Origin of the sequence: Enterovibrio calviensis DSM 14347 (genome assembly GCF_000621165.1) — a bacterium.
GTDB lineage: Bacteria > Pseudomonadota > Gammaproteobacteria > Enterobacterales > Vibrionaceae > Enterovibrio > Enterovibrio calviensis.
On record NZ_JHZA01000008.1, the window covers coordinates 1 to 230686 of the forward strand.

Annotated in this window: 185 protein-coding genes, 13 tRNA genes and 1 riboswitch; of the genes, 93 read left to right on the forward strand and 105 right to left on the reverse strand. The window is 47.6% G+C overall.

Annotation, left to right across the window (positions count from 1 at the left end):
- Positions 1 to 18: 18 nt before the first annotated feature.
- From Q365_RS0106975 to Q365_RS0106990, 4 genes are all read right to left on the reverse strand, one after another.
- Positions 19 to 94: transfer RNA gene (locus Q365_RS0106975), tRNA-Gly, on the reverse strand.
- 4 nt (positions 95 to 98) lie between these two features.
- Positions 99 to 172 (reverse strand) — tRNA-Cys (locus Q365_RS0106980).
- A 169-nt stretch (positions 173 to 341) separates the two neighbouring features.
- A complete protein-coding gene (locus Q365_RS0106985; protein WP_028022671.1) occupies positions 342 to 941 on the reverse strand; it encodes an alpha-ketoglutarate-dependent dioxygenase AlkB family protein in 600 nt (199 codons plus the stop codon).
- A gap of 78 nt (positions 942 to 1019) precedes the next feature.
- The gene (locus Q365_RS0106990) at positions 1020 to 2303 is read right to left on the reverse strand and encodes an NAD(P)/FAD-dependent oxidoreductase (RefSeq protein ID WP_028022672.1); all 1284 of its coding nucleotides are present in this window, start codon (positions 2301 to 2303) and stop codon (positions 1020 to 1022) included.
- Positions 2304 to 2502: 199 nt separating this feature from the next.
- Here Q365_RS0106990 and Q365_RS0106995 point away from each other — a divergent pair, with 199 nt between their 5' ends.
- Complete coding sequence (locus Q365_RS0106995) at positions 2503 to 3546, forward strand: ABC transporter substrate-binding protein (protein WP_028022673.1); 1044 nt, start codon at positions 2503 to 2505, stop codon at positions 3544 to 3546.
- A gap of 162 nt (positions 3547 to 3708) precedes the next feature.
- On the opposite strand, the gene Q365_RS0107000 is transcribed toward Q365_RS0106995, so the two are convergent.
- A complete protein-coding gene (locus tag Q365_RS0107000; RefSeq protein WP_028022674.1) occupies positions 3709 to 4440 on the reverse strand; it encodes a sulfite exporter TauE/SafE family protein in 732 nt (243 codons plus the stop codon).
- A gap of 159 nt (positions 4441 to 4599) precedes the next feature.
- Between Q365_RS0107000 and ltaE the strand changes: the two genes are divergently transcribed.
- From ltaE to Q365_RS0107020, 4 genes are all read left to right on the forward strand, one after another.
- Positions 4600 to 5610 (forward strand): low-specificity L-threonine aldolase, encoded by a 1011-nt coding sequence (ltaE, locus tag Q365_RS0107005; protein WP_028022675.1) that lies wholly within the window; start codon positions 4600 to 4602, stop codon positions 5608 to 5610.
- 77 nt (positions 5611 to 5687) lie between these two features.
- A complete protein-coding gene (locus Q365_RS0107010; RefSeq protein ID WP_028022676.1) occupies positions 5688 to 6626 on the forward strand; it encodes a DUF808 domain-containing protein in 939 nt (312 codons plus the stop codon).
- Between the two features lie 93 nt (positions 6627 to 6719).
- Positions 6720 to 7487, forward strand: coding sequence for a 3-hydroxybutyrate dehydrogenase (locus tag Q365_RS0107015; RefSeq protein WP_028022677.1), 768 nt, complete (start codon positions 6720 to 6722; stop codon positions 7485 to 7487).
- Between the two features lie 167 nt (positions 7488 to 7654).
- A complete protein-coding gene (locus Q365_RS0107020; RefSeq protein WP_028022678.1) occupies positions 7655 to 10027 on the forward strand; it encodes a Lon protease family protein in 2373 nt (790 codons plus the stop codon).
- Positions 10028 to 10160: 133 nt separating this feature from the next.
- Here the strand turns inward: Q365_RS0107020 and Q365_RS0107025 are convergent, their stop codons facing one another.
- The 3 genes from Q365_RS0107025 to Q365_RS0107035 form a co-directional block, all read right to left on the reverse strand.
- The gene (locus Q365_RS0107025; protein WP_028022679.1) at positions 10161 to 11546 is read right to left on the reverse strand and encodes a TRAP transporter large permease; all 1386 of its coding nucleotides are present in this window, start codon (positions 11544 to 11546) and stop codon (positions 10161 to 10163) included.
- Positions 11533 to 12075: a TRAP transporter small permease subunit gene (locus tag Q365_RS0107030; protein WP_028022680.1), complete on the reverse strand. Its 543-nt coding sequence runs from the start codon at positions 12073 to 12075 to the stop codon at positions 11533 to 11535. The genes Q365_RS0107025 and Q365_RS0107030 overlap by 14 nt, the downstream gene beginning before the upstream one ends.
- A gap of 64 nt (positions 12076 to 12139) precedes the next feature.
- Complete coding sequence (locus Q365_RS0107035) at positions 12140 to 13192, reverse strand: TRAP transporter substrate-binding protein (RefSeq protein ID WP_028022681.1); 1053 nt, start codon at positions 13190 to 13192, stop codon at positions 12140 to 12142.
- Positions 13193 to 13420: 228 nt separating this feature from the next.
- Here Q365_RS0107035 and Q365_RS0107040 point away from each other — a divergent pair, with 228 nt between their 5' ends.
- From Q365_RS0107040 to Q365_RS0107055, 4 genes are all read left to right on the forward strand, one after another.
- Positions 13421 to 14794 (forward strand): cache domain-containing protein, encoded by a 1374-nt coding sequence (locus Q365_RS0107040; RefSeq protein ID WP_028022682.1) that lies wholly within the window; start codon positions 13421 to 13423, stop codon positions 14792 to 14794.
- Positions 14795 to 14852: 58 nt separating this feature from the next.
- Positions 14853 to 15503, forward strand: coding sequence for a response regulator (locus Q365_RS0107045; protein WP_028022683.1), 651 nt, complete (start codon positions 14853 to 14855; stop codon positions 15501 to 15503).
- Between the two features lie 127 nt (positions 15504 to 15630).
- A complete protein-coding gene (locus tag Q365_RS0107050; protein WP_028022684.1) occupies positions 15631 to 16320 on the forward strand; it encodes a hypothetical protein in 690 nt (229 codons plus the stop codon).
- A gap of 195 nt (positions 16321 to 16515) precedes the next feature.
- Positions 16516 to 17256, forward strand: coding sequence for an SDR family NAD(P)-dependent oxidoreductase (locus tag Q365_RS0107055; protein ID WP_028022685.1), 741 nt, complete (start codon positions 16516 to 16518; stop codon positions 17254 to 17256).
- Between the two features lie 293 nt (positions 17257 to 17549).
- Here Q365_RS0107055 and cspE read toward each other — a convergent pair whose 3' ends face one another.
- A complete protein-coding gene (cspE, locus tag Q365_RS0107060; protein WP_016958898.1) occupies positions 17550 to 17762 on the reverse strand; it encodes a transcription antiterminator/RNA stability regulator CspE in 213 nt (70 codons plus the stop codon).
- 334 nt (positions 17763 to 18096) lie between these two features.
- Positions 18097 to 20187, reverse strand: a complete 2091-nt coding sequence (locus Q365_RS0107065) for a VIT and vWA domain-containing protein (protein ID WP_028022686.1) — start codon at positions 20185 to 20187, stop codon at positions 18097 to 18099.
- A gap of 369 nt (positions 20188 to 20556) precedes the next feature.
- Here Q365_RS0107065 and Q365_RS0107070 point away from each other — a divergent pair, with 369 nt between their 5' ends.
- Positions 20557 to 21741, forward strand: coding sequence for a TauD/TfdA family dioxygenase (locus Q365_RS0107070; protein WP_028022687.1), 1185 nt, complete (start codon positions 20557 to 20559; stop codon positions 21739 to 21741).
- Positions 21742 to 21757: 16 nt separating this feature from the next.
- Here the strand turns inward: Q365_RS0107070 and Q365_RS0107075 are convergent, their stop codons facing one another.
- From Q365_RS0107075 to Q365_RS0107095, 5 genes are all read right to left on the reverse strand, one after another.
- Positions 21758 to 22768, reverse strand: a complete 1011-nt coding sequence (locus Q365_RS0107075) for a GlxA family transcriptional regulator (RefSeq protein ID WP_051563773.1) — start codon at positions 22766 to 22768, stop codon at positions 21758 to 21760.
- Between the two features lie 63 nt (positions 22769 to 22831).
- Positions 22832 to 24517, reverse strand: coding sequence for a BCCT family transporter (locus Q365_RS0107080; protein WP_081796189.1), 1686 nt, complete (start codon positions 24515 to 24517; stop codon positions 22832 to 22834).
- 124 nt (positions 24518 to 24641) lie between these two features.
- Positions 24642 to 25610, reverse strand: coding sequence for a 3-hydroxyacyl-CoA dehydrogenase NAD-binding domain-containing protein (locus tag Q365_RS0107085; protein ID WP_211254244.1), 969 nt, complete (start codon positions 25608 to 25610; stop codon positions 24642 to 24644).
- 10 nt (positions 25611 to 25620) lie between these two features.
- A complete protein-coding gene (locus Q365_RS0107090) occupies positions 25621 to 26511 on the reverse strand; it encodes a BKACE family enzyme (protein WP_028022691.1) in 891 nt (296 codons plus the stop codon).
- 214 nt (positions 26512 to 26725) lie between these two features.
- Positions 26726 to 27682 (reverse strand): GlxA family transcriptional regulator, encoded by a 957-nt coding sequence (locus tag Q365_RS0107095; protein ID WP_028022692.1) that lies wholly within the window; start codon positions 27680 to 27682, stop codon positions 26726 to 26728.
- A gap of 127 nt (positions 27683 to 27809) precedes the next feature.
- On the opposite strand from Q365_RS0107095, the gene Q365_RS0107100 reads away from it, so the two are divergent.
- Entirely contained in the window at positions 27810 to 28301 is a 492-nt protein-coding gene (locus Q365_RS0107100) for a thioesterase family protein (RefSeq protein ID WP_028022693.1), read from the forward strand.
- 82 nt (positions 28302 to 28383) lie between these two features.
- Here the strand turns inward: Q365_RS0107100 and Q365_RS0107105 are convergent, their stop codons facing one another.
- The 3 genes from Q365_RS0107105 to Q365_RS27430 form a co-directional block, all read right to left on the reverse strand.
- On the reverse strand, positions 28384 to 29115 hold the full coding sequence (locus Q365_RS0107105) for a helix-turn-helix domain-containing protein (protein ID WP_028022694.1): 732 nt from the start codon (positions 29113 to 29115) through the stop codon (positions 28384 to 28386).
- Between the two features lie 257 nt (positions 29116 to 29372).
- Positions 29373 to 30416, reverse strand: coding sequence for a GMP reductase (locus tag Q365_RS0107110; protein ID WP_028022695.1), 1044 nt, complete (start codon positions 30414 to 30416; stop codon positions 29373 to 29375).
- A gap of 391 nt (positions 30417 to 30807) precedes the next feature.
- Positions 30808 to 32955, reverse strand: coding sequence for an immunoglobulin-like domain-containing protein (locus Q365_RS27430; RefSeq protein WP_028022696.1), 2148 nt, complete (start codon positions 32953 to 32955; stop codon positions 30808 to 30810).
- 458 nt (positions 32956 to 33413) lie between these two features.
- Between Q365_RS27430 and Q365_RS0107120 the strand changes: the two genes are divergently transcribed.
- Entirely contained in the window at positions 33414 to 34169 is a 756-nt protein-coding gene (locus Q365_RS0107120; RefSeq protein WP_245621516.1) for a DNA alkylation repair protein, read from the forward strand.
- 61 nt (positions 34170 to 34230) lie between these two features.
- Here the strand turns inward: Q365_RS0107120 and Q365_RS0107125 are convergent, their stop codons facing one another.
- From Q365_RS0107125 to Q365_RS0107140, 4 genes are all read right to left on the reverse strand, one after another.
- Entirely contained in the window at positions 34231 to 34497 is a 267-nt protein-coding gene (locus Q365_RS0107125; RefSeq protein WP_245621517.1) for a hypothetical protein, read from the reverse strand.
- 136 nt (positions 34498 to 34633) lie between these two features.
- On the reverse strand, positions 34634 to 35767 hold the full coding sequence (nspC, locus tag Q365_RS0107130) for a carboxynorspermidine decarboxylase (RefSeq protein WP_028022699.1): 1134 nt from the start codon (positions 35765 to 35767) through the stop codon (positions 34634 to 34636).
- Positions 35768 to 35828: 61 nt separating this feature from the next.
- Positions 35829 to 37073 carry a carboxynorspermidine synthase gene (locus Q365_RS0107135; protein WP_028022700.1) on the reverse strand — a complete coding sequence of 415 codons (1245 nt, stop codon included), beginning with the start codon at positions 37071 to 37073 and terminating at the stop codon, positions 35829 to 35831.
- An 89-nt stretch (positions 37074 to 37162) separates the two neighbouring features.
- The gene (locus Q365_RS0107140; protein ID WP_028022701.1) at positions 37163 to 40066 is read right to left on the reverse strand and encodes a pyridoxal phosphate-dependent class III aminotransferase; all 2904 of its coding nucleotides are present in this window, start codon (positions 40064 to 40066) and stop codon (positions 37163 to 37165) included.
- 1098 nt (positions 40067 to 41164) lie between these two features.
- Here Q365_RS0107140 and Q365_RS0107155 point away from each other — a divergent pair.
- Entirely contained in the window at positions 41165 to 42532 is a 1368-nt protein-coding gene (locus Q365_RS0107155; RefSeq protein ID WP_028022703.1) for an MATE family efflux transporter, read from the forward strand.
- Positions 42533 to 42551: 19 nt separating this feature from the next.
- Here Q365_RS0107155 and Q365_RS0107160 read toward each other — a convergent pair whose 3' ends face one another.
- From Q365_RS0107160 to Q365_RS0107215, 12 genes are all read right to left on the reverse strand, one after another.
- Positions 42552 to 43493: a helix-turn-helix domain-containing protein gene (locus tag Q365_RS0107160; protein WP_028022704.1), complete on the reverse strand. Its 942-nt coding sequence runs from the start codon at positions 43491 to 43493 to the stop codon at positions 42552 to 42554.
- 185 nt (positions 43494 to 43678) lie between these two features.
- Positions 43679 to 43765, reverse strand: a tRNA-Leu gene (locus Q365_RS0107165).
- Positions 43766 to 43848: 83 nt separating this feature from the next.
- Positions 43849 to 43924: transfer RNA gene (locus Q365_RS0107170), tRNA-Gly, on the reverse strand.
- A gap of 33 nt (positions 43925 to 43957) precedes the next feature.
- Positions 43958 to 44034 (reverse strand) — tRNA-Met (locus tag Q365_RS0107175).
- Positions 44035 to 44099: 65 nt separating this feature from the next.
- Positions 44100 to 44175, reverse strand: a tRNA-Gly gene (locus Q365_RS0107180).
- Between the two features lie 33 nt (positions 44176 to 44208).
- A tRNA-Met gene (locus Q365_RS0107185) sits at positions 44209 to 44285 on the reverse strand.
- A 66-nt stretch (positions 44286 to 44351) separates the two neighbouring features.
- Positions 44352 to 44427, reverse strand: a tRNA-Gly gene (locus Q365_RS0107190).
- Between the two features lie 3 nt (positions 44428 to 44430).
- Positions 44431 to 44504: transfer RNA gene (locus Q365_RS0107195), tRNA-Cys, on the reverse strand.
- 300 nt (positions 44505 to 44804) lie between these two features.
- Positions 44805 to 46007, reverse strand: coding sequence for an enoyl-ACP reductase FabV (gene fabV, locus Q365_RS0107200; protein WP_028022705.1), 1203 nt, complete (start codon positions 46005 to 46007; stop codon positions 44805 to 44807).
- A 159-nt stretch (positions 46008 to 46166) separates the two neighbouring features.
- Entirely contained in the window at positions 46167 to 48461 is a 2295-nt protein-coding gene (locus tag Q365_RS0107205; RefSeq protein WP_028022706.1) for an acyl-CoA dehydrogenase, read from the reverse strand.
- Between the two features lie 55 nt (positions 48462 to 48516).
- The gene (locus Q365_RS0107210; RefSeq protein WP_028022707.1) at positions 48517 to 49194 is read right to left on the reverse strand and encodes a TetR/AcrR family transcriptional regulator; all 678 of its coding nucleotides are present in this window, start codon (positions 49192 to 49194) and stop codon (positions 48517 to 48519) included.
- Between the two features lie 608 nt (positions 49195 to 49802).
- Positions 49803 to 50639 carry an NAD-dependent epimerase/dehydratase family protein gene (locus tag Q365_RS0107215; protein ID WP_028022708.1) on the reverse strand — a complete coding sequence of 279 codons (837 nt, stop codon included), beginning with the start codon at positions 50637 to 50639 and terminating at the stop codon, positions 49803 to 49805.
- A 315-nt stretch (positions 50640 to 50954) separates the two neighbouring features.
- Here Q365_RS0107215 and Q365_RS0107220 point away from each other — a divergent pair, with 315 nt between their 5' ends.
- On the forward strand, positions 50955 to 51809 hold the full coding sequence (locus tag Q365_RS0107220) for a MurR/RpiR family transcriptional regulator (protein WP_028022709.1): 855 nt from the start codon (positions 50955 to 50957) through the stop codon (positions 51807 to 51809).
- Between the two features lie 145 nt (positions 51810 to 51954).
- Positions 51955 to 53400, forward strand: a complete 1446-nt coding sequence (gene pyk / locus Q365_RS0107225; RefSeq protein WP_028022710.1) for a pyruvate kinase — start codon at positions 51955 to 51957, stop codon at positions 53398 to 53400.
- A gap of 93 nt (positions 53401 to 53493) precedes the next feature.
- Here pyk and rimJ read toward each other — a convergent pair whose 3' ends face one another.
- Positions 53494 to 54081 carry a ribosomal protein S5-alanine N-acetyltransferase gene (gene rimJ / locus Q365_RS0107230; RefSeq protein ID WP_035024656.1) on the reverse strand — a complete coding sequence of 196 codons (588 nt, stop codon included), beginning with the start codon at positions 54079 to 54081 and terminating at the stop codon, positions 53494 to 53496.
- 31 nt (positions 54082 to 54112) lie between these two features.
- Between rimJ and Q365_RS0107235 the strand changes: the two genes are divergently transcribed.
- Complete coding sequence (locus Q365_RS0107235; protein WP_028022712.1) at positions 54113 to 54583, forward strand: methylated-DNA--[protein]-cysteine S-methyltransferase; 471 nt, start codon at positions 54113 to 54115, stop codon at positions 54581 to 54583.
- A 19-nt stretch (positions 54584 to 54602) separates the two neighbouring features.
- On the opposite strand, the gene tyrR is transcribed toward Q365_RS0107235, so the two are convergent.
- The 6 genes from tyrR to pspA all read right to left on the reverse strand — a co-directional run bounded on the left by tyrR (position 54603) and on the right by pspA (position 60251).
- A complete protein-coding gene (gene tyrR, locus Q365_RS0107240) occupies positions 54603 to 56141 on the reverse strand; it encodes a transcriptional regulator TyrR (RefSeq protein ID WP_028022713.1) in 1539 nt (512 codons plus the stop codon).
- Between the two features lie 314 nt (positions 56142 to 56455).
- Positions 56456 to 57469: a YcjF family protein gene (locus tag Q365_RS0107245; protein ID WP_028022714.1), complete on the reverse strand. Its 1014-nt coding sequence runs from the start codon at positions 57467 to 57469 to the stop codon at positions 56456 to 56458.
- A gap of 9 nt (positions 57470 to 57478) precedes the next feature.
- Complete coding sequence (locus Q365_RS0107250) at positions 57479 to 58873, reverse strand: YcjX family GTP-binding protein (RefSeq protein WP_028022715.1); 1395 nt, start codon at positions 58871 to 58873, stop codon at positions 57479 to 57481.
- A 74-nt stretch (positions 58874 to 58947) separates the two neighbouring features.
- On the reverse strand, positions 58948 to 59334 hold the full coding sequence (gene pspC / locus Q365_RS0107255; protein ID WP_028022716.1) for an envelope stress response membrane protein PspC: 387 nt from the start codon (positions 59332 to 59334) through the stop codon (positions 58948 to 58950).
- Positions 59331 to 59561, reverse strand: a complete 231-nt coding sequence (pspB, locus tag Q365_RS0107260) for an envelope stress response membrane protein PspB (RefSeq protein WP_028022717.1) — start codon at positions 59559 to 59561, stop codon at positions 59331 to 59333. Before pspB ends, pspC begins: the two co-directional genes overlap by 4 nt.
- Positions 59562 to 59585: 24 nt before the next feature.
- Positions 59586 to 60251, reverse strand: a complete 666-nt coding sequence (gene pspA, locus Q365_RS0107265) for a phage shock protein PspA (RefSeq protein ID WP_028022718.1) — start codon at positions 60249 to 60251, stop codon at positions 59586 to 59588.
- Between the two features lie 186 nt (positions 60252 to 60437).
- On the opposite strand from pspA, the gene pspF reads away from it, so the two are divergent.
- The 6 genes from pspF (at position 60438) to Q365_RS0107295 (ending at position 66808) form a co-directional block, all read left to right on the forward strand.
- Positions 60438 to 61439, forward strand: a complete 1002-nt coding sequence (gene pspF, locus Q365_RS0107270; protein WP_028022719.1) for a phage shock protein operon transcriptional activator — start codon at positions 60438 to 60440, stop codon at positions 61437 to 61439.
- 109 nt (positions 61440 to 61548) lie between these two features.
- The gene (sapA, locus tag Q365_RS0107275) at positions 61549 to 63168 is read left to right on the forward strand and encodes an ABC transporter substrate-binding protein SapA (RefSeq protein ID WP_028022720.1); all 1620 of its coding nucleotides are present in this window, start codon (positions 61549 to 61551) and stop codon (positions 63166 to 63168) included.
- 3 nt (positions 63169 to 63171) lie between these two features.
- Positions 63172 to 64134: an ABC transporter permease gene (locus Q365_RS0107280; protein ID WP_028022721.1), complete on the forward strand. Its 963-nt coding sequence runs from the start codon at positions 63172 to 63174 to the stop codon at positions 64132 to 64134.
- Positions 64121 to 65008: a putrescine export ABC transporter permease SapC gene (sapC, locus tag Q365_RS0107285; RefSeq protein WP_028022722.1), complete on the forward strand. Its 888-nt coding sequence runs from the start codon at positions 64121 to 64123 to the stop codon at positions 65006 to 65008. Before Q365_RS0107280 ends, sapC begins: the two co-directional genes overlap by 14 nt.
- Positions 65008 to 66018 (forward strand): peptide ABC transporter ATP-binding protein, encoded by a 1011-nt coding sequence (locus Q365_RS0107290; protein WP_028022723.1) that lies wholly within the window; start codon positions 65008 to 65010, stop codon positions 66016 to 66018. Before sapC ends, Q365_RS0107290 begins: the two co-directional genes overlap by 1 nt.
- On the forward strand, positions 66002 to 66808 hold the full coding sequence (locus Q365_RS0107295; RefSeq protein WP_028022724.1) for a peptide ABC transporter ATP-binding protein: 807 nt from the start codon (positions 66002 to 66004) through the stop codon (positions 66806 to 66808). The genes Q365_RS0107290 and Q365_RS0107295 overlap by 17 nt, the downstream gene beginning before the upstream one ends.
- 126 nt (positions 66809 to 66934) lie before the next feature.
- Here Q365_RS0107295 and pyrF read toward each other — a convergent pair whose 3' ends face one another.
- The 11 genes from pyrF to gyrA form a co-directional block, all read right to left on the reverse strand.
- Positions 66935 to 67630 carry an orotidine-5'-phosphate decarboxylase gene (gene pyrF / locus Q365_RS0107300; RefSeq protein WP_028022725.1) on the reverse strand — a complete coding sequence of 232 codons (696 nt, stop codon included), beginning with the start codon at positions 67628 to 67630 and terminating at the stop codon, positions 66935 to 66937.
- A 6-nt stretch (positions 67631 to 67636) separates the two neighbouring features.
- Positions 67637 to 68806 carry a lipopolysaccharide assembly protein LapB gene (lapB, locus tag Q365_RS0107305; RefSeq protein ID WP_028022726.1) on the reverse strand — a complete coding sequence of 390 codons (1170 nt, stop codon included), beginning with the start codon at positions 68804 to 68806 and terminating at the stop codon, positions 67637 to 67639.
- A 6-nt stretch (positions 68807 to 68812) separates the two neighbouring features.
- On the reverse strand, positions 68813 to 69097 hold the full coding sequence (locus Q365_RS0107310) for a LapA family protein (protein ID WP_028022727.1): 285 nt from the start codon (positions 69095 to 69097) through the stop codon (positions 68813 to 68815).
- 227 nt (positions 69098 to 69324) lie between these two features.
- Complete coding sequence (ihfB, locus tag Q365_RS0107315; protein ID WP_028022728.1) at positions 69325 to 69603, reverse strand: integration host factor subunit beta; 279 nt, start codon at positions 69601 to 69603, stop codon at positions 69325 to 69327.
- A gap of 75 nt (positions 69604 to 69678) precedes the next feature.
- Positions 69679 to 71349, reverse strand: coding sequence for a 30S ribosomal protein S1 (gene rpsA / locus Q365_RS0107320; RefSeq protein ID WP_028022729.1), 1671 nt, complete (start codon positions 71347 to 71349; stop codon positions 69679 to 69681).
- Positions 71350 to 71451: 102 nt separating this feature from the next.
- Positions 71452 to 72138: a (d)CMP kinase gene (gene cmk / locus Q365_RS0107325; protein WP_028022730.1), complete on the reverse strand. Its 687-nt coding sequence runs from the start codon at positions 72136 to 72138 to the stop codon at positions 71452 to 71454.
- Positions 72139 to 72309: 171 nt separating this feature from the next.
- A complete protein-coding gene (gene aroA / locus Q365_RS0107330) occupies positions 72310 to 73593 on the reverse strand; it encodes a 3-phosphoshikimate 1-carboxyvinyltransferase (RefSeq protein ID WP_028022731.1) in 1284 nt (427 codons plus the stop codon).
- 111 nt (positions 73594 to 73704) lie between these two features.
- On the reverse strand, positions 73705 to 74802 hold the full coding sequence (locus Q365_RS0107335; protein ID WP_028022732.1) for an ion channel: 1098 nt from the start codon (positions 74800 to 74802) through the stop codon (positions 73705 to 73707).
- 143 nt (positions 74803 to 74945) lie between these two features.
- Positions 74946 to 76325: a uracil-xanthine permease family protein gene (locus tag Q365_RS0107340; protein ID WP_028022733.1), complete on the reverse strand. Its 1380-nt coding sequence runs from the start codon at positions 76323 to 76325 to the stop codon at positions 74946 to 74948.
- A 290-nt stretch (positions 76326 to 76615) separates the two neighbouring features.
- Positions 76616 to 77698, reverse strand: coding sequence for a 3-phosphoserine/phosphohydroxythreonine transaminase (gene serC, locus Q365_RS0107345; RefSeq protein ID WP_028022734.1), 1083 nt, complete (start codon positions 77696 to 77698; stop codon positions 76616 to 76618).
- A 333-nt stretch (positions 77699 to 78031) separates the two neighbouring features.
- Complete coding sequence (gyrA, locus tag Q365_RS0107350; protein WP_028022735.1) at positions 78032 to 80734, reverse strand: DNA topoisomerase (ATP-hydrolyzing) subunit A; 2703 nt, start codon at positions 80732 to 80734, stop codon at positions 78032 to 78034.
- Between the two features lie 638 nt (positions 80735 to 81372).
- On the opposite strand from gyrA, the gene ubiG reads away from it, so the two are divergent.
- From ubiG to glsA, 8 genes are all read left to right on the forward strand, one after another.
- Positions 81373 to 82086 carry a bifunctional 2-polyprenyl-6-hydroxyphenol methylase/3-demethylubiquinol 3-O-methyltransferase UbiG gene (gene ubiG, locus Q365_RS0107365; protein ID WP_028022737.1) on the forward strand — a complete coding sequence of 238 codons (714 nt, stop codon included), beginning with the start codon at positions 81373 to 81375 and terminating at the stop codon, positions 82084 to 82086.
- Between the two features lie 63 nt (positions 82087 to 82149).
- Entirely contained in the window at positions 82150 to 82806 is a 657-nt protein-coding gene (locus Q365_RS0107370) for an HAD family hydrolase (RefSeq protein WP_028022738.1), read from the forward strand.
- Positions 82807 to 83206: 400 nt separating this feature from the next.
- A complete protein-coding gene (gene nrdA, locus Q365_RS0107375; protein ID WP_028022739.1) occupies positions 83207 to 85486 on the forward strand; it encodes a class 1a ribonucleoside-diphosphate reductase subunit alpha in 2280 nt (759 codons plus the stop codon).
- Positions 85487 to 85552: 66 nt separating this feature from the next.
- Positions 85553 to 86686: a class Ia ribonucleoside-diphosphate reductase subunit beta gene (gene nrdB / locus Q365_RS0107380; RefSeq protein ID WP_028022740.1), complete on the forward strand. Its 1134-nt coding sequence runs from the start codon at positions 85553 to 85555 to the stop codon at positions 86684 to 86686.
- Positions 86683 to 86973 carry a 2Fe-2S iron-sulfur cluster-binding protein gene (locus Q365_RS0107385; RefSeq protein WP_028022741.1) on the forward strand — a complete coding sequence of 97 codons (291 nt, stop codon included), beginning with the start codon at positions 86683 to 86685 and terminating at the stop codon, positions 86971 to 86973. The genes nrdB and Q365_RS0107385 overlap by 4 nt, the downstream gene beginning before the upstream one ends.
- 501 nt (positions 86974 to 87474) lie before the next feature.
- Complete coding sequence (locus Q365_RS0107390) at positions 87475 to 88854, forward strand: glutamate decarboxylase (protein ID WP_028022742.1); 1380 nt, start codon at positions 87475 to 87477, stop codon at positions 88852 to 88854.
- Positions 88855 to 88940: 86 nt separating this feature from the next.
- Positions 88941 to 90488 carry a putative glutamine/gamma-aminobutyrate antiporter GadC gene (gene gadC / locus Q365_RS0107395; protein ID WP_028022743.1) on the forward strand — a complete coding sequence of 516 codons (1548 nt, stop codon included), beginning with the start codon at positions 88941 to 88943 and terminating at the stop codon, positions 90486 to 90488.
- Positions 90485 to 91426 (forward strand): glutaminase A, encoded by a 942-nt coding sequence (gene glsA, locus Q365_RS0107400; protein WP_028022744.1) that lies wholly within the window; start codon positions 90485 to 90487, stop codon positions 91424 to 91426. The genes gadC and glsA overlap by 4 nt, the downstream gene beginning before the upstream one ends.
- A 93-nt stretch (positions 91427 to 91519) precedes the next feature.
- Here glsA and Q365_RS0107405 read toward each other — a convergent pair whose 3' ends face one another.
- On the reverse strand, positions 91520 to 92785 hold the full coding sequence (locus Q365_RS0107405; protein WP_245621518.1) for a CinA family nicotinamide mononucleotide deamidase-related protein: 1266 nt from the start codon (positions 92783 to 92785) through the stop codon (positions 91520 to 91522).
- Positions 92786 to 93251: 466 nt separating this feature from the next.
- Between Q365_RS0107405 and Q365_RS0107410 the strand changes: the two genes are divergently transcribed.
- Complete coding sequence (locus Q365_RS0107410; RefSeq protein ID WP_028022746.1) at positions 93252 to 94139, forward strand: DUF3943 domain-containing protein; 888 nt, start codon at positions 93252 to 93254, stop codon at positions 94137 to 94139.
- A gap of 84 nt (positions 94140 to 94223) precedes the next feature.
- Here Q365_RS0107410 and Q365_RS0107415 read toward each other — a convergent pair whose 3' ends face one another.
- The 3 genes from Q365_RS0107415 to cysB form a co-directional block, all read right to left on the reverse strand.
- The gene (locus tag Q365_RS0107415; RefSeq protein WP_028022747.1) at positions 94224 to 94946 is read right to left on the reverse strand and encodes a sulfite exporter TauE/SafE family protein; all 723 of its coding nucleotides are present in this window, start codon (positions 94944 to 94946) and stop codon (positions 94224 to 94226) included.
- Complete coding sequence (locus Q365_RS0107420) at positions 94947 to 96155, reverse strand: methyltransferase (protein WP_028022748.1); 1209 nt, start codon at positions 96153 to 96155, stop codon at positions 94947 to 94949. It lies immediately after the preceding gene.
- A 99-nt stretch (positions 96156 to 96254) separates the two neighbouring features.
- Positions 96255 to 97229, reverse strand: a complete 975-nt coding sequence (cysB, locus tag Q365_RS0107425; protein WP_028022749.1) for an HTH-type transcriptional regulator CysB — start codon at positions 97227 to 97229, stop codon at positions 96255 to 96257.
- Positions 97230 to 97548: 319 nt separating this feature from the next.
- Here cysB and Q365_RS0107430 point away from each other — a divergent pair, with 319 nt between their 5' ends.
- The 7 genes from Q365_RS0107430 (at position 97549) to Q365_RS0107460 (ending at position 106449) form a co-directional block, all read left to right on the forward strand.
- Positions 97549 to 98304, forward strand: coding sequence for a hypothetical protein (locus tag Q365_RS0107430; protein WP_028022750.1), 756 nt, complete (start codon positions 97549 to 97551; stop codon positions 98302 to 98304).
- A 345-nt stretch (positions 98305 to 98649) separates the two neighbouring features.
- Positions 98650 to 100623: a methyl-accepting chemotaxis protein gene (locus Q365_RS0107435; RefSeq protein WP_028022751.1), complete on the forward strand. Its 1974-nt coding sequence runs from the start codon at positions 98650 to 98652 to the stop codon at positions 100621 to 100623.
- Between the two features lie 10 nt (positions 100624 to 100633).
- Positions 100634 to 101932, forward strand: coding sequence for an ABC transporter substrate-binding protein (locus Q365_RS0107440; protein ID WP_028022752.1), 1299 nt, complete (start codon positions 100634 to 100636; stop codon positions 101930 to 101932).
- A 369-nt stretch (positions 101933 to 102301) separates the two neighbouring features.
- The gene (locus Q365_RS0107445) at positions 102302 to 103126 is read left to right on the forward strand and encodes a DUF3100 domain-containing protein (RefSeq protein WP_028022753.1); all 825 of its coding nucleotides are present in this window, start codon (positions 102302 to 102304) and stop codon (positions 103124 to 103126) included.
- Positions 103127 to 103129: 3 nt separating this feature from the next.
- On the forward strand, positions 103130 to 103579 hold the full coding sequence (locus tag Q365_RS0107450; RefSeq protein ID WP_028022754.1) for a hypothetical protein: 450 nt from the start codon (positions 103130 to 103132) through the stop codon (positions 103577 to 103579).
- Entirely contained in the window at positions 103579 to 104766 is a 1188-nt protein-coding gene (locus Q365_RS0107455; RefSeq protein ID WP_028022755.1) for a M20 metallopeptidase family protein, read from the forward strand. Before Q365_RS0107450 ends, Q365_RS0107455 begins: the two co-directional genes overlap by 1 nt.
- Before the next feature lie 342 nt (positions 104767 to 105108).
- Positions 105109 to 106449 carry a multicopper oxidase domain-containing protein gene (locus tag Q365_RS0107460; RefSeq protein ID WP_245621519.1) on the forward strand — a complete coding sequence of 447 codons (1341 nt, stop codon included), beginning with the start codon at positions 105109 to 105111 and terminating at the stop codon, positions 106447 to 106449.
- A gap of 57 nt (positions 106450 to 106506) precedes the next feature.
- On the opposite strand, the gene adiA is transcribed toward Q365_RS0107460, so the two are convergent.
- On the reverse strand, positions 106507 to 108801 hold the full coding sequence (gene adiA / locus Q365_RS0107465) for an arginine decarboxylase (RefSeq protein ID WP_028022757.1): 2295 nt from the start codon (positions 108799 to 108801) through the stop codon (positions 106507 to 106509).
- A gap of 471 nt (positions 108802 to 109272) precedes the next feature.
- Between adiA and potE the strand changes: the two genes are divergently transcribed.
- Positions 109273 to 110592 (forward strand): putrescine-ornithine antiporter, encoded by a 1320-nt coding sequence (potE, locus tag Q365_RS0107475; protein ID WP_028022758.1) that lies wholly within the window; start codon positions 109273 to 109275, stop codon positions 110590 to 110592.
- A 10-nt stretch (positions 110593 to 110602) separates the two neighbouring features.
- Complete coding sequence (locus Q365_RS0107480) at positions 110603 to 110989, forward strand: hypothetical protein (protein WP_028022759.1); 387 nt, start codon at positions 110603 to 110605, stop codon at positions 110987 to 110989.
- Positions 110990 to 111078: 89 nt separating this feature from the next.
- Here Q365_RS0107480 and Q365_RS0107485 read toward each other — a convergent pair whose 3' ends face one another.
- From Q365_RS0107485 to Q365_RS0107495, 3 genes are all read right to left on the reverse strand, one after another.
- Complete coding sequence (locus Q365_RS0107485) at positions 111079 to 112053, reverse strand: LysR substrate-binding domain-containing protein (protein ID WP_028022760.1); 975 nt, start codon at positions 112051 to 112053, stop codon at positions 111079 to 111081.
- A gap of 182 nt (positions 112054 to 112235) precedes the next feature.
- The gene (locus Q365_RS0107490) at positions 112236 to 112709 is read right to left on the reverse strand and encodes a low molecular weight protein-tyrosine-phosphatase (protein ID WP_028022761.1); all 474 of its coding nucleotides are present in this window, start codon (positions 112707 to 112709) and stop codon (positions 112236 to 112238) included.
- Positions 112710 to 112788: 79 nt separating this feature from the next.
- A complete protein-coding gene (locus Q365_RS0107495) occupies positions 112789 to 113517 on the reverse strand; it encodes a dienelactone hydrolase family protein (RefSeq protein WP_028022762.1) in 729 nt (242 codons plus the stop codon).
- Between the two features lie 327 nt (positions 113518 to 113844).
- Between Q365_RS0107495 and cobO the strand changes: the two genes are divergently transcribed.
- Positions 113845 to 114435, forward strand: a complete 591-nt coding sequence (cobO, locus tag Q365_RS0107505) for a cob(I)yrinic acid a,c-diamide adenosyltransferase (RefSeq protein WP_028022763.1) — start codon at positions 113845 to 113847, stop codon at positions 114433 to 114435.
- A gap of 199 nt (positions 114436 to 114634) precedes the next feature.
- Here cobO and Q365_RS0107510 read toward each other — a convergent pair whose 3' ends face one another.
- On the reverse strand, positions 114635 to 115687 hold the full coding sequence (locus Q365_RS0107510; protein ID WP_028022764.1) for a metal-dependent hydrolase: 1053 nt from the start codon (positions 115685 to 115687) through the stop codon (positions 114635 to 114637).
- Positions 115688 to 115914: 227 nt separating this feature from the next.
- Between Q365_RS0107510 and Q365_RS0107515 the strand changes: the two genes are divergently transcribed.
- A complete protein-coding gene (locus Q365_RS0107515; protein ID WP_028022765.1) occupies positions 115915 to 116358 on the forward strand; it encodes a CBS domain-containing protein in 444 nt (147 codons plus the stop codon).
- 140 nt (positions 116359 to 116498) lie between these two features.
- On the opposite strand, the gene Q365_RS0107520 is transcribed toward Q365_RS0107515, so the two are convergent.
- The 4 genes from Q365_RS0107520 to apbC all read right to left on the reverse strand — a co-directional run bounded on the left by Q365_RS0107520 (position 116499) and on the right by apbC (position 121337).
- Positions 116499 to 118658 (reverse strand): AsmA family protein, encoded by a 2160-nt coding sequence (locus Q365_RS0107520; RefSeq protein ID WP_028022766.1) that lies wholly within the window; start codon positions 118656 to 118658, stop codon positions 116499 to 116501.
- A 121-nt stretch (positions 118659 to 118779) separates the two neighbouring features.
- Positions 118780 to 119361 carry a dCTP deaminase gene (dcd, locus tag Q365_RS0107525; RefSeq protein ID WP_028022767.1) on the reverse strand — a complete coding sequence of 194 codons (582 nt, stop codon included), beginning with the start codon at positions 119359 to 119361 and terminating at the stop codon, positions 118780 to 118782.
- A gap of 104 nt (positions 119362 to 119465) precedes the next feature.
- A complete protein-coding gene (gene udk, locus Q365_RS0107530) occupies positions 119466 to 120107 on the reverse strand; it encodes a uridine kinase (protein ID WP_028022768.1) in 642 nt (213 codons plus the stop codon).
- A 168-nt stretch (positions 120108 to 120275) separates the two neighbouring features.
- The gene (gene apbC / locus Q365_RS0107535) at positions 120276 to 121337 is read right to left on the reverse strand and encodes an iron-sulfur cluster carrier protein ApbC (protein WP_035024658.1); all 1062 of its coding nucleotides are present in this window, start codon (positions 121335 to 121337) and stop codon (positions 120276 to 120278) included.
- A gap of 318 nt (positions 121338 to 121655) precedes the next feature.
- On the opposite strand from apbC, the gene metG reads away from it, so the two are divergent.
- Together metG and Q365_RS0107545 are read left to right on the forward strand one after the other, a co-directional pair.
- Positions 121656 to 123707: a methionine--tRNA ligase gene (gene metG, locus Q365_RS0107540; RefSeq protein ID WP_028022770.1), complete on the forward strand. Its 2052-nt coding sequence runs from the start codon at positions 121656 to 121658 to the stop codon at positions 123705 to 123707.
- Between the two features lie 255 nt (positions 123708 to 123962).
- Positions 123963 to 124790 carry a hypothetical protein gene (locus Q365_RS0107545; RefSeq protein ID WP_028022771.1) on the forward strand — a complete coding sequence of 276 codons (828 nt, stop codon included), beginning with the start codon at positions 123963 to 123965 and terminating at the stop codon, positions 124788 to 124790.
- A gap of 85 nt (positions 124791 to 124875) precedes the next feature.
- Here Q365_RS0107545 and Q365_RS0107550 read toward each other — a convergent pair whose 3' ends face one another.
- From Q365_RS0107550 to lrp, 6 genes are all read right to left on the reverse strand, one after another.
- Positions 124876 to 126438, reverse strand: a complete 1563-nt coding sequence (locus Q365_RS0107550) for a methyl-accepting chemotaxis protein (protein WP_028022772.1) — start codon at positions 126436 to 126438, stop codon at positions 124876 to 124878.
- Between the two features lie 319 nt (positions 126439 to 126757).
- The gene (serS, locus tag Q365_RS0107555) at positions 126758 to 128044 is read right to left on the reverse strand and encodes a serine--tRNA ligase (RefSeq protein WP_028022773.1); all 1287 of its coding nucleotides are present in this window, start codon (positions 128042 to 128044) and stop codon (positions 126758 to 126760) included.
- Between the two features lie 170 nt (positions 128045 to 128214).
- Positions 128215 to 129549 carry a replication-associated recombination protein A gene (locus Q365_RS25550; RefSeq protein WP_035024659.1) on the reverse strand — a complete coding sequence of 445 codons (1335 nt, stop codon included), beginning with the start codon at positions 129547 to 129549 and terminating at the stop codon, positions 128215 to 128217.
- 119 nt (positions 129550 to 129668) lie between these two features.
- Positions 129669 to 130268, reverse strand: coding sequence for an outer membrane lipoprotein chaperone LolA (lolA, locus tag Q365_RS0107575; RefSeq protein WP_028022776.1), 600 nt, complete (start codon positions 130266 to 130268; stop codon positions 129669 to 129671).
- Between the two features lie 13 nt (positions 130269 to 130281).
- The gene (locus Q365_RS0107580) at positions 130282 to 133134 is read right to left on the reverse strand and encodes a DNA translocase FtsK (RefSeq protein WP_028022777.1); all 2853 of its coding nucleotides are present in this window, start codon (positions 133132 to 133134) and stop codon (positions 130282 to 130284) included.
- A gap of 508 nt (positions 133135 to 133642) precedes the next feature.
- Positions 133643 to 134137 (reverse strand): leucine-responsive transcriptional regulator Lrp, encoded by a 495-nt coding sequence (lrp, locus tag Q365_RS0107585; protein WP_016961524.1) that lies wholly within the window; start codon positions 134135 to 134137, stop codon positions 133643 to 133645.
- 165 nt (positions 134138 to 134302) lie between these two features.
- On the opposite strand from lrp, the gene ald reads away from it, so the two are divergent.
- From ald to infA, 7 genes are all read left to right on the forward strand, one after another.
- Positions 134303 to 135418 (forward strand): alanine dehydrogenase, encoded by a 1116-nt coding sequence (ald, locus tag Q365_RS0107590; protein WP_028022778.1) that lies wholly within the window; start codon positions 134303 to 134305, stop codon positions 135416 to 135418.
- A 132-nt stretch (positions 135419 to 135550) separates the two neighbouring features.
- Complete coding sequence (gene trxB, locus Q365_RS0107595; protein WP_028022779.1) at positions 135551 to 136507, forward strand: thioredoxin-disulfide reductase; 957 nt, start codon at positions 135551 to 135553, stop codon at positions 136505 to 136507.
- Positions 136508 to 136638: 131 nt separating this feature from the next.
- Positions 136639 to 138408, forward strand: coding sequence for a heme ABC transporter permease/ATP-binding protein CydD (cydD, locus tag Q365_RS0107600; RefSeq protein WP_028022780.1), 1770 nt, complete (start codon positions 136639 to 136641; stop codon positions 138406 to 138408).
- The gene (cydC, locus tag Q365_RS0107605; protein WP_028022781.1) at positions 138401 to 140122 is read left to right on the forward strand and encodes a heme ABC transporter ATP-binding protein/permease CydC; all 1722 of its coding nucleotides are present in this window, start codon (positions 138401 to 138403) and stop codon (positions 140120 to 140122) included. The genes cydD and cydC overlap by 8 nt, the downstream gene beginning before the upstream one ends.
- A gap of 126 nt (positions 140123 to 140248) precedes the next feature.
- A complete protein-coding gene (gene aat / locus Q365_RS0107610; protein WP_028022782.1) occupies positions 140249 to 140968 on the forward strand; it encodes a leucyl/phenylalanyl-tRNA--protein transferase in 720 nt (239 codons plus the stop codon).
- Positions 140961 to 141668 carry an arginyltransferase gene (locus Q365_RS0107615; RefSeq protein WP_028022783.1) on the forward strand — a complete coding sequence of 236 codons (708 nt, stop codon included), beginning with the start codon at positions 140961 to 140963 and terminating at the stop codon, positions 141666 to 141668. The genes aat and Q365_RS0107615 overlap by 8 nt, the downstream gene beginning before the upstream one ends.
- 212 nt (positions 141669 to 141880) lie before the next feature.
- Positions 141881 to 142099, forward strand: coding sequence for a translation initiation factor IF-1 (gene infA / locus Q365_RS0107620; protein WP_016961517.1), 219 nt, complete (start codon positions 141881 to 141883; stop codon positions 142097 to 142099).
- Between the two features lie 91 nt (positions 142100 to 142190).
- Here infA and clpA read toward each other — a convergent pair whose 3' ends face one another.
- On the reverse strand, positions 142191 to 144452 hold the full coding sequence (clpA, locus tag Q365_RS0107625; RefSeq protein ID WP_028022784.1) for an ATP-dependent Clp protease ATP-binding subunit ClpA: 2262 nt from the start codon (positions 144450 to 144452) through the stop codon (positions 142191 to 142193).
- A 58-nt stretch (positions 144453 to 144510) separates the two neighbouring features.
- Positions 144511 to 144831 (reverse strand): ATP-dependent Clp protease adapter ClpS, encoded by a 321-nt coding sequence (gene clpS, locus Q365_RS0107630; protein WP_028022785.1) that lies wholly within the window; start codon positions 144829 to 144831, stop codon positions 144511 to 144513.
- A gap of 816 nt (positions 144832 to 145647) precedes the next feature.
- On the opposite strand from clpS, the gene cspD reads away from it, so the two are divergent.
- Entirely contained in the window at positions 145648 to 145869 is a 222-nt protein-coding gene (gene cspD / locus Q365_RS0107635; protein WP_016961514.1) for a cold shock domain-containing protein CspD, read from the forward strand.
- Positions 145870 to 146284: 415 nt separating this feature from the next.
- Here the strand turns inward: cspD and icd are convergent, their stop codons facing one another.
- Positions 146285 to 147532, reverse strand: a complete 1248-nt coding sequence (gene icd / locus Q365_RS0107640; protein WP_028022786.1) for an NADP-dependent isocitrate dehydrogenase — start codon at positions 147530 to 147532, stop codon at positions 146285 to 146287.
- A gap of 243 nt (positions 147533 to 147775) precedes the next feature.
- Between icd and Q365_RS0107645 the strand changes: the two genes are divergently transcribed.
- From Q365_RS0107645 to Q365_RS0107665, 5 genes are all read left to right on the forward strand, one after another.
- A complete protein-coding gene (locus tag Q365_RS0107645; RefSeq protein WP_028022787.1) occupies positions 147776 to 148435 on the forward strand; it encodes a pseudouridine synthase in 660 nt (219 codons plus the stop codon).
- An 85-nt stretch (positions 148436 to 148520) separates the two neighbouring features.
- Positions 148521 to 149633: a tRNA 2-thiouridine(34) synthase MnmA gene (mnmA, locus tag Q365_RS0107650; protein ID WP_028022788.1), complete on the forward strand. Its 1113-nt coding sequence runs from the start codon at positions 148521 to 148523 to the stop codon at positions 149631 to 149633.
- A 13-nt stretch (positions 149634 to 149646) separates the two neighbouring features.
- Positions 149647 to 150267 (forward strand): high frequency lysogenization protein HflD, encoded by a 621-nt coding sequence (gene hflD / locus Q365_RS0107655; RefSeq protein ID WP_028022789.1) that lies wholly within the window; start codon positions 149647 to 149649, stop codon positions 150265 to 150267.
- A gap of 21 nt (positions 150268 to 150288) precedes the next feature.
- On the forward strand, positions 150289 to 151659 hold the full coding sequence (gene purB / locus Q365_RS0107660; RefSeq protein ID WP_028022790.1) for an adenylosuccinate lyase: 1371 nt from the start codon (positions 150289 to 150291) through the stop codon (positions 151657 to 151659).
- A gap of 182 nt (positions 151660 to 151841) precedes the next feature.
- On the forward strand, positions 151842 to 152975 hold the full coding sequence (locus Q365_RS0107665; protein ID WP_028022791.1) for a ribosomal protein uL16 3-hydroxylase: 1134 nt from the start codon (positions 151842 to 151844) through the stop codon (positions 152973 to 152975).
- A gap of 113 nt (positions 152976 to 153088) precedes the next feature.
- Here the strand turns inward: Q365_RS0107665 and oppF are convergent, their stop codons facing one another.
- From oppF to Q365_RS26965, 6 genes are all read right to left on the reverse strand, one after another.
- Positions 153089 to 154084 carry a murein tripeptide/oligopeptide ABC transporter ATP binding protein OppF gene (gene oppF, locus Q365_RS0107670; RefSeq protein ID WP_028022792.1) on the reverse strand — a complete coding sequence of 332 codons (996 nt, stop codon included), beginning with the start codon at positions 154082 to 154084 and terminating at the stop codon, positions 153089 to 153091.
- On the reverse strand, positions 154084 to 155049 hold the full coding sequence (gene oppD / locus Q365_RS0107675) for an ABC transporter ATP-binding protein (RefSeq protein ID WP_028022793.1): 966 nt from the start codon (positions 155047 to 155049) through the stop codon (positions 154084 to 154086). Before oppD ends, oppF begins: the two co-directional genes overlap by 1 nt.
- A gap of 9 nt (positions 155050 to 155058) precedes the next feature.
- Positions 155059 to 155973, reverse strand: coding sequence for an oligopeptide ABC transporter permease OppC (gene oppC / locus Q365_RS0107680; RefSeq protein WP_028022794.1), 915 nt, complete (start codon positions 155971 to 155973; stop codon positions 155059 to 155061).
- Between the two features lie 10 nt (positions 155974 to 155983).
- Complete coding sequence (gene oppB, locus Q365_RS0107685; RefSeq protein ID WP_028022795.1) at positions 155984 to 156904, reverse strand: oligopeptide ABC transporter permease OppB; 921 nt, start codon at positions 156902 to 156904, stop codon at positions 155984 to 155986.
- 71 nt (positions 156905 to 156975) lie between these two features.
- Complete coding sequence (locus tag Q365_RS0107690; RefSeq protein ID WP_028022796.1) at positions 156976 to 158616, reverse strand: ABC transporter substrate-binding protein; 1641 nt, start codon at positions 158614 to 158616, stop codon at positions 156976 to 156978.
- A gap of 638 nt (positions 158617 to 159254) precedes the next feature.
- Positions 159255 to 159413, reverse strand: coding sequence for a hypothetical protein (locus Q365_RS26965; RefSeq protein WP_169737847.1), 159 nt, complete (start codon positions 159411 to 159413; stop codon positions 159255 to 159257).
- Positions 159414 to 160235: 822 nt separating this feature from the next.
- Between Q365_RS26965 and Q365_RS0107700 the strand changes: the two genes are divergently transcribed.
- Entirely contained in the window at positions 160236 to 162758 is a 2523-nt protein-coding gene (locus Q365_RS0107700) for a glycosyl hydrolase family 18 protein (protein ID WP_028022797.1), read from the forward strand.
- A 141-nt stretch (positions 162759 to 162899) separates the two neighbouring features.
- Here Q365_RS0107700 and moaE read toward each other — a convergent pair whose 3' ends face one another.
- The 5 genes from moaE to moaA all read right to left on the reverse strand — a co-directional run bounded on the left by moaE (position 162900) and on the right by moaA (position 165606).
- Entirely contained in the window at positions 162900 to 163340 is a 441-nt protein-coding gene (gene moaE, locus Q365_RS0107705) for a molybdopterin synthase catalytic subunit MoaE (RefSeq protein ID WP_028022798.1), read from the reverse strand.
- A gap of 3 nt (positions 163341 to 163343) precedes the next feature.
- On the reverse strand, positions 163344 to 163589 hold the full coding sequence (gene moaD, locus Q365_RS0107710; protein WP_028022799.1) for a molybdopterin synthase sulfur carrier subunit: 246 nt from the start codon (positions 163587 to 163589) through the stop codon (positions 163344 to 163346).
- A complete protein-coding gene (gene moaC / locus Q365_RS0107715; RefSeq protein WP_028022800.1) occupies positions 163586 to 164065 on the reverse strand; it encodes a cyclic pyranopterin monophosphate synthase MoaC in 480 nt (159 codons plus the stop codon). The genes moaD and moaC overlap by 4 nt, the downstream gene beginning before the upstream one ends.
- Positions 164066 to 164068: 3 nt before the next feature.
- Complete coding sequence (gene moaB, locus Q365_RS0107720) at positions 164069 to 164581, reverse strand: molybdenum cofactor biosynthesis protein B (RefSeq protein ID WP_028022801.1); 513 nt, start codon at positions 164579 to 164581, stop codon at positions 164069 to 164071.
- Between the two features lie 38 nt (positions 164582 to 164619).
- Positions 164620 to 165606: a GTP 3',8-cyclase MoaA gene (gene moaA / locus Q365_RS0107725; RefSeq protein WP_028022802.1), complete on the reverse strand. Its 987-nt coding sequence runs from the start codon at positions 165604 to 165606 to the stop codon at positions 164620 to 164622.
- A riboswitch (molybdenum cofactor riboswitch) is annotated at positions 165595 to 165730 on the reverse strand. It overlaps the preceding gene by 12 nt.
- A 539-nt stretch (positions 165731 to 166269) precedes the next feature.
- Here moaA and Q365_RS0107730 point away from each other — a divergent pair.
- Together Q365_RS0107730 and yvcK are read left to right on the forward strand one after the other, a co-directional pair.
- Entirely contained in the window at positions 166270 to 166836 is a 567-nt protein-coding gene (locus tag Q365_RS0107730; protein WP_028022803.1) for an LON peptidase substrate-binding domain-containing protein, read from the forward strand.
- A 158-nt stretch (positions 166837 to 166994) separates the two neighbouring features.
- On the forward strand, positions 166995 to 167888 hold the full coding sequence (gene yvcK, locus Q365_RS0107735; RefSeq protein ID WP_028022804.1) for a uridine diphosphate-N-acetylglucosamine-binding protein YvcK: 894 nt from the start codon (positions 166995 to 166997) through the stop codon (positions 167886 to 167888).
- On the opposite strand, the gene Q365_RS0107740 is transcribed toward yvcK, so the two are convergent.
- The 3 genes from Q365_RS0107740 to uvrB form a co-directional block, all read right to left on the reverse strand.
- A complete protein-coding gene (locus Q365_RS0107740) occupies positions 167856 to 168209 on the reverse strand; it encodes an Hpt domain-containing protein (RefSeq protein WP_028022805.1) in 354 nt (117 codons plus the stop codon). The two genes, yvcK and Q365_RS0107740, sit on opposite strands and share 33 nt — an antisense overlap.
- Positions 168210 to 168222: 13 nt before the next feature.
- Positions 168223 to 169665, reverse strand: a complete 1443-nt coding sequence (gene luxO / locus Q365_RS0107745) for a quorum-sensing sigma-54 dependent transcriptional regulator LuxO (protein ID WP_028022806.1) — start codon at positions 169663 to 169665, stop codon at positions 168223 to 168225.
- Positions 169666 to 169968: 303 nt separating this feature from the next.
- Positions 169969 to 171993: an excinuclease ABC subunit UvrB gene (uvrB, locus tag Q365_RS0107750; protein WP_028022807.1), complete on the reverse strand. Its 2025-nt coding sequence runs from the start codon at positions 171991 to 171993 to the stop codon at positions 169969 to 169971.
- A 244-nt stretch (positions 171994 to 172237) separates the two neighbouring features.
- Between uvrB and Q365_RS0107755 the strand changes: the two genes are divergently transcribed.
- Together Q365_RS0107755 and Q365_RS0107760 are read left to right on the forward strand one after the other, a co-directional pair.
- Positions 172238 to 172966, forward strand: a complete 729-nt coding sequence (locus Q365_RS0107755; protein ID WP_028022808.1) for an SDR family NAD(P)-dependent oxidoreductase — start codon at positions 172238 to 172240, stop codon at positions 172964 to 172966.
- A 3-nt stretch (positions 172967 to 172969) separates the two neighbouring features.
- On the forward strand, positions 172970 to 173812 hold the full coding sequence (locus tag Q365_RS0107760) for an amidohydrolase family protein (protein WP_028022809.1): 843 nt from the start codon (positions 172970 to 172972) through the stop codon (positions 173810 to 173812).
- Between the two features lie 145 nt (positions 173813 to 173957).
- Here Q365_RS0107760 and Q365_RS0107765 read toward each other — a convergent pair whose 3' ends face one another.
- Positions 173958 to 175133: a mandelate racemase/muconate lactonizing enzyme family protein gene (locus Q365_RS0107765; RefSeq protein ID WP_028022810.1), complete on the reverse strand. Its 1176-nt coding sequence runs from the start codon at positions 175131 to 175133 to the stop codon at positions 173958 to 173960.
- Between the two features lie 86 nt (positions 175134 to 175219).
- The gene (locus tag Q365_RS0107770) at positions 175220 to 175987 is read right to left on the reverse strand and encodes a class II aldolase/adducin family protein (RefSeq protein WP_028022811.1); all 768 of its coding nucleotides are present in this window, start codon (positions 175985 to 175987) and stop codon (positions 175220 to 175222) included.
- Between the two features lie 750 nt (positions 175988 to 176737).
- Here Q365_RS0107770 and Q365_RS0107775 point away from each other — a divergent pair.
- The 12 genes from Q365_RS0107775 to Q365_RS0107830 all read left to right on the forward strand — a co-directional run bounded on the left by Q365_RS0107775 (position 176738) and on the right by Q365_RS0107830 (position 188083).
- Positions 176738 to 176813 (forward strand) — tRNA-Asn (locus Q365_RS0107775).
- A gap of 185 nt (positions 176814 to 176998) precedes the next feature.
- Positions 176999 to 177074: transfer RNA gene (locus Q365_RS0107780), tRNA-Asn, on the forward strand.
- A gap of 80 nt (positions 177075 to 177154) precedes the next feature.
- Positions 177155 to 177230: transfer RNA gene (locus Q365_RS0107785), tRNA-Asn, on the forward strand.
- A 343-nt stretch (positions 177231 to 177573) separates the two neighbouring features.
- Positions 177574 to 178155, forward strand: coding sequence for an electron transport complex subunit RsxA (gene rsxA, locus Q365_RS0107790; RefSeq protein ID WP_028022812.1), 582 nt, complete (start codon positions 177574 to 177576; stop codon positions 178153 to 178155).
- The gene (gene rsxB, locus Q365_RS0107795) at positions 178155 to 178736 is read left to right on the forward strand and encodes an electron transport complex subunit RsxB (RefSeq protein ID WP_028022813.1); all 582 of its coding nucleotides are present in this window, start codon (positions 178155 to 178157) and stop codon (positions 178734 to 178736) included. Before rsxA ends, rsxB begins: the two co-directional genes overlap by 1 nt.
- On the forward strand, positions 178733 to 181345 hold the full coding sequence (rsxC, locus tag Q365_RS0107800; RefSeq protein WP_028022814.1) for an electron transport complex subunit RsxC: 2613 nt from the start codon (positions 178733 to 178735) through the stop codon (positions 181343 to 181345). Before rsxB ends, rsxC begins: the two co-directional genes overlap by 4 nt.
- Positions 181346 to 181347: 2 nt before the next feature.
- Complete coding sequence (gene rsxD, locus Q365_RS0107805) at positions 181348 to 182409, forward strand: electron transport complex subunit RsxD (protein ID WP_028022815.1); 1062 nt, start codon at positions 181348 to 181350, stop codon at positions 182407 to 182409.
- Positions 182406 to 183038, forward strand: a complete 633-nt coding sequence (rsxG, locus tag Q365_RS0107810; RefSeq protein ID WP_028022816.1) for an electron transport complex subunit RsxG — start codon at positions 182406 to 182408, stop codon at positions 183036 to 183038. Before rsxD ends, rsxG begins: the two co-directional genes overlap by 4 nt.
- A complete protein-coding gene (locus tag Q365_RS0107815) occupies positions 183035 to 183727 on the forward strand; it encodes an electron transport complex subunit E (RefSeq protein ID WP_028022817.1) in 693 nt (230 codons plus the stop codon). The genes rsxG and Q365_RS0107815 overlap by 4 nt, the downstream gene beginning before the upstream one ends.
- A gap of 24 nt (positions 183728 to 183751) precedes the next feature.
- Positions 183752 to 184393, forward strand: coding sequence for an endonuclease III (gene nth / locus Q365_RS0107820; RefSeq protein WP_028022818.1), 642 nt, complete (start codon positions 183752 to 183754; stop codon positions 184391 to 184393).
- Between the two features lie 85 nt (positions 184394 to 184478).
- On the forward strand, positions 184479 to 184895 hold the full coding sequence (gene gloA, locus Q365_RS0107825) for a lactoylglutathione lyase (protein WP_028022819.1): 417 nt from the start codon (positions 184479 to 184481) through the stop codon (positions 184893 to 184895).
- A 287-nt stretch (positions 184896 to 185182) separates the two neighbouring features.
- Entirely contained in the window at positions 185183 to 188083 is a 2901-nt protein-coding gene (locus Q365_RS0107830; RefSeq protein ID WP_028022820.1) for an HD domain-containing phosphohydrolase, read from the forward strand.
- A gap of 131 nt (positions 188084 to 188214) precedes the next feature.
- Here the strand turns inward: Q365_RS0107830 and motY are convergent, their stop codons facing one another.
- Positions 188215 to 189042 carry a flagellar protein MotY gene (motY, locus tag Q365_RS0107835; protein ID WP_245621524.1) on the reverse strand — a complete coding sequence of 276 codons (828 nt, stop codon included), beginning with the start codon at positions 189040 to 189042 and terminating at the stop codon, positions 188215 to 188217.
- Between the two features lie 227 nt (positions 189043 to 189269).
- Between motY and rnt the strand changes: the two genes are divergently transcribed.
- The 5 genes from rnt to Q365_RS0107860 all read left to right on the forward strand — a co-directional run bounded on the left by rnt (position 189270) and on the right by Q365_RS0107860 (position 197220).
- Positions 189270 to 189953, forward strand: coding sequence for a ribonuclease T (rnt, locus tag Q365_RS0107840; RefSeq protein ID WP_028022822.1), 684 nt, complete (start codon positions 189270 to 189272; stop codon positions 189951 to 189953).
- Between the two features lie 277 nt (positions 189954 to 190230).
- On the forward strand, positions 190231 to 191544 hold the full coding sequence (locus Q365_RS0107845) for an outer membrane protein transport protein (protein WP_028022823.1): 1314 nt from the start codon (positions 190231 to 190233) through the stop codon (positions 191542 to 191544).
- A gap of 444 nt (positions 191545 to 191988) precedes the next feature.
- Positions 191989 to 193236: an outer membrane protein transport protein gene (locus tag Q365_RS0107850; RefSeq protein WP_028022824.1), complete on the forward strand. Its 1248-nt coding sequence runs from the start codon at positions 191989 to 191991 to the stop codon at positions 193234 to 193236.
- Positions 193237 to 193258: 22 nt separating this feature from the next.
- Positions 193259 to 195670 (forward strand): VolA/Pla-1 family phospholipase, encoded by a 2412-nt coding sequence (locus Q365_RS0107855; protein ID WP_035024662.1) that lies wholly within the window; start codon positions 193259 to 193261, stop codon positions 195668 to 195670.
- Between the two features lie 227 nt (positions 195671 to 195897).
- The gene (locus Q365_RS0107860) at positions 195898 to 197220 is read left to right on the forward strand and encodes a Na+/H+ antiporter family protein (protein ID WP_028022826.1); all 1323 of its coding nucleotides are present in this window, start codon (positions 195898 to 195900) and stop codon (positions 197218 to 197220) included.
- Positions 197221 to 197313: 93 nt separating this feature from the next.
- Here the strand turns inward: Q365_RS0107860 and Q365_RS0107865 are convergent, their stop codons facing one another.
- On the reverse strand, positions 197314 to 197652 hold the full coding sequence (locus tag Q365_RS0107865; protein WP_028022827.1) for a Grx4 family monothiol glutaredoxin: 339 nt from the start codon (positions 197650 to 197652) through the stop codon (positions 197314 to 197316).
- Positions 197653 to 197916: 264 nt separating this feature from the next.
- On the opposite strand from Q365_RS0107865, the gene sodB reads away from it, so the two are divergent.
- On the forward strand, positions 197917 to 198501 hold the full coding sequence (sodB, locus tag Q365_RS0107870) for a superoxide dismutase [Fe] (RefSeq protein WP_028022828.1): 585 nt from the start codon (positions 197917 to 197919) through the stop codon (positions 198499 to 198501).
- A 165-nt stretch (positions 198502 to 198666) separates the two neighbouring features.
- On the opposite strand, the gene asd is transcribed toward sodB, so the two are convergent.
- Positions 198667 to 199785: an aspartate-semialdehyde dehydrogenase gene (gene asd, locus Q365_RS0107875; RefSeq protein ID WP_028022829.1), complete on the reverse strand. Its 1119-nt coding sequence runs from the start codon at positions 199783 to 199785 to the stop codon at positions 198667 to 198669.
- Between the two features lie 574 nt (positions 199786 to 200359).
- On the opposite strand from asd, the gene nhaC reads away from it, so the two are divergent.
- The 4 genes from nhaC to Q365_RS0107900 all read left to right on the forward strand — a co-directional run bounded on the left by nhaC (position 200360) and on the right by Q365_RS0107900 (position 204467).
- Complete coding sequence (gene nhaC, locus Q365_RS0107885; RefSeq protein WP_028022830.1) at positions 200360 to 201808, forward strand: Na+/H+ antiporter NhaC; 1449 nt, start codon at positions 200360 to 200362, stop codon at positions 201806 to 201808.
- A gap of 269 nt (positions 201809 to 202077) precedes the next feature.
- Complete coding sequence (locus tag Q365_RS0107890; RefSeq protein WP_028022831.1) at positions 202078 to 202803, forward strand: nucleoside recognition domain-containing protein; 726 nt, start codon at positions 202078 to 202080, stop codon at positions 202801 to 202803.
- Positions 202803 to 203264 (forward strand): YjiG family protein, encoded by a 462-nt coding sequence (locus Q365_RS0107895; RefSeq protein ID WP_017007679.1) that lies wholly within the window; start codon positions 202803 to 202805, stop codon positions 203262 to 203264. The genes Q365_RS0107890 and Q365_RS0107895 overlap by 1 nt, the downstream gene beginning before the upstream one ends.
- A gap of 78 nt (positions 203265 to 203342) precedes the next feature.
- On the forward strand, positions 203343 to 204467 hold the full coding sequence (locus Q365_RS0107900; RefSeq protein WP_028022832.1) for a M20 family metallopeptidase: 1125 nt from the start codon (positions 203343 to 203345) through the stop codon (positions 204465 to 204467).
- A gap of 112 nt (positions 204468 to 204579) precedes the next feature.
- Here Q365_RS0107900 and Q365_RS0107905 read toward each other — a convergent pair whose 3' ends face one another.
- The 7 genes from Q365_RS0107905 to yejK all read right to left on the reverse strand — a co-directional run bounded on the left by Q365_RS0107905 (position 204580) and on the right by yejK (position 213387).
- Positions 204580 to 205983 carry a TRAP transporter large permease gene (locus Q365_RS0107905; RefSeq protein WP_028022833.1) on the reverse strand — a complete coding sequence of 468 codons (1404 nt, stop codon included), beginning with the start codon at positions 205981 to 205983 and terminating at the stop codon, positions 204580 to 204582.
- Positions 205980 to 206537, reverse strand: coding sequence for a TRAP transporter small permease (locus Q365_RS0107910; protein WP_028022834.1), 558 nt, complete (start codon positions 206535 to 206537; stop codon positions 205980 to 205982). The genes Q365_RS0107905 and Q365_RS0107910 overlap by 4 nt, the downstream gene beginning before the upstream one ends.
- 55 nt (positions 206538 to 206592) lie before the next feature.
- On the reverse strand, positions 206593 to 207579 hold the full coding sequence (locus Q365_RS0107915; RefSeq protein WP_028022835.1) for a TRAP transporter substrate-binding protein: 987 nt from the start codon (positions 207577 to 207579) through the stop codon (positions 206593 to 206595).
- Between the two features lie 365 nt (positions 207580 to 207944).
- Positions 207945 to 208478 carry a nitrous oxide-stimulated promoter family protein gene (locus Q365_RS27370; RefSeq protein ID WP_322786733.1) on the reverse strand — a complete coding sequence of 178 codons (534 nt, stop codon included), beginning with the start codon at positions 208476 to 208478 and terminating at the stop codon, positions 207945 to 207947.
- A complete protein-coding gene (locus tag Q365_RS0107920; protein ID WP_028022836.1) occupies positions 208363 to 210819 on the reverse strand; it encodes a hybrid sensor histidine kinase/response regulator in 2457 nt (818 codons plus the stop codon). The genes Q365_RS27370 and Q365_RS0107920 overlap by 116 nt, the downstream gene beginning before the upstream one ends.
- A 42-nt stretch (positions 210820 to 210861) precedes the next feature.
- Positions 210862 to 212142: an Hpt domain-containing protein gene (locus tag Q365_RS0107925; protein ID WP_028022837.1), complete on the reverse strand. Its 1281-nt coding sequence runs from the start codon at positions 212140 to 212142 to the stop codon at positions 210862 to 210864.
- Between the two features lie 231 nt (positions 212143 to 212373).
- Positions 212374 to 213387 carry a nucleoid-associated protein YejK gene (yejK, locus tag Q365_RS0107930; protein WP_028022838.1) on the reverse strand — a complete coding sequence of 338 codons (1014 nt, stop codon included), beginning with the start codon at positions 213385 to 213387 and terminating at the stop codon, positions 212374 to 212376.
- Between the two features lie 76 nt (positions 213388 to 213463).
- On the opposite strand from yejK, the gene Q365_RS0107935 reads away from it, so the two are divergent.
- From Q365_RS0107935 to Q365_RS0107955, 5 genes are all read left to right on the forward strand, one after another.
- Complete coding sequence (locus Q365_RS0107935) at positions 213464 to 213682, forward strand: YejL family protein (RefSeq protein ID WP_028022839.1); 219 nt, start codon at positions 213464 to 213466, stop codon at positions 213680 to 213682.
- A gap of 55 nt (positions 213683 to 213737) precedes the next feature.
- Positions 213738 to 215612, forward strand: a complete 1875-nt coding sequence (locus Q365_RS0107940) for a DUF3413 domain-containing protein (protein WP_028022840.1) — start codon at positions 213738 to 213740, stop codon at positions 215610 to 215612.
- Between the two features lie 117 nt (positions 215613 to 215729).
- Positions 215730 to 215806 (forward strand) — tRNA-Pro (locus Q365_RS0107945).
- 93 nt (positions 215807 to 215899) lie between these two features.
- A complete protein-coding gene (locus tag Q365_RS0107950; protein ID WP_028022841.1) occupies positions 215900 to 216658 on the forward strand; it encodes a sulfite exporter TauE/SafE family protein in 759 nt (252 codons plus the stop codon).
- 211 nt (positions 216659 to 216869) lie between these two features.
- Positions 216870 to 218465: a diguanylate cyclase gene (locus tag Q365_RS0107955; protein ID WP_028022842.1), complete on the forward strand. Its 1596-nt coding sequence runs from the start codon at positions 216870 to 216872 to the stop codon at positions 218463 to 218465.
- Here the strand turns inward: Q365_RS0107955 and Q365_RS0107960 are convergent.
- The 3 genes from Q365_RS0107960 to Q365_RS0107970 all read right to left on the reverse strand — a co-directional run bounded on the left by Q365_RS0107960 (position 218447) and on the right by Q365_RS0107970 (position 223176).
- Positions 218447 to 220381 (reverse strand): DNA topoisomerase III, encoded by a 1935-nt coding sequence (locus Q365_RS0107960; protein ID WP_028022843.1) that lies wholly within the window; start codon positions 220379 to 220381, stop codon positions 218447 to 218449. The genes Q365_RS0107955 and Q365_RS0107960 overlap by 19 nt on opposite strands.
- A 112-nt stretch (positions 220382 to 220493) precedes the next feature.
- Positions 220494 to 221042, reverse strand: a complete 549-nt coding sequence (locus Q365_RS0107965) for an NAD(P)H nitroreductase (protein ID WP_028022844.1) — start codon at positions 221040 to 221042, stop codon at positions 220494 to 220496.
- Between the two features lie 124 nt (positions 221043 to 221166).
- Positions 221167 to 223176 (reverse strand): NADPH-dependent 2,4-dienoyl-CoA reductase, encoded by a 2010-nt coding sequence (locus tag Q365_RS0107970; protein ID WP_028022845.1) that lies wholly within the window; start codon positions 223174 to 223176, stop codon positions 221167 to 221169.
- A gap of 162 nt (positions 223177 to 223338) precedes the next feature.
- On the opposite strand from Q365_RS0107970, the gene sppA reads away from it, so the two are divergent.
- Together sppA and ansA are read left to right on the forward strand one after the other, a co-directional pair.
- On the forward strand, positions 223339 to 225195 hold the full coding sequence (gene sppA, locus Q365_RS0107975) for a signal peptide peptidase SppA (protein WP_028022846.1): 1857 nt from the start codon (positions 223339 to 223341) through the stop codon (positions 225193 to 225195).
- 86 nt (positions 225196 to 225281) lie between these two features.
- The gene (gene ansA, locus Q365_RS0107980) at positions 225282 to 226292 is read left to right on the forward strand and encodes an asparaginase (RefSeq protein ID WP_028022847.1); all 1011 of its coding nucleotides are present in this window, start codon (positions 225282 to 225284) and stop codon (positions 226290 to 226292) included.
- A gap of 115 nt (positions 226293 to 226407) precedes the next feature.
- Here the strand turns inward: ansA and Q365_RS0107985 are convergent, their stop codons facing one another.
- Positions 226408 to 226692, reverse strand: a complete 285-nt coding sequence (locus tag Q365_RS0107985; RefSeq protein WP_028022848.1) for a YeaC family protein — start codon at positions 226690 to 226692, stop codon at positions 226408 to 226410.
- A gap of 404 nt (positions 226693 to 227096) precedes the next feature.
- On the opposite strand from Q365_RS0107985, the gene Q365_RS0107990 reads away from it, so the two are divergent.
- Both Q365_RS0107990 and Q365_RS0107995 read left to right on the forward strand, forming a co-directional pair.
- The gene (locus tag Q365_RS0107990) at positions 227097 to 228863 is read left to right on the forward strand and encodes a calcium-binding protein (protein ID WP_028022849.1); all 1767 of its coding nucleotides are present in this window, start codon (positions 227097 to 227099) and stop codon (positions 228861 to 228863) included.
- Positions 228864 to 229022: 159 nt separating this feature from the next.
- Positions 229023 to 229895 (forward strand): DUF2989 domain-containing protein, encoded by an 873-nt coding sequence (locus Q365_RS0107995; protein ID WP_028022850.1) that lies wholly within the window; start codon positions 229023 to 229025, stop codon positions 229893 to 229895.
- Between the two features lie 114 nt (positions 229896 to 230009).
- Here Q365_RS0107995 and msrB read toward each other — a convergent pair whose 3' ends face one another.
- Positions 230010 to 230399, reverse strand: a complete 390-nt coding sequence (msrB, locus tag Q365_RS0108000; RefSeq protein WP_028022851.1) for a peptide-methionine (R)-S-oxide reductase MsrB — start codon at positions 230397 to 230399, stop codon at positions 230010 to 230012.
- Positions 230400 to 230686 lie beyond the last annotated feature (287 nt).

Genomic DNA, 230686 nt, shown 5'->3' on the forward strand with positions numbered 1-230686 from the left:
AAGTCGTTAACAAGAACTTGGAGCGACACATCGGGTTCGAACCGATGACCTCAACCTTGGCAAGGTTGCGCTCTACCAGCTGAGCTAGTGTCGCAATATGGAGGCGCGTCCCGGAGTCGAACCGAGGTACACGGATTTGCAATCCGCTGCATAGCCACTCTGCCAACGCGCCTTTGTCCACCCGCCTCTGGAAGTTGTTTCCCGCTGCGGTATGGGTGGGCATTCTACGGATTCACGTGATCTAGTCAACACTATTTCATAAAAAAAAGTTCGTTCGCTCAAAATCACGGCAAAGACGACATAATTCGACCATTACGAGCCTTTTTTAGCCTGTAATCACGCTAATAAATGATCTTACGGAAGGTAAGGTTGATTCTCGCTTCCCTCGTTTTGGCGGTTTTCGGGAGTGCGTGTTGCCAAAAAGTCTGAGTTTTGCCTGCCATTATGAGTAAAGAACCCGATCCCAATTCAAATTCACGCTTTTCTCCAGTGTGAATATGCTTCAACACAAACCGACGGCTCTCTCCCAGCGTCAGTGATGCGATGTTAGGGGAAGGCCCTAGCTCTCTTTCATTATCCTGATGCCACCCCATGTAGTCTTGCCCATCGCGATAGAGATTCGCCAATACCGTATTGAACTCATCACCAGCCACGCGAGAGCATCTGTTCTTTAGATTATCGAGAAGTGGAGGAAATTTTGCGGGAGGTAGCATTAAGCCGGAGTAAGTATAGCCATGTTCGCCAAACCAAGCTTGTAGGCGAGGTTGAAGGACTTCACGGCCAAACATCTTTATAGGCAATTGCTGCCATGGAAGTGTACTAAGGAGAGATTCAAACATCAGCGCCGCTTCATTGGCGCTGATGAAATCGGGTTGCCAATACAATTTACCGTCTGGCAAATCTATCCAACCCGTTTGTTCAAACAAATCACCTTGATTCATGCCTTCACTCTCATGTCCTCTTATCTACTCACTTTAAACACATTGAGCATGAAGGAACAACCGTGGAGGCACGTCAGATTATTTTGCGAGAGCGTCTTCTAGTTTAGCTTTCCAAATCGCCATCGCGAGAGCCGGTTTACGCAGCACTTCAGGAGTCGGAATCCAGCTTTGTTTAACGCGAGAGAACACGTCGAATCGACCCGCCTGCCCTGCCATTGCCTCAGCAACCACACGACCCGCGATGTTAGTTAAACCAACGCCGTGCCCCGTATAACCATGGGCGGTATAGATATCGTTACCAAGGTGTGCGATTTCTGGCATGTAGCTTCGCGTTACAGCGAACAGCCCACCCCAGTGGTATTCCATTTTCACATCGCCCAATTGTGGGAACACTTTGAGCATGCGCTGGCGCAAACGCTCTTGGCTGTCAGAGTATTCGCCATTGAATGGATGGTTCACGCCACCAAACAAAATACGGCCATCTGCTGTTGGACGCAGGTAGTCTAAACAGTTGTTCAAATCAGACATCGCCATCATATTACTGATCGGCTGTCGATCGCCCAACTGCTCAGTCACCGCTATATAAGAAGCAACAGGCAATACCTTGGACTGCGCTCTGCGGTTCAAGCCATCAAGATAAGCATTACACGCTAGCAACACCTGCTTTGCTTTAACACTGCCAGTCGCCGTTTTTACCGTGTTAACACCCGAGCCTTTTTCAATTTTGATGACCGGACTATTTTCATAGATTTCCGCACCCACCGAAATTGCCGCCTGAGCCAGGCCCAGTGTGTAGTTTAACGTGTGAACGTGGCCGCTATTTGGGTCGAACAAGCCGCCTAGGTAACGACGTGTGTTCGCCACTTCTTCGATTTTATCCGTGTCCCACCATTGCGCGACAGGATAGTTATAGCGACCTTGCTTAAGTTCGTGCCATGACTTCAGTTCTTCTTCTTGGCCTTTGTTCAAAGCCAGTTCGATATAGCCTTCTTGGAAGTCACAACCAATGTCGAATTCCTTAATACGCTCGCGAATGATATCGATAGATTCAACAGACAAGTCCCACAACTGCTTGCCCCATTCAGGGCCATAGGTTTCGTCGACTTCACGTAACCCCAAGCAATACCCCACCAGCGCCTGTCCGCCATTACGACCAGAACCGCCGAAAGCAATGCGTTGGCTCTCAAGAACCACAACACTCATGCCCTGCTTACGAAGCTCGATAGCAGCGTTTGTCCCCGTCAAACCCGCACCAATAATACAAACATCCGCTTGAATATCATTGGTTAACGTTGGTTGCTCTGGAAGCACGTTTGCTGTTGCTTGGTAGTAACTATCGATATACCCGTTTTCTTTCGCCATTTTGCGACTAAATCCTGCCTATGCGTAAAAAGATGGCGAATATTCGCACCAACACCCCCATCTGGCAAGTGGAATTCACTGACGTCTTATCATGCAAATTGTTACTCATTGACGCTAAATTTGGTTGACTATTCAAACAATTGTTTTGATGATGCGCGTTCAATTTCTGGCTTGGTATAGCCATCAAAGGACTAACGTAATGAACCAACATCTTAAAGGGGTGACCGCGGCGAGCATCGCACTTTCCGCAACTTTGTCTTTCGGCGTTTCAGCAAACAACGAAGTACTTAACATCTACAACTGGGCCGAATATATGCCCATGAACGTCATTAGCGCATTCGAAAAAGAATATGGCGTGACGGTTAACTACTCGACGTTTGAAAACAATGAATCTATGTATACCAAGCTAAAGTTGCTTGACGGTAAAGGTTACGACCTCGCATTCGCGTCTACGTATTTTATCCAACGTATGAGCAACGAAGGCATGCTGGCGAAAATCGATAAATCGAAGATCCCGCATGTTAAAGACATTATTCCGGGCTTGATGGCACAGCCCTTCGACAAGAAAAATGATTACTCTCTTCCCTATATCTGGGGTGTAACGGGTATTAGCTATAACGGCGATATCGTCGACGGTAGCAAAGTCACCAAGTGGGCAGATTTGTGGAAGCCCGAGTTTGCTGGCCAACTCATGCTGCTAGACGATGTGCGTGATGTGTTTGGCATGGCGCTAAAAACCAAGGGTTACAGCATCAACACCACGAACGAAGCTGAAATCAAAGAAGCCTATGAACTGCTGAAAACTCTGCGTCCTAGTGTTGTTGTCTATAACTCAGATGCTCCTCACGTACCGTTTGTAACGGGCGAAGTGGGTATTGGTCAGCAATGGAATGGCAATGCCTATTTGGCACAAGCTGAAATGGATAACATCGAATTCATCTATCCTGAGGAAGGTTCAATCCTTTGGATGGACAACTTTATTATCCCGAAAGGTGCAGCAAAAGTAGAGCTTGCCCATCAGTTCATCGACTTCCTTTACCGACCTGAAAATCAGGCCGCAATGGTTGAAGAACTTGGCTACCCAGCACCAAGCAAACGTGCCAAAGAAAAGCTGTCGGCTGAATATACTGAGAACAACGTCATTTTCCCTTCAGACATTGATGTTGAAAAAGGTGAGTTCACCAACGATGTTGGCGGCGCAGTTAGCATCTACAACCGCTACTGGCAGCTACTGAAAAGCTAGCCGCCCTTTTCAATTACGCCATTACACTAAAAAACCGCAGTTCAGGCTGCGGTTTTTGTTTGTGGAACATGACCCAAGTGCAGTTCGGTACACTCTCTACGTTCGATTCAATATCCACCGCCAATTGCCAACTGCCAACTGCCAACTGCCAACTTTCAACGCCTAGCTCGATTTGAAGAAAAGCAAATGGGCAGCGCTAAGAGAAATGGCGCCACGAACAATGATTTTCAGTTGATCCGCAGAAATTTTTGCAAACACCTTATAGCCGATAAACATACCCAAGAACAATGCGGGCAACCCAACCGCGCTGGCTTGCAGCGTTTCTATGTTCACAAGGCTCAAACTCACCAAGCCCACCAGTTTTAGGATATTTAAGGTAAGAAACGCCCAGACACGAGTCGCTACATAGGCGTGCTTTTCCATTTTTTGTTCAAGAAGGAACAACCCCATCAAAGGCCCCGCTGCATTGGCGAGCACACCAACAAACCCACACAATGCACCAGCAAAGCCCGCTGAATAGCGATGTGAGAAGACGGGTAATGGATGGTAATCAAGCCAAAGAGATAATCCGAGTAACCCAAAGATCAGCACGCCTAACATGGTCATAAACGTGCTCGGATCAATGCTACCGAGCACCAAAGTGCCGACTAATACACCTATCGCGCCGAACGGAACAAGTTTCGCCAGCACACCCCAGTTAACGTTTTTACGGTATGTCATAACCGCCACTAAATCCGTCAGTAGATAGAGCGGGACGATAACTCCTAAAGCCTCCGGGCCAGGAAACGCGAGCATCATTAAAGGGAGGATAATCAGTCCAAGGCCGCCGATGGAAAACTTAGAAAAGCCCGTCACCAAGCAGGCGAGTGAAATAAAAACCCATGACATTTCCATCGTCGTTCCTCTGTTGATCTTGTATGCGTCTTTAGGCATAAAATATTGAATGACTCAACATATGGACGTTGGCGAAATTCATGATGTTTTATAATTACTTTTCACGGAATCGAGAGTAATCTTACCCCTCGATCACCGTTGTAGTCAGGATAGCTTAGAATGATTGATTTTCGCTCAGATACAGTAACTCAACCCGATACAAAAATGCGTGAAGCCATGGCGAATGCGCCGGTAGGCGACGACGTTTATGGGGATGACCCAACCGTCAACGAACTTGAGCGATGGTCAGCAGAGCGACATGGTTTTGAAGCAGCCGTTTTCACCTCATCAGGCACTCAAGCTAACCTGCTGGGTATTCTCGCACACTGCGATCGTGGGGACGAGTATCTGTGCGGACAACAAGCGCACAATTACAAATATGAGGCAGGCGGTGCTGCGGTGCTAGGTTCGGTCCAGCCGCAACCTATCGAGAACAATAAAGATGGCACACTTTGCTTTGAAAAGTTGGCTGCCGCTGTCAAACCTGACGATGTTCACTTTGCTCGTACCAAACTACTCAGCCTTGAAAACACCATCGGCGGTAAAGTCCTTCCGATGAGCTATTTGGCTCAAGCGCGTGAGTTTGCTAATAAGCACCAACTTAAACTTCATTTGGATGGCGCACGCGTTTATAACGCTTCAGTTGCTTTAAATGTCGACATCAAAGAGATCAGTCAGCATTTCGATTCAATGACCATTTGTTTATCTAAGGGGTTAGGCGCGCCGATTGGCTCGTTGTTACTGGGTGATGCAGAGTACATTCAACGCGCTCGTCGTCTTCGTAAAATGGTCGGTGGCGGTATGCGCCAAGCAGGTATTCTTGCCGCAGCAGGCATGATAGCGCTGACCGAAAACGTAGAACGTCTCAAAGATGATCATGACAACGCTCGCTACTTGTCCGAAAGTTTGGGGGCGATTCAGGGTTTCAATACCTTTATTTATCCTGTGCAAACCAATGTTGTCTACGCTGACGTTGCTGCCCACATTGATATTCATGCCATTGCCAGTGCACTGAAAGAACAAGGCATTCTAGTATCACCGGGATACAAGGCCATGCGTTTTGTTACCCACAAAGACGTTACCAAAGCCGATATTGACGCGTTACTCGCTGCGATTGAAAAACAATTGTAGTCGCCTATAACGATGGCTTTACGGTAACTGAACAGAGGCGGATTTCCGCCTCTTTCTATATCTGATAAGGAGACACCATGGCTGGAGCTAGCTTGCTTACCCTACTCGATGACATCGCGACGATACTCGACGATGTCTCCCTGATGAGTAAAGTCGCGGCGAAAAAAACAGCCGGCGTACTAGGGGATGATTTGGCGTTAAACGCCGAGCAAGTTTCCGGTGTCAAAGCCGATCGCGAACTCCCCGTGGTATGGGCCGTTGCGAAAGGCTCCTTTCTCAATAAGCTGATATTAGTCCCTGCTGCACTCGCGATTAGCGCAGTCGCCCCTTGGCTTATCACTCCACTACTTATGTTAGGAGGCCTGTTTCTCTGCTTTGAAGGCGCAGAGAAGATCCTCCATACCTTCTTCCACAAAAAAGACTCACACAATGCAACAACCTCCCCTCAAAGCGATGAGGTAGATTTTAATACCGCTACACTCAACGCCGCAGAGTTTGAATCGCAAAAAATCAAAGGCGCGATTCGCACCGACTTCATTTTGTCCGCAGAAATCATCGTCATCACCTTGGGCGTCGTGTCAGAAAGCAGCTTTCTTACGCAAGTGATCACCCTGTTTGGTATCGCTTTCGCCATGACAGTGGGCGTTTACGGACTGGTGGCAATCATTGTTAAAATCGACGATGCGGGGTTGTATCTCAGCCAAAAACGCATGGCGATCACTCAAGCCATTGGCCGTGGTTTACTGGCCTTCGCCCCCATATTGATGAAAGGCCTTTCCATCGTTGGTACGCTCGCCATGTTTTTGGTCGGAGGCGGCATTCTGACACATGGTGTGCATGTCTTATCTGAATGGATTGGTGATGCCGCACAAGAAACGGCCTTGATTCCTTCTGTTGGAACCATTATTTCTGCCGTGCTCCCTACCCTGCTCAATGGCATTCTTGGTTTGATCGCAGGCATTATTGTTGTTGGTCTCGTGACTTTGGTTAGCAAGCTTAAACCCAGCAAATCCTAAAAATAGTTCCGTCACTGCGTAATACTGCGGATTGACGCTCTCTGCAAAGCTGCTTAGCTTATATCCAAACATGACATGTAATGGAGAGCAGGGATGACGGCAAAACATGTATTGATCACGGGTGGTGCAAGTGGCATTGGTTTGGGTATGGCGCAAGGTTTTGCAAAAGCGGGCTATCGCGTCACATTGTCCGACATCAACTCAGACGCGCTAAACGCAGCCGTTGAACAACTGGCCTCAGCGTATGATGTGACGGTAAAAGGTATCACGCTCGACGTGACAGATTCTGCGCAAATCGCCAGTACTCCGGATCGCGTAGACGCGCCAGTCGACATACTGATTAACAATGCCGGCATTCAATTTGTCTCCGCACTAGAAGCCTTCCCAGAAGATAAATGGCGACTCATCATCGACATATTGCTGACAGGCCCAGCCATGCTGACCAAGGCATTCCTGCCTCAGATGTACCAACAAAACTTCGGTCGCATCATCAATGTTGGGTCGATACATAGCCTAGTCGCCTCCCCTTATAAATCGGCCTATGTTGCGGCAAAGCATGGCTTATTGGGTTTTTCTAAAACCATCGCACTCGAAAGCGCAGAGCATGACGTCACTATCAATACGCTCTGCCCTTCTTACGTCAAAACACCGCTGGTAGAGAACCAAATCATTTCGCAGGCACAAAGCCATCAAATCAGCGAAGAAGAAGTCATCAATACCATCATGCTAAAACCTATGCCGAAGAAGGCTTTCATTGCACTGAGTGAATTGGCCGATACTGCGCTTTTTCTTAGCTCCTCAAGTGCAAAAAACATCACCGCACAAGCGATTGCGATTGATGGTGGTTGGACTGCTCACTGATATTTAACTGCTCAACGAACACTTTTTGCGCACTTGTTCACCATTGCTAGGTGAATATAGTGCGCCAGCCCACATTGCCAACAACTCCTCACGGCTTTATCTCAAAATCAGTAAGTTAAGAGCGCTACACTGAGTCTATACAAGGAAATCAGTGTAAGGAGAGCGCTATGACACACTCGCCATTAACAAGTGACAAGCTCTATCGCACTTCAGAACTCAATCGACTCAACGTTTCTTCTACTAAGCACCTTGAGCCTTTAGACGAAATCGTCGGTCAAGATCGTGCTCGTCAAGCCGTTGAGTTCGCGATGTCGATTCAAGAGAAAGGCTACAACATCTACGCCGTTGGCCAGAATGGGCTTGGAAAGCGCACCATGGTCATGCGCTATCTCAGTCGCCACTGGGACTACAGCCACCCAATTTACGATTGGTGCTATGTCGTGAATTTTGACGATTCGCGCATGCCAACCGTGCTTCAATTGCCTGCGGGCCGCGGTCTAAAACTCAAAAAAGACATCGAAAAACTGATGGGAAGACTCAGTAATTCCCTGCCGATGGCTTTTGACAATGAAATGTACTATTCACGCGCCGATGTCCTGAAAAACGGTTTAACCGAGCAGCAAGAAGGCGCGCTGCAAGAACTCAGTGACGCCGCAAAGGCACAGCACGTCAGCCTTTCTATCACTGGCTCAGGTGACTACCAATTTATTGCCTTAAATGGCGAAGAAGCGCATACCGAAGAAACCTTCGACGAATTGCCTGAAGAAGAGCAAGCGCTATTCGACCAAGTGATTAAAGATTTGGAAGTGCAGCTTCGTGGGCTAGTGCGCAAACTGACAGACTGGGAAGAACAGTACGCCGAAAAACAATTGAAGCTCGATGAAGAAGTGGCAACAGAAGTCGTTTCCCATCTGTTCAAGAAAATTGTCGATACCTATCAAGATTTGCCGCAAGTTAAGAAATACCTAAAAGCGATGCAAAGCGACATCATCGAGAACTTGGACATCTTCCTACAAGAAAGTGAAGAACAAGCCGCTCTTGCTTATGCTGCGCTCGACAAAAAGCTACCACGTCGTTACCAAGTTAACGTGCTGGTTGCGCAAGACGAAGATGTGCCGCCCGTTATCGTGGAAGACAGCCCGACCTACCACAACATTTTTGGTTACGTGGAAAACGCAACTTACAAAGGGACGGTATTTACTGACTTCTCCTTGATTCGCCCAGGTAGTATTCATCGTGCTAACGGCGGCGTATTGCTGATTGATGCGGTCAAAGTCCTTGAACGCCCTTATGTTTGGGATGGCCTAAAACGTGCCCTTAGCTCCCGTAAAGTTAGCTTAAGCTCACTGGAGCGCGAAGTAACACTCAGTGGCACGATTTCGTTAGAGCCTCAGCCAATCCCACTGAATGTGAAAATCATTCTGTTTGGTGATTACAAAACGTATACCTTGCTTCAACACTACGATCCGGAGTTCAGCGAGCTGTTTCGTGTTACTGCGGACTTTGAAGACGACATGCCACGGAATGACGACAGCGAACTCAAATACGCCAAGTTCATTTCGAGCATCTGTCACGACAACAGCCTATTGCATTGTGATCAAGGGGCGATCGGTCGAATCATCGAGCACAGTTCACGCCAATCTGGGGATCAGGACAAGCTGTCTCTGCATTCATCAGACATTGCCAATTTACTGCGTGAGTCGAACTACCAAGCTCGCAGTGGCAAGTCGAACTTGGTCCGCGCATCACACGTCGAAAAAGCCCTCGCTAGCCGCGATCTGCGTGTGAGCCGTCTGCGTGATTATGTGATGGAAGGCTTTACCACAGGCACAACGCTTATCGACACCCAAGGCACCAAGGTGGGTCAGATAAATGCGCTTTCCGTGCTAACAACCAATGACTTTAGTTTTGGTGCGCCTAACCGCATTACGGCTACCACCTCGTTTGGTGATGGCGAAGTGTTGGATATTGAGCGCAGCGTGAAGCTTGGCGGTAACATTCACTCGAAAGGCGTCATGATCCTCACGGCTTACCTTGCATCTTTACTTGGGAAAACAGCCAAGATCCCTCTCACTACCCACATCACGTTCGAACAATCGTATGGTGGTGTTGATGGTGACAGTGCGTCGATGGCTGAATTCTGCGCCGTGATTTCCGCCATTTCTGGCGTGCCATTGCGACAAGATATGGCTATCACGGGGTCGATGAACCAATTTGGCCAATCGCAACCTATCGGTGGTGTTAATGAGAAAATCGAAGGCTTCTTCGATGTATGTACCATTAAGGGGCCTAAATCCAAGCAAGGTGTGATCATCCCTCGCTCAAACGTGCATAACCTGATGCTGCGCAAAGACGTCATTCATGCCGTTGAGAAAGGCAAATTCCACATCTACGCTATTGACCATGTCAGCGAAGCCATTGCACTGTTTACGGGTCTTCCCGCAGGAGAACTGAGCGCCAAGGGCACATTCAAGAAAGGAACGGTACTCCACGAAGCCTTCATGCAACTTGAAGCGCTTAGAAAGAAGAACAAAGACTAACTCAGCGTCAATGTTCAACACTCAGAACGAGCAACTGGCGCAGTCCAACCCATAAAAAAGAGGCCGACATCATGTCGGCCTCTTTATATCTATCCCTTTCAGAAACGCACACGTTTAGCGGTATTTAGCGACATCAACCATACGCAATCGACGGCAGCCAAAGGATCAAGTTCGGCCAAAACACTAACGTAACCAGAGCAATCAATTGAAGGATGATAAATGGCACAACGCCTTTATAGATATCCATCAGTTTCACGCCCGGTGGACATACCCCTTTGAGATAAAACAAAGCAAACCCGACGGGTGGCGTCAAAAAGCTCGTTTGCAGCGCCATCGCCACTAACATCACGAACCACACCAACTCTGCGTTATCCAATCCCGGATACGTTCCGATATCCAGATCAAGACCAAGAACCACAGGCGCCAACAGTGGCAATACAATCAGCGTTATTTCAATCCAGTCTAAGAAGAAACCGAGAAGGAAAATTACCAGCAGTATGAATGCCACAATGCCATAAGGACCAAATGGCAGCGCTTCAAATGCTTGTTCGATAAACTCGTCACCGCCCAACTCACGCAGCACCAGCGCAAAACACGTTGCACCTATGAAGATGGCAAAAATGTAGGCCGTGGTTTTGTAACTATCGAGCAGCACATCTTTCAATACAGCCAGCGAAAAACGCTTGTAGTAGATAGCAAGCAACATGGCGCCAAACGCCCCGACACCGGATGCTTCCGTTGGTGTCGCAATGCCCATGAAGATAGAACCCAATACCGCAAAGATCAGTGCGAACGTTGGCACAATGGCCTTCGCTACGTCTTTGACAACATTCCAATCTGCACGCTTCGCATTCTCTGGTAACGGAGCCGCCTCTGGTTTCAACACACCAATGATGAGCAAGTAAACAATGTAGATAGTACCCAGCATCAAACCGGGGAACATTGCGCCCATGAACAGATCACCCACAGACAAACCGAGTTGATCGGCCATGATCACCAGCATAATCGAAGGTGGTAGCAAGATACCTAACGTACCCGCCGACGCCACCGTGCCCAATGCCAGCGGCAAGTTGTAGCCCTGCTTCATCATGGCGGGCAACGACATAGTCGCCAACAACACGACTGAAGCGCCGATGATGCCCGTGGATGCGGCGAGGATAATGCCAATCGCCATCACAGTGATCGCCAAACCGCCACGAACACGCCCGAATAAAGCCTGCATCGCTTGCATCAGTCGATCAGCAACGCCTGATCTGTCCAGCATATTCCCCATGAAAATAAACATGGGCAACGCCACCAAGATCCAGTTATCCATGATCTTATAGAGACGGTTGACCACCAGCCCTAGCGTGGTGAAATCGAGTCCTGTCCATGTATCGAGGTAGATATCGCTGTAATAGCCAATAATGGCGAATCCAACGCCTACACCACCTAGCACCCATGCCACGGGAATTCCGACAAACAGCAGCAAAATAAAGCTGCCAAACATTGCCATGATAAGAATCTCATTCGCTTCCATGCGAGCCTCCCTGACGCAACAAAGCGACGGCGCGAAGTAATCGAGACAAGCTAGCAAATGCCAACAACGCCACGCTGAATGGAATGGCCGATTTAATTAGCCATCGCCACGGTAAGCCTGACGGTGCATTCGAGCGCTCACTAACACGCCACGCTTCATACACAAAATCGAGTGAGTGAATAAACAAGACATAGGTAAACGGCCAAACGAAAAACATGACCGTGACAATCTCAACCCATGCTTTGGTTCTGGCAGAGAAACGATGATAGAAGATGTCAACACGGACGTGCGTACCTGTGATTTCGGCGTAAGACAAACCGAATAACACGCCAATGGCGTAAAGATGCCACTGCAGTTCCTCTAACGCGATTTGGCCATTGCTGAAGACCTTACGAAGCACTACCTGCGCGATAATCACCGCAACCAATAACAAATAACTCCAAGCGAATGTTCGTCCTACAATACGAACAACTTGGTCAATGCTATCAGCGAGCGGAGAAACAGGAAGTGAGTGAGAAGGCTGGGTCATAACTTGCTCCTTCACCCAAGTTAACGAAAGCGGGTAGCGTCCTGCTACCCGTCATAACAGGGGTTTAATTACGAGGTAGGAAGCCTTTCGATTCCCAGATCTGGTAGTTTTGGCGGAATTCAGACATGTCTTTCCACACTTTGTCGAAGTACGGGTCTTTCTTCTGCTCTTCCACAACATCCAACCACGTGGTTTGGAACAAGTTCAGCATGTCGTCATTCCAGTAACGAAGCTCTACGCCCTGCTCTTGGGCTTTTTGCATCGCTTCAAACTGCATTGACTCACCTTCAGCAATCGAATTCGTCATTGATGCCAAACATAAGGTTTCAACCGCAGACTGCTGGTCTTCGTTCATATCGTTCCAAGTGTCTTTGTTGATCAGAAGTTCAAAGACCGTGGCTTGCTGGTGCCAGCCAGGGAAGTAGTTGTACTTGACGATCTTTTGGAAGCCCAAACGCTGGTCGATGGCAGGTTGAGAGAACTCACTTGCATCTATCGCACCTTTCTCAAGCGCACCAAATATTTCACCGCCAGGCAGTTGCACTGTGCCTACGCCGAGTTTTTCCATGACTTGGCCGCCTAAGCCAAAGAAGCGCATGGTCAACCCTTTGAGATCTTCTGGCTTATCGATAGGCTTTTTAAACCAGCCTGATGTCTCTGGCGAGATAATGGCACACGGCAGGACTTTCACGTTGTAACCAGCTTCATCGTACATGCCTTGATACAGTTTCAAACCGTTGCCGTAAAACAGCCAAGCCATATATTCCGGCGCTTCTGGGCCAAATGGTACCGCTGAGAATAGCGCCGCGGCTGGCATTTTCCCTTGCCAGTAACCCGCTGTTGCGTATCCAGAATTCACTTTACCACTGGAAACTGCATCAAGAATTTCTAGTGGTGCAACCAGCTTACCCGGCTCATACACTTTCATTCTGATGGTGTTTCCAGTGACGGGTTCAATTCGTTCAGATACCCATTTAATCGGTGTGCCGAGTGCAGGAAGGTGAGTACCAAATGCTATCGGTGTTTTCAGTAACACTTTGTCCGCCAACGCTGAGCCAGAGACGCACAGGGTAGCGACGGCAAGCGCTTTTAATGTCGTTGAAATTGGTCTGTTCATTGTCCACTCCTTGGTGCGCAGCATCACTGTTTTGTATGTATTGTTATGCTGCTTGTCGGGTTGAGGTTTAGAGCACATTGAGACTGTTAATAATTTGTTACCGTCTAGATTATCGGTGCAACACGTAAAAAAATATCAGTTAGAAAACGGACTTACCGTACATAGCAATGCGTAATCGGCGTACGTGTTTTTACGTAGTTAATAGAGAATTGAAGAAAAATCGAAATCATGTTGACGAAATTATCAGGCATAAGCACGCGGTTAAGAGTCAAAATCCTTATCCTCGCAATGCTTCCCTTACTGTTGATGTTTGGGCTAATTATTGGGCTCGTCGTTATTCAATCTGATGCGTTGTCTAAGAATCAGGCCAATCTCATCCGCTCAGAAACCTTGTTGTCCAAAAAACAAGAACTGCTTAAGTACGTTGAATTGGCTCGAGCCTCTATTGCTCCAATTTATGACACCGCTAACGAAAATGATGACGAAGCCAAGCAAGCCGTCATCAATATTTTGAATAATCTCACCTACGGCGAAGATGGTTACTTCTTTGCGTATACCTACGACGGCACCAACCTCGTGCTGCCCTACCAGCCCGAAATGGTCGGGCAAAATATATGGGATGTTGAAGACAATCGCGGCTTCAAGTTGCTACAAGCCCTTATACGTGTCGCGCAACAAGGTGGCGGATTTGTTGACTATTACTGGCACAAGCCATCTAGAAAAGAGCAAGTCAAAAAACTCAGTTACGCCATTGGGCTAGATAAGTGGGGATGGATGGTCGGTACCGGCGTGTATATTGATGACATCGACACGCAGGTTGCATCCGTGCATGGGAAAATTGATGAAACCATTAGCAAAACCTTTATTGGCCTTGGCATCACGTTAGTGATCACCATTGGCATTATGGCTAGCCTAGCCACCAGTATTCACATCAGTGCTCGTGAATTAGCGGACAAAAAACTGCAATCGCTCAACAGACAAATCATCGAGTCACAAGAAGAAGAAAGGACGCGAGTCGCACGAGAGTTACATGACGGCATCAACCAGATGCTGGTTTCCGTGAAATACCGATTCGACAGCATCAAAGACGCAAAATCAGACCAAGAACGTGATAACAACGTTTCACTCGGCCAATCCACTCTGGACGACGCGGTTCGCGAACTCAGACGAATTTCAAAAGACTTACGCCCCGCTCTATTAGACGATTTAGGTCTGCTTTCAGCGTTAGAAGATCTGGCGAAGGAGGTTTCTGAACGCTCTGGCATGCAGGTCATTTTCGAGCACCACCTCAATATGGCTGATGTATCAAAGCTTACTGAAACCACCCTCTATCGAGTGGCTCAAGAAGCGCTCCATAACGCCGAGAAACACGCCAATGCCAAAGGGGTCGACATCATACTTCAGCAAGAAGAACAGGAAATCATGCTGACTATCGCAGATGATGGTGTTGGATTTGAGGAACATAGTGTCAACACTGTAAGCCAGTCAATGGGGTTAAAAAACATGCGCGAGCGTATTGAAAACTTAGAGGGATCTTTTTCAATCAACAGCTTACCCAATCAAGGCACAGAGATTCGTGCGATTGTCCCTATTAACCATTAGTCGAACACGCAAGGATTGCTGAGAGAATTAAAGTAGTGAACCAACAAGGAGAAACACGATGACGACGCTCTTGCTCGCAGATGATCATGTCTTGCTTCAAGATGGGCTAATGGAACGATTGTCTAAGCAGCCACAATTCACCATTTTAGGCGCCGCCAACGATGGCGAAGCGGCTATAGAGAAAGCCCTCGAATTAAAACCCGATATTCTACTCACTGATATTTCTATGCCGAAAAAGACGGGTTTAGAGGTGCTGTCCGTCTTACACACCAAAGCTCCTGAGATAAAAGTGGTAATCCTCAGTATGCACAACAACAAGGAATACATCATGGCCGCAATGCGCGGCGGTGCAAAAGGCTATGTGCTAAAAGATGTGTCATCACTAGAACTCGTCCAAGCGTTAGATATCATTGCCAACGGCGGCTCTTATTTTAGTGCTGGCGTGTCTGAAACCTTGCTCGAAAGCATGAGCGCCCTAGAGCAAAAAGAAAACGACGACACTCTTCCTACTCCTCGAGAAAAAGACGTGCTAATCCTTATCGCCAACGGCGCATGCAATAAGACTATCGCCAGAGAACTCGATATCAGCGTGAGAACGGTGGAAACACATCGGCTACGTGTCAAAAAGAAACTCGGCGTAACATCCACGGCAGGTCTAGTGAAATACGCGATCGAGCATGGGTGGATTGAAAAAGGTAATGAAGACTGATCGATTGGGAGATCAATCAGTTATTCATGCCGGCTTCTATTTTCCGATTACTTGATGTGAAATAAGATTTTTCATGGTCAAAGCAGTATCGTGTTGATAAGGCATTCTTTTTCAATGGAGACTTGTGATGCATCAGGAGCAATTCCCAGTCCCAAAGTATCCTGACATGGCTTTTAAAGGCGTGTCACTTCAGGCGCTGAATCAAAACATGCCTGATTTTGTTGTGACATCCAAGTGGTACGCTCGCCTCGCTATTTCTCTGGCATTTTTGATTTTTGCTGCCATCACCATCGCGAGTTGTGTGTATTTTGGCTTAACACAAGATGCCTTCTTTATTGCCACGCTCAGCGTGACACTTTTGCTCTATCTCGTTTCCATGCCTTTACTGACCAACACTTTTATTGAGTCCGACCGCGTAAAACAAAAGGTGAATCAGTCCAAACATGCCTATTTAGTGAAAGCTCTGACGAACACGCCCGTCGAAGAACGCTTACAAATTGCGAATGGCATTTGGCGCTCGCTCAGAAGCGAAGAATGGACGACGTGTATTAGCTATGCGCACACCGCAGACAAGCCACGAACCACCTATTGCTGCCAGCAAATCGGAAAGATCGCGTCGAATTTAACCCATAACAGCCCCGAAATTTTCAGCGATGCTATGCTTAAAATAATGAATAATCAAAGAGGTAGCGTTAGCTACTTCTTCGACATTATTATTATGCTTGGCGAGCAGCAATTTCACGAAGAACATGAAGAACAGAGAAAGGTCCGCGGAACAAAAAAATTACTGTTGGACGATTTGTTCACGCACCGCTAGCCAAGCGCTTCTCGTACCCATCGGATTAGATTATCGATCTTGAATTGGCACAGGAAGGATCGTCAAAAGCAACGAAGATATTGCAGAACGTCGTTATTCTGCTTGTGAGATATCTAAAGCCGCTATTGTCGATTTAGCCAGCAATCATGATTGAAAATTGACTCTGATTGGTACCACCTCCCAAACGGAGCGCACATGAAAATAGCCCTTGTTACAGGCGGCAGCAGCGGTATCGGCCTTCATACTGTCCTAGCATTCCATCATGCAGGATTCAAAGTCATTACATGCTCTCGCAATGAAGAAAAATGGAACAGGGTGCTAGCGCGTTATCCCCACTTGTCATCCATTGATTACCTTCCCGTTGACCTGAAAGACGTCCAACAAGTAGACCGCTTCTTTGGGTATATTCGCGAGAACTACGGCCATATCGATGTCGCCATCAACAATGCCGCTCCCCCGCTTGAATCCCGTGGCGACTATGGCAACGTGCCGATTGATGCTCTTTACAGCACAATGATTGGAGACTTCTGGTTACCTGCCCTTTGCTTACGTTACGAGATCAACCTCATGTCCGAGGGTAGTTCGATTGTTAACGTCAGCTCAGTCAACGGTTCTCGCCCAAACCCTAACGCTGCGATGTTTTCAGCGACCAAACATGCGATTGAAGGATTAACGCGTTCTGTCGCAATTGATGCTATCCGCAAAGGCATTCGCGTGAATGCTGTCGCGCCAGGGGTCACTTGGACTCCACGCTGGGATCAACAGCAAGCCGAGTTAGGCAGTGCATTAAAAGAGACAGTGGCAAGGCAAGTGCCCAATGGGAGATTTGCGATTCCTGAAGAAATAGCCAATGCCATATTGTGGTTAAGCTCAGAACAAGCAAGCTATGTCGTGGGTCATACGCTGGTGATGGACGGCGGTTTGAGTTTGAGCTGAGATCAGCAGTGATCACGAAGCAATCAAAGCAAGATTTCAAGCCATCAGAAACGGTTCAAAGCCGTTAAACGGATCGGGATGACAATGCGAAAAGTCGGCGTGATCAAGCTAAGGTGTTGAAGAAATAGGTGTTAGTCGTGTGCTTTGGCAAAGCGATAGTAAAAAAGAATGCTGAAACTGAACAAGTGATTTGTAACGATTGGTATTGAGAGAGGGAAAAGCGGGGGAGAAAACAGGTAGTGCAGATAAAAAAGTAGCGCAAATGGCAGAGCCACTTGCGCCGACTTTCGAAATTATAGAGCTACTACGTTAGCAGCTTGTGGGCCTTTTTGGCCTTGCTCAACTTCGAAAGATACTTTTTGGCCTTCAGAAAGAGTTTTGAAACCCTCAGAAGCGATAGCACGGAAGTGAACGAATACGTCAGCACCGCCGTTGTCTTGAGTGATGAAACCGAAACCTTTATCTTCGTTAAACCACTTTACTAGACCAGTTGTTTTGTTAGACATTTTGTGTCCCTTATATTTAATTCAAAAAATATTCGCATTAATGCGATGCACTGTGCTGGAATTATTTAATGTGACGATGAAGCTAAGGGAAACACAGAGAACTACAACTAGTGACGAAATCTGAGGTTTTACTTTTACTTTACGCTTTATTAATAACTCTGACTTACAGAGCGAGGCCAATATTACTCTAGTCAGGGCCATTGTAAAGACTTATTTTGAATTAGGCTGAAGAAAAAACAGGCCAGTTCTTAAACGATGATATGCCGCACTCTTATCATCACAAACGAAACAGGACCCTCGCTTGAGCGCCCTGTTTCTGTGAGAAATACGACTATCATCGCTTCCTAGTTAGCCCCCAACGACTAAGCATCCCCAACCCTAACAACATAAACACCATCCAGTTCATGCTACCTCCACTGCTTCCACTGCGAGGACGCGAATGCGTGGGTGCAGGTTGGGTAAACATTGGCTGACTCGTGTCGGCTTGTGTTGGTTGTACGTTCTGGGTTTGACGTGTTTGTCGTGCTTGCTGCTCTTTCTGCACGCGCGCTTGGTTATTGCGCTCAACGCCAAGCTGTTGGAATACATCCTCTTCGACCACCAGCAGCGAGGTGTAGTCCGTCAACAGCCCATACTCGACGGCGATGTCTTCTATGGCTTGTTCTTTGTCCGCATCTTTCTGCTCAAGGTAATCCATCTGCGCTTCTAAATCTCGAATTGCTGAGAATGCCCACATTCTTTCAAGCTCTGGGTTACGCAGCGTTTTCTCTGGCAGTGATACCTTGGTGGTGTATCGACGCGTCTCGCCATTCACTTTCATGCTCAAGGTCACGTCCGCCGTTCCCGCTTTGAAGTAATGACCGAACACCGTCAGTTGCTCACCACGGTACAAGCTACTGATGGCTTCTGGTGTCAGATCTTTCACCTTCACGCCGTCGATATCCAATTGAATATCGCGATACGCTTGGTGCGTTAACTTGCTCGATATGTTGAGCAAATGCCCCATCATGTCATCCGCATTCGAAACGGAGGTAGCAACACCATTTGATAGCTTGGTCATCGGCACCAATAGCGGCGTATTCGCACTGTTACCCATGATGAAGGTAAACAAGCGGACATCGTATTTCTCCATCATTTGGAAGAATTTCCGCTTTTCAGTCACCCCCACATTCGCGACACCATCCGTCACCAGCACGATACCTGTTGGGCGGTCGGCATCGAGCTTACGCACCGCTGCGCCCAAACCTTCATAGAGATTGGTGCCGTTGCTCGGTTGCATGGCTGAAATTTCACTCAGGGCTTTTTCAACGTTTGTCTTGTTGGCAGATATGAAGCCATTGGTCAGGTCATACGTTGCGCTATCAAACATCACAATACGAAAACGGTCTTGTTGTGGCAGTTTGTTCAGCCCCTGTCGAACCCCTTCCGCCAAGGTGTTGTACTTGCCCGACATTGATCCTGACTTGTCTAAGACGAACACCCAATCGCGCCCTTGGGTTACAGGCCCCAAGTCATCACCCGGCGTAAAGGTGAGCTTCACGGTGCCGCGCTTTGATTCTTCAGGGTCACGGTACGCAACCATGTCCAAGCGACCCGGCAATCCATCTTGCAGACGCCAGTAAACCACGATGTCTTGATCCAAACGGTACGCAGGTGCAGAAGGTGATGCTGTCACGCCTTCCTCTTCAACCACGGCTGACGATTGGTTCGCCACTTGCGCCTTCCAAATCGTGTGCTCGCCTAACGCCTCTTGTGTGAGTGCTGCATTGGGGTGCGATGGCAAGCGCACACCGTCAACGGGATACGCGGATTTCAGTGCAACGTTGAACGAGAAGTCATGCTGCACGGCATCATTACGCGTCCAAAAGCTGTCGCGCGCTTCATCGACACCGCCCTCTTCCATCGGGTACACGTAACGGCCAATGCCGTGATCAATCAGCGCATCTTGCAGATAGACCAACCTCACCTTCACTCGCTGTTGAGGCTGAACAGGGAAGACGCGCATCTCAAACGTTTTGTACTCGTCTTTTTCAGTCAATGCCGTCGCATTGCCTTGCGCTTTTTGCTCTTCATAAATCTTTTTGGCTTTGTCTTTCGCCACGGATTCTGCAATCACTGGCGTGCCGTTTATCCAGTAAATGAACTCACCCACGACAGCTTCTTGCGGGACAGGAAACGAGTAGCGCGCTTCGAGCACGTCATTATTCGGGTTATAGAAGATTTGTTCGATGGACGTTGTCGCGTAGCCGTCTTCGATAACGACATCCACGTGGTGGGTTTCGATGGTGAGGTCTTGGTGTTGGCTGTTTGTCGGTTTCAATAAGCCGCTCGCCATCGCAGCGGGTGCAAACCAGCCTACTACAAACGTGAGAAATACCATTCCCCACGTCATCAATCTTTGCGTCATTTGCTGTTGGTTTAGCATCGTGTGCCTCCATTGCGTTGCTTCGTTGAGATTCGTTCTCTCATCTGCAGGGCGTTGATGTTGGCGTTGTTCGCGCCTGCAACTCTCTGCGTTTTCAGAAGCTTGCAACAAGACAGCGCAAGTCAAAAGCACCGTGTCCGAAGTGACAATATACGTAACGCTACGTCGCATGAGGTGACACCTTCTCGCCGAAACACCGTGTTGGTGTGCGTTAGCAGGGTCGATTCCGAAAAATTTATCGGCCCATAAAAACATGTCGGATTGGTGCAAAATGATGTCGACTGGGTATCACGGAAATCCTGAATCCTCGTAATAAGATGACTCAACGCATCACCTCAATTTTATTGGGATATTCACGAGGAAAGCACGATGACAGTCGCCGATACGCACACAGAAATTGCATCCTTTACGCCATATCCAATCAAACATGTTCCTGTTCGGGTTGATGTAGGCAGCGAGTCACTTTTGATCGCGTGGGATAACGGACATGAGAGCGAATACCACTACCTGTGGTTAAGGGACAATTGTCATTGTGCGGAATGCATCGCCACGCTCACTCGCGAGCAAGTCTTTGAGATTTGTGATGTCCCCGAAACCATTAAACCGAAAGAAGCTTATCTCTCTGAAGACAACAGACTCGTCATCACGTGGGATCATGCTGATCACAATAGCCAATATCACCCCGGGTGGTTATTCAGTCATTGTTACAGCGAAAGCGCCCTCGCCGCCAAACAATGGCAAGCGAAAGTGTGGGACAAAGACGCAATCAACCAAGCGCTGCCGACGAACACTTACCTCAACATCTTGCAAAGTGATCAACACCTTTTAACCTGGCTAAAGGATTTAAGAGATTATGGGATCGCGCTGATTAAAGATGTCGATACCGCGCCAAATACGCTGATAAACGTCGCGAACCGCATCTCTTTTATCAGAGAAACGAACTTCGGCACCATTTTTAATGTGCAGGCAAAAGCGGATGCAAACAGCTCGGCGTATACCGATTTGCGTTTGCCGCTGCATACCGATTTGCCCACACGAGAACTCCAGCCCGGCCTGCAGTTTTTGCATTGTTTAGTCAATGATGCCGCTGGCGGAGAATCCATTTTGGTTGATGGTTTTAAGATCGCCGAACACATGCGCGAGCATTACTCCGACGAGTTTAAAAGTTTATCCAGCATACCGATGGCCTTTTACAACAAGGACAAACACAGCGACTACCGCTTTCGCGGCAAAGCCATTGTGGTTGATGAAAACGATCAGGTAGTTGAAGTTCGCCTTGCGAACTTTCTTAGAGGGCCCATTGATGTACCCGCGCATCAAACCCTTGCGCTCTACAAAGCGTATCGCTGTTTTATTCGATTAACGAGAGAGGAAAGGTTTCAGTTTTTCCATCGCCTGAATGGCGGCGATCTGATCGTTTTTGATAACCGCCGCGTCTTACACGCACGCAATGCGTTCGACCTAAAAACGGGCTCAAGGCATTTGCAAGGCTGCTATATCGACAGAGATGAACTCTTGTCTCGGATAAGGGTGCTTGAAAGGGACGCGCTTTAGTTTCGCCAAGATTCAATTATTGAATCCCCGATCGGTATTGGCTGGCCGTGGTGCCATAAAGCGCGCGATAACGACGACTAAAATGGGCGGTAGAGCTAAAGCCACACGCTAAGGCGATATCCGCAATGCTGAGCCCAGAGTCAGACAACAGATACCGCGCGTGCTCCACTCGCATTTGTACGTAATACGCAGACGGAGAACAGGCCAAATGTTGCAAGAACAACCTTTCCAGGTGCCGAACAGAAATTGACAGGCTGTCTGCCAAATCCGATGTGGCTAAGGGGGTTTCAATGTTAGCGGCCATTAACGCGAGGGCTTTTACCATTTTAGGGTGATGTAATTTGAGCTTTTCGGCTTGGCTGGCTCGTTGATGATCGGTTTGGCTTCTCGCTGTACTTTTAATTAATTGCTCGCACACAAGGATCGCGAGTTCTGGCTCAAAATAGGTGTCGATTAAATACAGCATCATGTCAGTTGCGGCAGTGCCACCTGCACACGTGATGCGTTTGCCTTGAATTTCAAATAGCTCATCACTGATTTCAAGTTCAGGATAACGCTCTTGAAAGGACGGCTTCGCTTCCCAATGTAAGGTGATGGGATAGCCATCTAATAACTTGGCCTTGGCCAGTAAGTAACAACCCGTATCGAGCGCACCGATCATGAACCCGAGCCGATGCAGATCACGCAGCCATTTTATGGCGCTCTCTGACGTGTGCTTTTCTGGATGGAAGCTCGCATTCACAAAAAGGTTGCGGGGTTTTTCATTGGTATTGATTGAAATGGATTCCTGAAGTGCCAGACCATTGCTGGCTAAAACAGGCTCGCCATCTTCACTAAAACATTGCCAACGAAACAAGGTTTTACCTGCCAAGCGGTTTGCTATGCGTAATGGCTCGATGGCAGAGAGCAGTGACACCATCGCGTATTCAGGCAACAGCAGAAAAGACAAGGTGAAGACCCCATCATCATCAGCAATTAATGGCTTTTGTGCCTCTCGGGATGAAGATTTAAGTAACGAGGTTTGCATCAGATCTCCTAAAAAGATACGGCCTCTTTTTGCTCCGCCGTATCTTTTTAGTTTAGCTAAAGATTATTCGTCTTTGGCTAACGGTGTTTCATTGCCGCCATCGGTTCCTTTCCCCAACCCGCTCACATCGTTGAAGAGCGATTTAAGCACACCGAGCGTCATCAAAATGATCACCAAGCTTAGTGGCAAGGCCGCTGCAATATTGGCGGTTTGCAGCGCGCTCAACCCCCCTGCGACTAACAGGGCTGCAGCAACCAACCCAACAACAACACCCCAAAAAACGCGGAACGTTTTTGGCGGGTCTTCATTGCCCAAAGACAGAATGGTCGTTAATACGACGATGCCAGAGTCCGACGATGTCACAAACCAACTCATGAGAAGAAAGACCATCATGGCAGACACGATCCAACCGAGTGCGCCGTTACCAAAGATCCCATCAGCGTTAGCGAATAACGCCTCAGGCAAGTTCCACGCATTAACAAGATCAATAATCCCCGCCGTGCCCACGCCCGAACTGGCTGTCAGCTCTTGATAAAGTGCGGTTCCACCAAAGATTCCTAGCCACACGAAGATGATGGTTGTCGGCACGAGGAGCACGCCAATCACAAACTCTCTTAACGTGCGGCCACGAGAAATTCGCGCAATAAACAATCCAACAAAGGGGGCCCACGCTAACCACCAGCCCCAATAAAAAACTGTCCAGCCGTTTTGCCAATTCGCAGGGCCTTCTTCTTCAGGAAACCAAAGTCCCATTTGAATAAAGTTGGCGAGATAATCCCCAACGGCAGAACCAAAAGCACCTAACACCCAGCCAGTCGGCCCAGCAAACAAGAACAGCGCAACGACAATAATCGAAACAATAATATTCCACTGAGAAATGATTCTGATACCGCGCCCCACCCCAGACAGAGCGGACAAAATGGAAACGATCGTAATTAATGCAATCAGGGTAAGTTGCGTCGATATGCCTGGGTCTACACCAAACAGCCTTTCAAGCCCGACGGACATCTGGCTGACGCCCAACCCCAGCGAGGTTGCCACACCAAAAACGCACCCTAGCACGCCGAAAATATCGACCATGTGTCCAATGGGGCCATAAATACGATCGCCAATGAAGGGATAGAGTGCAGAGCGCAGTGCTAATGGGAGTTTTTTACGATAAGCAAAATAGGCCAATGACATACCGACAATCACATAGACTGCCCAGCCGTGAAATCCCCAGTGGAAGAAAGTAACCCTCAGCGCATCTACTGCGCGGTCATAGCCAATGGTGCCCGCGCCCGCCATGTCGGCGTAGGGGTTATTCGGATAACCAAACGCCCCGCTGTTATCGAGGTAGAAGATCGGCTCAGCAACGCCAAAGAATAAGATACCAATACCGATACCCGCGGAAAAAAGCATCGAGAACCACGCGAAGTTTGTAAAGTCCGGCCTGCTGTCATCATCGCCTAAACGCACGCTACCGAATCGACTAAAGACGATAAAAATACATACTGCGATTAAGAAAACGATGGTCACCATGTAATACCAACCAAACGTCACTTCAATCCAAGAACGAACACTGCCGAATACCTCTCCCGCAAATTCCGTGTTCACTCCCGTAAAAAACACGAAAACGAGTACCATCAGAGACGAACATATCGTCATCCCCTTATGCATGCCTTTAAATGGCCCTGACGGGGCAAGCTTTTCAGCTTTAAACATCCTAGTCTCTGCGGCTTCAAAGCCTTCTTGAGGAGTAGACGACATCAGCAAATCCTCCTTTGCTATGGTTTTTAGTGAGTGAGCATTCTTTCTCGCATTTTTAATTTCATTTCCACCTCTTTGATATTTATGTCAAAACAGTCATCTTGAATTTATTTGCTTTGAACGCTCAGCGTTTAATCCCTTTTTCTTCGCGATACTCATTCAGCGTTTGCATAATTCGGATGAGGCAATCATCACGCTCTTGCACCAGCTCATCGATGGACGCCCCATTGGCTTGCGTTAGGCAGCCTTCCACCATGTCATCTTTCAATGCTTGTGTGAGTTTTGGCGCTTTCAGACGTGTCCACGGCTCTTCTAACGCATCTTCAAAATGATCCAACAAATGCGCCATGCCCCCTTGCCCTCCGCCTAAATGGAAGGTTAAACAGTGCCCCATGATCGCCCAACGCAAACCCGGCCCATAGGCAATCGCTTTGTCGATATCTTCAACGGAGCATTCTTTGTTTGCGACCATATGGAGGGCTTCTCGCCATAATGCTTCTTGTAAACGGTTACCAATAAAGCCCGGCAGTTCTTTGTCCATTTTGGCGACTTGTTTTTCCGTTGCCTCATAAAAGGCAGCCGTCCAATCCACCACCTCTTGGCTGGTTCTTTCTCCGCCACACACTTCGCAAAAGGGCACGAGATAAGGCGGATTGAACGGATGGCCGACCACAAACCTATCGGGCTGAGTTTCAAGCTCACGAGCCATGTCTGTCATGGCAAACCCTGAGGTGCTGGAAATGATCACCACGTCAGCGGGGACGATGCGATCAAGCTCGGCAAATAACCCGCGCTTTGCATCCATTCGTTCGGGTGTACTTTCTTGGATGACCTCAACCTGATTGGCGAGAAGGTCTAGGGAATCAACAAAACGCAATTTGTCTTTGCTTGCGCCTTCTCTCAAGCCCAGTTTTTCAATGGTGGGCCAAATATTGTCGACCATGGTTAGCAGCTTTTCTTTTGCATTGGGGCCGGGGTCATACGCGACCACCTCCATGCCCATGCGAAGGAAATGCAAAGCCCATGCACCACCAATAACACCGGTGCCAATGACACCGACTTTTGTTACTTGATCCGGATTAGGACGCGCCATCATCAACCTCCTATTGCGTGCCACGAAGGCGCAATTTTTCGCGGGCTTCAGTTGGGTTCAAAACACGCGCCCCCATGTTTTCAATAAGATTAACGGCGCGTTCCACCAATTGACCATTCGTCGCCAACACGCCTTTTTCAAGATACAAGTTGTCTTCTAAGCCGACACGCACATGGCCGCCTAACAAGGCGGACTGCGCCGCCCAAGGCAACTGGTTACGACCCAGCGCAAACGCTGTCCATTGGCTGTGGTCTGGCAGCATATCCACCATGCCTTTTAGTAACGTAAAGTCCGGCGGTGCGCCCCAAGGAATGCCCTGACACAGTTGGAACATGGCGTTGTCATCAAGCAGGCCTTCTTTCATCATTTGCAGGGCAAACCAAAGATTGCCCGTATCAAAAATCTCTAACTCAACCGTGACACCAAGCTCTCTAATTCGGGCAGCTCCGCGCCGAAGCATGTCAGGGGTTGAGACATAGACAAGGTTGTTATCCCCAAAATTTAATGAACCACAATCGAGGGTACAGATTTCAGGTTTGAGTTCTTCAATGTGCACAAGGCGTTCAAGCCCGCCCACCAAATCCGTTTCTGGGCAAAATGCCGTTGGATTTTCTTCCGGCCCGATATAGAGATCGCCCCCCATGCCAGCGGTTAGATTAATGACAACGTCACAATCAGAGGCGCGCAAACGCTCGCAGACCTCTGCGTACAATTCGACGCGTCTCGATCCTTGTTTTGTCTCTGGATCTCGAACATGAATATGTGCAATTGCAGCGCCTGCATTCCATGCTTCTATCGCTGAATTGGCAATTTGTTCTGGTGTGATCGGCACATTTGGATTTTTATCCGCGGTATCCCCTGCACCATTAATGGCGCAAGTAATAATGACGTCTTGATTCATCGTAAGGGCTCTTTTTTTAGTTAAATAAAAACAAGAGGCACGTTGGCATGCCTCGTTCTCTTTATCGCGCACCTTCAGAGTTACACGTTAGAAACGGACGTTTTTGCCTAAAGCCGATGCTTACTAACCTAAAAAAGACGCAAATGAAGGCATGTCGCAAAATAGACATGGCTATCTATTTCCGACATGTTGACGTACGCAGGTTGCTTAGAATCTACCGTTCTCGGCTAGGGCGTTTGGAGAATTGCTCTTGATAGCAGCGGGTGAAATGGGAGAGGGAAACAAAGCCACAGGCTGTCGCCACCGATGTGACGCTGTCGTTGGTTTGTTGCAGCATCCAACGGGCTTTCTCAAGCCTAAGCTGACGGTAAAACGCTTTTGGGGTTTGCGCCAAGTGCCGTTTAAACAGACGTTCTAACTCCCTGTCTGAAATGTCAATCACTTCAGCCAACTCTGCAATTAACAGCGGTTCTTCGATGTTTTGCTCCATTAGTTGAACGGCTTCGATCAGGTGTGGATTACGGCTATCTAAACGGATTTGTAACGAACGACGCTGAGGTTCACTGTGCTCTCTTTGGTGGGTATAGACAAGCTCATCCGCCACGAGCGTTGCCAGCTCTTGTCCATGCTGCGTTCTGATCAGATAGAGCATCATGTCCAAGCCAGACAACGCCCCAGGGCAAGAAAAACGCTTTCTGTCGATGACCAGCAACTCTTGCACGAGCGTGACGTTCGGGAATGCTTCCTGCGTCGTTTCATGGTTTTCCCAGTGCATGGTTGCCCGATAACCATCCAAGATCCCAGCAGCGGCAGCGATATATGTGCCTGTATCCTGGCACCCAATGTCCGCGCCATAATGGCTCTGCTGACGAATAAATCCTAACAGTGCTGGCGTCGTTGCCAAGTCTGGATCACTGCCAGAACAGATGATGAGCGTTTCACATTTCTCAACGTCATTCAGCGGGGTATGCGTCATGATCTCAATGCTGTCGCTACTTGAGATCAGCCCACCGTTTTCGGAGATAAGTTGCCACTCGTACAAGTCTTCACCCTGCGTGCGATTGGCATGACGCAATGGATCTAACATCGCCGTCAACCCAAACAAAGAGAAGCCCGGCAGCAACAGGAAGTGAATCTTTTGTACTTTCGATCTTGAAGGGTCACCAAACACCTTTCACCTCGTCTTCCCGCTGATTTGTCGATAACAGTCAAGTTATGTGCGGCTTCAATCAAAAAGTCAGCCTTTTACAGCCTAGTATAGGAACCAGCCATCATGCTTATCTCACTGAGGATAAAAAATGCCAAACCACGCAGATAGGATTCAGTTATTCGAAAGCCCAGTGTTACCCGAATGGATTGATTACAACGGGCACATGAATGACGCCTATTATGTGGTTGCCTTCAGCAAGGCCATTGATGGCTTCATGGTGCACATTGGTTTGAATAAAGCATTTAGAGAAGAACACAGCGTTTCGATTTACACCCTTCAGAGCATGGTGACTTACCTAAAAGAAGTTGCCGAAGCCGAGCCAATCATTATCCAAGGGCAACTATTAGAAAGTGATAGCAAGAAGCTAAGGCTGTTTATGACCATGATGCATGCGCAAACGCACGATGAATTAGCAACGATGGAAACCTTGCTGTTACACATGGACATGCAAGCACACAGGGCAGCGCCTTTCTTGGAGCAAACTCAAGCGTTAGTCGACGCGATACAAACGGCTCACAACGTTCTCGACACACCGAAAAATGCAGGGAGCGCCATCGCGATCAAGCGCCCCAAGCCTTAGCTTTAGCTTTAGCTTTAGCTTTAATAGATAACAGGTTTAGAACAATGAGTCGTGCGCTTTCTGTTTCACTGCTCGCTATTCACTATTCGTATTCATCGAAAAGTGGGAAGGTCCAGCGGCGCATCGCGACCACCATTGAAGTGCCGTGGCGCTCTTGTATCGTTAAATCCGTGTCTTGGTTACATGAATCATAAAACTCACTCACCAGACGTTGAATACGTTGCTGAAATTTGTAGTTGGTCGAGAGCGACATCAGCCCTGTCGACATCACCAGTTTCTCTTCATCCCCCGCAAAGCGAGATTGGAAGAACGCGCTGATCACTTGTTGTTGGAAGAATTGCTGAATAGGGCCACCCGCCACCCATGAAAATGACGGCGAGATTTTGAGTTTAATGCGGTTATCCGGTTGAAGCTCAATCAAGTTCAAGCGATCTAAATGCGCCATTTTCTGAATCAACACGGTTTCAGGTAAGTTGTATTGCTCAAGGATTTGGTCGAAGCGATACCCATTCGTGATGCACACCGCAACCAATAGCAAAGCTTTGTCAGCCACCAGCTCTTCTTCTTGCTGCCACGTTAATTCAGTAATTTGATTGCTGCTTTCAGATGAGAGCTTAAACAGCTCACCCATTTCCATATCAATCAACTGACACACCGCCGACAAGCGCTCCAAGCTCAAGCTTCCGCCATTGGCAAACAGGCGTTTTACCGAGCCTTCACTGAGCGACAGCGCACTCGCGACATCTTGATAATTCACACCCCGTGCTTTGAGCTGCTTTTTCAGCGTTTGAACCACTTGATCACATTCAGCCATGCTTCCTCCTTGAAGTCACGGAACAGTAAACCGTAACCGCGTTGGCTTTTCCAGCGCTATCGTCGTCACAGAAAGCATGGTGCGAGCACTACGCCGAATAATGTAATCGGCGTGTTCTGCAAACCCCCTCGGAATCTCATTGATTTGATACAAATAGACTTAGCAAAAAGACACGTTCAAGTTGTTCATGGTTTAGTGAATTTCTGGCAAAAAAAATGCCACCCAATTGGGTGGCATTTTTATGTATTCTTTCGGATTTATTCTTTACCGAACACGTTGTTTTCTTGTTCTTGAACTCGAATGAAAGTTGTTCTCTTCGTTAGCTCTTTCAGTTGCGCTGCGCCAACATAAGTACACGTAGAACGTACGCCGCCAAGAATGTCAGAAATCGTGTCGTTCACTGTACCACGGTATGGAAGCAGTACGGTTTTACCTTCTGCAGCGCGGTATTTTGCAACGCCACCAGAGTGTTTCGCCATCGCGCTTTCAGAAGACATGCCGTAGAACTTCATGAACTGTTTGCCGTCTTGTTCAATCACTTCGCCGCCGCTTTCTTCGTGACCTGCCAGCATACCACCAAGCATCACGAAATCAGCGCCGCCACCGAAGGCTTTAGACACGTCACCCGCACATGAACAACCACCGTCACCGATGATGCGACCACCTAGGCCGTGTGCTGCGTCTGCACATTCAATGATTGCAGAAAGCTGCGGGTAACCTACACCGGTTTTCACGCGAGTCGTACATACAGAACCTGGGCCAATGCCCACTTTGACGATATCTGCACCAGCAAGGATGAGTTCTTCAACCATGTCGCCAGTAACAACGTTACCTGCGCTGATCACTTTGTCAGGGAATTCCGCACGAACACGCTCAACGTATTGAACAAGGTGCTCAGAGTAACCGTTAGCAATGTCGATGCAGATGAAGATCAGCTCATCAGACAATGCCATGATATCTTTGGTTTTTTGGAAGTCTGCATCAGACGTACCGGTAGACACCATTACGTTGTTTAGCGTTTTAACATCAGCTTCTGCAACAAACGCCGCCCAGTCAGCAACGGTGTAATGTTTGTGAATTGCCGTCATACAACCATGCTCAGCAAGCACCTTGCCCATCTTGAATGAGCCGACTGAATCCATGTTCGCAGCAATGACTGGTACACCAGACCATTGACGACCACTGTGCTTGAATGTAAAATCGCGGGTTAATTCAACTTGAGAGCGGCTTTTTAGGGTAGAACGTTTCGGGCGAAACAGTACATCTTTGAAACCCAACTTCAAGTCTTGTTCGATACGCATGTGTCTTTTCCTTACTGATTAAGACGTTGCCCTTTCGGACATTTGCTCTTGGCACGTTTCACTATTGGCAGATAGTGCAAACATTCACCAATGAGCAGGCACAAAAAAACCGGAGCGTTGGCAGACGCTCCGGTTTTCAGCATTATAGGAACAGAAATATTATTAACAAGACTGATATTAGTAATTTTTTTGTGATACCTTTGGCAAGATTACAACCTCGAAAAACCGTTCAAGCCCATCCCCTGCAACAACCTAATCTCTTGTTTTAATTAAAATAACGCGTAAAAACTCTTATCTTACAACTGATTTTTCGCGACATAACGTCCCCATTTTCTTTACAGATAAAGAAAAGGCCACGTAAAAACGCGGCCTTCATCGCTATTTATTTAATTTAGATAATTTGCCAAGCACCCCACTCTCCACTGGCTGTAGGGTTATCACCCTTCGTCCAATACTTCGCTTGGTAAGTCACGCCGTTTATCGTCACTTGATCACCGCCGAGATAAACTGTCGAAGCATTCCACGTCGAGTCACCCGGTGTAGGGTCTGGCGTTGGATCCGGTGTCGGGGTTGGCTCTGGATCTGGAGTTGGAGTTGGCTCAGGTGTCGGGTCAGGGGTTGGGCCTGTATCTCCACCACAGGTGCTGCCGCTCGTCTCTGTCCAAACACCCCACTGTCCGGTTGTGCCCGGTTCTTGACCTTTCGTCCACCAACCTGCTTTCCACGTTTTTCCAGCATGGCTAACAACGGCACCAGTGTCATAGGTCGCTGTTGCGTCCCAAGCAGTGACACATACTTGGCCATCGGTGACTTCAACTGTACGTAGAACAGAAACTGACTGACTAGCGCTATCTACTACTGAGTAGGTTAAGGAATACGTACCGGCAGTCGCTGCATCGACTTGTCCCGTTACCTTGATGGCTGCTGTGAGATCTCCATCTTCAGTATCTTTGGCGGACACGCCATTCAATGCATTAAACGCTGTACCCACTTTAATGCTGACGTTATCAACGCCAACGAATACTGGCTTATCGCTGAACACTTCTACCGTGCGGTTAGCGGTGGTGACGTTATTGTCGGCATCTGACACTGAGTACACTAAACCAGTCGTACCCAAACGGCTTGTATCAACAGTGCCTTCAACAACGATGTTAGCCGTCAAATCGCCATCTTCTTTATCACTGGCACTCACGCCGTCCAACGGATTGAACGCCGCATTTTGACGTACTTTCGTGCTATCAACGCCATTTAAGACTGGTTTACCTGACACAGGGCCCGCGTCATCAATCACTCTGACGTTTGGATAACCCTGATGCGAACCGTATTTATTGGTAACACACGCTTCATAATCGCCAGGGATCAGAGCAGAGTACGCGGTTTGGTAGCCAACCAATTTACATTGGAAAGAAACAGGGAAACCTGCGGTGTAGGTGTAATCTTGCTCCCAGTTGGTATACAGCACATCCGTCGCGCCATTAAGGTTCAAACTGCCGTAAGGTGTTTGTTGCCAACAGGTATTCGTTTCATCCGCTTCGATAGGGATTTGGTAATGGGCAGCGAGGCCTTCCCAATAACGAATTCGGTTTACAGGCTGACCTTTGTCTTTGTTTTGTTCACCACATTCAATACCACCATTGATGATATTAATCGTGGTACCAAACCCATAACCAATACCTGCATCAGTCTCACGCTGAGAAGGAGACCATGTACGGTCGATAACGTGCAGCATGGCAGGCTTAGGCGCTTGAGGTGTCAGGAAAAACCAAATTGCAGACGCCAAGTTTAGCCATGAATCCGCGACAAGCGCAGGGTTGTTCAGCAATACCGTGGCATCACCGTCGAACATGACTTCGGAGAAAGGGCCGTAATTAAAGTGGTAAGAAAGCTGTTTTGCCCCACGACCGAAATAGCCTTGACCCGTTGCACAAGGCCAACGAGCATTTTGCCAATCACTTTGCCCACATCCAGTGGTATAGCCTTCCTGACCTTCAGACCAACCCATTTCACGAACATGCACAAGAGCTTGTTGCCATTCTTCTAACGCTAAAGGGTTATCCCAAACATTGTCGACAGCAATGTGTCCGCCAGTTTCTTGAGCAAAGTGAGCAAAAGCGGTGATGATGGATTTTTTACAGATGGCATCGGCGTCACGGCCATCCGTGTAATCGCCACAGAATGCTGGGAACTTACCTATCGCTTTAAGAAAACGCGTATAGGTGTACTCGGGAGCAGCCATGTGCGTAAGAAAATCCCAATCTGAGCTTGAAAATACCCTTTCAGCACGCGTTACGTTGACTGGGTTCGTCGCCGAACCAGGTTGAATTGCATCAACTACCGCGTTTGACTCAGTCCTAAGTGCCTGCGCCCAAACGTCATACATTGGATCTGTGACTTTGACTGATTCTGCCGCTTGGACTTCTGAGCGCAGTAAAACGTAGCCACCTGGATTATCAGGATCCGGTTGTGGATTCATTGTCACGCCCGCTTGAGCGAGGAAGCTAGCACTAAAAATAGCACCGGCCAGTACTGAATGTTTCATCGTTAACGTTCCTTATCGAAAATTTGATTCAGTGTGTACATGGATTTAACCAATAAACGCTGCGGGATCTGTGCCTTCCTCAAACTTGTACCTTTGCCCAAAACAACCACATGATGACGCAATATGCGAAACGGCATCATGGAGTGCTTTCTTGATGGAGTGAAAGAGTGGCGACTATTTTTTCCTCACAGCCAAACCAATATATTCACTGTGGAAATGTGAAAATGAGAGCCAAACGCCAGTAGCTCTACCCGAACCCTGCAACATGATGAGTTCTCGAGTCACATCAAGGCGTTATGCAAAACAAAATGTGACGTAACGAATGAAAACATGCCATTTCCATTGAAAATTACAGGCTATTGCATGACAGAAAACACACAGTGTTTGCTGCTGATACATTGATTACCCAAATAAATTAACGTGGTTCATGCCACCACAATTTCCACCACATCACGTCGATGACGCGTGATAACATCGACGAAAGAATGCCGTTTACCGAAGAGTGGAATGCTATGCACGATGCCAAATCCATCATTGAATCGATAAAAAGCCAAGGCGACCCCATAACCGCACAGCATTCCGCGCGTTTTTTTAAATCGGGCCCTGGGGAATATGGAGAAGGCGACAAGTTCATTGGCGTGCGTGTACCCGTGATTCGACACGCCGCCAAAATCTACCGAGCCGCTACGCTGGATACCATCGCGCAATTACTTGCCAGTGATTGGCATGAAATACGACTATTTGCAGTCATACTGTTGTCGGAGCAATTTAAGAAGGCGAATGCGGCTGGCAAAGAAACGATTTACCACTTCTATTTGTCCCAGTCTCACTACGTCAATAATTGGGATTTGGTAGACAGCTCTGCGCACCATATTGTCGGTGGTTATTTGGCAGATAAAGATCGCTCAATACTCTATGAATTGGCCGATTCAACTTCGCTATGGGAACGCCGCATAGCCATGATGGCAACCTTTCCCTTTATTCGGCTTAACCAGTTTGATGACACCAGTGCCCTTGCGGAAATCTTGCTGTTCGACAAAGAAGATTTGATTCACAAAATGTGCGGCTGGATGCTGCGTGAAGTCGGTAAGCGAGATGTGGACTTGCTACGCCGCTTTCTGAACAAACATATTGCTGATATGCCTAGAACCATGCTGCGATACGCAATTGAAAAACTTGATAGTATGGAGAGAAAACACTTTCTCTCCCTCTAAGCTAATGTCTGATTTGATGTCTAAGTTGATGTTGATGTTGATGCTTAAGTTAATGGTGGTATTACACACGTCTAAGGGATTGAATCTCTTCGTCTATTGAATAACCCTTGCTGATGACGATTTTCTCCAGCACTTCTATGCGACCTCTCAATGCATCAAGTTCATTCTCATACACTTGATTAAGGTCTGTGGTCTTTTGGCTATTAAGCTCAAATTCGCGTAGTTGCGCGCGATAAGTAAAATAACTACGTAATGTTTTCGCCGCTACCACGGCGGCAACGGTGACAAACACAAACAAGAACACATCCATATTCTTTCCTCCATCCATGGTCTCCGTCTTTATAGGGGAATTAGGGGAAATGCGCTATTGAGGAGAGGAAATGCTCGGAGTTACATCATAGATATGAATAAAAAGAGCGCACACGGCGCTCATTTTTACTATTTATTTACCGAATAACAGAACGTTATGAAACTGCCCATTGTGATAAGCTTCGTTTGAAGTCTTGGTAATCAAATTCATTCAATAACTGCACTTCCCCATTGCTGCGTTGGCAATAGATAGAAGGCATTCGCAGGCCATTGAACCAGTTCAGCTTCACCATGGTGTAGCCTGCACTGTCAGAAATATGCAGGCGCTGCCCAATCTGCAACGGCTCGTCAAAGTTCGCCACAGAGAACTGATCACCCGCCAAGCAGGAGCAGCTGCCAATCACGTACGTGTGATCACCATTTTCCGTAGCTTCCTCAATGGAGGCTGGCTCGTTATAGATCAGCGTATCCAAACGGTGCGCTTCGGTTGCACTGTCCACAATGGCGGTTTGCATGTCGTTTTCGACGATATCTACCACAGTAACAACAAGATCTGTCGTCTGGGTGATAATGGCTTCGCCCGGTTCAAGATAGAGCTGAACGCCATGTCGCTCGCTGAATGTTTTCAGCGCAGACGCGAGTTTTTCAACGTCGTAACCCGGCCATGTAAAAAACACGCCGCCACCTAAACTTACCCACTCGAGTGAATCGAGATAAGCGCCAAACTTATCCGAAATGGCATCCAATAAACCGATAAACGCATCCACGTCTTTGTTTTCACAGTTCATGTGGAACATCACGCCATTTAGCGATGCAAATACCTCAGGGTCGATCTTGTCGGCATGCACACCCAAACGCGAAAACTGACGCGCGGGATCCGCAAGATCTTGTCCGGCATAGCTCACTCCCGGATTCAGACGAAGGCCGAGTGACGCTTTGCCTTCCACCAAATGACGATACGCTTTGAGCTGTGATTGGCTGTTGAAGATCAGCTTGTCACAAATGTCGGCAACCTCACGCACGTCATCTTCGCTATAGCCCACGCTATAAGCATGCGTTTCACCGCCAAAGGTTTCATGACCGAGTTTCACTTCGAACGGACCACTGCTCGTGGTGCCATCAAGGTATGGCTTGATGATGTCAAACACACCCCACGTAGAGAAGCACTTCAACGCCAGAACCAGTTTCACACCGGACAAGGCTTTCAGGCGTTTTGCTATCTCTAGATTGCGGATCAGCTTGTCTTCATCAATCAGAAAATACGGGGTTTTTAATTGCGATGTTGTCATTACTTTTCTCACAAAAAGCCCACGATATTCATTCGACATATCGCAGGCTTCATCAGCAAATTTACTTCAGGATATTGATGGTTGGCACTTGTGGTTCAAGTTCTTCAACGCCCCAATCTAGGCCAATTGAAGGCATCAATTCGAGGAATGGGTCTGGGTCGAGCTGTTCCATATTGAACACGCCCTTGCCATTCCATGCACCTTTAAAGTAAAGCAATGCGGCAGTGATCGCCGGAACACCCGTGGTGTATGCGATCGCCTGATGCTCAACGTCTTTGTAAGCCACTTCGTGATCTGCATTGTTGTAGATGAACACGCTGCGCGCTTTGCCGTCTTTTGTGCCTTGCACCCACGTACCGATACACGTCTTACCGGTATAACCAGGGGCTAGTGACGTTGGATCTGGCAACAGCGCTTTCAGTACTTTCAGTGGCTCAACCACAGTACCGTCTTGCAAAGTGACGGCCTCTGGGCTCAATAGGCCGATATCGCGCATGCAGTTGAAGTAGTTTAGGTAAGCATCGCCAAAGCCCATCCAAAACTCGATGCGTTTTGCTGGGATGAATTCTTTCATTGAACGCACTTCATCGTGCGCCATGGAGTAAACTTTGTGGCTGCCAACAAGCGGGAATTCAAATTCCATCATACGGGTATGACACGCCACTTGTTTCCACTCACCATTCTCCCAGTAGAAAGAATCGCCTTGGATTTCTAGCATGTTGGTTTCAGGGTCAAAGTTGGTCGCGAACTTCTTACCGTGGTCGCCCGCATTCACGTCCATCACATCAATGGTGTCGATCTCGTCAAACAGGTGCTTAACCGCATACGCAGCAAACACACTCACCACACCCGGATCAAAACCTGCACCCAAAATGCCTGTGATACCGGCTTGTTCAAACTTCTCACGGTAGCCCCACTGCCAATCGTAGGCTTGTGGCACTTGCTGGCCTTCAGAACACAGGTCAACGGCAACAGACGTATCAAGGTAAGAAACTTTTGCTTGGTAACACGCTTCCATGATTGTCATGTTCACCCATGGAGGGCCAGCGTTGATCACCAAGTCAGGTTTCACGTCTTGGATGAGTGCAACCAGTGCGTCTACGTCGTCAGCATCAACAGCGCGTGATTCAAGCTTTAGGCTTGGATCTTTGAGGTTATTACGGCCTTTGATCGACGCGATGATCCCGTCACATTTCGCTACCGTGCGCGATGCGATAGTGATATCGCCCAATACGTCATTGTTCTGTGCCGCCTTGTGCGCAATGACCCAACCAACACCACCAGCACCAATTTGTAAAATTGCCATGTTCTTAATTCCTTATAAGACACTAAGTCTTTAAAACAGTGCGATGCCTTTGCCAATCAGCAATGTAGCAAAGACATCAAACTCAATATTTAACCCTGAACTTGCTTAACTGCGTCGTCAGCAAGGCTCTCTAATTCATTCAACAAGCTATCGAAGTCGCTGAGTTTCAAACATGGATTGAGGAGCGTGAACTTGAGTGCCACGTTTCCATCCACCACGGTTTCGCCCACGACGGCGCGCCCTTTAACCAGAGCGTCTAATCGGATTTGCTTGTTGAGGTAATCAAGGTCGAGACCTTGATTCACGCCCACATATCTAAACAGAACCGTCGATAAACACGGTGCTGCCAGCAGTTCAAACTGAGATCGGTTGTTGACCATGTCAGCAACGAGCTGCGTTTGGTTCAGTAAGTGATCAACCATAGAACCGAGCGCTTGCGGCCCAACGTTCTGCAGCGTCATCCACAGCTTGAGCGCATCAAAACGGCGTGTTGTTGCGATAGATTTATCGACCAAGTTCGGAAGCACATCTTCTTCACGGTTGAGGTAGTCAGCGTGGTGGCGAATATACCCAAAGTGGTTTTTGTCTTTGAGGATCACCGCTCCGCAGCTGATTGGCTGGAAGAACATTTTGTGGAAATCGATGGTCAACGAATCAGCACGCTCAATGCCTTCCAAACGGGCATGGTGACGGCTTAGCATTAACGCACCGCCATAGGCCGCATCAACGTGCATCCATAGGCCATGTTTTTCGGCCAACATGGCAACGTCGTCCAGATCGTCGATGGCGCCGTGATCAGTCGTACCCGCCGTGCCTGTAATGGCAAAAGGAATCAATCCTTCGGCTTTCAACGCTGCCAAGGTCGCATCGGCAGATTCGATGTCCATGGTGCCGTCGCTGTAGGTATCAACACAGATCACCGCATGCTCACCCAACCCCAACAAGGATGCGGATTTTTGCATGGTGAAATGCGAGTTCTTCGAGCTAATGAGACGCAGCTTGTCCGCGTAATCTGGCAAGCCGTCTTTTTGAACATCAGTCCCTGAGATCTTTTCGATCGCGTTGTCACGCGCCATCAACAGACCCATCAAGTTACTTTGTGTACCGCCACTGGTGAATACGCCATCGGCTTGGTCATCAAAACCAAAGCGCTGACATAACCAATCCGTCACTTCTTGCTCAACGAAGGTTGCCGCACTGGCTTGATCCCATGAATCCATAGACTGGTTCAGCGCCGTAATGAAGGCTTCTGCCGCAATAGCGGGGATCAGCGGTGGTGTGTGCAGGTGGGCAATACAATGAGGATGCTGAACGATGATTGAATTCTTAGCGATCAAATCGCTGGTTTCTTCAATCACGTCATCCAATGACTGAGGCGTTTCACCCAAGTTGGCATGGCGAATTTGAGAGGCCAACACAGTAGGATCAATGCCGCTGTATGGCGATTCAGTGTTTTCGAAGATCTTCTTCAGCGCTTGTGTGGTTGCGTTCATTGCTGCTTCAAAACTGTCCGCGCCATCTTTACCCGTATGGACAAAGTGATCACGCCAGTTCTGTTGCAAGGTATCCGCAGGCTGCACAGCTTGCGTTGGCTCAACCAAAGATTCAATCGCGTCTTGCAATGCCTTTAGCGCAAAGTCGATTTGCTCAAACGTAATGATGATCGGCGGCAAGAAACGCAGCACTGAACCTTCACGCCCACCTTTTTCGATGATCAAACCGCGCTCTAGTGCTGCGCGTTGAATCGCGATGGTCAACTCAGGCGCAGAAAGCGGTTCACCGAACTTGTTCTTGCCCCCTTCAGGGTCGCAAATCTCAACGCCCAACATGAGGCCTTTGCCACGCACTTCAGCGATGCAGCTGGTTGTGAGTGCCATCTTTTCAAGGCCACGACGAAGATAGTCGCCGGTGATTTTTGCTTTGTTGGCAAGGTTGTCACGACGAATGATTTCCATCGTTTTCGCACCCGACACCATAGCAAGCTGGTTACCACGGAATGTGCCGGTGTGCTCGCCTGGCAACCAAGTATCAATTTCTTTATCAAACACCAGCAATGACATTGGCAGGCCGCCGCCTACCGCTTTTGACAGGCACAGGATATCGGGTATGACGCCAGATTCTTCGAACGCAAAATGCTCGCCTGTTTTACCAATGCCACATTGAATCTCATCGAAGATCAGCAAAATGCCGTTTTCTTCGGTAATACGACGCAACTCTTGTAACCAAAACGCAGGGGCTGGAATAACACCGCCTTCCCCTTGTACTGGCTCAACAATAATCGCCGCTGGCTTTTGAACACCGCTCTCATCGTCTGCCAGCATGCGCTCAATATAGCGAAGCCCTTGACGCGCACCTTGCTCACCTTGCAGACCAAACGGGCATCGCAAATCATACGGAAACGGTAAAAAGTGCACATCCGCCATCAGGCCTTGGCGGCGCGATTTCGTGCCTAGATTCCCCATTAGCGCCATGGTGCCGTTGGTCATACCGTGATAAGCGCCGTGGAAGGCCGCAATGGTATTTCGACCCGTGGTTTGTTTTGCCAATTTGATCGCCGCTTCAACGGCATCAGCCCCCGAAGGGCCACAAAATTGCACCTTGGTATTTTCGGAGAAATCTTGCGGGAGGAAGGCCATCAATTCACGAATGAAATGGTCTTTAGCAGGAGTCGTGATATCGAGTGTTTGATACGGAATGCCCGCATTCAATTGTTCAATCACTGCTTGATTAATTTCTGGGTGGTTATAACCGAGGGTTAATGTTCCCGCGCCAGCAAGGCAATCAAGATAGGTTTGACCACGACTGTCTTCCACCATTGCACCAGATGCTTTCGCAATGGCAAGGGGTAATCGACGAGGATAAGAACGAACCTCGGATTCGTAGTGCTCTTGACTCAGCAACAGCTCGTCAGGCGTAAGATCGTGCAGCCCACTCAAAATAGGGACGTTTGGCGCGTTATTTGTTTCTTGGATATTGTTGGTAAAGCTAATCATTGTTGTTGATCTTCCATGTTCCACTTCCAACATTCTTCTCGAATGACAATCATGATTTCCAAGCACGGCGGAGTGCTCAAAAGCGCAGCAATTGTCAGAATGTGGATAGCGCACACCCCCGAGTTCATCGGGAAATACCCGTGACGCAGCATCATGCATAGTCATCGGAAACCAAAGTGTGTATTGAAACGCGGTTCTAGAACGCAAAGCGGCACGATCTGAATCGTGAAAAAAGCTCAAGCGTTAGGAGTGCGCCTCAATGGAACGGAATGTTCAAGGCTCAGTAATAATACTGCAGTTGGGTAAGACGAAGCTGAAATGTGTGTATGACTTAATCACAGTTGGGTTCCTCAATATGCCCCAGACCTTCTGGATTGCATTATCAATGCCCTTCTACTGGAGAGTTGACCCCAGTACCTACGTTGCGACAACAAGACTCAAAAAGCGTTGCCACGTGTGTCTCGAAAAGCGCGATGTTCGAGATTGTTGCGAAAAATAACAAAGCTACTTTTTGAACACAAGTGAATTTTGTCACTGAGTGGAAAAAAATTTACACATAAAAGCAACAAGGTGCACTTTAGCGTGCCGTTTTCTTTATGAGAAGCGCGGGTTATGACCCGCTCTAAGCAACCCAGTGATACGTCTCCAATTCCGGGTTCATCAAAGCGAGAACACAACCGGGAACAAGTGTTTTGGGAAAAAGTGCGTTGGATAAATGCGTTGGATAAATGCGCTGGATAAATGCGCTGGAAAGGCAGCCTAACATTTTAGGGAAACAGGAAGCCAAAGACGGGATCAGACTCTAAGGATTAAGCGTCACAATGAAACGCAGAAAGCGGCGATAAATAGTAATTTCCGCTGTAAAAGTTAATACTTTCATGCCTGTTTAAGCGCCAACCCCCAACATATCATACAACCTGATTTTTATGAGTTCCGTCATAGTGACGAACTCGATAATCGGGCCATGAGAATACGTAAGTTGTGCTCTTTGGATTAAAGATCCTCCATCCAACACTTAACCAGTCTAGAACACATCAATATGAAATCTCTCTCGAGGGATTTACTCATGGGCCGCACTCAACACATCATGGATAGACTATGACCGACAAGACGTTAGACGAGTCAAAAAATACTGAAGCTGTCAGTATGGGGCTAATAAAAATCACATGGCCTATCTTTTTAGAAGTGCTATTAACATATTTAATAAACTTCACTGACATACTGTTTTTGAATAAAATATCCGAGCAGTCTGCCGCAGCAATTGGCACGCTGATGCCAGTCGTCGTCATTCCTATTGTTATATTGCACTCACTATCCATAGGCACCACAGGTGTTTTGGGGAGAATGCTAGGCGCAAAAATACACGAAAAGTTAGAGAAGAATTATTTGTACACGGTCATCTTCAACTTTTTAATTGGCTTGACCGTCATGGTCGCGTATTTATTACTCCACAATGAAATAGGAACAATGATGGGGTTAAGTAGCGAGATGAATGATCTAACATCCGCTTACTTGCTTATCTTCACGCCAGCACTATTGATCAAGTCTATTCAAATTGGATATGGCAGCATTTTGAATGTTAATGGCTGGACAAAGCTAAACATGCAATCAACGCTCGTTGCCAATGCTGTGAATATCATATTAAACACGCTCTTTCTCTTTGGAGGATTTGATATAGGCTTTAATGGTGTCGAATGCGTCGCACTCGCCTCTGCCCTTTCCTATTTTACGGGGCTAGCTATTGTCATATATTTCGTACACGTAAAGAAAAATATCAAATTCGACTTCTCTGGTAGCATCAACGATTTCAAAACTTATATGGCACAAGTGTTAAAAATTGGTGTCCCTGCCACAATGGAACCGATGTCATATGAGCTTAATAGATTCTTTATCACAATCACCGTCATTTCACTTGGTGCATTGGCAATCTCAACGAGAATTTACACGCTGAACCTGATTTTGATACCAATCATTTTCTCCCAATCCATTGGCGTAGGAAACCGGATCATCATCTCTCATCTTTTGGGTGCTGGTGACCATCAAAAGATCAAAAAACAGATCAATCAAAGCATTACTCTCAGCGTCGCTGGCAGCACCTTAATGCTATTTGTCATCTGGATGTTATCCGATTACGCATTTCTCATCTTCACCCAAGATGCGGAAATCCTCGCTTTGGGTGCGACGTTGTTAGCGATTGACATACTTCGCCACCCAGCAGGCGCGATAAACATGGTGGTCGTTAACAGCCTCGTGGTTTCTGGTGATGCTAAGTACCCTGTCGGTCTATCGATTACTAGTATGTGGTTACTCTGTTTACCTATGGTTTATTTCTTTGCCATCGAGCTTGATTATGGCTTGATCGGCGTTTGGTTAGCGTTGCTCGTGGACGAATATATTCGATGTGCAATATGCTTAACACGTTGGCGTAACGGTCACTGGAAGAAACAACCCCAAGTATTCGCCTAATCAGCCTAAACCGCGGCTGTTACTGTCCAAGCTGTGAAGAAGCGCCCCTGGACTGATGAGCTGCCAACTCTTTATCAAGCTGTATCTCTATTAACTCTTGAGATACAGCATTGAACATCTGGGATAGTGATGCCTTCTGAGCGTCATTAGCCCCACGTATAATCGGTGACAAAATAGAGAGTCGATGATGTCTACGCCTGTTGAATATTGAGAAATCTGACGTTCCCGTTTCAGACCAACGATTGTCTAATTGTAAAGCAGCATGGGAACGGGCAAAAAAGGTGAATGGTATTCGAGGATGGTTACACGGTTTTTCATACTGTCGATATGTCTTATCAGATATACCGAGAAACTCAGCCAGTTTTTCTTGAGAAAGCCCCAAGTGGTCACGAATTAGCATCATGTTCTTTGCCACTTTAACGTAGTAGTTAAGTTCGATATCCAGAAGTACATCGCTTAAATCGGGCACTAATTCAGAACTAGCTGCCGGTGTGATTGCGCTCTTAGTGATCTCTTGGCTGAGCAGACACAGGGAATTGAAGGTGGCATCGCTAGCATGTGAAACCGTGCAATAAAACGGAGCCATTTCCCAACACGACGAGGATATATTTAGATACGGCGAATATTCAGTATCAAACAGCAGAAGATTGTTTGGTGATCCTGTCACAATTGACCATCGGGCCACCGAGTGCATTTTTGCAACGTCAGCCCCTTTCTCATACTTCCGGTATTGGGCTATCGACACGCCAAAAGCATCTGCCATTGATTGTTGTCTAGCCCCCGTAATGCGCCGATATCGAACTAAATTTTTCCCAATTTGTTGTGCGACACCCGCATTATCAAAATGCAAATTTAGGGGTGTCGCCAAGTTATTGATCTTTTCAAAGCAAAAATAGTCCAACTTAAAACCTTTATCAGTGCAATTTTGTGCATCGGGTAGATTATTGGTTTCCGGAGTCACTAATCCAGTGCCAATCAGCTACTTTTGGTTAAGTTGCGACCTGTGCTTTACATTTTGCTTTAATAATCAAACAGAAACGCCTGATCCCGACCCTACTATATCCAGCGATATCGCCAATTAAAAACGGAAGGAGCAGAATATACAGACGAAAAAAAAGCCCACCTTTCGGTGAGCTTTCTTAGTAATGGTGCCCCGGGCCGGACTTGAACCGGCACAACGCGAACGTCGAGGGATTTTAAATCCCTTGTGTCTACCAATTCCACCACCAGGGCACGCAATTCTGGATTGCGATGATAGGCACCATCGTCGTATGTATTTCTACATACTTACTTTCGACGAATCGAAAGTCAAAATTTGGAGCGACACATCGGGTTCGAACCGATGACCTCAACCTTGGCAAGGTTGCGCTCTACCAGCTGAGCTAGTGTCGCAGTATCAACCGTTTTTCAACGCTTGATAAAATGTGGTTGCGGGAGCCGGATTTGAACCAACGACCTTCGGGTTATGAGCCCGACGAGCTACCAGACTGCTCCATCCCGCGTCCGATTAACCGTTCAAAGTACGGCGTAGACTTTTTTGCTACCGACCAAGTCGTTAACAAGAACTTGGAGCGACACATCGGGTTCGAACCGATGACCTCAACCTTGGCAAGGTTGCGCTCTACCAGCTGAGCTAGTGTCGCAGTATCAACCGTTTTTCAACGCTTGATAAAATGTGGTTGCGGGAGCCGGATTTGAACCAACGACCTTCGGGTTATGAGCCCGACGAGCTACCAGACTGCTCCATCCCGCGTCCGATTGACCGTTCAAAGTACGGCGTAGACTTTATTTGTTACCGACCAAGTCGTTAACAAGAACTTGGAGCGACACACGAGGTTCGAACTCGTGACCTCAACCTTGGCAAGGTTGCGCTCTACCAGCTGAGCTAGTGTCGCAAATGGAGGCGCGTCCCGGAGTCGAACCGAGGTACACGGATTTGCAATCCGCTGCATAGCCACTCTGCCAACGCGCCTTTGTTTCCCAACCCCTAGGGGTTCATACTCACTGGGGAAATTGCCTTCCTCGTTGGTATGTGCCGCATTCTACCTAACTTTATGAGGCTGTCACGCATTAATTTAGGGGTTTTAGTTCGTTTGCTTTCTTATTGAGCAAATATGATAAATATCAGCCACATTGATCAAATTTTTAGCAAAAATATCTGGAAATTTTTGTCACAGCCCTTATAGGACGTGGTCTAGTTGTTCCAGACACAAAAAAGCCAGCAAGGTTTTGCTGGCTTTTCAATAACAAGCTAACGGCTTACCCGTTGCTGTTAGATAGCTTGAACGTCAAAATCAATCTCGGTGTTAACGTCTGCGTCGTAATCGACACCGTCAATACCGAAACCAAACAGCTTCAAGAACTCTTCTTTGTACTCAACGTAGTCAGTTAGCTCTTTCAGGTTGTCTGTGGTGATTTGAGGCCATAGTTCACGACAGTACTGTTGAATGTCGTCACGCAGTTCCCAATCGTCCAAACGTAGGCGGTTTTTGTCGTCCACTTCCGCAGCCGAGCCATCAGCTTTGTATAGGCGCTGGCTGAACATGCGGTAAATCTGCTCCATACAGCCTTCGTGTACGCCTTGTTCACGCATTTTCTTGAATACCATGGCGATGTACAGAGGCATAACTGGAATCGCAGAAGATGCTTGTGTCACCACACTCTTCAGTACGGCAACATTCGCTGTGCCACCTGTTGCTGCCAGCTTGTCGTTCAATGCAGACGCTGCACGGTCCAGATCCATCTTGGCACGGCCTAGTGCGCCATCCCAGTAGATTGGCCACGTCAGTTCAGTACCGATGTAGCTGTATGCCACGGTTTTACAACCATCAGCCAATACGCCAGCATCTGACAGGGCTTGCATCCACAATTCCCAATCTTCGCCGCCCATCACGGTGATGGTGTCTTTTATTTCTTCGTCAGTCGCAGGCTCAACACTTGCAGAGATGATTTCATCTTTGTTGGTGTCAACCGCTGTTGAGGTGTACACCTCGCCGATTGGCTTGAGCGATGAACGCACCACTTCGCCAGTTTTTGGCAACTTACGCACTGGAGATGCTAGCGAGTAAACCACCATATCGATCTGACCAAGGTCTTCTTTGATCAGCGCGATGGTTTTCTTTTTCGCTTCGTCAGAGAACGCATCGCCATTCAAGCTTTTTGAATAGAGGCCTTCTTCTTTCGCTAATTTGTCGAATGCGGCAGTGTTGTACCAACCTGCTGTGCCTGGCTTTCTCTCTGTGCCCGGCTTTTCGAAAAACACACCGATGGTCGCTGCACCACCGCCAAACGCGGCTGCAATGCGCGATGACAGGCCATAGCCACTTGATGAACCGACTACGAGCACACGTTTTGGTGCATTTGCAATTGGGCCTTGAGCCTTGGTGTATTCGATTTGCTCTTTTACGTTGGCCTCACATCCTACTGGATGAGTGGTCGTACAGATAAATCCGCGAATTTTCGGTTTGATGATCATATTTAATGTTCCTTTCAAAGTTGGGCTTAGGATAAATACTTCATCTTGTTTTCGCACTCGTTTTTGTCGCAAAAGGCGAGTTTCGGTCAGTGGTTGGAGGTGTTAGCGTTAAAAAACGCCGCAATTGCGGCGTTTTTGTTGGTGAGGTCGCGCGGTAAATTACGCGGCTTTTCCTTTCTTGCTGTTTTTCGCAGGCTGTTTGCTTGTATCAACGAACCAAGATGGGTCGAAGTTATCAACCTGAATCGCTCTCGAACGCAGCGCATCAGCATGCTTGATTTTGTCCACCTCTTCTTGCGTGAGGACATTTAGCGCAACGGCTTGTTCTAGCCTTTCTGCCAGTATGCCCTTCGCAGGAATTTGCCCTTTTTTCGCGGCGACGGCCATTTTCTTCTCAAGTGGTTTGATGGACACCATTGCTTCAAATGCGCGTTCCATGATGGCGACAGGGTCGTCATCTTTCGTCCCAACATAACAAAGATGCGTGAGACGCTCGCGATGTGCCCCTGGAGTCATCAGCAAATCAGCGATTTGATTGCTAATGGCATCTGATGGCGCATCGAAATGCAGACCAATTGGGAATAGCAGTGTTTTCAGCGTACGACCCACCCCCTTACGTGGGAAGTTGTTAAACGCGCCGTCAAAGGCAATGGCGCATTGGTGCAAACAATGCTGCAGTGAGTAGTGAACAAACGGCAAATCGGTTTGCTGGCGACCTTCGTCTTCATAGCGTTTCAAAACGGCAGACGCTAAGTAAAGATGGCTTAGCACATCCCCTAAACGGGCAGATAGCATTTCACGACGTTTTAACTCGCCGCCGAGTGACAGCATGGAGACGTCTGCGGTTACCGCCAACGCACGGCTCATACGCGACAGCTGACGGTAATAGTCTGCCGTTTCACCTGACACAGGTGCACTGTTTAGGCGTGAACGGGTAAAGGCGTTGGTGAATGCCATTAACACGTTCTTCGATGCGAAACCGATATGCTTCATCAGTAAGCGATCAAACTCTTGCGCGCCTTTTGTTTCGTCGGTGTTCGCTGCCGCTTCCATTTCTTGAAGAACATACGGGTGGCATCGTGTCGCGCCCTGACCAAAGATCATCAAGTTACGCGTTAGGATATTTGCGCCTTCTACTGTAATAGCAACGGGCATCCCGAAGTAATGGTGTCCAATGTAGTTCAAAGGCCCCAATTGAATGGCGCGTCCTGCATGGATGTCCATGGTGTCATTCAAGATGGTTCGCGCTAGCTCTGTCATGTGATATTTGGCAATCGCAGTAACGATCCCCGGTTTCTCTTTCATGTCGAGCGAGGTAGTGGTTAGCGTTCGTGCGGCTTCCAACATATAGGTGTAACCACCAATACGTCCCAAGGCTTCGGCAACCCCTTCGAATTTACCAATGTGCATTCCAAACTGCTTACGCACGTAGGAATAAGCCCCCGTGGTTCGCGCAGCCAAATGACCAACCGCCGTGCCAAGTGCTGGCAATGAAATACCACGACCGGCTGACAAACACTCCACCAGCATACGCCAGCCTTTGCCGACATAATCTTGTCCACCGATAACCCATTCCATAGGAATGAAAACGTCATGTCCTCGCGTTGGGCCGTTCATGAATGACAAACCTAGCGGGTTGTGACGCTCTCCGATCTCAACGCCTTCATGGTCTGTAGGGATCAATGCACACGTAATACCGAGGTTTTGAGTATCACCAATCAGTCCGTCTGGGTCATCAAGTTTGAATGCCAAGCCCAGTACTGTGGCCACAGGAGCCAACGTAATGTAGCGCTTGTTCCACGTCAGACGTATGCCCAGCACCTCTTCACCGTTGAACTTGCCCATGCAAACCACGCCCTTATCAGGGATCGAGCCCGCATCTGAGCCCGCTTCTGGGCCAGTCAATGCAAAACAAGGGACTTCTTGACCGTTAGCAAGGCGCGGTAACCAGTAGTCTTTTTGCGCTTCGGTACCATAGTGAGTAAGAAGCTCGCCAGGACCTAGTGAGTTCGGCACCATGACAGTGACCGCTGCACTTAAGCTGCGGGTCGCGATGCGCGATACAATGGTTGAGTTCGCATAGGCTGAAAACGCCAAACCGCCAAACTCTTTGGGAATGATCAATGAGAAGAATTTTTCTCTTTTGAGGAACTCCCACACCTCAGGAGGCAGATCTTTGCGCTCTTGAACAACTTCAAAGTCATTCAGCATTGCCAGTAAGGTTTCCAACTGATTATCAATGAACGCCTGTTCGTCGTCCGACAGTCGAGGCTTAGGGTAGTGCAGCAAGGTTCCCCAGTTTGGGTTACCAGCGAACAATTCGCCGTCCCACCAAACACTCCCCGCTTCCATTGCTTCGCGTTCAGTGATCGACAGCGGTGGAAGCACTTTCTTGAAAAACTTAAACGCAGGGTCGCTCAAATAGCGTCTTCTTAGTGATGGTTGAGAGCTCATGATTCAGATCCTTTTGTTTCGTCAGACGTTAATGTTTTTTTTTATTCTTATAGTTTTAGCTTGCACTGCGCGACGAATCGCTCGATACAAGAGAGAGATCATTACTCACAGGAGCGTCTACGCCCGCCGCCAAGTAAGGGATCAGTCGGTCCACAATGTCTTCAGTGGAAACATTGTGTCCAAAGTCGTTTTCTGCAATTTCTCCAAGCGCGACATTAGATGCCATGGTGAAAATCACTGCGCCAAGGGTGAAGTGTAGTCGCCAGAACACGTGTTCTGGTTTAAGAGAAGGGTTGGCTTTCACCACTGCTTGAGTGAACAGTGTGAGTACACTGTCGTAGCGAGTCGTAATAAACCAGCGCAAGTGCCCTTGCACATCGGTATAGCCTCGGCCTATCAACTGCATGAACACGGAAGCGCCGCGGCGACGGAAAGTGTCTAGCCCCAATAGTGGCTGCTTCGTGCAGGTAAATACGTCTTCCATCGAGATGCTGTCTTTTACTAGCAGTGTTTTCAGCTCTTTCTCCAGCTGAGGCATAAACTCTTCGAGGTAACGTGCTAGCACGGCACGCACGAGCGACTTCTTGTCACCAAAGTGATAGTTAACCGACGCGAGGTTAACGCCTGCTTTGCTCGTTATTGTGCGAAGAGAGGTATCCTTAAAGCCATGCTCGGCAAACAGTTGCTCAGCCGCATCAAGAATCTTGCCCTTGGTTTCACCTTTCCCTGCCATATTCATTCACCTGTATTAAACAACCGTTTAACTTTACATCTCGTTAGCATTAATAACAAGCCCAAAACATTTACTCTTGAAGCTCCTTCGTGTACCACATTCGACACAAAAAAAATTAATCACCTAAATTCAAAATGTTAATCGTCGAACTGGAGGTTTTTTGCTCACTTTTGAGAATTAAAGTGCAGTTGGTGGGAACAAATTCAGAAAGCGCGGGTCACATATAATGCCACTGCTTTTTTTTGGAATTTTAGATTTTCTAGAGCCCGTATCAGATATTGATAGCGGGCTTTTTTTCGACTTGTCGTCTGACTAACGCGTTGAGAGGCTGGAAATGGGCATCCAAAAATTAAATGCGAATATTTTTGAATTATTTTGAACTTATTCGAATGAGGGGCGTCTGAATACATGTAGATAGATGATAAGTGCCTTTAAATGTAACGCTGGCCGCCAAACATGAATTCTAACTTATCACTAGATGCTGCTGCTTTTTCTTACTCCTGTTTCAAATTTTTTGTTGCCCGCTTCCTCGGAAGCGGGTTTTTTTATGCTCATTCACTGTGATTTTCAAAATCCATGCGAATTTTTTCTATCCGAGTTCAAGCAACCTATCCGAGTTCAGGTAATGGCATGTCATATGGCGAGGGATAACGTAAGCGCAAACCCAAATGCTTCACCGTATAGTCGGGAGAAATCCACTTCCCTTCCCCACCATCTTCAATGAACTCAGGCTCAACCAACCCCATTGCCCCTGCCGCCCAGCGATAAAACTCACTCCGGGAAGGATGCTCAAAAGCACTTAGATGGAAAGTTTCACCGCCACATTGTTGATGAATGATGGCAGAAATGGCTTGAATACAATCCTCTCGATGGATCAAATTCACGGGGTCTTTTCCACCAGCAATACCAGCGCGACCCGCCATGTGCTTCGCGGGGTGACGCGTGTCCCCCACTAATCCAGAAAACCTTAGTACAACACCGCCCTCTGGGAATTGTGTTAACACGTAGCGTTCAATTTCATTGTGCGCCTTGCCTGATTCCGTATCGGGCTCACACACTGTGCTTTCAACAATTTCGCCTTTCGCTCCGCCATAAACCGACGTGGTGCTGATGAAAACGAACTGCTTTGTGCCTCCCGCTTTCGCGCGATCCACCAGGTTTTTCATCGCGGTGACGAACGTTTCACGTTCGAACGTGCGTCTACCTGGTGGAATATTGGCGACAAACACGTCGTTCGAAAACAGTGCTGCTTTCTCATCTTGCGCATTTTCATCATAAATATCGTAAACCACACCTTGAATTCCATACTCCGATAATGCGGCCGCTGCAATGTCGGTTCGCTTTGAGCCGGTGACGTCAAATCCATTGTTGGCGAGATTTTCAGCCAACGCTAAACCGAGCCATCCACACCCGCATACTGATACTGTTTTATATGGTTTCGACATCGAAAGTTCCCTGTAACCCATTTTCATATACAAGACAAAATCAACGAATGCGTGCCACAAGATCGGAATCTAGCGCACGATTGATGAAAAAAAGCTCCGCTTTGGTGTAATTAAGCAACTAAAAGCGTGAATGAATACAAATTTTTTACAGGCAATTCTTGGTTAAAATGTCATAAAGAGAATTGACCCGTTAGACTCAACTATAACATTGTTGAGCTTAGAGTTATTTGAACCAATGAGGTCAGCAAGGCCCGACTAGCTATGTCGACACACCCTGCTGATAATTTAGACATCGGAAGCCAAGCGGTAATCTGAATGAACACGCTAGAAAAAATACAAAAGAATATTGAAAATTTTAGTAAGTCTGAACGAAAGGTAGCAGAAGTTATTATTGCTTCACCTCAGACTGCCATCCATTCAAGTATTGCTACCTTGGCAAAGATGGCAGACGTGAGTGAACCTACGGTTAACCGCTTTTGTCGTCGTTTAGACACAAAAGGGTTCCCAGACTTTAAACTGCACCTTGCACAAAGCCTTGCCAACGGCACACCATACGTTAACCGTAACGTCGAAGAGCACGACAGTGCCGATGCTTATACCGCGAAGATTTTCGAATCCACCATGGCGTGTCTTGATGTAGCAAAAAACAGCATCGATACTCTTCAAATTAATCGCGCTGTCGATTTGCTCACTCAAGCGAAGAAAATCTCATTCTTCGGTTTAGGAGCTTCAGCTTCTGTTGCTCACGATGCACAGAACAAGTTCTTCCGTTTTAACATCCCTATCGTCTGCTTTAATGACATCGTTATGCAGCGCATGAGCTGCATTAACTGCAGCGACGGTGATGTTGTTGTCGTGATTTCCCACACGGGCCGAACCAAATCCTTGGTTGATGTAGCGACATTGGCAAAAGAGAACGGTGCCACGGTTATCGGTATTACTGAGAAAGGCTCCCCGCTCGATAAAGTGTGTTCATTGACCATCACACTTGATGTTCCAGAAGACACCGACATTTATATGCCAATGGCTAGCCGTGTAGTGCAAATGACCGTGATTGATGTGCTGGCAACGGGATTCACCTTGCGCAGAGGACCAGGCTTCAGAGAGAACCTGAAACGCGTGAAAGATGCGATTAAAGATTCTCGCTTCAACAAAGAAGCACTGACCTAAATCGACATAGGCAATTGAAAGGGTAGACAGAAAGTCTGCCCTTTTTCTTTCTCCGTCACTCTCTCGGCTACACTTACCCTATTAATTCAAATATCAATGAATCACCGACATTGAATTTCAATCATCTCATTTTCAGGGGACTTTCATGACTGACCCAATGCGTCGAACGAAAATTGTTACCACCCTAGGGCCTGCAACTGACAAAGACGGCGTGCTTGAACAGCTCATTGCCAGCGGTGCCAACGTTGTGCGGATGAACTTTTCTCACGGCAGCGCGGAAGACCATATCAAGCGCGCAGATCAAGTGCGTGAAATCGCGGCAAAATTGGGGACGCACGTCGGTATTCTTGGCGATCTACAAGGCCCTAAAATACGCGTTTCTACGTTCGCTGACGGAAAAATCAACCTCGCTGTTGGCGACCGCTTTATCCTAGACAGTGACTTACCCGTAGGTAAAGGCGATAAAGACCGAGTTGGCCTCGACTATAAAGACCTCCCTAAAGATGTTGGCCCAGACGATATCTTATTGCTGGATGATGGTCGCGTTCAGCTAAAAGTCATCTCAGTAGAAGGCACGTGCGTGCATACCGAAGTGACCGTTGGTGGACCACTTTCAAATAACAAAGGCATCAACAAAAAAGGGGGCGGTCTTTCTGCTCCAGCTCTAACAGACAAAGACAAGCAAGACATCCTTACCGCTGCGCAAATTGGTGTCGATTACCTCGCTATCTCTTTCCCTCGTAATGGCGAAGACATGCGCCTTGCGCGTTCATTAGCGCGTGATGCAGGCTTAGACGCCCGCTTGGTCGCCAAAGTCGAACGTGCCGAAACGGTCGCGACCGATGAAAATATCGATGACATTATCGAAGCGTCAGATGTGGTGATGGTGGCAAGGGGCGATCTGGGTGTCGAAATTGGTGACCCTGAGCTTGTGGGTGTGCAGAAAAAGCTTATCCGCCGCGCTCGTGCGCTAAACCGCTGCGTGATAACTGCTACGCAGATGATGGAGTCGATGATCAAAGCGCCGATGCCAACCCGCGCAGAAGTCATGGACGTCGCCAACGCCGTGTTAGATGGAACAGATGCCGTTATGCTATCGGCAGAAACGGCAGCGGGTGATTACCCACTTGAAACGGTCAGAGCCATGGCCGAAGTGTGTATTGGGGCAGAAAAAATGCCATCCATTAACGTCTCCAATCACCGCCTCAACAAAGAATTCGAATTGATTGAAGAAACCGTGTCCATGGCGACTATGTATGCGGCGAACCACATGCCGAAAGTCAAAGCCATGGTGTCGTTAACGGAATCGGGTAAAACGGCTTTGATGATGTCACGCATCAGTTCGGGCAAACCGATTTTTGCCCTGTCACAACACGAAGCGACATTGCGAAGAGCCGCTCTTTATCGTGGTGTCACGCCTGTTTATTTCCAAAGTGATACAGGTGCTGGCCCAGACGTGGCTCACAGAGCAATAACCTTGCTTAAGGAACAAGGCCACCTTCAGCCTTGGGACGTGGTGATTTTCACTCAAGGTGATGTGATGGGTTATGTTGGCGCGACCAACACCATGCGTTTAATTACTGTGACCTGATAGCTAGAAGCTAGAAGCTAGAAGCTAGAACAGGTAAGCAAAGCCCTTTCCGTTATTTAAAAAAATGGAAGGGGCATTTTTTTGAGTATGTTATTACTCATTAATAGATGCCACCCAATGCGGATTGATCACAGACGTTAAGATATGGTCTTCCCACTGACCATTAATCAGTAGGTAGTCTTTCGCTTCCCCTTCCTTCACAAAGCCGGCTTCAAGCAGAACGGATTCGCTACGTGTATTACGCGGCATATAAGAAGCCATGATGCGATGCAGATTTAGGTTATCAAACAGCCATTGGTTGGTCGCTTTGAGCGAGCGTCTCATTAAGCCTTTCCCTTGAGAGGTTTCAGATAACGAGTACCCGACATTACAGGCGTGAAAAGGAAACTGCATGATGTTGTTGTAGGTAATCACACCCGCGATTTCATCACTTCCTTCTTCAAAAATCAGAAAGTAATAAGCCAAGCCATGTTTTTGCAGTTCAGTCAGCTGAATAACGCGTCTTTCCCACCCTTCGTAGGTAAAAAAACCATCCGGCCTTAGCGGCTCCCATGGCGTCAAGAAAGTGCGATTCACCTGAAAATATCGAACCACTCTTGCGACATCCGCCTTTTGAATCGCTCGAACAACAAGATTATCGACGTTTAAACTGGGGAAAGGGTTTATAATCTCGATTGACAACTTGCCTCCTGTCTACCTTTGGACTGGTCTTATGTACTACGATAGCTTCGATTCCCCGCTGGGGAAAATACATATGTTGGCGGATGAATCAGGACTTAGACAACTTTCGTTGTGTCTTCATCATCCCTTTGAGCCGAGCCTAGAGTGGAAACACTCCAAATCAAAGATCTCCGCATATCGAAACCAGTTGCTCGAATTTCTTACTGGCGATCGCACCCAATTCGACGTTACCCTCGCACCTCATGGCACAGAATTCCAACATCAAGTCTGGCAAGCCATCCGTGACATTCCCTATGGCGAAACACGAACCTATAGCCAGATTGCGGAAGCCATTGGAAACCCATTAGCGTGTCGCGCTGTGGGGATGGCAAGTAACGTCAACCCTATTCCTTTTATTGTGCCTTGCCATCGGGTCATTGGCAGCAATGGAAAACTCACAGGGTATCGCTACGGGGTAGAAATAAAACAAAAACTACTGCAATTAGAAGAAGCGGCAACCTAGGTTAGCCGCTTTTTCACGATTACTTCTTGCCTATCGCGTATTCACGCAATTTGTTTGCCACCGCGGTATGCGAAACATTTAAACGTTTTGCAAGCTTACGTGTGGATGGATAGCTGCGATATAAATTCGACAAAATGCCCGACTCATAACGCTTCATGATGTCATCCAACGAGCCTTCCATGGTCTCTTCCGTGAGGAATGCAGCTTGCTCTGTTTCAGGCAACTGAATGTCCTCTTTGGTCAAACAGCCATCTTCAATCTGTGTCATTGCACGGAACAAGACGTTACGAAGCTGTCGGACATTGCCCGGCCAAGAATACTGCGTTAAGAACTCAGGCACACCCTGCTGAAGCATTGGCTTTTCTTGACCCAATTCCGCCGAGAATTGATTGAGAAACAACTCAGCCAGTGGCTGAACATCCGATGGACGCTCTCGAAGTGAAGGCACGGTCAGCGACAATACATTGAGTCGATAATACAAATCTTCTCTGAACTGCCCTGCTGACACACGCTCTGCAAGATTCTTCTGCGTGGAGCAAATCACACGAACATCGACTTTGATTTCGCGCTCTTCGCCAACACGACGGAAAGTACCGTCTTGCATAAAGCGGAGTAGCTTGATTTGCAAATGCGGGCTCATTTCACCCACTTCGTACAAGAATACGGTTCCGCCGTCAGCCTGTTCGAACTGGCCTTTTTTGCCATCGTGGTCAATACCCGGTGCGCAACCAAACAGTTCGGTTTCAGCCGCGTCATCCGGCATAGAAACACAGTTCACGAGCAAAAACGGATTATCGGCACGATGCGATCGCTGATGACACGCTTTCGCCAGCAACTCTTTGCCTGTTCCCGTTTCTCCTTGGATCAACAAGGGGGCGTCCAGCAACGCGAACTTTTTCGCTTGATTAACTAGTGCACGGAATTTGCTCGATTGGCCAACAAGGTGTTCAAAGCCATGCTCTCCCTGCGTGCGATACAAGGTGGTCGGCAAATGGCTCATCGACACTTGTTTTAGTTGAATAACGGCACTGGCTAACAAGTCCTTGTCTTCGCTGTCCGTGACATACACCGGCATCACTTCCATCAGGTAGTCCAAGCCAGATATAACAACTTGACGACATACCTGACTGGCGTTATCTCGCTCTAACCAATGTGTGAAATTGAAATCAGGGAAAAGGTTATTCGCCACTTCACCGATTAACTGGGCTTCTTCCGTGTCCATCAGGCGAAAAGCGGCTTTGTTTGCCATGTCGACTTTGCCGTTCAAACTCACGGAAAACACGGGATCGCTCAAGGTTTCAAGCAAAGCGCGAAGTTCGCGATGTTCGCGTTCTGCAGGGAGAAATTGAATTTTCCTGACATCAGTAACGCCGCTGATCAAACGAATTTCCGACATGAGCTGTCGAAACTCCTCAAATTCGATTTCGGGGCAATTTAAGTAAATGATCCCGACTTGATCGATCTCTATGCCACGCAAGTCAATGCTGCGTCGAGCCAGAATATCGAGTAACTCACGAGTTAAGCCAAGTCGATCTTCGCAAAAGACCTGTAGTCTCACGGTGATGTCCTGCTAGCAGTAAGGGCGAAGATATCAGTGTTTCGACATCGACCCTGTTGATGAGAAAAATTGCACCAATACACAGTCACATTACTCAGCAATAAATCTCTATGTAAAGTGTCAGGAATTGTTGACAGTTTTTGAAGTTTGCTCCCGAAGCCCGTATGAGTCAAGCGGCGCGATACAAAACGTGAGAACAGAAACGCGGGTTTTGATGAAGAGGAGAGAAAGGAAACTCGAAAGAACAAACCAGTGAAAGCCTCCTTTCACTGGTTTGCTTGAGCGGGCAAAGATAGCACCACCTCCTGTCTAGATTACTTTTTAGACGAGGTGAGTCTGCCCAACAGCTGCTTTCGCATGTCAGATAGCTTTGGTGCTTGGGTTCCGACATAAGGCAGAGGGCGCATCACCGCCATGGCTTTGTACCCTAGTCTCGCGGTCAATAGCCCCACTCCCAAGCCCTGTGCAGCACGGGCTGACAGTTTGCCTGCCAAATCAACAGATAAGAGATCGGCACCAATATCCGTCATGGCTTCACTTGCTCCAGCAAACGCCATGTTTGCCAGCACCAAACGCAATAAACGGATCCGAGACCAATAGCCCAGCTTCACGCCATAGATGGTGGAGACTTGTTCGAGTAAGCGAAAGTTTCGCCATGCCACCAGCAGCATGTCTGCGATGGCTAATGGGCTAAGTGCCACCATGACCGCCGCTTCTGAGGCGTATTTCGTGACCATTTTCTTTGCACGAATATCTTGCTCAATCACCACCATTTGGTCGTACAGCTCGAACACTTCTCGATCATTGTGTGTGGCTGCAAGTGAAGTTTGCCACTTATCATAGCCGGCCGTCATCTCACTGTTTGCCTGTTTGGCGAGCTTTTCACACACGCTTTTGGCTTTGCCAATTCCATCAGCTTCAATGATGGACAGCACCTGTTCGCGCTCATCTTGTCGACCTTTCAATCGACTCAACGCCATGAACTCTCGTCCTAAGGCTGCGGCGCCCATTGCCGCGATACCAGCAACAAAACCACTCCAGCCTACGGCGAGCCAATCAGCAGCTTGAACGGCTGTCCACACACTGTCGACGGTCTGCCAACCAACCAGGCCAAGGCCGGCCACAGCAAGGGCGCGAAAGCCCCAACGTTTTTTCTTCGGGGCGAGCGCCGATTCAAGAACTTGCTCAGCCTCGGTTTCTGATTCTATCTCTTTGACAGCAAACGTTGTTGCCTCGCTGTCAAATTGCTTTTGAAGCGTCAATTCTGGCGCTTCTTCTTTCGGCTTTTCGGTGTCTTCAAACACCATCGCTTTTTTGTAATCGCTCATGTCGTACCTTTATCTGAGTTTGTCACCCAGTAAATACTGCAGTGCTTTATCGACTCGAATGTGTGGCAAGGGTTCGTCTACATCGTTCGGCATTGGCCTGAACTGACGAAATTCAAACTGATTGTTTTGCCAAAATGCATCACCCGGCAAACGTCCCGGCACATCGCCTGGGTACATCAACATAGGTTCGCCGGTTTCTAACGTTCCGCGAAGCGCTGCGACAGTCTCCCCTTTGTGGTCAACCATGCCCGGCTGCGTGGCTTGAATCGATGCCAAGCTGATGCATTCCATATCAATGCCTTCAAACGCGGCGGTTTGCCATGCTTCGTGTATCAGCTGTTGCAGCAAAGACACCAGATTTGGATGCTGATCGGGCGTGACGTGGTCAGCCTTGGTTGCCGCGAACAAGATCTTGTCGATACTCGGCGCAAACAAGCGACGCATCAGGCCGCTTTTACCATAGCGAAAGCTCTGCATAAGCTGTTCAAGTGCCAAACGCATATCATTGAATGATTCTGGCCCCGCATTCAAAGGTTGAAGCGTATCCACCAGCACTATTTGTCGGTCTACTTTGGAAAAGTGCTCTTGATAAAAGCCCTTCACGATGTGCTGGCAGTAGTAATCGTAACGCTGTTTCAGTATGGCGTAGTTACTGGTTTTGGACGCTTGAGCCAATTGGCTTTCACCGTATTTTTCATTCACCAACGGGAAGAATTGAAGTACTGGTGCACCTGCATACTCGCCCGGCAACACAAAGCGACCGGGTTGCACCCAATGGAGGCCGGCTTCATCTTTGCACGTGTGCAAATAGGCGGTGAATTTTGCTGATAGGTCAGCAATAAGCGCTTCATCCGCTTCTGCCAGCGGATCAAACTCATCTAACGCTGACAGCCAATCTTGCGCGAGTGTTTGACGCTTTCCACTCAAAATACCCGATTGTTTTCTCGACCACTCATCAAAGCTCATGGATAACAACGGTAAATCCAGTAGCCACTCACCGGGGTAATCGACAATATCCAAATACAGAGTGGCCGTATCTTGTAGCAGTTTCATCGGGCCGCTGTCTGGACGATAACGGATCGCCAGGCGAATCTCACTGACATCACGCGTCGGCGACGGCCAACGCGGGGGCTGCGAGCGTAACGCTTGAATGCCCTGATCGTAATCAAACGCCGGAATGTGCAATTGTGTCTGTTGTACCCTGCGAGCACCAAGCACTCGCCCATCTCGAACAGGTTGAAACAGCGGCATTCTCGGGTTGGTCGCGCTATGAAGCAACTGATTGATGAGTGACGTAATAAAGGCTGTTTTACCCGCTCGCGAAAGCCCAGTAACAGCAAGACGTACGTGGCGATCTAGGCCGCGGCTCACCCATTTATTGACATGGCTTTTAACGGATTTCATTGACAGCGGAAGCTCCTCTTAGAACCAGAAATCCCCCGCTACACGAGCGAGGGATGAGGATGTCAGTCTGAGAATTAAAGCTTTTTGAACTGACGATTAAGATCAAATTCGCTTGATGTCACATAGGCTTCCATTTTGGCAACCTCTTGCTCCATCTGCATCATTTCCTGATCAACATCTGCCAGCAAGTTACTCGCTGATTTACCTTGTTGCCAAGGCTTTTGTTTAACCTGATGTTCGCGGAAATGGCTAGTTTTCTTTGCTTCTTCTGGCGGCATCTTTTCGAGAATCAAGGTCGCGGCCACATATGCCACTATCACGAAAAAGCCCAGTCCAATCAGAAAAGCCGACACGGTAATAATCCTTACCAACCAGATTTCGATACCAAAGTAATCGGCGATCCCTGCACAAACGCCGCCGAGTTTCCCGTTTACGGGATCACGATACAACGTTTTACTCATTGTTTGTGTCTCCAATTTGGTGCTTCTTCATCAAGAATTCTCTCTAATGAATGAATGCGGTCTTGCAGCGTCTCTGCTCGGTCAGCCAATGCTTGCAGCTGCTCAAATTCATCACCGCTCAATCCCTGACCTACTTGACGTTTGCTGCGATAATGCAGCCACAGCCAGAGGGGAGCAACGAACACCAGAAACACCACCAATGGGATAGATAAAAACGCCATTGACATGCCAACTCCTTACCTTAATAGGTTTTATTCTTTGTCTTTGAGTTCCGCTTTCATACGAGCGAGTTCTTTTTCAATTTCATCTTGCGCTTGAAGATCTGCAAACTCATCTTCTAGGCGTTTGCCTTTGCCCACACTGTAGCTCTCAGCTTCGGCTTCAAGCTCATCAATACGACGCTCGTACTGCTCGAATTTTGCCAATGCTTCATCAGTACGTCCGGTGTCGAGTTGACGACGAACATCTAAGCGCTTGCCTGCCGCTTCACGGCGAATTACCAACGCTTGTTGACGTGCACGTGTTTCTGCCAGCTTAGTTTCCAGTTCTGCGACTTCGTTGCCGAGTTTGCCAATGGTCTCTTCGACCAAATGAAACTCTTCATTCAATGTCAGCAAGATATCGTGCACTTTCTGTTTTTCAATTAACGCGGCACGTGCCAAATCTTCACGAGATTTCTGCAGTGCTAGCGTGGCTTTTTCTTGCCAATCAGCCAATTGACGTTCAATCCCATCAATTTTACGCGCCAATTCTTTTTTGTCAGCCAGCGCGCGCGCTGAAGATGTGCGCACTTCGACCAATGTATCTTCCATTTCTTGGATAATCAGTCGAACCATTTTTTGTGGATCTTCGGCTTTATCCAGCAACGAATTAACGTTGGCGTTAACGATGTCTGCAAAGCGAGAGAAAATACCCATTGTGATGCTCCTTATTCCGAATGCGCCCTTTGCGCCTACCGATTGAGGAATGACCTCATTGGTTATGTCTATATCAAACAGCGTGCCAACTTTTATTTTCTATAAATATCAATATATTAAATTATTTTGCGCACAATGCCACCATCAGGGTATGATGAAATAAACTAACAGTTGGTAAATTTGACCATGCAGAAACCTGACAACCTTATTGGCGAATCCGATCACTTCCTTTCAGTGCTCGATCATGTTTCTCGCATCGCGCCACTCAACCGCCCCGTTCTTCTGCTGGGCGAACGCGGTACGGGTAAGGAACTCATCGCAAAACGACTGCATTATTTATCACGTCGATGGGACGGCCCGCTAGTCAGCCTTAACTGCGCCGCCTTGAGCGAGGGGCTAATTGATTCCGAGCTGTTTGGTCATGAGGCGGGATCGTTCAGTGGCGCCAAAGGACGCCACAAGGGACGATTTGAACGCGCAGAAGGCGGCACTCTTTTCTTGGATGAGCTAGCGACATCGCCACTTGGCGTTCAAGAAAAACTGCTCCGCGTGATTGAATACGGTGAGTATGAACGTGTAGGGGGAAGTGACATGCTAAGCTCCGACGTAAGGCTCATTTGTGCCACCAATGAAAACCTACCCGCACTCGCCGCTGACGGAAAGTTTCGCGCCGATCTACTCGATCGTCTCGCGTTTGATGTTATCCATCTTCCCCCGCTTCGCGAACGCCAAGGCGATATTGCGCTACTCGCCGAGTATTACGCAGTTAAAATGTGCCGAGAGCTTGGTTATCAGTATTTTTCAGGCTTTACGTCTAGTGCCATGAAAGCACTTCACGACTATCACTGGCCGGGCAATGTGCGAGAACTTAAGAACGTGGTTGAACGCGCCATCTATCGACATGCTGATGAAGACACGCCTGTCGATGCCATTTTGTTGGACCCTTATCAGCCGCCATGGTCTGCGTCAGCAACCACAGAGCCTACCGCGCAGCCTCAATTTACCTTGCCGATGGATTTACGTCAGTGGCAACAGAATCAAGAGAAAGACATTGTTGAATATGCCATGTCACATGCCAAGTTCAACCAAAGACGCGCCGCAGAACTGCTGGGCTTGAGCTACCATCAAGTAAGAGGCTTGTTACGTAAATACAACTTGGTTGGTGAGGAAAACACCGAATCAGAATGATTTTTGGTTTGTTGTTCTGAAATCACCCTGTTATTTGCACCGTGACTTGGTGACTTTGTTGCTTCAGTGGTAAATTAACATCTTAACTTTATTACCTAATCATTGGCTTATGAGCGCGCTAAGCCGCTTGCTACTCGCAAGCGTTACCATTCTCCTATTGGCAGGATGCGAAGATCCGTTCTCCGACAACTCTGCGCGAAACCGCGGGTTCATCTATTGCGGCCCGGGTCAGCCAAATACATTTAACCCTCAACTCACCGATGGTGGCCTGACTGCTGATGCTCTCTCCAGTCAAATCTTCGACCGTCTGTTGCAGCTTGACCCCGACACCTACCAGCCTATTCCTATGCTGGCGCAAAGTTGGCAAGTGAGTGAGGATGGTAAAGAGTACACCTTTGATCTGCGAAGAAGCGCGACGTTTCAAGTCACTGAATGGTTTATTCCTCATCGCGGCGTCACCGCCCAAGATGTCGTTTTTAGCTTCAAGCGCCTGATCGATCCAGAGCACCCCTACCATGATGTTTCTGGAGGGGAGTATCCTTGGTTCGACAGCATGGATTTTGAAAGCCTGATCGATGATGTAGTTGCCATTGGGGACTACAAAGTCAAATTCATGTTATCTCGCCCTGACGTGTCTTTTCTTTCTTCTCTCGCGACCACTTATGCCGTTGTTCATTCTTCAGAATACGCCCAGCATTTGCTTTCTTCTGGTACACCTGAACGCATTGATACTCACCCTGTCGGTTCAGGCGCATTCTTTTTAGATGACTATCAGCCTCACCGCTACATTCGCCTAAAACGCCACTGGGGATACTGGAATGGTGCGGCGCCTATGGAGCAAATTGCTTACGATATTAGCAATCGCGGCACAGGCACATTTACCAAGCTGATCACTCGAGAGTGTGACGTCTTGTCATCTCCAATCGCCAGCCAGTTATCAGTAATTAAAAAGAATCCGGACTTCGTTCTCGCCTCTCAAACGGGCATGAACGTTGCTTTCCTTGCACTCAACACCCGTCACCCCGCATTATCAGAACTCGAAGTTCGCCAAGCCATAAGCTTAGCGATTAACCGCGACACTCTCATTCAATCGGTTTACTACGGAACAGGTACTGCTGCGACGGGCATGTTGCCACCAATGTCATGGGCTTATGACAAACAAAGTGACATTGCCTTTGACCCTCAACTTGCGCTTGGCTTGATGGCGAAAGCGGGTTATCGCCATGGCTTTACGGTGGACCTCCTTGTGCCACTCACGCCAAAATCCTATAACCCAAGCCCAAGAAAGGCCGCAGAGTTGATTCAGTCAAACCTTTCGATGATTGGCATAACAGTTAATCTCGTGGCGCAAGAAGACATCAACCGAAAACAACTTAGACAAGATCCCGCTGATTTAGATATGGTGCTGACGGGCTGGATTGCAGATAATGGAGACCCTGATAATTTCCTTCGCCCTCTGTTGTCTTGCAATGCCAAGTTTACGGGCTGGAATCTTTCCAATTGGTGTAACCGCTATTTTGACCGTTTCCTTGATGCGGCTATCGCAACGGATGTGCGAGAAGAGCGCCGTGAACTCTACTTAAACGCACAAGCCATTTTACAAGAACGCATGCCTATTATTCCTCTCGCACATGGCGTTCATTATCAAGCGAGAAATGCCAAGCTTCAGGGAATAACCCTGAGTCCTTTCGGAGACAAATCTTTTGCCAATGTTTCTAGGAGCCAGTGATCTATGTTGATCTACGCGATTCGCAGGCTCAATCTGTTCATTATCACTTTGCTGATCCTGACATTGATCGGCTACAACATTGTTCGTCTTGACCCCTTTTCCATTTTTAATCAACAAGAGTTTTGGACTGGCTGGTTCCAATACTTACGTCAACTCATGCAAGGTGACCTCGGCATTTCAGCCAGCGGTTTACCCGTGACAGAATCACTGTCCCAGGTATTTCCTGCCACCTTAGAACTGTGTTTCTTTGCTTTCCTTTTGGCGCTCATTATCGGCATTCCATTTGGTACATTGGCGGGAATTCGTCGAGGCTCTGCCGCTGACATCATGATCTCCTCCATCACGTTACTGACGTTTTCGATGCCTATCTTCTGGATGGCTATCTTGATGATCATGGTGTTTTCACTCTATCTAGGTTGGCTGCCTGTTTCTGGCCGTTACAATCTTCTATTTGAAATCCCGACAGTGACCGGTTTCGCCTTGGTCGATGTGTTGATTTCTAATCACCCTCAGCGCAGCCAAGCCATCGAAGACATCATTCGACACCTCGTGATGCCAACGCTGGTGCTAGCTGTCGCCCCGACCACTGAAATCATTAAACTGTTGCGCGATTCGGTGGCAGACGTGATGAGTCAAAATTACATTAAAGCCGCAGCCACTAAAGGCTTGTCGAAATCAGAGATCGTGATGCGCCACGTGTTGAAAAATGCGCTGCCACCGATTATTCCCAAATTTGGTATCCAAATCTCCACCATGATGACGTTCGCAATCATTACTGAATCCATCTTTAACTGGCCTGGCATCGGAACCTGGCTGCTTAACGCGTTGAGTTTTCAAGACTATGTCACTGTACAGGCAGGGGTATTGGCTGTGGGTAGCGTTGTTCTGCTCGCCAACATTTTCTCCGATTTAGCAGGCGCGGCAATCAGTCCTCTTGCAAGGAAGGAATGGTATGCCCTCAAATAGTGTTTATTTAGAGCAGCACATCCCAACGCAGCTAGAGCGTTCGTGGAAAGCATTTCGCGAGAACACCCTCGCCGTATTTGGTTTCTGGTGGCTTTGCGTACTCATACTCATCACGCTGCTCGCACCTTGGATTTCACCTTATGACCCACAGTTTCAAACGGGGCACTTGCTACAGCCGCCGTCGTGGGATAACGCAGGTACTGTTGATTACTTTTTAGGAACCGATGACTTAACCCGCGACATGCTGTCGCGTTTGATCGCTGGATCGCGTTTGACCTTCGGATACGCGGTATTGGTTGCACTCGCTGCCGCCGTTCTTGGGGTACTGATTGGTATCTTAGCGGGAATGACATCGGGTCTGAAATCGAGTTTTCTTAACCATATATTAGATACCGTACTTTCAATCCCATCGCTATTGCTCGCCATTATTGTCGTGGCATTTTATGGACCAGGAGAGCTCAGCATTTTGCTCGCCGTTTGGCTTGCGTTGATACCGCGCTTTATTCGCGCCGTCTACACCGCTGTTCATGCCGAAATGGAAAAAGAGTACATATTGGCTTCACGGCTCGATGGCGCAAACAGCTTCTATTTGCTGTATCACTCTGTGCTTCCCAATATTCTTATTGTTCTTAGCACTGAGCTTACGCGCGCTATCTCGGTCGCTATTTTGGATATTGCCGCTTTAGGCTTTCTCGGCTTGGGTGCGCAAGCGCCATCCCCTGAGTGGGGAGCCATGCTGGGGGATTCCATCGAATTGGTATTTACAGCACCTTGGACAGTTACCCTGCCCGGATTAGCTATTATGATAAGTGTGCTTGTCGTCAACCTCGTCGGTGACGGCGTCAGCCAAGCGTTAAACGCAGGAACAGAATAATGCCACTGTTAGATATTCGACACCTCACCATTGAAATTGATACGCCTCAAGGCCCCGTCAAAGCGGTTGACCGAATGAGCTTGACCATCAATGAAGGTGAAATCCGAGGCTTGGTGGGCGAATCAGGTTCAGGAAAAAGCCTAGTTGCAAAGGCGATTTGTGGTGTCACCAAGGACAACTGGCGTGTCAGCGCGGATCGTTTAAGACTCGGTAATATTGACCTACTCTCATTGCCTGCTAGAGAGCGTCGCCATGTTGTTGGTAAAGACATTGCGATGATATTTCAGGAGCCATCCACTTGTCTCGACCCTTCAGAAGAAGTCGGGTATCAGTTGGAAGAAGCGATACCCTCAAGCTCATTTAGCGGAAGTTGGTGGCAGCGCCTGTCATGGCGTAAACAGCAATCTATCGCTTTGCTGCATAAAGTGGGTATTAAAGATCATAAGCGCGTCATGAAGAGCTACCCCTACGAATTAACCGATGGGGAATGCCAAAAGGTCATGATTGCCATGGCCATCGCCAATCGCCCTCAACTCTTGATTGCGGATGAACCGACCGCCGATTTGGACCCAATCACGCAGGCGCAAATTTTCCGTTTATTGAGCAGAACCAACCAAATTGCGAACACCACGATCTTGTTGATCAGCCACGATCTGACAACTGTCACCCAGTGGGCTGACCGCATCACCGTGATGTACTGCGGTCAGTCCGTGGAGTCGGCAGGACGAAAGCAAATCATCGAAAAACCGCATCACCCATACACGGATGCCTTACTTCGTGCCATGCCTGATTTCAGCAAAGACATTCCACACAAAAGTAAGCTGGCGGCGCTTCCTGGTTCGATTCCACCGTTGCAGCACCTTCCAATTGGTTGCCGATTGGGGCCTCGCTGTCCTTACGCACAACGAAAGTGTGTTGAAGTGCCACGTACCATCAAAGTGAAGAATCACAAATTCGCCTGTCATTTCCCTCTCAATATGGAAGCCAAAAAACATGACCGCACTGCTTGAAGTTGATGGCTTATCCAAAAACTATCAATACCGCACCGGAATTTTCACCAAGCGCGTGATTGAAGCGGTAAAGCCGGTGTCTTTCTCATTGGACGCAGGCGAAACTCTGGCATTCATCGGTGAAAATGGTTCAGGAAAGTCGACGCTGGCTAAAATGCTGGCGGGTGTGGTTATGCCCACTGGCGGTGAAGTTCGCGTTAATGGTGAAGTGCTAAGACCCAATGATTACAAAACACGATGCAAGTTGATTCGGATGATCTTCCAAGATCCCAACACATCGCTGAATCCGCGTAATCAGATTGGTCAAATACTCGAAAGTCCTCTTAAGCGAAACACTAATATGACGCCGCAAGAGCGTGAGCGCCGAGTTAATGACACGCTGCGTCAAGTTGGCCTTCTGCCTGAACATGCCTATTTCTACCCGCAAATGCTGGCAACAGGGCAAAAGCAGCGTATCTCGCTGGCAAGAGCTTTGATTCTGCAGCCCTGTGTGATTGTCGCGGATGAAGCTTTGAATGGATTGGATATGTCCATGCGTTCCCAGATCCTGAACCTGCTTCTCGAACTGCAAGAGCTAATGGGGCTTTCCTACATCTATGTGTCACAACACATGGGCGTTATTAAGCATGTCGCCGACAAAGTGATGGTGATGCAAAATGGTGAAGTCGTTGAGTCTGGAACGACACAGTCTGTATTTTCTGACCCGCAGCACGGTTTAACGCAGCGTCTTATTGAAAGCCACTTTACCGCCCCAACCATGGACAGACGTTCAAGATACAACGTCGCATAAAGCGACATATAGTATTCCTGACCAAATGATTCGTCCTGATTAGAAACAAAAAGAGCGGCTATCAGCCGCTCTTTTGATGTTTTCGCTAACAGCGCTTGGTCAAATCATATTATCGACCAACACGTTCTAAGCCAAAGAGGCATTAATCTCTGTCAGAACCTGCATTGGGTCTGCTGCTTGCGTAATTGGACGACCGATAACCAAGTAGTCAGAACCCGCTGTCACGGCTTCTACAGGCGTCATTATACGGCGTTGGTCGCCCGCGTCAGAACCTGCAGGGCGAATGCCTGGAGTCACTAGTTTGAAATCTTGCCCTAACGCAGATTTCAGCATGCTCGACTCATGTGCAGAACAAACCACACCGTCTAGTCCAGCATTTCGCGTTAGCGAAGCCAAAGACAATACATGTTCTTGAGGCTCCCGGTTAATACCAATACCCATAAGATCGCTTTGCTCCATGCTAGTCAGCACCGTCACGCCGATCAGCAATGGCTTGTCTTTTCCATACGGTTCCAACGCTTCACGCGCAGCAACCATCATTCGCTCACCGCCACTTGCGTGAACGTTCACCATCCACACGCCCAATTCCGCTGCAGCCGCAACAGCACGCGCACAGGTATTAGGAATATCGTGAAATTTCAGATCCAGAAAAACAGTATGACCACGCTCATGAAGCTTGCGTACATAGTCAGGACCGTAAAGGGTAAACATTTCCTTACCCACTTTCAGGTGGCAACTGCCTGGCTCAATACGATCTACAAACGCGAGCGCCTGATCAATGTTTGGGTAATCTAATGCAACAATAACTTTTGGATCCTGCATTCCTAATTATTCTCCGTCTAGACCTCTGATGGGTTTTATCGAACCCCACCCTTTGCATGATGGACAATGCCAGTACAAGGAGTGAGTTGAAAAGCCACATTTTCGGCAACGATAATGTGGCTTCACTTTTAACTGTTCCGCAACCAAGTGTTTGAGCGTCGTCAGGCTGGTTTTTCCGCGCCCTTCTTCTGCTTGCTCAACATGAAGCTCCATCAATTTGTGGAAGCCTTTCATGGTAGGGTTTTTGGTGAGCTGTCTCGTTAAGAAGCTCTGAGCCATGGCTGGGTTTTCATGGTCGCTGATGATATCGGACATCATCAATTCAGCCGAAGCACCGGTGTTTTTCTCAATGCAGTTTTTCAGGAAACGAACCAAGGACATTTCTTTGTCCATGTGCTGGTAACACTTCGCTAATAACGGTAATGCTTCGCTGACAAAATCAATGTCTTGTTCCAGGACTTGCTCGAGACCTTTTGCTGCATCTCGATAGTCTTCATTTTCTATGTCTATGCGTGCCAGCATGATGGACGCTCTCACGCAGCCTTTGTCAGAAGACAATGCACGGCGAAGTAACTGTCTCGTGGCTTTCTCATCGCCCTCAGCCAGCATTTGCATGGCAAGTTCGCAATAAAAATGTGAAATATCTCGTTTGAGCTTGCTCTTGCCCGACTTCACCAAACGCGTTGCAATATCAATGGCTTTATCCCATTCGCGTGTTTGCTGATAAATCGCGAGCAATTGCTGTAGGGCAAACTGCTTGTAGTCAGGTTCATCAATTAATTGGTGGAAAATCTTCTCTGCACGGTCGAAAAAACCAGCGACCATATAGTCTTTGGCAAGTTGCTGAAGCGCAAGGTTACGTTGATCGAGAGTAAGATTAGGTCGAGCGATGAGATTTTGGTGGATGCGAATCGCTCGATCTACTTCTCCACGGGAGCGGAAAAGATTGCCGAGTGCTAAGTGGGTATCAATGGTCTCGTTATCGACTTGGAGCAGTTCGATGAACAGGTCTACCGCTTTGTCTGACTGATCAGATAAAAGAAGGTTTAAACCTGCTACATATTGTCTCGATAAATGATGAGACTGATCCTGCTTACGATGACGAGCATTCCTATTGCCCATATACCAACCGTAACCAGCGGCGATTGGCAGCAATAGAAACAACAGCTCAAGCATTTACGATTATTCCTTAACGGCGTCGATTCTCAGTTTGTCCAATTCCTGGCGCTGTCTGTTGACCTGTTTTTTCATCATAGCGACTGACATCTTCGCTCTGATGTACAACATGCCACATATCAACCAGCCGAGTGCAAACCCCGAACCAAATACTACGCCCAGTAGTAAAGACAATCTAAACTCACCTTGTGCTACCAGGTAGTTAAAATTAACCACTTCCTGATTTTGCGCACCAAGAGCAAGTGTGATTAGAAAACACAGGACCAGTAAAACGATACCAATAATCTTCACAGTCATTCCCTCTTATATTACTTCCAACGATGAGCAAGACTGAATCGTCTAACATCGATGACTTGCTTGTTGGACTATTATACCTAAGCCACCTAAATTGTGTTGCTCAAAGTAGCTTGGGTATACCAGTGATTATGCAGCAATTTGCCTTGTCAGACCATTGTAACAGGCATAAAAAAAACGGCATACGTAGCGCATGCCGTTTTTTGTTCGAAAGCAAATCAACCTTAAAGGTTAACTCGGTCGCGAAGCTCCTTCCCAGGTTTAAAATGAGGAACGTATTTACCGTCCAACTCAACCTTGTCGCCTGTCTTTGGATTGCGTCCAACACGAGGAGCGCGATAATGCAAAGAGAAACTACCAAAACCACGAATCTCGATTCTGTCGCCTTCCTCGAGTGTAGTGGCCATGTGTTCAAGGATTTCCTTGATGGCATCTTCTACCTGTTTGGCAGAAAGATGGGTTTGTTGACTGCATAGTCTTTCGATTAGCTCAGACTTGGTCATGTACACCCCGCTTTTAGTATGTTTCTCAACAGTATAACTGTAGAGGAGGAATTTTTCCCCCTCACATTACATTAATTATTCGCTTTTCGCAGCTTTGAACGCGTCAGCCATTGCATTACCGAACGCAGCTTCGTCAGCTTTGTTCAGAGTTGCCATAGCTTCTTGCTCTTCAGCTTCGTCTTTCGCACGAACTGACAAGTTAACTACGCGGTTCTTACGGTCAACACCGGTGAACTTCGCTTCAACTTCGTCGCCAACAGCAAGAACCAGAGTTGCATCTTCAACGCGGTCACGTGATGCTTCAGAAGCACGTAGGTAACCTTCAACGCCTTCGATCAGCTCAACGGTTGCGCCTTTAGCGTCAACTGCAGTTACTTTACCCTTAACAATAGTACCTTTCTTGAAATCAGCTAGGTAGTTGTTGAACGGGTCTTCTTCCATTTGCTTGATACCTAGTGAGATACGCTCACGCTCAGCATCAACCTGAAGAACTACTGCAGAGATCTCGTCGCCTTTCTTGAAGTCGCGAACAGCGTCTTCGCCTGCAACATTCCAAGAAATGTCAGACAGGTGAACTAGGCCGTCGATACCGCCGTCAAGACCGATGAAGATACCGAAGTCAGTGATAGACTTGATCTTACCAGTTACTTGGTCGCCTTTGTTTTGCATTTCTGCAAATACTTGCCATGGGTTGTTCTTACATTGTTTCAGACCCAGGCTGATACGGCGACGTTCTTCGTCGATGTCCAGAACCATAACTTCAACTTCATCACCCACGTTAACAACTTTAGATGGGTGAATGTTTTTGTTAGTCCAGTCCATTTCAGAAACGTGTACTAGACCTTCAACGCCTTCTTCGATTTCTACGAAGCAGCCGTAATCAGTTAGGTTAGTTACACGACCAGTCAACTTGTGACCTTCTGGGTAACGGTTAGCGATTGCTACCCATGGATCTTCGCCAAGTTGCTTAAGACCTAGTGATACGCGAGTACGGTCACGATCGAACTTAAGAACTTTAACCAGAATCTCGTCACCAACGTTAACGATTTCTGATGGGTGCTTAACGCGTTTCCAAGCCATGTCAGTGATGTGAAGCAGGCCGTCAACACCGCCTAGATCTACGAATGCGCCGTAGTCAGTCAGGTTCTTAACGATACCTTTAACTTCCATACCTTCTTGCAGAGAAGCAAGTAGTTCATCACGCTCAACGCTGTTTTCAGATTCGATAACAGCACGACGAGAAACAACAACGTTGTTGCGCTTCTGGTCTAGCTTGATAACTTTGAACTCCAGCTCTTTGCCTTCCAGGTGAGCAGTGTCACGTACTGGACGAACGTCAACCAGTGAACCAGGTAGGAACGCACGGATGCCGTTTAGCTCAACAGTGAAACCGCCTTTAACTTTACCGTTGATAACACCGATAACAGTTTCAGCTTCTTCGTAAGCTTTCTCAAGTTGGATCCAAGCTTCGTGACGTTTCGCTTTTTCACGAGACAGTTGAGTTTCACCGAAGCCATCTTCGATAGCGTCAAGTGCAACGTCAACTTCAGCGCCAACTTCGATTTCCAGCTCGCCAGCAGCGTTTTTGAATTGCTCTGCAGGGATAGAAGACTCTGATTTCAGGCCAGCATCAACAAGAACATAACCGTTCGCGATAGCTACAACAGTACCTTTAACGATGGCACCTGGGCGAGTTTCAATCGTTTTTAGCGATTCTTCAAAGAGTGAAGCAAAAGATTCAGTCATTAATTTGATCTTCAATAATTTAAACGTCCACGGGTATCCTACCGCGTGGGGTTGATATTAATGTCGGTCATCATCCTTGCGACCAACGGCTTTGCCGCTACTTCAAGAAGTAACGGTAAATTTACTTTCAATATAGGACAATGCTTGCTCAAGCACCTGCTCAATGTTGAGAGAAGTTGAATCTAGCAATAGTGCATCGTCCGCGGGACGTAATGGCGCGACTGCGCGGTTGCGATCTCGGTCATCACGTTCCTGAATTTCGTTTAAAAGGCGGTCAAAGTTAACATCTAACCCCTTTAGTTGCAACTGGTTCATGCGGCGAGTAGCACGCTCTTCAGCGCTGGCATCAAGGAAAATTTTCACTTCAGCCTTAGGAAAAACGACGGTTCCCATGTCTCGGCCATCCGCGACTAGCCCTGGCGCATCTGCAAAAGCACGCTGACGACGAAGCAACGCTTCACGTACACGTGGCAACGCTGCCACTTTCGATGCAGCCATACCTGTTTCTTCTTTGCGAAGCTCACTAGATACGTCTTCGCCTTCCAAAATGACTTTCACCAAGTCACCTTCTGCTTTGAACTGAACATCAAGGTGAGCGGCAAGAGGAACCAATGCATCTTCAGATTCTGGGTCAACACCGTGATGAATAGCAGCAAGAGCAAGTACACGATAAATCGCACCGGAGTCGAGCAAATGCCAGCCCAGCTTTTCAGCCAACAGCATGCAAAGTGTTCCTTTGCCAGCGCCGCTAGGGCCATCAACAGTAATTACAGGCGCGAGAGTAGACATAGACTTCTCCAAATCATGTACGTTCAAAGCGGCAATAAGACAAATATTCAGCGATTCACTGAACAATCCGCCGCTCTGAGTAATCGGGGGCGTATTATAGGGAACTACGGACAAAAAAAACAGGTCGGCGATGAGCCGACCTGTTTTTCTCGTTCATAACTTGAATCTAATTTAGCTTTTTGACAACGCAGCTAATTTTTCGAAATAGTCAGGAAACGTTTTCGATGTGCACTTAGGGTCGTTAATGGTCACTGGCGTGTCACTTAAAGCGACCAGCGAGAAACACATCGCCATACGGTGATCATCATAAGTATCGATGTCCGCATGCTTGATATTCGCCGTTGGCGTGATGGTGATGTAGTCTTCACCCTCTTCCACTTCCGCACCCACTTTGCGCAACTCGGTCGCCATGGCTGACAAGCGGTCAGTTTCTTTGACTCGCCAATTGTATACGTTGCGGATTGACGTGGTGCCTTCGGCAAACAATGCGGCGGTTGCAATGGTCATAGCGGCATCTGGAATATGGTTAAAATCCAAATCTACTGCTTTCAATTCACCGCGTCGAGCAATCACGTAGTCGTCGCCCCACTCGATTTCTGCGCCCATTGCTGCCAGCGCGTCAGCAAACTTCACATCACCTTGAACGCTTTTCTTGCCAATACCCGTCACTTTCACTTCGCCGCCTTTAATGGCAGCTGCGGCAAGAAAATACGATGCAGAAGAGGCATCCCCTTCCACTAAGAAGTCGCCCGGTGCTGTGTAGGACTGATTACCCTTAACTTGGAAGGTTTGATAGTCGTTATTGGCAACTTCAACACCGAACTGCGCCATGATGTGCAATGTAATGTCGATGTAAGGTTTAGAGACCAAATCGCCTTTGATACGAATATTGGTATCACCACTAAAGAGTGGCGCTGTCATGAGAAGTGCGGTTAAAAACTGACTTGAAATGGTGCCATCAATTTCAACGTCGCCACCGCTGATCTCTTTGCTCACAATTTTTAGCGGCGGGTAGTTTTCATTTTCCAAATACGTGACATCGGCACCGACTGTGACCATTGCATCAACTAAGTGTCCAATTGGACGCTCTTTCATGCGTGGCTCGCCTGTCAGCACATATTCACCTTGGCCGACACACAACGCCGCAGCCAATGGTCGCATTGCCGTGCCAGCATTGCCTAAAAACAATTCCATGGATTCTGACGTACGAAATGGACCACCTAGGCCTTCAACTTCACAAACAGTTTTATCGTCAGATAAACGATATGTCACACCCAACTTTGTCAGGGCATTGAGCATATGACGAATGTCGTCGCTATCGAGCAGGTTAGTTAGTCGTGTTGTGCCTTTTGCGAGTGCCGCTAAAAGCAATGCGCGGTTTGAAACGCTCTTTGAACCAGGGAGGTTCACTTCACCATTAATGGTAGAAATAGGTTGTAACGTCAATTGCTCCATCTGAAATACTTGAGGTCCTTAATTTTTCGTACTTCGAGAGTAACGAAAAAGCAGCGGTTCGGCTAGCCCCGCTGCTTTTGAATATTTCGCAAAGTTGTATTGGCCTAACTGTTACCGCGTCATTTTCTTCACAAAAACCACCACGAAGAGTGCGATGGTGAAACTACCAGTGAAGGCTTCTGTCGCCGCAACTAATCGCGACATCCCCACAGGTATGTAGTCGCCATACCCAAGGGTCGTAAACGTCACGACGCTATAGTAGAGGCACTCAGCGAATGCCTGCGCATTGCCACCCATTCCAAGTTCCGACGAATACCCAACAGGGTCTCCGGCATACTGAATGCCTGTCACGAAGTAGAGTATCGCACTTATCAATATCAACACTAGGGAGAAAAAAATCACACGAATGGGGCTTTCACCATAACCACAAAACAAATCAACTGTTTTAGACATGGCACGCTGTGTCGAAAAATACGGCATTTGGCACCTGCGCATAGTCAGTTCTTTTTGCAAGAAGTAACCCGCCATGGTGAAAATCCCATGAGCTTCAGACGCTTTACGCAAGTCCCGATAGATCTCTTCAGATTGCTCGTAAAGATCAAGGGCCTTTTCCATGTCCTTTGCTCGTTCAGCAATTTTCCCTTCAGCTTCCTGTTGAAGAGTATGCCCAACTTTTATGTTGTCGATTTTGGTGTCCGTCAGCTTCACGCCCAGTAAATTACAGTTAATGAAACTGGCACAGTGGACGTTTGCATCATGAAGATCAGCCTTCATCAAACTGCCGTGATCAAACTTTGCATTAAACAGGTGCGCGGACGTCATGTTCGAACGATAGAAGTTGGCATAGCTCAGGTCATAGCCACCGCCGGGGCCATGCTTGACTAAATTCACGTCTCGAAGGTCGGCACGCTTAACTATGATCCCTCGAAGTTGCCCACCGTCTTTTGCAAAGGCTTCAAGCTTTTCTTTTACGTCAGGCCCATCCTTTGAAGCATTTTCGTCATGCCAAAAGCAGTAACCCGACTCGCCTGCAGATTCATGACACGAGTGTTGTTCACCCTCTGGATCACAATACTGACAAGCCTGTGATGGGGATAGTTGCGATGGTGTCGATTCATGATGATGACCATCTGCATTTTCCATGGACAAAGATGGTTCAGAAAACGATTTCGTGCTTTCGACACGAGCAGAGTCAGAGCGATTTGACATAGCGGCACCTCCAATTTCTCAGTATAGAGACTGAAATAGAAAAAGTGGGGGCAAGAAGACGTTAACTTAAGAAAGAAAATATGGGGAAAAAGAATCAGGTAGCCAAACATTTTTCCGTATTGGCTACCTTTCTAGTCAGTGTTTTATTTGCTAGACGGCTTGTCTTCTATTGGCAGCACCAAGTTGAGAATAATCGCGGTTAATCCACCTGCCGCCATGCCTGATGAAAGAATGTTTCTCACCCAGTCAGGCATAAATTGGAGGATCTCTGGTTTTTGAGCAATCCCCAAGCCCATGGAGAATGACAGTGCCATGATGAGAATGGCGCGACGGTTTAGCTCGCAACGGGAAATGATACGAATACCCGATGCGGCAATCGTACCAAACATCACAATAGTGGCACCGCCTAGCACTGGCTCAGGAATGAGCTGCACTAAGGTCGCCACGCCCGGTACCAGACCGAGGATAACCAGCATGCCAGCCACAAAGAAACCAATATAACGACTCGCTACACCTGTTAGCTGAATAATGCCGTTGTTTTGGCTAAACGTTGAATTAGGGAAACTATTCAACACCGCTGCCAGCGCTGAGTTCACGCCGTCTGCTAGCACGCCACCTTTGATGCGTTTCATGTACACAGGGCCAGAAACAGGCTGCTCAGACGTTTCCGATGTCGCCGTAATATCGCCAATGGCTTCCAATGATGTCACCAAAAACACAATGACCAATGGGACAAGTAACGAGAAGTCAAAGGCAAGGCCATATTGCATCGGCTTTGGTATCGCAAGCCATTCGACATCAGCAGTCGGCGCGGTGTTAACCATACCCAAAGCAAACGCTATCAAGGTGCCCACAGACATGGCGATAACAATAGAAGAAACACGCAAGTAAGGATTATTGATGCGATTGAGCAGAACAATAACCGCTAACACTGAACCCGCTAACAGTAAGTTCTTCGGTTCGCCAAATGTACCGTTTTCAATGGCTGCATAACCGCCGCCCATTGAGGTTAGGCCCACTTGGATAAGAGTGAGACCAATAAGGGTCACCACAATACCCGACACCAATGGGGTGATAATGCGCTGGGCATGCTCAAGTACACGAGAAAGGAAAACTTCGGTCAGCGATGCAATCATGATGGTGCCAAATATCGCGGCCATCATGGTTTCCGTATCCGCCCCACCCGCTTTCATCGCAAGGCCAGAGCCAATAATTGGCCCTAGAAAATTAAAGCTCGTGCCTTGGATAGACAATAAGCCTGACCCCATTGGGCCAACCGTGCGAATTTGAATAAATGATGCGAGGCCAGACGCAAACAGCGACATGCTGACGATCGTATTGGTGTCTTCGGTCGGCAGTCCTAACGCTTGACAGATGATCAGTGACGGCGTCACTACCGCAACGAACATGGCGAGAAGATGCTGCACTGCTGCAAACAAGGCTTGTGGTAGAGGCGGCCTATCATAAAGACCATAGATGAGCTCAGAAGGACGAACATTATCCGCGCGATGAGAATCGTTCATTAACTATTACCTGCTTTTTATACACTTGCTCCTATACGCTGAATGGGTAAAGGAGTTATCTGAAAGTCATCTTCTGTGATTGCTGTTACTCAGAACAATCAGATAGTTAAGTGATGGTTGTGGGGAAGATTTTCGCGCCATTCTATCCAGACACAACCAAAAAGCAAACGTTTGCGTGATACCTAGCAATCATCTGCTTAAAGAATGCACGCATTTAACAAACCCAAAACAAAGGCAAAAAAAAACCGCCACAATCGTGGCGGTTTCAAACATGATATTGAACGCTGTAATTACGCGTATTTTTCTTCAAATTCTTTCATGAAGGTAACCAAAGCTTGAACACCTTCCAACGACATGGCGTTGTAAATTGACGCACGCATACCGCCAACATCACGGTGTCCCTTCAGCGCTTTCAGACCACGCGCATCTGACTCTGCAAGAAATGCCTCATCGAGTTCAGGATTCACAAGTTGGAATGGCACGTTCATCAATGAACGGCTGCTCTCGTGAATATTGTTTACGTAGAAATCAGATGAATCGATATAACCGTAAAGCAAATCTGCCTTCGCCTCGTTCTTCACCTGCATGGCTTCAACGCCACCTTGTTCTTTCAGCCACTTGTAGACTTCACCCGCAAGATACCAACCAAATGTTGGAGGGGTATTGAACATCGAATCTTTTTCTACCAGCGTCGTATAGTTCAACACGTTCGGCAAAAATTCTTTAGCACGACCCAACAAGTCATCGCGTACGATGATCAAGGTAATTCCGGCTGGGCCAATGTTTTTCTGCGCGCCCGCGTAGATCACACCGTACTTAGACACATCAATAGGACGAGACAAAATCGTCGACGACATATCCGCAACGATAGGCTTATTGGTCTCAGGCAGATCGCGAATTTCAATACCATCAATGGTTTCATTCGGGCAGAAATGCACAAATGCGGCATCGCTACTTAACTTCCAATCTTTTGCCGGAAGTACCGCACGTTTGCCATCAATCTCTGTTTTCACTGTCACGACATTTGGTGTGCAGTATTTTTTCGCTTCTTTAACCGAGCTAGCCGCCCAGTAACCGCCATCCACATAATCCGCAATGGTATTGTTGCCTAGCAGGTTCATTGGAACCGCTGCAAACTGCGCACGAGCGCCGCCCTGAGCATAAAGGACGTGATAGTTGTCAGGGATGGACAGTAATTCACGAAGGTTTTTCTCAGCCTCATCCACGACCGCCAAGAATGCTTTGCTACGGTGTGATATTTCCATCACCGATGAGCCAGTTCCATTCCAATCAATCAGTTCAGCCTGAACTTTTTCCAAAACGGCTTGTGGCAGCATTGCTGGGCCTGCTGAGAAATTGTGTACCTTTTCCATGATCTATGAATGCTCCTGCGTTGAATCGCTTAATAATGACTTTCTGAAATAGTGCCAGTTCATCCCTCTGCCGGCAGCGCTGCTTAGAAGGCGCGTAGAAAGTCATGAATAGATAGTGTGCTATTTGTTTTATCACCTTTCTCAAGGGATTGGAACGGGAAATACGCTCTATACCCAAGTAACACCCGCAGAGTCCGGCATCTTCAGGTTGATTAGGTATCGTTACCCTGATGTCATAGTTCCCTAATGTTATAGTTCCCTGATGTTTAGACCGTTCATAAAAAAAACGCAGCCTAAGCTGCGTTTTTCTATAACAAAGAAAAGAGAGAAGAATTACTCTTCGTCGTTTTCTTTATCTTCTTCGGTATCTGTTGATGGCTCAACAGGCGCTTCTGCAGATGCTTGTTCAACACTTTCTGCATCAACAATCTCGGCATTAACGACAACGTCACCGTTCTCGTCCAGAATCAATTCTTCTTCTGGCTCATCAATGCGCTGTAGACCAACAACTTTCTCAGTTTCACCTGTGCGGATAAGTGTCACACCTTGGGTGTTTCGACCTACCTGGCTCACTTCAGCTACACGAGTACGTACTAAGGTGCCGCCGTTGGTGATCATCATGAACTCATCACCGTCGGTGACTTGAACCGCACCAACCACTGAACCATTACGCTCAGAGACTTTGATGGATACAACACCTTGAGTCGCACGGCTCTTCGCTGGGTATTGGCCAAGCTCAGTACGTTTACCGTAACCGTTCTCGGTCACCGTCAGTACATCGCCATCGTTCTTCGGAACGATAAGTGATACCACTTTATCGCCTTCAGCAAGCTTAATACCGCGAACACCTGCCGCTGTACGGCCCATGCCACGAACACCGCCTTTCGCGTTGCCTTCTTCATCGATAACTGGGCTTTCGCAGAAACGAACAACCTTACCAAACGAAGAGAACAACATGATGTCGCGTGTACCGTCAGTGATATCAACGCCGATCAGTGAATCACCTTCACGAAGGTTAACGGCAATGATACCTGCGCTACGAGGACGGCTGAAATCAGTCAGTGGTGTCTTCTTAACGGTACCGTCGCCTGTTGCCATGAAGACGAACTTGTCTTCAGAGTACTCTTTCACAGGCAAGATAGCTGTGATGCGCTCATTTGGCTCAAGCGGTAGCATGTTAACAATCGGCTTACCACGCGCAGTGCGCGAAGCAAGTGGCAATTGATACACTTTCAGCCAGTACATACGACCACGGCTTGAGAAGCACAGGATCGTGTCATGCGTATTGGCTACAAGAAGACGCTCAATGTAGTCTTCTTCTTTCATTCGCGTAGCAGACTTACCTTTACCACCACGACGCTGCGCTTCGTAATCAGACAGAACCTGATACTTCACGTAACCTTCGTGAGATAGGGTAACAACCACGTCTTCTTGATTGATCAGATCTTCGATATCAATGTCATGGCTTGCAGCCGTGATTTCGGTACGGCGCTCATCGCCATAACCATCACGTATTGCTTCAAGCTCTTCACGGATAACTTCCATGAGGCGCTCAGGGCTAGACAAGATAAACATCAATTCGCCGATCAGTGTCAGCAATTCTTTGTATTCATCGAGGATCTTTTCGTGCTCAAGACCAGTCAGTTTGTGTAGACGCAAGTCCAAGATAGCTTGTGCTTGTTGCTCAGTCAGGAAGTATTTTCCATCGCGAACGCCAAACTCATCTTCAAGCCATTCTGGGCGAGCAGCATCAACACCCGTTGCTTCAAGCATTGCAGCAACAGTACCTAGATCCCAACCACGTTGTTGTAGTTGTTCGCGTGCAATCGCTGGCGTTTGTGCATTACGAATCATCTCGATAATTTCATCGATGTTCGCCAGTGCAATCGCCAAACCTTCCAAGATGTGGGCACGGTCACGCGCTTTACGCAGTTCATAAATTGTACGACGTGTCACCACTTCACGGCGGTGGTTCACGAAGCACTTCAGCATATCTTTCAGGCCGAACAAGCGTGGCTGGTTATTGTCCAGCGCAACCATGTTGATACCAAAAGAGGTCTGAAGTTGCGTTTGCGAATATAGGTTGTTGAGGATAACCTCGCCTACTGCATCACGCTTACATTCGATAACGATGCGCATACCGTCTTTATCAGACTCGTCACGCAATGCGCTGATACCTTCAATCTTCTTATCTTTCACAAGCTCGGCGATCTTCTCGATCAAACGTGCTTTGTTAACTTGATAAGGGATTTCAGAAACAATGATTGTTTCTTTACCGTTTTTCTCGACTTCGATTTCCGCGCGTGAACGCAAGTAAATCTTGCCGCGACCGGTACGGTACGCATCTTCAATGCCTTTACGGCCATTGATCATTGCAGCTGTTGGGAAGTCTGGGCCTGGAATGTGCGTCATCAACTCTTCGATAGTGATGTCTTCATTCTCAATGTATGCCAAACAACCGCTAATAACTTCTGTCAGGTTATGCGGAGGAATATTGGTTGCCATACCCACGGCAATACCCGAAGCACCGTTAACCAATAGGTTAGGGAGACGAGTAGGCATGACTTCAGGGATCTGTTCAGTACCATCATAGTTAGGTACGTAATCGACTGTGTCTTTGTCGAGATCCGCCAATAGTTCGTGGGCAATTTTTGACATGCGAACTTCGGTATAACGCATTGCCGCCGCAGAGTCGCCGTCAATTGAACCAAAGTTGCCTTGTCCATCAACCAGCATATAGCGCAGCGAGAACGGCTGTGCCATACGGACGATGGTGTCATAAACAGCGCTGTCACCGTGTGGGTGGTATTTACCGATCACATCGCCAACAACACGGGCAGATTTTTTGTATGCTTTGTTCCAGTCATTGCCTAGTACGTTCATCGCGAATAAAACGCGACGGTGTACTGGCTTCAGACCATCACGCACGTCAGGAAGAGCACGACCCACGATGACGGACATCGCATAGTCGAGGTAAGAACTTTTCAGTTCGTCTTCAATGTTGACGGGCGTGATCTCTTTAGCAAGATCGCTCATGGAGCCAATATCCCTCAGGTAAGTATGTCAAAAATGACTACGTGCAAGACGATGAGAATACCATAAAACTAGACCAAGAGTCACAGCCTAAACCCGAGATAAATCACGAATTACTCTTATTCTGGCGCTCTAACGCACGACAGGGCGAAAAAACGTTCAATGGCAAGGTGGAGCTAGAAAAATTTGCGAGAATCGCTCACAGAAGCGTAGGCGTATTTTTTCACATTCTCTTGATATTTGATGAGCGCATTTTTTCAACACTGTGCATGTCACGATTTACTATGTAATAAAAGAAAGAAAATCAGAGTGGGAAGTGTCTCCCAATATCCCTCCTACTTGTAAGGAAAAATAAGTTCTGACGCAATCAAGCGTCAACAAGGAGGCGCTATGTTACACAAAGCAATCAATGCAGTGGGTATGGCAATCATTATCGGTAAATACACTTTGTTGGGGCTACTCGCTGCAGTTGCCGTTACCAACGCAGCATAACTTTACTACCGATTCATTCATCCGTTAAACACACCATTACCGGGGGATATGCCTCCGGTTTTCGTTGTCCCTTCCCCTAACGTTTTCTACATTTCGCTGTTGATTATAAAGCGGTTATAATGGCAAAAAAATTTAGGGACAAATACGCAATGACGACCCCACAAAATGTCGATCCGGCAGAAATCAAAAAGTTCGAAGATATGGCCTCACGTTGGTGGGATCTGGACGGCGAGTTTAAACCGTTGCATGAGATCAACCCTCTTCGCTTGAATTATGTCATCGAGCGCACTGCGGGCATCTTTGGTAAAAAGGTGCTGGATGTGGGTTGTGGTGGCGGCATTCTTGCAGAAAGCATGGCCCGCGAAGGTGCGGACGTAACTGGCTTAGACATGGGCAAAGAACCACTCACCGTGGCACGTCTTCACGCCTTAGAAACAGGCACCAGTGTTTCGTATATCCAAACCACTGCGGAAGAACATGCCGATGCTAACCCCCATACTTACGATGTTGTAACGTGTATGGAAATGCTTGAACACGTTCCAGATCCAGCCTCTGTGATTGCGGCCTGCGCGCGCATGGTAAAACCTGGCGGACACGTTTTCTTCTCCACATTGAATCGAAACACTAAATCGTGGCTGTTTGCGATCGTCGGTGCAGAGCATGTGATGAAAATTGTTCCAAAGGGAACACATGATCACAATAAGTTCATCCGCCCTTCAGAACTATTAAAGATGATTGATACCACGCCGCTTGCAGAACAACACATGACGGGCCTTCACTACAACCCGTTGACCAACCAGTATTGGTTGTCTCCGCGTAACGTTGACGTCAACTACATTGTTCATACTCAGTGCCCGGAATAACCGGGCACTTTTTTACGCAGAGCTTTTCACGCAGAAATATCACGCCAAGGATGAGGAAATTCAATGAAAGGGAAGATCAAAGCGGTTTTGTTTGATTTAGACGGTACGCTGCTCGATACGGCGCCCGACATGGCAAACGCGGCAAACAATGTCCTTCGCGATCACGGTCTTCCCCCATTAACTGACACACAAATTCAAGCCAACACCAGCCATGGTGCTCGCGGCTTATTAAAAGCAGGATTTGGTCAATCATTACAGGGCATGGACCTCGACCAACTCAGGTTGGCATTTATCGATCACTATGCAAACAGCATATGTACTGCAACAACCCCTTATGACGGTGTCGACACGCTTCTCTCCGAGCTTACCGAGCGCAAAATTCCTTGGGGAATAATGACCAATAAGCCCGGCTTTCTCACCGAGATGCTTATCCCCTACTTTCCATTCCTCGCTCACGCCCCTGCGCTTGTTTGCGCTGATACGCTTAGCCGAGCTAAGCCCCATCCAGACCCACTTATCTATGCTGCAGGTCTCATTAATGTATTACCTTCTGACTGTTTGTATGTGGGTGACATTAAAAACGACATCGTAGCCGCGAAAGCAGCCAACATGTATTCCGCTGTTGCGGCATGGGGTTACATTGGTGACGAGCAGAATCCTTCCGAGTGGGATGCAGATCTTACTTTTAACAGTCCTGTAGGAATTCTGTCATTATTCTGATCTTTGTCACACCCGCAAAGCACATAAAATAACCAACTTTCATGCAGTTAAGATGAATCACTGTTTGTATTACTAGGCAAGAATAATATTTTTTTTTATTTACATCCGTACCCTAAAAATTATTGCATTTTTCTATGCCATTGCATCTTATAGGACAAAAGGGTTAGTAAGCACTAACATAGCAATCATCATCCCCAAGATATCCACAGAAGACATATATTCGCTAACTTGCAATATCATCAGCTCATCACTATCTTGTTACTCAAGCAAGGCGAACCCCCTATATGTAGTGTTTGGATGCGTACGCCATCAGTTTAATATTGATCACAATTCTTCCTTGCAACTTGTGAAATCTTGCAAAAACACGTCTTCAGGCAAGGAAATACCGGGAACAAGATAAATGAACCAACAAATCACCGTCCAAAAGCGCAGCGGCGCAAAGGAAAACATTGATCTAGACAAAATCCACCGCGTTATCGAGTGGGCTGCCAAAGACCTAGACAATGTCTCAGTATCACAAGTCGAACTCCGTTCTCATATCCAATTTTACGACGGTATTAAAACTGAAGACATTCACGAAACCATTATCAAAGCTGCGGCAGATTTGATCTCTGAGCAAACGCCAGACTACCAATATCTGTCAGCGCGCCTCGCGATTTTCCACTTGCGCAAAAAGGCTTACGGCCAGTTCGAACCACCTAAGCTTGTTGACCACATTCGTAAGATGGTCGACATGGGCAAGTACGACCATCACATCTTGGAAGACTACACCGAAGAAGAATTGAACATCCTAGATGGTTATATCGACCACTGGCGTGATATGAACTTTTCCTATGCTGCGGTTAAGCAATTGGAAGGTAAATATTTGGTACAGAACCGTGTTACTGGCGAAATCTACGAAAGTGCACAGTTTTTGTACATTATGGTTGCTGCGTGCCTGTTTGCTAACTATCCGAAAGAAACGCGTCTTGACTACGTTCGCCGTTTCTACGATGCCGCTTCACTATTCAAGATTTCACTGCCTACGCCAATCATGTCAGGCGTTCGCACACCGACTCGCCAGTTCAGCTCATGCGTACTGATCGAGTGTGATGACAGCCTTGATTCTATCAATGCGACAGCAAGCGCTATTGTGCGTTATGTCAGCCAACGTGCAGGTATTGGTATCAACGCAGGCCGCATTCGTGCCCTTGGCAGCCCTATTCGTGGCGGCGAAGCATTCCACACGGGTTGTATTCCGTTTTACAAGTACTTCCAAACTGCCGTTAAGTGTTGCTCGCAAGGCGGTGTTCGTGGCGGTGCAGCCACGCTGTTTTACCCAATGTGGCACCGCGAAGTTGAAAACCTGCTGGTGCTAAAAAACAACCGCGGCGTTGAAGAAAACCGTGTCCGTCACATGGACTACGGCGTACAAATCAACAAATTGATGTACACCCGACTGATTAAAGGCGAAAACATTTCACTGTTTTCACCATCGGATGTACCAGGGCTTTACGATGCCTTCTTCGCTGACCAAGTAGAATTTGAGCGCCTGTACGTTCAATACGAGCAAGACGTTTCGATTAAGCGTGAAACCGTCAAAGCGGTTGAGCTGTTTTCATTAATGATGCAAGAGCGCGCTTCAACAGGCCGTATCTACATTCAAAACGTTGATCACTGCAACACGCACAGCCCGTTCGACCCGAAAGTCGCGCCGATTCGACAGTCAAACCTATGTTTGGAAATCGCATTACCGACCAAACCACTGACCAATGTAGAAGATGACAACGGCGAAATCGCTCTTTGTACGCTGTCTGCATTCAACTTGGGTGCGATCAAAGAGTTGGACGAGCTTGAAGAGCTGGCTGATTTGACCATCCGTGCGCTTGATTCATTGCTTGATTATCAAGACTACCCGTTACCAGCAGCACGCAAAGCCACCATGAACCGCCGTACACTGGGTGTGGGTGTGATCAACTTTGCTTACTACTTGGCTAAGAATGGTGTTCGTTACTCAGATGGTAGCGCGAACGGCTTGACTCACCGCACCTTCGAAGCGATCCAGTACTACCTACTGAAAGCCTCTGTGGGTCTCGCGAAAGAAAAAGGCGCATGTCCTTCTTTCAACGAAACCACCTATGCACAAGGTGTGCTGCCGATCGATACCTACAAGCGTGATTTGGACAACGTGTGTGAAGAAGCGCTTCACTATGACTGGGAAGCACTGCGTGGTGAAATCGTTGAGCATGGCTTGCGTAACTCAACCTTGTCAGCATTGATGCCATCGGAAACCTCGTCACAAATCTCGAATGCGACGAACGGCATCGAACCACCACGTGGTTTTGTGTCAATCAAAGCATCGAAAGACGGTATTCTGAAGCAGGTTGTGCCTGAGTACGACAAGTACAAAGAAAACTACGAACTGTTATGGAACATCGAATCAAATGATGGATACCTGCAGTTAGTCGGTATCATGCAGAAATTCGTCGACCAAGCGATTTCTGCTAACACCAACTATGACCCAAGCAAACAAGCTGGCGGTAAAACGCCAATGAAATTGCTACTCAAAGATTTGCTGACGGCATACAAGTTGGGTGTGAAAACGCTGTACTACCACAACACACGTGATGGCGCTGACGATGCACAACAAGACCTAGCAGCACAAGACGATGACTGCGCAGGCGGTGCTTGCAAAATCTAATATCTAAACGAGAGGGAGCGTAAGCTCCCTCTTTAAGGTTTCATTTTACACGGTATCTTTACGGCAATGGCTTACAGCACTTTTTCAAAAACAAACAATAACGCACTCAAAGAGCCGATGTTCTTTGGGCAGCCGGTGAACGTAGCGCGCTACGACCAACAAAAGTATGAAATTTTCGAACGACTGATCGAGAAGCAACTTTCGTTTTTCTGGCGCCCTGAAGAAGTCGATGTTTCTGGCGACCGTATTGATTACAACAAGTTGCCCGAGCATGAAAAACACATTTTCATCAGCAACTTGAAGTACCAAACGCTATTGGATTCCATTCAAGGTCGTAGCCCGAACGTTGCATTGCTTCCGTTAGTGTCGATTCCTGAGCTGGAAACGTGGATTGAGACTTGGTCTTTTTCTGAAACTATCCACTCGCGTTCTTACACGCATATCATCCGTAATATCGTCAACAACCCGTCTGTGGTGTTTGATGATATCGTCGCTAATGAACAAATCATCAAGCGTGCGAATGACATTGCCAAGTACTACGATGACCTGATTCAAGCCACCAGCGACTACCATCGCTTAGGTGAAGGTACACACACCATTAACGGCGAAACGGTTGTGGTTTCTCTTCATGAGTTGAAGAAGAAGCTGTATGTGTGTCTGATGTCAGTAAATGCACTGGAAGCGATTCGTTTCTATGTCAGTTTTGCCTGCTCATTTGCGTTTGCGGAACGTGAACTTATGGAAGGCAACGCGAAAATCATCAAGCTCATCGCCCGTGACGAGTCACTGCACTTAACCAGTACTCAGCACATGCTGAACATTCTGCGCAGCGGCGATGACGATCCTGAGATGGCTGATATCGCAAAAGAGTGCGAGCAAGAGTGCTTTGATTTATTTAAAGAAGCGGCAGAGCAAGAAAAAGAATGGGCAGAATACCTGTTCAAAGACGGCTCAATGATTGGCTTGAACAAAGATATTCTTTGCCAATATGTGGAATACATTACCAACCTCCGCATGTCTGCCGTGGGCCTAAAGCCTGCTTACGCTAACGCGTCTCAAAACCCAATTCCTTGGATCAACGCATGGCTGTCTTCAGACAACGTTCAGGTTGCCCCACAGGAAGCAGAAATCAGCTCATACCTTGTCGGCCAAATTGATAACGACATGAACATCGATGATTTGGGTGACTTCGAACTATGAGTCAAATCACTATCAAAGTGAATGGCGAAATGCTGGTGGGTAATACCCACCAGCCACTGCTTGACCAACTCGAACAATCAGGACTTCAGCCTGAATTCCAATGCCGCAACGGTGTTTGTGGCGCTTGTCGTTGCAAACTCGATAAAGGCTCAGTCAATCAGCAAGATGCCATGGCGTATGTTGCGGCGGGCGAAATCCTGACTTGCGGCGCAGTGCCTTCTGGCAATGTTGAATTGGAATTCGACTACCAGCTTTCATTTGTAGCAAAAAAAGCCGCGAACCTCTGACTCAGGTCTCGCGGCGCTCTTTTTGCTACCCACCCAATGTTTCATCCCATCATCGACGTGTGACCGCTAGAGGTCAGACTCCACCATGCCGACAGGCAGCGCCTTTACTGGTGGCCCTGTTTACCGTATTGATGATTCTGACCTACTTCGAAGGCTTGGTGATGTTCTTACCCAACCTATTCAAATAGTCATTTCTCATTCCCACTATGAAAGCGCGTCTCGCTAAGAGGCGCGCTTTTTTTGCGTCTTTTTTTGCACCAAGCTCGTCGCTGTGAAAAGAAGATATCGACTCGATAAACTGACTTAAACATCTTGATAAAGAGAAGGAAATGAACAGCGGTTAACCCGTATTCATACAATTTCATTGTGTGCCCAAAACAAGGGACATTCGTCGCATTATTATTTAACTATACCTATCAGTGCGTATGAACACTTACACCCCTTATCTAAAAGCACTGATGCAAACGCGTTTATTCAAATGCACATGAAGGAGCACCACTGATGGGATTGCACTACGAGAAAAAAAATGGCGATAACTGCGAAGACCTATACGAAGAAGCCCTCTCTCGCAAACAGCTACCCAAATTCTCTCTCCCCCAACAAAGCCAACCCGCAGATCTTGTCTCTCAATTGTTGAAAGATGAGCTTCTGATGGATGGCAATGCACGTCAAAACCTCGCCACCTTCTGTTCCACATGGATGGAACCCAGTGTCCATGAATTGATGGATGCGTGCATAGACAAGAACATGATCGACAAAGACGAATACCCACAAACCGCAGAGATTGAAGCGCGTTGTGTCCATATTCTTGCCAATCTTTGGAATAGCCCCGAAAGCGAAACCACTGTGGGATGCTCGACCACCGGCTCATCAGAAGCGGCCATGTTGGGTGGTCTTGCCATGAAGTGGAACTGGCGCAAGAAACGCGAAGCCTTAGGGCTTGCCACAGACAAACCCAATATTGTTTGTGGTCCCGTTCAAATCTGCTGGCACAAATTCGCCCGCTATTTTGATGTCGAAATGCGCGAGATCCCGCTCGATGGTGATGAAGTGGGCATGAACCCCGACAAGCTCTCTCAGTATGTCGATGAAAACACCATTGGTGTCGTCCCTACCCTTGGTGTGACCTACACCTGCGTTTACGAACCCGTAGAGGTGATATCGCAAAAGCTTGATGAACTCCAAGCAAAGACAGGGCTAGACATCCCGATTCATGTTGACGGCGCATCCGGTGGTTTTATTGCCCCCTTTGTCAGCCCTGAACTGAAATGGGATTTTCGTCTGCCACGTGTCGTTTCTATCAACAGTTCCGGTCACAAATACGGTTTAGCCCCGCTCGGTGTAGGCTGGGTGATATGGCGAGACAAAAAACATCTGCCCGATGAATTGGTATTTAATGTTGATTACCTTGGCGGAAACATGCCGACGTTTGCACTCAACTTCTCGCGTCCAGGCGGGCAAATCGTGGCGCAATACTACAATTTTCTGCGTTTAGGCTTTGAAGGGTACAAGGGCATTCAAGAGTCTTGCTTAAGCACTGCGCAATGGCTGGCAGACGAAATCGCCAAACTCGGGCCTTTCGATCTGTTCTACAACGGCCGAGGTGGCCTGCCTGCCCTTAGCTACAGTTTGAAGGAAGGTGATTGGGGCTTCACGCTTTATGATCTTTCTGACCGTATGCGTATGCGCGGCTGGCAAATTGCCTCCTACCCACTTCCAAACAACCGACAAGACACCGTGATTCAACGCATCATGATTCGCCATGGCGTGAGCAAAGATATGGTCACTCTGCTGCTTGAAGATCTCAAACGATGTATTGAGTACTTCAAACAATATCCGCAAGCCAAATCAGGCACTACCTCTTCGTTCCACCACGGCTAGTCCTAATCTAGTCGGGTTTAACGAATCGTTTAATTTAGTCCAAAGGCCACCACCTCGCGTGGCCTTCACTCCAAGGGATTAAAATAATGGCTAACAAAAACAACACCGCCGCCGCTGGCAAGATCAGCGTGGTGACATTTGCCATCATGAATATCGTGGCAGTCGTCAGCTTACGTGGGCTGCCCGCTGAAGCAGAATATGGTCTCAGCTCCGTTTTTTTCTATGTCTTTGCCGCCGTATTCTTTCTGATACCCGTTTCATTAGTTGCCGCAGAGCTCGCAACTGGCTGGCCAGAAAAGGGGGGGATATTTCGATGGGTGGGTGAGGCCTTTGGCCCAAAACTGGCTTTTATGGCCATGTTCTTATTGTTTGTTCAGGTGTGCGTATGGTTTCCGACAGCACTCACATTTGGTGCTGTGTCCTTGGCCTTCATTGGGCCAGACCAAACGTTTGATGCGGCGCTTTCCGAGAATAAGTTCTTTGTCCTCGCCATCGTATTAGCCATCTACTGGTTTGCCACGTTTATCGCCTTTCGAGGTGTGGCTGCATTTACGCTGCTCTCCAAGTGGGGTGGTATTGTCGGGACCATCATCCCCGCCATTATTCTGATCATTTTAGGCTTTGCCTTCCTGTTCAGTGGCGAAAAAATACAGATTGAAATGGAATGGAAAGACGTCGTTCCTGATCTATCAAATTTCAATAATGTGGTACTCGCAGCCAGCATTTTCCTGTTTTACGCAGGGATGGAAATGAACGCCATCCACGTCAAAGACCTCGACAACCCCACACGCTCTTACCCCATCGCCATTGGTATTGCGGCGCTTGGCACCGTGGTGATCTTTGTTCTTGGAACCCTTGCCATCGCCTTCGTTATTCCAAGCGCCGACATCAATCTGACGCAGAGTTTATTGGTGGCGTACTTCGATATGTTCCGATGGGCAGGGCTAAGTTTCTTAGGCCCCATCATGGCAATCTGTCTCGCCATCGGCGTGTTGGCTGGTATCGTCACTTGGGTCGCAGGCCCTTCTACTGGCCTATTGGAAGTGGCCAAAGCGGGTTATATGCCTCGGTTTTGGCAGCAAACTAACAAGAATGGCATGGCTATCCATATCCTGTTGGTTCAGGGGATTATCGTCAGTTTTCTCGCCGTGACCTTTGTCGTTCTGCCTTCAGTCGAAGCTGCTTATCAAATCCTTAGCCAACTCGCTGCGGTTATCTATCTCACCCTGTATATGCTGATGTTTTCCGCTGCCATTTATCTGCGATTTAGCCAACCTAACCGCCCTCGTCCCTACAATGTACCGGGAGGAAAAACGGGGTTATACATATTTGCAGGAATTGGCTTCACAGCATCCGCCATTGCCTTTGCTTTTAGCTTCATCCCGCCGAGCCAAATTGCCGTTGGCAGCCCAACGGTGTTCATCTCTATTTTGGTGGGATTAAGCCTATTTTTCATCGCGATTCCCTTTATCATCTACGCGGCGCGTAAACCCCATTGGCGTGAAGAAAACTCTGACTTTGCCCCGTTCACATGGCAGATTGAAGGCGTGCATCCCGGCCTGCAAAATGATTCCAACACGCACACCGAAGGCGTGACAGCGATTCATCGCGAAGGCAAAGGAGAAGCATCATGAGAACCTTGCCTCCTGCTAGCGTTCTGCAATCATTGGTTGATGAAACCTATGCGCAATTTAAAGCCTTGCCGGGTGGGGAGAATGCCAGCTATATCCCCTATCTTGCGTCAGTGCCTTCAGATCTTGCGGCATTGGTCATTGTGACCGCCAATGGCGATATCTATCAGGCGGGTGACAGTAACTATGGGTTTGCTATCGAGTCCATATCAAAAGTCGCCACGCTGGCACTGCTAATGGAAGATGTTGGCCCTGAAACAGTACGTGAAAAAATTGGCGCTGAACCGACGGGTCTGCCCTTCAATTCCGTCATGGCATTGTGTGAACATCAAGATAAGCCGCTCTCTCCTCTCGTGAATGCGGGTGCTATGGCGAGCGTCAGTTTGCTGAATGCAACAGACCCAGAAAACCGATGGGCTCGCATTCTCGACATGCAGCGGCGGATCACCGCAAACACCATCATGCTCTCTGATGAAATCAACGAGTCCGAACAGACAACGAACTTCCATAATCGCGGCATTGCGTGGCTGCTGTATGCGGCTGGGAATTGTTTCTGTGACCCCATGGAAGCGTGCGATGTTTATACGCGGCAATGCTCAACGCTGGTGACATGCAAAGATTTGGCAGTCATGAGCGCGACACTGGCCAATCGCGGTATGAACCCTATCTCCAATGAGCAAATCATCGCGGCGCAAAACGTGGCTCCGGTACTTGCGGAAATGACAATGGAAGGTCTGTATGACTATTCAGGAGATTGGGCTTTCGAAGTGGGTTTACCCGGGAAAAGCGGCGTGGGTGGCGGTGTGCTGGCTGTCGCCCCTGGAAAACTCGGTATCGCCGCGTTTTCGCCACCGCTAGATGAATCCGGCAACAGTGTTCGAGCGCAGCGGATGATTGCCCACGTCGCCAAGACGCTCAATTTGAGTATCTATGCCGCATGAATCGTTGCCGCGTGAGTCGTTGCTGTTTCTCTTCTCAATAAAAAACGCCTGACAGTATCAGGCGTTTTCAAAGCATGTTCTACTAAACGTGCGTTATTCGCTTTGACTGGCGCTTTCGCCCGCATCAACAGGAATATGCAGCGATTCAGTGATAACCAAAGAGGCGATATCCGGAAACATCTCATATCCGCAAAGATAGCGTCTTAACATATCTAACAACATAGTTGCGGTGTAACAACGGAAGTTCTCATTCGTTTGAGAACGGCGCGGCTTCACAACAATCCCCCAATCACCGTCTGCGGCTGACAACCCAAGAGCAACGCGACCCGCTTCCATATTTCCACATGCTAAGCCGATATCAACCCCCGCATTCTCGCGTGATGCCGTTGCCATCGCGAGCACAGCGGCTAACGGATTATAATCACCATCGGCAACCAGGCTTGATTCACTCAACACCCAACCTTGAACAAACGCTTCTTTGGTTGGTTCTGCTTGATTGAGCCAATTGGCGAGATACCCACCAGAGAATTTTTCCGCAACGGAAATGGTCATTTTGCTTTGTTCAAGAAGCTGACCAACAGACGCCAACATGGGTTGACCATCACCCACCAAACGATCGCCCAACACATTACGGATCGCGTCGGTGATCAGAGAGATATCGCTGTGCTGACGAGGTGAAAACAGTTTCACTTCAATAAATGGTAACGAAGAGCGGTAACCCAGCTCGAATTCGTTAGGCAGCGACAGAGTTTCTAACTTGTCGTTAAGCAGTGATTCAGAGAAGCCGAAGGTATATAAACGCTGAATCTCTTGCTTCGTGGTGTTCGGGAAACCCGCTTGAAGACGCGGCACAATTTCATTGTCAAACATGTGCTTGAATTCACTTGGCACACCTGGAGTAAAGAAGAACAAACAGTCGTTCAGCGTGGCCGCAAAACCACACGCACTACCAACAGGGTTATCCACCAGCTCTGCGCCTTCGGGCAGCATGGCTTGTTTAATGTTGCTCTTCGGCATGGTCTTACCGTTTTTCTCAAACCGTGCTTTCAGTTCTGTGAGCCAATGGTTATTCAACTCAAGATCAACATCCATCGCCATCGCCATCGCTTCGGTCGTGAGATCATCAGTGGTCGGCCCTAAGCCACCATTCACAATCACCACATCGGATACTTGGCTGCATCGAACAAGCTCTATAGCGATGTCATCAACCGCATCACCCACAGTCACACGACGGTGTAGCGCAAAGCCTTCTTCAAAGCAGCGTCTCGATAACCAAGCTGCATTGGTATCAGTGATATCACCATGAAGCACTTCCTCGCCAGTGCTTAGCATTGCGACTCGAAGTTTGCTCTGTCCCACTGATATCTCCTTATAAGCGACGGTGTAAAACCATTATGCACAGACACTTAGTTCTATCGCAACAAGCGATATTCATGATGTCTAAGCGTGGGCAATACATTGAATGATGGCAAGCGTTACTGACAACTCAATCAAACTACCAGGCCTCACTTGCGAGCCAAATCCTTCGTCACACCTCGCACTAAAGTTGATCACCATAGATACAGCCAAATTAAAATAGAGACGAATGTCTAGTTTTTGGTGGAAATATAACCCTTTCCGTTGCTATGATTAGCGGCTTATTTGTGAGTGCCTCACAATTAGCACTTTGTTTCGGTTATGACTCCCATGCTTCAGCGTGGTTATCATGGACGTGTCTCATACACCGACCAAATACCACTGTCATTTTTTAACACTTTTTCTCGCCAAACTTCGGCAGCATTTCGAGGCTGAATAGTTTGGCTTTTTGTTGTGTGGGAGATCCTACGTGCGTTATCGCTCAACCTTGGCTGCGGCCGCTTTGCTCTGCTCTCAATCAGCCTTAGCTTTTGATGCATCAACCATCAATTTCGAGCAGCAAGCTTATTCCTACTCGAACAGCTATGGTTTTGATGCCCTTGCTCTTAACGACACGCAAGATCCGTCGGCAGATAACGCGTTGCGTTTCAACGAATCTCCCGCTCACCGTTTGCCAAAATACTTGTCCACTGCCCCAGAAAAAGACTGGGACTACTTGATGGGTCAAACCTATACCATCTTGGGATTGAGTGTTGCGACAGTCGGCTTGATGACATTCTTGCCAGAAAGCATCACTAACTGGACTGCGGAAGACCGTGACTTCAGTAACCTTGCCAGCAAATGGTGGGACAACGTCTCTGAAGGACCGGTGTGGGATAAAGATGACCATTACCTGAACTACGTGATGCACCCTTATTTCGGTGGTGTTTACTACACCGCGGCACGTCACTCTGGCTTCACTGAGTTCGAATCGTTCTTATACTCCTTCACCATGTCGACCTTTTTCTGGGAATACGGTGTAGAGAGCTTTGCAGAAGTACCGTCTATTCAAGACATCATTGTTACACCGCTATTTGGTGCAGCAGTCGGTGAATGGATGTATCTGACAGAGAAAGAAATCGTTGCTGATGGCGGCGAAGTCATGGGCTCGGATACCTTAGGTGGTGTCAGCTTGTTCTTCCTCAACCCTGTGGGCCATATCCACTACTGGGTAACCGACTGGTGGCAAGGTGATACCGATGTTCGTATGAACTACGACCCTTGGTTTAACAACCATGATGCAGCAAGATTTGCCGCTGACGCGGGCGCACCCTACGACAGTCAGTTTATCGGTATGCAAGTTAGCTTGAAGTTTTAAGCCTGATTAAGATATCTCGTCATCGACGATGACGGAACGCACCGAGCAACCCAAAAGCCGACATAACGTCGGCTTTTTGTTGGCCTAAGAAAAGCCGCGAAGAAAAGTGGTTACCCCAGCGAAAGAACAAAGAATCAGCAGCCCGTACCTAACCCATTCGGCGCGAACCCTTGGTGCTACTTTTAGCGCCAACCATGAGGCGAGAAAAACCACTGGTAAAGACAACAAGGCAACGTAGGCGTGCCACAGTTCGAAATACCCCGTCATGCCCTGTACGGCGAGAGAGATAGTACAGCTAAAGATAAAATAGCCCGCCAAGTTAGCACGCAGCCTAACGATATCCATTTTCTGTAAGACCAACGCCATCGGTGGCCCACCAATACTGGTCGTCGTCCCCATCACTGCCGCTGCAAAACCGGCCCAAAACATGTTCTTGTTGTTTGGTTCAACCGATAACTTAAACATGCTCGCCACCACGGCTATCAATACGGCTAACCCCATGATGATTTCAAGCGCATTAATGGACAGGTAAACCAATAATGCACCGGCAACAAAAGTGCCTGGAATACGCCCTACAAATGCCCAGCCAAGCCCTCGTAGTGACAACTGTCCACGATACTGCCACGTATTCACTACCGCCAGTCCGAGCGTGACCAAAGTGACGGTTGCGGGCACCAAAGAAGGGTCAATCAACATCAAAATCGGCGCGCCGACAATGGCAAGCCCAAAGCCAATCAAACTTTGCACAAACGCGCCCAGTCCCAATGCCAGTACCACCATGACGAGCTGTTCGTAGCTCAGTTCCATTTAGGCCTTCCTTGTGGCTTGAATAAGAATATTTCTAGGCGTGAGTTCACGGGCGCAGAAGGTAAATATTTCCACATCAAATCCGTTTTCCCCCATATAGATTGCTCTATCGAGCACCAACCACATCTCGAGAGGACGACGGAACAAGGTACGAACCGTTTCCATTTTTTCCACGGTCAAAAAGCGGGATTCGCCAAGCGCCAAGTAGTGGGAGAAATCCACATCGTCGGGCAAAACCACGTTTTTTTGCTTGGCCGCCCATCGGCAAAATGCTTCAAAGCCTTCATTGAGTAACGACTTTTGAACATTTGGCACTGGCAAATAGTGGTCACTCACACCTAATGCGCGTTGGAGACAATCAAAGCCAAGACGAAAACTCACTTCAACGAAACGCTTGTTTTTCACCGTTTGCCCAGCAGTCACCGTTTCTTGTAACGGCAATTTGAGATCGTGTCGATTGAGCACCAAAGGAGATTGTTGAGCAACACGAGAAAGCGCTTGGTAGTGCGAATCTCTAATCAAATGATAACAACAAGGCGAAACAGACACGCTTTGAGGTTTCGCGGCGACGCTATGCTGTAAGAGCGTCACGTGCAAATCACCGCAAGCATGCAGTGCAATGGCATGATCACAATGTCGAACAAGCGACGCCGAATCTGACGCAAAGGCATCACCTTGCACAAAATGCATAGCAAGCCCCTGTTTGTCTGCGTAATCCTGACCATCTTGGCACAGTGCCTCTTGCCACTCCAAGCTGGTGACCTTTGCCTGACGTGACGCTGAGATAACGCGCCCCAAGTAACCTTTACCTGCGCACCACTCCAACCAATGCCCACCAAGAGATTGGGGCATCACTCGATTAAACGCTGAGATTTGTTCCCACTTCCTACCGGGAATACCCGTCGCTAAATGGCTATCACAGGCAATATCCGTGGCACTGGCATAGTCGATAGCACAGTGCGCAAGCAGATTTGTGACCTCAGGAAGATAAGCAGCAACGGCATCCGCCAAACATTGCGGATTTTCTTTGAACGCTTGAAGCGACTCTAAATCTTGAGCGTCTAACCACTGGCACAGTTCAGGATGCGTTTCACGCCATGGCAGATCAAGATAATCAAACGGCATTCCTTGCCACAACGAAGTATGAGATTGAAGCAATGCATCAATCGACGAGAAACGCTCAGTGAGCAAGGTCAAAGGCTGGGACAAGATACACTTCCAGTATTGGAGACAAGAACGGGTTACCCACGCGGGTAATGCGACAGAATTATATACGCAATGCCCCGTAAAATGCAGCGCGTTACCAGGCTATCTGATGGGCAGTTCCACCTGACCGAACAGGTTTTCCAATTCGAGCGGATCTTTCAGTTGCATGGCTCTGTCGATGGTATTGCGGTCTAGGTGTGGCGCAAAGCTCTCGATGAAGTCATACATGTAAGTGCGAAGTACCGTACCGCGTCGAAAGCCAATACGCGTCGTGCTGGCATCAAAGATATGGCTGGCATCAATCGCCACCAAATCCGAGTCCAACGCTTTGTCATACGCCATGCTAGCCATCACACCAATGCCAACGCCCAGTCGGACATAGGTTTTGATGACATCCGCATCTGTCGCGGTAAACACAATGTTGGGTTTGAGTTTTGCGCGGTCAAACGCGCTATCAAGACTAGAACGTCCTGTAAACCCGAACACATAGGTCACCAGCGGGAAACGCGCAATATCATGAATAGACACAGACGAACGTGTTGCCAGAGGATGGTCTCTTCGAACGATCAACGAACGTGTCCAGTGATAACACGGCAACATGATCAAATCTTCATAGAGATGAGAAGCTTCTGTCGCAATGGCAAAGTCGGATTTGCCCTTCTGTACGAAGTCAGCGATTTGACTCGGCGCCCCCTGATGCATGTGGAGGGAGACATTGGGATATCGCTTCACAAACTGGGAAATGACAGAGGGCAATGCATATCTCGCTTGCGTATGCGTCGTGGCAATATTCAGTTTGCCCTTATCCGGCGTCGTATATTCAGACGCCACCGATTTGATGCCATCAACCCGTGACAAGATATCACGGGCAATATCTACAATTTGCTCACCTGCCGGTGTGAGTTTGGTTAAATGCTTACCGCTTCGACCAAATATCTGCACACCCAGCTCATCTTCCAAGGCACGAATTTGCTTGCTGACTCCGGGCTGAGAGGTAAACAAACTTTCTGCCGTAGAAGACACATTCAGGTCGTGGTTCACCACTTCAACAATATATTTAAGCTGTTGTAATTTCATAGAAACAATCAAGAACACCAAGGAGATAATAAGGTTATATCTCGTATTGACAGGAAGGCGAAGCGAATCGACACATATTCATTACACAGCGCCCACATTCCGCTCAATATTGCTGAAATCAATCAAAACTCACGACCAAAATAACTTGATGATAATTTTGCAAATAAACGTGTAGTGAAACGCACTAAATCAGACAAAAGCAATACGAAACGGCAGAATTTAGCTAAGATCGAAAATAGCACTAACAAACTATGACCATACTAGCAGATCGTGTATCTTAGGCCGTCTTAGTTTTAACAGGGATTATCGACGCTCACTTATGAATATTGCCTTAGTCGTTGGCTTATGCGTCATCCTGCTTGGTCTCATTGTTGGCTACAACATTATGGCCCAGCAGAGACAACGCGTAGAGTCATCCAAGCGCCAGGAAATGGCTAAATATATTGCAGTTATTGACGCCACTGAAGAGTTGATCGGTAACGCACACAATCTGCCGTATAGCGGCACCCTGCTGGTATGCCTGAACCAAAAAATTCTCGATGCATTGAAGACCATGCATGACATTGATAAAAACGATCGTTCACTTCCGCAACGTATCGCCGATGTGCAAGCGCAGGTCAATCAAATCAAACAGGCCTATCAAAATAAGGATTCGACCTCTTTCCGCGTTCCGGATAGCGATCGCGAAGCCATTTCAATGCTCAAGCTGGTAAAACGTCTTCGCGCGGTGATCAAGGCTGAGCACACCAAGGGCCGTTTGCCGACACAATCGTTTGTTTCTGAGAATTCTCGTTTGGAACAGATGCAAATGAAGATCAATATCGAAAACGTACTCAAACGCGTTAATGATGCGAAGATCAAAGGCCAAATGGGTACCGCACAACAACTACTGAAGAAAGCGTTGGATGTGGTTAGCAGCAAAAACGACGCTTACTGCCAATCAGCAAAAGAAAACCTCTCAGGTATGCTGAATGAAGTGAACGAAACGCTCAACAAAGGCCATGCTGAAGCTCGACCTAAAAACGAAGATAACAAGGAACTCGACGAGCTCTTCGCACCTAAGAAGAAATGGTAATCTAGCCAGTACTCTCATGAGACCTTTTAAGAAGCCCCTCGATTGGGGCTTTTTTGTGCGTGATTTTTGAGAATCAAAAATCTAGACGACACCGCTGCACCACTCCGCAATTGACTACTTTCTCACCAAACGCTCAGCGCCATTTAATTCACATCGCGAAATATATGATCCAGATCACGCAAAATACATCTAAAGAATCAGTCATCTAATGCCGATAATAATGATTCATGTCACAATCGCTGGCATTTTTCGTCATCACTTGGGGTATTAATTTCAAGTGAAAAACAAAAACCCAGCATTACTTTTAGTCTTTATTTTTCGAGACTGCTGAAAAGTGAGAGAGCAATGAAGTTGTCTGTAGTACAAAGAACAATCGCAGGTTTTGCCTTAATGTTTGTGTTGATGGCATTACTGAGCAGCATTAGTTTGTTCAATGCCAAAACTCTGCAAGGAAAAGTAGAACAAATCACTAACCAATCGACCCCAATGGTCGTTGCGTCAGGAGAGCTAATCACAGAGTTAATGCGTACCAGTCTTCTCATTCGCACATTTCAAAATGACCCGACGCAAGCCGATCGTGTCAATTCACTTTTTGACCGCCAGAAGACGCGCTTTTTCCAAATTCTCAATCAAGCAAAACAGAATGCACAGCATAACGATGAGCGCCGTCAGATGGATGCACTCCATCAAGCTTCGACCCGTTATTTTGAACAAGCCAGCACACTGATTGATCTGCAAAAGCAAGCGAACATGCTGACTGAACAGCGCCAGATCCTCGATCTTCAGTTTCTTCGCTTAGAAGACACTTATCAGTGGGCAGCCAACCTGTTGCTGCAAAAAGCGGCTATCAAACGTTCACTGCACAACCGCGCAGAACTCATTACAAGTGGCATCGCACGTGATATGAAATTGCTTCGCCGCGCGGGACAAGACACTGACCTGATTAAGCTGCGCGCGACGTTATCGAAAGACATCGAAATTGCCTTCAAACGCCTCGAACTGATTTCTGTCGAAGATGATGTGAAAGCACGCTACTCACGCAACTTGAAGAAAGTTGAGCAACTGACATTGGCAAATCAGGGCATTTTGGATGTGATGAGTCGCCAGCAGTCAAATAACGCTCAACTACAGCGTGAAATTACACAAACTGAATCTCAAATGGATGATATTCAGTCTCAACTTGAAGCCTATGCTGACTACGCGCAACAATTGGCGCAGACTAGCCGTAACGATGCAGACACCGCCGTCAGCGAAGCGCTGCTATACATCATTGTGATGACATCAATCGCAGCCGCTATCGGTCTTTGGGTAGGCATTAGTACAACTCGCAGTATCCAGAAGCCATTGGCGTTGATCAGCAATGTCCTCGCTCGTATGACAGATGGCGACATGCGAACACGCGCCAACTACCAAACCGACGATGAGTTTGGTGAACTGAGCCGCTCAATCGATATGTTAGCCAACACCATGTCTGGCACCTTGGCAAAATTTGGAGAAGGCGCACAGCACCTGCTTGATGAAGCCAGCCGTGCCGCCAGCGTGAGTGAAAGTTCACGTACCCGCGTTGAGGATCAAAAGTCTCGCACCGACCAAGTTGCCGCTGCCATTTCTGAAATGGAAGTCAGCGCCAAGGAGATTGCGCGTTCAACTGAGCTGACAGTTGCTGAAGTCGAAAACACTAACCAGACAGCCAATAGCGGAAGAACCCAAGTATCACTGAGCCGTCAGTTGACTGAGCAGCTTTCTAGCAACATCAGCGAAGCGGTCTCTAACACACAAGAGCTAAACCAGTACTCCAACAACATCGGCTCAATCTTGCATGTCATTCAAGATATCGCAGAACAAACCAACCTGCTTGCCCTAAATGCTGCCATCGAAGCGGCTCGCGCGGGTTCGCATGGTCGTGGCTTTGCCGTGGTTGCGGATGAAGTTCGCGCGCTTGCAACACGTACCCAGCAATCCACTGAAGAAATTCAGCAGATGATCAATAACCTGCAAGGCAACGCGTCGCGCATGGCTGACACCATGAACACAAGCCAAAAGCAGATGGATGATTGTTTGACGCAAACACGCCTGACTGACGAAACACTGCAAGACATCGTGGCACGAATGGAAGCGATTCAAGAAATGGCCGTACACGTCGCACAAGCAACGGAAGAGCAAATCAAAGTAAGCCATGAAGTTGCCGAACACATCAATGGCATTGCTCACGTGGCTTATGAGTCGGAGAAGGACGCTAGAGCTTCAGCCACTAGCAGTGAATCACTGGCCACTTTGGCTCAGGAACAACAACGCCTGATTGCTAACTTCCGCGTGTAAGGATTTGACCATGAAAACCAACAAACTATTTTCCCTTGCCGCGATCACTCTGGCGGCATCCTTTTTCGCAAATGCTCAGTCGACACTGATCATTGATTCTTGGCGTTCTGATGACAAAGTGTGGAATGAGAAAATCATTCCCGCATTTAACAAACACTACCCAAGCATAAAAGTTGAATATCGCTCACCACCGGATCTCGATGCGTCTAAATGGAACGGAGACATGGAGAAGCGTTTTGAACAAGGTAGCGCTGGCGATTTGATTGCTTGCCGTCCGTTTGATGGTTCTCAAGCGCTGTTCAATCGTGGTTTGCTAAAAGAAGTGACTGAAATGGAAGGCATGGAAAACTTCCCAAGCTTTGCGCTTTCTCCTTGGCAAACCGATTCAGGCGCACAAACGTTCTGCCTGCCAATGGCATCGGTTATCCATGGCTTTTTCTATAACAAAGACATCTTTAAAGAAATTGGTGTGAACGAACCCGTCACCAACGCCGATTTCTACTGGGCATTAGAAAAAGCAAAACGTGCAGGTTACTTGCCGCTCGCAATGGGCACCAAAGACAAGTGGGAAGCCGCCACAATGGGCTTTCAAAACATTGGTCCTACACACTGGAAAGGCGAAGACGGCCGTGATGCCTTGTTAACGGGCAAAGAGCGTATGGACAGTCAGCCGTACCGCAAAACATTCCGTGAGCTCGCGAAGTGGTCAAGCTACATGGGCGAAGATTTCGACCAGCGCGGCTACAACGATTCCATTGAAGCATTTGCTAACGGCAAGGCCGCTATCTACCCGGCGGGTTCATGGGACATTGGCACGTTTGCAGGCAAAGTCGACATGGGTGTATTCCCGCCGCCTATTGAAAAGAAAGGCGATGCTTGTTACTTCAGTGATCACACCGATTTAGGCATGGGTATCTACTCAAAATCACAAAATCAGGAAGCGGCTGAGCTGTTCCTAAAATGGATGACCACAGCAGAATTTGCTGAGTTGCTCACCAATGAAATCTCAGGTTTCTTTTCACTGTCTAATCATTTCTTTGATGTGAAGAACCCAATTGCACAAGAGATGATGTCTTGGCGTGACCGATGCGACTCAACCATCCGAAACTCAGCCCAAGTGCTATCTCGTGGTGAGCCAAACCTAGAGCTAGAAATTTGGGAAACCAGTGCCAGCGTGATGTCAGGTCAGCTGTCCCCATCAAAAGCGGCAAACCAACTTCAAGATGGATTGGAAAGCTGGTACTTACCGCAGAAAAACAGCGATAAAGTGGATGCGAATTCACCATGCAATTGCTCGCCATTGCTGTAATAACACAGCTCTCTCTGCCGAGCTTTCGCAGATAAAAAACTTACGCTAAGTCACCAAAACCCAGTCTCGCGCTGGGTTTTCTTTTTTCCATCGCGCTTGCATGGTCAAACATTAATCAGCATCAAAAACGACGACTGTTACACGATCACGCCCTAAGCGTTACCAGTGTTGCACCTTGTCGCTAAACACCAACATGTCACACCCTAAAGTCACCCTCTTTTTACCTCGCAATAACCCTTAATTCCATATGGGAATATGATATTTAGTTTTCATCTAGTATCACGTAGCAACTATTGATCTCATTCACGTTTCGCTTTTTCGGGCTCTCTATAATCAGCCCCGAATTCCACTTTTAACTGTTGAAGACCTATGAACACAGAAGAAAACAAAAGCGGGCAAGCTCGCGTCGTTATGACCAGTGTTATTGCTGTATCTGCCCTGATTTTCATTTCTCAGTTTTTAATCGGCACCCAGAAAATTGACTTGGGTTTTGCCACGATCTCGATTCTACCTATGCTATTTGCCGTGATGATCGGCATGGGCCTGTCTGTAAACTGGACCAAAACCAAAGTCCAAGCGTGGGGCAAACTCTTCACTGAAAAAGAAGAAGGCTTCTGCGGCAAGATGGTTGGTTACTGCTTGCTGGTTCTGGGCACCCAGTACGCTGGTATGATCATCCCTAACCTAGACATGATTATTGACGCGGGCGTTCCGCTTCTTTTCCAAGAGCTCGGTAACCTTCTTCCTATCCTTATTGCCGTACCACTTGCTGTTAAATTCGGTTTTGGCCGTAAAACCATTGGCGCATGTTCTTCTATCAGCCGCGAACCTTCTATCGCCGTTGTTCAAGGCAAATTTGGTACAGGCAGCCCTGAGTATGTTGGCGTGCTTGCTATCTACCTTTGCGGTTCAGTGATCGGCACCTTGTGGTTCAGCGTGCTAGGCAGTATTGCACCGCTAACTGGTCTTCACCCACTGGCACTGGCTGCGGGTTCAGGCGTAGGTAGTGGCTCAATGCTAAGTGCTGCATCTGGCGCACTGGTATCGGGTCTTGATCCTGAAATGGCGAAGCAAGTTCTAAGTATTGCTGCTGCCTCTAACCTGCTTTCTTCTGTACTTGGCGCACTGTCACTGACCTTCTTGGGTCTGCCACTTGCTGAGTTCGTCTACAAAATTTGCAACAAAGGTAAATAAGCCATGAAAGCCATTCTGAATGATATGAAGCTGGTCTCGCTTGCGATTGTACTAGCAGGTTTTACCCAGTTTCTGACTAACGGCACTGCGCCACTAGAAATGGTGAACAGCTTTGTTGCCATGTCTGTGATTGTGTTTCTTTCGCTGGTTGCTAAGAAGTTCATCCCTTCTTCACTGCCAACGTTTGCCTACGCGACCATCATCGGCATTCTGATTTGTTTGCCTGAAACGCCGATTCGTACCTACTTCCTAGAGTCAGTCGGTAAGATCCAGTTCCTTTCAGTGTGTGTGCCATTGCTGGCGTTTGCAGGTCTGTCTGTTGGCGGTCAAATGGAAGAACTTAAGAAGATGTCTTGGAAGGTTATTGTCATCTTCCTTATCGTCGCAACTAGCTGCTTCTTTGGCGCATCAATGATTGCCCAAATCGGCTTCCAAATGAAAGGAATCATCTAATGTCAGCGAAATACAGCCAATTTAATCTAGACAGCAAACTGCTTGAGCTACACGCTTTCAGCGTGAACACTCGCCGTGATTTGCACCAGATCCCAGAAGCATCAGGCCAAGAGTTCAAAACGACAGCATACTGCCAAGCATTGATGACTGAGCTAGGCTATGCCCTCACCACATACGAAGGTTTTACCGGCTTTATCGCTGACCTAACCATTGATGAGAGCGTGGGTCGTGTGGCTTTCCGTGCTGACATGGATGCACTGGAAATGGACGACATGACAGAGAACGATTACCGCTCTCAGCATGACGGCTGTTCACACAACTGTGGTCATGACACGCACATGGCGATCATCCTGACTACGGCTAAATACCTGTCTGAAAACAAAGAAGCCTTGAAGCACAACGTTCGCTTTGTGTTCCAAATGGCAGAAGAAGACATGCGTGTTCCAGGCGCTAGCAAGATGGTAGAGCTAGGCTGCATGAACGGTGTATCTGAAGTGTACGCACTACACAATGATGCTGCGCTTGAATACGGCATGGTTAAAATCAACAACGGCATCATGTCGTCGTACGGTTCTGCATGGACGTTGGATGTAAACGGTGTGTCTGCACACGGTTCTACGCCGCAAAAAGGTCTGGATGCAATCCGCGAAGCAAGCCGTATCATCATGGACATGGATTACATCGTAGCGAAACGCACCAACCCATTCAGCCCTGCTGTTTTCGGTTGTGGCATGTTCAACGGTGGCAGCATTCCGAATGCGATTCCTGACCATGCGCAAGCACGCGGTACTATCCGTGCAATGGACGCTGAAACTGACAAGATCCTAAAAGACAGCTTCGAAGGCATCGTAAAAGAAAGCGAAATCCGTGGCTTTAAAACTACCATGGAATGCGAAGGCTACCCTGCGGTTATTAACCACCCTGACGCTTACCAACGCGTCGTAGATGCGGCACGCGCTATCGTGCCTGCTGACCGACTGGATCCGAACGGCAACCCAATGACAGGTTCTGAAGATTTCAGCCTGATGGTGAACGCTGCAGAAAATCAAAAAGGCGCGATGTTCTTCCTAGGTAGCGGTAACAAAGAAGCGGGTATCTGTAACTACCTGCATTCTAACCCTTACTACGTGGATGACGATTTCTTGCTAGTGGGCGCACAGATCTTTATCCATATCGCCTGCCACTAAACGTTACTTCCTCCACAAACTCAAAAGGTCAGATGCTTGCGCACTGGCCTTTTTACTATGTTCTGCAATTTTTTATACCTTGAGACATGAAAATCCAGACAATCCCCAACCTTTTCTTGTTTGTATCACTTTTGAGCTAGGCTCAAAATGGACGAACACAGTCTGTTATTCAATAATCCGCAACGACAAAATATCGATGTTATTTAGGGAAAAATGATGACCTGTTTCAGACATAGGAAAGGTGCTCTTCAGCGCCAAAATGGTTTTGTGAGCCGGCGTGTTATCTTAGTTATAATTATTGTCTCCACGCTTCTTGTTGCCTTAATTACTGCTGGCCTCAGTATGAATGCTGCCCCTCCGACCGCAGTAGCGAAAACCCCACTGAATATCCCTACACTCATCGACAGCCGTTCCCACGATGGTCCGATCGATATCGAAATTAGAGAAGGCGAGCACGAGTTCTACCCCGGCGTTAAGACTAAAACCAGTGGCTACAATGCTGAGTACCTCGGCCCAACAATAAAAATGTACAACGGCGAAAGTACCGATATTCAATTCACCAACAATCTTGATGAGCCCACGAATATTCACGGCCATGGACTACATGTAGTAGGAAAGATCGATGGCGGGCCGCAGAACAAAATACTGCCAGGAGAAACTTGGCGCGTCACTATTCCTGTCAGGCAACAGGCATCGACTAACTGGTATCACCCTCACCTGAAAGGCTCTACCGCTCAACAAGTTCATTCTGGACTGGCCGGCTTTTATCTCATTGAAGACGAGCATTCTCAGTCTTTGGGTTTGCCCAATACCTATGGCATTGATGACATCCCATTGGTGGTGCAGGACAGAACCTTCGTTGATGGAAAAATGACGCCATATCCGACTAACAACATGCCGGAGGACTTGAGAGAAGATACGCTGGTAGTCAATGGAACCATCAACCCTTATGCGATGGTGCCTCAATCTTTTGTGCGATTGCGCTTGCTGAACGGCTCAAATGCTCGTTCTTATGAGTTCTATCTGGAAGGCGAACAACCTTTCTATAAGATAGCGACGGAAGGCGGCTTGTTGGAGGCTCCCGTTGAAATAACGTCGCTGAAAATAGCACCCGGAGAACGTAATGACATCGTGGTTGATATGTCTATAGCCAAAAGCCAAAGGGTGTTGGCAAAGCTGTTGCCACAGAGCTACAACGGATTCAACGCCGTTCTCATTCCATTCTCACAAAGCCAGTCAGTTCTTGAACTCCGAGTGGACAACGCTCTCGAAGCGTTAGCATCAGAGTTACCAAAACAACTCAATACCATCACGCCCTATCTTGAAAAAGATGTTGAGGTGGAACGCGTTTTTGAACTAGACGATATGTCTATTAATGGCCAGCAGATGGACATGAAGATCATCAACCATGAGTCCAAATTAGGACAACTGGAAAAGTGGACGATCAACTCGGGTCGGCACCCATTTCACATGCACGGCACATCATTTCTCATTTTATCGATGAACGGAAACCCACCAGCGCCAGAAGACCAAGGCTGGAAAGACACCATTTATCCGAATGGTACCGCAGAGATTCTGCTGAAGTTCGATTATGAAGCCACAGAGCAATGGCCATATATGTACCACTGCCATATTCTAGAACATGAGGATATGGGAATGATGGGGCAATTTACCGTCAAGTAGACTTCACGGCCCAGAACAAGTAAGGGGAAGCCATTGGCTTCCCCTTTTCTTTGGTCGTTAAACCGATTTCACACACATGACGTGATAGATGCCATCATGCATTTCTGTACCCTCTGTTTCTTTCTCGAAACCGGGGAACTCTTCATCCCACACTTCCAAGCTTTTCAGATACTTTATCTGCGGGCTGTTTTCGTCACCAAAACTCTCGCCCGACATCAGCATAGGAATGCCCGGCGGGTAAGGAATAACGGCATTGGCAGCAACGCGGCCTTCCAGTTGAGACGATGGCACCATTTCTACGTTATCCGCAACAATGGCTTCAAACGCTGCATGTGGCGTAATAATCGCTTCGGGTAAGGTCTCGTAGGCGGCATTCAACACTTCACCAGGGTTGTGCTGCTTGAGATAACCGAAAATCTTATCACCGAGTTCTTTCAAACCCATGTCGCTATATACATCAGGGAAGTCCGCCACCAAATCTGGCAGTGAATCTTTCAACGGCGTGTTGTTGTCATAATGGCGTTTGAAGGCCATTAAGGTGTTCACCAATGTCGCCCACTTACCTTTGGTGATCCCCATGGAGAACAGGAACATCACTTGGAAATCGGTGGTTCGAGTTGGCACAATACCAAAACGTCCCAGATAGAGCGTAACCAGCGCTGCGGGTACACCTGAATCTAATAGGTGCCCATCATCGCCCATGCCCGGTGCAAGAATGCTGACTTTAATCGGATCCAACATGCACCAATCTGCTGGCATATCTTTGAATCCATGCCAGTTGTCATTCGGGTGCATGACCCATGCATCCTGACTTTCACACAGTAAATCAGCCGGCGCATCTTCAAATGCGTAGCTTTCACCTGATGCGGGATCGGTGACCGTTTCCGCGTTCCACGGTTTAAAGAACCAATCGTCATTTTCATTGAACTCGCGATTGAGTCGCCCCATCGCCTGACGGAAATCGACCGCCTCACGTATCACTTCCAACGTGAGAGAGTGTCCGCGATTACCGTCCATCATCGACACCGCAATGTCATTGGAGGCACAAATGGCATACAAAGGTGACGTTGTCGCATGCATCATGTACGCCTGATTAAAGCGCTCAAAGCTGATCGCGCCCTTACCATTTCGTACATGAAGGAAAGAGGCTTGAGACAACGCATTCAGCAGTTTGTGTGTTGAGTGGGTGGCAAAGACAGTTGGTGCATCTGGGTTGTCTTCCGGTTCGCCGCGCATGGCGAAGTGATCTTCATAAATAGGATTGAAACGCGCATAGCCATACCAAGCTTCGTCAAAATGAATGCGATCACTGCTTTCCGCCAGTATGTCTTGCGCTTGTTTGGCGTTATAACAAAGACCGTCATAGGTACAGTTGGTCAATACAGCATAAACCGCTCGTTGCTCTGCGTAATCTTTGGTTAATGGGCCATCTTTGGCACGTTGTTGAAGCACACTCTTGGCTAATTGATCAGGATAGATTGGCCCGATAATGCCGTAACGGTTTCGTGTGGGAACAAGGTAAACCGGTCGTGCACCGGAGAGCATCAAGCCTTGTTCGATGGATTTGTGGCAGTTGCGATCACAAATCACGAGGTCATCGGCTTTCATACATGCCGACATAATGGTGCGGTTTGACCCTGATGTTCCCGTAACCAGAGAATAGGATTGATGCGCCCCAAACACGCGGGCGGCGTATCGTTCACTTTCGCCAAACGCACCCGTGTGATCAAGCAACGAGCCCAAGCTACCACGCTCAATACCCATATCAGTGCGAAACAGACCCTCACCGTAATAATTATAGAATCGCTGACCTGCTGGCGTTTTGGTAAACCCCACACCGCCTTGATGACCTGGGGCTGCCCAAGAGTACTCATGAATGTCGTCATAATGCATCAAGGCTGCCATGAGTGGCGGCAGCAACTGTTTACGATATCGCGTCATGGCGGCGACAGCGCGGCCTGCGATAAAATCTGGCGTATCTTCGAGGATCCACGCGAACTCATCCACGTTTTCCATCATCTCACGGGTGACATGAAGGGTGATTTTCTTGCGTTCCGCCAACAAAAATACCGGCACATTTTGTTGTCGTTTGTTGAGCTTCTCGATCAGCACATAAAAGCGTTCGTTTTCTTCGCTTTGCGACCCACTCATCGCTGATGTCAGCATCAAACAATCGAGTGCAATATTGGAATTGATCATTGAATAGCAATCATCAAAACTGCTTGCGACTATGACGCGGGCACCACTATTTTCGAGTTCGGAAATCAGCCTTTCAATGGCATTACCGACAACACCCTCTCTATGGGCCTCTTCTAAAATCAATACGTTAAATTTCTTTCCGTAGGTTTTCATACACCCAGCTCCGACACTGTACTTGAAGAAGAGATGACTCAAGGTTCAATGAGACTTCTTGAACATAGAAGAGTGGAGGCTAAGACAAAGTCGCAAAAAAGACATTCGAAGCAAAAAGGTACATTGCTGCTGAATGAAGCAAGATGTTGCGGTAGTGGCAAAAGCGTAAAAGCAAAGCTTGAAGCAACAAGATTCACACTGAGGTTTTATCGCATGGCTGTCTTGTAAACGAATCAATCTGGGCTGATGACACCATCTACTTTCAATGCAACGGTAAGCATGTTTTGCTCGCGTTTTCTGATGCCTAGTTCGACGACACAACCCTGTTTTGGGCAGTTGAAAAAGGGAATGAAACGATAGTCAAAAGCAGGATAAAACAACATCAAATGCAGGATGAAGAGCCATTGATGTGACTTGAACAAAACAGATTACCGCATTTCGCACCAACATCTATCGAGGTGGAGAATTAGCATGGCATCTGAACAAAATAAAATGGGATTGGTCGGGCTCACTACCATAGTGACCGTCAATATGATGGGCTCAGGGATCATTATGTTGCCTGCCAGTTTGGCTCAAACTGGGGCAATATCGTTATTGTCATGGATAGTCACCGCTATCGGCGCAATGTGTATTGCCTACGCATTTGCCAAGTGCGGCATGTACTGTAATAGAGATGGGGGAATGTCTGCATACGCTGATGAGGCGCATGGAAAGTCGGCCTTCTTCATTGCCTCATACACCTATTATGTCTGTTTGGTGATCAGTGCCGTCGCCATTGCTGTATCAGCTGCAGGTTATCTTGTTCCGTTTTTCCCTTGGATAAAAACCACCCCTTACCATACGTTTATTGCTGTAGTGGGCATTCTTGTTGTCACTATGGTGGCTAATTTTTGGGGACCAAAGCTCACGGGTCAAATATCTGCTATTACAGTCTGGGGCATCATTATCCCAGTGGTAGGACTATCGGTAGCTGGTTGGTTCTGGTTTAAACCAGAGGTGTTTGCAGAAGCATGGAACCCGCACCAAGATACGACCGTGACCGCCATATCATCTGGCATCGCACTCACTCTCTGGGCCTTCTTAGGTATTGAATCGGCAGGAGCGAACTCTGGGGCGGTCGAAAACCCCGAAAAGAATGTCCCCTTGGCCTGTATGCTTGCCACCAGCTTTACCGCTATCGTTTACATCACTTCAACGTCGGTGATTCAAGGTATTATTCCCAACGAAGAACTGGCCAAATCGGATGCGCCATTTGGGCTTGTTTATACCTATATGTTTAACGAAACAGTAGGACAAGTCATCACCGCCCTCGCCGTTATCGCCTGTATTGGCTCTCTGCTGGGGTGGCAGTTCACCAACGCACAAGTATCAAAAGCGGCAGCGGATATTCGTCTCTTTCCAAAGGTGTTTGGTGAAGTCACCAAGTCTAACGCCCCAATCAAAGGCATGCTGATCATGCTAGGGTTGGAGCTTGCACTCGCTGTCATGACAATTTCGCCAAACTTAGTGAGCCAGTTCAATGTCCTGCTCAATCTCGCTGTATTCATTAACATGGTGCCTTACATCTTGTCGCTCACGGGTCTTGAGGTCATTTTGCGTAAGCAAAACTTGACCGCCAAAGAATACAAGACAGGAGCCGCTATCGGCACATTTGCCGTGCTCTACAGCATTTACGGCGTGTATGCCTGTGGTCAATCCGCCGTGTTCTATGGCGCGATATTGACGCTACTGGGTTACATTTTCTACGGATTTATTGCAGCCCGCGATGCTAAAAGTGGCACAGCGGCCTAGGAGGTGCATCATGTTTGACGCAGCAAACCTCGCGATGACTTTGACTCGATTAACCGCACTGGGATTGTCGATAGTGTTGATGGGCGCGGTGATACCGGCAAACGCAACCGAAGACATAGACGTGAGCGAGGAGGTTGAAGTTAAACCAGACTCAATAACGGCGATTGAAATTATCATCGGTAAGCGAATTCACGACTCGGTGCTGGAAGGCGACAGGCCGCCACATGTTTACCGACCACGTACGCCGATTTTTCACCACCATCACCCAGAGAATGAATCCGTTCCTCCTAAGATCACTAAGCATTTGTTAGTTGATCACCCTGAATTGAACAACAACCAAGGCAGGATTATTCGTACACCTGAAAACAGTGGCACCCAAGATCCCTCCACACAGTGAATGTGGGCCACATGAAATAGTCGCCTGAAATAAAAAACGCCAGCGAGTTCATCGCTGGCGTTTTTGTTGTTTGCCGAGACCCAATCAAATCAGTACACGGGCAACTCTAAACCTTCAAATAACTTGTCGACCTTGTCAGCGCTATTTTGCATCAACACATTTTCCATCAACGTCTTAGTAAGATGAGGAGAGAACGACAAAAGGAAGTCGTACATGTAGTTTTGCAAAAGGATGTCTTTCGAGAAACAAATCCACGCACTCGATGGTTCAAACAAGTGATCAAGATTGATGTAGGTCAGCCCGGTATTTTCAATATCACGCGCTGCTAACGTAGAGACAATACCGATGCCGAAACCAAGCTGCACGTAGCGCTTAATCACATCCGCATCCATAACTGTCATAAAGTAGTTAGGGGAGATCCCTTCACGACCAAAGGCTTCGTCTTGGGTTCTTCGCCCTGTCGAGCCCGGCTCGTAACTTAAAATCGGGTAGTCAGCCAGTTGCTTCAAGGTTGGCTTACGCACATGGGCAAGCGGATGTTCTTCCGGAACCACCAACCCTAACGTCCATAGATATGCAGGCAACACGATCAAATCATTGTCGGCACCAAGGTCGTGAGCAACAATCGAGAAATCAGAGTGACCTTTGCTGATCACTCCTTTGGTTTGCAAAGGGAGCGTCGGCTGCAAATGGAAATTGATGTTAGGGTATTTCTGTGTGAAATAGGAAACACTGTTTGGCAGCAAGTAACGCGCAATGGTGTGCGTCGTGTAAATGTTCAGCGTGCCCACACTCGGGTCAAGATGCTCATTGGCCAATGCTTTAATTTTTTGCTCAAGTGCGAGCATTCGCTCTACCTGCTCAAGAATACGTTCACCAATCGGCGTCACACCACTGAGGTTCTTTCCTCTGCGCTCAAATATTCGTACCCCGAGTTCTTTTTCCAACAAACCAACCTGCTTACTCACACCCGGCTGTGTTGTAAAAAGAGATTGCGATGCTGCGGACACATTTAAATTGTTGTCCTTTATCGCTTTTAGATATTTGAGCTGTTGAAGTTTCAATCCCTTACCTCAGACAAAGACATTGGCTATAGATCCTAAATTTATAAGAGCCTTATATTTTAAACAAGTTGAATGACTTCAAAATGCTCTGTTTCTGGCAAATAATCCAAATTTCCTCAGTGAAACAGCCACAAAAAAGCCCGTCAGTGACGGGCTTCAAATTCATACTTTAGGGATTCGCACTATCCGAAACGGTTAAGCACTTCATCACTCGCCTGTTCAATCAAATCCAGCGCCACTTCAAAGCCTTTGCCGCCACCAAAATAAGGATCGGGGATCTCATTAAATTCAGAATCACTATGACTGAGAAATAGCGACAATTTATGCCGGAGTTCTGGTGGGCAAATATCGATTAAGTCGGCAAGGTTTGCCTTGTCGGCGGCTAAGATCATGTCAAAGTGCTCAAAGTCTCTAGCGTCAACTTGTCGTGAGGTGATGCCAGAGAAATCATACCCTCGGGCTTCGCCAGCAGCTTGACTACGAGGATCGGGGTTAGCACCGGTGTGATATCCAATTGTGCCTGCTGAATCAACAATCACATCCAAACCACGTGCCGCCGCTTTGGCTCTGAGTACTGCTTCTCCGGTCGGAGAACGGCAAATGTTACCCATACATACGACGAGAATTTTCGGTTTACTATGATGATTGACTGACATTGGCACTCCATTCCTATATCACATTGAAATCACTGTAACGAATGAAGGAACGGAGCGCAAAGTAGGCGTTCAATCGATGTTAAAAATTTTGATCAAGGAATGTGCTAAACGTTGCCCATGAGCGAGCATCTGCGACTTCGCGATAACGCGGTGACCCAAATACCGTGAACGCATGCGGTGCACCGGAGTAGACTTCAATCAAGTAAGGCACACTTGCTGATTCCAACTGAACAGAGAGATCAGCCACGTCTGTCATCGGGATCGCGCTGTCAGCGCCGCCATGTGCAATAAAGATGGGTGGAGTATCACTGGCGTAGCTTTGTTGGCCGGGCGTTTTCAATCCACCATGAAACGTCGCATAACCATTCACGCTTTCCGCCTTGCCAGAACGTGCCAGCTCAAGTGCCGCTGCTCCACCAAAGCAATAGCCTGCTACCACGACGTCCTGAATACCCATTTCTCTCGCTTTATCTAAACCCGCTAAGATCAAGCTGCGCATTTTCTCTCTGTCTTTATACAGCTTCCCTGTTTCAGCTTTCTTAGCATTGGTTTCGACAGGACGATTTCCTTTGCCATACAAATCAACGGCAAAGGTGTTGTAACCCATTTTGGACAGCATGTTCACGCGTTTCTCTTCGTATTCAGTCAAACCATCCCAATCGTGAATAAGCAGCACAGACCCCTTCGGTGTTCCTTCTGCTTTGGCGTAATAGCCTTCCAACGCCATTCCACCCGATTGATAGTCCACGCTTTCACCAGCAAAACCATGAAAAGAGAACCCCATTAGTAGCCAAGCTAGATGCTTCATGTCGCTTCCTTCTTAATTTACCCAAATTCAATCATAGCTGTTCAGTGTTTATACAGCCCAAGTAAGCAAAACGTTCACATTCCCAGCTGCATACCTGAGACGTGTGGTATTGGTTAGACCCTATGCAACACCTGACGTGTCACGATCCCAACCAGAATCTGTGGACGAAAGCAGCGCTGAGCCCTGCATCTTCAGGTTACTTGGGTAAATCATCATTTCTATGCTTCCAAATATGACAAGGTTTGTTATGTTGTGATCCAATTTGCTACGGCCAACATACTGGGTTGGCCCACAAGTCAGCATGACGATTGAGAAAAGGAATACGACATGAGCGATGAGCGCTATAAAGCCCGACAACAAAAAGTGAAAGAACAAGTGGACGAGCGCGTCGCCGCTGCACAGATCGAGAAAGGATTGCTGCTGGTTATCACGGGTAATGGGAAAGGAAAATCAACCTCAGGCTTTGGCGTCGTCACTCGCGCGACAGGTCATGGACAAAAATGTGGCGTAGCACAGTTCATTAAGGGCACATGGGAATGTGGTGAGCGTAATCTGCTGCAACAGTGCGGTGTTGAATTTCATGTGATGGCAACAGGCTTTACGTGGGACACGCAAGACAAAGAAAACGACACGCGCGTAGCCCAAGAGATTTGGACCGAATGTAAACGCATGCTGGCCGACCCAAGCTATGACGTGGTCTTGCTTGATGAAATGACCTACATGGTCACCTATGGTTATATCGACCTTGATGAAGTGGTCACTGCGTTAGAAAACCGCCCTAGCGAGCAGTCCGTCGTCATCACCGGTAGAGCGGCCCATCGTACCTTAACGGACATGGCGGACACGGTGTCAGAAGTCCGCAATGTAAAACATGCCTTTGATTCTGGCGTCAAAGTACGTAAGGGTGTCGACTGGTAATCATGACTGGGCGTTAGCCCTTGCTTACCCTTTTTCGCCCACGCCTAAAGCATCCAAATGTTTTGGAGCGCTCCCAAGCTGCGAGTCAACAATAGAAAACGCCCGTACTTTCTCTATCAGTCAGACTGAAAACAGGAAGTACGGGCGTTTTCTTGTGCCAATTCGATTGACCTAATATGTCTCAACGACAGTCTCGCAACTACTGCGCAGTCTCGTCCATTGGCTCATCACGAAAGCAATCAAGCTCGTTACACAATAAAGCATCAATGCTCTGCAACCCTAGCAAGCGCATCCACAATGCAGGAATTTGCCTCGGCAATACTGGGCCTGGGTCAAGCTGTACGGGATCGACGAGCTGCCAGATCTGTTGGTCATTTTTTTCCGCCATCAAGAACTCAAACGGATGATACATCGCCATTCCCAATCGAAGATCCGTCACTGTCAAAGCATTGTCTTGCTGCTTAAATTGCACGAAACCACGGGTAAATGCTTCGAAATCCGCCAATAACTTAGGTTCACTCGGGAACGGCCATTCACCCCGTACCATTGGCATCCAATCGATCACAGGTTCTTCATCCAGTAACGACGTAAGGCCTTCCCAGTATTTGTCATCATCAAGCACAACCACACGCCAAAGCACGGTATTGAACGGCGTCGGCGAAATGAAAACGGGTTGCCCTTCTAAATGCGTGCCCGCGACGTTTTCCTCAACACGATCTTGTATTTGCCCCAATGCCACCAGCGACCACATCAAATAAAGTGATGATATCGCCAAACCCGCGCCGCACAGTTTGGCGGCTCGACCACGCCAAATAAGCGCAGCGAGCACGGGAATAAGCAATGGCAGTGTGTACAAGGGATCGATAATGAACATGCTGGATATTGCCACTGGCGGTACATCTAACGGCCAAAAAAGCTGAGTTCCGTATGACGTGAACGAGTCCAATATCGGATGTGTAATCAAGGCCGCAGTGATCAGCGTGAGCAACTGAACAAAAGGCCATGACGCCGCAAAGAAACGCTTCCAAACCAGTGCAAGCACTACAGAGAACGGGATTAGGACAAACAAAGAGTGGCTAAAACCACGATGTTTGATCATGTTGGAAATAGGGTCACCGTAATCCAACACCACGTCTAAATCAGGCAATGTGCCCAGCGCTGCTCCCGCCAATAGTACCTTCGGGGTACAGCGCTTGCCCGCCACTAAACCAGCAACAGCAGCGCCCAAGGCTGCTTGAGAAATCGAATCCATCTACGCGTGTGTTCCTTTTTGTTCTAGGCCTGAGCAACTCAATATGTTTGCTCAGCGAAGACCCGATTCTAGCGAACCGAGCCAAGAGTGAAAGCAATTCCTTGTAATGAAACCGTTAATGATTGTTTCCTCCAGAATATTTATACCCGTATATGAGCCACGGCTCTCAACATTTTGTCCTTACATTCTGTAGGTTTAAAATTTGACCACATGGAGGATTCAATACGATGCCAGGAAAAGTTTCGGATTACATGACACGTAAACTTATCACCGTCAGCGCAGACACAGGTGTACGAGAAGCCTACTTCTTAATGCGGGACAAAGACATACGCCATCTACCGGTCACACAAGATTCGCAATTGGTTGGCATTATCAGCGACAGATCGCTACGCCGTCCAAATTGGGCTGATGAAGCACCGGATATCGAACACCCTTATTTGTTGTCAGATGACCTGACTGTCGGTGACGTCATGATCAAAGATGTCATTACCTGCCGAACCTATGAAACTCTATCAAAAGCCAATCAAACCTTGTTGGACTACAATGTCGGCGCACTGCCAGTGCTAGACAAAACCGATGACCTCGTCGGGATCCTGTCAGCGGTTGATTTGCTGGAAGCGCTGCAAGACATGCTGAAAACTGAAAAACGCGCTAAAAAACAACGCGCGTAAACTGGCAAAAAAAACCTGTAAAAAAAGCCGCAATGGCGGCTTTTTAGTTCACAGTGATTGTCAATTCGACGCTGTGTTCAATTCGAAGCTAAAGTCGACTCGACGCTATCGTCAATTCAAAACCATCGTAAAACTGATGGCTAGTTAAACAAGTCTTTTAGCAACTTGTCAGCGACGTTTTTCACTTTGTCATCGCCAGCTTTGTCACCAAGAAGTTTTTCCAAACCACGTTCTGCTTCTTTGCGCACTTTTTCTTCCAACACTTTGTTGCTGGTCAGCAGCGCTTTCACATCCAGATTGTAGCTTGGCGCTTGCCACGTGCCGCCAATCGCAACAGGAATGGTAACGTCTTTCAGCTCATCAATGTCTTTCCCGCCCTGCCCTTTGCTGGTTCCAACCACAGAGACAAACACGTCGAAATCCAAGTCTTCGCTGACCAGATTGGTTTGCCCTTCACTACGAATACGCAGCGCCGGCGCTTCCATCTTCATGTTGCGCGTTGATGCAATGCCTTTACCTAGGTTAAAGGTCGCCGTTAACGCACTAAAATCGGTCTGACGAGCTTCCTCTACATATTCTGCACGTTGACCTTTTAGTGTCGCTTTGGCTTCACGAATCATTTCAGGGATGTTGATACCATCGATAGAACCATCTGCAAAGTTGATAGCCACGGTACCTGTCATGCCAGTACGAAGACGTTTTTCTGACAAACCAACACCGTTTACATTCACATCAATACTGCCACGACCTGACAAGATGTCTTGATTCGCAGCGTCCATCAGCAAAGGCTGAACATTGACGTTTTTGATGTCTTTCGTGACGCCGTAGCGAGCTGGGCTGACAGTCGCATCCAACGTCCCTTTTGCAGACACTGAGCCACCGTATAACTTTGCATCAAACTGACTGAGGTCAAGCTTGCCGCGATTGACAGCAAAAACGGTATTCACTTGGCTGACTTTCACGTTATTTGCCACCAATTCATCAATGGTAATTTTGCCAGCGACATCTAGCCCTTTCAGGGCTGATAAGTCAGGCTCGACGTCACTCAGTGGTGCCTTTGCAACTGGCGTCGCTGGCTCATTGGGTGCAGATGAAGGTTGTGTTTCCGCAGGTTTAGACTCAGCAGGCTGTGCTGCCTTTGTTGAGTTGCCTAGGAATGCATCAAGATCAATCTTAGAACTATGAAGCGCAAAACGTACCGCGGGAATGTCGGCAAGTGCAACAGATGCACTTCCATCAACCGCCAGCTCATCAAGGCTGGCAACCAATTGACTCAGTGTTAACTTCTGCGTGTTGTTATTGAACGCCGCGTCTGCTTTTAAACCGATATTCATTTCTGGGCGTGGAAGCGATGCGCCAGCCAGCAAGGTCGAGATATCAATGCCTGTGGCTTGGATATTTTCAATCGATTTGTCGACCAACACTGACGCTTTGCCTGACGTATCAAATGTCATGTCATTCGCGCTACCTTTGGCTGAAAACGTCAAGGCAGCTGGCATTGCCAACGCGACCTGATCAGCATTGAGTGATAGATTTTCCAATTGAATGTTTTCGTCGTTAACTGAGGCAGAGAGCGACAGCTTGCGAAGCTGGGAGTCCATCGCCACTTTTTCAAGCATGGCTTCCATTTGGCCTTTAGCAGAAAAGGCCATCGCATTTTGTTTTCCTGCAATATCAAATTCAACGGGTACCCACGCGCCCGTTGCCAACTTTCCGATATGGAGATTTAGCTGGCTAATTTCACTCACAGTATGGATCTTATCGTCGCGCACGACGGCACTGGCATCAACGACATCCAAACCACCAATTGAAATAGCCCATGCAGCAGGCGCTTGGCCTTCGCTGGCCGGTTCGGTTGGAGCTGGCGTTTGTGACGCGGGCTCAGCTTGGCTATCAGCAGCCGACGTATCGCCAGTCAAACCATCTAGGTTACTGTTTCCGTTTGGCAGCGTTTGAATAAAGACATGGGCACCGTACAAGCTCACGAGACCAATATCGAGGGTGTTCGACATCAGCGGCATCACAGCAACGGACAACTCTGCGCGATCCAGTTTGAGCATATTTGGCTCAGCGAAACCCTGGGGGTTTTTGAATGCGAGTTTTTCAACAGACAAACCTAAGCTCGGCCAAAAGCGCCAACTAATGTCACCATCGATGACCAATTCTCGGCCTGTCGCTTTTTTCACTTCGTCAGCAATCAGCGGCTTAAAATCGTTAGGGTTAATCACTGCGACAAGTACGCCTATCGCAACAACCACTAACATCACCAGTCCAAGAAGGATGTAGAGAAGCTTTTTCATGATGACAAATCGTTCCTTTTGAGATGCATTGAGATAACAGCAAAAGCCTAACGAATTCTGACGCAAATTACTGCATCAAAACGCCGCGTTTCAGCGTTTTTTCTTAAGAAAGCGCAAAGATTTAGTCTTCGTTTATCCGCGAGGCATCGGCGCCTTGCTGATTTTTGTATTTGGCATTTTCCCGTTTGTGATAAGGGCGCTCTGCCGGACTTGTCATGGTTTCAAAGCTCAATGCACCAATAGGCATACCGGGTCTCAAAGCCAAAGGTAGACGACCACTGTTGTAGAACTCCAGAACAATACGCCCCTGCCATCCAGGGTCAATTCGATGCGCCGTAACATGTACCATTAATCCCAAACGAGCGAGCGACGAGCGGCCATCAAGCCAACCGACAATGTCATCGGGTAATGTCACCACTTCTTGAGTGACGGCCAACGCCAACTGCCCTGGGTGAAGATAAAACGCCTCACCTTCAGCAATCTCTATTTCATCACTCATGACTTTATCGAGCTGCGCGGACACTTCTTCTTTCGGCCCAGACAAGTCGATATAGGGCGCCTCATACTCTTGAAAGACTCGAAACCGGTTACCAAGAGTCACATCAGCGGTCACGCCAGAAATTGCGTCGTCATTGGGCCTTGGTTCAATGGCAATGTGTCCACTGTCCAAGTATTCACGTATATGCTTGTCGCTTAATCTCATTGTGCGCTCCCTGCTCAAATCGACACACAGCATTGGCTATGTGCCGTTGCGGTCTCCCCAACCTCAAAGATAAAAAAAGCCGGACTAAGCCGGCTTCTTTATTATTATGCTTTTAGCAATTTTGCTATGTGTGCTTTTAGCACATCAATGGCAATGCGGTTTTTCCCGCCTCGCGGAACAATAATGTCCGCATACTGCTTAGATGGCTCAATGAACTGCATGAACATTGGGCGAACCGTGTTTTGGTACTGCTGAAGAACAGATTCCATTGTACGACCACGTTCTGCAACATCACGCTTCACACGACGAAGTAAACAGATGTCCAAAGGCGTATCCATGAAGATACTCGCATGCATCAATTCACGAAGACGTGGATCGGTCAGCAGCAAAATACCTTCCAAAATGATCACCTTCTTCGGTGTCAATGTGGTGCTCTCGTCCATACGAGTGTGCTCGGCATAGCTATACTGCGGCACTTCTACAGCTTTACCTTCCGTCAGCGCTTGGAGATGCTTACAAAGCAAATCATGGTCCAACGCTTGCGGGTGATCGTAATTTGTCTTTACGCGATCTTCCATGCTGAGATGACTTTGATCACGGTAATAGCGGTCTTCCGTGATAACACCGATCTGATGATCGCCCACTTTTTCTTTCAGTTCTTGATAGATGGTGCTGGCGATCAGACTTTTACCAGATGCAGATGCCCCTGCAATACCGATAATGACACATTGGTTGTTGTCACTCATATATGAATACCCGGAAGTTTGGCGAGAAATAAACCGCCTGATTATAGGGAGTTGGATGCGCTCACGCCATCAAAATCTGTGATGAAAGTCTCAAATAAAAGCAAGATGCGTAATGTTTCACCAAGCTGCACGCGATTTGCGCATCAATTCACTCTTTCAACACCCGCTTTACGACTCACCCAATGTGGTAATCGAAATTTGCTCTGGCGCGGTTTCTCCACTCCAAAACAACTGACAAGCAACACGCAAGGCCAACTGACGATAAACGGCCGCATGTTCACTCTCAGGCTTCGACGTCACTGTCGGGCGGCCTGCATCAATGTCTTCACGAATACTCATATGCAGAGGCACTTGCGCCAGAACGGATAAGTCCAAACTTTCTGCCATTTTCTGAGCACCGCCTTGCCCAAAGATCGCTTCGTGATGACCGCATTGGCTACAGATGTGATAACTCATATTTTCAACCACACCCAGTACAGGCACTGCCACTTTATCGAACATGGAGACACCCTTAATGGCATCCGCCAACGCCAAATCTTGCGGCGTGGTCACGACGATCGCGCCAGTGATCGGAAATTGCTGCGCCATGCTCAAAGCAATGTCTCCCGTGCCTGGTGGCATATCCACAACAAGGTAATCCAAATCCGGCCAACGGGTTTCATTCACCAGTTGTGCAAACGCTTTCGACGCCATAGGGCCACGCCACACCATGGCGTTTTCATCGGGAACGAGATAACCGATAGAGTTACTAAATAGGCCATGCGCCTCGACAGGCTCCATGTTTTTGCCATCAAGGGTAACAGGTTGCTTACCTTTGGTGCCCAGCATAATAGGAACCGAAGGGCCATAAATATCAGCATCCAGTATGCCGACTTTCGCGCCTTGAGCATGAAGCGCCAATGCGAGGTTCACGGACGTGGTGGATTTCCCTACCCCCCCTTTCGCTGAACTCACCACAATCACGTTTTTCACGCCTTTGATCAGCGCTTTGTCTCCTGCCTTAATCGGCGCGACACGTTGTGTCAGCGTGAAACTCGGGACAGATGTACCGTTGGCTTTTTGAGCATTTAGCCATGCGTCGAGCTCAGTAATGAGTTCTCCAGCAGCAAAGGGAAACGTCACGGTTACGTCACCTTGTTTAGACTCAGCCACAATACCTGGATGGCTAGCCCAATCAGAGATCAATCCAGGGTGTTGAAACTGATTAAGCAAATCGACGACGGCAGACATATCAATCCCTCTATGTATGAAACGCCCATTCACAAACAAATGGACGATATATTTCGTGTATATCGAGTCAGTCACACTCGATTTTCATAGCCTAATGAAATTTAAACGAAAGCGCACGATTTTCATCCTGCCGCTAAGGAATACATTCGCCCCAACAAGACGGCGTCAGACCCACAAGAAACAAAATACCAATGAAAGGTCCACCTTACGACAGCTTAAGCAGGTGTTTACTTGGGTTACGCTAGGCATTCCCCCCCGTATCAGGTAATATTTGCGCCATTCATTCGATTCATTTGTCAAAAGCGAACTAACTAAATTATGGCTGCAAACCAACGTAAAATTCTGGTTACCTGTGCCCTGCCTTACGCTAATGGCTCCATCCATTTGGGTCATATGCTTGAGCACATTCAGGCAGACGTATGGGTGCGTTATCAGCGCCTGCGTGGCAACACTGTTAATTTCATTTGTGCCGACGATGCACACGGTACCCCTATCATGCTGAAAGCACAGCAATTGGGTATTGAGCCGGAAGCCATGATTGCGGCAATGCAGAAAGAGCATGAGACGGATTTCGCTGGCTTTGACATCAGCTTTGACAACTACCATAGCACTCACAGTGAAGAAAACCGTGAGCTGGCTTCGTACATCTACACCCAGCTGAAGAACAACGGTTTCATCAATAGCCGTTCAATCTCGCAACTGTTTGACCCAGAAAAAGAGATGTTCCTTCCTGACCGTTTCGTCAAAGGCACATGCCCGAAATGTGGCGCGGAAGATCAGTATGGTGATAACTGTGATAACTGTGGTGAAACCTACAGCCCGACCGATTTGATCAATCCGAAATCAGCGGTCAGTGGCGCAACGCCAGTCATGAAGGACTCTGTGCACTTCTTCTTCGACTTGCCACAGTTTTCAGATATGTTGAAAGCGTGGACCACCTCGGGTGCGCTTCAAGACGAAACCGCTAACAAGATGGCCGAGTGGTTTGAAACGGGTCTGCAACAGTGGGATATCTCTCGCGATGCGCCTTATTTCGGTTTTGAAATCCCTGGCGAGCCGGGCAAATATTTTTACGTGTGGCTAGACGCGCCAATCGGCTACATGGGTTCATTCAAGAACTACTGTAACAAGAACAGCGACGTCGACTTCGACGAATACTGGAAAAAAGACAGCACGACTGAGCTTTACCACTTCATCGGTAAAGACATTGTCTATTTCCACAGCCTGTTCTGGCCTGCCATGTTGGAAGGCGCTGGTTTCCGTAAACCAACCAATGTGTTTGTTCACGGCTACGTGACAGTTAACGGCGCAAAAATGTCAAAATCAAAAGGAACGTTCGTGAAAGCGAGCACCTACTTGAAGCATTTGGATCCTGAGTGCCTGCGTTATTACTACACCGCAAAACTGAACAACCGCATTGATGATCTTGATTTGAACTTGGACGATTTCGTTCAGCGAGTGAACTCAGACATCGTAAACAAAGTGGTTAACCTTGCGTCACGCAACGCTGGCTTCATCGCTAAGCGCTTCGACGGTCAGCTATCTGCGGAATGCGCAGAGCCTGAGCTTTACGCTGAATTTGCGGGTGCAGCAGAACGCATCGGCGATCTATACGAGAAGCGCGAGTTTAGCCGTGCTATCCGTGAAGTCATGGCATTGGCAGACAAAGCAAACCAATACGTTGATGAAAAAGCACCTTGGGTTGTAGCTAAAGAAGAAGGCAAAGATGCTGAGCTTCAAGCAATCTGTTCAATGGGTATTAACTTGTTCCGTGTGCTGATGGCATACCTCAAGCCTGTTATGCCAGAACTGGCGAAACGCACAGAAGCGTTCTTGAACGAAACACTGACATGGGAAGGCATTGCACAGCCACTTACTGGTCATGCAGTTAGCCCATTCAAAGCACTGTTTAGCCGAATCGACCCGAAACACGTTGAAGCCATGGTTGAAACGTCAAAAGAAGATGCGGCTGTTGAGAAAGCACTTGCAGACAAAGCGGATGCTAACAAAGCAAAAAGCCCATTGGTCGAAGAGCCTATTGCCGCTGAAATCGAATTCGATGATTTCGCCAAGGTAGATCTTCGCATCGCGAAAATCATCTCATGTGAGTCTGTGCCAAAGGCGGACAAGCTGCTTAAATTCCAATTGGACCTAGGCGGCGAAACTCGCCAAGTGTTCTCTGGTATTAAATCAGCTTATAACCCTGAAGACTTGGTCGGCAAATACACCGTAGTGGTTGCTAACCTGAAGCCGCGCAAAATGAAATTCGGTATGTCTGAAGGGATGATTCTTGCTGCTGGACCTGGTGGCAAAGACCTTTGGCTGCTTGAACCTCATGAAGGCGCTCAAGCAGGTATGCGTGTGATGTAATCACCGCTGTCGTCGCTGCCGTAAGCAGTGCACAATTGAGAAAGGGAGCCAGATTGGCTCTCTTTTTTTGTCCTCATTTTGGTCTGTTTCTTTTAGAGACTAGGATCACATTTATTGCACCGTGTTGGTTCGTTAATGCATCAACGATGAACATACCCACCACAGAAAGAAACTTAACCCTTTGATTTTTAATGAAAGCAACAGTGGCATATCCCCTGCAATAACTGTTCAGGCTCTCAATCTGAGGAAAAAAATATGTCTCTATTACGTGCAATCACTCCGACTTGGTTAATGCAGATTGGCAAAAGCATGTCCAGCACAAAAGAAACGCGAAGAGAACAGTATCGCTCACAGATAAACAGTCTGCGTTCGCTGCTGTGGATGGTTCACGAACACAATACTCGTTATGTTCGTTGCCCTCAGTCTCCGCAAGCGTCTAAAGCTCGTGATGAAATCCGTGAGTTTTGTGAAGAAATGCAAACATCATGCAGCAATGCTCAACGCCCCCTCTTTCGCGTGCTAACCGCACGTATGGAGCAAGCCCTATCAGCACTGCCTAATCAGACTAAACCAAGCTGGTACGCCATTCATCACAGAACTTCTGATCACCTTATATATATCATTGATGAAATCGCACGCTCATACATTGCCGAAAGCAAGCACGATGCGATGTACGAAGAATACCAAGCATTTTGGCAAACATGGATTGATACCAAAGAATCCCAATTACGTTTTGAGCAAGCCACCACACGCTTGATTGAAGGCAAAATGGCCTCTTGGCAGTCAGTGAGTCTGCAAAGCCGAATTTTACAGAAGCGTATGCATCAATTGTCTTTAATTGCGAGTTCTGAAGTGTCTTTAGCATTTGACCGCATAGACAATCGATTTGACTCGATTGTTCAGTCGAAAGAGGGAGAGGTGCCCCCATCAACGTTGATTAAAATCAGCCAAGACTTGAGTGTTATCCTCCTTCATCTCTTTGATCAGGAGCTGACAATACGCACTGATGATGCTTTGGTGGAAAAGCTCCACAAAGCAAAGAGCACGCTTCATGCTCTGCCTAGCCCTCGTCAAACCGCATAGTATTGATGAGTTATTACGATTGAACAATAACTTGAAATGAAAGAGGCCAGCATATGCTGGCCTCTTTCATTGCGTGATTATGTCATCAACTAATTCGACGGAACTGCATCACCAAACGTTTCTGTTCCGCCAGTGCTTGGAACAGACGCTCAGCCTCTTCAACAGATTCTCTCGATATCGAAATGGTATGTTGAGACAGTTCAGACACAGACTGAATGTTGCCGTTCATCTCATTGGACACCGCAGCTTGCTCTTGAACCGCCGTCGCGATTTGATGGTTTCTATCATTGATGTCCGTGACTAATTCTTGTGAACGTCGCAAAACGTCACCCGCCTGTTCGGCACTTATCACACACTCTTCCGATAGCGTCGTACCACGAGACATCGCATCAACCGCTTGCTGTGTGCCGTTTTGGATTTTTGATATCACATCTTGAATTTCAGACGTTGATTCTTGCGTACGCTGTGCCAATGCACGAACTTCATCAGCAACCACCGCAAAGCCGCGACCTTGCTCACCTGCACGCGCTGCTTCAATCGCGGCATTCAACGCGAGCAAGTTGGTTTGCTCAGCAATGCCCTGAATAACATCAGACACCGCACCGATACGCTTACCGTGCTCTTCAAGCTCTGAAATGACACTGGACGCAGAATTTAGTTGCTTAGCAAGATGCTGAATGGCATCAACTGTTTTACCCACGGTCTCCATACCCGCTAATGTCGCATCCTGCGCTTCTAGTGCAGCATCAGAGGCGCTCTGAGTATTGCCAGACATGTCATTCGCCGTGGCAGACATTTCATTAATAGCAGCAGCAATTTGATCCGTTTCTGCATTCTGTCTATCAAGGTTGTTTGCCGTTCTTTCACCGTTTTCTTTGGCGGTACTTGCTGCATTGAGCACTTGGTCACTGCCATCCATGATTCGACCAACGATCGCATTAAGCTCGGCGGAGCGCATTTTCAATGCAAGCTCGATCTCAGAAATATCATCAATCGCGCCATTGTATAAATACTCCATGAGCGGATTGTCATAGGCATCTTTGGCCAAAGAGGTCACGGCTTCCAGGCGGCGTGTCAGCATGAAAATCGCAACCACAGACACAACCAGTTGGACAGCGACGGATGCTGCAAACCCAGCAAAGAAACCGGCTGCACCAGCCAGAATGGCGCCGAGTACAAACCATACCAATGCGCGCTGCCACAAGCGAGTACGGGGCATTTTCAATGCCGAAGGCGTTTTGCCTGCCAACAATTGTGGGTAAACTTTTTCAGCTCGCTCGACACTTTTTCTGTCCGGAACCATTCGAACCGACTGGTATTCAACGATCTCGCCGTTTTTCTTGATCGGCGACGCGAACGCATTGACCCAATAGTGGTCGCCGTTTTTCGCACGGTTTTTTACAAGTCCCATCCAAGAGCGACCACTTTTGATGTAGTCCCACATATTTTGGAAAGCCGCTGGCGGCATGCTTGGATGGCGAACCGTGTTATGCGGTTGCCCAACAAGTTCCTCTTGGGAATAGCCTGCAACCTCACAAAACTCTTTACTTACATACTTAATAATACCGCGAGTGTCAGTGGTGGAGAGCAGGTTGTAATCAATAGGGAAACGTACTTCCTTTTCTGTCACTGGATTGTTGATTCGCATACAACACTACCTTTCAGTTATTGAGACATTTACCTAATAAGTAATATTAGTCGATTAATTAAGAATGGAATGAGAAGGTTGTGATTAATTAGTCACTTACGTGAAGAGTGGAGATAAATAGTAATATTTTCAATATCTTAATGGCAGTACGAACTGGAGTTTCTAAAACTGAGGTATAGATTCAGTACACAATTGATTAAGGTGACAGTAAGGTAATGCAGAATTCGATATATAAAAAAACCGACACTCAGTGTCGGTTTTTTTATCTTTATATGCTCAACCAAATGACTAGTTGAATATACATGCCATTCGCTTGGAATTAACCAATATGCGTCGCGCCACCCATGTACGGGCGAAGAACTTCTGGCACTTCAATACGGCCATCTTCAAGCTGATAGTTTTCCAAAATCGCAACCATGGTACGGCCAACAGCCAAACCAGAACCGTTCAGAGTATGCAGTAATTCAGGCTTGTTCGCGCCTTTACGGCGGAAACGAGCTTGCATACGACGTGCTTGGAAATCAGTCATGTTTGAACATGATGAAATTTCGCGGTATGTGCTTTGAGCAGGAACCCACACTTCTAGGTCATAGGTTTTTGCAGCGCCGAAGCCCATGTCACCTGTACAAAGAATCACTTTGCGGTAAGGCAAGTTCAGCAGCTGAAGTACTTTCTCAGCATGGCCTGTCAATTCTTCCAACGCCGCCATTGAATCTTCTGGCTTCACGATTTGTACCAGCTCGACTTTGTCGAATTGGTGCATACGGATCAGGCCACGAGTATCACGACCATATGAGCCTGCTTCTGAACGGAAACAAGGCGTGTGCGCTGTCATGCGGATTGGCAGGTCAGCTTCATCGACGATGGTATCGCGAACCATGTTCGTCAGCGGCACTTCAGCAGTCGGGATCAGCGACATACCAACGCCTTCTTCGGTCGCTGGTTGGGTGTGGAACAAATCTTCACCAAATTTTGGCAACTGACCCGTACCAAATAGGCTGTCTGCATTCACCAAGTAAGGGACATACATTTCGGTGTAGTCGTGCTCAGTGGTGTGAAGGTCCAGCATGAACTGTGCAATTGCACGGTGCAGGCGCGCCATTTGACCTTTCATAACGATAAAACGAGAACCAGACAGTTTGACCGCGCTTGCGAAATCTAAACCACCAGAAAGCTCACCAAGATCAACATGGTCTTTCACTTCAAAGTCGTACGACTTAGGCTCACCCCAAACAGAAATCTCTACGTTTTCAGATTCATCTTTACCAACTGGCACAGCGTCATCAGCAACGTTTGGAACGGCTTGTACAATCGCGTTCAATTCATTTTGAAGATCAGCCAACTCAGCTTTTGCTTTGTTTAGCTCTTCGCCAAGGTTTTCAACATCTGCCAGCAAAGGCTGGATATCTTCACCCTTCGCTTTCGCCTGACCAATGGACTTGGAACGTGCGTTACGCTCTGCTTGAAGTTCTTCAGTACGAACTTGCAGCGATTTACGCTTTTCTTCAAGATCGCGGAGTGTGTCGACGTCAAGCTTAAAGCCACGACGCGCCAATTTTTCAGCTGTTGCGTCCAGCTCGGTACGAAGCAGTTTAGAATCCAGCATGTTAATCCTGTGAATCGTTATCTAACAGTGCCTGAAAAAGAGTTAACGCTGCCACGCACTAATATGACAACGCCAATATAAAAGGATCTTGCCCCAGTCTTTAGCGACATTTCATTCGGAAATAGTGGGGTCTTAAGGGCTTAAACAATACCCAAAATACCCTCTTTTTCCTAGCGTTTTTGGGGGCTATTTGCGTCTAATTGGTCAAGAAATGCCAACTTCTCAGCGATTTTAATTTCAAGCCCACGATTTACGGGTTCGTAGTATCGTGTGCCTTTCATTTCTTGAGGGAAATAGCTCTCCCCAGCGGCATACGCATTTGGCTCATCGTGGGCATAACGATAACCATCACCATAACCCAGATCTTTCATCAGACTTGTTGGCGCATTTCGCAGATGATTGGGGACGTCAAAATCAGGATGCATTTTCGCATCGCGAAGTGCTTGCTTCCACGCAGTATACACAGCATTACTTTTTGGCGCACAAGCCAGATAAACCGTGGCCTGTGCAATCGCTCGCTCACCTTCTGATGGCCCAACTCGCGTGAAACAATCCCACGCACTGATCGCAACCTGCATCGCTCTCGGATCCGCATTACCTACATCTTCGGAGGCGATAGCAAGTAGTCGCCTTGCGACATACAAAGGATCGCCTCCCGCGGTAATAATACGGGCATACCAATACAATGCAGCGTCAGGATCTGAACCACGAACCGATTTGTGAAACGCCGAGATCAAGTCGTACCATAGGTCGCCCTTGTTATCGAATCGTGCAATCTTCTCTCCTGCCACTTCGGCCAGAAGTTCTAGAGTAATGCGCTTATCGCCGTTATCGTCCGCTTCGACCATGTCTGAAAGCATTTCGAGATAATTGAGCGTCATCCTTGCATCACCCGAGGTGAAGTTCGCAAGGTGCTCTTTAACATCCTCAGGGAATACGAGATCATCGCCGCCCAAACCTCGGGTTTTGTCCGTCAACGCCTGTTCAATCACCTCAAGAATGTCTTCTCTGTCGAGTGATTTAAGCTTGTAAACACGCGCTCGTGACAACAGTGCATTGTTGAGTTCAAACGAAGGGTTTTCCGTTGTCGCACCAATAAACGTCACAGTGCCGTCTTCAATATGGGGTAGAAACGCATCTTGTTGGCTTTTGTTAAACCGATGGACTTCGTCAACAAACAGAATGGTTCTTCGTCCCACCAATTTGTTTTCGCGCGCTTTATCTATGGCGATACGAATATCTTTCACGCCAGACGTTACTGCCGACACACGCTCAATTTCGGCATCGGCATAGCCCGCCGCCACTTCTGCCAGCGTTGTTTTGCCTGTGCCCGGTGGCCCCCACAAAATCATGGAGTGCAGTTGCCCACTTTCCAATGCGCGACGCAGGGGTTTCCCTTCGCTCAAAAGGTGTTTTTGACCAATGTATTCGGAAAGATTCGTCGGACGCATGCGTGCAGCAAGAGGGCGAAAATCGTCCGCAAATTCCAGACTGAAATTACTCACAAGCAGGACTCTCGGTTTGGGGGGCAAGGTGTTAACTTAGCATGACTAAGTCAAACACCTCGCATGATAGTGATATTTAGCGAGGGCAAAAGCTCGCTCATTGGTAGGCGTTTATTTTTTTATTGGCGCTGGTCGTCCAACTCGACACCGTCAGGAACGGTGAAACGGAAGAGCGAATCACTTGGTAATACATTCTTAACGTTCTCTAAGGCAAAACGGCTGGTTTGTCCGTCTTGCTCAACCACAGCAAATTGTGAAATTCGTCCATCTGGTTGAACATCAACAACAAACTCACCCAAGTTTCCAGTTTGCTTTGGTGACAGAACAAAAGTGTTCCCATCTTGCTTGACGTTGTAGTTGCCCCAGTCTTTCGGATCATTGCGCGTCAGCAACACAAACGGGGTTTGTGACGTCGCGTCTTCTAACCACATAGCCGTCACTTGTTCAATAAACGGGCTGTAATACCATAAGGTTTTACCGTCTGATACCAGAACATTTTCATCTGGCATCACGGTTTCCCAATTGAAAAGATTGGGACGCTTCATGGCTAGCGTACCTTCACCTTCGCTAATGACCTCGCCATCAGGGCTGGTGACAATTTGTTCAAAGTTCGCAGTGAAGCTGTTTAGTTTTGCCAAACGGGTATTCAGTTCTTGTTGCGGTGTTGCAAATACTGCTGGTGCCACCAGCAGCAAAGACATCAACATCATCTTTTTCATTTATGGTTTCCGATTAATCTCTTGGCGGTGGTGGCGGAGCCAACACCTCACGATTTGAGTTATGACCCGGTGCGCTAACAATGCCTTGAACTTCCAACTGTTCGACAATGCGTGCCGCTCGGTTGTAGCCAATCTTAAAACGACGCTGCACACCAGAGACTGACGCTCTGCGAGACTCAGTCACAAATTCAACCACCTGATCAAACAGCTGATCAAGTTCTTCTCCATCACCCGCGCTGGCCGCTTCCCCGGGTAATAACCCTTCAGAGCCTTGATCACCATTGGTAATGTCGGTGATGTACTGCGGTTTCCCGCGCGCTTTCCAGTTACTTACAACGCGGTGTACTTCGTCATCATTCACAAACGCGCCATGCACGCGTGCAGGGTGATTCGAACCGTTTGGCATAAATAACATGTCACCCATGCCTAGCAGGGATTCAGCGCCGCCTTGGTCCAAAATGGTGCGTGAATCGGTTTTGGTGGAAACCGTAAACGCCATGCGTGTTGGAATATTCGCTTTAATCAAACCAGTAATCACATCCACTGATGGGCGCTGCGTAGCGAGCACTAGGTGAATACCCGCCGCTCGCGCTTTTTGCGCCAAACGAGCAATGAGTTCTTCCACTTTTTTGCCTACCACCATCATCAAATCGGCGAATTCATCAACGATGACGACGATATAAGGCAGTTTTTCCAACGATGGTGCGGTTTCATCCATGCTGTCCCCTGGGCTCCAAAGTGGATCAGGAATAGGATGATTAGCATCGGCAGCTTCTTTGACTTTGTCATTAAAGCCCGCAATGTTTCTGACACCGAGCATGGACATAAGTTTATAACGACGTTCCATTTCGGCCACACACCAACGCAGCGCATTGCCTGCGTCTTTCATGTCAGTAACCACTTCGGTCAGCAAGTGCGGTATGCCTTCGTAGACAGAAAGCTCCAACATTTTCGGGTCGATCATGATAAAGCGAACATCTTCTGGGCCTGCTTTATACAGCATGCTGACAATCATGACGTTAACGCCCACCGACTTACCCGAACCTGTGGTACCTGCAACCAGCATGTGCGGGGCTTTCGCCAAATCGGTCACAATGGCTTCGCCAGCAATGTCTTTACCCAACACCACAGAAAGTGGCGATTTTGAACTTTGGAAGCGTTCACTCGCTACCACGTCAGACATAAACACGGTTTCACGGCTGTTATTTGGGAGCTCAAGGCCAATGTAGGGTTTACCTGGGATAACATCGACAACTCGCACCGCACTTGTTGATAGCGAGCGAGCAATGTCTTTTGAAAGCCCCATAATGCGGCTTACCTTCACGCCAGGTGCTAATTCAAGCTCAAATCGCGTGATCACAGGCCCAGGGAAAATCCCCTTCACCGTGACTTTGATTTTGTATTCTTCCAAGCGTGTTTCAATTAACTGCGCTTGGTATTGAAGTTCTTCGTCTGTTGCGCGCGTGGCGGTATTACGCGGTGGATCCAACAAATCTAACGTCGGCAACGGTTCTGCAGGTTTTGGTAAGTTTGGTTCGTCTTTCACTAAGAAAGGATGCAATGCCCCCGCCGCATTTTTCTGAGCTTCGCGGATAGTTTCCATGAATGGGTCATCATCATCGGGAATCACAGATGTTGCTTGAGCACGGTCAAGCTCTGACAAACCGTCTGTATTGCCAATGGCAATATCATGTCTCGGCTCATCATCCAGCTCGTGGTTATCTACATCAAAAGCAGTGTCGCTCTCGTGGGCAATTTCTCTTTCATCGATATCAAAAGGAGGTGCGTCGTCCACTGGCTCAACAGGCTCATTCACTGCTGGCGTGTCCATCATTAGCACATCGTCATGCTCGATGTTTGCCTCCCTGCCCTCTTCAAAATAGGCAGGTACGTCATCAATAATGTCAGAGACATTTTCAATGGGCAGATCATTGTCAATGGGAATGAATTCAGGTTCAGGTGCAATGTCCTGCCCCGTTCCAAAGTCAGTGTTTAGAACAGGTTCTTTACGCTCAACAATGACAGGGGCTGGCGTATGTATTACCGGTTTATCAGCGCGGGCGTTGCTACCTGCTCTCTCATCTACACGCTGAACCTTGCTCAGTGCCGCGATGTCCGTCAACTCGAGATCGTCAGCATCACCATGAGAAGATGACGAGAATAAGGGATCGGTCAGGTCTATGTCAGCGTTATCTGCATCCGACGTATCAACCGTCGCACCCAAGGTTTGAGGCTTGTCACCACGTGCTCGATTCACAATCCAAGTGATGGCCGATAGGGTTTTCTCACCCAGCGTATCGACAATCGTTAACCATGAAATGCCCGTAAACAGCGTAAAACCCGCCGCCCACAGAAACATCAGTACCAACGTGGTACCCAGCACATTAAACAACGGCAAGGAAAGCGCAGTAAGCACATCACCAACCACACCGCCTGAAGAGAAGTACCAGAAATCATCAAAGTTCAGGTCTGCCAAACCGCTACTGGTGAGCAGCAGTAAAACGACACCCAGAATTTTGGTTGCAAGAATAGTGTAATTGAGAGGCTCGCTTTCACCTCTGCGACGAAACACGACCCATCCTGCCAATAAAAGCAAAAATGGCATCGGGTAAGCCAATGTGCCAAGTGCAAAAAAGAAGGTATCCGCGACCCAAGCTCCTGCGCTGCCTGCTGCATTTTGCACAGGACCATCCCAAGCGGTTTGTGACCATGACGGATCGGAAGAATCGTAGCTAAGAAGGGAAACTAGCATGAACACAGCAGACAACAACGCAAGAATCAATGCGCTCTCTTTCAAACGTTGTTTTCCATTTAAACGACGTGAGGTGTCTGTCTGTTTCTGCTCCTGACGCAAGAAGAACTCCATTATCACCTATCTTTCAAAATTTATGCCCCAAGAATGAGCGTTATGGCTTTATACCCAACCAACCTGAAGATGCTCGATTTCAGAGGCCATCAGTGCGTTCAGTTCAAGGCAAATTCTTGTAGGAATAGTCATTCTATTTCACAGGAATTTAACGATGAAGTGGACCACTGAAGGCCTCCCTTCGGGCGAGTTTACTGACGCCATGCTCGGTGTTATCCCTTTTTGACGGAGATCACCTTTTTTTTTGGAGCTCACTACATCGGCAAAGGGACGCCTTAATCATAACGTCAGTCAAGCTCGCTGAATCCTGCATCTTCAGGTTGTTTGGGTATTTAATTATTCATTATTTGCCGAAGGCTCGGAGGAAGAAATGTACGTATTTCCTCTTTCAACGCCCTTTACTTGCAAAAGTGTACACCAAACAAAAAAACAAACCGAGCAGCAAGCTACTCGGTTTGTAGAATATAACACTAATGTAAGCGCTCTTTGTTCGAAGGGTGTGAGCTTTTTAACGCGTTTTGATGACCAAATGGTTAGTTTGCTTCACTTCTTCCATGACCACATAAGTTCGAGTGTCGTTTACGCCTGGTAAACGAAGTAACGTTTCACCCAACAACTTACGGTATGCCGACATGTCCGACACACGGGTCTTCAGCAGGTAGTCGAAATCACCAGATACGAGGTGACACTCTTGGATGTCTTCGAGCTGTTGAACGGCCTTGTTAAACTGTTCAAACACATCCGGTGCGCCACGATTAAGTGTGATTTCAACAAATACCAGCAGTGATGCATCGAGAAACTGAGGGTTCAACAATGCGGTATAACCGCTGATATAGCCTTGTCTCTCTAAACGACGAACACGTTCTAGACAAGGGGTTGGCGACAGTCCCACGCGCTTAGATAGTTCAACGTTTGAAACGCGACCGTCTTTTTGCAGTTCATTAAGGATATTTCTGTCAATGCGATCCAATTCCTTGGAGGGTTTCTTTTTGGCGTCAACCATTTTTTATTCCACCTTATTACTTCCTTGCAATGTAAAATGCCATTTTCGTTAACATAACTTATTTTTTTAGCATCAAATCCGTCTTTTTGCGAACTATACTAGCTCTAAATACAACAATACTACAAAACAACAGCTAATAACTCTAGATTGAAGAGAGGAATCAGGATGATCATTGGTGTACCTAAAGAGATAAAGAACCATGAATACCGTGTCGGCATGGTGCCTGCCAGCGTACGCGAGCTCGTTTCCCATGGCCATTCTGTGCACGTTCAGTCACAGGCGGGAATGGGGATCGGCTTCAGCGATGAAGACTACGTCAACGCTGGGGCTTCTATTCTTCCGAGCGCGGAAGAAGTGTTTGCCACTGCTGAAATGATTGTCAAAGTTAAAGAGCCGCAGGCTGTTGAAAGAGCCATGCTTCGCGAAGGGCAGATATTGTTTACCTATTTGCACCTTGCACCAGATTTTCCACAGACACAAGACCTTATCAAGAGCAAAGCTGTCTGTATAGCCTATGAAACCGTAACAGATTCTAAAGGTAGATTGCCACTTTTGGCGCCGATGTCTGAAGTCGCTGGACGCATGTCTATTCAAGCTGGCGCACAAGCATTGGAGAAATCTCGTGGCGGTGCTGGCATGCTGCTTGGTGGTGTTCCTGGCGTTGAACCCGCGAAAATTGTGGTCTTAGGCGGCGGCGTCGTTGGCTCAAATGCAGCCCGAATGGCGGTTGGTATGCGCGCTGATGTTTCTATTTTGGATCGCAATATTGATACGCTGAGAGCGCTAGATGAAGAGTTTCAGGGCCGTGCAAAAGTCCTCTATTCAACAGAAGAAATTCTTGAAAAACACGTTCTCGCCGCAGATTTGGTCATCGGAGCAGTGCTGATCCCTGGTGCAGCAGCACCAAAGTTGGTAAACGCTGGTCACATCAAACGTATGAAACCGGGCGCTGCCGTTGTCGATGTCGCTATTGACCAAGGCGGTTGCTTTGAAACCTCACATGCCACCACGCATGCAGAGCCAACTTATATTGTTGATGATGTGGTTCACTACTGTGTCGCCAACATGCCAGGCGCAGTGGCGCGCACTTCAACGTTCGCATTAAACAATGCCACCCTTCCTTATATCGTGAAACTGGCAAATATGGGTTACCGCGATGCGTTGCTCAGTGACGAGGGCTTACTAAAAGGCCTGAACGTGATTGACGGCAAAGTGACAATCAAAGAAGTCGCTGAAGCGTTTGATCTTGACTACCTCGACGCTCGCTCGGCTATCTCATAAACCACAATCGAACAAAGCGTAATATGAGATAACATAAATCAATGAAGGGCACCGCATGGTGCTCTTTCTTTACCAACACATTTTCCCTACAATCTCTCTCATTAGATAACACTCAATCCATCCGGAGAAATAATGAGCAACGTAAAGCATTCAAGCCTTCTTATCTTAGGTTCAGGTCCAGCAGGATATACTGCTGCAGTCTATGCTGCTCGCGCTAACCTTAAGCCTGTTATGGTTACTGGCTTACAACAGGGCGGACAGCTCACCACGACAACAGAAGTGGAAAACTGGCCGGGTGATGCAGAGGGTTTAACGGGCCCTGCTCTGATGGAACGCATGAAAGAGCATGCCGAAAAATTTGATACCGAAATCATTTTCGACCACATCAATGAAACAGACCTCACTCAACGTCCTTTCCGCCTGAAAGGCGACAATGCTGAATACACCTGTGATGCGTTAATTATCGCAACAGGTGCTTCTGCTCAGTATCTGGGTATGGAGTCTGAAGAAAACTTCAAAGGTCGTGGTGTTTCTGCGTGTGCAACCTGTGACGGTTTCTTCTACCGTAACCAAAAAGTCGCTGTGATTGGCGGCGGTAACACGGCTGTTGAAGAAGCACTTTATCTGTCAAACATCGCGTCAGAAGTTCACCTTATCCACCGCCGTGACACATTCCGTGCAGAAAAGATTCTGGTTAGCCGTCTGATGGACAAAGTCGAGAATGGCAATATTGTTCTGCACACTGACCGTGTTCTTGACGAAGTGTTGGGCGATGAAATGGGCGTAACAGGTGTTCGCATCAAGGAAACCCAATCTGACGCAACCGAAGATTTGGACGTGATGGGCTTGTTCGTGGCTATCGGTCACAAACCGAACACCGGCATCTTTGAAGGTCAACTTGAGATGCACAACGGCTACATCAAAGTGCAATCTGGCCTTGAAGGTAACGCCACACAAACTAGCGTAGAAGGCGTTTTTGCCGCTGGTGATGTTATGGATCATATCTATCGTCAAGCCATCACATCTGCGGGCACTGGTTGTATGGCCGCATTGGATGCAGAGCGTTTTCTAGACGCGAAAGAAAGCTAACAGTCACTCACGTTTTTAGGCCCAATGATGGGCCTATATTTTTGCCAATTCAGCCTTCCTATCATCCACATTGTCATTATTGCTGTATTGACTACTCGAAACACCGTGGAATAAAAAAACCAAGAAGTAATATGGATAAAAAGAAACAACGCTCGCTCGTCCAGTGGCTAAAAGGACAAAGCAAGCTTGGCAAAACTTGGCTCGTAACTGCAATCGGATTGGCATTTTTGTCCGGTTTATTTTTGATCGCCCAAGCCGCGCTACTCGCAAATATTCTTCATGAACTCATCATTGAGAAAACCGACAAATCCGATATCTGGCTGTCATTCGTAGGACTGGCCATTATCGTTTGCCTTCGCGCAATGTGCAGTTGGGGTAAAGAGCAAGCGGGTTATCGCGCTGGTGAAGCCGTTCGCCTTCATATTCGTCATCTCGTCCTTGATAAACTACAAACACTAGGCCCTGCCACCATTCAAGGAAAGCCTGCTGGCACATGGGCGAGCTTGGTGCTTGAGCAAGTAGAAGAAATGCAGGATTTCTTTGCTCGCTATCTACCCCAAATGGCCATTGCTGGGTTAATCCCCTTGGTGATTTTGGTTGTCGTCTTTCCGCTCAACTGGGCTGCTGGACTGATTTTCTTGCTGACCGCTCCACTGGTGCCTTTTTTCATGGCTCTCGTTGGTATGGGCGCGGCGGATGCGAACAGACGAAACTTTAAGGCACTACAGCGCCTCTCTGGGCATTTTTATGATCGCCTTCGCGGCCTGGCAACCATTCGATTGTTTGACCAAGCGGATGCGGAAAGCAGGCATTTGAAAGTCGCCTCTGAGGACTTTCGTAAGCGCACGATGGAAGTGCTGCGCTTAGCGTTTCTTTCGTCAGCTGTGCTTGAGTTCTTCACCTCGCTATCCATCGCAATCACGGCTGTTTACTTCGGCTTTAGCTACATTGGCGAACTGAACTTTGGCCATTATGGTTTAGGCATCTCGCTATTTATTGGCGTATTTGTGCTGGTTCTTGCTCCTGAGTTTTATCAGCCATTGCGAGATCTCGGCACTTACTATCACGCCAAAGCACAAGCCATTGGCGCGGCGGAATCCATTGTTAATTTCCTCGATGCACAACCTGAGCATCAAGCGTCAGGAGAGGCAAAAATCGCGTCTGATAACATCGAGATCAGTGCAACAGATCTCGAAGTACTCAGCCCAGATGGTGTCGTTCTCGCTGGTCCACTCACATTTAAAATTAAATCTGGTGAGCGAGTCGCGTTGGTCGGCCAAAGTGGTGCGGGGAAAACGAGCCTCATCAATGCCATTCTCGGGTTCCTGCCTTATCGCGGTAGCCTCGTTATCAATGGCACTGAACTGCAAGATGCCGATTTATCACATTGGCGCAAACAAGTCAGTTGGGTTGGACAAAACCCGCAGCTTTTCCACGGCAGCATCAAAGACAACATTTGCTTGTCATCTCCTTTAGCGACAGAGGAACAAATCCAGCGCGTTGCCCAAGCGGCGCACGCCAATGAATTTATTCAGCGTCTAGACCAAGGCTATATGCATTCCGTTGGTGATCGTTCAAGCGGCTTGTCCGTCGGACAAGCTCAACGGATAGCAGTCGCTCGCGCATTGCTACAAGATGGACGGTTCTGGCTATTGGATGAGCCTACGGCAAGCTTGGACGCGTCCAGTGAACGATTGGTGATGGAAAGCTTAGACAAAGCAACCAAAGACACCACCACATTGCTGGTAAGCCACCGCATCGACCAGCTGGCAACGTCTGACAATATTCTAGTCATGAGCAAAGGTAAGCTGGTACAACAAGGCACCTTCGACACGCTCAAGAACGAAGGGCTATTTTCTGAAATGATCCAAGCTGTAGACAGGAGTGACCTTGATGCGTGATCTCATTCCGTTTCTTAGGCTTTACAAAAAACATTGGTTTGGCCTATCGCTGGGCATGCTGTTGTCCTTTGCGACGCTGGCATCTGCAATCAGCCTACTGACGTTATCGGGTTGGTTTATCGCTGCGTCAGCGGTTGCCGGTCTTGCTGCCGCTACCAACTTTAACTACATGTTACCCGCTGCGGGCGTTCGCGGATTTTCTATAGCTCGCACCGCTGGACGCTGGGGTGAGCGCGTTGTCAGCCACAATGCCACATTCAAGCTATTAGCCGATCTGCGAATTTTCTTCTTTGAAAAACTCACGCCGTTGATTCCGGGCAAAGTCGGCAACTTACGTGATGCTGACATCCTCAACCGCTTAGTGGCCGATGTTGACGCCATGGATCATGTCTATTTACGCTTGATCAGCCCTCTATTTGTCGGTGTACTGGGTATATTTTGTGTAAGTGGCTTCCTTTATTGGTTTGACCCAACGCTGGGTATAACACTGGGCCTGATACTCTTATCGCTCATGCTTATCCTCCCTGTGATTTTCTACCGCCTCGGTGAACCACATGGCGTTGGGATCACACGTGCAAAATCGGAACTTCGTGTCTCACTGTTAGATTGGCTTCAAGGCCACGCTGAACTACAGATTTTTGGTGCAGCGGATAGATACCGTGAACGTGCTCATGATGCAGAAGCTCGCCTTCTCGCCGCCCAACGTCGCATGGCAGGCGTCACTGGTCTAGCCAATGGCATGTTGCTCGCAGCAAATGGATTAACCTTGGTGTTGATGCTTTGGATCGCCGCTGACGGTGTTGGTGGGGAATTTCCGAATCCAATGGTTGCAATGGTGGCATTTACAACCATGGCCAGCTTTGAATTGATGATGCCCGTTGCTGGTGCTTTTCAGTATTTAAGCCAAACAATGACATCAGCAAAGCGACTTAACGAAATCATTGAAGCAACGCCAGAGACGGTATTCGATCCGACCGGTTATAACAACACAGCCAAAGGTGACATCAGTTTCAATAACGTTAGCTACACCTATCATGATGCTGACAAGCCTGCTATTGATGGCGTTTCATTAACTATCAAAGCAGGTGAGAAAGTTGCACTCTTGGGGCGCACTGGTTGCGGAAAATCAACCCTGATACAGCTACTAACCCGTTCATGGGATCCGTCACAAGGTGTGATTGAAATTGATGGCCAGCCACTGACTGCATGGAGAGAATCGGCACTAAGAAGCTCAATCGCCGTCGTCAGTCAGCGCGTAGATATTTTTAACGGCGCATTGCGCAATAATCTATCAATGGCGAAGCCTACCGCCACTGACGCTGAACTGATAGCCGTGATTGAACAAGTTGGACTCTCTGATCTGCTTGATGGCCCAGGGTTAGATGTTTGGTTAGGCGATGGTGGTCGTCAGTTATCTGGCGGTGAACGCCGCCGTATTGGGATCGCTCGTGCTTTGTTACGTGATGCGCCGATTTTACTGTTGGATGAACCAACCGAAGGGCTTGATGTAAAAACTGAGCAACATATTCTGTCTTTGCTTCTTGAGCATGCCAAAGGCAAAACTGTATTGTTCATTACTCACCGCTTGGTTGGACTCACACAGATGGATACCGTGTGTTTGATGGACGAAGGGCAGATCATTGAGCAAGGCAGTCACCAAACGTTGAAAGCGGCTGGCGGACGTTATTCGAAGCTGCTCCAGCGTATTCAGTAGTGAGCCTGTGAATTCACAAGCAACCTGACGATGCTTGGATATAGTCAATCTATAATTAGGAAAAAGAGAGCAACGGCTCTCTTTTTTCCACTACAGCACGAATACAATCAAAACTAACGAGTAGTTATGACCATTTATCTACCACCATTAGATGAGAATGATCCGGAGGATTTCCCATCTGTCACCACCGCACTTGAAGAACCTGATGGTTTGCTGGCAATTGGTGGCGATCTCTCGCCACAACGCCTAAGAGCCGCATACGAACGGGGGATATTTCCTTGGTTTGGTGATGATGAACCCTATCTTTGGTGGTCACCGTCAGAACGTGCAGTTATTGACCCGTTAACCTTTGTTCCGAGCAAAAGTCTAAAGAAGTATGCTCGCAAGCAGAATATACGTGTTTCCATGAACTACCGTTTTGATGACGTCATTGAGCACTGCGCCTTGATCAGAGGAGCCCATAACGTTTGGATCACGCAAGAGATGAGAGACGCTTACAAAAAGCTGCACCGTCAAGGTGGCGCGCACAGTGTTGAAGTCTGGCAAGATGACAAATTGATAGGCGGTCTATACGGTGTCAGTATCGGAACACTGTTTTGTGGCGAATCCATGTTTTCACTGGAAACCAATGCGTCCAAGATTGCACTGTGGCGTTTCTGTGAACACTTTAAAAAACACGGTGGCAAACTCATCGATTGTCAGATGATGACTGAGCACCTTGCGACTCTAGGCGCGACACCTCTATCACGACCTGATTTCATTCGAAAACTCGATCAACTCAAACATCGAATGACCGATGCTTCTCTGTTTCAATCTCAATGGATTGATGGTGCAACCCATGCATAAAGCGACACGTTCATTTCGAATTGGTGTCATGCCACCCTCGCCTTGCTCCTACTTACCGGAACGCCAAGAATCGGTCGCCGTCGTTCTCGATGCTGAATTGCATAACATGCCCAGTTACGATGCACTCATTCAATCTGGGTTTCGTCGAAGCGGCGATAACATCTATCGACCTCATTGTGCTGAATGCACAGCTTGCCATTCGCTTCGCGTCGATACTGCCGCATTCACTCCTTCAAAAAGTCAGAAGCGGCAACTCAATCAGCTCAACCGTTTGAATATCAAAATTCAAGATACCTTAGACGACAGTTGGTTTGAACTTTATGAACGCTATATCAATCAACGCCACCAGAACGGTTCGATGTATCCGGCAAACAAACAAGACTTTCTCTCGTTTGTACAAAGCGGTTGGCAGCACTCTAAATATATCCACCTCTTTGATGAAAACACGCTGATCGCCATTGCGGTGACGGATGTCCTCGATCAGGGTTATAGCGCCATTTACAGCTTTTTCGAACCCGACCACCCTTGGTCTTTGGGCTCACTGTGTGTTCTTGCTCAAATTCAATCAGCAAAACAGCAAAACATTCCTTGGCTTTATCTCGGCTTTCAAATCGATGATTGCCCTGCTATGCGATATAAGCAGAAATTCACACCAAATGAGCGCTTCATTGCAGGGGAATGGAAAACGTCAGAACAATGAAGCAACACAAATGACATTCTCCACTCACTCAGGCCTGCTATTTTGCGTCCAAACCACTAACTATTTGGGGCAAACCTTAACCAATCGCTGATTTTTACTAGTCAGTGAGGGTGCAAAGGGGTAAAATTTCCGCCCTGAACTTTACAGACTTAACGAATCAAGGCATTATCTGCCAGTCAAAAAATGGCTGATTGATAGCCTAAGAGGATTAAATGGCAAAAGAAGACGTAATTGAATTGCAAGGTACCGTACTGGACACCCTGCCAAACACCATGTTTCGCGTAGAACTAGAGAACGGCCACGTAGTCACTGCTCACATCTCTGGTAAGATGCGCAAAAACTACATCCGTATCCTGACTGGTGACAAAGTTACCGTTGAAATGACTCCTTACGACTTGTCGAAAGGACGCATTATCTTCCGCGCGCGCTAATCCTCACGTCTCGCGAACACGAAAAACCCGGCCATAGGCCGGGTTTTGTCATTTGTGAATCGTGATTAATCGTGAAATGTGTAGCCGACGATTACGCCGGCTCCATTTCATCACTGAAGCTAAATGTCAGCGCATCATTTTTCAGATCCACTTTCACCGTGCCACCATTCACCAAGCAGCCAAACAGTAGTTCATTTGCTAGGTTTTTCTTAACATGCTCTTGCATCACACGAGCCATTGGACGAGCGCCCATTGACTTGTCGTAGCCTTTCTCAGCCAACCAAAGCTTCGCTTTATCCGTCACTTCTAGCGACACGCCACGAACATCCAATTGCGCCTGAAGCTCAACAACAAATTTATCCACCACTTGAAGAATGACGTCTTTGTCGAGATGGTTAAACCATATGATGTTATCAAGGCGGTTTCGGAATTCTGGTGAGAATACCTTCTTAATTTCAGCTATCGCATCATGGCTATGATCTTGCTGAATCAAACCAATAGACTTGCGCACGGTTTCCGTCACGCCAGCATTGGTTGTCATTACAAGGATCACATTACGGAAATCCGCCTTACGACCATTGTTGTCTGTGAGCGTACCGTTATCCATAACTTGAAGAAGCAGGTTGAATACATCTGGGTGAGCTTTCTCAATCTCATCAAGAAGAACAACACTATGCGGATGCTTAATCACTGCATCGGTCAGCAAGCCACCTTGGTCATAGCCCACGTAGCCTGGAGGTGCACCGATCAAACGGCTTACCGTGTGACGCTCCATGTACTCGGACATATCAAAGCGTTGAAGCTCAATGCCCATTGCACGCGCCAGCTGCACCGTCACTTCTGTTTTACCTACCCCTGTTGGGCCAGCAAACAAGAATGAACCCACAGGTTTGTTTTCAGCGCCAAGACCTGCACGGCTAAGCTTAATCGCTTCACATAGCGCGCCAATCGCATCGTCTTGTCCAAAGACCAGCATCTTCAACTTCTGTTCGAGTGACTTAAGCACTTCTCTATCCGTCGAAGATACTGACTTCTCGGGAATACGAGCCATCTTAGCGATCATGTTTTCGATATCGCCAACGCCGACCGTTTTCTTGCGCTTATTCGCAGGCGCCAAACGACAACGTGCACCAGCCTCATCGATAACATCAATAGCTTTGTCAGGTAGATGGCGGTCATTGATGTACTTCGCCGACAGCTCGACAGCCGCACGAATCGCTTTGGTAGTGTAGCGAACCTCATGATGCGCTTCGTATTTAGGTTTCAAGCCCATCAAAATCTTCGTAGTGTCATCCAGCGAAGGCTCAATAACATCGATTTTTTGGAAACGACGGGCTAACGCACGCTCTTTTTCAAAAATACTGCTGTATTCCTGATAGGTCGTAGAGCCAATGCAGCGCAGTTTACCGCTCGATAGCAATGGCTTGATGAGATTTGCAGCGTCAACTTGACCGCCAGATGCAGCTCCCGCACCAATAATGGTATGGATCTCATCAATAAATAGAACGGCGTGTTCTTCTTTTTCAAGCTGTTTCAAAATGCCTTTGAAGCGCTTTTCAAAATCACCGCGGTATTTCGTACCCGCGAGTAACGAGCCGATGTCTAGTGAGTAGATGACGCAGTTCTGAATAATTTCAGGTACTTCACCTTCAACAATGCGCCAAGCAAGCCCTTCAGCGATTGCAGTTTTACCCACACCCGCTTCCCCCACTAGCAATGGGTTATTTTTACGGCGACGACAAAGCACCTGAATCGTTCGCTCAAGCTCCTTGTCGCGTCCAATCAGCGGATCGATACCACCGACACGGGCAAGTTGGTTTAAGTTAGTAGCGAAGTTCTCAAGGCGTTCTTCGCCTCCTTCCACCGCAGCTTCTTCAGAGGAGAGATCAGCACCCGGCAATTCTTCATCATTGTTAGACGATTTCGTTGTACCGTGTGAAATGTAGTTAACGACATCAAGTCGACTAATGTCATTCTTCTTGAGCAAGTAAGCCGCGTGCGATTCCTGCTCGCTAAAAATAGCTACAAGGACATTCGCACCACTTACTTCACTTCGACCAGAAGACTGAACATGGAATACAGCACGTTGAAGAACACGTTGGAAACTCAACGTCGGTTGGGTTTCACGATTATCGTCATCAACGGGGATGAGCGGAGTGGTCTGTTCGATGAATGCTTCTAGCTCTTTTCTTAAAGCATCGAGGTCTGCGCGGCACGCAAGCAAAGCTTCACGAGCAGCCACATTTTCCAGAAGCGCCAGTAGTAGATGTTCTACCGTCATGAACTCATGACGTTTTTCACGTGCTCTTGCAAAAGCCCCGTTCAGGCTCGCTTCGAGTTCTTTATTTAGCATAAGGCACCTCCCTCAAAAACCACATTATGGTGTGCCGGAGAAAAACCAGTTCTCCTTCTTAGGCTTTCTCCATTGTGCACAGCAATGGGTGTTGATGTTCTTTCGCATACATCATTACTTGGGCGACTTTCATCTCAGCGACTTCGGCACTGAAAACACCGCAGACCGCCTTTCCTTCGTAATGCACAGCCAACATCAACTGTGTTGCTCTCTCTATGTCCATGGAGAAAAACCGTTGTAACACGTCTACAACAAACTCCATGGGGGTGTAGTCATCGTTATTCAACATCACTTTATATAAGGATGGTGGTTTTACTTTGGTTTCTTCCGCTTCTTTTACATCTGAATCCGGAACTATCCATTCGTACTTTTTGCTCATAACTGCTTACAATCTTTAAGGTAGCTCAAGTGTTCTTTACAAAACAATGTTTTATACGTCAGGTTTGCAGATTGAGATATCAAACACAAGATTTGCTACCACTACTTAAAACGTAATCCACAGATTGTATTCCAGCAACCAAAACAATACTACGTTGCCAGAACCTACTTGCTGAATTTCAGCCTGCCCTACCCAATATGAGGTCACAGCCCCAACATTGCAACGTTGTGATTCACGATTTGTCATCCAAAGCACATCAACACATATGCAATCGCTTGTGTCAAAAATTCCATACAAAACATAGGTAGAAAAAACGTCTCATAAAAGGAGTATTGTCTTATTTGTTATAAAGTTAATTTTCGTCGTTAATGGTCAGGCGTAAGTTATTCACTCAGGCAATATATAAAAGTAGGTGTATCTTACAATTAATTCACCAAGACTGATAACCATGTCAATAACCATAACTTTCAATGGAATATAACCACTTCCAGCAGTCAACATCAGGCATATCATTGTGTTTACAACTGATGAGGTTGTAAATAAATTGGGCAACCAAAAGTCTCACCAATGAAATATGAATATATTTATGAAACAGTTCCTACCAAAATGATACTCACATCATCCTTCCGTAACATCGCTGGTTATTTTTATTAAAATGTTGTTATATAGGCTTTAAGAGGCTTGACTGTCTAAATCTTTCTACTAGAGTGGGAATTGAAGTAAAAACATACAGCATCAATTACGATTGAGTAACATGATTGCAAATGTTGGTTTTACTCATAGTTATGCAATTTGAATGCAAGAGGGATGTTTCGCATGGCAACTGGTACAGTTAAATGGTTTAACAATGCTAAAGGGTTTGGTTTCATCTGCCCTGACGAAGGTGACGGAGATATTTTTGCGCACTACTCGACGATACAGATGGATGGTTATCGCACTTTGAAAGCGGGTCAAACCGTGAATTATGAAGTGCAAGAAGGTCCGAAAGGCTATCACGCTAGTGAAATTGTTCCAGTAGAAAACGAAGCCCTAAAATAAAATAGCGTTACTACAATCTTTTTGCTGCCCGAAGGTCGACATTTTAAAGAGCGAACATATGTTCGCTCTTTTTGTTTTTGAACCCTCCCATATTGCGCTTCAACGTCCTAGGATGGCCACTCTTTTACCCCGCAACCTTTTCCGCCCTACTCTCATGACTGCTCTGTGCACGGCAAGACCATTTAAAACACTGCATAAATAGCACTTCGTCGTGTCTCTCATGACATACCAAATGCTCGCATCAACACCCTTATGAGGCCACTTTAGCTGGGGTGATTATCACGATGCTCAAAGAGAGTTTAATTAAGACACACTTGATATCCCCACGCTCCCAGAAGATATAGAGTTCAGATTGCTGAGGTATAGACATAAAAAAACCCAGCCGAAGCTGGGTTTTTAATCAACTCACCAAAAATTACATTTGGTCAATCATGTCTTGTGCAAACTCTGAACACTTACGTAGTGTCGCGCCGTCCATTTGACGTTCGAAATCGTAAGTCACAGTCTTGTTGCTGATCGCTTTTTCCATTGAAGAAATGATCAGGTCTGCCGCTTCAGTCCAACCTAGGTGGCGAAGCATCATTTCAGCAGACAGAATCAAAGAACCAGGGTTAACCTTGTCCTGACCTGCGTACTTAGGTGCAGTGCCGTGCGTTGCTTCAAACAGTGCAATGCCGTCACCGATGTTTGCACCCGGTGCGATACCGATACCACCAACCTGTGCAGCAAGTGCATCAGATACGTAGTCACCGTTTAGGTTCATGGTTGCAATCACATCATACTCTGCTGGGCGCAGAAGGATTTGCTGTAGGAACGCATCTGCAATCACATCTTTGATGATGATCTCGTTGCCAGTGTTTGGGTTTTTCATCGTCATCCATGGACCACCGTCCAACAACTCTGCACCAAACTCTTCTTTAGCAACTTCGTAGCCCCAATCTTTGAAGGCACCTTCGGTGAACTTCATGATGTTGCCTTTGTGAACCAATGTCATTGAATCACGATCGTTGTCGATGGTGTACTGGATTGCTGCACGAACAAGACGCTTAGTACCTTGCTCAGAAACAGGCTTGATACCAATACCACATTCCTCGTCAAAACGGATTTTCGTTGCACCCATTTCTTCTTTCAGGAATTTGATGACCTTGTCAGCTTCAGCAGTGCCGGCTTTAAACTCAACACCTGCATAGATGTCTTCTGAGTTTTCACGGTAGATAACCATGTCAGTCAGCTCTGGTTGCTTCACTGGGCTTGGTACACCAGCAAAGTAACGAACAGGGCGAGCACAGATGTACAGGTCAAGCTCTTGACGCAATGCAACGTTCAGTGAACGAATACCGCCGCCTACAGGGGTCGTCAATGGGCCTTTGATTGATACTTTGTATTCACGAATAAAATCTAGTGTTTCAGTAGGCAGCCACTGGTCTTCACCGTAAACCTGCGTTGACTTCTCACCAGTGTAGATTTCCATCCAGGAGATCTTACGGTCACCGCCGTAAGCTTTTTCTACTGCCGCATCAACAACGTTGATCATTGCAGGGCTAACATCAATACCAATGCCGTCACCTTCAATGTAAGGAATGATTGGATTGTTAGGAACGACTAACTTGCCGTTTTCGACTGCAATCTTCTCACCTGCTGGTACGACTACTTTGCTTTCCATTTAATTCTCCTAGCGTCCATTTTCTATTTAGCGCTCACCAAACAGAACAATTTGCCGTCGTGCCTCTGTACAATCACCACATCATTATTGAGCCAATGATCTGATGTAGCACGTCAGGTAATTGTTCTGCTTGGTATAACATGCGAGCAAAAGAATACTGCAATTCCCGCAACACGCCAATCACATTATTCCATGTATAATACCAAGGTCTCATTTGTAACCAGACCTGATTGACAGTACTCCATGACGTTTAAAACTACATCGAAAAGAAGCGTGACTAAGCCCGCTTCAAACCCTAATTTCCGACGCACTTCACGCCGCCGGACCGATAAACCTGCAAAGCCTAAAGGGCCGACCAAAGTCATCATATTCAATAAACCTTTCAACACGCTGACACAGTTCACCGGAGAGCCTAATGATTCAACCTTGGCAGACTTTATTCCTGTCAAAGATGTGTATGCGGCTGGCCGATTAGACAAAGACAGCGAAGGGCTGCTTGTGTTGACGAATGACGGCATCTTACAAGCTCGCCTCACCCAACCTAAATCCAAGTCACCCAAAGTCTATTGGGTGCAAGTAGAAGGCATTCCTTCCGTCGAAGCCGTCAAACAGCTCCGTGAAGGCGTAGAACTTAATGACGGCTGGACGCTACCTGCTGGTGTGGAAATCATGGAGGAGCCGGAACTGTGGGAACGAAACCCGCCGATTCGTCATCGTCCTTCAGTGCCAACCACGTGGTTAGCTATCACGCTTGAGGAAGGCCGAAATCGTCAAGTTCGCCGCATGACTGCAGCGATCGGTCACCCAACCTTACGCCTAGTGCGATATCAAATGGCGGGTTGGACGGTAGAAGGACTGCAACCGGGTGAATGGAAAGAGGTTTCACCGCCCCAAAAACAATGAAAATGTGATTGAGTTCTCATCTGTAACAGCGCAAAGGATTCTGGTAAACTCTGCCACCGATTTAATTGGAGCTAGAAATTTCGTCATGTCAGATAACAGCAGCAAAAAAGTTATTGTCGGTATGTCCGGCGGCGTCGACTCCTCAGTGTCCGCCTATTTACTGAAGCAACAAGGCTATCAGGTAGAAGGCCTTTTCATGAAAAACTGGGAAGAAGACGACAACGACGAGTACTGTTCGGCAGCGGAAGATCTGGCCGATGCACAAGCCGTTTGTGACAAGCTTGGTATTGAGATGCACACCATTAACTTTGCAGCTGAATACTGGGATAACGTCTTTGAGCACTTCCTGACCGAATACAAGGCAGGGCGCACTCCAAACCCCGACATCCTTTGCAACAAAGAAATCAAGTTCAAAGCCTTCTTGGAATTTGCCGACGAAGTGCTAGAAGCAGATTACATTGCAATGGGTCACTACGTTCGTCGCTCCTTCCCGACACAGGAAGGCGAAGCTGTGCAAATGTTGCGTGGCGTTGATAACAACAAAGACCAAAGCTACTTCCTTTATACCTTGAGCCATGAGCAAGTTGCGCGCAGCCTGTTCCCGGTAGGGGAATTGGAAAAGCCTGAAGTTCGCCGCATTGCGGAAGAACAAGGTCTGATCACTGCTAAGAAGAAAGACTCGACGGGTATTTGCTTCATTGGCGAGCGTAAATTCACCGACTTCTTATCAAAATATCTACCCGCACAGCCGGGTGTGATTGAAACCACTGAAGGTCAAGCCATTGGTGAACACCAAGGTTTGATGTACCACACGTTAGGCCAGCGCAAAGGCCTTCACATTGGTGGTCAAAAAGGCGGTGGCGGCCTAGAAGCTGCTTGGTATGTGGTCGACAAAGATGTTGAACGCAATGTGTTGATTGTTGCTCAAGGCCATGATCACCCACGTCTATTTTCAAAAGGACTGGTAGCGGCTCAGCTGCATTGGGTCGATCGTAAAGTGATTACCGAACCATTGAAGTGCACCGTAAAAACACGATACCGCCAACAAGACATATCATGTACCATCGAGCCCATTGATGGAGACCAGATCAAAGTTATCTTTGATGAACCGCAAGCAGCGGTAACGCCTGGTCAATCCGCGGTATTTTATTCCGGTGATGTTTGCCTAGGTGGCGGCATCATCGAGCAGCGAATTTAAGGAGCAATCGTCAGTGGCTAATACTTTATTTGATCGAACAATCGCGTTCGCAAGTATCTGTCAATCCGTCAAATTAGTGCAGGAAGTGTCGCGCACAGGTACCTGTGATGCCGACGCACTGAGCGCCAGTTTGAAGAGTATTATCGTCACTAACCCCGCTTCTACACTGGAGGTTTTCGGCAACGAAGAAAGCCTCACAGTGGGTTTGAATACGCTCATTGGTGAACTGGACAACAGTCCCGGTGGCAGTGAGCTGACTCGTTACCTTATCAACTTACTTGCGTTGGAACGCAAACTCTCTGGTCGCCGCGATAGCCTCGCGCAATTGGGAGACCGCTTAGAGACCGTCCAGCGCCAAGTGCAACACTTTGACCTGCTTGATGAACAAATGATAAGCAACCTTGCCAGTGTTTATTTGGACACGATTAGCCCATTGGGCCCGCGTATTCAAGTGACTGGCAACCCAGCCCAACTGCAGCAAACTGGCGTTCAACATCGCGTGAGAGCATTGCTGCTTTCCGGGATCCGCAGCGCTGTGCTTTGGCGTCAGGTTGGCGGCAAGCGCCGTCATCTTATCTTTGGCCGCAAACAAATGATTGAGCAGGCCAAAATCATCTTAGCCCGAAATTCGTAATAATAATTCAGGAGAGAGACCATGGAACTGTCAGCACTGACAGCTGTTTCACCGGTGGATGGCCGTTACGGAACGAAAACGATTGCGTTGCGTTCAATCTTCAGTGAGTTTGGCTTATTGAAGTACCGCACAATCGTAGAAGTTCGTTGGTTGCAAAAACTGGCAGCAACAGATGCTATCAAGGAAGTACCTGCGTTCAGCGCAGAAGCAAACGCGCTTTTAGACCAAATCGCTGCTGAGTTCAGCGAAGCTGATGCACAACGCATCAAAGACATCGAGCGCACCACCAACCACGACGTTAAAGCGGTTGAGTATTTCCTGAAAGAAAAAGTCGCTGGCAATGCCGAGTTGAACGCGGTTAACGAGTTCATCCACTTTGCATGTACTTCAGAAGACATCAACAACACCTCACACGCATTGATGCTTAAAGAAGCTCGTGATGAAGTGATTCTGCCAGAAATTCGCAACGTAATTGATGCGATCAAAGCACTGGCTGTTGAATATCGCGAAGTGCCTCTTCTGTCTCGTACACACGGTCAACCAGCCTCTCCTTCTACCATGGGTAAAGAGATGGCTAACGTTGCATACCGCATGGAACGTCAGTACAAGCAAATCGAAAACGTTGAAATCCTTGCGAAAATCAACGGCGCTGTCGGTAACTACAACGCACACATCTCTGCTTACCCAGAAGTGGATTGGCATGGTTTCAGTGAAGAGTTCATCACTGAATCGCTTGGCGTAACGTGGAACCCTTACACAACGCAAATCGAACCGCATGATTACATCGCAGAATTGTTCGATGCAGTTGCACGTTTCAACACCATCTTGATCGACTTCGATCGTGATGTGTGGGGCTACATCGCACTGGGTCACTTCAAGCAAAAAACCATTGCTGGCGAAATTGGTTCTTCAACCATGCCGCACAAAGTCAACCCAATCGATTTCGAAAACTCAGAAGGCAACCTAGGTCTAGCGAACGCAGTATTTGGCCACTTGGCGCAAAAACTGCCAATTTCTCGCTGGCAGCGTGACCTGACTGACTCAACGGTACTTCGTAACCTTGGCGTTGGCGTAGGTTACGCAATCATTGCATACACCTCGACCCTAAAAGGCATCAGCAAGCTGGAAGTTAACCAAGCTGCGCTTGAAGCGGAACTCGACAGAAACTGGGAAGTATTGGCAGAGCCAGTACAAACTGTGATGCGTCGTTACGGTATCGAGAAGCCATACGAGAAGCTGAAAGAGCTAACACGCGGTAAGCGTGTAGACGGCGAAGGCATGCGTGCATTCATCGATGGTCTGGATCTTCCTGAAGACGAGAAAGTACGTCTGAAGCAAATGACCCCAGCAAACTACATCGGCGATGCGATTAAGCTGACCGATCAGCTGTAAGCGATTGTTCTTTCTGCCACTGCGCGCAGATTGATTGAAGCCCGGTTCTGCCGGGCTTTTTATTTCTCTCGCGTCTCTGCATATTCACCATGCTTGGGTATATACCCAATCAACCTGAATCCTGCATCTTCAGGTTGTTTGGGTATATACTTGAGCCCATTCTTAGAAAACTGCACACCCTTATGTATCAGTTAAATTTCGATCTAAACGCGTTCCTATCAACACACTGGCATAAAAAGCCAACCATCATTCGCAACGGTTTCGTTGAGTTTGATGACCCAATCACGCCAGACGAGTTGGCTGGATTGGCGATGGAAGAAGAAATCGATTCACGCTTTGTGACGAACCTCGATGGCAACTGGCAAGCCCAGCACGGCCCTTTTGAGAATTTCGATGACTTCCCAGACACCCACTCTCAACTGATCATTCAAGCGGCGAACCACTGGCACCCAGGGTTACGTGAATTGGCAGAACCCTTCCGTGTGTTGCCAAACTGGTTGTTTGACGACGTGATGATCTGTTTATCTATGCCCAATGGCGGCGTAGGTCCACACATCGATCAATACGATGTGTTCATCATTCAAGGTATGGGCAAACGTCGCTGGCGCGTGGGCGACAAAGGCGAATACAAAGACGCTAACCACCACACAGGTTTACGTCAAATTGAAGGCTTCGACCCTATCATTGATGAAGTGCTAGAGCCGGGCGATATTCTGTATATCCCACCAGGTTTCCCACACGAAGGGAACACCATCGATGTATCCATGAGTTACTCAATTGGTTACCGTTCGCCGAAGAAGCTAGAGCTTCTAAGCGGCTTTGCAGACTACGTGCTGACCAACGAGTTGGGTGATATTCACTACTACGATCCCAACCTGCAAACTCGCGATGAACACGGCATGATCCCAACCGCTGAATTTGACGCGTTGAACAACATGCTGATGAAGCTGTTGAACGACCCGAAAGCCAAATCACGCTGGATGGGCGAGCAACTGAGCCAGTCGCGCCATGAACTCGATATTATGCCTGCAGAGCCACCATGGGCTGCGGATGAGCTATTCCAATTCATGGATGAAAACTTGGTGCTTGAAAAGGTTTCTGGCCTAAAAGCGCTATACCATGAAGACGACCTGTCGGTGATTTTCCTGAACGGCGAGTCCATTGAACTGCCTGAAGGCTGCGAGGCCGCTGCACGCGTACTTTGTGACCAAGAAGCATTCTCTGGCGAAGACCTTGGAGACATTGCGTCAAATCCTGCGTTGCTGGCACTCCTGCTGAGCCTGTGCAACCAAGGTTACTGGTACCCACAGGCCTAAGCCTGAATGTCGTACAGAAAAAACACCTAAGAAAAAGCCTTCCATGCGGAAGGCTTTTTTGTCTTTGACGAACTGCTATGACTCGCTGAGTGTCACTTTATCGGTGTTCGTGTCTACAAGTGAACCTGCAAGCAAGATACCGCATGAACATCCGAACCTAGCAATGTTGGTCGTTTCTGGGCACATGTTTCCGTAGCTTGAGGGCAACGGGTGCGGAACACGCAGCCCGACGGCGGGTTCATCGGTGATGGCAACTCGCCTTCCAACATTTGAATTTTCTTGTTCCGCTCTTTGATAGGATCCGGAATAGGAACCGCAGACATAAGTGCGCGTGTATAAGGGTGCTGAGGGTCGCTAAACAACGACTTACCTTCTGCCAACTCAACCGCATTACCCAGGTACATGACCAATACGCGGTCAGAAATGTGTTTCACCACAGACAAGTCATGCGCAATGAAAATCAGGCTCAAGCCCATTTCTTGTTGCAGTTCTTTCAGCAGATTCACAACCTGCGCTTGAATTGACACATCAAGTGCCGACACCGGCTCATCACAAATAACCAACTTAGGTTTTAAGATAAGTGCGCGCGCAATACCAATACGCTGACACTGTCCGCCAGAGAACTCATGCGGATAGCGGTTAATCACGTTAGGCAACAAACCCACACGCGTCATCATGGCTTGGACTTGCGCCTTCACTTCATCTTTAGATAGCTCAGGATAGAAGGTCTTTAATGGCTCAGCAATGATGTCACCGACGGTCATACGCGGGTTCAACGATGCCAACGGATCTTGGAAAATCATTTGAATTTCTTTGCGTTTTTCACGCAAATCATTTCCGCCGAGTTTGGTCAGATCTTGCCCTAGCCAAACCACTTCACCTTCTGTCGCTTCGACCAAGCCAATCACAGCACGAGCAAAGGTGGATTTACCACAACCCGACTCGCCCACGACGCCCAGCGTTTCACCTTCATATAGTTTGATATTGACGCCATCAACGGCTTTCAATACGGCTGGTTTAGCCCAAGGCCACGGAGATTTGGCGGCAATATTGAAGTGAACTTTTAGATCTTTGATATCAAGCAGAAGCTTTTTTTCTACAGCACTCATTACCAAGCTCCTACATCAGAAAAACACGCACGAAGACGGCCATTTTCATAAGGCGTCAATATCGGTGATTCAGTTTTACAACGATCGGTCACACGGTGACAGCGGTCTTGGTAAGGACAACCTGGTGGCAGTTTCATTAGGTTTGGCGGATTACCCGGAATGGTAGGCAATACATCGCCTTCCACATCCAAACGTGGGATCGCTTTGATGAGTCCTTCCGTGTACGGGTGGCTAGGCGTATAGAAAATCTCGTCTACCTTGCCATATTCCATGGTGCGTCCTGCATACATCACCAGTACTTTGTCACACGAACCGGCAACCACACCGAGGTCATGGGTGATCATAATGATGGACGTGTTGAACTCTGACTTAAGTTCATTCAAGAGTTCCATGATCTGTGCTTGTACTGTCACATCTAGTGCTGTCGTGGGTTCGTCAGCAATCAATAGCTTGGGACGACACAACAATGCCATAGCGATCATCACACGTTGACGCATACCCCCCGAGAACTCATGGGGATACATAGTGATTCGCTTGCGTGCTTCTGGGATTTTCACCGCTTCCAGCATGCGAACGGATTCTTCAAACGCTTCCGCTTTACTCATGCCTTTGTGCAGCATAAGCACTTCCATCAACTGGTCACTGACTTTCATGAACGGATTCAGCGACGTCATTGGGTCTTGGAAAATCATCGCAATCTGTTCAGCACGAATCTTATTCAGCGCTTTCTCAGGCAAGTTGAGAATTTCATTCCCTTCGAATTTAGCACTGCCTTTAATCACACCATTTTTCGCAAGCAGCCCCATGATAGCAAACACGGTTTGGCTCTTGCCTGAACCTGACTCTCCGACAATACCCAGCGTTTCACCACGCTCAAGAGAAAAATTCAAATCATTCACTGCGGTGACAAAACCATCTTGGGTTTTAAACTCTACGCGCAGATCTTTAACATCTAATAGGCTCATACTTCCTCCTTATCGATCCTTAGGATCCAACGCGTCACGAAGACCATCACCCACATAGTTGAAGCACAACAAGGTGGTTACCATGAACAAGGTTGGGAAGGTTAACTGCCAAATAGCCACTTCCATCGTCTGCGAACCTTCTTGAAGCAAAGCGCCCCAACTGGTCATCGGCTCTTGTACGCCTAATCCCAAGAAGCTCAAGAATGACTCAATCAAAATCATGCTTGGAATAAGCAGCGTTGAGTAAACAGCAACGATACCTAGCACGTTCGGAATGATATGACGAAGGATGATGTTCTTTGTACTTACGCCACTAACGTGCGCCGCTTCAATAAACTCTTTGTTTCGCAGGCTCAGTGTCTGACCACGGACAATTCGAGCCATATCGAGCCAAGCGATTGCACCAATTGCGACAAATATCAGGAATATATTTCGACCAAAGAATGTCACTAAAACGATCACTAGGAACATGAACGGGATAGCATTCAGGATTTCCAGAGCACGCATCATCACGCGGTCAGTTCTGCCACCAATGTAACCCGATGTCGCACCATAGACCGTACCAATCAGCACAGCAACCAACGCCCCCATCAAGCCAACCATCAGCGAGATTTGACCACCGATCAAAGTACGAACATATAAGTCACGTCCCAATGCATCCGTTCCAAAGATATGCCCTTCCGCACCCAGTGAAGGTGCAGCATGCATTGCATACCAGTCCGTATCATCAAAAGCGTATGTCGCAAAGAATGGTCCCACAATGACCCATGCCGTAATGCACACCAGAATAAACAAGCTGGTCATTGCCGCTTTGTTTCGCATGAATCGAATACGCGCATCCTGCCAAAGGCTTCTTCCTTCTACTTCCAGTTGCGCAGAGAAATTGTCGAGAGCTTCGTTATTTTCTTCTCTTTTCAATAGCATAATCTAAACCTCAATAACGAATCTTTGGATCTAACCACGCCAACAAAATATCAACAATGGCGTTAAAGATAATGAACAGCGCACCCATTAAGATGGTGATACCCATGACCAGTGAATAGTCTCGGTTAAACGCAGCGTTCACAAACAGCTTCCCTATACCGGGTAAACCAAAGATGGTTTCGATAACAACAGAACCGGTAATGATGCCCACAAATGCTGGACCCATGTAAGAAACAACGGGTAGCAAAGCAGGACGCAACGCGTGCTTGACCACGATGTAACTCATGCCTAAGCCTTTCGCTTTTGCGGTACGGATAAAGTTGCTGTTTAAGGTTTCAATCATGCTTCCGCGAGTAATACGCGCAAAAGTCGCAATATAGAGGAATGACATCGCCACTATCGGCAAAATCATGTATTGGATTGCACCGCCGTTCCAACCACCAGCAGGGAACCAACCTAGTCCAATTGAGAAGATATAAATCAGTACTGGGGCAAGCACGAATGAAGGCAGAACAACCCCGAACATCGATGTGGACATAATGACATAATCGACCCACGTATTTTGCCGCAGTGCCGCTATCGTACCTATCGTTACCCCAACCACGACAGTCAGAATAAACGCGAAGAATCCTACCTTCGCAGAAACGGGTAGCGCAGTCCCAACCAATTCATTGACCGTATAATCTTTATATTTAAATGATGGGCCAAAATCGCCTTGAAGCACGTTGCCAAGGTAAGTGGTGTATTGCTCTGAAAGCGGCTTATCAAAACCATACTTGGCATTGATGTTTTGCATGACTTCTGGGGGCAATGGTTTTTCTGATGTGAATGGATTTCCTGGAGCGAAGCGCATCAAGAAAAATGAAATCGTAATCAACACCAACAACGTTGGTATCGCTTCCAAAATACGAGTAAAAATCAATCGAAACATAAAGCATCCTACTTATGTTCAAAAAAGCATGCGTCTGCAGTTCACTGCAGACGCATGAAACTACTTTTTAATTATTCTGCAATGATGTACATGTCTTTCGAGTAGAGACTGTCTTGCGGGTTTTTCTCAGGGTAACCACCAACGTTTGGCTGAACCTGACGCGCTTTCACGTATTGGAAGATAGGTGCGATAGGCATATCTTTCGCCAGTTCAGCTTCTGCAATCGCATAGAATGCATTGCGTTCTGCTTCTGACTTAGCCACCGTCATCGCGTCATCCATCGCCTTGTCATATACCGGGCTTGAGTATTTCTGGTCATTGTTGCCATTACCCGTTTTTGCAATTGCAAGGAATGCAGACGCTTCATTGTAATCCGCACACCAACCTGCACGGCGTACATCAAAGTTGCCTTGCTTGCTGTTGTCCAAGTAGGTTTTCCACTCTTGGTTTTCCAGCGTCACATCAACATAGTTGCCCAGCGATTTTTTCCACATTGATTGGATGGCAACTGCCGTTTTCTTGTGGTTTTCACTGGTGTTGTAAAGCAGGGTGAAATCAAGAGGATTGCCCGCACCAAAACCTGCAGCTTCTAGAAGTTTTTTCGCTTCTTGTACACGTTCTTTTTGTGACAACGTCGCGTACTCAGGTTGGTCTGGTGAAAACCCAGTGATACCGCTGTGAGTCAAAGCATATGCTGGTGTTTGGCCCTGTCCCCAAATTGCGCCTGCGACAATGTCGCGGTCAATCGAGTAAGACAGTGCTTGGCGAACACGCACATCATTAAATGGTGCTTTCTGCGTATTGAAGCCGTAGTAGTAAGTACATAGGTACGGAGAAATTGCGACGGTTTCAGAATAATCTTTCTTCAAACGACGGAACTGTTCGTTTGGAATTTCATCCGTCATGTGAATTTCACCAGATAGGAAACGGTTCATTTCCGCATTCTGGTTTTCGATTGGCAGGAAGGTTACTTTGTTGATAACTGTGCTGTCGTTATCCCAGTACTGCTCGTTACGCTCTAGAACAATTTTTTCGTTAACGATCCAATCTGATAACGTATATGCGCCGTTACTTACATAATTTTCAGGCTTGGTCCATGAGTTACCATGCTTTTCAACCGTCGCTTTATGCACTGGATACATGGTGGTGTGGGCGAGCATTTTCACAAAGAAAGGAAGTGGAACTTCGGTTTCAATAACCAGCGTTTGGTCATCAATCGCTTTCACGCCCAGCTCATCAACTGGCTTGTTCCCCGCAATAATATCTTTCGCACCCTTCATCTGAGTTTTTTCGATATACCACGAGTATGGAGATGCTGTTGTTGGATCAACAACGCGCTTAAAGCTGAATTCAAAATCGTGCGCAGTAACTGGGTCTCCATTTGACCACTTAGCGTCTTTGCGGATTTTAAATGTGAAGGTTTGGTTGTCTTCAGTAGACCATGACTCTGCGATACCAGGTGATGTTGAACCTTCGGCATCTTGAATCACGAGACCTTCCATTAGGTCACGAAGAACATGAGATTCAGGTACGCCTTCCGTTTTATGAGGGTCAAGCGAAGCGACTTCCGTGCCGTTTCCTCGAACAAGCTCTTGAACGGGTGCCAGTTTAACGTCAGCAGGCACATCCGCTGCTACCGCTGAAAGTGACGTTGTTGCTACTGCCATACCTGCGCCTAAAAGTAGCGCCTGAGTGATTTTGTTCTTATACATGCAGATACTCCAATTTATCCTTTGCTTGCATCCATGACACTCTCCGACACGCTTAAATCGAGACGAAAACTAAGTTGCGTTTCACCTAAATAATTCAGTGGACGACGGAGAATTGCTTGGAACATTACCAAGCATCAAAGTATTTTGCCACAAAATCGACAAAAAAAGTCACATAAAACCAACGTAGAGACAATAAGTAGCACATTACACTAACTCTATGCGTGTGATTGAACGGATACTTCAACGTTAAGGCTTATGAAAGTATAAAATTGCAGGAATCACCCATAAAGGACAATTTATAAGCAGAATAATTTGATGTTATCGGTAAATTTCACGATATAAATCCATATTTGGTAACAATTAAAACATATAAACCCGAATCAATTTTCACTATTTGTGCATAAATAACCACTATATTGTAATGGGTATCTCATTGGCTCAGTCTTGATCTTTCGCAATCATACGTGACGAAATGAGTGATGATTTCCTTGGTACTCTCAACGTGCCAACGGTCAGATAATGATAATAAAATGAGCGAGTCGGGGGACTGACTACAGAGGATAAAAAAGCCAGTAGGATTTGCTACTGGCTTCGGTACGATAATTGTTTTTCGTGATTCGCAAAATTTCTATAAAAAGCTACTTCTGCTCGTCATCAAGTTTCAGCGGTGTCTGATCGTTACCTTTCGATGCTTTTCCTTCAACGAGGGCATCATCTTTCGACTTTTGTTCGTCTTCTGGCATGATATCGTGCAACATTTGCTGGATCTTTTTGTTACTAATGCGCTTGTGTCCCATTGTAATCCTCCTGATTGATGGTTACCGCTCAGGCACAGATACTGCGTGTGCATTTTTCTAACATTAAAAGTGTAGCAAAGCATAACTGCATACCAGACGCAGTTTTGACACAATGAGAACTTCGGCAGTCCCTATTGCTCTTTCCTCAACAAAACAAGTAATTAAAATCGCTTTGTCGTTTTAATAACCAATTGGAATAAAAAAAATCCTGTTTAGAATTTATTCGAAAAAGTTCCCGCTGTGACTCATATTCAATTGTTAAAGTCTTAAATGTTGCGCACTATGTCTCTGTACCGATGTAACGATTCGTTGTTTTTCGGCATTGAGGTGCAGCAGCAACAACCTATATAAGTTTTAACAAATAATAGAAAAGAGACGATCAATAATGAGACCCGCTAGCTCACACTCTAGACCTCTGTGCTCTCGTGTTCGACATGGCTTTATCCCAGCTGGAAAGAAAAAATCCGCTGATGACGAAAAAGCAAAAGGCAACCGTTGAAACGCAGTTTATCGCTTGAATAAATAGCTTCTCACTTGAGAAGCTATTTTTTTGCCTCGATTTTCTCGACATTTCCTACTGATCGACATGTCACTTAATTCAATGCAAATAAAAAGCACCCATTTCTGTGACTTGCTGTCGAAAAAATATCCGCAATGTAACGGAGATGTTATTCAAATTTCCCTCATCCCTCTAAAACATTTCTTCTTAATTTTGCCTTACTTAGCTTTAACAACAACTATCTAATCAGGGTTAACGAAGATTGACCCATATTCATGCGCTGAATAGTTAATTCTCGCAATAAATTTTCGAGGTATATTAAGATGAACAAAACGGCTTTTCTTAAGGGGCTGCTTGCCGCCTCTGTGGCAGGGGCGATATCCTCCCCAGCCCTAGCTGCACCCGGCGCGCCGATCATTGGTTGGGGCGAAACAAATTTCGCCATCATTGAAGTCAATGACGCTGCCACCGCATATAAAGACCTAGTTACCGTCAAACCTTTTGCTGAAGTTCCCGTTTCTTGGGACCGTTGGTCAGGTGATCCTGCTGAATCATGGCGTGTGCTTCTAAATGGCGAAGTCGTTTATGAAGCAAGCGTAACACCGTCAGCAAGCCAAAAAGAATCAGCCATCCTGCAAGTGGCTAAAGGCGGTCAATACGACATGGTTGTTGAGCTTTGTAGTGGCACTGGTGCTGCGCAAGCTTGTACACCAAGTGCACCAAAGCAAATTGTTGTGGCAGACACCGACGGTAGTCACCTTGATCCGTTGCCAATGAATGTTGACCCTAACAATGGCAACTACACAACACCAGCAGACACCGTTGTTGGTGCTTATTTTGTTGAGTGGGGCGTTTACGGCCGAAAATTTGCTGTTGATAAAATCCCAGCTCAGAACCTGACACACATAATCTATGGCTTCGTCCCTATTTGTGGCAACAACCCTTCTTTGGAAGACGGCCCTCTAGCAGCACTAAACCGTGCGTGTGCAGGCTTACCAGATTATGAAGTTGTTATTCACGACCCATGGGCTGCAGTTCAAATGCCTCACCCGCAGTCTGGGCAATCATTCTCTTCGTCTTACAAAGGTACCTATGGCCAGATCATGGCGCTCAAGCAGCGTTATCCTGATCTGAAAATCCTGCCATCGATTGGCGGCTGGACGCTTTCTGACCCGTTCTACGAGTTTGGTGATAAGACTAAACGTGACAAATTTGTCGCTTCCGTTAAGCGTTTCCTACAAACGTGGAAATTCTACGATGGTGTAGACATCGACTGGGAATACCCAGGCGGTTCAGGCGCTAACCCTAACCTTGGTGACTCAGCAAAAGACGGTGATACCTATGCCGTATTGATGCAAGAACTGCGCGCCATGCTGGACGAATTGTCTGCTGACACAGGCCGCACCTACGAGTTGACCTCAGCCGTTGGCGTTGGTTACGACAAAATCGAAGACGTTAATTATGTAGACGCTGTGCCATACATGGATTACATCTTTGCGATGACATACGACTACTATGGCGGTTGGAACAACGTCGTCGGCCATCAAGCTGCGTTGGATTGCGGTACCCACATGTCTGCAGACGAGTGTGCGGGTAAAGGCTTAGACGCGGAAGGGAAACCACGTAAAGGACCAGCTTACACCACAGTAAACGGCGTTAACCTTCTTCTAGAGAAGGGCGTTCCACCTCAGAAACTGGTTGTTGGTGCGGCGATGTATGGTCGTGGCTGGACGGGTGTAACCGAAGCAAGCATGTCTGATCCAACTAACCCGATGACGGGCGTAGGTAATGGCAAAATCGCGGGTTCTTGGGAAGCAGGCGTCATCGACTATAAAGATGTCGTGTCTGACTACGAGAACAAATCGGGTGTCGTTCTAGGTTATGACGAACAAGCTGAAGCTCCTTGGGCTTGGGACCCATCAAACGGTGACCTAGTCACTTACGACAACAAACGCTCTGTCATGGCGAAAGGTGCGTATGTTCGTCAAAACAACTTTGCAGGTCTATTTGCTTGGGAGATTGATGCGGACAACGGCGATATCCTCAATGCAATGCAAGAGTCACTTGCTACCAATGGCACACAGCCACCACGCAACAAAGCACCTGTCGCCAATGCTGGTGCAGATGTAACGGTTGAAGCAGCGAGCATGGTGTCACTAGACGGTTCAGCATCAAAAGATACTGATGGTCAAGTTGTCGCTTACAGCTGGAAGCAAACTGGCGGTCCATCGGTTGCACTGACTAATGCGAATGCAGTATCCGCTTCTGCTGATATTCCAGCAGTAACCGTTGATACTCAGTTTGTATTCTCACTAACCATCACTGACAACAAAGGTGCTACCTCTGTTGATACCGTGACAGTGATTGCGAAGAAACAAGGTGGAACTGAGCCAACAAACACTGCGCCAGTAGCCGCTATCAGCGCGCCAGCCACTGCGAAAGCAGGCGACATGGTGTTAGTTGACGCAAGTGGTTCAAGCGATAAAGATAACGACACGCTGACTTACACGTGGGATATCCCTGCGGGAGTTCAAGCAACCGTGAATGGCTCATCGTTGTCATTTGTTGCAGATAGCTACACATCAACCACTAACCTTACGTTCTCAGTGACCGTGTCTGATGGCAAGCTTGCAGACAGTGCATCAGCGACAGTTGCAGTGCAAAAAGACGTGACTGACCCAGTCTGTGCTAACGCATGGGAAGAAGGTGTGGTTTACAACTCTGGTGATGTAGTGACTCAAGGTGGTAAAGAGTACTCAGCCAAGTGGTGGACAACCAATGAAGTACCAGGAACTACTGGTCAATGGGGTGTATGGAAAGAGTTAGGCGCAGCAAACTGCGGATAATTCTCCAGCCTCTCACTAGCAGTTGATTGAGAGGCCATCGCGACACAGAGAATAGAACCAAAAAGGGATGCCTCGGCATCCCTTTTTATTTATTCGAGCCTGTAACAGATTCTACGTAACTTTCTAACTTACCAACCGAACTCACCAACGTTTTGCAGCAGCATCATCGCTATCGCGCGCTTCCACCCAACGTTCGTTATCATTCAAGCGTTCTTTCTTCCAAAAAGGAGCCTGTGTTTTTAAATAATCCATGATGAACTCACATGCTTCGAACGCAGCGTTGCGATGGGCGCTTGTAACACCAACAAACACTATCTGATCACCAATGTTCAGTGCACCTACACGGTGAATAACTCGCACATAAGTCAAAGGCCAGCGAGAGTTTGCTTGCTCAACAATGTCGTTGAGCGATTTTTCGGTCATGCCCGGGTAATGTTCTAGCGTCAACCCCGTGACATTGTCACCCAAATTCATATCGCGAACTTTACCGACAAACGTAACGATAGCACCGTCGCTATCGCTGGCATTGAGTCGCTGATATTCATCGGCTATTGAAAAATCATCATGCTGCACTGAAATCATTGACTACCCCCCAGTCACAGGTGGGAAGAAAGCAACCTCATCCCCATCTCTGACAGGTGATGACAAATCAGAAATGGTTTGGTTTATTGCCACCAGCAACTTTCCGGACTCAAGCGCTAATGACCATTTATCGCCTTTGGCCGCAAGGTGCTGACGAATCTCTTCTGCCGAAGAAAACTCAGCATCAAGGGTCACTGAAGCTGTGCCTACAAGTTCTTTCACTTGAGCAAAGAAAAACACTTGGATCATTGTTCCACCTTAAAGTGACCAGACTTTCCGCCTGTCTTTTCCAGCAAACGCACCTGTCCAATCACCATGTCTTTTTGCACAGCTTTACACATATCGTAAATCGTCAGCGCTGCAACAGAGGCTGCGGTTAGCGCTTCCATCTCCACACCGGTTTTACCCGAGAGTTTGCAAAGCGATTCGATACGAACTTGTGAGGTTTCAGGCAACGCTTCGAGAGACACTTCCACTTTGGTAAGCATCAGAGGATGGCACAACGGAATCAAATCCCAAGTACGTTTCGCAGCTTGAATCCCCGCGATACGCGCCGTCGCAAACACATCACCTTTATGGTGTTGGCCTGAAACAATAAGCTCAAGGGTTTCTGGTGCCATATCAATGTAAGCTTCAGCGCGAGCTTCTCGGACGGTCTCCGCTTTACCAGACACATCCACCATATTGGCTTCGCCCGACGCATTAATGTGCGTGAACTGACTCATGACTTATTGACCGAGGTGCGGCATAAAGTTACATGGACGGTGGCTTGCATCTAACTGCTGTTTGATGATGCCATTCCAACCCGTGCGACAAGCGCCCGTAGAACCTGGCATACCGAAGATAACCGTGTGGTTCGCGAAACCCGCAATCGCACGAGATTGAATCGTCGATGTGCCGATTTCTTGGAAAGAAATCGCGCGGAACAACTCACCAAAGCCTTCAACTTCTTTATCGAAAAGCGGTTTAATCGCTTCTGGGGTGCTATCGCGTGAGGTAAAGCCCGTACCGCCAGTGATCATAATCGCTTGAACATTTTGATCAGCAATCCACTGCGAAACAATTGAACGAATTTGATAAATGTCATCAATCACAATTTTTTTATCTGCCAGCGTATGACCCGCTTCTTTCAGCGCATCAACCAGAAACTGACCAGACGTATCATTTTCTTCTGTGCGTGTGTCTGAAACCGTCAGTACGGCAATTTTTGCTGGCGAAAATTCAGTAACAGCGTGACCCATAAAATCTAAACCTCAACGAATAATGTCAATGAACGGTATTAACCGCCGATGGATGCCAGGTGCGGCGTCATGCCGGTATGCCCCTGATCTAGAAAGTGGCTTTCTTTTTTGTGTGAGAGCTGGCCTTGAATACGTGCAATCAAAGCAGCCTCTTGCGAGTCTTCTTGCAGCAAATCACGTAGTTCAACACCGTAATCGCCAAAGAGGCACATGTGGAGTTTACCCAGCGCAGAAACACGTAAGCGATTACAAGAATGACAGAAATCTTTTTTGTACGGCATGATGAGACCAATTTCACCGAGATAGTCAGGGTGACAGTAGACCTCTGCTGGCCCATCACTCGCCTCTCGCACTTTCATACCCCAACCATTAGCAAGCAGATGATTACGAATAGAAACGCCAGATTGATGGTGTTTTTCAAAAAGAGAGTCCATCTCACCTGTTTGCATCAACTCGATAAAACGCAATTGGATAGGACGGCTTTTGATCCAACGTAAAAAAGCGGGTAACTCACCACTGTTTAAGTCTTTCAGCAACACGGCATTGACTTTGACTTGCGAAAATCCCGCATCAAACGCAGCATCGAGCCCTTTCATCACTTGATGAAACTTATTCTCACCCGTGATCTGATGGAACATACGAGGGTCAAGGCTATCGATACTGACATTGATGTTAGTTAGGCCCGCATCTCGCCATTCCTGGGCTTTTTGAGCCAAACGATAACCGTTTGTCGTCATAGCAACTTTCTCGATGCCTGCTTGGGCCGAGATCATCGAAATAATATCAGTGAAGTCTTTTCTTAAGCTGGGTTCACCACCGGTGATACGGACTTTTGATGTTCCGCAATCAGCAAACGCCGCAACCACTCGACGCAACTCATCGAGGGAAAGAAAGCTTGAATTCTTCTGGGTAGGTTTATAACCATCCGGCAAGCAATAGGTGCACCGAAAGTTACACACGTCTGTAATCGACAACCGCAAGTAGTAAAACTTGCGATCGAAAGAATCTTGAAATTGAACAGCCACAAAACACCTTTCCAAATACGGGAGACGGACACATTTCTATGGCCGCCCTGGTGACATAATGTCACGGCCTAGCACCCATATTCAGGTGAACTTAGCGAACTAGGCTTCGGAGTCATTGAAGTAAGAGGCACGTTTTAAACAAAACCTCAAACCAGTAGGGTTAATTTAGCAAACTATGTCATCTATTAACAATAAACGAGGGGCACTTTTGTCTTGAGAAGGCATTTTGATAACTAATTGCTTACCGTCTCAAAACACAAACAGACCTAACACTCAACCTTAAAGCACAATTTGTCTTCGATCTATACACTGGCAGTTTCTATGCCCAAATGAGATGAAGAAGCTTTTTTCCTTCATTGTGATGAACAAGGCTTACACTTTAAGAGTATTGTGCCAGCCAATCGTTAGCATTTTGGTTTTCAAAATTTGCAGTTTTGAAATGCAATTTGCAATGACCACCAGACAAGACGCAGAAACTGGGCGTAGTTTAGTAGGCATTGAATTTGCAGTATGGATTGAAAGACACAGGTATCTAAGTAGTTCCGGTACTTCCCGAGTCAGCCACATATCACTCGGGGTATAAACCAATGACAATAATGCGCAGCATACATAGGCAACTAGCCAACATAACAATCGCTGCAAGCATATGACTGGGAGCTCTCGATGGCAATCACACTACCAATCTTGTTTAATAATCGTCATATCTTACCTTCTGGCCGTCTTCCGCTTCGCGTGGTGCAAGGAGAACAACTCAATACCGTGAAATATGCCATGCAGCACGGTTTGGATCTTGGCGTTTGCATGGATGAAACCAGCCCTATTGGCGCTGGCATCGGAACACGAGTGACGATTGAAGACTTCAACATGGCCAGTGACGATGGCGCTTTGACAATCACCGTATGTGGTCATGAGAGCTTTGTGATTGATAACATCAAAGAAAATGACTCAGGGATATTGGAAGCACAATGCCAGCCTTTACCTAAATGGCCAGAGCGTGCAGTGAGCAACGATGCAGCCCCATTGGCAGAACGACTACAAATCATGTTCGACAGATACCCTGAACTCAGCTCTCTTCACAAGGCGCCAAATTTCGATAACTTGAGCTGGTTGTGCCAACGCTGGTTGGAGCTATTGCCTATTCCAGCCAGTGAGAAGCAGGTGCTAATGGCGGCGAACTCTTGCAGCGATACCGCTGAATATCTTCTGAGCTTGATGAAAGACCCCCACTAAACATCCTCACTTTTCTAGAAAAGATCAGATGAAATCTGGTCTTTTTTTTCGTTTCTCGTGATCTAAAAATCAAAACAATCAATGAAAAGCAGAAGATTGTGACAGTTTTTACGATCTATGCCTTATTATTTCTATATACAACAACAAAAGTAATTGCGATGACGACCAACAAAAACAATCAAACAATCGTAGCTATCGGCGGTGGGCATGGGCTTGGACGTATGCTTTCAGCACTGAGCGAGTACGGGGAAAATGTTACGGGTATTGTCACTACCACTGACAATGGCGGCTCAACAGGCAGAATTCGCGCCTGTCAGGGGGGTATTGCTTGGGGAGACACCCGCAATTGCATCAATCAGCTCATTACTGAGCCCTCCATCGGTTCAATGATTTTCGAGTATCGATTCAAGGGAAATGGCGAGCTAGACGGTCATAACCTAGGGAATCTTATGTTGACTGCGCTTGATAATCTGTCGATTCGACCATTAGAAGCCATCAACCTAATTCGTGACATGCTGAAAGTAACCACTAACATTGTTCCCATGTCTGAGCACCCCGCTGACCTTGCCGCACAAACCAGAGCCGGGGTCGTGATCTCAGGTGAAACTGACGTAGATGATTTGCCCGAGCCACCCGCGAGGCTCATGCTTGATCCCGTTGTTCCAGCAACCAAAGAAGCGGTATCTGCAATCAACGATGCCGATCTGGTGATACTGGGCCCTGGTAGTTTCTTAACCAGCATCATGCCACCTCTTTTACTGCCAGAGATCAGTCGCGCACTCAAGCAAACCCAAGCCAAAGTTGTGTTCGTTCGAAACCTTGGAAAAGAAACAGGACCTGCTGGCGCGATGTCGTTAAAAACGATGCTTTCTTGGTGTGAACGTTCAATGGGAGGCAGAGCGATTGATATTGTTTTGGGCCCAGACTTGGACGACGAACTTGAGGACAGTTATCAGCAGGTGGTTGAGGACCTTGCGTCCGCCAACCACCAGTGGAGGCATGATAGAGACAAGTTGTCTCTATCTATCAAAAAGATCTTGTCTGCTAGCTAACGCCTTGTACTGAGATGCAGTACCTTCAATCATCGATGTCAAGCGAGGCAGTTGCTCATGAACCCATGACTCCTGACCTAGCTTGACACGTGACTCACACTCGCGAGCCAATTCTGCCAGCTCGTCGGCACCAAAACTCGCTGCGCTACTCTTTATTGCATGACTAATTTCACGTACTTGCATCACGCTCGGTGTTTCAGATAATTCATCTGAGTAGCGACTTAATTCATCGCTAAAAACGACCAAAAGCGAAGATACAGTTTCTTCGCCTACTTCTACTGCCAGCCGCCGCAACGTTTCATGGTTCACTATGGACGCCATAAACATTTTCCTTCTATTGAGATTCTTGCCAACTCTGCAGCTTACGATAAATAGTGGATGGACTAACTTCTAAGAGACCAGCAGCTTGCGGGATATTGCCATCACAGGCATCGATCGCAATTTGTATTGCTCGCTTCTCCACCAACCACAAAGGTTCAATGTCCGCTTTGCTTGCGATTCCTTGCTTCAACATTTCAGTCGCCGCTGAGAATCCACCATCATTTACTCGCTCGATTGCTACCTGAGCATTTCTTATAGGAGGCTGTGATGCAATTTTGACACCAGAAACGTGAGACAGCGGTGGGGGTAGCATATTTTCTGTTACTTCTTGCCCACTATGCAGCACAACAGTATTGCGAATAACGTTCTGTAATTGTCTAACGTTGCCAGGCCATTCGTAGTTTAGAAGACGTTGCGTCACCCCTTCGCTAAAGGAGCGGAACTCTTTCCCTTCTTCCATGGCAAACATCAGTAACAACGACTGAGCAATTTCAATGACGTCTTCACCGCGATCTCTAAGTGGCGGCAACCCCAATGGGATGACATGCAAACGGTAATAGAGGTCTTCTCTAAAATTACCTTTTGATACCTCTACCCACGGGTCTCTATTCGTCGCACAAATAAAGCGAACATCTACATGCTTAACTTTGGAAGAGCCTACCTTTTGAAATGAACCCGTTTGAATAAATCGCAGTAGTTTAGATTGGAGATCTAAATCCATTTCGCAGATTTCATCGAGGAACAAGGTACCGCCGTCCGCCAGCTCAGCAGCGCCCTCTCGTTCAGAGGCCGCACCGGTAAACGCACCTTTCATATGACCGAACAATTCACTCTCGATCAAATCTTTAGGAATGGCAGCACAGTTAATGGCAACGAAGGGCTTTTGAGCGCGAGCACTGGCCGCGTGAACAGCCTCTGCACACACTTCTTTCCCTGTGCCGCTTTCACCAGTAATAAATACCGTTGCTTTGCTTGGCGCAGCAGATTCAATCACGCGGTAAACAGCCTGCATGGACAAGCTTTGCCCAATAAATCCGTAATACGAACCCTCTTGGGCGGCACTCGCTGTTTTACTTTTTGGCTTTAGCGCATTATTCACCGTTGCGCGCAGCAACTCGGCTTCACATGGTTTAATTAAAAAATCACTGGCGCCGTAACGCAGCGCTTCTACCGCAGCATCAATAGAGCCATGCGCAGTCATAATGACAACAGGAATTTCCGGTTGATGTTTTCTAATTTCAGCCAACACGTCAAAACCAGAAATATCAGGCAAACGCAGATCCAGTAAGATCAGCGAAAAAGTATGCCCAGAAGAAAAATGTTCTAAAGCCTGTTGGCCTGTAGTTGCTATCTCAACGTCGACATCTAACGGGTTGAGATACGATTTGTATAACGCAGCCACTGATGCGGTATCTTCCACCATCAGAACGCGCTTCTTAGCGCCAGAACCTAGCATTGAACCCCCGCTATAATTCTATAAATTTTTATTAATCTCGAAAATCATGTTTCAAGTATAACGCTGAATTTCAGTAACTAGGCAAAATTGCACGCGTTTTGCATTGCAATTTGCAAAAGAAATTGCAATTGCGCGGCATGGAGTCCGTTGAGTATACCTTCTATAAGTGATTATCAAAGTTGGCATGCTAAATGCTTTAGTTAATTCGACCCTTCTGGGTCACCTAGCCAACTGACGTTGTTTGTGAGCACTTCGTTCACTGAAACAAGATAGCCAACCGACACTTTACGGTTGGCTTTTTTTTTAGCTATTTTGGATAAACAGGGTACGAAGCGTAGATATTTCATCTCGCAGACCCGCAGCAGTTTCAAATTCTAAGTTTTGAGCTGCCTCATACATCTGCGTTTCCAGTTTCTGTATGCGAGCTTCGATCTGCTGAGGCGACTTGCTTTCATACATTGCGTCTTCCTCTGCGACCGCTTTCAACGACGGGGTCACTTTCGGCTTCTGAGATTTACGCTTGCCGCCCATTTCCATGATATCGGAAACTTTTTTGTTGAGCTTTTGCGGCACAATTCCGTGCTCAGTATTATACGCCTCTTGCTTCTCCCGACGGCGCTCGGTTTCATCAATCGCTTTGCGCATTGATTTGGTAATACTATCGCCATAGAGAATCGCTTTACCACTTAAGTTACGCGCGGCGCGTCCGATGGTCTGAATAAGAGACCGCTCTGAACGCAAGAACCCTTCTTTGTCAGCATCCAAAATCGCCACCAAAGAAACTTCTGGCATATCCAGACCTTCTCGAAGCAAGTTAATGCCCACCAGCACATCAAATTCACCCAGTCGAAGATCTCGAATAATCTCAATACGTTCAACGGTGTCGATATCAGAGTGCAAGTACCGAACGCGTACCCCATGTTCTTCAAGGTACTCAGTGAGGTCTTCCGCCATGCGCTTAGTCAGCGTCGTCACTAGCACGCGTTCATTTTTCGTCTCTCGGATACGAATCTCAGAGAGAAGGTCGTCAACTTGCGTCGTAACAGGTCGCACTTCAATAACAGGATCAAGCAGCCCTGTTGGTCGTACAACTTGCTCCGCGATTTCACCGTCTGATTTTTCTATCTCGTAGACACTGGGTGTTGCAGAGACATACACGGTTTGCGGTGCGATCGACTCAAATTCATCAAACTTCAATGGTCGGTTATCAAGTGCGGACGGCAACCTGAAACCATATTCCACGAGGTTTTCTTTTCGAGATCGATCCCCTTTATACATGGCGCCTATCTGAGGCACCGTGACGTGGGATTCATCAATGATCAATAAACCGTCTGCAGGCAAGTAATCAAACAAAGTCGGCGGTGGCTCGCCGTCGTTTCGACCACTCAAGTAGCGAGAGTAGTTTTCGATGCCCGAGCAATAACCAAGCTCTTGCATCATTTCAAGGTCAAACAAAGTGCGCTGCGAAATGCGTTGCTCTTCAATCAGCTTATTGTTTTCCAAAAGCACTTTCTTACGATCCACCAACTCGACTTTGATGTGCTCAATCGCTTCCATGATTCGTTCGCGAGGCGTCACATAGTGCGTTTTGGGGTAGATAGTGCAACGCGGTAAATCGCGTTCAGAAATCGCGCCCGTCAGCGGATCAAAGATGCTGATACATTCCACTTCCCCATCAAACAGTTCAACGCGAATAGCATCTCGATCAGATTCAGCAGGGAAGACATCAATAACCTCTCCACGCACTCGAAATGTACCGCGAGTAAATGCCTGATCGTTGCGACTATATTGGATCTCTGCCAAACGACGCAGGATGCTTCGCTGATCGATCACGTCACCACGGCGCAAGTGAAGCATCATTTTCAAATACGAATTGGGGTCACCCAAACCATAAATGGCGGATACTGAGGCGACGATCACCACATCACGTCGTTCCATCAAGGCCTTGGTGGCAGACAAACGCATTTGTTCGACGTGTTCATTTATCGATGCATCTTTCTCGATAAAGGTATCTGTTGAAGGCACATAGGCTTCTGGCTGGTAATAGTCGTAATAAGAAACAAAATACTCGACAGCATTCTCAGGGAAAAACTCTCGCATCTCCCCATAGAGCTGCGCAGCCAACGTTTTGTTGGGCGCTAGGATCATGGTCGGCCTGCCCGTCTCGGCGATAACATTGGCCATGGTATACGTTTTCCCCGAACCAGTAACACCCAACAATGTTTGGTGTGCTAAACCCGAGTCCAACCCTTCCAATAGTTGGTTAATCGCCGTTGGCTGATCACCCGCAGGTTTGAAAGGCGAATGTAAGTTAAAGGTTTTAACCATGATGCATCCTAGTGATTTCGAACCCTTCATTTTCCCCTCTGATAGCACTAAGTCAACTGACAAAGCACTGACATGCCAATTTCCTACAGGTTTTCTTTTGTTAGGAGCAATGCCTTGAGCCAGTTGACTTCTTTTGTTTACCCGCAGATCATCACGGTCATAGGTTAGAGAAATTACGAGCCATAAATCTTAGGTACCCGTCAGTGCGGGACTATTGATTTCGGCTCACACATCGAGGAATAAAATGAATAAGGTCGCAGTCGTAACAGGTGGATCTGCGGGTATTGGGCTCGCTGTAGTTCAAGGCTTGATTGCAGAAGGTTACAACACCTACAGCTTGGATCTACAACAGGGACCTTCAGGGCATTGGATTGAGTGCAATGTGACAGATACTGACGCAGTACAAACTGCGGTTGACCAGATTGTGGCTGACCATAGCACTATCGATGTGTTGGTATGCAATGCTGGCATTCACTTTAGCTCAACCATTGAAAATACCAGCGAAGCGGATTTAGACCGCGTGTTGGCCATCAATGTGAAAGGGGCCTACTTTGCTATTCGTGCCTGTTTACCTGCAATGAAAGCGGCCAACAAAGGCAGCATTGTCTTGTTAGGCTCGGATCAATGTACCGTCGCGAAACAAAATTCATTTGCCTATAACCTCAGCAAGCATGCCATTGCCTCTATGGCAAAAACCACTGCGCTGGATTACGCGAGCTACAACATTCGCGCGAATGCTGTTTGTGCAGGAACGACAGAGACGCCGCTTTATCACAACGCCATCGACAACTATTGTGCGCGATCAGGAGCAAATAAAGACGAGATTCACCAAGAAGAAGGCAAACTGCAACCACTCGGACGCATCGCGCAACCGGAAGAAATCGCCAATCTCGTTGTTTTCCTTGCCAGCGACAAAGCCAGCTTTATCACAGGAAGCCTGCATGCCGTCGACGGCGGCTACACGGCGCAGTAAGTGATGGAAGTTATTGACGCTCACCTTCATTTGTTCGATTTACAACGCGGACAATATGGCTGGGTACGAGATGGCAATCCGCCCTTCTGGCCTGACAAGTCGATGATTTGTCGAAATTGGTCTGAAGCCAATCTGACGTTATCAAAACCACAGCAGCTTTCTGGGATCGTGCACATCGAAGCGGGATTTGATAATGCGCAACCTTGGCGTGAGATCGCGTGGTTAGAAGAAACCGTTTCTTTGCCACTAAGAACGATTGGCTGTGTTGACCTCACTCTGCCTCGCACTGAGTTTGTTGAACAGGTTTCAGCACTTTGTCTCTACAACTCTGTGGTGGGCGTCAGACACATTCTCGATGACGATGCAGAGGCTTTGCTAAGTGATGAGAATGTACAGGCGAATCTAAAGGTAATTGCAGACGCCAATCTTATCTTTGAAGCCCAGTTCGAGGGGGTAAACACCTCTGCAGTTACTGCACTTCTCTCAGTCATGGAGTCGATCCCTACACTCAGTATTGCCTTTAATCATGCGGGGTTTCCGCCGCAGCACAACGATACATGGGCAAAGAATCTCCAACGTCTTGCGTCAAATCCCAACGTGCATGTTAAAGCGTCAGGTTGGGAGATGGTCGACCGAGCATATGATTCACGAATCATGGCGGAGCGTATTGCACAGCTAATGGCTTACTTTGGGGAAGACAGAGTGATGTTGGCGAGCAACTTTCCACTTTGCCAATTTCGTTCAAGCTATCACGATCTTTGGGCGACATATGGACAACTGTCCATGAGTACAGAAACACGCGAGAAGCTTTGCTTTTCCAATACCCAGCGTTTTTATCGCTTCTAGATCTACCGCTGCTAGTGTCTATTAATCTTTGGTGATGTTTTGCTGCAAGGCACATCTTTAATCGTTTCTTGCCCGAAAAAAAACAACCCGCTAAATACGGGTTGTTTATTCTTGATTCGCTGTTTTGGTATCACATCATGATCAACTATTTGATGACTATACGCGGCGAACGCATTACCACGTCATCATTAAGCTCAATGCCGATACCCGGCGCTTCTGACACTTCAAAGAAACCATTTACAGGCTGTGGGTCCTGAATACATAGTTCGCGATTCCAAGCCTTGATGGCATAAGTGTGATGCTCATGAATAAGGAAGTTCGGAATCGCCGTTTCCAAATGCAATGACGCTGCAGTTGCCACAGGCCCACCACAAACGTGCGCTTGAATACGAACATCAAAGATATCAGCGTAATCACACACCTTTTTCGTTTCGGTGAAGCCACCACACAAACCAATATCTGGCTGCAGTACGTCAACACTCTGATCTTCTAGATACGGTCTTACACCCCAGCGGTTATACAAACGCTCGCCACCGGCGATAGGGACTTTCACTTTGTCCGCTACTTTTGCATGCAAAGAATGGTTCAAGTAGTTGACTGGCTCTTCGTAATACATGCAGTCAAACTCTTCGGCAATCTCGCCTAACTGAATCGCAGTTGTCGCGCCAGGAAGGCTATGGCATTCAAAAATGATATCCACTTCATCGCCAACTGCTTCACGAATGGCCTGCATGCGAGCGCGGTACAGTTTCATTTCTGCACGAGAAATGATCTTTGTACGCTCATAATACGTGTTGCCGTCTTTATCATACATAATCGGGTCGACCTTCACGGCGTCGTACCCTTCAGCAATGGCTTTTAATGCAGCCTCGGCGTATTCCTCAGGACGAGAGAGGGCTTTGAAGTCTTTATCCCAATCAAACTGTAACTGCGAAGCATAAGTGCGAAGCTTGTCATTTACCTTGCCACCCAACAATTGGTAAACAGGTAAGTTCAATGCTTTGCCTTTAATATCCCAAAGCGCAGTATCAATCGCACTCATTGCTGCATAAACCACAGGGCCACCACCAAGCCCCCAGAAGCTCTCTCGTAACATGCGAGACCACAATTTTTCTGTTTGAAACGGGTCATGCCCGATAAGAAAGGCTTCCGCCATTTCTTTCACCATATGCGCCGCAGCACTATGGCCTAAATCGTATGCTAAGCCTGCTTCGCCAACACCACTGATCCCTTCGTCCGTGTGAATTCGCACAAACACCGGATTCCACGTAGGACGGTCTGGGCAATGAATATCAAACACTTCAACTGATGTTACTTTCATCCTTGTACTCCAAATCGGTTTAACACACGTCACCTATATCGATGACGCGCTTTTATTCCATAAAGCTTTCTATTCCATAAAGCTGTCTATTCTATAAAGCTGGGATCGAGACGCCATGCTTTTCGCAAGAGAGAGGGCCAAGCCTTTTGACCTCCCGTTGCGCCTGAATGCACCACGTTCGCCTGTGCAAAAATATTATCTTGAATCGACTGCGGTACAAGAACATTGTCCTTGCCGGCTGACTGCAGCATTAATTGCACTTCACAAGCGCGCTGCATATCGTAAAAACGCATAAATGCATCGCCAACCGTCGGGCCCAGCGTTAAACCACCATGGTTAACCAACAACATATGGTTCGTGTTCCCTAAATCAGCTTGAAGTCGCTTTCTTTCCTCATCATTAACCGCCAGCCCTTCATAGGCGTGATAAGAGAGAGACGGTAACGAAAACATAGAATACTGACTGAGCGGCTGTAGCCCCTCTTTTTGGGTTGCGACGGCAATGGTTTCATTGGTATGCAAGTGAATAACACAATGAGCATCCTGACGCACTTCGTGAATGGCGCTGTGAATCGTAAATCCTGCAGGATTTATGTCGAATGGGGTATCGTCGAGAATGTTGCCGAGAAGATCGACTTTCACCAAGTTTGACGCTGTCACTTCGTCAAACGCCACACCAAATGCATTAACCAGATAAGTATCCGTATCAGGGATACGAAGAGAGAGGTGGGTATAAATCAAATCGCCCCATCCCATATCAGCGACCAAGCGATAACATGCAGCCAAATCGATGCGGCATTGCCACTCAATATCGCTGACTTTTCCCTTTACGTTCAATTTGGGTAAGGCTTCCACAATCTCTTCCTTTTGATAGTCCTTCTTCAATTAGCTTGTCTCATTTGCCGTATCATCGCAAACACCTTACTGAAAATTGTGTGTGCGTTTCAAAACTTGAAAGCTCAAATCCATGTGCACAACTTAATATTGTTCGAACAAGGCAAATAGTTAAGAGTTAATGCCCAACACACTGTCATTACGCGGAATTCCAAGGCTACATCGTTTGGGTTGGTGTTTTTTTCCATCGAAAAGGATCAACTGATGGGGATAAAAGCTGTGATTAACATACTTATCCACAGATTTTGTGGGTAACCTTTGCTAGAGCAATCACTAAAAGCACTTGGTAATGTCAATGTATTTTTAATGAAATACTCCCTTAATCGACCAATCACACACCAAAGTGGCCAATGAGAGGTACATCACAAAGTTTCAAGTCACCCGCAAAGCAATTCACTCATCAATATCGCGACAATTTGAGCATCAAACAAAAAACGATGTGTGTTTTTTGACCAATCTAAGTCGAGTGCTCATTTTGCCCCTAACGATGGCGACCATCAAAAATCAAATGGCATTGCCTCTACACAAATATTTTATTTTTCTCATTCCGCAGATCTAAGCCAAATGCTGCTGCATATATAGCCACTAGAACAAAAAAGCAGCCAACTCTGATCGCACAATAATCAGATGATTTAAAATAGACAATTTGTGCTGTTTCAAAGGTTGACAGCCTCAAGGGTGATAGCTAAGATTCGCCCCGCTTTCAGAGATTCCCCCTTAGTTCAGTTGGTAGAACGGCGGACTGTTAATCCGTATGTCGCAAGTTCAAGTCTTGCAGGGGGAGCCACTTTATAATGATTGGTTCATTGAACGAGTCATTTGGTTTGAGATTATCGCTTCGCGATTTGTCGCAAGCCTAGGCGGCCCCGTTAAGTCTTACAGAGGGCGCCACATTTTAAATGATTGGTTCGTAGAACGAGTCATCGGTTTGAGATTATCGCTACGCGATAGTGAACAAGCCACACAATCTGTTCCCCCTTAGTTCAGTCGGTAGAACGGCGGACTGTTAATCCGTATGTCGCAAGTTCAAGTCTTGCAGGGGGAGCCACTTTTCATGGTTTGTTCTAATAACGAATCATTGGTTTGATGATTATCGCTTTGCGATAGTGAGCAAGCCACACAATCTGTTCCCCCTTAGTTCAGTCGGTAGAACGGCGGACTGTTAATCCGTATGTCGCAAGTTCAAGTCTTGCAGGGGGAGCCACTTTTAGAAAACCTAGTCCTCTGACTAGGTTTTTTTTCGCCTTTTTTTCAGTTCCTATGCTGATAGTTCCCCTCAGCAACACCTACCGTCATTTCACTGACAGACAATGAATGAAACCTTGTTGAATGGTTCGGACACTTTTACCTCCAGATACATTGATCCCTTTGAAAATCACTCTACGTAACTGTTACTAATGGTTTGCTCGCATGTAAATCAACATGCATTTTTGCTCAAAGATCGCTCGCTATCGGCATTTTGCCTAAAAACCCTGCCGCCTATCTGTTGTTATAGCGGCGTCAAACGCCGATAATACAAAGATCTTTATAAATTTTCGAAGAATGGCATGACTGAGTATTTGTTGCTTCTTGTCGGCACTGTCCTAGTGAACAACTTTGTGTTGGTTAAGTTTCTTGGCCTATGCCCATTTATGGGTGTCTCCAAGAAACTTGAAACAGCAATTGGGATGGGGTTGGCGACCACCTTTGTATTGACTCTCGCGTCAATAAGCGCCTATTTGGTCGAAACCTATGTGTTAGCACCGTTAGGCCTAGAGTACTTGCGTACCCTTAGTTTTATTCTCGTGATCGCCGTTGTTGTTCAATTCACCGAAATGGTGGTGCACAAAACCAGCCCGACACTTTACCGATTACTCGGTATTTTTCTGCCGCTCATTACGACCAACTGCGCGGTATTAGGCGTCGCACTGCTGAACATCAATGAAAGACACAACTTTATTGAGTCCATTATCTATGGTTTTGGCGCAGCAGCAGGTTTCTCATTGGTACTGATTCTTTTTGCAGCAATGCGTGAACGAATTGCTGCGGCTGATGTACCTCAGCCTTTCCGCGGAGCTTCTATCGCGATGATCACCGCTGGCCTTATGTCGCTGGCATTTATGGGCTTTACTGGGTTGGTGAAACTGTAATGACCGGGATTTTAATTGCGGTATTAGCGATTGCTGTACTTGCCGCTATTTTTGGTATTTTGCTTGGGTTTGCCTCTATTCGCTTCAAAGTCGAAGCTGACCCCATTGTTGAACAAATTGATGCCATTCTGCCTCAAACACAGTGCGGTCAATGTGGCTATCCGGGTTGCCGTCCTTACGCACAAGCCATTGCCAATGGCGATACCATCAATAAATGCCCTCCAGGTGGTCAAGCGACTATTGAAAAGCTCGCTAACCTTATGGGTGTTGAAGCAACAGAAACTGCTCACGAAGAAGAAGCGGTTAAGACCGTGGCTTTCATTTACGAAGATGACTGTATTGGTTGCACAAAATGCATCCAAGCTTGCCCAGTCGACGCCATTATTGGTAGCACAAAAGCCATGCACACTATCATCAAAGACGAGTGCACTGGTTGTGATTTGTGTGTAGCCCCTTGCCCCACTGACTGTATTGAAATGATCCCTGTAAAAACCACACCTGAAACTTGGAAATGGCAGCTGGAACAAATTCCTGTTGTTCAATTGTCTGACACGCCGCCGAAGGGAGCTGAGAAAGCATGAGCGCCCTTATCGAACAAATAAAACAAGGCCAAGTCTGGGATTTTCATGGTGGTATTCATCCACCAGAAAACAAACGTCAGTCAAGTGAACAGGGTATATTGCCCGCAGATATTCCAAATGAAATCGTGTTGCCGCTGAAGCAACACATCGGAACGACAGGACAAGTATTAGTTAGCGTCGGAGACAAAGTACTAAAAGGTCAACCACTGACAAAATCAGATATTTTGCAGTGCTGCCCTGTTCATGCTCCAACATCAGGAGACGTGATTGCCATAGAGCCACGTACCATTGCGCATGCATCAGGTTTATCCGAAACCTGCATTGTTATTCGCCCTGATTTTGAAGATGCGTGGTGTGAGAAAACCTGCCTATCTGATTTCAGCCAAGCCTCGCCAGAAACACTCATTGATCATATTCGAATGATGGGTATTGCAGGTATGGGTGGTGCCGGCTTCCCTTCCGCTCGAAAACTACAAACGGCATTGGCTCGCACAGAAGTGCTGATCATCAATGGCGCTGAGTGTGAACCTTACATCACCGCAGATGATCGCTTGATGCAAGAGCGCGCGGAAGAGATCATTCAAGGTGTTGAAGTCCTGCAGCATATCGTCACGCCTCAAATGACGGTTCTCGCGCTCGAAGACAATAAGCCCGAAGCCATTGCAGCCCTGAAAGCCGCGACGGTAGGTAAATCAAACATTTTGGTACAAGTCGTCCCTACCAAATATCCGTCTGGTGGCGAGAAGCAACTGATCAAACTGATCACAGGGAAAGAGGTTCCAGCGAAATCCATTCCCGCCGCGATTGGCGTAATGATGCAGAACGTCGGAACGGTTTTCGCCATTAAACGCGCAGTGATCGATGGTGAGCCACTCATTGAACGTGTGGTAACCCTCACCGGCACGACACTGGATGAGCAAAGAAACCGCTGGGCGCTACTAGGCACTCCGGTTCGCTTCTTGTTGGACAAACATGGTTATCAACCTGACCCTAAACTCGAACGGCTGATCATTGGCGGCCCAATGATGGGCTATACCGTGCCGCATGCTGATGTGCCAGTCACCAAAGTGACTAACTGCATTTTGGTTCCAGGCCAACGTGAAATATCTCCTTCGCAAGGTGAGATGGCGTGTATTCGCTGCAGTGCGTGCGCGGAAGTTTGCCCTGCATCTTTATTGCCTCAGCAATTGCAGTGGTATGCCAAAGACCAAGATTTCGACAAGTGCCAAGAATACGACCTCTTCGATTGCATCGAATGCGGCGCTTGCGCTTACGTCTGCCCTAGTGAAATTCCGTTGGTACAGTATTACCGACAAGCAAAGGCTGAAATTCGCACGCGTGACGCTGAGAAACTGGCTGCGGAAAGAGCCCGCGAACGTTTTGAAGCGAAAAAGCTTCGCATGGAGCGTGAAAAGCAGCAACGCGAAGAACGCCACAAAAAGGCTGCGGAAAACCGCCGCCAAGCCATGGCGAAATCTGACGACGGCGATGCCATTGCTGCTGCTATTGCCCGCGTAAAGGCGAAATCAGAGCAAGGAAATGCAGCCACTGCCGTTAAACCCGCCGTTGCCGCCGCAATTGCTAAGGCCAAAGCCAAGCAAGCGGAAGCCGCTGCTCAAGGACTGAGTGAACCCGACAACAGTGAAATGAAGCAGTTGCGTGAAGAACGCAAACGTCTCGCACGCGAGCGAAAAGCATCAGAACAATCAGAGACTGAGACCTCATCGCCAGAAACTACTGACGCCGATCCAAAGAAAGCGGCGGCTGCTGCTGCTATTGCTCGCGCCAAAGCACGTAAAGCGACACCGCAATCCGGCGCTGAGACGTCAACAGAAGAAGCATCTGAAGCAGATCCGAAAAAAGCCGCTGTTGCTGCCGCCATTGCCCGAGCCAAAGCACGTAAAGCGACACAACAACCCGACGCTGAGGCCCCAACGGAAGAAGCTTCTGAAGCGGACCCGAAAAAAGCCGCTGTTGCTGCTGCCATTGCCCGAGCCAAAGCACGTAAAGCCGCTCAACAAGCTGAAACCGAAGCGCCAGTGGAAGACGTCGTCGCTGAACAGAGTGCTGCTTCTGAGCCTGAAGCCGCAGACGTTGATCCCAAGAAAGCTGCGGTCGCCGCTGCCATTGCCCGAGCCAAAGCACGTAAAGCCGCTCAACAAGCTGAGACCGATGCGCCAGAAGAAGACGTAGTCGCTGAACAGAGCGCTGCTTCGGAGCCTGAAGTCGCAGACGTTGATCCCAAGAAAGCTGCGGTAGCCGCTGCCATAGCCCGCGCCAAAGCACGTAAAGCCGCACAGCAAGCCGAAACCGATGCGCCAGTGGAAGACGCCAGTGCTGAACAAATCGCTACTCCGGAACCTGAAGTCGCAGACGTTGACCCAAAGAAAGCTGCGGTAGCCGCTGCCATTGCCCGCGCCAAAGCACGTAAAGCTGCACAGCAAGCCGAAACCGATGCGCCAGTGGAAGACGCAAGCGCTGAACAAAGCGCGGCTTCGGAACCTGAAGTCGCAAACGTTGATCCCAAGAAAGCCGCTGTCGCCGCTGCCATTGCTCGTGCCAAAGCACGTAAAGCTGCACAGAATAAAACTAATAATGAGGATGAGTAACCGTGGCCTTTTTTATTGCCAGTAGTCCACACAGCCATAACCGCAAAAGTACCAGCGACATCATGAGGATGGTGTTGCTATGTACCCTACCCGGTATTGCGGCACTCTGTTATTTCTTTGGCTGGGGCGTACTTTTTCAAGTTGCTATTGCGTCAGTAACGGCCATGCTTGCCGAAGCGGCTGTCGTTGCCCTTCGTAAACGTCCCGTAAAACGCTATCTGCAAGATAACTCGGCGCTGTTAACTGGCTTATTAATCGGTATTTCCATTCCGCCATTTGCACCATGGTGGATTGCGGTCATTGGTAGCTTGTTTGCCATTGTGATAGCCAAACACCTATACGGTGGCCTTGGGCAAAACCCATTTAACCCAGCTATGGTTGCCTACGTCGTATTGCTTATCTCTTTCCCTGTGCAAATGACCACATGGTTGCCACCCGTTTCTCTTATCGCACAGCCACTCGGCATTATGGACAGTGCATCAAGCATTTTCACAGGCTTGAGCACCGACGGGTTTAGCGTTAACCAACTGCGCGTTGCCGCCGATGGCATGACCATGGCGACACCACTAGACACGGTAAAAACCGCGTTGTTGGCGGGTAATACCGTATCAGAAGCCGTGCAACTCCCGGTTTTCGACACTTTTGCGGGTATCGGTTGGGGATGGGTCAATGTCGCGTTCTTAGTGGGTGGATTGGCGCTCATCAAACAGCGCATCATTCAATGGCAAATCCCAACCGCCATGATAGGTTCCCTGTTAGTGTTAAGTACCATGGGGTATGCAATCAGTCCCGATGCAGTAGCCTCTCCGGTGCTTCACCTGTTTTCTGGCGCTACTATGCTAGGGGCATTTTTCATTGCCACTGATCCCGTTTCTGCCTCTACCACAACCAAAGGCCGATTGGTGTTCGGTGCCATGATCGGCACACTCGTCTATTTGATCCGAACCTTTGGCGGCTTCCCAGATGGCGTTGCCTTTGCCGTTCTGATCGCCAACATGTGCGTGCCGTTGATCGACTACTACACCAAACCCACCGCTTACGGCTACAAGAAGGAAAGCAAATGATCCGCGCCATGCGAAACAATGGGGCCATACTGGCTCTGGCTGCGCTGCTTTCAACAGGGTTGGTTGCAGTAACCAACACACTGACAAAAGACACCATTGCAGAACAAGAACGCATACAACTGTTGCAGGTTCTCAATCAAGTTATCCCTGCGGATTTGCATGATAATGCGCTGGCGAAACAATGCACCCTAGTGCGCAATGCAAGCTTAGGTACAGACGCCCCTATGCCGGTCTACATCGCGACCAAAGAGGGGAAAACCACCGCCCTGGCAATCGAAGCCATTGCGCCTGATGGATACAATGGCGCCATTAAGGTCTTAGTCGGTATCGATGCTAACAACACAGTACTTGGCGTGCGTGTACTAAAACACGCCGAAACACCGGGACTGGGTGACAAAATTGACCTGAACATTTCAGATTGGATTTTGTCGCTTAGTGACAAAACCGTCGAAAGTGCAGATGATAAACGCTGGGCTGTTTACAAAGACGGTGGACAGTTTGACCAATTTACGGGGGCAACCATCACCCCTAGAGCCGTGGTCAGCGCAGCGAGAAGTGCGGCATGGTACGCCATGCAAAACATTGACACGATCACTCGTCAGCCGCTTAATTGTGGAGATGCATCATGAGCCAAAACAATGAACTAATGAAGAATGGACTGTGGCTGAACAACCCAGCTCTGGTTCAGCTACTTGGCCTGTGCCCTCTTTTGGCCGTATCAGCGACAGTAACAAACGCATTAGGGCTCGGCCTTGCTACCTTGCTCGTATTAGTTGGATCAAACCTGATCGTGTCATTGGTACGCGAATGGGTACCCAAAGAAGTCCGAATTCCAATTTTCGTCATGATTATTGCCTCATTGGTAACTTGTGTTCAGCTACTCATGAACGCTTATGCTTTTGGCTTGTACCAATCTCTGGGGATTTTCATTCCCCTCATCGTGACCAACTGCATCATTATTGGTCGTGCTGAAGCTTTTGCCTCAAAGAACACACCATTGCCTTCTGCGCTAGATGGCTTTTGGATGGGGATGGGCATGACCGCAGCTCTTGTTGTTCTGGGCGCTATCCGTGAGCTAATGGGGAACGGTACGCTATTTGATGGTGCAGATCGCTTACTGGGCGATTGGGCAGCAGGGCTTCGCATTGAAGTGTTTCACTTCGAGAGTCCATTCTTGCTTGCTATGTTGCCACCGGGCGCATTTTTGACGGTTGGATTTATCATTGCAGCCAAAAATGTCATTGATGAACGCCAAGCCAAAAAACAACCAAAAGAGAAAGCGGTCATTGAACGTGCTCGCATCACGTCGGCTGACTAACACCAACTTTTCAATGGATGAAAAATGAATAGCGAAAAACGTATTCAGATTTTGGAGCGATTGCGAGCTGAAAACCCGCATCCAGAAACAGAGCTCAATTGGAACTCGCCATTTGAACTGCTGATCGCGGTACTGCTTTCTGCACAAGCCACGGATGTCAGTGTCAACAAAGCCACGGACAAGCTCTACCCCGCAGCAAATACGCCGCAGACGATATTGGATCTTGGCGTAGACGGCGTGAAGTCTTACATCAAGACCATCGGTTTGTTTAACTCAAAAGCTGAAAACGTCATCAAGACTTGCCGGATTTTGGTTGAGCAGCACGGCGGGGAAATACCTGAAGATCGCGCGGCATTGGAGGCCTTGCCTGGTGTCGGAAGGAAAACAGCCAATGTCGTATTGAACACCGCTTTTGGATGGCCAACCATTGCTGTTGATACGCACATATTCCGCGTATCAAATCGCACCAAATTTGCGATGGGTAAAAATGTCGATGACGTTGAACAAAAGCTACTGAAAGTGGTTCCCAAAGAATTCAAAGTCGACGTTCATCACTGGCTTATTTTGCATGGCCGTTATACCTGTGTCGCTCGCAAGCCTCGCTGCGGTAGTTGTGTCATTGAAGATCTTTGCGAGTTCAAAGATAAAATCTACCCCGACGAGTGACCCGAATTTCCGTACAATTTCATCGATTAAAGCGGCAGCATCACATTGACATTGTCTGCCAGAAACCTCATTTAAGGAGAGCAACATGAGCAACGGTCGTATTCTGCATACCATGATCCGCGTTGGCGACTTGGATCGTTCCATCGGCTTCTATACCGACGTCATGGGCATGCAATTGCTCCGTAAAAATGAAAATGAGCAGTATGAATATACACTCGCATTCGTGGGTTATGGCGACGAATCAACGGGTGCGGTTATCGAGTTGACGTACAACTGGGGCACGACTGAGTACGAGCAAGGTTCAGCATTTGGTCATATTGCCATTGGTGTAGATGATATCTACGCGACCTGTGATGCTCTGCGCGCTGCCGGCGCAAACATCACCCGTGAGCCGGGCCCAGTAAAAGGTGGCTCGACAGAAATCGCGTTTGTGGAAGACCCAGATGGCTATAAAATTGAGCTAATTCAAAACAAAAGTGCATCTGCTGGTCTTGGTGACTAGGTCGAAGGTAAACGTTACCTAAGCAAAACGCCTCCAAACCAATGCCAAGGGCTGAGTTCGACAACGCAACGAATTCAGCCCATTATTTTCTCAGCCCGCTCCAAAAACTTCCTTCCCTTGCTATCTTCACGGTCACATCATAGTGACACCAAAAATATTTGAATTTGACCAAATCAAGTTCATTTCACAATTTCGTGATGGCATTCAAACGATTAAACGAATAAGTCCTGCCCAAAATTTGTTCTGGTATGCTCTATTTACTATCTCATTTTTAAGACAAATTAAGTATGACTCAGCGCCGCTATACGCTTCAGCTGCACATTGCAGGCATCTTCTTCATCATTGTCTCTATTCTTTCTGTGTTTTTGATTGTGATGAGTTATCAAAATTCGAAAGCCCTTAATGAACAACTCGCGTTGGAAAGAACAGAGCAAAGCGCTGAACGTATTAAGCTGGCATTTCAAAAGCTTGTTGCTCCCGTCACGACAGCATTAGACGCCTTGGCGGTTTCTGAATATGGCCAAAAGTTCCACGCATCAAACGACCAAGCTTGGCTTGGTACTGTTGATGCCATCATGCAAAGAAACCCTGATGTTCTCTCTATTTACCTCGGCCACCCAGATGAGAACTCTGCCTTTATCAGATCGACCAGCGCAGAATTTATGCGCAAACAGTTCGACACACCGGCTAATAGCCACATCATGGTGGATATCAACGATGCCAGTGGCACCCAGCTAAGAACCTATTACGACAATCGTCTGAACTTTATTAGTAGAGACGTCAACTCAATTAAATATCGCCCTACTACGCGACCGTGGTTCAACGTCGCCCCCAAAGACGGCAGCATCCATATCACTGACCCATATTTCTATTTCTTTATTCAACGAATGGGCATTACGCTATCTCGACAGCTCCCCGATAACTCCGGTGTTATCGCGGCAGATATTACGCTCGCTTCTTTGTCCAATTTCCTCACCGAACTCTCAGATTCAGACGACACGCAACTTCTCCTACTGGACGATAATAGAAACATCATTGCCCACAATGGTTTCTTATCTAACGCGACTGGGGATTCACAAGATGAGCTATCTACTGCACTCACGCTGTCGCCTCTCAACCAACTTTATGTGGCACCTGAACTCAATGAATTGAACACCAATGCCGAGTTAATGGATCAAACATGGATGCTTAACCTTGTTCGTATTCCGTTTACGGAAGAAAGAGGGTTATGGCTAGCAAAAGCAATTCCAGAGCAACAGCTCATTGGCAGCGCATTGGAAGCAAAAAATAATCAAATCGTTATCAGTGCGTTGGTGCTATTGCTCGGCACGCTGATGGTACTAGGCGCTTCAGCGCGAATCGCAAAACCACTGAAAGCCATCGGTAAAGAAACGCAGAAAATCAAAAACCTAGATTTTGCCAACATCACGCTTCCAACCTCACCCATTGCAGAAGTCACCGCCTTGTCTGAGTCCATTGACGCCATGGCGGATACGATTAGCGGTTTTCTCGACACACTGCACCGTGTATCCAATAGTTCCAACTTTGATGAACTGCTTAAAGATATTGTCTCCCACTGCCACCAAGCTTCAGGGGCCGATTACGTATTAATGTGGACAACCTCGTCGGAGGATAACGATTCACGTTTATCACTCACGGCCAGTTACCCTGAGCAGGCAAACAAAACATCCATCAACTTCTCCAAGCTACTCGCTGAATCACCACAAATGCTGAACGCGCTCTCTACACAGAAGTTCTTCAGCTTTAATCCTTCATCAACCGATGTTCAGCGCAATTTGCTTCCTGCTGATCTAAAACGTGCTTGGGTACTGCCTCTTACTAACCGCGATAACAAAAACGTGGGGTATGTACTCCTTGGCTTCAATCAACACATCCCCGATCATCAAGAAGAGAAAATTCATTTTATTACCCAATTCTTAGGGTTTGCTTCCCTCATCAAAGAAAACTGGGATCAGGTAGCGGCACAGAAACACCTGTTTAAATCGTTTGTTGAGCTGATGGCATCCGCCATCGATACAAAATCGCCATATACAGGCGGACATTGCCAACGTGTTCCGGAACTCACCTTCATGCTCGCTGATGCAGTGAGCAAAGATACTCAGCATTTCCCTGATTTCTCTCTCAATGAACACAACCAAGAAGCACTGTATTTCGCCGCTTGGCTTCATGATTGCGGCAAAGTGACGACACCTGAGTATGTGGTCGACAAAGCAACGAAACTCGAAACCATCTACAATCGCATTCACGAAGTACGAACGCGCTTCGAGGTACTCAAACGCGATGCGGAAATCAGCTATTGGAAGCAGCGTGTTGATGGAAAAGAAGTAGCAGCTTTGGATGCGTGGTTAAGCAATGAGAAAAAGACGCTTGATGACGACTTTGCCTTTATCGCCAAATGTAATCTTGGTGGTGAATTCATGGATACTAAGAACATTACACGTCTTGAAGAGATAGCTTCTCGCACCTGGTATCGCACCATTGATGACGTACAAGGTTTGTCTTGGGAAGAAGAGAACCGCCGCAAACAACGCGGTGATATCGCACTTCCATCGAAAGAAAGCGTGCTTTCCGATTCTGTCGATCATGAAATTCCGTGGTTGCCTCAACAACTCGAGACTTTCAAAGATTGGGAGTTTAAGCTTGCGGTTCCGAAGCTTCAGTACAATCGCGGTGAGTTGTACAACCTTTCCATTCAACGCGGTACGCTCAATGACGAAGAGCGATTCATCATCAACGACCATATTATACAAACCATCAAAATGTTGCGGAAATTGCCATATCCTGAGCATTTGACTCGCGTGCCTGAGATTGCAGGGGGTCACCATGAGAAGCTCGATGGGAAAGGCTACCCCTATGGCTTAGATGACACCAACCTTTCTGTTGATGCGCGTATCATGGCTATCGCCGACATCTTTGAAGCACTCACCGCCAGTGACCGTCCATACAAAAAAGCCAAAACACTGAGTGAAGCCCTCAAAATTCTGGCCTTTATGGCGAAAGACAAGCATGTCGATGCCAAGCTTTTCCGCCTCTTCATCGAGCAGAAAATCTACCTTCAATATGCTGAATCGTTCTTGCCCGCGTCTCAGACAGATACGGTTGACGAGCAGGCGCTTCTTGCAATCATTGCCCCCAAAGAAGCCGCTAAGCCCGCCGAGGTTTCTTAATACCTTCGGTTGCCTAAACGACTAGAACAGTTTTGGTTCAATAAACAAAAAGCCCCGACGTGATTACGCGGGGCTTCTTTACATTCAGAGGGATAACTCTCGCTGAATCCAGCGTCTACAGATTGTATCAACTAGATAATGGTTCGCCCGAGAGAAATAACCACACGTCGGTTTTTGTTTCTGCCGATAGGGCTATCGTTATCAGCAATTGGTCGACGTTCACCAAACGCCTCTACTTGAATTCGATCTTTCGGAAGACCTAAGGACATAAAGTACTCTTCAAGATTCTTCGCGCGAATCTCTGACATTCGCTGATTTGCCGCTTTCGCGCCGCGGCCATCCGTATAGGTCGCCATCAATACCAAATCAATATCAGGACTATAGCGAACAAACTCTGCGATTTGAGCCAACTTCGCCATTGAAGGTTTGTTGAGATCATCGCCGTTGTCATTGTAATGCAGAACGGTAAAAGCAATATCTTCAAACGAATACGGTAACAAGCGAGAGACACAGCTACTAAATTCATTGTATGGCTGTTGGAACGAAACGGCTGATAAGGCGACATCAACACGCTTTCCGCGGCTTTGCCACTCTTGGAAATTGAAGGTAGGGAACCGTCCACCTTCTAATTCGGCCAACATACCCCAAGCCGTTTGACCATCAACATACCCATCAAACTGCTTAAAGAATCTTAATCTATCAATGTATTCCGCTGCCTCACCCGGTCTCCAAACCGCAGGCATAGACACCAGTGATACATTTTCTGTTTTGCCCATGGGCCGGCGCATTTCTAGTTCAAAATCCAAATTGATTTTTTTGCTCGCACGCGAGGTAAACGTCGCCATGCCATAGTTTGGGATCATGTGTTCGATACGACATTCAATGGGTGTATCCACCGTAACTTGCCACAAAGACTCTGTCGGTTTTGCGCCATAGAATTTGCTTGCGTTAGCCGACATCGGCAACACACTTGCAGCAATGAAAAATGTCAGCAGTGGAGAGGAACTCACTCTCTTCATGGCAGGGCAGTTTCCTGTTTCTAATGGTGGATAACGCTATTTACCATATCGGTCAGTGACGTCATATCTTTAGTGTTTATTTTAATGCGGATGAGCCAAAGTAGAAAATGAAAATGCCCCGCGCTTCTGCCATAATGCACGCCTGATTTTTACTAGTTGCACGAGACATGACTCAAGAAACCAACCTTAACACGCTTAGAGCGCGATTCCGCGGATACTTTCCAGTTGTTATCGACGTAGAAACAGCCGGATTTAACTCGAACACCGACGCCTTGCTGGAAATTTGTGCCGTCACTTTAAAAATGGACGACGATGGTTGGTTGTCTCCTGATAAAACGATCCACTTTCATGTCGCCCCTTTTGAAGGCGCAAATCTTGTCAAAGAGGCGCTGGAATTTAACGGTATTCGTGACCCATTTAGCCCACTACGCGGTGCGGTTGACGAAGAACATGCGCTTAAAGAGATCTTCAAACTCATCAGAAAAGAGCAAAAAGCCTCAGGCTGTCAGCGCTCTATCATGGTCGCACATAATGCAACATTCGATCACAGCTTCGTCATGGCTGCAGCGGCACGCACACATCTAAAGCGTAATCCTTTCCACCCATTTGCAACTTTTGATACCGCAGCACTAAGCGGATTGGCGCTGGGTCAAACCGTTCTTGCCAAAGCATGTAAAACGGCGGGCATCGCCTTTGATAACCGAGAAGCGCACTCGGCACTGTACGACACGGAACGTACTGCAGAATTGTTTTGTGAAATCGTGAACCGCTGGAAAAAACTTGGCGGCTGGCCCGTTCTTGAGGTTGAGGCTGATTCCGAGGCCGATTCAGAACACTCCGCAGAAGAATAATTCGAGCTCTACCTTAGACATTAATGACGGTGCTGCTCAAGCGTTCAGGCAGCCCGTCACCTTTTCAACTAAGACCTTCCTATATTAAGTGAAGACAACTCTCACCTTGGCTTAATGCATAAATATCCGGTTTGCTCTCCCTCAAACTATTGATAACAAACCAGCTATATCTCAAGTCTGTGCCTATACTGCTTAAGACCAACCCGCTCATGCACTAAAGTGCATAATTTAGACGAGAAGCGGGAACTTACAAGGCAGTGACAACGAGGCACAATAGATGAAAACAACGACTCAACGTACTCTACTCGCAACCGCCGTCGCCTTAGCCGCTTTTCAAGCGCATGGTGCAGGCTTCCAGATCAGTGAACACTCTGCAAGTGGCTTAGGCCGCGCATTTGCAGGCGAAGCCGCCATTGCAGACAATGCAGCGGTTGCTGTACGCAACCCTGCTGCAATGACCATGTTTGATTCGGCTCAATTGTCAGGGGGTATTTCGTTTATCCAACCTGATGTGGATGGCAAGGTCAACACTGCCTCAGGTATTGATACGGGCAATCCCGCATTTAACGGGATGAGTTCAGATCACAAAGATGTTGCTCCAGATGCACTCGTTCCTTACTTGCACTACATCCGCCCAATTGATGAAAAATTGGCTATTGGCTTTTCTACTTTTTCAAACTTTGGTTTATCAACAGAGTATCCTACTGACTCAGTCGCAGGTTCCATTGCGGGCCAAACAGAACTCACCACTGTAGATTTCAATCTCAATATGGCTTACAAAATTGCGCCACAATGGAGCTTAGGCTTCGGATTGAACGCAGTTTACGCTGAAGCGGAGCTAAATAGACAAGCTGGCGCTGCGCTAACAACACTAGATGATGTAGCTACATATCTAACATCGCCAACTGACAGTGTCGCTCATCTCGAGGGAGATGGTTGGGGTTTTGGTTGGAACGTAGGTGCACTTTGGGAAATTGATGACAACAATCGCTTAGGTCTCGGTTATCGTTCTCAAGTTGATATTACTTTAGAAGGTGATTATAGCGGCATTTCAACGGCCTTAACAAAGCCACAACAAACCGTTGCCGGAGAACTTGAACTCAATCTTCCAGACATTTTGGAAATCTCCGGTTTTCACAAACTAAACCAAAGCTGGGCATTCCACTATAGCGCGATGAGAATCGGCTGGAGTAGTTTCGAAGAACTAAAGGCGACAGGTTCTGATTGTACAAATTGGACGGTTTCTCCCGCTCAACCGGGAGAGTGTTTGCAGAAAGATGAAAAATGGGAAGATAGCTGGCGATATGCAGTTGGTACGACACATTACCTAAACAATGAATGGACTCTTAGAGCGGGCGTTGCCTACGATGAAAGCCCGGTGGAAGAAGAATACCGAACTCTCAGCATTCCAGACACTGACCGCACTTGGTATAGCATTGGAGCCACTTATGCGACTTCTGACATTTTGACTATTGACGCAGGCTTTGCTTACCTTAGCGGTGATAGCGTAACTGGATCTGAAGATGGCTTCACATTCGAAGCTGGCGGTGATGCTTACATCTTCTCTATTGGCGCAAATTATACGTTCTAACCACTTGTTTCATATATAAGAAAAGCCGACGATTACGCGTCGGCTTTTTTGTTATATATCACAAAAGTGAAATGTTGCTTTCGCCCAATGTGACTCCCAAAAGCACACTCTTTTCATCCTTTCAAACACACGTTCATTTATCACCCAAATCATTTCTAATTGTAAACGCCTAATAGCAAAGCGTGCAGAGGTGCGGGTTTTCAATTAGTGCTTTTACTTAAAACACAAGTTTTAAAACACAACCTAATCTTCCTCCTCATTCCCTACCATCATCGAAATTAACAGGTATTTAACATTTTTCAACAACGTGACATATTAATGAATGTAATGATCCGACCAGATTGGATTGAGGCTTGCTTTAAGCTGTAATGTTTTTTCAAACCACTGAAAATAATGGACTTTAGTTTACTAATAACTAAAAGCTCAATTTGGATGAGAGGCTGTATGTCAAAAAAACTATCAAGAAGCGCGATAGCCATCGCTGTCGCATTATGTGCTCCTAGTGCGTGGAGTGCGGGTTTTCAGGTTTCCGAACATTCGGCTAGCGGCTTAGGTCGAGCCTATGCAGGTGAAGCAGCCATGGCTGACAATGCATCCGTCATGGCGCGTAACCCAGCTTCAATGTCATTGCTTACTGAGACACAAATATCTGGTGCTCTTCACATCATCAACCCAGAAATTGATATCACCGACAATGCAAACGGCCAAAAAGCATCTGATGTCGCGCCTATCCAAGTTGTTCCCGCATCATATTATGTAAACCCTCTTGACGATAAGTGGGCGTTTGGTCTTGGCCTTTACACCACTTACGGTGTCGGAACTGATTATCCTGACGCTTTCAACGCAGGTGATTTGGCAGGCGACACTTCTTTGGTTTCCGTCAATTTCAATCCTGCCGCATCTTACAGAATTAATGAAAAATTCAGTATTGGTGCAGGCCTTAACATTGTTTACGCCATGGCTGAGCTAAATCGTCACTACGGCATTTCCTCTGTGGCGGTATCGAACGATTTCAGCGATAAGCTTATCAGCATGGAAGGCGACACTTGGGGATTCGGCTGGAATGCTGGCGCCGTTTATGAACTTAATGAAAATCACCGTTTTGGTTTCGCTTATCGCTCACAAATCGACCTTGAATTTAATGGCGATTTTACTGACTACTCTGGAAACATTATTCCTGGTGGCGGTGAAACTGGCGGTGACCTTGACGTTCCGCTTCCTGCCATCGCCGAGATTTCTGGCTTCCACCAGCTCAATCAAACATGGGCTGTTCATTACAGCGTCATGTGGTCACAGTGGAGCGAATTTACTGAGTTGAAAGCAACAGGTTCAGGTTGTTCAAAAACAAATGGTATTTGTTTCCAAAAAGATGAGAAATATGACGATGCCTTCCGTTATTCGATTGGCACAACATACACTCTCGACAGTCAATGGACCTTGCGCACAGGCTTTGCATTTGACGAACAAGCAGGCAAATCCACGCTAAGTATCCCTGATACTGATCGCTACTGGTTCTCGGGTGGCGCGACCTATCAATATAGCCCTTCAATGTCCTTCGACGCTGGTTTGACCTACATCCGCAGTAGTTCTAGCACCTTCAATGAATCAAGCAGCATTTCAGGCATCGATTACGAGTTCGCAGGTAAAGGCGCAGCCTACCTTGCAGCAGTTCAAGCTAACTACACCTTTTAACATCAGTCGAGGGAGATGAATGATGTATCTAAAATTAAACACAAATAAAACCCGACTCGCCTTGATGTTATCTGCCGCTATTGGGCTAACAGCATGTGGTGGCGACGCCGAATTGAGCGGCAATACCGAATCTGGTGTTTTTGAGGAAGCTTATATTCAAGAAAGCCTCAAAGCGCCAACCAAAATCAGCTTTAACCTTTCGGGTAGCGATGCAGCCATTCCGGGGCCAAGCTTTCTGCTTATGGATACCAACGACGGTACGTTGAACATCCCAACCAGCGATGCCAGTGCGAACAGCGCAAGTCTAAGTTCCGGTAACCGCGCGGCGCTTGCTGCCAATCTGGCAGACCCAGCTGCAGCGATGAATACAATGGATGGGTGGCCAGTTTCTATGCCCATCATCATGGGCTTTGACGGTGCAGGATTGGCTGATGGCACACTGACATCCGGCGTCGTTATTGCTCAGTTAACCGAAGGCTTAACGGGCTCTCCAAGCCTTAAAAAATTACTGGTGAATGGCACGGATTACCAAGTCATTTCTGATGCAGAAGGCGATCGCTTGATTGTTCAATTTGCTGACTCGCTAGCAGAGAAAGGTGAGTACATCATTGCGCTCACGAACGATTTAGCAGACGCCAACGGCGATACGCTCGGCATGTCATCCTCGTATGCAACGCTAGTGACAAACTCGAGCACCATTGTTAGTGACTCCATCGCAACAGCCGCCACGGTCACAAAAGGTATCAATGCTATCTTTGCTCAGCTGGGAACTGCGAATGAGAGCATCATTTACAGTTCTTGGTTTACCACACAGTCTGTCGGCGACACACTATATGCAACCAAAGCAGCGATTGCGACGGGCGCAGGTTTGGGTGACTTTGACGCTATCTGGAAAGACTCTGCTAACCCCAATGATGTCAGCATGACTGGTGCATATTTCATGTCCGTTCCCACGTCGGGTCAGGACTATGCCGCGGCATTACCGGCAGACACCAACTTCGCTTCCTATGTTGAAACAAATAACGGAAGCGACGCGGCAGCTTTGGTTGCAGCTTACTCAGCAGGTACAGTGACCGTTTCAAAAGGTACCGTATCGCTGCCTTACTTTTTGGAAAAAGACGCGTCCACATGGAACACAACACCGTTTGAATCCGGTATGCCAAGCTTGGCAATGGTATCCAATGTACTCAATGGTGATAATGCAGATGACGCTTCTGCAATAGGTCAGCAATTGGTTGCTGCCGGTGTTGATCTCAACACATTGGCGACAGACCCTGCTGAGCAGCTTAAGCTTGTTGGTCTAACATTGACCAAAGCTGACGGCTCACAGCTCGATTCTGAGCGAGTAATTACTCGCTATAACCCTGTGCCGCAAGTGAAGTCTCTGGAAAGTGTGCCGTTTATTCTTTTCACCCCAACAACGCTCGTGGGTTCTCCGGGCACCATGGAACTGGTGATCTACCAACACGGTATTACGTCAGCCAAAGAAAGTGCGTATGCCTTTGCTGCAAATGTTATTAATGGCGCGAAAGCTTTCACCAAAGACATTGCGGTTATTGCTATCGATCAGCCGTTGCACGGCGAGCGAAGCTTAGATGCAACACGCTCAGCCAACGAAGATCCAACTGCGTTCTTGAATTTGACTTACCTACCTGTAGGTCGTGACAACTTAAGACAAAGCATGCTAGACAACATGGGGTTAAGGGCAGCAGCATCAATTACGCAATCTGTTACTGCATTCACCGGCACACCTTTAGCGTCTTTAGCTAACACGGCAGTGACAAACCCATCACTGTTTGGTCACTCACTCGGCGGAATCACTGGGTTTGGTACAGTCGCCATGGCGAACAGTACCATTGACGATGTGGCGGGCGACGCCATATTCAAATTCTCACGTGTTGCCGCGGCCAATACCGGCGGTCAAATCGCCAACTTGTTGTTAGGATCAAACACATTTGGCCCTGATATTATTGCTCAGGTCACGAGTGGTACTACAGACGCAACTAAGGCCGCTTCCCTTGTTAGCCAGTTCGCTTACGCTGCACAAACGGTTATTGATTCCGTCGACTCATTCAACTTGGTTGGTGAAAATGACATCAATGACACTAACGTGTTGGACGGATTGCCTATTTATATGCAACAAGTGAAAAATGACGCAACAGTGCCAAACACGGTGACTGACGCTCCATTTGCGGGTACTGAGCCGTTGGCCGCTAAACTTCAGTTGACCACTGTTGACAGCGCGTCACAAACGACAAGCAATGGGAGAAACTTCACGAAGTTCAGTGATGGTGGCAAACACAGTACTGTGATTTCACCTCAAGAAAGCAATTTCAGCGACCTTGGTCATACGACTGAAATGCAAAGCCAACTGATTCAGTTCCTGACAGGCTCTAGCGATTACGCAGTGAGTGACACCAGCGTTCTGGAATAACCCCTCAAAACTTCCCCCGAAGGCCAGCACTCGCTGGCCTTTTTCTTTATTTTTCCCTTAGCTACAAATTCCTCTCGACAACGCTAAAAAAAAAAGCAAACTGTGATCTTTGCAAGGTGATACTCAAGCTACGTCTTAGCTCATCAGGGATGACGAGGTGGTTTGGGCATACACATTTTGGACAACTTTTTTGCCCGTTTTGGGCACAGAGAAGTAGGGAAAAACTCATGAATCCGGTCGTTATCGCGGTCTGTGTGATGCTAATGCTAGCTCTTCTTAGGGTTAACGTTGTCGTCGCACTCACCTTTAGTGCCATTCTTGGCGGTGTCGTTAGTGGTCTATCGCTAACAGATACCATTTCAGCGTTTGAAGGTGGACTTGGTGGTGGTGCAACCATCGCATTGAGCTACGCGATGTTGGGTACCTTTGCCGTTGCTATTAGTCGTTCTGGTATCACAGACCTTCTAGCACAAGCCGTCATTCGCAAGCTCAATGGCAAAGACAACGAGAACGCAACAAGCGCACTAAAATACATGGTGCTCGTCGCGCTCGCATTGTTAGCTATGTCATCTCAAAATGTCATTCCTGTGCACATTGCGTTCATTCCCATTGTTATTCCTCCGCTGTTGCATGTGTTCGCAAAACTAAATCTAGATCGCCGCCTTGTTGCCTGTGTGCTGACCTTCGGTTTGATCACGCCGTACATGGTGTTACCGATTGGTTTTGGTGGTATTTTCCTAAACAATATTTTGCTGAAAAACTTGCATGACAATGGTCTGGATGTCGTTGCGAGCCAAGTGCCTCACGCCATGTTGTTGCCTGCTGCAGGTATGTTGTTCGGCGTGTTAATCGCGACTTTTATTAGCTATCGCAAACCTCGCCACTACTCAGAAGAAAAGATTCGTGCGGCTGAGCCAGAGAAGACTGAGATCAAACCTCAAAACATCGTTGTGGCTATCGTAGCTATTGCGACAACACTGAGTGTGCAGCTCTATACCGGTTCGATGATCGTAGGTGCACTTGCTGGCTTTATGGTGTTCACCATTGGCGGCGTGATCAAATGGCAAGACACGAACGATGTATTCACCCGTGGCGTTCATATGATGGCCATGATTGGCTTCATCATGATTTCAGCAGCAGGTTTCGCGGCGGTAATGAAGGCAACAGGTGGGGTTGAAACCTTGGTGGCTTCTTTGGCGTCAAGCATTGGTGACAATAAACCCCTCGCGGCGCTATTGATGTTAGTCGTCGGTTTGCTCGTCACCATGGGTATTGGTTCGTCGTTTTCGACCATTCCCATCATTGCCACCATCTATGTACCGCTGGCATTGGCGTTTGGTTTCTCGCCGATGGCAACTATTGCACTGGTTGGCACCGCAGCGGCGCTTGGTGATGCAGGATCACCGGCTTCTGATTCAACACTCGGCCCAACATCAGGTCTGAACGCTGACGGTCAGCATGAGCATATTTGGGATACGGTCGTTCCGACATTTATCCACTACAACCTGCCGTTAATCGCCTTTGGCTGGTTGGCAGCCATGACGCTGTAATACCCAGTATTAAGCGCTAACAGAAAACAAAAAAAAGCCGCTAATGAAAATTAGCGGCTTTCTTGTTTAGCGTGCACAAACTCAGCCAATGGCTTAGTCGTTTGCTTCCGCATCACGGCGTGCAGCAGCCGTTTTGATCATTGGCTGAAGTTCGCCTTTCTGGAACATTTCCAGAATGATGTCACAACCACCAACCAATTCACCGTCAATCCACAATTGTGGGAATGTTGGCCACTGTGCATAGATTGGCAGCTCAGCGCGGATGTCTGGGTTTTGCAGAATATCCACGTACGCAAATTTTTCACCACACGCCATTAGCGCTTGGCTAGCCTGAGAAGAAAAGCCACAGCTAGGTAGCTTTGGCGAGCCTTTCATGTAAAGCAGGATGGTATTTTCTTCAATCTGCTGTTTAATTTTATCAATCGTTTCCATTACTTCCTCGAACACCAAGTGTGATGATTACCTTGATTCTAACTGGGAAAAGGTCGGAAAAAAACGCCTAAAATCTATAGGGTCAATTTAAGTCGCTTTTTTTAAAATTCTTCTTTTAATAAAGTAAAAACTTGCTAAACTGTTTCGCAGTCAGTCTATAAGTAGATACGTCCATCTTCAGGGAGCCTTCCCTAAAGTGTAAGACAAATCTACAGGAAGCAATAATGTCAGGGGGAAACCCCGCCTATCATGGAGAATCGCGTAATGGCATTTCAACTACCAGCTCTTCCTTACGAGAAAAATGCACTTGAACCACATATTTCTCAAGAGACTCTGGAATTCCACCACGGTAAACACCACAACACTTACGTTGTTAAGCTGAATGGCCTAGTTGAAGGTACTGAGCTTGAGAACAAATCCCTAGAAGAGATCATCAAGACTTCTACTGGTGGCGTTTTCAACAATGCTGCGCAAATCTGGAACCACACGTTCTACTGGCACTGCCTGAGCCCAAATGGCGGCGGCGAGCCAACTGGCGATGTGGCTGATGCTATCGCAAAATCTTTCGGTTCTTTCGAAGATTTCAAAGCGAAGTTCACTGATTCAGCAATCAACAACTTCGGTTCTTCTTGGACTTGGTTGGTGAAAAAAGCTGACGGTACTCTAGATATCGTTAACACGTCTAACGCAGCGACACCTTTGACTGAAGAAGGTGTGACTCCTCTGCTGACCGTTGACCTGTGGGAACACGCTTACTACATTGATTTCCGTAACCTACGTCCAGACTACATGAATGCATTCTGGGCACTGGTTAACTGGGAATTCGTTGCTCAAAACCTAGCAGCGTAATTTCAGGTAATCGCCTGTAGACATGAATACCTCGTCTTGGCGGGGTATTTTTTTGTCTTCGATTTGGTTCGAGGGTTTTGTGGGAGAAACTTCTTCAATCACAAAATCACGGGCAAAAAAACCGCTGATAAACAGCGGTTTTTATTATTGGTTTTAGCGAATCGCTTACGCGACTTCAGACAAAATGATACGCAGCGTACGACGTAACGGCTCTGCCGCACCCCACAATAGCTGATCACCCACGGTGAATGCATTGAGGAAGTCATCGCCCATGTTCATTTTACGCAAACGGCCCACAGGGATTGATAACGTGCCTGTGACTTTCGCTGGCGACAATTCTTGAACCGTCAAATCACGCTCGTTCGGGATCACTTTAACCCAATCATTGTGCGATGCGATGATGCTTTCCACTTCATCCATTGGCACGTTCTTCTTGAGTTTCAACGTCAATGCTTGGCTGTGGCAGCGCATTGCGCCGATACGCACACAAGTACCATCAATCGGTACAGGGCTATCTTGAATGCCAAGGATCTTGTTCGTTTCAACCGAACCTTTCCACTCTTCTTTACTTTGACCATTTTCGCGCTTCACGTCGATCCAAGGGATCAATGAACCCGCTAATGGCGCACCAAACTCTGACGTTGGGAAGCTTGAAGAACGCAGCGTTTCCGCCACTTTACGATCAATATCCAAGATGGATGTCGCTGGGTTAGCCAATTCTAGGCCAACAGAATCATTAATCACGCCCATTTGGCTGATCAATTCACGCATGTTTTTCGCACCCGCGCCCGAAGCCGCTTGATACGTTTGCGCCGTCATCCACTCAACCAAACCTTCTTGATACAAGCCACCTACTGCCATCAGCATCAAGCTGACTGTACAGTTGCCGCCCACATAGGTCTTAGTACCTTTGTGAATGCCTTCTTGAATTTGTTTAAAGTTAACCGGATCCAGCGTAATGATGCTGTCTTCTTTCATGCGCAACGTGGACGCTGCGTCAATCCAATAGCCCTTCCAACCAGCGGCGATCAGTTTTGGATAAACCGCTTCGGTGTAGCTACCACCTTGACAGGTGATCACGATATCCAGCTTTTTCAGGCTTTCAATGTCAAAAGCATCTTCTAGCAAGCCAGCATCTTTGCCATAGTTTGGCGCTGGAATGCCAATTTGAGAGGTACTGTAGAAAACGGGTTCGATAACATCAAAATCGCGCTCTTCTACCATGCGCTGCATCAGTACAGATCCGACCATACCGCGCCAGCCGACTAAACCTACTCTTTTCATTCTCACTCACACTCCATGTTGTAATCTTCTGCCTCTATCTTGAAAATTAACGACACAAATAACAAGCAAAAACTGCATCTTTTTGCTTAGTTCAGAGAGGCAAATCAAAGCAAACGTCCCTGAACAGCATGAATTAATTGGTTTTATACAAGATTGGCCGAAGAATGCTTGCTTAGTCGCTGTTTTCATAAGCCTTTCTAACCCAACAACCTCAACGTAAACGCTATTTTAGATGGAATCACTCAATTAATGTCATATGGAAGACCATGATCTAAATAAAGCCAAATTTTGAAGATATTAATCATAGGAATTTACAAATATTCACACATCTATAAAACAGACAATAAACACAACCCACCCACAAAAAACCACATCAAATCCATCATTTTGATACAGAAAACCATGAAAAATAACACCCGAGACTGCAAAGTCACATAATTCGAAATACTTGTTCACCTACTCCGGCCTCTTTCGCTAAAGTATGCCTCGCCGCCAGGAAGGCAGTACTGATAGCCCCAAATAAGGATATTTCAACGGCAGGAGTCTCTTGGCTCCCAAACAATAGGTTTGAAATATGCAAAGACACTCGGCGCGACTTCCTTCGCTATTCCAAGTATTCGCTGCGCTTGGTCTGTTTCTCTTACTCGCATTCTCTTTCACGGCGAAGCTCAATTTACCCATTCAGCTTGCGCTGTATATTGGATGGTTTCTCATCATTGGTCTGGGTATCAAACTAGGCCACCAATACAAAGATCTTGAAAAAGCCGCGACTAACGGCATCGCAAATGGCCTAGGTGCAGTCTTGATCCTTCTGGCCGTCGGTGCGCTTGTCGGCACTTGGATTGCGGGCGGTATCGTTCCAACCATCATTTACTATGGCCTGAAAGCGATTCACCCATCCATATTCCTCGCTGCCACTATGATCATCTGTTCATTAACGGCGCTGGCGACGGGCACATCATGGGGTGCAGCGGGTACGGCTGGCATCGCGATGATGGGTATTGGCCAAGGTCTTGGTGTTCCAGCCCCTGTCACTGCAGGTGCTGTGCTATCGGGCTGTTACTTTGGTGACAAACTGTCTCCGCTGTCTGATTCCGTGATCCTTGCGTCTTCGATGTCTGGTGTAGAAATCGTTGAGCACATCAAAGGCATGCTGCCAATCGCACTAATCAGTTACATCATCACAGGTATTTTGTTCACCGCGCTTGGCCTGCACTACGCTGGCAACGTTGACATGGCGCAAGTGAGCGACGTGATTGCAGCGATGGACAAGCAGTTCGTGATTTCACCCATGTCTTTTATCCCTGTGGGCATTGTGTTGTTGCTTCTGGCACTCCGTCTGCCATCATTCCCCGTGATCTCGCTTGGTTCTGTCTTGGGTATCGTGTGGGCTATCGTGGTTCAAGACATGAACCCGCTGGCTGCAATCAACACCGCATGGGCACCGTTCCAGATTGAATCTGGCGTGAGCTTCATTGATGCCATCCTAAACCGTGGCGGCATGGAATCCATGTTGGGTTCCGTGGCTGTGATTGTGTTCGGTCTGGGCTTTGGTGGCCTGCTAGACAAGGTGGGTGTACTTGAAACCATCGCGAAGATTTTCGAGCGCAAAGTGAATTCTGCGGGCAGCCTTGCTACCTCAACCATTGGTACCGCATTCCTTGGTAACGTGTTTGGTTCGGCCATGTACGTGTCTTTAATTTTGACACCTAAGATTTGTGCGAAAAACTATGACCGCATTGGTTACCACCGTAAGAACCTTTCTCGTAACGCTGAATTCGGCGGCACGCTGACATCAGGTATGGTGCCTTGGAGTGATAACGGTATTTACATGGCGAGCATTTTAGGTGTCGCAACGCTGTCTTATGCCCCGTTCATGTGGCTGAGCTTCGTGTGTATTATTGTCACCATTGTGACCTCTTACCTTGGCTGGTTTGTTGACCCTGTTGAGCCAAATCAACAGCACGACGTGGCATCCGATAGCGCAAGTCTAGACGGCGTTGCAGCACTGCAAAAAGCGTAATATCGACAAGCCATTGATAAAGGCAGCGAAAGCTGCCTTTTTTACATCTCTCGAAAAGTGTTTACATCCTTGTTTTCACTTATAAATCCTGACTATCTGCCTCTCTCACCATAGTCGATCTTGATCACATATTTAGATTGAACCACGAAAATCCCCCTGAATTCAGTAGCACATATTGACCCCAATCAAAGTGCGGAATTCCTCGCAGAAGAGAATGGGGGCAGATTTCATTTTGCATACGCAAACACACTTAGCCCAATGAGGTATCTATGAGCACTCCTAGCGAGCAAACTCGCAAAGTTACTATCGGTAGTTACTTTGCCCTCGCCTTCGCCGTCGTTTTCTTTTCAGGATTACTCCAATCTAACGAATGGTATGGCGTTTTTGACTTCACCACACTGAACGGTTCTTTCGGTAGCGTTGTTTACGGAGTAAACGAAACTGCTGACGGCATCCAAGCGGCAACCACGTCAATGCGTGGCAAAGGCGGTAGCGGCGCACGTGACGGCTTCCTGTTCGCCCTAACACTGATCCCAACCGTGATGTTCGCTCTGGGCATGATCAACGTGCTTGAGCACTACGGTGCACTAGATGCAGCACGTAAACTGCTTACGCCACTGCTTCGTCCACTGATGAACATCCCTGGTAACACAGGTCTTGCTTTGATTGCATCGCTGCAAAGTACCGATGCGGGTGCAGCCATGACCCGTCAGCTAAAAGACGAAGGCCACCTCACCAAACGTGAAGCAGATATCTTCACCATGTTCCAATTCTCTGCAGGTGCAGCGATCGTGAACTTCTTCTCATCAGGCGCGGTGCTGTTCACCCTGACATTGATGGACGGTTCTTTGGCTGTTGCTTCCTCTATCGGTCTCGCGGTTGCCGTGATGTTCGTATTCAAATTCGTCGGTGCAAACCTGTTCCGCGTTTACTTGAACATCACTGAAGGCAAAGAAGACAAATCCGGCAATGCGCTAACCGAGGAGAAAGCATAATGACTGAAGCTAAAAAGCCGATGGTGACGGACATTTTCGTAGAAGGCGCTAAGAAAGGCTGGAACATCGCAACAACGTCAACCGTGCCAAACGTTCTGATGGCATTCGTGATCATCAAAGCACTTCAAATCACTGGCGCACTGGATCTGATGGGCACCTTGTTCTCGCCAGTGATGGCTGTGTTCGGCCTTCCAGGCGAAGCGGCGGCAGTGCTTATCGGCGCATGGATGTCGATGGGCGGTGCAGTGGGCGTTGTTATTAGCCTGTTTGACCAAGGCATTCTTAATGGCGAACACATTGCCATTCTTGCCCCTGCTATCTACCTCATGGGTTCACAAGTTCAATACCTTGGCCGCATCCTTGGCCCAATCGGTACTGAAGGTCGCTACATCCCAGCCATGGTTATCATCTCAGTGATCAATGCCCTTGGCGCAATGTTGGTGATGAACATTCTGGTTTAACGCTTTTCTCTCACGCCGAGCACTTTCTCATTCAATAAAGGCTCGGCGTTGCTTTCCAAACGGATTTCCGGAGTTGCTATGAACTTTTCTCTGAACACCTATCTAGAAGAACTACGTCCCCTGATCAATGTCGATTGCGGCACATTGACCGTTGAAGGCATCGAAGTGATTGCCAACATCATGGCTGAAAAATACGAAGACATGGGCGGTTGGAACATCAAACGTGTTGATTGTGGCATCGCTGGCGTGGGCCTTGAGATCCGCAACAAGCCTGAAGCAGAACACATAGATGTGATGCTGATTGGTCACATGGACACTGTTTTCCCTGTGGGCACAGCGGCTGAACGTCCAATGACCACGGACGAAAACCGTGCTTATGGCCCTGGCGTTTCTGACATGAAGTCAGGCCTTCTCAACGTGGTGTACGCGCTGCGTGAGCTGGATTTGAGTGTTCGTGATGCGCTGTCTATCTGTGTTTGCATGAACCCAGATGAAGAGATTGGCTCACTGCACTCAGAAGAATGGCTGAAATCCGTCGCGAAAGATGCGCGTCACGTATTAGTTGCAGAAGCAGCACGTGCTGATGGCTCATTGGTAAAAGCTCGCAAAGGCATGGCGCGTTACAGAATGACGTTCCACGGCAAAGCGGCACACGCAGGTAACGAACCTCAAAATGGCCGCAGTGCAATCACTGAAATGGCGAATTGGATCCTAGCCTTGAACGCAATGACCGATTTCGAATCAGGCACGACCCTGAACGTCGGTGTTGTCAACGGTGGCGACGGTGCGAACATTGTTCCACAACATGCGGAAGCAGTTGTTGACGTGCGTTTCTGGGATAACGATGAATATGCGCTTGTGGATAGCAAAATCCGCGCATTGACCGAAACCCCGTTTGTTGATGGCGTCACCGTATCTTTGGTACGTGAAGCAACCAAACCTGCAATGGCACCAACGAGCAAAACCGAAAGCCTCATGGCGATGATCGAAGAAACCGGAAAAGATTTGGGTATCGACATCACTTGGCAGGAAGTAGGTGGCGGCTCTGATGCGAATCTAACTGCCGTTTTAGGTGTACCAACCCTTGATGGTTTGGGCCCTATCGGAGCAGGTTTCCACAGCGATGCAGAATACCTTGAGCTTCACTCTATTGAGCCACGCATCAAGCTGCTGAAAGCCGTGCTTGAGAAGTTGGCGAAGTAAGTCTTCTCCGAAGGTTTACGCGCCTGCTCCGCTTCGATACAGGGTAGCCATACGCAAACGCACAAATCAAAAGGGGCGAATTCGCCCCTTTTTGTTATCTTTGGTCGTTACATCAGGATTTATACCCTCGAAGCGAGTCGAGATAATCCGGTAAGAACAGCGATATCTGCGGAATGTAGGTGATCAGAATCAGGAAGATCAGCAACAGGCTCAACCACGGTAGCGCAGCACGTATCGCCCACCCCATGCTTTCCCCCGTGATCCCCGCGGTCACAAACAAATTCAGCCCCACTGGCGGCGTTAACATCCCTATTTCCATGTTCACCACCATGATGATGCCCAAATGGATTGGGTCGATGCCGAGTTGCGTTGCGATTGGGAACAAGATCGGCGCCATGATCAGCAAGATAGCCGATGGCTCCATGAAGTTACCCGCAATCAACAGCAGGATGTTCACCACGATCAAGAAGCCCCATGCCGGTAAGCCCCACGCCACAATGGTTTCCGCAATGGTATGCGGAATGCGCTCAGTGGTTAACACATGGGCGAACAACATGGCATTCGCGATAATGAACAGCAGCATGATACTGACTTTCGACGCATCACGAACCACGTGGTTCACTTCTTTGTCAGTAAAGGACTTCACCATCACCATTGGCAGCGAAACAAGGTTTCTCAACAGCATGCTTGCCGTTCCTTCACCGTCGCGACGCCAAGGCACATCTTTGAGAGGGCCAATATCACGATAGCCCCACACACTGACAAGCCAAGCGTAAACCGCCGCCACCGATGCCGCCTCTGTCGGGCTGGCAACCCCGCCATAGATCGACCCAAGCACGATGATGATCAGCATCAAGCCACCCAAAGCTCGTAAGCCAGAATGAATCAATGACATCACACCGGGGAAAGGTTGAGATGGCAGGCCCTTAATGCAGGCCACGATATAAATCGCCACCATCAATATGCCACCCATCATCAGCCCAGGAATAAACCCCGCCATGAACATGCGTGAGGCCGACACTTCCGTTGCAGCAGCGTAAACCAACATCACAATGGATGGTGGGATCAAAATGCCCAAGGTGCCCGCGTTGGCAATCACACCCGCGGCAAATGCTTTGGGGTAACCGGCTTTCACCATGCCCACAATAACGATAGAGCCGATGGCAGCAACCGTGGCAGGCGAACTACCCGAGACCGCTGCGAATAGCATACACGCCATCACAGAGGCCATAGCGAGCCCACCGCGGATGTGCCCGACACAATCGATAGCAAAGTTGATCAGTCGACGCGCCACACCACCCGTCGACAGGAACGCAGAAGACAAAATAAAGAAAGGGATCGCGAGTAAGGTGTAGTGTTCACTGGTGGCTTCAAACAGCTTCAAGGCAATAGAGGCCAATGAATCGTTTGAAAAGATAAGAATGGTCGTCACACTCGACAAACCTAATGCGATGGCGATGGGCATTCCCATGAACATGCAAAGGAACAACATCCCAAATAATGCAGCAATGGTCATTGGTTTCGCTCCTTCTTGTCATCCATTTCATTCGCCAACTCTTCGGCAAGGTGCATGCTTTCCTGCGCTTCATCGATAAGCCCAAACCCTTGTCTGTTTCCAGTCCACACTTCATACCCGATGGTACAAACGCGCACTGCCAACAAGCCAAAACCGAGAATCAAGCAGGACATCGCCTTCCACTTCTCAATCGGCATATCTTCCATTTCAATACCGATCATTTTCATTTTGCTTAGGTAGATCCACGAACCGTAAAGAAACAAGCCGCAATAAACCAAGCACAAGGCCAAAGCCAATAAGGTGATGAGTTTCTGTGAAGATGGAGATAAATGCTTAATTGCAGCGTCCACGCCAATGTGAGCACCTTCGCGAAGCCCCCATGACGCTCCCATTAAGACAAGCCATGCCGATAGATATAAGGTCAGCTCTTGCGCCCACAAAAGGCCTTCATTGAAGAAGAAGCGCAGTATCACTTCAAAAAACACTAACAGCGTCATTGTCACCAATAAGAGACCAATGCCAGCCTCTTCAAAACGGTGTAATAACCGAATCATTTTCTACTCCCAAGATATCAACCCAGCGCGTCAGTGCCGCGCTGGGCTTCATCTATTACTGGTTAGAGGCCACAGCTGCTTCAATGATTTCTGCACCGATTTCATTCTGGAATTGGCTCCAAACCGGTTTCATCACTTCGACCCACTGCTGACGTTCAGCATCTGACAAGGTAATGATTTCGCTGCGACCTGATTCCATGATGCTCTTGCGATCTTTCATCACTTTATCGTTAGCAATGGCATTGCCATGCGCGACTGATTCCGCGAGTGCTTTTTGAAGCACTTCACGGTCTGCGTCCGGCAATGTCATCCAAAACTCGGTAGACGTTGTCACCATGTAGTCCAACACCCCGTGGTTTGACTCAGTGATGTACGGCTGAACTTCGAAGAATTTCTTGGAGTAGATGTTTGACCATGTGTTTTCCTGACCATCAATGGCGCGAGTTTGCAGCAAGGTAAACACTTCAGAGAACGGCTTTTTCAATGGCACAGCATCAACGGCTTCAAACTGTGCCGCCAGCACATCAGAACTCATGATGCGGAATTTCTTACCGTCAGCGTCGCTAGGAACACGCAATGGATCATTCGCAGAAAGCTGTTTTAGGCCATTGTGCAAATAGCCCAACCCCACCAACCCTTTACTTTTCACAGACTCAAGCAGCGCTTGTCCCGCTTCGCTCTGTTGGAAACGGTCTACGGCTTCCATGTCTTTAAAAAGAAATGGGAGATCATAAACCTGCAGTTTTTTGGTGTATTTCGAAAACTTGGAGAGAGAAGGGGCAATAAATTGAATGTCTCCAAGTAATAGGGCTTCCATTTCTTTACCGTCGCCAAAAAGCTGCGAGTTGGGATAAACCTCAACCACATATTTGTCGCCGATGCGCTCCGCAACCAAATCGCGGAACTTCAGTGCCATTTGTCCTTTAGGAGTATTTTCAGCAACCACGTGTGAGAATTTGATGGTTTCTGGCGCTGCATGGGCAAATGCCGTCATCCCCGCACAAAGCGCCACTGCTGAAAGCATCGTTTTTAGCTTGTTCATACTGAATCCTCTTTCCTTTTGTCGTACATGCCAAAATCAGCATGCAATGTATTTGCTCCCTTTAAGCTTTAGCTGAGGAAACGAACATCAAGAGAAATGGAAACAATTAATTAACAAGCCCAAAACAAATTTGAGATATGAAAAAGAAGAAATGGGTGAAATCCCACCCATTCTAAGCGCTATCAGGCTAAGCGATGATGAAAAATGCTTGCGGCGGGTAATGAAAATCGAACCCCAAAGGGCTATGTAAGCCGCGGGTTCAAGCGGTGTTCAATCAAGGTAAACAGGTGCAGACGCACCTTTATAGACGTGACAAATCAGTCGCAGCGATACTGCCGCTGCGGCCAATTAACCAAACGAACGGATTAACTAAAAAATGATGAAACGTAATATCTCGCAACCATCAGAGGTCGACGCCAACGCATCTTGGGTTCCGCCCAGCGAACGATGTGGTTAATTTCCAGGCGAGTCGCATCAGGATAACACTGTCGATTGCACTCTCGGCAAGAAGACCCTCCACCCTCTTCACAGCATTGAACCACACGCTGCTCTTCGAAGGCGATCAAGGCCGTGCAATGCTGACAAAGCTGACTGCCGCGGTGAATATGTTTGCAATATAGGGACGTCATAGCGCGAACAAGCCAAAGAGGCTGGCGACGTTTCGCGGACGTTATCGATACAGTTTTCATAGGCGCGCTATTCTGCTCAGGTTCAGGCAAAAACCATTGATGCGGATCAAGCTTTAGCGCGTTGAACCGCCGAATATAGCAACTAAAAAGTATTTTAAGCTTCAACCTCAGAAGAGAGCACTTTAATACATGCCGTATAAATGTCCGTTTCTCTAAGAGGTTTCCCGATGTGCCCTTGCATTCCGTTGCTGATACAACGCCAAATATCATCTTTCAGCACGTTAGCCGTCATGGCGACAATCGGAGTTTGATGATTGAAACTATCAGACGAACGGATTTGTCTTGTCGCCTCCAAGCCATCCATTAGTGGCATTTGGATATCCATAAAAATGATGTCATAGCCTTGTACTTTCGTCTTCTCAAGTGCAGCAAGACCATTCGTTGCCTTATCAACGGAGAAACCAAGTTTCATCAACATTTTCTCGGCAATCATCAGATTGATGGCGTTGTCTTCAACCAATAGACAGTGTTTACCGGCAAAGGCATCATTGCGCTGCTTAAGTAACTCATGTCCCTTGGTATCGACGCTGTCTTTCTCAATGTGAAGCGGCAAAATAACGGTAAATTGACTGCCCCGGCCAACTTCACTGGTTACAGCAATTTCGCCCCCCATCAAGTCAACCAACTGTTTGGTGATGGCCAAGCCTAAGCCTGAACCGCCAAACTTACGAGTTGTCGATGTATCTGCTTGTTGGAACTCATCAAAGATAACACTGTATTTGTCTGCAGGAATTCCCACACCGGTGTCTGACACTTGGATACTAACACCAGAGTAGCGCCCACCTTTTTGGTTCATGGTCACTTTAAGGCGAACAACCCCTGACTCCGTAAACTTAAGCGCATTTGACACCAAGTTAAGTACGATTTGCTCTATGCGATGGGCATCGCCCAAGAAGCGCCGCGGGCAATTTTCTTCGTATACAAGATCAAACACCAATTGAGGCTTGTTCGTGATAGTCGGCAACATGAGGTCTCGAACATAGCTGCTGACCTGTTCGAGGTCGAAAGGTGCCTCTTCTAGTTTCAGATGGTTTGACTCCATTTTACTGAAGTCCAAAATATTGTTGATCAATGACATCAGACCTCGCGAGGAATGCGAGATCACTGAAAGATACTCTGCCTGCTTACTCGACATCGGCTCATCTTGCATCAAGGATGACGCGCCTAAAATACCATTCATGGGTGTGCGAATTTCGTGGCTGATATTGGCGAGAAATAACTGCTTCGCCCTTGCAGCATCCACGGCTCGCTCACGCGTCTCAACCAAATTGGTGCTCAGTTGGTTGAATTCGCTGACTAACATGCCGAGTTCGTCACGCTCAGCATAATCGATAGGTGCGAAAGGAACGTCACCTCGCTGGCTAATCAACGCACTCCGAACGCGTGCCATTGGGCGGACTATCTGCAGATGTATTGCCAAATACGCCATGCCCACCAGCAAGATAGCGACCAATGCCATCGCAAAAAATAGATCATTTTTTAGCTTGGTCGCCTCAACTTGAAGAAGGCGTTCAGGCAACGCCCCTACCAGCAACCAATCGGTATCGGGCAATGTCCGGCCAAACACTACGGTTGCCTCTTGCAAAATAGGGTCGTGGTCAAGACGGTGAATAAACAGCCGTTCAGTTGGCCGAAAAACCGAAGAATTAGGCGCCAACTCGGTAGCAACGGATAGCGCGTAGCCAAGATCAATATCAGGTGAAGAGGAAACGATGGATTCTGCAATGTCTTGCAAATTAGGATCACTTTGAGTGACCAAGCGTTCGCCTTGAGTGGCAAGGCTAATGACCAGCGCTAACTCAGAAAAATCAGGTTGTGAGTTGGCAATTTCTCGCACACTCGGCAACAAAGTAGGTCGATCGCCTGACAGTGCGTCAGGGTATGACATGATGCGACTGCTTCGGTCAAACATCATCATGTACCCGCCAATTTTTTGTCCACTTCGTGTCAGAAACGCTTGCAACTTGGCGAGCCGAACGTCAATGGTTACAACACCCGCAAATTTGCTTCCAACAAAAATCGGCACACTACATGTCACCATGGGTTCTTGGGTAAAGGGATCGATATACGCTCTTGACCAATACGCTTCTTCCAATGAGTAACGTGCTGGCGCATACCATTCGGCGGTTTGATAAGGTGCGGCAGAATCGGCGTTGTAATCATCGATACGAGAATATAAGCCACCTTCACCCAATTCGATGAACACAGACGCTTTCGAGCGATTTTCATCGTACAAGTAGGGTTCAGGCCAAAAGCCACCGCTCGCAACAATACGCTTAATGTTCTTATTGTTTAGCATCGCAGAGAGCTTTTTCGCAATGTCCTCTTCGCTATCGTCCAGTGACAAGGTATTGGCCAAAGAAAAAGCGATGGTTTCAACGTTATTGGACAATTGACCTAAGGTCTGCGCAACGGTTTCCACCTGCGCTTCGACACGTTGGTTAGCACTTTCTCGCACCATACTGTCGCCAGTGGTTTCAAGTACATAGACAATCGTAATAACGACGACAGTCAACATTAAAGCCACGATCCACAGGGCTTTAATACTCATCGTTTTATACCAAGGCAAATCCTTTACAAACACGCAAAACCCTCAAGATACGATAGCTTTATGAGATTGTTCCATCTCTTTCAAAACAGCTTGAATAGTCAGACTGAGCAACTTTTGAAATTGCTTAACGACAAGAGTATCGAGCGATTGCCCTTCTCTTAGTTTTGCATCTGCATGGGTACAGAAGTCTTGCAATGCCAGCGCACCAATATTCCCTGACACGCCTTTCAGGTTGTGCATCAACGTTCGCGCACGTGCAATCTGACCCTGACTAATATGCTTCTCGAGATGGCCCGCATCCCCTTGGTGTTCTGCCACAAACATAGTCAACACCGAATCCATGGCTTCTTTGTCGCCGTCTAACTGCTCATTCAGCACACCGGCATCAAACAACGGCTCTGATGGCTCAACAAACTTAAAGGATGCTGTTGCTTCTGTGCCGCTCTCTTTAGTGGATGGTTTAGCTGGTGTTGTATCGGCCGCATTCTTTTGAGTACGGTATTGAAGCAACACCTGTGCGAACAACATACCGAACGCCCAAAATAGCATTGAAATCGTCGTATCAAGCTTTGCCAGCACCTGAGTTGTCCAATAGGTTTGCTGCTGTGTCATCGACCGAACAAATTTGTGATTAATCACTTCATCAACGCTTTCCAGTTGGCGATTAATACGCTCTAAACTGGTGTACAACGCGTATAACCCTAGATGGTCAACACTGTTATCTAACTGAGCTAACTGGGTTTCTACATCCGCTAGATATCGATTAAAACGGACGACACGATCTGAATCTACCCCGTTGTTGAAACCATGAAGTTCAAACAACAGATAGGTACCGATTGATTGATAGATTGAGGACAACTCAGGGGAAGTTTGAGCATCCATTAATGTCTTTAATTGCTCAGTCACTTTGGATACTGCGTAGATTGACGCCAGCAGGTTGTCGACATTCTCAACAAACGCATCGGCTTCAAGCAAGGTCTGTTGTATATCGTCCCACCGATCTTCTATCGTGTGTGATTTAGTGCGAAGCAATAAGTAGCGAAAATGCTGAACTTCTTTTTCAAGATTCTTGCGTTCATTGTCTTGGTTCAACATTGATGCTGAAACGGTCTGCCGAAGCTGTTGTGCCGCATTGTTCAACTTGACGATATGCGTGGCATGACCTTTGGTATGCTTCATATCTGAATAAGAAAACAATGCATAGGTGAACGACACAACAAAGCCACACCAAAGCAACAAAGAGATCCAATTCTTTGCCGTTCTCTGACGTCCAATGAGCATGAGCCGTTTGCTAATTTGATTCAGTATTGGAAGTGGCGTCACAATGGTTCCTTGTACATTAATTTAACCGTTTACCGACTCTTCTCTAAGCGACTACCACGCCAGTTTTCCCACAAGAAGCGTCATTTTTACGACACTTATAATTAAGTTAGGCAATCTGCCTTAGTTTGCAAACACAAAAGACAAAAGTTGTAAGATTGCGCATACACCCCTTGCGTAAGTTGCGCAGTGAGGCGTATGCACGGTTTAATCAGTATGGAGAGTTCGTCGGATCTACTCTTCCGTGTTCAAACGACGCGTCAACTGATCACGCAAATTCGGTGGCGTGCCTTTGATCGTCAAAGTGTCAGTGTCTTGATCATAGAAAACACGTTCACCCAGTAACATGCTGTCAAAATTGATCGACAGGCCACCGCCGCCGCCAACGAATTTCGTCAGTTTTCGCATCGCCGTCCTGTCCGCAGGAAAGCTCTCTTCTAGCTCGTAACCTTGTTCAGAAGCAAACTGGTAGAAATCGACGCCTTGCTCATTCTTAGGAAGCTCGCTTGCCAATTCTTTGACAATAACTTCATCACCCGATTGAAGTTGACCGTTGCAGTAGTCATAAACTTGCTTGCGGTATTCTTGTTTTTCTTCTTTCTCAAGACGGGAATCTGCACAGTAGTCTTCCACCGCTTGCATTAGAACAAGGTTTTGTTGCTTGGTATCCATGCCGATTTCGGCTTGCATGAAGTCCAAGAAGAAATCTGCCACTTTGCGGCCAACACGGCCTTTAATATAGGTCAGATAGCGATTCGATTGCGCGTCAGTTTCCCACGTCGACAAATCGATACGAGCAGCGATGTCCATTTTGGCGACGTCAAGGTAGTCCGTTGAGCTGATCTCCAGATCATCCGTGACTTTCATGCTGGCTTTGGATTCTAATAATCCAATGAACAAATACTCTGTCGCCAATGAACGGTATTCAGCAATCACCAAAACCCCTTCATCCGCAAATGGATATTTGGATAATTCGGTTTTTAATCGCTCTGTTGACTGCGATGAAAATGACAGAAAATCGAGTTCTTGCTTTCTACATGCTTTCAACCAGCTCGCAACTTCGCTTTCTTCAGCAAATTGGCCAAAACCTTTTGCAGCTTTTGCGTTGTAGACGCGGTGAATCTCGCTGATCAAATTTTCCGTTGAAGGTGAATGAGTTAGCATCTGATCTCTCAGGTGCACGACTAGTGAATCTTCGCCATCTTTTTTAAGTTGATGAAGAATAACGTTTGAAAGCGTGAGGCTCATAATTGAAAACATTTTTCGTCAGACTAAAGTGTGAGGTATTATACGCGGCTTCTGCTGACACAAGACAAGAGTTTCTATGCCTGTTACTTCTAAATATCAAGATAAAAACGTTGAACAGATCCTGAGCGATGTGGTCAATGTTCTTGAAAAGCACAAAGCTTCGACTGACCTTTCGCTGATGGTGGTGGGTAACATCGCTACTAATCTGATGAATAACAACCTGCCAGCTGCGCAGCGAAAAGTGATTGCGGAAAAATTTGCTCAAGCTCTGCTGTCTTCTATCGATACAGAGTAATAAGACCGCGTCGAAAAACTTACGCGTTGTAAAATAAAGAGAAGAATTAGCCTTTATGGTAGACAGCGGAAATACGTACAAGGATAAAGTGTCACAGCTGATTAGCTGGGGACACTGGTTTAGTTTTTTCAATATTATCGCAGCCATGTTGCTGGGGACGCGCTACATAGTGCAATCCGGCTGGCCCGAGACATTGATCGGACAAACTTACCAGTTGTTGACTTGGATTGGTCACTTCGGTTTTCTGGTTTTTGCCGTCTACATTTTGGTAATTTTCCCGGCAAGCTTCCTCATACCGTCTCAACGACTAATGAGGCTGTTTGCCGTTCTCGTTTCAACAGCAGGCATGACAGTCTTGCTGCTGGATATCTACGCCTTTGAAACTCTGCATCTTCATCTAAACCCATTGGTTTGGGAATTGCTGCTGAGCGGCGAAAAAACAGACATGAATGCCCATTGGCAATATCTGTTTGTGGTTGTTCCTGCGATATTCCTGCTAGAAATCGCCATGTCGGAATGGGTTTGGCGTAAGCTCCGAAAACTGTCTCGCAAGCGTGTGGGTGTGCCGATTGCCAGTGTGTTTGCGGTGTGCTTCATTGGCAGCCACCTCATTCATATTTGGGCGGATGCGTTCATATACAGCCCAGTCACTGCACAACGTTCTAACTTCCCTATTTCCTATCCCATGACGGCAAAAACCTTCATGGAAAAATATGGACTACTTGATCGCCAAGAATATCAACGTCGTCGCGACGAATTGGGTAATCAAGAAAGCGAAGTCATTCGCTATCCATTAGAGAAAATCTCATTTGCTGCTGATGCATCAAACCACAATCAGAACTTACTGATCGTGATGGTTGATAGCCTGCGTTCTGACATGCTCGACCCTGTCGTGATGCCAAACTTAAGTCAGTTCAGCAAAGACAACGTCACGTATTCGAATCACTACAGTTCCAGCAATGATGCGATGGCGGGTCTATTTGGCCTGTTTTATGGCCTACCTGGTAGCTATGCACAAAGTGCTAGAACAGAAGGTCTTAGCCCTCTGCTCGTTGATACATTGGACAAAAAAGGGTATCGCTTTGGCTTATTCAGCGCCGATAATTTTGAAAATCCAATTTACTATCAGAGCATTTTTGGCAAGCATCTTAACGAGGTCAAAGACGTCGTCTCTAATGAAGCATGGGTTGCTGATCACATGGCCGCAGATAACCTCGACACGTGGATCAAAGAAGGCAACACCACCAAACCTTGGTTTGCTTACCTAGAGCTAAAAAGTGTCACTGAGTACGAGCAAGGTGGGGATTACGATCGCCCGTTCCAGCCATCTCTTGATAACGACCTAGCCAGTGTTGGCGAACACACAACCTTGGTTCTCAAGAACAGCTATAACAATGCCGCCTACTATGTTGATGGCTTGCTGGGTGAGCTATTCGACACGCTCGAAGCGAACGGCCAACTTGATAACACCATTGTTGTTGTGACCGCCAATCACGGTACTGAATTCAATGAAACCGGCTCTAACAGCTGGGGCGCAAACACTAACTACAGCAAGTACCAGTTACAGGTTCCTATGGTGATCCATTGGCCTAATCAAGCAGCGCGCAACGTTGACGTATACAGCTCGCACTTGGACATTGTACCCACCTTGATGGAATCTATGCTTGCAACAGACAGCCCTTCTGAAATGTATACGAGTGGCCGTAACCTATTTGAATTGGCAGATAAGCCACGCCGATGGGTGATTGCAGGCGATAGCCGAGACATCGTTGTGGTTCAACCGGACAAAACCACTGTCGTCGACAAATTCGGTAACTACCGTATTTACGACAGTAACTACAAGCTACAGCCGGAAGGAAAGCCTCAACTGTCTGTGCTTATGCAGGTCATGCATGAGCTAAAACGCTTCTACCATCCCGAGCAAAATTGATGCATAAGGCAGCCTAAATGGCTGCCTTCATTTTCTCCAAATGCTTGAAATAGTCACGTTTAATGACAAAGTAGATTGACACTCAGATCATGTGTTCGTACCATGATTTCACGTAGTCGGTCTGTAGCGCAGCTTGGTAGCGCACTGTCATGGGGTGTCAGGGGTCGGAGGTTCAAATCCTCTCAGACCGACCATTTTTTGAGAGCCCGCAGCTTTTTAGCTGCGGGCTTTTTCGTTGGTGCTTTGTTCGCTAGTATCCAACCTCTCACTATTATTTGGATGGCGAAATGGATGTCTCTATCGAGTTTGGCGCACTACTTATCGTACTAGGCTTTGTTGCTGGCATCATCAACACGCTCGCTGGCGGTGGATCAAACCTCACCATACCCGCATTGATTGTGCTTGGGATGCCTGCTGAAGTGGCTAATGCGACAAACCGCGTTGGTGTGCTCATGCAAAGCGTGTCTGGCGTTGCTGGCTTTCGCCACCATAAACGCCTCGAAAATACGGACCTAGTGGCGATTCTCATTCCAACATTCATAGGTGGCGCCGCAGGCGCAGTTGCGGCGGCGTGGCTTCCCTCCAGCATCATTAAGCCCCTACTTCTTGGCACAATGCTCCTAATGGCATTTGTGATGCTCATCAAACCCAGTCTCGTTAGCCCAGATGCAGATGAACCTTTCCGTTTGGTCAAAGACACACCGTCATCTTTGATAGGGTTACTCATTGCAGGTTTCTATGGCGGATTTGTCCAAGCTGGCGTTGGTTTCGTGTTACTTGCCGCGCTTTGTGGGACATTGCGTTATGATTTGGTGCGAGGTAATGCGCTCAAACTGGTTTGCACACTCGCCTTCACCTCAATCTCTCTTGTCATCTTTATCTGGCACGACCTTATCCTATGGCTGCCAGGTCTTTTGCTCGCGATCGGCTCCATGGTCGGTGCTTGGTTGGCGGTTAAATTTGCCATTAAAGCAAATCCTAATACTCTGAAGTGGTTCTTGTTCTTGATGACATTAGTGGGTTGTGTTTTTGCCTATACTTCATAGCCTTAACGCGTAGTTTCCCCCACTTATCGCTGGGCAGGCACGACGTGCGACCAAAACATTTTACCCCCATCACAACCTACAATGGCCACTTGTGACGTCAGTCGAAGATGACGTAAATTCAGACAGTTATCAGTAGGTTTGCTGTCATACTGCCGAAAAAAGAATAGAAGCAAAATCACGTTTTCGTCAGCTATATAGGGAGTCGTAGAGCATGATTGCTCTGGATTACGCATTCTGCCTCACGGTAGGACAAGCTATTTGTCCGCAGAAAGATATTAATGATTTCTGTCTTGCACTTGGGCATGCGTTCATAGCGCAGTCTCCTGACGCACGCTGTCAACTGATGATTCGTGACGAACAGCATGAAGAATGGATGCAATTAGCTGATATCAAGCCAAAGTACTTTCAGCTATTTTCCCCCATGGTTCCCGCATGCAACCGGGATATCGAACTGCTCACTCAACGGTTCACGCAAAAGAATCATACTGTCAAAGACGACCTCTCCTATCTACTCATACCCTTGAAGATCAGAGGCGGCGCTTATGGTGCTTTGGTTTTGACGACGCCATTCTCTTTTAAGGCAGACTCCCATGCTTGCGAGATGCTGTCACTGCTCATCTCTGGTGCATTGGATAGTCACCTTCAACAACAAGCTTTTTTAACGGAAAAGACTCAGCACCTAAAGACAGAAGAGAAACGCATTCAAGAAGTGAGCTCGCAAAAAGGGTTGTTAGAACAGCTACATATATTGCACAAGATCTCTCTGCGCCTGTGGCACTCACGTTCTCTCGACAATATGCTTCACACTGCGGTGTATGAGTGTATTCACGCGCTTGATTTTGATCGAATGGCCATATTTCTTCTTAACACCCATACCGGATTGATGCGTGGAACGTACGGCACGGATATCAATGGAACAGTGACCAACGAGCAATGGTATTGCACTGCGATGTACGAGCATTACCATGCAAAGTCAACGCTGGACAAAAAGCAGCACATTACTATCAACGAAGATGTGCCTCTTTTTCACGACAACAAAGAAGTAGGCACTGGTTGGAACGCAACGATTTCACTGTGGGATGGCGATGACCCCATTGGATGGATTGCCTGCGATAACCTTATCTCTGGAACACCATTAAAAAGCTATCATTGTGAACTGTTGAAGTTACTTGGCGTGACTATGTCACAACATCTAATCCAGCGGCATGCTCAAGACCAATTAAAATCACTGAATCTATCGCTCGAGCAGCGTGTCGCTGACCGTACCGCGCAATTAGAAGAAGTAAATCGTCGCCTTAACCAAATATCTCGTGAAGACAGCCTCACTAAAATCCCCAACCGTCGTATGCTGGATGAAAGGCTCGAGGAAGAGTGGCGAAGAGCGATACGCTATCAAACACCGCTCACTATATTGATTGTCGATATTGATCATTTCAAACAATACAACGACATGTATGGTCATGCTTTAGGTGACAAGTGTTTGGCGCAAGTGGCTGAAGCGTTAAGCCATGTAGAACGAAGAGCTGGCGCAACTCTCGCGCGATTTGGCGGAGAAGAGTTCGTGTTCTTGCTTCCCGGTATCACTAAAGAGGAGTCAAGAATCGTTGCTGAACGAGCCCTTGCAGCGGTATCTTCACTCCAAATCCCTCATGGCGCGTCACCCATCGCACCCTATGTCACCATCAGTGCAGGTGCCAAAACCTGCACTCCGGACAAACCTAACAACCAGCAGCAATTGTTCATTGATGCTGATGTGGCGCTCTACGAAGCCAAGAGTTGCGGTAAAAATCAGGCCTTTGTTTTATAACGCTTCCGTTTAGGCCCGCCACTGCCTTTTCGTTTTTTGAACGGATTAGGTTGAGCCGGTAACGAACGTAAGCTGTCTGGAACAGGCCCTTTTCTTACCGAGGCCATCAAGTCCACTAACTCCGACTCTAACGCTGCCATAAAAGGTTGATAGCTCCCTTTTTTGTCCGCCATGTCTTGGAGCTGTCTTTCCCAATGCGCCGTCATATCCGGATAGGCCGACTTTTCTGGTATCGCATCAATAAGACCACAAGCCGAGGCCGTTGCCCGTATTTGTTTTCCTTCGCGTGAGAGCAGACTGCGCTTAAACAACAGTTCGAGAATACCTGCACGCGTCGCTTCGGTTCCTAGCCCATCTGTATCTCTGAGAATTTTTTTCAGCTCGGCTTCTTTTACAAAACGAGCAATACCCGTCATCGCTTGCAATAACGTGGCTTCAGTAAAATGCCTAGGCGGCTCGGTCATGCAATCTTTGATTTCACCACGTTCACACGTCAGCACCGTTCCCTTGCTTAACGGAGGAACTTGGCTTTCGATATCTTCTTTTTGCGAGGCGTTATCGCGCGTAAGCAAGGCTCGCCACCCTGCAAGGGTCAACTGCTTGCCTTTGGCAACAAAGATGCCTCCCGCAATCTCGAAGTCCAATTTGGCTTCCACGTACTCGGCCGAAGGGTAGAATTGCATGAGATACTGACGAGCAATCAGTTCGTAGACATCTTTCTCCCTTCCACTCAAGACTTGGCTACTTTTGCCCGTGGGAATAATGGCATGGTGCGCTTCCACTTTGCTGTCATTCCACGCTTTGGATTTAAGCAACAAATTGGCATTTTTTACGGCATCACTCAGAGGAGGCGCAGTTTTACTAATTGCTGACGTCACTGCTGACGCTTCTTTTAGGTGTTCTTTTGGCAGGTAGCGACTGTCTGAACGCGGGTAAGTAATCACCTTGTGTTTTTCATATAGAGACTGACAACACGCCAATACATCCGCGGCACTCATGTTGAAGCGTTTAGCGGCATCAATCTGAAGCGCAGAGAGGCTATATGGCAACGGCGGCGCTTGCTTGGTGCCTTTGCGCTCTGAAACCACTACCGTGGCAGGTTGGTTGGCAATACGTTGAGCAACGTTTTCCACCAACTTCCTTGATAACACTCTCCCCTCTTCATCCTGCCAAGGCTGACACGATTCGCTGGGTTGCCAGCGCGCAAAGATGTTATTGCCCTGATACGCAATAACAGCATCTAACTGATAAAACGGCTTTGGCACAAATGCAGCTATCTCTCGATCGCGACGAACCACCAAACCAAGCACAGGTGTTTGCACGCGCCCAACCGAGAGGACACCTTGATAACCAGCCTGCTTACCAAGCAGTGTGTACGCTCGTGACATGTTCATGCCATAGAGCCAATCCGCGCGAGAACGTGCAAGCGCTGATACCGAAAGCGGCACAAAATCGAGATTGCTTCGCATGGCAGACAGGGCTTTTGTCACCGCCGAAACGTTGAGGTCATTGATCAAGAGTCGCTGAATACGTTGTTTTTTCGCTTCCGGCAATTTAGCGAAGCTAAACACCTCATCCACCAGCAATTGCCCTTCTCTATCGGGGTCACCCGCGTGAATAATATCATTGAATTGCTTCAGCAATTTCTTCACAACGGATAGCTGTTTTGCTGCTGATTTTCTTGGTTTAAGAATCCAAGGATCAGGAAGGATTGGCAGGTCGTCTAATCGCCAAGTCTTGTACTTTTCGTCATAGGCATCAGGCTCTGCCTGCTCAAGCAGATGGCCAATACACCATGTGACAGTGTCGCCATTGGCAGCTTGAACATAGCCTTCGTGATTTTTATGAGGTTTAGGCAGTGCAGCAACAATGGCGCGGCCTAGGCTGGGCTTTTCTGCAATAAAGAGTCGGGCCATGGGGAAACCAGTTTACGGATCTATTGCCGACAATTTAGCGAAAATAAAGGGGGTTAACAACAATTAACTGGATATTTATCCAGTTAATTGTGAGTGATGAATACAGATGGGATCAAAGATAGGAAACGTATTTGCTGGTGTCGCGTTTCGGCGCATTTGCAGGTGTGCAATCCGGTGTGCCGACATAAAGGAAACCAACAATTTGATCATCACCAGCAACATCAAACGCTTCACGAACCGCCGCATGATATGCCCATTTACCCGTTCGCCAAAAACCTTGGAAGCCTTGGGCAACCGCAGCCATCTGCATCGCTTGTGCGGCGCAGCCTGCTGATATGTGTTGTTCGATCAACGGGACTTTATCGTGATGTTTAGTGCGTGCAATGACAGTGATCACCATTGGGGCGCGGTGCGGAGAGTTCGCCGCTTTTTCAATCACAGCGCTTTCTTCATTATCGGCTTGGGCAGCATTTTTCAAGATGGCAGAAAGCTTGTCCAATCCCTCCCCTGTTGCCACTACAAATTGCCATGGCGTGAGCGCTCCATGATCCGGTGCGCGCAGGCCAGCAGCCAGCATGTTTTCCAGTGCATCACCTTCTGGAGCGGGTGCCGATAAGCGAGGAATAGAACGACGTTGAGTCAGTAAATGTAATGCGTCCATGGAAGCCCCAATATTGATTCCGTTAATTTGCATTTGTTGCCCTAAAAATAACACAAACCCGAAGGATCAACTCCATTCGGGTTATGTGGGATTAAGTAAACACAAAGGGTTAACTCGTCATAAGCTACAAAGAGATAGCCAGTTCGACACCTTGACGAATGGCTCGCTTCGCATCCAGCTCGCCCGCTTTTTCCGCGCCACCGATAATGTGAGTTTGCTTACCCTGCCCTTCAAGCTGCGCGACAAGATCATTCACAGACTCTTGCCCAGCACAAATAATCACATGATCAGCAGGCAAGATATGGTGCTGGCCTTCTAGCGTAATATGCAAACCCGCATCGTCGATTTTCTCGTAACTCACGCCGCCTAATAGCTCGACACCGCGCTTCTCTAACGTTTTTCGGTGTATCCAGCCCGTTGTTTTACCTGGCCCTTTTCCGACCTTGCCTAGCTTACGTTGCAGCAACCAAACCTGACGTTGAGCGACATAGTGTGGCTGCGGTAGTAACCCGCCCTCGTGAGACAAGCTTTGGTCGATACTCCAATCTTTCAACCAATCTTCTAACGTGTGATCTTGTGGTTCGGTAATCATGGTTGCGACGTCAATCCCTATACCACCCGCACCAATCACAGCGACGCGATCACCCAGTTCTGGTTTGTCTCGAATAAGCGTTTGGTAATCTATCGCTTTAGAGTGGTCAATACCTTCAATGGCAGGCATTCGGGGTTTTACGCCAGTGGCAATCACCACTTCATCAAACTCTTTCAGCGCGTCGACATCAGCGGCTTGATTCAGTCGCACATCGATGTTGAATTGCGCCACTTTACGCGTGAAGTAACGAATAGATTCTTGAAACTCTTCTTTACCTGGAATTTGCATCGCCAGATTAAACTGACCGCCGAGCACAGCACTTTTCTCAAACAGCACAACGTCAAAACCGCGCTCTGCCGCTGTAACCGCACAAGACATACCCGCCATGCCGCCACCGACAATGGCAACACGTCGCTTATTCACGGCAGGAGAAATGACCAATTCGGTTTCATAACACGCTTGTGGATTCACCAAACAGCTAGCGCGCTTGCCTTTAAACACATGATCCAAACAGGCCTGATTACACGCAATACAGGTATTGATGTCATCCGCTTTATCTTGCTCTGCTTTGTTAACAAACGCTGCATCGGCCAAGAAGGGGCGCGCCATAGAAACCATGTCTGCCTGACCACTCGACAGGATATTTTCCGCCACGTCAGGAGTGTTAATGCGGTTACACGAAACCAAAGGAATGGACACCTCGCCTTTTAAGCGCTCAGTAACCCAGCTAAATGCCGCACGAGGAACTTGCGTCGCGATGGTCGGAACACGGGCTTCATGCCAGCCAATGCCCGTATTGAGAATGGTGACGCCAGCCGCTTCAAGCGCTTTTGCGAGTTCAACCACCTCTTCATGTGTACTTCCCTGCTCAACCAGATCAAGCATTGAGAGACGGAAAATGATTATGAAATCATGACCGACACGCTCGCGTACCGCTTTCACGATCTCGATCGGAAAACGAACACGGTTTTGATAGCTACCGCCCCAGCCGTCATAACGGGTATTCGACCGAGCGCAAATGAACTGATTAATCAAATAGCCTTCAGACCCCATGATTTCAATCCCGTCATAACCCGCCTCTCGGGCCAATTCAGCACTTTTTGCGAAATCTTTTATGGTACCTAAGATTTGTCGCTCACTCATCGCTGACGGCGCAAACTTCGAGATCGGTGATTTAGTGGCTGACGCACTCACCGCAAGAGGGTGCATGGCATAGCGCCCAGCATGGAGCAATTGTAATGCGATTTTTCCACCGTGTTGGTGAACAGAATCCGTGATAGTGCGATGAGCACGAGCCGCGCGACCACTGCTAAATTGCGCACTCAGTGGATGTAAACGGCCTCGGAAGTTAGGTGAAAAGCCCCCCGTCACAATCAAGCCCACACCACCCTTAGCCCGTTCGGCATAGAAGGCTGCTAGCTTTTTAAAACCATCGTTCGATTCTTCTAGACCGGTGTGCATTGATCCCATCAGTACGCGATTCTTCAACTGCGTAAAACCAAGATCCAGTGGCGCAAGTAAGTGAGGGTACGGCAAGTTCATTATCTACGCTTCCATGTTCATTTTTATTCTGATGAGACAACCATAAACCCGTCAAACAGAAGTTTCAAACGTTTGTTTACATTTTTACAACATAAATCAAAGCTAGGTTATCCAAACAGGATTGGTTACGATTACAGACATGAAAAGAAGCTGGGTAAACAAATGAAAACGCTTTTTAAATTTCTAGGAAATGTTCTGAAATGGTGTTGGAAGCTTTTAAGTTTCGCACGTCAATTGGTGTTGAATCTGATCTTCATCGCCATTTTTGTGATGATCTATTACGTGATGACGGACGATTACGTCGTTAAGCAAGAGCCAGTAGAGCAACCTGTTCAAGCGCTGTTGCTCGATATCTCCGGTCCCATCGTCGAAAAGCAACGTAGAATCGACCCTTACGATTTTGCTACGCGCAATCTCTTTGGTCAGCAGGTCGAGTTTGAAAATGTCCTCTTTGACATTGTTGAACAGATCCGCGAAGCCGCCAACGACGATAACATCAACGGCATGGTGCTGAGCCTGTCAGACATGTCTGAAACCAGCCTCACGAAATTGCGCTACATCGCAAAAGCCATTAATGAATTCAAAGCGACAGGTAAACCTGTTGTTGCGATTGGTGGTCACTACAATCAAAGTCAGTACTATCTCGCGAGCTATGCAGATGAGGTCTATATGGCACCGGATGGCGCTGTATTGCTGCGTGGCTATGGTACATACAATCTGTACTTTAAAGACTTACTGGATAAGCTCGATATTACCACTCACGTATTTCGTGTCGGCACGTATAAGTCGTTCGTTGAACCTTATACCCGTACTGAAATGTCTAACGAGGCACGCGAGTCCAACGCGGTTTGGCTAAACCAACTTTGGGGCGCTTTCGTCGAAGATGTTGCTTCCAATCGAGACATTGATGCTGATCGCTTATCACCAAATACTGAAACCTTGCTCAAAGAGCTAAAAGCGGCCAATGGCGATTTTGCGCTTCTCGCTCAACGATTAGGGTTGGTGGACGAGTTGCTAACCCGTCAACAAATTCGCAGTAAGCTTGCAGAGAAGTTCGGCAGTGATGGAGAGGACAGCTTTAACTATGTAAGCATGTACGATTACTCTTCATTCCAGTTCAATATGCCTAAAGCCGAACAAATTGCTGTTGTGGTTGCTAGTGGCGCTATTGTCGATGGCTTTGAATCTGAAGGCACTGTGGGCGGCGACACAACCGCAGCATTGCTTCGAGATGCACGCCTTAACGATGCAGTAAAAGCTGTGGTACTGCGTGTTGATAGCCCAGGAGGCAGTGCGTTTGCTTCCGAGGTCATTCGCAACGAAGTCGAAGCGCTGAAAGAAGCAGGGAAACCCGTTGTTGTATCCATGTCGAGTGTGGCGGCATCAGGCGGCTATTGGATTTCAACCAGTGCCGACCGAATTCTTGCGCAACCCACCACCATCACAGGCTCAATCGGTATCTTCGGTATTTTAACGACGTTCGAAGATGCACTCGCCAAGTACGGTGTTTACAACGATGGCATTGGCACAACGCCATTTGCGGGTGTCGGTGTCACGCGAGCCCTTCCTGAAGGTGTGTCAGACATCATGCAACTGGGTATCGAGAATGGCTACCAGCGTTTTATCGGTCTCGTAGCAAGCCAACGTAACCTATCAATTGAAGATGTCGATAACGTCGCGCAAGGCCGAGTCTGGACAGGCTATGACGCAATGAAGCGTGGCTTGGTCGATCAACTCGGTGACTTTGATGATGCCATTGCTGTTGCCGCTGAATTGGCGCAACTCGAAGACTACTCACTCAACTGGCTTGAAGAACCATTAACGCCGGCACAGCAGTTCATCTATGACTTTGTGAATCAAGCCATTGTGAAACTCGACCTTGGCATGAACGTTAAGCTGTCACCGATAGTGCAACAGTTCGCTAACACCGCTGTGAACGAAATAAACACCTTAAATAACTTCAATGATCCAAATGGACAATACGCGCTTTGTCCAAATTGCAGTTATTACGAGAACTGAGAACTCCCCGGCAAGCGCCGGGGTTTTTTTTACCCCTCTGGTACGTATAATGCCGCCACGACCTCGGCAACATTGAATTTGTGAAGATGGAAAGAAAACACATATATATCGCCTACACTGGCGGCACGATCGGCATGCTGAAATCAGAGCAAGGTTACATTCCCGTCTCTGGCTTCATGCAACAGCAACTCAAGCAGATGCCGGAATTCCATCGTCCAGAAATGCCTGAATTTACGATTCACGAATACGCACCACTCATTGACTCCGCAGACATGACGCCTGCCGAGTGGCAACGTATTGCTGACGACATTCGTGATAACTATGACAATTACGACGGCTTTGTCATTCTGCATGGTACTGACACCATGGCGTACACCGCGTCCGCGTTGTCGTTCATGCTGGAGAATTTGGATAAGCCTGTCATCGTAACAGGTTCACAAATTCCATTGGCAGAGCTTCGTTCGGATGGGCAAGCAAACCTGCTTAACTCTCTGCATATTGCGGCTAACTACCCGATTAACGAAGTGACACTGTTCTTCAATAATCAACTGCTTCGCGGCAACCGCAGCACAAAATCTCACGCTGATGGCTTTAATGCGTTTACATCGCCAAACATGCCTTCATTGCTAGAAGCAGGGATCAACATTCAGCTTAACGGCGCTGAAATTGATAAAAAGCCAGAAGGCGAATTCAAAGTTCATACCATCACTGAGCAACCTGTTGCCATCATCATGATGTACCCTGGCATTTCTCCTGATGTAATACGAAATGCGCTCAAGCAACCCGTCAATGCCATGATTCTGCTAACATTTGGTGTGGGCAATGCTCCACAAAACAAAGAACTGTTAGGGCTACTCAGAGAAGCCACAAACCGTGGCGTGGTTGTACTTAACCTTACGCAGTGTCTTGCTGGCAAGGTGAACATGGGAGGTTATGCAACGGGCTGTGCCTTGGCGGAAGCTGGTGTTCTTAGCGGATACGACATGACTCCAGAAGCGGCCTTAGCAAAATTACATTATCTGTTGAGCCAAGATCTACCAATGGAAACTGTACGAAACTTGCTTCAACAAGATCTTCGCGGTGAGCTAACCCTCTAGACGCGACTCCTTTAGACGATGCCTCTTTAGAAGATGCCCTCTAGACGAAGCTGGCTAGCATTTTGGTCACAAAAAAAACGGCATTTATGCCGTTTTTTTATATCAGTCATTCGTACTAGTCATTATTGACGTTTGTTTGAACAATGGTTTCCTGATCGCTTGAGAATTCACGCTTCAGTGCCGCTTTTGACTTCAATGTAATGTCGCCCCCTGCTGCCACCGTCATGTGCTGAGGTGAGGTGTTGTGGCGAGATTGGTAAAGCATCACAACCTGCATGGCATGGTCACGCTGCTCTTGCGTGAGAGAAGTACCTTCTGGCCATTTTCCTGTTTCAACGGCGTAGCTCAAACGCTCATACGCGTCAGGGGTAATGCTGGACAATATCTGTTCAATATCCATTTTTATTCCTCGGATTCCATGCCTGACTTTCAAGCATATTTGTCTACTTAACCATGCTAATTCAAGGGGTTTTAAAACAAAACGCCTAACTTCCACCAATATAACGACCAATCTTTCGTCATACCCCAAAGCATACTTTTGCCATGCTTTGGTTTTGAATCATGCAAATATACTTATCTAATAGTACTGATTTTATAATGAATACGCACTTTCTTGCTTGAGCAAGGCCAAAGGTTTTGCCAATTTGTCACCTAATGAGGCGCAAGGCGAATCAAGTTGCAGTGAAATCGCACCAATAGCGACACCTTCTTATATTGCCCATAGCTGGCATCAAGTTGCCCTCAATTTTTTTGAGCTCCAACATCGCTCAGTGTTCTAAAGCCCAATCAACAAGGTAACGTATCATGTCCACCATTACAGGCGGCAATTCAGCTGACAACCTAATAGGTACAGCTGACGATGATGAGATCTACGGACTTCTTGGCAACGATACGCTTCGTGGCTATGAAGGTGATGATGTCATTTACGGCGACTCCGCGGCGACTGAGATTCAGAGCCTAACGCCTACCGCTGACGGCAGTTTTGACATTCAAAGCGATACGTTCATTTCAGTCTCTCTTTCAGGCTTTAACTTTGCCTCCACTGACGAAAAGAGCCTCGGTTATGCCATTCTTGATGCATCAGGCAATGTGGTCAGCAAAGATATCATTGTTGATTACGTTAACCTTGCTGAACGCGGATCAGCGCTAGACATCAATGCCACTGGCGGCGTCAAACTCGTTTTCTTTACCATTGCCTCTAGCGAATTATCACAGTTTGAATGGACGCCTCTCGACTTAAATACCGTTGATACCAATATCCCGTCTTCGACAGTCAGCATCGACGTCAAAGAAATCACCAGTGATGCATCATCCCATGGCGACGATTCTTTGTATGGCTACGAGGGCGATGATGAACTCTATGGCGAAGGCGGCGATGATTACATCGTCGCTGGTGCAGGCAATGATATCGTGTCTGGCGGAATTGGGGATGATTCAGCGTGGGGCGGAAACGGTGATGACCATATTCACGGCGGCGATGGCGATGACAAACTCTATGGTCAAAACGGTGTCGATAAGCTCGAAGGTGGCACTGGCGACGACGAACTTTGGGGCGGACGTGGCAACGATACCCTATTGGCAGGCGCAGGAGATGACTACGTCGAAGGGCAAGATGGCGATGATACCATCCGAGCCGGCGATGGTGACGATGAGGTTTGGAGTGGCGTAGGTAACGACAACATTCGTGGCGACCAAGGCGATGATTATATCAACGCAGAGAGCGGCGATGATCGTGTTTTGGGCGGCGCAGGTGACGACACTATCTTTGGCGAGGACGGCAACGACGACTTACGCGGAAATGGCGGTAATGATGTCGTTTATGGCGGAGCAGGGAATGACACGCTGCGAGGCAATGCCGGAGATGATTATCTAGATGGCGGAGAGGGCGACGACACACTCTTTGGCAACCTAGGCTCCAACACATTACTCGGTGGTGATGGCAATGACTACATCTTTGGAGGCTGGTTAAGTACAGACAGCTACTTTGATGGTCAAGCAGGCCAAGACAGACTCAAAGGCGGCACTAACTCTGACACATTTGTTTTTGACAGCGACGACTTTCAAGGCCAAATAAAAACACTGAGTGGCGGAGAGCAAGTGAATTTGCAAATTTACGATGCCGCGACAGGGTTCGATACTTTGCACGTTTTCGGTGATACACACGCCGATTTCACGGGTGAACTCTACCAAACCACACCGGGAGTCACTGGTAATGTCATTGCAGGGATAGAATCCGTATTGGGAGACAGCGACGATCAAACAGTCACAGTCAATGCCCACCAGATAGATGCGAAATCAGATGCAACAGACAACAGTGACTGGCAAGGGTTTATCGCGTGGCTGGGCGACGGCGACGATACCTTTGACGTTACGGGTCTTGATTGGCAATACAACGCTTCTGAACCAGTCAACGCATTGATCACGCCCGCTATGCTCGACAAAATGGGAATCAATGCAACCCAAGCGGCTGACCTACAGTCCTATGTCTTTATAGACACGATCACCAACGACAAAGTCACAATTTGGACAGATGCTGAAACCGTCACGTATTTTGGCGTCGATATTGTGTGACGAACCCTTATTAAAACTCAGGCCAGCTATTATGCTGGTCTTTTTTATGTCTGTGGACTCACGCAAAACTCCGGAAATGAAGATAAACTGATGAAAGGTGTTTATGTTATAAGTCACTCGACATAAATGAGAGACAGCGACGAAAGAGCCACAGCCATCATGAATAAAGGTCATATAACATTTCCAATCAAAGTGGTAATTGCCGCATTGACTACCTTATTGTTGTCCGGGTGCTTTGAAAGCAACCGCAGCAGTGCGCAGCTTTGTGAAAATTACCCTCAAATATGTACTAAATTAAACGTGAATGATGGCCAATGTCGCCATGAGAGAACAGACCTCATTTGGCTTCGCTTTGATGTCGTGAAGAAGCCTTCAGACCTCAATAAGTTTGACGAATTACAACTGACGAAGAAATATGCCAAGTGCATGGAATCAGCTGCCCAAATTGAAACCACCACATTGAAGTCCAAGAAAACCCTGCGCACCGAAGCACTTTTCCATGCCTATGATGAGATTGTGAGACTAGAACAAGAACTTAAGAATTCTTACCAACCTTCAATCATTTATTACCGATGGACGCAAGGTGACCAAGAAGCGCTTGAACAATTTCTGAAGCTAGAAGAAACAGAGTACCTTGATTCCCCTGAGATGCAGCTTGGCCTAGCAACGTATTACGTCGATAAAGACAAATTACACACGATTAAATTGCTCATGAAATCACTCACTCTCTATGACGGGCGCGGTGGCAGCACAATAGAAAAAACCATCCCTGACGTGATCAAATCACTCGCCACGGCAAATCACTCTATCGGCGAACTTGATCAGGCGTACATGTGGGCGTTAGTGGGCGGTGAAATGGGTCTTGCTATTGCAAAGGAACAGCAACTCAAATTGCTTTATCCAATGGAAGATTCAAGAAGACACCACATTGCCGACATCGCAGATGATATAGCCTCCGCGATCGAGGGAGGAGACTTTAATGCTAGCATGCTGCATCAACTAGGCGCACTGTCCTCCAACAACCAGTCTTAGCCATCAAATGGCGTTGATAACGTGCATGGATAAGGTTCGTTGACTAAGTGCATTAAAAAAGCGTGCTGGATGCACGCTTTTTTGATCCCATACTTTCAACCAAGTATCGCTTGTTCAATCTTCCGATTCATCAAACGTCATGGCGACAGAATTTACACAGTAGCGCTGACCTGTTTCGGTGGGTCCATCGTCAAATACATGGCCAAGGTGGCTATCACAATTCACGCAGCGAATCTCGGTTCGCACCATGCCATGCCCTGTATCTTCAACAAACTTCACGGCGCCTTCAACTGCCGCATCAAAACTGGGCCAACCACAGCCGGAATCAAACTTTGTGCCTGATTCAAAAAGCAGAGAATCGCAACATACGCAGTGATACGAGCCGCTTTTGTGTTGATGAAGTAAGGCGCCAGAATAAGGCGCTTCTGTATGGCCTAAACGGCAAACTTTATATGCTTCATCTGAAAGGCTTTCTTTCCAGCTTTTATCTAAATGGGTCGTCATGACTTCCTCTAATTTGGGAATTTTTGCGTCTCCCTCTTTTCTTACCGTTAAATCATATTGAGTGCCAGTCTAGTCACTTCGCACCGCCCACCCCATCACAACTTCCACACTTTCAACGACAAAAATTCCACCAATCCAGCAAAAATAGACAGCCTCAAATGATATGCATGAGTTTTCATTTTCTGTTGTCTTTTAATGACATAACACACAGCACCTTCTATCTCCGTGGAATTCTCAATATTCGCACGCACTGAAGCACGTATTCTTCCCATACTTTCTGATTAGTA

Excerpts from the sequence above, each read along its gene's own strand:
- Q365_RS0106985 (WP_028022671.1), bottom strand. The coding sequence starts at position 941 with ATGAATCAAGGTGATTTGTTTGAACAAACGGGTTGGATAGATTTGCCA.
- Q365_RS0106990 (WP_028022672.1), bottom strand. The coding sequence starts at position 2,303 with ATGGCGAAAGAAAACGGGTATATCGATAGTTACTACCAAGCAACAGCA.
- Q365_RS0106995 (WP_028022673.1), top strand. The coding sequence starts at position 2,503 with ATGAACCAACATCTTAAAGGGGTGACCGCGGCGAGCATCGCACTTTCC.
- Q365_RS0107000 (WP_028022674.1), bottom strand. The coding sequence starts at position 4,440 with ATGGAAATGTCATGGGTTTTTATTTCACTCGCCTGCTTGGTGACGGGC.
- ltaE (WP_028022675.1), top strand. The coding sequence starts at position 4,600 with ATGATTGATTTTCGCTCAGATACAGTAACTCAACCCGATACAAAAATG.
- Q365_RS0107010 (WP_028022676.1), top strand. The coding sequence starts at position 5,688 with ATGGCTGGAGCTAGCTTGCTTACCCTACTCGATGACATCGCGACGATA.
- Q365_RS0107015 (WP_028022677.1), top strand. The coding sequence starts at position 6,720 with ATGACGGCAAAACATGTATTGATCACGGGTGGTGCAAGTGGCATTGGT.
- Q365_RS0107020 (WP_028022678.1), top strand. The coding sequence starts at position 7,655 with ATGACACACTCGCCATTAACAAGTGACAAGCTCTATCGCACTTCAGAA.
- Q365_RS0107025 (WP_028022679.1), bottom strand. The coding sequence starts at position 11,546 with ATGGAAGCGAATGAGATTCTTATCATGGCAATGTTTGGCAGCTTTATT.
- Q365_RS0107030 (WP_028022680.1), bottom strand. The coding sequence starts at position 12,075 with ATGACCCAGCCTTCTCACTCACTTCCTGTTTCTCCGCTCGCTGATAGC.
- Q365_RS0107035 (WP_028022681.1), bottom strand. The coding sequence starts at position 13,192 with ATGAACAGACCAATTTCAACGACATTAAAAGCGCTTGCCGTCGCTACC.
- Q365_RS0107040 (WP_028022682.1), top strand. The coding sequence starts at position 13,421 with ATGTTGACGAAATTATCAGGCATAAGCACGCGGTTAAGAGTCAAAATC.
- Q365_RS0107045 (WP_028022683.1), top strand. The coding sequence starts at position 14,853 with ATGACGACGCTCTTGCTCGCAGATGATCATGTCTTGCTTCAAGATGGG.
- Q365_RS0107050 (WP_028022684.1), top strand. The coding sequence starts at position 15,631 with ATGCATCAGGAGCAATTCCCAGTCCCAAAGTATCCTGACATGGCTTTT.
- Q365_RS0107055 (WP_028022685.1), top strand. The coding sequence starts at position 16,516 with ATGAAAATAGCCCTTGTTACAGGCGGCAGCAGCGGTATCGGCCTTCAT.
- cspE (WP_016958898.1), bottom strand. The coding sequence starts at position 17,762 with ATGTCTAACAAAACAACTGGTCTAGTAAAGTGGTTTAACGAAGATAAA.
- Q365_RS0107065 (WP_028022686.1), bottom strand. The coding sequence starts at position 20,187 with ATGCTAAACCAACAGCAAATGACGCAAAGATTGATGACGTGGGGAATG.
- Q365_RS0107070 (WP_028022687.1), top strand. The coding sequence starts at position 20,557 with ATGACAGTCGCCGATACGCACACAGAAATTGCATCCTTTACGCCATAT.
- Q365_RS0107075 (WP_051563773.1), bottom strand. The coding sequence starts at position 22,768 with ATGCAAACCTCGTTACTTAAATCTTCATCCCGAGAGGCACAAAAGCCA.
- Q365_RS0107080 (WP_081796189.1), bottom strand. The coding sequence starts at position 24,517 with ATGTCGTCTACTCCTCAAGAAGGCTTTGAAGCCGCAGAGACTAGGATG.
- Q365_RS0107085 (WP_211254244.1), bottom strand. The coding sequence starts at position 25,610 with ATGGCGCGTCCTAATCCGGATCAAGTAACAAAAGTCGGTGTCATTGGC.
- Q365_RS0107090 (WP_028022691.1), bottom strand. The coding sequence starts at position 26,511 with ATGAATCAAGACGTCATTATTACTTGCGCCATTAATGGTGCAGGGGAT.
- Q365_RS0107100 (WP_028022693.1), top strand. The coding sequence starts at position 27,810 with ATGCCAAACCACGCAGATAGGATTCAGTTATTCGAAAGCCCAGTGTTA.
- Q365_RS0107105 (WP_028022694.1), bottom strand. The coding sequence starts at position 29,115 with ATGGCTGAATGTGATCAAGTGGTTCAAACGCTGAAAAAGCAGCTCAAA.
- Q365_RS0107110 (WP_028022695.1), bottom strand. The coding sequence starts at position 30,416 with ATGCGTATCGAACAAGACTTGAAGTTGGGTTTCAAAGATGTACTGTTT.
- Q365_RS27430 (WP_028022696.1), bottom strand. The coding sequence starts at position 32,955 with ATGAAACATTCAGTACTGGCCGGTGCTATTTTTAGTGCTAGCTTCCTC.
- Q365_RS0107120 (WP_245621516.1), top strand. The coding sequence starts at position 33,414 with ATGACGCGTGATAACATCGACGAAAGAATGCCGTTTACCGAAGAGTGG.
- Q365_RS0107125 (WP_245621517.1), bottom strand. The coding sequence starts at position 34,497 with ATGGATGGAGGAAAGAATATGGATGTGTTCTTGTTTGTGTTTGTCACC.
- nspC (WP_028022699.1), bottom strand. The coding sequence starts at position 35,767 with ATGACAACATCGCAATTAAAAACCCCGTATTTTCTGATTGATGAAGAC.
- Q365_RS0107135 (WP_028022700.1), bottom strand. The coding sequence starts at position 37,073 with ATGGCAATTTTACAAATTGGTGCTGGTGGTGTTGGTTGGGTCATTGCG.
- Q365_RS0107140 (WP_028022701.1), bottom strand. The coding sequence starts at position 40,066 with ATGATTAGCTTTACCAACAATATCCAAGAAACAAATAACGCGCCAAAC.
- Q365_RS0107155 (WP_028022703.1), top strand. The coding sequence starts at position 41,165 with ATGACCGACAAGACGTTAGACGAGTCAAAAAATACTGAAGCTGTCAGT.
- fabV (WP_028022705.1), bottom strand. The coding sequence starts at position 46,007 with ATGATCATCAAACCGAAAATTCGCGGATTTATCTGTACGACCACTCAT.
- Q365_RS0107205 (WP_028022706.1), bottom strand. The coding sequence starts at position 48,461 with ATGAGCTCTCAACCATCACTAAGAAGACGCTATTTGAGCGACCCTGCG.
- Q365_RS0107210 (WP_028022707.1), bottom strand. The coding sequence starts at position 49,194 with ATGGCAGGGAAAGGTGAAACCAAGGGCAAGATTCTTGATGCGGCTGAG.
- Q365_RS0107215 (WP_028022708.1), bottom strand. The coding sequence starts at position 50,639 with ATGTCGAAACCATATAAAACAGTATCAGTATGCGGGTGTGGATGGCTC.
- Q365_RS0107220 (WP_028022709.1), top strand. The coding sequence starts at position 50,955 with ATGAACACGCTAGAAAAAATACAAAAGAATATTGAAAATTTTAGTAAG.
- pyk (WP_028022710.1), top strand. The coding sequence starts at position 51,955 with ATGACTGACCCAATGCGTCGAACGAAAATTGTTACCACCCTAGGGCCT.
- Q365_RS0107235 (WP_028022712.1), top strand. The coding sequence starts at position 54,113 with ATGTACTACGATAGCTTCGATTCCCCGCTGGGGAAAATACATATGTTG.
- Q365_RS0107245 (WP_028022714.1), bottom strand. The coding sequence starts at position 57,469 with ATGAGCGATTACAAAAAAGCGATGGTGTTTGAAGACACCGAAAAGCCG.
- Q365_RS0107250 (WP_028022715.1), bottom strand. The coding sequence starts at position 58,873 with ATGAAATCCGTTAAAAGCCATGTCAATAAATGGGTGAGCCGCGGCCTA.
- pspC (WP_028022716.1), bottom strand. The coding sequence starts at position 59,334 with ATGAGTAAAACGTTGTATCGTGATCCCGTAAACGGGAAACTCGGCGGC.
- pspB (WP_028022717.1), bottom strand. The coding sequence starts at position 59,561 with ATGTCAATGGCGTTTTTATCTATCCCATTGGTGGTGTTTCTGGTGTTC.
- pspA (WP_028022718.1), bottom strand. The coding sequence starts at position 60,251 with ATGGGTATTTTCTCTCGCTTTGCAGACATCGTTAACGCCAACGTTAAT.
- pspF (WP_028022719.1), top strand. The coding sequence starts at position 60,438 with ATGCAGAAACCTGACAACCTTATTGGCGAATCCGATCACTTCCTTTCA.
- sapA (WP_028022720.1), top strand. The coding sequence starts at position 61,549 with ATGAGCGCGCTAAGCCGCTTGCTACTCGCAAGCGTTACCATTCTCCTA.
- Q365_RS0107280 (WP_028022721.1), top strand. The coding sequence starts at position 63,172 with ATGTTGATCTACGCGATTCGCAGGCTCAATCTGTTCATTATCACTTTG.
- sapC (WP_028022722.1), top strand. The coding sequence starts at position 64,121 with ATGCCCTCAAATAGTGTTTATTTAGAGCAGCACATCCCAACGCAGCTA.
- Q365_RS0107290 (WP_028022723.1), top strand. The coding sequence starts at position 65,008 with ATGCCACTGTTAGATATTCGACACCTCACCATTGAAATTGATACGCCT.
- Q365_RS0107295 (WP_028022724.1), top strand. The coding sequence starts at position 66,002 with ATGACCGCACTGCTTGAAGTTGATGGCTTATCCAAAAACTATCAATAC.
- pyrF (WP_028022725.1), bottom strand. The coding sequence starts at position 67,630 with ATGCAGGATCCAAAAGTTATTGTTGCATTAGATTACCCAAACATTGAT.
- lapB (WP_028022726.1), bottom strand. The coding sequence starts at position 68,806 with ATGCTTGAGCTGTTGTTTCTATTGCTGCCAATCGCCGCTGGTTACGGT.
- ihfB (WP_028022728.1), bottom strand. The coding sequence starts at position 69,603 with ATGACCAAGTCTGAGCTAATCGAAAGACTATGCAGTCAACAAACCCAT.
- rpsA (WP_028022729.1), bottom strand. The coding sequence starts at position 71,349 with ATGACTGAATCTTTTGCTTCACTCTTTGAAGAATCGCTAAAAACGATT.
- cmk (WP_028022730.1), bottom strand. The coding sequence starts at position 72,138 with ATGTCTACTCTCGCGCCTGTAATTACTGTTGATGGCCCTAGCGGCGCT.
- aroA (WP_028022731.1), bottom strand. The coding sequence starts at position 73,593 with ATGGAGCAATTGACGTTACAACCTATTTCTACCATTAATGGTGAAGTG.
- Q365_RS0107335 (WP_028022732.1), bottom strand. The coding sequence starts at position 74,802 with ATGTCAAATCGCTCTGACTCTGCTCGTGTCGAAAGCACGAAATCGTTT.
- Q365_RS0107340 (WP_028022733.1), bottom strand. The coding sequence starts at position 76,325 with ATGAACGATTCTCATCGCGCGGATAATGTTCGTCCTTCTGAGCTCATC.
- serC (WP_028022734.1), bottom strand. The coding sequence starts at position 77,698 with ATGGAAAAGGTACACAATTTCTCAGCAGGCCCAGCAATGCTGCCACAA.
- gyrA (WP_028022735.1), bottom strand. The coding sequence starts at position 80,734 with ATGAGCGATCTTGCTAAAGAGATCACGCCCGTCAACATTGAAGACGAA.
- ubiG (WP_028022737.1), top strand. The coding sequence starts at position 81,373 with ATGACGACCCCACAAAATGTCGATCCGGCAGAAATCAAAAAGTTCGAA.
- Q365_RS0107370 (WP_028022738.1), top strand. The coding sequence starts at position 82,150 with ATGAAAGGGAAGATCAAAGCGGTTTTGTTTGATTTAGACGGTACGCTG.
- nrdA (WP_028022739.1), top strand. The coding sequence starts at position 83,207 with ATGAACCAACAAATCACCGTCCAAAAGCGCAGCGGCGCAAAGGAAAAC.
- nrdB (WP_028022740.1), top strand. The coding sequence starts at position 85,553 with ATGGCTTACAGCACTTTTTCAAAAACAAACAATAACGCACTCAAAGAG.
- Q365_RS0107385 (WP_028022741.1), top strand. The coding sequence starts at position 86,683 with ATGAGTCAAATCACTATCAAAGTGAATGGCGAAATGCTGGTGGGTAAT.
- Q365_RS0107390 (WP_028022742.1), top strand. The coding sequence starts at position 87,475 with ATGGGATTGCACTACGAGAAAAAAAATGGCGATAACTGCGAAGACCTA.
- gadC (WP_028022743.1), top strand. The coding sequence starts at position 88,941 with ATGGCTAACAAAAACAACACCGCCGCCGCTGGCAAGATCAGCGTGGTG.
- glsA (WP_028022744.1), top strand. The coding sequence starts at position 90,485 with ATGAGAACCTTGCCTCCTGCTAGCGTTCTGCAATCATTGGTTGATGAA.
- Q365_RS0107415 (WP_028022747.1), bottom strand. The coding sequence starts at position 94,946 with ATGGAACTGAGCTACGAACAGCTCGTCATGGTGGTACTGGCATTGGGA.
- cysB (WP_028022749.1), bottom strand. The coding sequence starts at position 97,229 with ATGAAATTACAACAGCTTAAATATATTGTTGAAGTGGTGAACCACGAC.
- Q365_RS0107430 (WP_028022750.1), top strand. The coding sequence starts at position 97,549 with ATGAATATTGCCTTAGTCGTTGGCTTATGCGTCATCCTGCTTGGTCTC.
- Q365_RS0107435 (WP_028022751.1), top strand. The coding sequence starts at position 98,650 with ATGAAGTTGTCTGTAGTACAAAGAACAATCGCAGGTTTTGCCTTAATG.
- Q365_RS0107440 (WP_028022752.1), top strand. The coding sequence starts at position 100,634 with ATGAAAACCAACAAACTATTTTCCCTTGCCGCGATCACTCTGGCGGCA.
- Q365_RS0107445 (WP_028022753.1), top strand. The coding sequence starts at position 102,302 with ATGAACACAGAAGAAAACAAAAGCGGGCAAGCTCGCGTCGTTATGACC.
- Q365_RS0107450 (WP_028022754.1), top strand. The coding sequence starts at position 103,130 with ATGAAAGCCATTCTGAATGATATGAAGCTGGTCTCGCTTGCGATTGTA.
- Q365_RS0107455 (WP_028022755.1), top strand. The coding sequence starts at position 103,579 with ATGTCAGCGAAATACAGCCAATTTAATCTAGACAGCAAACTGCTTGAG.
- Q365_RS0107460 (WP_245621519.1), top strand. The coding sequence starts at position 105,109 with ATGAATGCTGCCCCTCCGACCGCAGTAGCGAAAACCCCACTGAATATC.
- adiA (WP_028022757.1), bottom strand. The coding sequence starts at position 108,801 with ATGAAAACCTACGGAAAGAAATTTAACGTATTGATTTTAGAAGAGGCC.
- potE (WP_028022758.1), top strand. The coding sequence starts at position 109,273 with ATGGCATCTGAACAAAATAAAATGGGATTGGTCGGGCTCACTACCATA.
- Q365_RS0107480 (WP_028022759.1), top strand. The coding sequence starts at position 110,603 with ATGTTTGACGCAGCAAACCTCGCGATGACTTTGACTCGATTAACCGCA.
- Q365_RS0107490 (WP_028022761.1), bottom strand. The coding sequence starts at position 112,709 with ATGTCAGTCAATCATCATAGTAAACCGAAAATTCTCGTCGTATGTATG.
- Q365_RS0107495 (WP_028022762.1), bottom strand. The coding sequence starts at position 113,517 with ATGAAGCATCTAGCTTGGCTACTAATGGGGTTCTCTTTTCATGGTTTT.
- cobO (WP_028022763.1), top strand. The coding sequence starts at position 113,845 with ATGAGCGATGAGCGCTATAAAGCCCGACAACAAAAAGTGAAAGAACAA.
- Q365_RS0107510 (WP_028022764.1), bottom strand. The coding sequence starts at position 115,687 with ATGGATTCGATTTCTCAAGCAGCCTTGGGCGCTGCTGTTGCTGGTTTA.
- Q365_RS0107515 (WP_028022765.1), top strand. The coding sequence starts at position 115,915 with ATGCCAGGAAAAGTTTCGGATTACATGACACGTAAACTTATCACCGTC.
- Q365_RS0107520 (WP_028022766.1), bottom strand. The coding sequence starts at position 118,658 with ATGAAAAAGCTTCTCTACATCCTTCTTGGACTGGTGATGTTAGTGGTT.
- dcd (WP_028022767.1), bottom strand. The coding sequence starts at position 119,361 with ATGAGATTAAGCGACAAGCATATACGTGAATACTTGGACAGTGGACAC.
- udk (WP_028022768.1), bottom strand. The coding sequence starts at position 120,107 with ATGAGTGACAACAACCAATGTGTCATTATCGGTATTGCAGGGGCATCT.
- apbC (WP_035024658.1), bottom strand. The coding sequence starts at position 121,337 with ATGTCTGCCGTCGTCGATTTGCTTAATCAGTTTCAACACCCTGGATTG.
- metG (WP_028022770.1), top strand. The coding sequence starts at position 121,656 with ATGGCTGCAAACCAACGTAAAATTCTGGTTACCTGTGCCCTGCCTTAC.
- Q365_RS0107545 (WP_028022771.1), top strand. The coding sequence starts at position 123,963 with ATGTCTCTATTACGTGCAATCACTCCGACTTGGTTAATGCAGATTGGC.
- Q365_RS0107550 (WP_028022772.1), bottom strand. The coding sequence starts at position 126,438 with ATGCGAATCAACAATCCAGTGACAGAAAAGGAAGTACGTTTCCCTATT.
- serS (WP_028022773.1), bottom strand. The coding sequence starts at position 128,044 with ATGCTGGATTCTAAACTGCTTCGTACCGAGCTGGACGCAACAGCTGAA.
- lolA (WP_028022776.1), bottom strand. The coding sequence starts at position 130,268 with ATGAAAAAGATGATGTTGATGTCTTTGCTGCTGGTGGCACCAGCAGTA.
- Q365_RS0107580 (WP_028022777.1), bottom strand. The coding sequence starts at position 133,134 with ATGGAGTTCTTCTTGCGTCAGGAGCAGAAACAGACAGACACCTCACGT.
- lrp (WP_016961524.1), bottom strand. The coding sequence starts at position 134,137 with ATGGTTGACGCCAAAAAGAAACCCTCCAAGGAATTGGATCGCATTGAC.
- ald (WP_028022778.1), top strand. The coding sequence starts at position 134,303 with ATGATCATTGGTGTACCTAAAGAGATAAAGAACCATGAATACCGTGTC.
- trxB (WP_028022779.1), top strand. The coding sequence starts at position 135,551 with ATGAGCAACGTAAAGCATTCAAGCCTTCTTATCTTAGGTTCAGGTCCA.
- cydD (WP_028022780.1), top strand. The coding sequence starts at position 136,639 with ATGGATAAAAAGAAACAACGCTCGCTCGTCCAGTGGCTAAAAGGACAA.
- cydC (WP_028022781.1), top strand. The coding sequence starts at position 138,401 with ATGCGTGATCTCATTCCGTTTCTTAGGCTTTACAAAAAACATTGGTTT.
- aat (WP_028022782.1), top strand. The coding sequence starts at position 140,249 with ATGACCATTTATCTACCACCATTAGATGAGAATGATCCGGAGGATTTC.
- Q365_RS0107615 (WP_028022783.1), top strand. The coding sequence starts at position 140,961 with ATGCATAAAGCGACACGTTCATTTCGAATTGGTGTCATGCCACCCTCG.
- infA (WP_016961517.1), top strand. The coding sequence starts at position 141,881 with ATGGCAAAAGAAGACGTAATTGAATTGCAAGGTACCGTACTGGACACC.
- clpA (WP_028022784.1), bottom strand. The coding sequence starts at position 144,452 with ATGCTAAATAAAGAACTCGAAGCGAGCCTGAACGGGGCTTTTGCAAGA.
- clpS (WP_028022785.1), bottom strand. The coding sequence starts at position 144,831 with ATGAGCAAAAAGTACGAATGGATAGTTCCGGATTCAGATGTAAAAGAA.
- cspD (WP_016961514.1), top strand. The coding sequence starts at position 145,648 with ATGGCAACTGGTACAGTTAAATGGTTTAACAATGCTAAAGGGTTTGGT.
- icd (WP_028022786.1), bottom strand. The coding sequence starts at position 147,532 with ATGGAAAGCAAAGTAGTCGTACCAGCAGGTGAGAAGATTGCAGTCGAA.
- Q365_RS0107645 (WP_028022787.1), top strand. The coding sequence starts at position 147,776 with ATGACGTTTAAAACTACATCGAAAAGAAGCGTGACTAAGCCCGCTTCA.
- mnmA (WP_028022788.1), top strand. The coding sequence starts at position 148,521 with ATGTCAGATAACAGCAGCAAAAAAGTTATTGTCGGTATGTCCGGCGGC.
- purB (WP_028022790.1), top strand. The coding sequence starts at position 150,289 with ATGGAACTGTCAGCACTGACAGCTGTTTCACCGGTGGATGGCCGTTAC.
- Q365_RS0107665 (WP_028022791.1), top strand. The coding sequence starts at position 151,842 with ATGTATCAGTTAAATTTCGATCTAAACGCGTTCCTATCAACACACTGG.
- oppF (WP_028022792.1), bottom strand. The coding sequence starts at position 154,084 with ATGAGTGCTGTAGAAAAAAAGCTTCTGCTTGATATCAAAGATCTAAAA.
- oppD (WP_028022793.1), bottom strand. The coding sequence starts at position 155,049 with ATGAGCCTATTAGATGTTAAAGATCTGCGCGTAGAGTTTAAAACCCAA.
- oppC (WP_028022794.1), bottom strand. The coding sequence starts at position 155,973 with ATGCTATTGAAAAGAGAAGAAAATAACGAAGCTCTCGACAATTTCTCT.
- oppB (WP_028022795.1), bottom strand. The coding sequence starts at position 156,904 with ATGTTTCGATTGATTTTTACTCGTATTTTGGAAGCGATACCAACGTTG.
- Q365_RS0107690 (WP_028022796.1), bottom strand. The coding sequence starts at position 158,616 with ATGTATAAGAACAAAATCACTCAGGCGCTACTTTTAGGCGCAGGTATG.
- Q365_RS26965 (WP_169737847.1), bottom strand. The coding sequence starts at position 159,413 with ATGGGACACAAGCGCATTAGTAACAAAAAGATCCAGCAAATGTTGCAC.
- Q365_RS0107700 (WP_028022797.1), top strand. The coding sequence starts at position 160,236 with ATGAACAAAACGGCTTTTCTTAAGGGGCTGCTTGCCGCCTCTGTGGCA.
- moaE (WP_028022798.1), bottom strand. The coding sequence starts at position 163,340 with ATGATTTCAGTGCAGCATGATGATTTTTCAATAGCCGATGAATATCAG.
- moaD (WP_028022799.1), bottom strand. The coding sequence starts at position 163,589 with ATGATCCAAGTGTTTTTCTTTGCTCAAGTGAAAGAACTTGTAGGCACA.
- moaC (WP_028022800.1), bottom strand. The coding sequence starts at position 164,065 with ATGAGTCAGTTCACGCACATTAATGCGTCGGGCGAAGCCAATATGGTG.
- moaB (WP_028022801.1), bottom strand. The coding sequence starts at position 164,581 with ATGGGTCACGCTGTTACTGAATTTTCGCCAGCAAAAATTGCCGTACTG.
- Q365_RS0107730 (WP_028022803.1), top strand. The coding sequence starts at position 166,270 with ATGGCAATCACACTACCAATCTTGTTTAATAATCGTCATATCTTACCT.
- yvcK (WP_028022804.1), top strand. The coding sequence starts at position 166,995 with ATGACGACCAACAAAAACAATCAAACAATCGTAGCTATCGGCGGTGGG.
- Q365_RS0107740 (WP_028022805.1), bottom strand. The coding sequence starts at position 168,209 with ATGGCGTCCATAGTGAACCATGAAACGTTGCGGCGGCTGGCAGTAGAA.
- luxO (WP_028022806.1), bottom strand. The coding sequence starts at position 169,665 with ATGCTAGGTTCTGGCGCTAAGAAGCGCGTTCTGATGGTGGAAGATACC.
- uvrB (WP_028022807.1), bottom strand. The coding sequence starts at position 171,993 with ATGGTTAAAACCTTTAACTTACATTCGCCTTTCAAACCTGCGGGTGAT.
- Q365_RS0107755 (WP_028022808.1), top strand. The coding sequence starts at position 172,238 with ATGAATAAGGTCGCAGTCGTAACAGGTGGATCTGCGGGTATTGGGCTC.
- Q365_RS0107760 (WP_028022809.1), top strand. The coding sequence starts at position 172,970 with ATGGAAGTTATTGACGCTCACCTTCATTTGTTCGATTTACAACGCGGA.
- Q365_RS0107765 (WP_028022810.1), bottom strand. The coding sequence starts at position 175,133 with ATGAAAGTAACATCAGTTGAAGTGTTTGATATTCATTGCCCAGACCGT.
- rsxA (WP_028022812.1), top strand. The coding sequence starts at position 177,574 with ATGACTGAGTATTTGTTGCTTCTTGTCGGCACTGTCCTAGTGAACAAC.
- rsxB (WP_028022813.1), top strand. The coding sequence starts at position 178,155 with ATGACCGGGATTTTAATTGCGGTATTAGCGATTGCTGTACTTGCCGCT.
- rsxC (WP_028022814.1), top strand. The coding sequence starts at position 178,733 with ATGAGCGCCCTTATCGAACAAATAAAACAAGGCCAAGTCTGGGATTTT.
- rsxG (WP_028022816.1), top strand. The coding sequence starts at position 182,406 with ATGATCCGCGCCATGCGAAACAATGGGGCCATACTGGCTCTGGCTGCG.
- Q365_RS0107815 (WP_028022817.1), top strand. The coding sequence starts at position 183,035 with ATGAGCCAAAACAATGAACTAATGAAGAATGGACTGTGGCTGAACAAC.
- nth (WP_028022818.1), top strand. The coding sequence starts at position 183,752 with ATGAATAGCGAAAAACGTATTCAGATTTTGGAGCGATTGCGAGCTGAA.
- gloA (WP_028022819.1), top strand. The coding sequence starts at position 184,479 with ATGAGCAACGGTCGTATTCTGCATACCATGATCCGCGTTGGCGACTTG.
- Q365_RS0107830 (WP_028022820.1), top strand. The coding sequence starts at position 185,183 with ATGACTCAGCGCCGCTATACGCTTCAGCTGCACATTGCAGGCATCTTC.
- motY (WP_245621524.1), bottom strand. The coding sequence starts at position 189,042 with ATGTCGGCTAACGCAAGCAAATTCTATGGCGCAAAACCGACAGAGTCT.
- rnt (WP_028022822.1), top strand. The coding sequence starts at position 189,270 with ATGACTCAAGAAACCAACCTTAACACGCTTAGAGCGCGATTCCGCGGA.
- Q365_RS0107845 (WP_028022823.1), top strand. The coding sequence starts at position 190,231 with ATGAAAACAACGACTCAACGTACTCTACTCGCAACCGCCGTCGCCTTA.
- Q365_RS0107850 (WP_028022824.1), top strand. The coding sequence starts at position 191,989 with ATGTCAAAAAAACTATCAAGAAGCGCGATAGCCATCGCTGTCGCATTA.
- Q365_RS0107855 (WP_035024662.1), top strand. The coding sequence starts at position 193,259 with ATGTATCTAAAATTAAACACAAATAAAACCCGACTCGCCTTGATGTTA.
- Q365_RS0107860 (WP_028022826.1), top strand. The coding sequence starts at position 195,898 with ATGAATCCGGTCGTTATCGCGGTCTGTGTGATGCTAATGCTAGCTCTT.
- Q365_RS0107865 (WP_028022827.1), bottom strand. The coding sequence starts at position 197,652 with ATGGAAACGATTGATAAAATTAAACAGCAGATTGAAGAAAATACCATC.
- sodB (WP_028022828.1), top strand. The coding sequence starts at position 197,917 with ATGGCATTTCAACTACCAGCTCTTCCTTACGAGAAAAATGCACTTGAA.
- asd (WP_028022829.1), bottom strand. The coding sequence starts at position 199,785 with ATGAAAAGAGTAGGTTTAGTCGGCTGGCGCGGTATGGTCGGATCTGTA.
- nhaC (WP_028022830.1), top strand. The coding sequence starts at position 200,360 with ATGCAAAGACACTCGGCGCGACTTCCTTCGCTATTCCAAGTATTCGCT.
- Q365_RS0107890 (WP_028022831.1), top strand. The coding sequence starts at position 202,078 with ATGAGCACTCCTAGCGAGCAAACTCGCAAAGTTACTATCGGTAGTTAC.
- Q365_RS0107895 (WP_017007679.1), top strand. The coding sequence starts at position 202,803 with ATGACTGAAGCTAAAAAGCCGATGGTGACGGACATTTTCGTAGAAGGC.
- Q365_RS0107900 (WP_028022832.1), top strand. The coding sequence starts at position 203,343 with ATGAACTTTTCTCTGAACACCTATCTAGAAGAACTACGTCCCCTGATC.
- Q365_RS0107905 (WP_028022833.1), bottom strand. The coding sequence starts at position 205,983 with ATGACCATTGCTGCATTATTTGGGATGTTGTTCCTTTGCATGTTCATG.
- Q365_RS0107910 (WP_028022834.1), bottom strand. The coding sequence starts at position 206,537 with ATGATTCGGTTATTACACCGTTTTGAAGAGGCTGGCATTGGTCTCTTA.
- Q365_RS0107915 (WP_028022835.1), bottom strand. The coding sequence starts at position 207,579 with ATGAACAAGCTAAAAACGATGCTTTCAGCAGTGGCGCTTTGTGCGGGG.
- Q365_RS27370 (WP_322786733.1), bottom strand. The coding sequence starts at position 208,478 with ATGATATTTGGCGTTGTATCAGCAACGGAATGCAAGGGCACATCGGGA.
- Q365_RS0107920 (WP_028022836.1), bottom strand. The coding sequence starts at position 210,819 with ATGAGTATTAAAGCCCTGTGGATCGTGGCTTTAATGTTGACTGTCGTC.
- yejK (WP_028022838.1), bottom strand. The coding sequence starts at position 213,387 with ATGAGCCTCACGCTTTCAAACGTTATTCTTCATCAACTTAAAAAAGAT.
- Q365_RS0107935 (WP_028022839.1), top strand. The coding sequence starts at position 213,464 with ATGCCTGTTACTTCTAAATATCAAGATAAAAACGTTGAACAGATCCTG.
- Q365_RS0107940 (WP_028022840.1), top strand. The coding sequence starts at position 213,738 with ATGGTAGACAGCGGAAATACGTACAAGGATAAAGTGTCACAGCTGATT.
- Q365_RS0107950 (WP_028022841.1), top strand. The coding sequence starts at position 215,900 with ATGGATGTCTCTATCGAGTTTGGCGCACTACTTATCGTACTAGGCTTT.
- Q365_RS0107955 (WP_028022842.1), top strand. The coding sequence starts at position 216,870 with ATGATTGCTCTGGATTACGCATTCTGCCTCACGGTAGGACAAGCTATT.
- Q365_RS0107960 (WP_028022843.1), bottom strand. The coding sequence starts at position 220,381 with ATGGCCCGACTCTTTATTGCAGAAAAGCCCAGCCTAGGCCGCGCCATT.
- Q365_RS0107965 (WP_028022844.1), bottom strand. The coding sequence starts at position 221,042 with ATGGACGCATTACATTTACTGACTCAACGTCGTTCTATTCCTCGCTTA.
- Q365_RS0107970 (WP_028022845.1), bottom strand. The coding sequence starts at position 223,176 with ATGAACTTGCCGTACCCTCACTTACTTGCGCCACTGGATCTTGGTTTT.
- sppA (WP_028022846.1), top strand. The coding sequence starts at position 223,339 with ATGAAAACGCTTTTTAAATTTCTAGGAAATGTTCTGAAATGGTGTTGG.
- ansA (WP_028022847.1), top strand. The coding sequence starts at position 225,282 with ATGGAAAGAAAACACATATATATCGCCTACACTGGCGGCACGATCGGC.
- Q365_RS0107985 (WP_028022848.1), bottom strand. The coding sequence starts at position 226,692 with ATGGATATTGAACAGATATTGTCCAGCATTACCCCTGACGCGTATGAG.
- Q365_RS0107990 (WP_028022849.1), top strand. The coding sequence starts at position 227,097 with ATGTCCACCATTACAGGCGGCAATTCAGCTGACAACCTAATAGGTACA.
- Q365_RS0107995 (WP_028022850.1), top strand. The coding sequence starts at position 229,023 with ATGAATAAAGGTCATATAACATTTCCAATCAAAGTGGTAATTGCCGCA.
- msrB (WP_028022851.1), bottom strand. The coding sequence starts at position 230,399 with ATGACGACCCATTTAGATAAAAGCTGGAAAGAAAGCCTTTCAGATGAA.